This is a genomic window from Mycobacteroides sp. LB1 (assembly GCF_013449725.1).
GTDB lineage: Bacteria > Actinomycetota > Actinomycetes > Mycobacteriales > Mycobacteriaceae > Mycobacterium.
The window spans coordinates 1-230,686 of record NZ_JACCFF010000005.1 but is presented as its reverse complement, the minus strand read 5'-3'; the positions used below and the strand labels follow the sequence as shown (position 1 = coordinate 230,686).

Annotated in this window: 215 protein-coding genes, 1 tRNA gene and 2 pseudogenes (1 of these 218 cut by a window edge); 138 read left to right on the top strand and 80 right to left on the bottom strand. The window is 64.9% G+C overall.

What is annotated here, in order from left to right; genetic code table 11:
- On the top strand, window positions 1–291 hold the final stretch of the coding sequence (locus tag MLB1_RS19350; protein ID WP_180751603.1) for a lysine N(6)-hydroxylase/L-ornithine N(5)-oxygenase family protein. Its footprint begins 972 nt before the window's first position; 291 of the gene's 1,263 nt are visible here — the last part of the coding sequence; the start codon falls outside the window, past its left edge; its stop codon occupies window positions 289–291.
- On the opposite strand, the gene MLB1_RS19345 is transcribed toward MLB1_RS19350, so the two are convergent.
- On the bottom strand, window positions 174–773 hold the full coding sequence (locus tag MLB1_RS19345) for a TetR family transcriptional regulator (RefSeq protein ID WP_255486024.1): 600 nt from the start codon (window positions 771–773) through the stop codon (window positions 174–176). The genes MLB1_RS19350 and MLB1_RS19345 overlap by 118 nt on opposite strands.
- A gap of 212 nt (window positions 774–985) precedes the next feature.
- Between MLB1_RS19345 and MLB1_RS19340 the strand changes: the two genes are divergently transcribed.
- Window positions 986–2,212 (top strand): cytochrome P450, encoded by a 1,227-nt coding sequence (locus MLB1_RS19340; protein WP_180751465.1) that lies wholly within the window; start codon window positions 986–988, stop codon window positions 2,210–2,212.
- Here the strand turns inward: MLB1_RS19340 and MLB1_RS19335 are convergent.
- From MLB1_RS19335 to sucB, 5 genes are read right to left on the bottom strand one after another with little or no spacing between them, the layout of a single operon-like run.
- Entirely contained in the window at window positions 2,209–2,958 is a 750-nt protein-coding gene (locus MLB1_RS19335) for a DUF4191 domain-containing protein (RefSeq protein WP_180751464.1), read from the bottom strand. The two genes, MLB1_RS19340 and MLB1_RS19335, sit on opposite strands and share 4 nt — an antisense overlap.
- Before the next feature lie 16 nt (window positions 2,959–2,974).
- Complete coding sequence (gene lipA, locus MLB1_RS19330; RefSeq protein ID WP_180751463.1) at window positions 2,975–3,967, bottom strand: lipoyl synthase; 993 nt, start codon at window positions 3,965–3,967, stop codon at window positions 2,975–2,977.
- Window positions 3,964–4,659: a lipoyl(octanoyl) transferase LipB gene (gene lipB / locus MLB1_RS19325; RefSeq protein ID WP_180751462.1), complete on the bottom strand. Its 696-nt coding sequence runs from the start codon at window positions 4,657–4,659 to the stop codon at window positions 3,964–3,966. The genes lipA and lipB overlap by 4 nt, the downstream gene beginning before the upstream one ends.
- Window positions 4,660–4,663: 4 nt before the next feature.
- Complete coding sequence (locus MLB1_RS19320; RefSeq protein ID WP_180751461.1) at window positions 4,664–5,575, bottom strand: TIGR01777 family oxidoreductase; 912 nt, start codon at window positions 5,573–5,575, stop codon at window positions 4,664–4,666.
- Between the two features lie 4 nt (window positions 5,576–5,579).
- On the bottom strand, window positions 5,580–7,343 hold the full coding sequence (sucB, locus tag MLB1_RS19315; protein WP_180751460.1) for a 2-oxoglutarate dehydrogenase, E2 component, dihydrolipoamide succinyltransferase: 1,764 nt from the start codon (window positions 7,341–7,343) through the stop codon (window positions 5,580–5,582).
- Window positions 7,344–7,479: 136 nt separating this feature from the next.
- On the opposite strand from sucB, the gene MLB1_RS24155 reads away from it, so the two are divergent.
- On the top strand, window positions 7,480–7,719 hold the full coding sequence (locus MLB1_RS24155) for a DUF167 family protein (RefSeq protein ID WP_358147687.1): 240 nt from the start codon (window positions 7,480–7,482) through the stop codon (window positions 7,717–7,719).
- Here the strand turns inward: MLB1_RS24155 and MLB1_RS19305 are convergent.
- Both MLB1_RS19305 and MLB1_RS19300 read right to left on the bottom strand, forming a co-directional pair.
- On the bottom strand, window positions 7,707–8,327 hold the full coding sequence (locus tag MLB1_RS19305) for a TetR/AcrR family transcriptional regulator (RefSeq protein ID WP_180751458.1): 621 nt from the start codon (window positions 8,325–8,327) through the stop codon (window positions 7,707–7,709). The two genes, MLB1_RS24155 and MLB1_RS19305, sit on opposite strands and share 13 nt — an antisense overlap.
- Window positions 8,327–9,346: an NAD-dependent epimerase/dehydratase family protein gene (locus MLB1_RS19300; protein WP_180751457.1), complete on the bottom strand. Its 1,020-nt coding sequence runs from the start codon at window positions 9,344–9,346 to the stop codon at window positions 8,327–8,329. Before MLB1_RS19300 ends, MLB1_RS19305 begins: the two co-directional genes overlap by 1 nt.
- 116 nt (window positions 9,347–9,462) lie before the next feature.
- Between MLB1_RS19300 and MLB1_RS19295 the strand changes: the two genes are divergently transcribed.
- Window positions 9,463–9,804, top strand: a complete 342-nt coding sequence (locus MLB1_RS19295; RefSeq protein ID WP_180751456.1) for an oxidoreductase — start codon at window positions 9,463–9,465, stop codon at window positions 9,802–9,804.
- A gap of 20 nt (window positions 9,805–9,824) precedes the next feature.
- Here MLB1_RS19295 and MLB1_RS19290 read toward each other — a convergent pair whose 3' ends face one another.
- A complete protein-coding gene (locus MLB1_RS19290; protein WP_180751455.1) occupies window positions 9,825–11,336 on the bottom strand; it encodes a leucyl aminopeptidase in 1,512 nt (503 codons plus the stop codon).
- A 51-nt stretch (window positions 11,337–11,387) separates the two neighbouring features.
- Here MLB1_RS19290 and gcvT point away from each other — a divergent pair, with 51 nt between their 5' ends.
- Window positions 11,388–12,482 carry a glycine cleavage system aminomethyltransferase GcvT gene (gcvT, locus tag MLB1_RS19285; protein ID WP_180751454.1) on the top strand — a complete coding sequence of 365 codons (1,095 nt, stop codon included), beginning with the start codon at window positions 11,388–11,390 and terminating at the stop codon, window positions 12,480–12,482.
- Window positions 12,483–12,524: 42 nt separating this feature from the next.
- Window positions 12,525–13,628 (top strand): branched-chain amino acid aminotransferase, encoded by a 1,104-nt coding sequence (locus tag MLB1_RS19280; protein ID WP_180751453.1) that lies wholly within the window; start codon window positions 12,525–12,527, stop codon window positions 13,626–13,628.
- Here MLB1_RS19280 and MLB1_RS19275 read toward each other — a convergent pair.
- The 5 genes from MLB1_RS19275 to MLB1_RS19255 form a co-directional block, all read right to left on the bottom strand.
- Window positions 13,625–15,352 (bottom strand): metallophosphoesterase, encoded by a 1,728-nt coding sequence (locus tag MLB1_RS19275; RefSeq protein WP_180751452.1) that lies wholly within the window; start codon window positions 15,350–15,352, stop codon window positions 13,625–13,627. The genes MLB1_RS19280 and MLB1_RS19275 overlap by 4 nt on opposite strands.
- A gap of 88 nt (window positions 15,353–15,440) precedes the next feature.
- Window positions 15,441–16,199 carry an adenosylcobinamide-GDP ribazoletransferase gene (locus MLB1_RS19270; protein WP_180751451.1) on the bottom strand — a complete coding sequence of 253 codons (759 nt, stop codon included), beginning with the start codon at window positions 16,197–16,199 and terminating at the stop codon, window positions 15,441–15,443.
- Entirely contained in the window at window positions 16,196–17,215 is a 1,020-nt protein-coding gene (gene cobT / locus MLB1_RS19265) for a nicotinate-nucleotide--dimethylbenzimidazole phosphoribosyltransferase (protein WP_180751602.1), read from the bottom strand. The genes MLB1_RS19270 and cobT overlap by 4 nt, the downstream gene beginning before the upstream one ends.
- A 62-nt stretch (window positions 17,216–17,277) precedes the next feature.
- Window positions 17,278–17,811, bottom strand: coding sequence for a bifunctional adenosylcobinamide kinase/adenosylcobinamide-phosphate guanylyltransferase (locus MLB1_RS19260; RefSeq protein ID WP_180751450.1), 534 nt, complete (start codon window positions 17,809–17,811; stop codon window positions 17,278–17,280).
- 7 nt (window positions 17,812–17,818) lie between these two features.
- Window positions 17,819–18,484, bottom strand: coding sequence for a DUF3043 domain-containing protein (locus MLB1_RS19255; protein WP_180751449.1), 666 nt, complete (start codon window positions 18,482–18,484; stop codon window positions 17,819–17,821).
- A 22-nt stretch (window positions 18,485–18,506) separates the two neighbouring features.
- On the opposite strand from MLB1_RS19255, the gene MLB1_RS19250 reads away from it, so the two are divergent.
- Both MLB1_RS19250 and MLB1_RS19245 read left to right on the top strand, forming a co-directional pair.
- A complete protein-coding gene (locus MLB1_RS19250; protein ID WP_180751448.1) occupies window positions 18,507–19,568 on the top strand; it encodes a glycerate kinase in 1,062 nt (353 codons plus the stop codon).
- A 103-nt stretch (window positions 19,569–19,671) separates the two neighbouring features.
- Window positions 19,672–20,040 carry an iron-sulfur cluster assembly accessory protein gene (locus MLB1_RS19245; protein ID WP_180751447.1) on the top strand — a complete coding sequence of 123 codons (369 nt, stop codon included), beginning with the start codon at window positions 19,672–19,674 and terminating at the stop codon, window positions 20,038–20,040.
- Here MLB1_RS19245 and MLB1_RS19240 read toward each other — a convergent pair whose 3' ends face one another.
- A complete protein-coding gene (locus tag MLB1_RS19240) occupies window positions 20,041–20,583 on the bottom strand; it encodes a hypothetical protein (protein ID WP_180751446.1) in 543 nt (180 codons plus the stop codon).
- A 142-nt stretch (window positions 20,584–20,725) separates the two neighbouring features.
- Between MLB1_RS19240 and MLB1_RS19235 the strand changes: the two genes are divergently transcribed.
- Window positions 20,726–21,697, top strand: coding sequence for a carbohydrate kinase family protein (locus MLB1_RS19235; protein WP_180751445.1), 972 nt, complete (start codon window positions 20,726–20,728; stop codon window positions 21,695–21,697).
- A gap of 10 nt (window positions 21,698–21,707) precedes the next feature.
- Here MLB1_RS19235 and asnB read toward each other — a convergent pair whose 3' ends face one another.
- A complete protein-coding gene (asnB, locus tag MLB1_RS19230; protein ID WP_180751444.1) occupies window positions 21,708–23,636 on the bottom strand; it encodes an asparagine synthase (glutamine-hydrolyzing) in 1,929 nt (642 codons plus the stop codon).
- 169 nt (window positions 23,637–23,805) lie between these two features.
- Between asnB and MLB1_RS19225 the strand changes: the two genes are divergently transcribed.
- The 4 genes from MLB1_RS19225 to MLB1_RS19210 all read left to right on the top strand — a co-directional run bounded on the left by MLB1_RS19225 (window position 23,806) and on the right by MLB1_RS19210 (window position 27,119).
- Window positions 23,806–24,855, top strand: a complete 1,050-nt coding sequence (locus MLB1_RS19225) for a cytochrome c oxidase subunit II (protein WP_180751443.1) — start codon at window positions 23,806–23,808, stop codon at window positions 24,853–24,855.
- A 14-nt stretch (window positions 24,856–24,869) separates the two neighbouring features.
- Window positions 24,870–25,289 (top strand): cytochrome c oxidase subunit 4, encoded by a 420-nt coding sequence (locus MLB1_RS19220; RefSeq protein ID WP_180751442.1) that lies wholly within the window; start codon window positions 24,870–24,872, stop codon window positions 25,287–25,289.
- 250 nt (window positions 25,290–25,539) lie between these two features.
- Window positions 25,540–26,400: a hypothetical protein gene (locus tag MLB1_RS19215; RefSeq protein ID WP_180751441.1), complete on the top strand. Its 861-nt coding sequence runs from the start codon at window positions 25,540–25,542 to the stop codon at window positions 26,398–26,400.
- A complete protein-coding gene (locus MLB1_RS19210) occupies window positions 26,400–27,119 on the top strand; it encodes a DUF2561 family protein (protein WP_180751440.1) in 720 nt (239 codons plus the stop codon). Before MLB1_RS19215 ends, MLB1_RS19210 begins: the two co-directional genes overlap by 1 nt.
- A gap of 9 nt (window positions 27,120–27,128) precedes the next feature.
- Here the strand turns inward: MLB1_RS19210 and MLB1_RS19205 are convergent, their stop codons facing one another.
- The 5 genes from MLB1_RS19205 to MLB1_RS19185 all read right to left on the bottom strand — a co-directional run bounded on the left by MLB1_RS19205 (window position 27,129) and on the right by MLB1_RS19185 (window position 31,959).
- Window positions 27,129–27,569 carry a PPOX class F420-dependent oxidoreductase gene (locus tag MLB1_RS19205; RefSeq protein ID WP_180751439.1) on the bottom strand — a complete coding sequence of 147 codons (441 nt, stop codon included), beginning with the start codon at window positions 27,567–27,569 and terminating at the stop codon, window positions 27,129–27,131.
- A gap of 94 nt (window positions 27,570–27,663) precedes the next feature.
- Window positions 27,664–29,316, bottom strand: coding sequence for a cytochrome bc complex cytochrome b subunit (locus tag MLB1_RS19200; protein WP_180751438.1), 1,653 nt, complete (start codon window positions 29,314–29,316; stop codon window positions 27,664–27,666).
- Window positions 29,313–30,500, bottom strand: a complete 1,188-nt coding sequence (locus MLB1_RS19195; RefSeq protein WP_371750655.1) for a ubiquinol-cytochrome c reductase iron-sulfur subunit — start codon at window positions 30,498–30,500, stop codon at window positions 29,313–29,315. The genes MLB1_RS19200 and MLB1_RS19195 overlap by 4 nt, the downstream gene beginning before the upstream one ends.
- Window positions 30,479–31,342 (bottom strand): cytochrome c, encoded by an 864-nt coding sequence (locus MLB1_RS19190; RefSeq protein WP_219603316.1) that lies wholly within the window; start codon window positions 31,340–31,342, stop codon window positions 30,479–30,481. Before MLB1_RS19190 ends, MLB1_RS19195 begins: the two co-directional genes overlap by 22 nt.
- On the bottom strand, window positions 31,339–31,959 hold the full coding sequence (locus MLB1_RS19185) for a heme-copper oxidase subunit III (RefSeq protein ID WP_180751436.1): 621 nt from the start codon (window positions 31,957–31,959) through the stop codon (window positions 31,339–31,341). The genes MLB1_RS19190 and MLB1_RS19185 overlap by 4 nt, the downstream gene beginning before the upstream one ends.
- A gap of 189 nt (window positions 31,960–32,148) precedes the next feature.
- Here MLB1_RS19185 and trpD point away from each other — a divergent pair, with 189 nt between their 5' ends.
- On the top strand, window positions 32,149–33,237 hold the full coding sequence (trpD, locus tag MLB1_RS19180; protein ID WP_180751435.1) for an anthranilate phosphoribosyltransferase: 1,089 nt from the start codon (window positions 32,149–32,151) through the stop codon (window positions 33,235–33,237).
- On the opposite strand, the gene MLB1_RS19175 is transcribed toward trpD, so the two are convergent.
- On the bottom strand, window positions 33,194–34,999 hold the full coding sequence (locus MLB1_RS19175; protein WP_180751434.1) for a DEDD exonuclease domain-containing protein: 1,806 nt from the start codon (window positions 34,997–34,999) through the stop codon (window positions 33,194–33,196). The genes trpD and MLB1_RS19175 overlap by 44 nt on opposite strands.
- 36 nt (window positions 35,000–35,035) lie before the next feature.
- Complete coding sequence (locus tag MLB1_RS19170; protein WP_180751433.1) at window positions 35,036–35,788, bottom strand: class I SAM-dependent methyltransferase; 753 nt, start codon at window positions 35,786–35,788, stop codon at window positions 35,036–35,038.
- A 111-nt stretch (window positions 35,789–35,899) separates the two neighbouring features.
- Between MLB1_RS19170 and MLB1_RS19165 the strand changes: the two genes are divergently transcribed.
- The 4 genes from MLB1_RS19165 (at window position 35,900) to MLB1_RS19150 (ending at window position 39,845) form a co-directional block, all read left to right on the top strand.
- Entirely contained in the window at window positions 35,900–36,121 is a 222-nt protein-coding gene (locus MLB1_RS19165; protein ID WP_180751432.1) for a hypothetical protein, read from the top strand.
- 248 nt (window positions 36,122–36,369) lie between these two features.
- A complete protein-coding gene (ripC, locus tag MLB1_RS19160) occupies window positions 36,370–37,440 on the top strand; it encodes a peptidoglycan hydrolase RipC (protein WP_180751600.1) in 1,071 nt (356 codons plus the stop codon).
- A 65-nt stretch (window positions 37,441–37,505) separates the two neighbouring features.
- Window positions 37,506–38,669: a hypothetical protein gene (locus MLB1_RS19155; protein WP_180751599.1), complete on the top strand. Its 1,164-nt coding sequence runs from the start codon at window positions 37,506–37,508 to the stop codon at window positions 38,667–38,669.
- Between the two features lie 18 nt (window positions 38,670–38,687).
- Window positions 38,688–39,845: a glycosyltransferase family 4 protein gene (locus MLB1_RS19150; protein ID WP_180751431.1), complete on the top strand. Its 1,158-nt coding sequence runs from the start codon at window positions 38,688–38,690 to the stop codon at window positions 39,843–39,845.
- 49 nt (window positions 39,846–39,894) lie between these two features.
- Here the strand turns inward: MLB1_RS19150 and MLB1_RS19145 are convergent, their stop codons facing one another.
- The gene (locus tag MLB1_RS19145; RefSeq protein ID WP_180751430.1) at window positions 39,895–41,709 is read right to left on the bottom strand and encodes a long-chain fatty acid--CoA ligase; all 1,815 of its coding nucleotides are present in this window, start codon (window positions 41,707–41,709) and stop codon (window positions 39,895–39,897) included.
- A gap of 130 nt (window positions 41,710–41,839) precedes the next feature.
- Here MLB1_RS19145 and MLB1_RS19140 point away from each other — a divergent pair, with 130 nt between their 5' ends.
- On the top strand, window positions 41,840–42,235 hold the full coding sequence (locus MLB1_RS19140; RefSeq protein WP_180751429.1) for a polyketide cyclase / dehydrase and lipid transport: 396 nt from the start codon (window positions 41,840–41,842) through the stop codon (window positions 42,233–42,235).
- Here MLB1_RS19140 and MLB1_RS19135 read toward each other — a convergent pair.
- Window positions 42,226–42,663, bottom strand: coding sequence for a nitroreductase family deazaflavin-dependent oxidoreductase (locus tag MLB1_RS19135; RefSeq protein ID WP_180751428.1), 438 nt, complete (start codon window positions 42,661–42,663; stop codon window positions 42,226–42,228). The genes MLB1_RS19140 and MLB1_RS19135 overlap by 10 nt on opposite strands.
- 82 nt (window positions 42,664–42,745) lie before the next feature.
- Between MLB1_RS19135 and MLB1_RS19130 the strand changes: the two genes are divergently transcribed.
- From MLB1_RS19130 to MLB1_RS19120, 3 genes are read left to right on the top strand one after another with little or no spacing between them, the layout of a single operon-like run.
- Window positions 42,746–43,186, top strand: a complete 441-nt coding sequence (locus MLB1_RS19130) for an SRPBCC family protein (RefSeq protein WP_180751427.1) — start codon at window positions 42,746–42,748, stop codon at window positions 43,184–43,186.
- 19 nt (window positions 43,187–43,205) lie between these two features.
- Window positions 43,206–44,477: an ArsA family ATPase gene (locus MLB1_RS19125; protein ID WP_180751426.1), complete on the top strand. Its 1,272-nt coding sequence runs from the start codon at window positions 43,206–43,208 to the stop codon at window positions 44,475–44,477.
- Entirely contained in the window at window positions 44,474–44,857 is a 384-nt protein-coding gene (locus MLB1_RS19120; RefSeq protein WP_180751425.1) for a hypothetical protein, read from the top strand. The genes MLB1_RS19125 and MLB1_RS19120 overlap by 4 nt, the downstream gene beginning before the upstream one ends.
- Here MLB1_RS19120 and MLB1_RS19115 read toward each other — a convergent pair whose 3' ends face one another.
- Window positions 44,858–45,643 (bottom strand): phytanoyl-CoA dioxygenase family protein, encoded by a 786-nt coding sequence (locus MLB1_RS19115; protein WP_180751424.1) that lies wholly within the window; start codon window positions 45,641–45,643, stop codon window positions 44,858–44,860.
- Window positions 45,644–45,755: 112 nt separating this feature from the next.
- On the opposite strand from MLB1_RS19115, the gene MLB1_RS19110 reads away from it, so the two are divergent.
- The 4 genes from MLB1_RS19110 to MLB1_RS19095 all read left to right on the top strand — a co-directional run bounded on the left by MLB1_RS19110 (window position 45,756) and on the right by MLB1_RS19095 (window position 49,864).
- Window positions 45,756–46,487 carry a lysophospholipid acyltransferase family protein gene (locus MLB1_RS19110; RefSeq protein WP_180751598.1) on the top strand — a complete coding sequence of 244 codons (732 nt, stop codon included), beginning with the start codon at window positions 45,756–45,758 and terminating at the stop codon, window positions 46,485–46,487.
- Between the two features lie 124 nt (window positions 46,488–46,611).
- Window positions 46,612–47,910, top strand: a complete 1,299-nt coding sequence (locus tag MLB1_RS19105; RefSeq protein ID WP_180751423.1) for a glycosyltransferase 87 family protein — start codon at window positions 46,612–46,614, stop codon at window positions 47,908–47,910.
- Window positions 47,911–47,919: 9 nt separating this feature from the next.
- Window positions 47,920–48,420: a polyadenylate-specific 3'-exoribonuclease AS gene (locus MLB1_RS19100; protein ID WP_180751422.1), complete on the top strand. Its 501-nt coding sequence runs from the start codon at window positions 47,920–47,922 to the stop codon at window positions 48,418–48,420.
- 55 nt (window positions 48,421–48,475) lie between these two features.
- Window positions 48,476–49,864 carry a class II 3-deoxy-7-phosphoheptulonate synthase gene (locus MLB1_RS19095; RefSeq protein ID WP_180751421.1) on the top strand — a complete coding sequence of 463 codons (1,389 nt, stop codon included), beginning with the start codon at window positions 48,476–48,478 and terminating at the stop codon, window positions 49,862–49,864.
- Between the two features lie 78 nt (window positions 49,865–49,942).
- Here MLB1_RS19095 and MLB1_RS19090 read toward each other — a convergent pair whose 3' ends face one another.
- Both MLB1_RS19090 and MLB1_RS19085 read right to left on the bottom strand, forming a co-directional pair.
- Window positions 49,943–51,283, bottom strand: a complete 1,341-nt coding sequence (locus MLB1_RS19090; protein WP_358147977.1) for a protein kinase — start codon at window positions 51,281–51,283, stop codon at window positions 49,943–49,945.
- Between the two features lie 9 nt (window positions 51,284–51,292).
- Window positions 51,293–51,730, bottom strand: a complete 438-nt coding sequence (locus tag MLB1_RS19085) for an SRPBCC domain-containing protein (RefSeq protein ID WP_180751420.1) — start codon at window positions 51,728–51,730, stop codon at window positions 51,293–51,295.
- A gap of 117 nt (window positions 51,731–51,847) precedes the next feature.
- Between MLB1_RS19085 and MLB1_RS19080 the strand changes: the two genes are divergently transcribed.
- Window positions 51,848–52,252 (top strand): helix-turn-helix domain-containing protein, encoded by a 405-nt coding sequence (locus tag MLB1_RS19080; RefSeq protein ID WP_180751419.1) that lies wholly within the window; start codon window positions 51,848–51,850, stop codon window positions 52,250–52,252.
- On the opposite strand, the gene MLB1_RS19075 is transcribed toward MLB1_RS19080, so the two are convergent.
- Window positions 52,249–53,898 (bottom strand): alpha-(1->6)-mannopyranosyltransferase A, encoded by a 1,650-nt coding sequence (locus MLB1_RS19075; RefSeq protein WP_180751418.1) that lies wholly within the window; start codon window positions 53,896–53,898, stop codon window positions 52,249–52,251. The two genes, MLB1_RS19080 and MLB1_RS19075, sit on opposite strands and share 4 nt — an antisense overlap.
- On the bottom strand, window positions 53,843–54,886 hold the full coding sequence (locus tag MLB1_RS19070) for a polyprenyl synthetase family protein (protein ID WP_180751417.1): 1,044 nt from the start codon (window positions 54,884–54,886) through the stop codon (window positions 53,843–53,845). The genes MLB1_RS19075 and MLB1_RS19070 overlap by 56 nt, the downstream gene beginning before the upstream one ends.
- Window positions 54,887–55,024: 138 nt before the next feature.
- Here MLB1_RS19070 and metF point away from each other — a divergent pair, with 138 nt between their 5' ends.
- A complete protein-coding gene (metF, locus tag MLB1_RS19065; protein WP_180751416.1) occupies window positions 55,025–56,005 on the top strand; it encodes a methylenetetrahydrofolate reductase [NAD(P)H] in 981 nt (326 codons plus the stop codon).
- On the opposite strand, the gene MLB1_RS19060 is transcribed toward metF, so the two are convergent.
- Window positions 55,980–56,642, bottom strand: a complete 663-nt coding sequence (locus MLB1_RS19060) for a DUF3153 domain-containing protein (RefSeq protein WP_180751415.1) — start codon at window positions 56,640–56,642, stop codon at window positions 55,980–55,982. The genes metF and MLB1_RS19060 overlap by 26 nt on opposite strands.
- 47 nt (window positions 56,643–56,689) lie before the next feature.
- On the bottom strand, window positions 56,690–57,352 hold the full coding sequence (locus MLB1_RS19055) for a GNAT family N-acetyltransferase (protein ID WP_180751414.1): 663 nt from the start codon (window positions 57,350–57,352) through the stop codon (window positions 56,690–56,692).
- A 302-nt stretch (window positions 57,353–57,654) separates the two neighbouring features.
- On the opposite strand from MLB1_RS19055, the gene MLB1_RS19050 reads away from it, so the two are divergent.
- The 17 genes from MLB1_RS19050 to MLB1_RS18970 all read left to right on the top strand — a co-directional run bounded on the left by MLB1_RS19050 (window position 57,655) and on the right by MLB1_RS18970 (window position 77,370).
- On the top strand, window positions 57,655–58,062 hold the full coding sequence (locus MLB1_RS19050; protein ID WP_180751413.1) for a DUF3040 domain-containing protein: 408 nt from the start codon (window positions 57,655–57,657) through the stop codon (window positions 58,060–58,062).
- 349 nt (window positions 58,063–58,411) lie between these two features.
- On the top strand, window positions 58,412–58,843 hold the full coding sequence (gene mraZ, locus MLB1_RS19045) for a division/cell wall cluster transcriptional repressor MraZ (RefSeq protein ID WP_180751412.1): 432 nt from the start codon (window positions 58,412–58,414) through the stop codon (window positions 58,841–58,843).
- Between the two features lie 232 nt (window positions 58,844–59,075).
- Complete coding sequence (gene rsmH / locus MLB1_RS19040; RefSeq protein ID WP_371750667.1) at window positions 59,076–60,032, top strand: 16S rRNA (cytosine(1402)-N(4))-methyltransferase RsmH; 957 nt, start codon at window positions 59,076–59,078, stop codon at window positions 60,030–60,032.
- Window positions 60,029–61,003: a hypothetical protein gene (locus tag MLB1_RS19035; RefSeq protein ID WP_180751410.1), complete on the top strand. Its 975-nt coding sequence runs from the start codon at window positions 60,029–60,031 to the stop codon at window positions 61,001–61,003. Before rsmH ends, MLB1_RS19035 begins: the two co-directional genes overlap by 4 nt.
- Complete coding sequence (locus MLB1_RS19030; protein WP_180751409.1) at window positions 61,000–62,928, top strand: penicillin-binding protein 2; 1,929 nt, start codon at window positions 61,000–61,002, stop codon at window positions 62,926–62,928. The genes MLB1_RS19035 and MLB1_RS19030 overlap by 4 nt, the downstream gene beginning before the upstream one ends.
- A gap of 99 nt (window positions 62,929–63,027) precedes the next feature.
- Complete coding sequence (locus MLB1_RS19025) at window positions 63,028–64,584, top strand: UDP-N-acetylmuramoyl-L-alanyl-D-glutamate--2,6-diaminopimelate ligase (protein ID WP_180751408.1); 1,557 nt, start codon at window positions 63,028–63,030, stop codon at window positions 64,582–64,584.
- Window positions 64,577–66,091, top strand: coding sequence for a UDP-N-acetylmuramoyl-tripeptide--D-alanyl-D-alanine ligase (gene murF / locus MLB1_RS19020; RefSeq protein ID WP_180751407.1), 1,515 nt, complete (start codon window positions 64,577–64,579; stop codon window positions 66,089–66,091). The genes MLB1_RS19025 and murF overlap by 8 nt, the downstream gene beginning before the upstream one ends.
- On the top strand, window positions 66,088–67,167 hold the full coding sequence (gene mraY / locus MLB1_RS19015; protein ID WP_180751406.1) for a phospho-N-acetylmuramoyl-pentapeptide-transferase: 1,080 nt from the start codon (window positions 66,088–66,090) through the stop codon (window positions 67,165–67,167). Before murF ends, mraY begins: the two co-directional genes overlap by 4 nt.
- A gap of 6 nt (window positions 67,168–67,173) precedes the next feature.
- On the top strand, window positions 67,174–68,622 hold the full coding sequence (murD, locus tag MLB1_RS19010) for a UDP-N-acetylmuramoyl-L-alanine--D-glutamate ligase (protein WP_180751405.1): 1,449 nt from the start codon (window positions 67,174–67,176) through the stop codon (window positions 68,620–68,622).
- A gap of 12 nt (window positions 68,623–68,634) precedes the next feature.
- Window positions 68,635–70,182: a putative lipid II flippase FtsW gene (gene ftsW / locus MLB1_RS19005; RefSeq protein ID WP_180751404.1), complete on the top strand. Its 1,548-nt coding sequence runs from the start codon at window positions 68,635–68,637 to the stop codon at window positions 70,180–70,182.
- Window positions 70,183–70,215: 33 nt separating this feature from the next.
- Window positions 70,216–71,388 (top strand): undecaprenyldiphospho-muramoylpentapeptide beta-N-acetylglucosaminyltransferase, encoded by a 1,173-nt coding sequence (murG, locus tag MLB1_RS19000; RefSeq protein ID WP_180751403.1) that lies wholly within the window; start codon window positions 70,216–70,218, stop codon window positions 71,386–71,388.
- A complete protein-coding gene (gene murC, locus MLB1_RS18995) occupies window positions 71,385–72,857 on the top strand; it encodes a UDP-N-acetylmuramate--L-alanine ligase (RefSeq protein WP_180751402.1) in 1,473 nt (490 codons plus the stop codon). The genes murG and murC overlap by 4 nt, the downstream gene beginning before the upstream one ends.
- Window positions 72,854–73,798: an FtsQ-type POTRA domain-containing protein gene (locus tag MLB1_RS18990; RefSeq protein ID WP_180751401.1), complete on the top strand. Its 945-nt coding sequence runs from the start codon at window positions 72,854–72,856 to the stop codon at window positions 73,796–73,798. Before murC ends, MLB1_RS18990 begins: the two co-directional genes overlap by 4 nt.
- 264 nt (window positions 73,799–74,062) lie before the next feature.
- Window positions 74,063–75,217, top strand: a complete 1,155-nt coding sequence (gene ftsZ / locus MLB1_RS18985) for a cell division protein FtsZ (RefSeq protein ID WP_180751400.1) — start codon at window positions 74,063–74,065, stop codon at window positions 75,215–75,217.
- Window positions 75,218–75,237: 20 nt separating this feature from the next.
- On the top strand, window positions 75,238–75,948 hold the full coding sequence (gene pgeF / locus MLB1_RS18980) for a peptidoglycan editing factor PgeF (protein ID WP_180751399.1): 711 nt from the start codon (window positions 75,238–75,240) through the stop codon (window positions 75,946–75,948).
- Window positions 75,945–76,655 carry a YggS family pyridoxal phosphate-dependent enzyme gene (locus tag MLB1_RS18975; RefSeq protein WP_180751398.1) on the top strand — a complete coding sequence of 237 codons (711 nt, stop codon included), beginning with the start codon at window positions 75,945–75,947 and terminating at the stop codon, window positions 76,653–76,655. The genes pgeF and MLB1_RS18975 overlap by 4 nt, the downstream gene beginning before the upstream one ends.
- Before the next feature lie 88 nt (window positions 76,656–76,743).
- Window positions 76,744–77,370 carry a cell division protein SepF gene (locus MLB1_RS18970; RefSeq protein WP_180751397.1) on the top strand — a complete coding sequence of 209 codons (627 nt, stop codon included), beginning with the start codon at window positions 76,744–76,746 and terminating at the stop codon, window positions 77,368–77,370.
- A gap of 72 nt (window positions 77,371–77,442) precedes the next feature.
- On the opposite strand, the gene MLB1_RS18965 is transcribed toward MLB1_RS18970, so the two are convergent.
- The 3 genes from MLB1_RS18965 to MLB1_RS18955 are packed head-to-tail and all read right to left on the bottom strand — an operon-like array spanning window position 77,443 to window position 79,076.
- Window positions 77,443–78,201: a DUF899 domain-containing protein gene (locus MLB1_RS18965; RefSeq protein WP_180751396.1), complete on the bottom strand. Its 759-nt coding sequence runs from the start codon at window positions 78,199–78,201 to the stop codon at window positions 77,443–77,445.
- Between the two features lie 3 nt (window positions 78,202–78,204).
- Window positions 78,205–78,615: a metalloregulator ArsR/SmtB family transcription factor gene (locus MLB1_RS18960; protein ID WP_180751395.1), complete on the bottom strand. Its 411-nt coding sequence runs from the start codon at window positions 78,613–78,615 to the stop codon at window positions 78,205–78,207.
- The gene (locus MLB1_RS18955) at window positions 78,612–79,076 is read right to left on the bottom strand and encodes an SRPBCC family protein (RefSeq protein WP_180751394.1); all 465 of its coding nucleotides are present in this window, start codon (window positions 79,074–79,076) and stop codon (window positions 78,612–78,614) included. Before MLB1_RS18955 ends, MLB1_RS18960 begins: the two co-directional genes overlap by 4 nt.
- A gap of 210 nt (window positions 79,077–79,286) precedes the next feature.
- Between MLB1_RS18955 and MLB1_RS18950 the strand changes: the two genes are divergently transcribed.
- From MLB1_RS18950 to MLB1_RS18935, 4 genes are all read left to right on the top strand, one after another.
- The gene (locus MLB1_RS18950; protein ID WP_180751596.1) at window positions 79,287–79,580 is read left to right on the top strand and encodes a YggT family protein; all 294 of its coding nucleotides are present in this window, start codon (window positions 79,287–79,289) and stop codon (window positions 79,578–79,580) included.
- A gap of 229 nt (window positions 79,581–79,809) precedes the next feature.
- Window positions 79,810–80,637: a DivIVA domain-containing protein gene (locus MLB1_RS18945; RefSeq protein WP_180751393.1), complete on the top strand. Its 828-nt coding sequence runs from the start codon at window positions 79,810–79,812 to the stop codon at window positions 80,635–80,637.
- A gap of 45 nt (window positions 80,638–80,682) precedes the next feature.
- Window positions 80,683–81,159, top strand: a complete 477-nt coding sequence (locus MLB1_RS18940) for a hypothetical protein (RefSeq protein WP_180751392.1) — start codon at window positions 80,683–80,685, stop codon at window positions 81,157–81,159.
- A gap of 15 nt (window positions 81,160–81,174) precedes the next feature.
- Complete coding sequence (locus MLB1_RS18935; protein WP_180751391.1) at window positions 81,175–81,777, top strand: M15 family metallopeptidase; 603 nt, start codon at window positions 81,175–81,177, stop codon at window positions 81,775–81,777.
- Window positions 81,778–81,943: 166 nt separating this feature from the next.
- Here the strand turns inward: MLB1_RS18935 and MLB1_RS18930 are convergent.
- A tRNA-Leu gene (locus tag MLB1_RS18930) sits at window positions 81,944–82,029 on the bottom strand.
- 133 nt (window positions 82,030–82,162) lie between these two features.
- Between MLB1_RS18930 and MLB1_RS18925 the strand changes: the two genes are divergently transcribed.
- A complete protein-coding gene (locus MLB1_RS18925; RefSeq protein WP_180751390.1) occupies window positions 82,163–83,518 on the top strand; it encodes a M20/M25/M40 family metallo-hydrolase in 1,356 nt (451 codons plus the stop codon).
- A gap of 33 nt (window positions 83,519–83,551) precedes the next feature.
- A complete protein-coding gene (locus tag MLB1_RS18920) occupies window positions 83,552–84,073 on the top strand; it encodes a YbhB/YbcL family Raf kinase inhibitor-like protein (protein WP_180751389.1) in 522 nt (173 codons plus the stop codon).
- Between the two features lie 73 nt (window positions 84,074–84,146).
- Here MLB1_RS18920 and MLB1_RS18915 read toward each other — a convergent pair whose 3' ends face one another.
- From MLB1_RS18915 to MLB1_RS18905, 3 genes are read right to left on the bottom strand one after another with little or no spacing between them, the layout of a single operon-like run.
- Entirely contained in the window at window positions 84,147–85,208 is a 1,062-nt protein-coding gene (locus MLB1_RS18915) for a quinone-dependent dihydroorotate dehydrogenase (protein ID WP_180751388.1), read from the bottom strand.
- Entirely contained in the window at window positions 85,208–85,468 is a 261-nt protein-coding gene (locus MLB1_RS18910) for a DUF5703 family protein (RefSeq protein WP_180751387.1), read from the bottom strand. The genes MLB1_RS18915 and MLB1_RS18910 overlap by 1 nt, the downstream gene beginning before the upstream one ends.
- A complete protein-coding gene (locus MLB1_RS18905) occupies window positions 85,465–86,523 on the bottom strand; it encodes a hypothetical protein (protein WP_180751386.1) in 1,059 nt (352 codons plus the stop codon). The genes MLB1_RS18910 and MLB1_RS18905 overlap by 4 nt, the downstream gene beginning before the upstream one ends.
- An 89-nt stretch (window positions 86,524–86,612) precedes the next feature.
- Between MLB1_RS18905 and MLB1_RS18900 the strand changes: the two genes are divergently transcribed.
- The 7 genes from MLB1_RS18900 to MLB1_RS18870 all read left to right on the top strand — a co-directional run bounded on the left by MLB1_RS18900 (window position 86,613) and on the right by MLB1_RS18870 (window position 91,263).
- Window positions 86,613–86,927, top strand: coding sequence for a hypothetical protein (locus MLB1_RS18900; RefSeq protein WP_180751385.1), 315 nt, complete (start codon window positions 86,613–86,615; stop codon window positions 86,925–86,927).
- A 56-nt stretch (window positions 86,928–86,983) separates the two neighbouring features.
- Window positions 86,984–87,814, top strand: a complete 831-nt coding sequence (locus MLB1_RS18895; protein WP_180751595.1) for an undecaprenyl-diphosphate phosphatase — start codon at window positions 86,984–86,986, stop codon at window positions 87,812–87,814.
- Window positions 87,811–88,503: a histidine phosphatase family protein gene (locus MLB1_RS18890; protein WP_180751384.1), complete on the top strand. Its 693-nt coding sequence runs from the start codon at window positions 87,811–87,813 to the stop codon at window positions 88,501–88,503. The genes MLB1_RS18895 and MLB1_RS18890 overlap by 4 nt, the downstream gene beginning before the upstream one ends.
- A gap of 21 nt (window positions 88,504–88,524) precedes the next feature.
- Window positions 88,525–89,112, top strand: a complete 588-nt coding sequence (locus tag MLB1_RS18885) for a DUF3090 domain-containing protein (RefSeq protein WP_180751383.1) — start codon at window positions 88,525–88,527, stop codon at window positions 89,110–89,112.
- Window positions 89,096–89,887 (top strand): SCO1664 family protein, encoded by a 792-nt coding sequence (locus tag MLB1_RS18880; RefSeq protein WP_180751382.1) that lies wholly within the window; start codon window positions 89,096–89,098, stop codon window positions 89,885–89,887. The genes MLB1_RS18885 and MLB1_RS18880 overlap by 17 nt, the downstream gene beginning before the upstream one ends.
- A gap of 70 nt (window positions 89,888–89,957) precedes the next feature.
- Window positions 89,958–90,836, top strand: a complete 879-nt coding sequence (locus MLB1_RS18875) for a hypothetical protein (protein WP_180751381.1) — start codon at window positions 89,958–89,960, stop codon at window positions 90,834–90,836.
- Window positions 90,837–90,930: 94 nt separating this feature from the next.
- Entirely contained in the window at window positions 90,931–91,263 is a 333-nt protein-coding gene (locus MLB1_RS18870; RefSeq protein ID WP_180751380.1) for a DUF732 domain-containing protein, read from the top strand.
- Between the two features lie 3 nt (window positions 91,264–91,266).
- On the opposite strand, the gene MLB1_RS18865 is transcribed toward MLB1_RS18870, so the two are convergent.
- On the bottom strand, window positions 91,267–92,112 hold the full coding sequence (locus MLB1_RS18865; protein ID WP_180751379.1) for an LLM class flavin-dependent oxidoreductase: 846 nt from the start codon (window positions 92,110–92,112) through the stop codon (window positions 91,267–91,269).
- A 55-nt stretch (window positions 92,113–92,167) separates the two neighbouring features.
- On the opposite strand from MLB1_RS18865, the gene MLB1_RS18860 reads away from it, so the two are divergent.
- Complete coding sequence (locus MLB1_RS18860; protein WP_180751378.1) at window positions 92,168–92,932, top strand: 3'(2'),5'-bisphosphate nucleotidase CysQ; 765 nt, start codon at window positions 92,168–92,170, stop codon at window positions 92,930–92,932.
- Here MLB1_RS18860 and MLB1_RS18855 read toward each other — a convergent pair.
- Together MLB1_RS18855 and MLB1_RS18850 are read right to left on the bottom strand one after the other, a co-directional pair.
- On the bottom strand, window positions 92,929–93,327 hold the full coding sequence (locus tag MLB1_RS18855) for a DUF2834 domain-containing protein (protein WP_180751377.1): 399 nt from the start codon (window positions 93,325–93,327) through the stop codon (window positions 92,929–92,931). The genes MLB1_RS18860 and MLB1_RS18855 overlap by 4 nt on opposite strands.
- 4 nt (window positions 93,328–93,331) lie before the next feature.
- Entirely contained in the window at window positions 93,332–95,050 is a 1,719-nt protein-coding gene (locus MLB1_RS18850) for an NAD(P)/FAD-dependent oxidoreductase (RefSeq protein WP_180751376.1), read from the bottom strand.
- Window positions 95,051–95,270: 220 nt separating this feature from the next.
- Between MLB1_RS18850 and mshC the strand changes: the two genes are divergently transcribed.
- The 3 genes from mshC (at window position 95,271) to MLB1_RS18835 (ending at window position 97,836) form a co-directional block, all read left to right on the top strand.
- Entirely contained in the window at window positions 95,271–96,509 is a 1,239-nt protein-coding gene (gene mshC / locus MLB1_RS18845) for a cysteine--1-D-myo-inosityl 2-amino-2-deoxy-alpha-D-glucopyranoside ligase (protein WP_180751375.1), read from the top strand.
- A 9-nt stretch (window positions 96,510–96,518) separates the two neighbouring features.
- Window positions 96,519–97,388 carry an SDR family oxidoreductase gene (locus tag MLB1_RS18840; RefSeq protein WP_180751374.1) on the top strand — a complete coding sequence of 290 codons (870 nt, stop codon included), beginning with the start codon at window positions 96,519–96,521 and terminating at the stop codon, window positions 97,386–97,388.
- Between the two features lie 85 nt (window positions 97,389–97,473).
- Window positions 97,474–97,836 (top strand): hypothetical protein, encoded by a 363-nt coding sequence (locus MLB1_RS18835; protein ID WP_371750666.1) that lies wholly within the window; start codon window positions 97,474–97,476, stop codon window positions 97,834–97,836.
- A 44-nt stretch (window positions 97,837–97,880) separates the two neighbouring features.
- On the opposite strand, the gene MLB1_RS18830 is transcribed toward MLB1_RS18835, so the two are convergent.
- A complete protein-coding gene (locus MLB1_RS18830; protein WP_371750654.1) occupies window positions 97,881–98,060 on the bottom strand; it encodes a DUF1942 domain-containing protein in 180 nt (59 codons plus the stop codon).
- A gap of 214 nt (window positions 98,061–98,274) precedes the next feature.
- Between MLB1_RS18830 and MLB1_RS18825 the strand changes: the two genes are divergently transcribed.
- The gene (locus MLB1_RS18825) at window positions 98,275–100,215 is read left to right on the top strand and encodes a copper-translocating P-type ATPase (RefSeq protein ID WP_219603351.1); all 1,941 of its coding nucleotides are present in this window, start codon (window positions 98,275–98,277) and stop codon (window positions 100,213–100,215) included.
- Between the two features lie 3 nt (window positions 100,216–100,218).
- Here the strand turns inward: MLB1_RS18825 and MLB1_RS18820 are convergent, their stop codons facing one another.
- Genes MLB1_RS18820 through MLB1_RS18800 form a run of 5 tightly spaced genes read right to left on the bottom strand, consistent with a single transcriptional unit; the run spans window position 100,219 to window position 106,464 of the window.
- Window positions 100,219–100,776, bottom strand: a complete 558-nt coding sequence (locus tag MLB1_RS18820; RefSeq protein WP_180751372.1) for an RES family NAD+ phosphorylase — start codon at window positions 100,774–100,776, stop codon at window positions 100,219–100,221.
- A complete protein-coding gene (locus tag MLB1_RS18815) occupies window positions 100,777–101,256 on the bottom strand; it encodes an MbcA/ParS/Xre antitoxin family protein (protein WP_180751371.1) in 480 nt (159 codons plus the stop codon).
- Window positions 101,257–101,292: 36 nt separating this feature from the next.
- Window positions 101,293–104,385, bottom strand: a complete 3,093-nt coding sequence (gene nbtC, locus MLB1_RS18810; RefSeq protein ID WP_180751370.1) for a nocobactin polyketide synthase NbtC — start codon at window positions 104,383–104,385, stop codon at window positions 101,293–101,295.
- Window positions 104,378–105,703: a polyketide synthase gene (locus MLB1_RS18805; protein ID WP_180751369.1), complete on the bottom strand. Its 1,326-nt coding sequence runs from the start codon at window positions 105,701–105,703 to the stop codon at window positions 104,378–104,380. The genes nbtC and MLB1_RS18805 overlap by 8 nt, the downstream gene beginning before the upstream one ends.
- A complete protein-coding gene (locus MLB1_RS18800) occupies window positions 105,700–106,464 on the bottom strand; it encodes an alpha/beta fold hydrolase (protein ID WP_180751368.1) in 765 nt (254 codons plus the stop codon). Before MLB1_RS18800 ends, MLB1_RS18805 begins: the two co-directional genes overlap by 4 nt.
- Before the next feature lie 228 nt (window positions 106,465–106,692).
- Here MLB1_RS18800 and MLB1_RS18795 point away from each other — a divergent pair, with 228 nt between their 5' ends.
- From MLB1_RS18795 to MLB1_RS18785, 3 genes are read left to right on the top strand one after another with little or no spacing between them, the layout of a single operon-like run.
- A complete protein-coding gene (locus MLB1_RS18795; RefSeq protein WP_180751367.1) occupies window positions 106,693–111,732 on the top strand; it encodes a non-ribosomal peptide synthetase in 5,040 nt (1,679 codons plus the stop codon).
- Window positions 111,729–116,297: a non-ribosomal peptide synthetase gene (locus tag MLB1_RS18790; protein WP_180751366.1), complete on the top strand. Its 4,569-nt coding sequence runs from the start codon at window positions 111,729–111,731 to the stop codon at window positions 116,295–116,297. The genes MLB1_RS18795 and MLB1_RS18790 overlap by 4 nt, the downstream gene beginning before the upstream one ends.
- A gap of 19 nt (window positions 116,298–116,316) precedes the next feature.
- Window positions 116,317–119,793, top strand: a complete 3,477-nt coding sequence (locus MLB1_RS18785; protein WP_180751365.1) for a non-ribosomal peptide synthetase — start codon at window positions 116,317–116,319, stop codon at window positions 119,791–119,793.
- Between the two features lie 4 nt (window positions 119,794–119,797).
- On the opposite strand, the gene MLB1_RS18780 is transcribed toward MLB1_RS18785, so the two are convergent.
- Window positions 119,798–121,237 carry a SagB family peptide dehydrogenase gene (locus MLB1_RS18780; RefSeq protein WP_180751364.1) on the bottom strand — a complete coding sequence of 480 codons (1,440 nt, stop codon included), beginning with the start codon at window positions 121,235–121,237 and terminating at the stop codon, window positions 119,798–119,800.
- A 214-nt stretch (window positions 121,238–121,451) separates the two neighbouring features.
- On the opposite strand from MLB1_RS18780, the gene MLB1_RS18775 reads away from it, so the two are divergent.
- The 3 genes from MLB1_RS18775 to MLB1_RS18765 all read left to right on the top strand — a co-directional run bounded on the left by MLB1_RS18775 (window position 121,452) and on the right by MLB1_RS18765 (window position 123,887).
- Complete coding sequence (locus MLB1_RS18775; RefSeq protein ID WP_180751363.1) at window positions 121,452–122,606, top strand: alpha-hydroxy-acid oxidizing protein; 1,155 nt, start codon at window positions 121,452–121,454, stop codon at window positions 122,604–122,606.
- Between the two features lie 94 nt (window positions 122,607–122,700).
- Window positions 122,701–123,318 carry a DUF3329 domain-containing protein gene (locus MLB1_RS18770; protein WP_180751362.1) on the top strand — a complete coding sequence of 206 codons (618 nt, stop codon included), beginning with the start codon at window positions 122,701–122,703 and terminating at the stop codon, window positions 123,316–123,318.
- The gene (locus MLB1_RS18765; protein ID WP_180751361.1) at window positions 123,315–123,887 is read left to right on the top strand and encodes an Mce protein; all 573 of its coding nucleotides are present in this window, start codon (window positions 123,315–123,317) and stop codon (window positions 123,885–123,887) included. Before MLB1_RS18770 ends, MLB1_RS18765 begins: the two co-directional genes overlap by 4 nt.
- A gap of 4 nt (window positions 123,888–123,891) precedes the next feature.
- On the opposite strand, the gene MLB1_RS18760 is transcribed toward MLB1_RS18765, so the two are convergent.
- Entirely contained in the window at window positions 123,892–124,773 is an 882-nt protein-coding gene (locus MLB1_RS18760) for a PAC2 family protein (protein ID WP_180751360.1), read from the bottom strand.
- A 251-nt stretch (window positions 124,774–125,024) separates the two neighbouring features.
- Between MLB1_RS18760 and metH the strand changes: the two genes are divergently transcribed.
- The 21 genes from metH (at window position 125,025) to MLB1_RS18655 (ending at window position 149,087) form a co-directional block, all read left to right on the top strand.
- Complete coding sequence (gene metH / locus MLB1_RS18755; protein WP_180751359.1) at window positions 125,025–128,789, top strand: methionine synthase; 3,765 nt, start codon at window positions 125,025–125,027, stop codon at window positions 128,787–128,789.
- A gap of 46 nt (window positions 128,790–128,835) precedes the next feature.
- Window positions 128,836–129,519: an HAD family phosphatase gene (locus tag MLB1_RS18750; protein WP_180751358.1), complete on the top strand. Its 684-nt coding sequence runs from the start codon at window positions 128,836–128,838 to the stop codon at window positions 129,517–129,519.
- A gap of 16 nt (window positions 129,520–129,535) precedes the next feature.
- Window positions 129,536–129,817: a phosphoribosyl-ATP diphosphatase gene (locus tag MLB1_RS18745; protein ID WP_005061184.1), complete on the top strand. Its 282-nt coding sequence runs from the start codon at window positions 129,536–129,538 to the stop codon at window positions 129,815–129,817.
- 1 nt (window position 129,818) lies between these two features.
- Window positions 129,819–130,688, top strand: coding sequence for an ATP phosphoribosyltransferase (gene hisG, locus MLB1_RS18740; RefSeq protein WP_180751357.1), 870 nt, complete (start codon window positions 129,819–129,821; stop codon window positions 130,686–130,688).
- A 117-nt stretch (window positions 130,689–130,805) separates the two neighbouring features.
- Window positions 130,806–131,201, top strand: coding sequence for a response regulator transcription factor (locus MLB1_RS18735; RefSeq protein WP_180751356.1), 396 nt, complete (start codon window positions 130,806–130,808; stop codon window positions 131,199–131,201).
- Window positions 131,202–131,407: 206 nt separating this feature from the next.
- The gene (locus MLB1_RS18730; protein ID WP_180751355.1) at window positions 131,408–131,794 is read left to right on the top strand and encodes an NADH-quinone oxidoreductase subunit A; all 387 of its coding nucleotides are present in this window, start codon (window positions 131,408–131,410) and stop codon (window positions 131,792–131,794) included.
- Window positions 131,795–131,864: 70 nt separating this feature from the next.
- Complete coding sequence (locus MLB1_RS18725; protein ID WP_180751354.1) at window positions 131,865–132,419, top strand: NADH-quinone oxidoreductase subunit B family protein; 555 nt, start codon at window positions 131,865–131,867, stop codon at window positions 132,417–132,419.
- Window positions 132,416–133,102, top strand: coding sequence for an NADH-quinone oxidoreductase subunit C (locus MLB1_RS18720; protein ID WP_180751353.1), 687 nt, complete (start codon window positions 132,416–132,418; stop codon window positions 133,100–133,102). Before MLB1_RS18725 ends, MLB1_RS18720 begins: the two co-directional genes overlap by 4 nt.
- Window positions 133,102–134,400 (top strand): NADH dehydrogenase (quinone) subunit D, encoded by a 1,299-nt coding sequence (gene nuoD / locus MLB1_RS18715; protein WP_255486021.1) that lies wholly within the window; start codon window positions 133,102–133,104, stop codon window positions 134,398–134,400. Before MLB1_RS18720 ends, nuoD begins: the two co-directional genes overlap by 1 nt.
- Complete coding sequence (nuoE, locus tag MLB1_RS18710; RefSeq protein ID WP_180751352.1) at window positions 134,397–135,116, top strand: NADH-quinone oxidoreductase subunit NuoE; 720 nt, start codon at window positions 134,397–134,399, stop codon at window positions 135,114–135,116. Before nuoD ends, nuoE begins: the two co-directional genes overlap by 4 nt.
- A complete protein-coding gene (nuoF, locus tag MLB1_RS18705; protein WP_180751351.1) occupies window positions 135,113–136,417 on the top strand; it encodes an NADH-quinone oxidoreductase subunit NuoF in 1,305 nt (434 codons plus the stop codon). Before nuoE ends, nuoF begins: the two co-directional genes overlap by 4 nt.
- On the top strand, window positions 136,414–138,831 hold the full coding sequence (locus MLB1_RS18700; protein ID WP_180751350.1) for an NADH-quinone oxidoreductase subunit G: 2,418 nt from the start codon (window positions 136,414–136,416) through the stop codon (window positions 138,829–138,831). The genes nuoF and MLB1_RS18700 overlap by 4 nt, the downstream gene beginning before the upstream one ends.
- The gene (gene nuoH, locus MLB1_RS18695; protein WP_180751349.1) at window positions 138,828–140,105 is read left to right on the top strand and encodes an NADH-quinone oxidoreductase subunit NuoH; all 1,278 of its coding nucleotides are present in this window, start codon (window positions 138,828–138,830) and stop codon (window positions 140,103–140,105) included. Before MLB1_RS18700 ends, nuoH begins: the two co-directional genes overlap by 4 nt.
- Window positions 140,098–140,634: an NADH-quinone oxidoreductase subunit NuoI gene (gene nuoI, locus MLB1_RS18690; protein ID WP_180751348.1), complete on the top strand. Its 537-nt coding sequence runs from the start codon at window positions 140,098–140,100 to the stop codon at window positions 140,632–140,634. Before nuoH ends, nuoI begins: the two co-directional genes overlap by 8 nt.
- A 14-nt stretch (window positions 140,635–140,648) precedes the next feature.
- A complete protein-coding gene (locus MLB1_RS18685) occupies window positions 140,649–141,377 on the top strand; it encodes an NADH-quinone oxidoreductase subunit J (RefSeq protein WP_180751591.1) in 729 nt (242 codons plus the stop codon).
- Window positions 141,374–141,673 carry an NADH-quinone oxidoreductase subunit NuoK gene (gene nuoK / locus MLB1_RS18680; RefSeq protein WP_043077524.1) on the top strand — a complete coding sequence of 100 codons (300 nt, stop codon included), beginning with the start codon at window positions 141,374–141,376 and terminating at the stop codon, window positions 141,671–141,673. The genes MLB1_RS18685 and nuoK overlap by 4 nt, the downstream gene beginning before the upstream one ends.
- Window positions 141,674–141,686: 13 nt before the next feature.
- Window positions 141,687–143,552, top strand: coding sequence for an NADH-quinone oxidoreductase subunit L (gene nuoL, locus MLB1_RS18675; RefSeq protein WP_180751347.1), 1,866 nt, complete (start codon window positions 141,687–141,689; stop codon window positions 143,550–143,552).
- Entirely contained in the window at window positions 143,546–145,144 is a 1,599-nt protein-coding gene (locus tag MLB1_RS18670; protein WP_180751346.1) for an NADH-quinone oxidoreductase subunit M, read from the top strand. The genes nuoL and MLB1_RS18670 overlap by 7 nt, the downstream gene beginning before the upstream one ends.
- On the top strand, window positions 145,141–146,745 hold the full coding sequence (nuoN, locus tag MLB1_RS18665; protein ID WP_180751345.1) for an NADH-quinone oxidoreductase subunit NuoN: 1,605 nt from the start codon (window positions 145,141–145,143) through the stop codon (window positions 146,743–146,745). Before MLB1_RS18670 ends, nuoN begins: the two co-directional genes overlap by 4 nt.
- 174 nt (window positions 146,746–146,919) lie before the next feature.
- On the top strand, window positions 146,920–148,173 hold the full coding sequence (locus MLB1_RS18660) for a fatty acid desaturase (RefSeq protein ID WP_180751344.1): 1,254 nt from the start codon (window positions 146,920–146,922) through the stop codon (window positions 148,171–148,173).
- 209 nt (window positions 148,174–148,382) lie between these two features.
- The gene (locus tag MLB1_RS18655; RefSeq protein ID WP_371750653.1) at window positions 148,383–149,087 is read left to right on the top strand and encodes an MlaE family ABC transporter permease; all 705 of its coding nucleotides are present in this window, start codon (window positions 148,383–148,385) and stop codon (window positions 149,085–149,087) included.
- 1 nt (window position 149,088) lies between these two features.
- Here the strand turns inward: MLB1_RS18655 and MLB1_RS18650 are convergent, their stop codons facing one another.
- Window positions 149,089–149,766, bottom strand: coding sequence for a nuclear transport factor 2 family protein (locus MLB1_RS18650; protein WP_371750652.1), 678 nt, complete (start codon window positions 149,764–149,766; stop codon window positions 149,089–149,091).
- Window positions 149,767–149,816: 50 nt separating this feature from the next.
- Window positions 149,817–151,217, bottom strand: coding sequence for a cytochrome P450 (locus MLB1_RS18645; RefSeq protein ID WP_180751341.1), 1,401 nt, complete (start codon window positions 151,215–151,217; stop codon window positions 149,817–149,819).
- Between the two features lie 163 nt (window positions 151,218–151,380).
- Between MLB1_RS18645 and MLB1_RS18640 the strand changes: the two genes are divergently transcribed.
- Window positions 151,381–152,076 carry a TetR/AcrR family transcriptional regulator gene (locus MLB1_RS18640; RefSeq protein ID WP_180751590.1) on the top strand — a complete coding sequence of 232 codons (696 nt, stop codon included), beginning with the start codon at window positions 151,381–151,383 and terminating at the stop codon, window positions 152,074–152,076.
- A gap of 25 nt (window positions 152,077–152,101) precedes the next feature.
- Window positions 152,102–152,212: pseudogene (locus MLB1_RS24150) on the top strand (MOSC domain-containing protein); the annotation flags it as partial.
- Between the two features lie 29 nt (window positions 152,213–152,241).
- On the opposite strand, the gene MLB1_RS18630 reads toward MLB1_RS24150, so the two are convergent.
- Both MLB1_RS18630 and MLB1_RS18625 read right to left on the bottom strand, forming a co-directional pair.
- Window positions 152,242–153,036, bottom strand: a complete 795-nt coding sequence (locus tag MLB1_RS18630; RefSeq protein WP_180751340.1) for a thioesterase family protein — start codon at window positions 153,034–153,036, stop codon at window positions 152,242–152,244.
- A complete protein-coding gene (locus MLB1_RS18625; RefSeq protein WP_255486020.1) occupies window positions 153,033–153,956 on the bottom strand; it encodes a RecB family exonuclease in 924 nt (307 codons plus the stop codon). The genes MLB1_RS18630 and MLB1_RS18625 overlap by 4 nt, the downstream gene beginning before the upstream one ends.
- Before the next feature lie 170 nt (window positions 153,957–154,126).
- On the opposite strand from MLB1_RS18625, the gene MLB1_RS18620 reads away from it, so the two are divergent.
- Both MLB1_RS18620 and MLB1_RS18615 read left to right on the top strand, forming a co-directional pair.
- Window positions 154,127–156,094 carry a CocE/NonD family hydrolase gene (locus tag MLB1_RS18620; protein WP_180751339.1) on the top strand — a complete coding sequence of 656 codons (1,968 nt, stop codon included), beginning with the start codon at window positions 154,127–154,129 and terminating at the stop codon, window positions 156,092–156,094.
- 95 nt (window positions 156,095–156,189) lie between these two features.
- Entirely contained in the window at window positions 156,190–157,110 is a 921-nt protein-coding gene (locus tag MLB1_RS18615) for an acyl-ACP desaturase (protein WP_180751338.1), read from the top strand.
- A gap of 73 nt (window positions 157,111–157,183) precedes the next feature.
- Here MLB1_RS18615 and MLB1_RS18610 read toward each other — a convergent pair whose 3' ends face one another.
- The gene (locus MLB1_RS18610) at window positions 157,184–158,500 is read right to left on the bottom strand and encodes a DEAD/DEAH box helicase (RefSeq protein ID WP_180751588.1); all 1,317 of its coding nucleotides are present in this window, start codon (window positions 158,498–158,500) and stop codon (window positions 157,184–157,186) included.
- 311 nt (window positions 158,501–158,811) lie between these two features.
- On the opposite strand from MLB1_RS18610, the gene MLB1_RS18605 reads away from it, so the two are divergent.
- On the top strand, window positions 158,812–159,648 hold the full coding sequence (locus tag MLB1_RS18605) for a tRNA (adenine-N1)-methyltransferase (protein ID WP_180751337.1): 837 nt from the start codon (window positions 158,812–158,814) through the stop codon (window positions 159,646–159,648).
- An 8-nt stretch (window positions 159,649–159,656) separates the two neighbouring features.
- Here MLB1_RS18605 and MLB1_RS18600 read toward each other — a convergent pair whose 3' ends face one another.
- Both MLB1_RS18600 and MLB1_RS18595 read right to left on the bottom strand, forming a co-directional pair.
- Window positions 159,657–160,265 carry a hypothetical protein gene (locus MLB1_RS18600; RefSeq protein WP_180751336.1) on the bottom strand — a complete coding sequence of 203 codons (609 nt, stop codon included), beginning with the start codon at window positions 160,263–160,265 and terminating at the stop codon, window positions 159,657–159,659.
- A 66-nt stretch (window positions 160,266–160,331) separates the two neighbouring features.
- Window positions 160,332–160,847, bottom strand: coding sequence for a hypothetical protein (locus MLB1_RS18595; RefSeq protein WP_180751587.1), 516 nt, complete (start codon window positions 160,845–160,847; stop codon window positions 160,332–160,334).
- Between the two features lie 163 nt (window positions 160,848–161,010).
- Here MLB1_RS18595 and arc point away from each other — a divergent pair, with 163 nt between their 5' ends.
- Window positions 161,011–162,828: a proteasome ATPase gene (gene arc / locus MLB1_RS18590; RefSeq protein ID WP_180751335.1), complete on the top strand. Its 1,818-nt coding sequence runs from the start codon at window positions 161,011–161,013 to the stop codon at window positions 162,826–162,828.
- Between the two features lie 8 nt (window positions 162,829–162,836).
- Here arc and MLB1_RS18585 read toward each other — a convergent pair whose 3' ends face one another.
- Window positions 162,837–163,703 (bottom strand): SAM-dependent methyltransferase, encoded by an 867-nt coding sequence (locus tag MLB1_RS18585; protein ID WP_180751334.1) that lies wholly within the window; start codon window positions 163,701–163,703, stop codon window positions 162,837–162,839.
- 139 nt (window positions 163,704–163,842) lie between these two features.
- Here MLB1_RS18585 and MLB1_RS18580 point away from each other — a divergent pair, with 139 nt between their 5' ends.
- The gene (locus MLB1_RS18580) at window positions 163,843–164,448 is read left to right on the top strand and encodes a maleylpyruvate isomerase family mycothiol-dependent enzyme (RefSeq protein ID WP_255486037.1); all 606 of its coding nucleotides are present in this window, start codon (window positions 163,843–163,845) and stop codon (window positions 164,446–164,448) included.
- Window positions 164,449–164,450: 2 nt separating this feature from the next.
- Here MLB1_RS18580 and MLB1_RS18575 read toward each other — a convergent pair whose 3' ends face one another.
- Window positions 164,451–165,602, bottom strand: a complete 1,152-nt coding sequence (locus MLB1_RS18575) for a hypothetical protein (protein ID WP_358147878.1) — start codon at window positions 165,600–165,602, stop codon at window positions 164,451–164,453.
- Between the two features lie 211 nt (window positions 165,603–165,813).
- Here MLB1_RS18575 and MLB1_RS18570 point away from each other — a divergent pair, with 211 nt between their 5' ends.
- The 6 genes from MLB1_RS18570 to MLB1_RS18545 all read left to right on the top strand — a co-directional run bounded on the left by MLB1_RS18570 (window position 165,814) and on the right by MLB1_RS18545 (window position 171,597).
- Window positions 165,814–166,296 carry a sigma-70 family RNA polymerase sigma factor gene (locus tag MLB1_RS18570; protein ID WP_180751585.1) on the top strand — a complete coding sequence of 161 codons (483 nt, stop codon included), beginning with the start codon at window positions 165,814–165,816 and terminating at the stop codon, window positions 166,294–166,296.
- Complete coding sequence (locus MLB1_RS18565; protein ID WP_180751332.1) at window positions 166,293–167,039, top strand: zf-HC2 domain-containing protein; 747 nt, start codon at window positions 166,293–166,295, stop codon at window positions 167,037–167,039. The genes MLB1_RS18570 and MLB1_RS18565 overlap by 4 nt, the downstream gene beginning before the upstream one ends.
- Before the next feature lie 188 nt (window positions 167,040–167,227).
- The gene (locus MLB1_RS18560; protein WP_180751583.1) at window positions 167,228–168,916 is read left to right on the top strand and encodes a thiamine pyrophosphate-binding protein; all 1,689 of its coding nucleotides are present in this window, start codon (window positions 167,228–167,230) and stop codon (window positions 168,914–168,916) included.
- A complete protein-coding gene (locus MLB1_RS18555) occupies window positions 168,903–169,562 on the top strand; it encodes an SRPBCC family protein (protein ID WP_180751584.1) in 660 nt (219 codons plus the stop codon). The genes MLB1_RS18560 and MLB1_RS18555 overlap by 14 nt, the downstream gene beginning before the upstream one ends.
- Window positions 169,559–170,572, top strand: a complete 1,014-nt coding sequence (locus MLB1_RS18550; RefSeq protein ID WP_180751331.1) for a 3-oxoacyl-[acyl-carrier-protein] synthase III C-terminal domain-containing protein — start codon at window positions 169,559–169,561, stop codon at window positions 170,570–170,572. Before MLB1_RS18555 ends, MLB1_RS18550 begins: the two co-directional genes overlap by 4 nt.
- Window positions 170,551–171,597, top strand: a complete 1,047-nt coding sequence (locus MLB1_RS18545; RefSeq protein ID WP_180751330.1) for an aminotransferase class I/II-fold pyridoxal phosphate-dependent enzyme — start codon at window positions 170,551–170,553, stop codon at window positions 171,595–171,597. The genes MLB1_RS18550 and MLB1_RS18545 overlap by 22 nt, the downstream gene beginning before the upstream one ends.
- Window positions 171,598–171,675: 78 nt before the next feature.
- Here MLB1_RS18545 and MLB1_RS18540 read toward each other — a convergent pair whose 3' ends face one another.
- Window positions 171,676–172,500, bottom strand: coding sequence for a class I SAM-dependent methyltransferase (locus MLB1_RS18540; RefSeq protein WP_180751329.1), 825 nt, complete (start codon window positions 172,498–172,500; stop codon window positions 171,676–171,678).
- Window positions 172,501–172,592: 92 nt separating this feature from the next.
- Between MLB1_RS18540 and dop the strand changes: the two genes are divergently transcribed.
- The 7 genes from dop to MLB1_RS18505 all read left to right on the top strand — a co-directional run bounded on the left by dop (window position 172,593) and on the right by MLB1_RS18505 (window position 178,381).
- Window positions 172,593–174,089, top strand: a complete 1,497-nt coding sequence (dop, locus tag MLB1_RS18535; RefSeq protein WP_180751328.1) for a depupylase/deamidase Dop — start codon at window positions 172,593–172,595, stop codon at window positions 174,087–174,089.
- 113 nt (window positions 174,090–174,202) lie between these two features.
- A complete protein-coding gene (locus tag MLB1_RS18530) occupies window positions 174,203–174,397 on the top strand; it encodes a ubiquitin-like protein Pup (protein ID WP_030095612.1) in 195 nt (64 codons plus the stop codon).
- A complete protein-coding gene (gene prcB / locus MLB1_RS18525; RefSeq protein ID WP_180751327.1) occupies window positions 174,394–175,278 on the top strand; it encodes a proteasome subunit beta in 885 nt (294 codons plus the stop codon). The genes MLB1_RS18530 and prcB overlap by 4 nt, the downstream gene beginning before the upstream one ends.
- A complete protein-coding gene (prcA, locus tag MLB1_RS18520; RefSeq protein ID WP_180751326.1) occupies window positions 175,275–176,087 on the top strand; it encodes a proteasome subunit alpha in 813 nt (270 codons plus the stop codon). The genes prcB and prcA overlap by 4 nt, the downstream gene beginning before the upstream one ends.
- A gap of 5 nt (window positions 176,088–176,092) precedes the next feature.
- On the top strand, window positions 176,093–176,728 hold the full coding sequence (locus tag MLB1_RS18515) for a phosphatase PAP2 family protein (protein ID WP_180751325.1): 636 nt from the start codon (window positions 176,093–176,095) through the stop codon (window positions 176,726–176,728).
- Between the two features lie 74 nt (window positions 176,729–176,802).
- Window positions 176,803–177,174, top strand: coding sequence for a hypothetical protein (locus tag MLB1_RS18510; RefSeq protein WP_180751324.1), 372 nt, complete (start codon window positions 176,803–176,805; stop codon window positions 177,172–177,174).
- Between the two features lies 1 nt (window position 177,175).
- Window positions 177,176–178,381, top strand: coding sequence for a hypothetical protein (locus MLB1_RS18505; RefSeq protein ID WP_180751323.1), 1,206 nt, complete (start codon window positions 177,176–177,178; stop codon window positions 178,379–178,381).
- 46 nt (window positions 178,382–178,427) lie between these two features.
- On the opposite strand, the gene MLB1_RS18500 is transcribed toward MLB1_RS18505, so the two are convergent.
- Window positions 178,428–180,539 (bottom strand): DEAD/DEAH box helicase, encoded by a 2,112-nt coding sequence (locus MLB1_RS18500; RefSeq protein WP_180751322.1) that lies wholly within the window; start codon window positions 180,537–180,539, stop codon window positions 178,428–178,430.
- Between the two features lie 392 nt (window positions 180,540–180,931).
- Window positions 180,932–181,135 carry a cold-shock protein gene (locus MLB1_RS18495; RefSeq protein WP_180751321.1) on the bottom strand — a complete coding sequence of 68 codons (204 nt, stop codon included), beginning with the start codon at window positions 181,133–181,135 and terminating at the stop codon, window positions 180,932–180,934.
- A 305-nt stretch (window positions 181,136–181,440) separates the two neighbouring features.
- Between MLB1_RS18495 and MLB1_RS18490 the strand changes: the two genes are divergently transcribed.
- From MLB1_RS18490 to MLB1_RS18480, 3 genes are read left to right on the top strand one after another with little or no spacing between them, the layout of a single operon-like run.
- Window positions 181,441–182,304 carry an ABC transporter permease gene (locus MLB1_RS18490; protein WP_180751320.1) on the top strand — a complete coding sequence of 288 codons (864 nt, stop codon included), beginning with the start codon at window positions 181,441–181,443 and terminating at the stop codon, window positions 182,302–182,304.
- On the top strand, window positions 182,301–183,329 hold the full coding sequence (locus tag MLB1_RS18485) for an ABC transporter substrate-binding protein (RefSeq protein ID WP_180751319.1): 1,029 nt from the start codon (window positions 182,301–182,303) through the stop codon (window positions 183,327–183,329). Before MLB1_RS18490 ends, MLB1_RS18485 begins: the two co-directional genes overlap by 4 nt.
- On the top strand, window positions 183,313–184,122 hold the full coding sequence (locus tag MLB1_RS18480) for an ABC transporter ATP-binding protein (RefSeq protein WP_180751318.1): 810 nt from the start codon (window positions 183,313–183,315) through the stop codon (window positions 184,120–184,122). Before MLB1_RS18485 ends, MLB1_RS18480 begins: the two co-directional genes overlap by 17 nt.
- Here the strand turns inward: MLB1_RS18480 and MLB1_RS18475 are convergent.
- The 3 genes from MLB1_RS18475 to MLB1_RS18465 all read right to left on the bottom strand — a co-directional run bounded on the left by MLB1_RS18475 (window position 184,119) and on the right by MLB1_RS18465 (window position 188,283).
- On the bottom strand, window positions 184,119–185,345 hold the full coding sequence (locus MLB1_RS18475; RefSeq protein ID WP_180751317.1) for an ankyrin repeat domain-containing protein: 1,227 nt from the start codon (window positions 185,343–185,345) through the stop codon (window positions 184,119–184,121). The two genes, MLB1_RS18480 and MLB1_RS18475, sit on opposite strands and share 4 nt — an antisense overlap.
- Window positions 185,346–185,488: 143 nt before the next feature.
- On the bottom strand, window positions 185,489–186,964 hold the full coding sequence (locus MLB1_RS18470; RefSeq protein ID WP_180751316.1) for an amidase: 1,476 nt from the start codon (window positions 186,962–186,964) through the stop codon (window positions 185,489–185,491).
- A 74-nt stretch (window positions 186,965–187,038) separates the two neighbouring features.
- A complete protein-coding gene (locus MLB1_RS18465) occupies window positions 187,039–188,283 on the bottom strand; it encodes a glycosyltransferase (protein ID WP_180751315.1) in 1,245 nt (414 codons plus the stop codon).
- A 164-nt stretch (window positions 188,284–188,447) separates the two neighbouring features.
- Here MLB1_RS18465 and pafA point away from each other — a divergent pair, with 164 nt between their 5' ends.
- The 7 genes from pafA (at window position 188,448) to MLB1_RS18430 (ending at window position 196,834) form a co-directional block, all read left to right on the top strand.
- Window positions 188,448–189,806 carry a Pup--protein ligase gene (gene pafA / locus MLB1_RS18460; protein WP_180751314.1) on the top strand — a complete coding sequence of 453 codons (1,359 nt, stop codon included), beginning with the start codon at window positions 188,448–188,450 and terminating at the stop codon, window positions 189,804–189,806.
- A 162-nt stretch (window positions 189,807–189,968) separates the two neighbouring features.
- A complete protein-coding gene (locus MLB1_RS18455) occupies window positions 189,969–190,994 on the top strand; it encodes a YafY family protein (RefSeq protein WP_180751313.1) in 1,026 nt (341 codons plus the stop codon).
- Entirely contained in the window at window positions 190,991–191,971 is a 981-nt protein-coding gene (locus tag MLB1_RS18450; RefSeq protein ID WP_180751312.1) for a YafY family protein, read from the top strand. Before MLB1_RS18455 ends, MLB1_RS18450 begins: the two co-directional genes overlap by 4 nt.
- Window positions 191,972–192,028: 57 nt before the next feature.
- Window positions 192,029–192,289, top strand: coding sequence for a Sec-independent protein translocase subunit TatA (tatA, locus tag MLB1_RS18445; protein ID WP_180751582.1), 261 nt, complete (start codon window positions 192,029–192,031; stop codon window positions 192,287–192,289).
- Window positions 192,290–192,334: 45 nt separating this feature from the next.
- Complete coding sequence (tatC, locus tag MLB1_RS18440; protein WP_180751311.1) at window positions 192,335–193,267, top strand: twin-arginine translocase subunit TatC; 933 nt, start codon at window positions 192,335–192,337, stop codon at window positions 193,265–193,267.
- Complete coding sequence (locus MLB1_RS18435) at window positions 193,264–196,032, top strand: RNA helicase (RefSeq protein WP_180751310.1); 2,769 nt, start codon at window positions 193,264–193,266, stop codon at window positions 196,030–196,032. Before tatC ends, MLB1_RS18435 begins: the two co-directional genes overlap by 4 nt.
- Window positions 196,033–196,111: 79 nt before the next feature.
- Entirely contained in the window at window positions 196,112–196,834 is a 723-nt protein-coding gene (locus MLB1_RS18430; RefSeq protein WP_180751309.1) for a DUF4333 domain-containing protein, read from the top strand.
- 59 nt (window positions 196,835–196,893) lie between these two features.
- On the opposite strand, the gene MLB1_RS18425 is transcribed toward MLB1_RS18430, so the two are convergent.
- On the bottom strand, window positions 196,894–197,829 hold the full coding sequence (locus MLB1_RS18425) for a 5'-3' exonuclease (protein ID WP_180751581.1): 936 nt from the start codon (window positions 197,827–197,829) through the stop codon (window positions 196,894–196,896).
- Between the two features lie 50 nt (window positions 197,830–197,879).
- On the opposite strand from MLB1_RS18425, the gene MLB1_RS18420 reads away from it, so the two are divergent.
- Window positions 197,880–199,019, top strand: a complete 1,140-nt coding sequence (locus MLB1_RS18420; RefSeq protein WP_180751308.1) for a Xaa-Pro peptidase family protein — start codon at window positions 197,880–197,882, stop codon at window positions 199,017–199,019.
- On the opposite strand, the gene MLB1_RS18415 is transcribed toward MLB1_RS18420, so the two are convergent.
- Window positions 199,016–199,441: a F420-dependent biliverdin reductase gene (locus tag MLB1_RS18415; protein WP_180751307.1), complete on the bottom strand. Its 426-nt coding sequence runs from the start codon at window positions 199,439–199,441 to the stop codon at window positions 199,016–199,018. The two genes, MLB1_RS18420 and MLB1_RS18415, sit on opposite strands and share 4 nt — an antisense overlap.
- 35 nt (window positions 199,442–199,476) lie before the next feature.
- On the opposite strand from MLB1_RS18415, the gene MLB1_RS18410 reads away from it, so the two are divergent.
- From MLB1_RS18410 to MLB1_RS18395, 4 genes are read left to right on the top strand one after another with little or no spacing between them, the layout of a single operon-like run.
- On the top strand, window positions 199,477–200,235 hold the full coding sequence (locus MLB1_RS18410) for an SDR family NAD(P)-dependent oxidoreductase (RefSeq protein ID WP_371750651.1): 759 nt from the start codon (window positions 199,477–199,479) through the stop codon (window positions 200,233–200,235).
- The gene (gene cbiE, locus MLB1_RS18405; RefSeq protein WP_180751580.1) at window positions 200,232–201,524 is read left to right on the top strand and encodes a precorrin-6y C5,15-methyltransferase (decarboxylating) subunit CbiE; all 1,293 of its coding nucleotides are present in this window, start codon (window positions 200,232–200,234) and stop codon (window positions 201,522–201,524) included. Before MLB1_RS18410 ends, cbiE begins: the two co-directional genes overlap by 4 nt.
- Window positions 201,521–202,276, top strand: a complete 756-nt coding sequence (gene cobM, locus MLB1_RS18400; RefSeq protein WP_180751306.1) for a precorrin-4 C(11)-methyltransferase — start codon at window positions 201,521–201,523, stop codon at window positions 202,274–202,276. Before cbiE ends, cobM begins: the two co-directional genes overlap by 4 nt.
- 9 nt (window positions 202,277–202,285) lie before the next feature.
- Entirely contained in the window at window positions 202,286–203,014 is a 729-nt protein-coding gene (locus MLB1_RS18395) for a cobalt-precorrin-6A reductase (RefSeq protein WP_180751578.1), read from the top strand.
- On the opposite strand, the gene MLB1_RS18390 is transcribed toward MLB1_RS18395, so the two are convergent.
- From MLB1_RS18390 to cobG, 3 genes are read right to left on the bottom strand one after another with little or no spacing between them, the layout of a single operon-like run.
- A complete protein-coding gene (locus tag MLB1_RS18390; RefSeq protein WP_180751305.1) occupies window positions 202,986–204,479 on the bottom strand; it encodes a precorrin-2 C(20)-methyltransferase in 1,494 nt (497 codons plus the stop codon). The genes MLB1_RS18395 and MLB1_RS18390 overlap by 29 nt on opposite strands.
- 8 nt (window positions 204,480–204,487) lie before the next feature.
- Window positions 204,488–205,114: a precorrin-8X methylmutase gene (locus tag MLB1_RS18385; protein ID WP_180751304.1), complete on the bottom strand. Its 627-nt coding sequence runs from the start codon at window positions 205,112–205,114 to the stop codon at window positions 204,488–204,490.
- Between the two features lie 9 nt (window positions 205,115–205,123).
- Window positions 205,124–206,290, bottom strand: coding sequence for a precorrin-3B synthase (gene cobG, locus MLB1_RS18380; RefSeq protein ID WP_180751303.1), 1,167 nt, complete (start codon window positions 206,288–206,290; stop codon window positions 205,124–205,126).
- A gap of 33 nt (window positions 206,291–206,323) precedes the next feature.
- Here cobG and cobN point away from each other — a divergent pair, with 33 nt between their 5' ends.
- From cobN to MLB1_RS18345, 7 genes are all read left to right on the top strand, one after another.
- On the top strand, window positions 206,324–209,962 hold the full coding sequence (gene cobN, locus MLB1_RS18375) for a cobaltochelatase subunit CobN (RefSeq protein WP_180751302.1): 3,639 nt from the start codon (window positions 206,324–206,326) through the stop codon (window positions 209,960–209,962).
- A 9-nt stretch (window positions 209,963–209,971) separates the two neighbouring features.
- Window positions 209,972–210,376 carry a PPOX class F420-dependent oxidoreductase gene (locus MLB1_RS18370; RefSeq protein WP_180751301.1) on the top strand — a complete coding sequence of 135 codons (405 nt, stop codon included), beginning with the start codon at window positions 209,972–209,974 and terminating at the stop codon, window positions 210,374–210,376.
- 10 nt (window positions 210,377–210,386) lie between these two features.
- Complete coding sequence (locus MLB1_RS18365; protein WP_180751577.1) at window positions 210,387–210,788, top strand: PPOX class F420-dependent oxidoreductase; 402 nt, start codon at window positions 210,387–210,389, stop codon at window positions 210,786–210,788.
- Window positions 210,789–210,858: 70 nt separating this feature from the next.
- Window positions 210,859–211,380, top strand: a complete 522-nt coding sequence (locus MLB1_RS18360) for an FxsA family protein (RefSeq protein WP_180751300.1) — start codon at window positions 210,859–210,861, stop codon at window positions 211,378–211,380.
- 125 nt (window positions 211,381–211,505) lie between these two features.
- On the top strand, window positions 211,506–213,041 hold the full coding sequence (locus tag MLB1_RS18355) for an amidohydrolase (protein ID WP_219603331.1): 1,536 nt from the start codon (window positions 211,506–211,508) through the stop codon (window positions 213,039–213,041).
- A complete protein-coding gene (gene lnt, locus MLB1_RS18350) occupies window positions 213,034–214,827 on the top strand; it encodes an apolipoprotein N-acyltransferase (protein ID WP_180751298.1) in 1,794 nt (597 codons plus the stop codon). The genes MLB1_RS18355 and lnt overlap by 8 nt, the downstream gene beginning before the upstream one ends.
- A 5-nt stretch (window positions 214,828–214,832) precedes the next feature.
- Window positions 214,833–215,594 (top strand): polyprenol monophosphomannose synthase, encoded by a 762-nt coding sequence (locus MLB1_RS18345; RefSeq protein WP_180751297.1) that lies wholly within the window; start codon window positions 214,833–214,835, stop codon window positions 215,592–215,594.
- A gap of 12 nt (window positions 215,595–215,606) precedes the next feature.
- Here MLB1_RS18345 and MLB1_RS18340 read toward each other — a convergent pair whose 3' ends face one another.
- From MLB1_RS18340 to MLB1_RS18330, 3 genes are all read right to left on the bottom strand, one after another.
- Window positions 215,607–216,305 carry an SDR family NAD(P)-dependent oxidoreductase gene (locus MLB1_RS18340; RefSeq protein WP_371750650.1) on the bottom strand — a complete coding sequence of 233 codons (699 nt, stop codon included), beginning with the start codon at window positions 216,303–216,305 and terminating at the stop codon, window positions 215,607–215,609.
- A gap of 87 nt (window positions 216,306–216,392) precedes the next feature.
- Window positions 216,393–216,728, bottom strand: coding sequence for an RNA polymerase-binding protein RbpA (locus tag MLB1_RS18335; RefSeq protein WP_180751295.1), 336 nt, complete (start codon window positions 216,726–216,728; stop codon window positions 216,393–216,395).
- A gap of 329 nt (window positions 216,729–217,057) precedes the next feature.
- Window positions 217,058–217,954, bottom strand: a complete 897-nt coding sequence (locus tag MLB1_RS18330) for a metal-dependent hydrolase (protein ID WP_180751294.1) — start codon at window positions 217,952–217,954, stop codon at window positions 217,058–217,060.
- A gap of 198 nt (window positions 217,955–218,152) precedes the next feature.
- Between MLB1_RS18330 and MLB1_RS18325 the strand changes: the two genes are divergently transcribed.
- From MLB1_RS18325 to MLB1_RS18305, 5 genes are all read left to right on the top strand, one after another.
- Window positions 218,153–218,482, top strand: a complete 330-nt coding sequence (locus tag MLB1_RS18325) for a hypothetical protein (protein WP_180751293.1) — start codon at window positions 218,153–218,155, stop codon at window positions 218,480–218,482.
- Between the two features lie 146 nt (window positions 218,483–218,628).
- Entirely contained in the window at window positions 218,629–219,462 is an 834-nt protein-coding gene (locus MLB1_RS18320) for an ABC transporter permease (protein WP_180751292.1), read from the top strand.
- A gap of 10 nt (window positions 219,463–219,472) precedes the next feature.
- Window positions 219,473–220,222, top strand: a complete 750-nt coding sequence (locus MLB1_RS18315; RefSeq protein WP_180751291.1) for an ABC transporter ATP-binding protein — start codon at window positions 219,473–219,475, stop codon at window positions 220,220–220,222.
- Between the two features lie 45 nt (window positions 220,223–220,267).
- The gene (locus MLB1_RS18310; RefSeq protein ID WP_180751576.1) at window positions 220,268–221,254 is read left to right on the top strand and encodes an ABC transporter substrate-binding protein; all 987 of its coding nucleotides are present in this window, start codon (window positions 220,268–220,270) and stop codon (window positions 221,252–221,254) included.
- Between the two features lie 39 nt (window positions 221,255–221,293).
- Window positions 221,294–222,391 (top strand): LLM class flavin-dependent oxidoreductase, encoded by a 1,098-nt coding sequence (locus MLB1_RS18305; RefSeq protein ID WP_180751290.1) that lies wholly within the window; start codon window positions 221,294–221,296, stop codon window positions 222,389–222,391.
- Here MLB1_RS18305 and MLB1_RS18300 read toward each other — a convergent pair.
- Window positions 222,388–223,275 (bottom strand): hypothetical protein, encoded by an 888-nt coding sequence (locus MLB1_RS18300; protein WP_180751289.1) that lies wholly within the window; start codon window positions 223,273–223,275, stop codon window positions 222,388–222,390. The genes MLB1_RS18305 and MLB1_RS18300 overlap by 4 nt on opposite strands.
- Window positions 223,276–223,342: 67 nt before the next feature.
- Between MLB1_RS18300 and MLB1_RS18295 the strand changes: the two genes are divergently transcribed.
- Complete coding sequence (locus MLB1_RS18295) at window positions 223,343–223,777, top strand: pyridoxamine 5'-phosphate oxidase family protein (RefSeq protein WP_180751288.1); 435 nt, start codon at window positions 223,343–223,345, stop codon at window positions 223,775–223,777.
- Window positions 223,778–223,796: 19 nt separating this feature from the next.
- Here the strand turns inward: MLB1_RS18295 and MLB1_RS18290 are convergent, their stop codons facing one another.
- The 6 genes and pseudogenes from MLB1_RS18290 to MLB1_RS18265 form a co-directional block, all read right to left on the bottom strand.
- Entirely contained in the window at window positions 223,797–225,659 is a 1,863-nt protein-coding gene (locus MLB1_RS18290) for a CocE/NonD family hydrolase (protein WP_180751575.1), read from the bottom strand.
- Between the two features lie 123 nt (window positions 225,660–225,782).
- Window positions 225,783–226,781 (bottom strand): type VII secretion protein EccE, encoded by a 999-nt coding sequence (eccE, locus tag MLB1_RS18285; RefSeq protein ID WP_180751287.1) that lies wholly within the window; start codon window positions 226,779–226,781, stop codon window positions 225,783–225,785.
- Entirely contained in the window at window positions 226,778–228,124 is a 1,347-nt protein-coding gene (mycP, locus tag MLB1_RS18280) for a type VII secretion-associated serine protease mycosin (protein WP_180751286.1), read from the bottom strand. The genes eccE and mycP overlap by 4 nt, the downstream gene beginning before the upstream one ends.
- A complete protein-coding gene (eccD, locus tag MLB1_RS18275) occupies window positions 228,121–229,518 on the bottom strand; it encodes a type VII secretion integral membrane protein EccD (RefSeq protein WP_180751285.1) in 1,398 nt (465 codons plus the stop codon). Before eccD ends, mycP begins: the two co-directional genes overlap by 4 nt.
- Before the next feature lie 108 nt (window positions 229,519–229,626).
- Window positions 229,627–230,490, bottom strand: coding sequence for an ESX secretion-associated protein EspG (locus tag MLB1_RS18270; protein WP_180751574.1), 864 nt, complete (start codon window positions 230,488–230,490; stop codon window positions 229,627–229,629).
- Between the two features lie 32 nt (window positions 230,491–230,522).
- A pseudogene (locus tag MLB1_RS18265) lies at window positions 230,523–230,686 on the bottom strand (WXG100 family type VII secretion target); the annotation flags it as partial.

Below are 230,686 nucleotides of genomic sequence, written 5' to 3'. Positions count from 1 at the left end.
GTGGTGTACGCCACGGGATATCGGCCGTTGGACGTGCGGGCGTTCCTGGGCGCACTGGCATCGCACTATGAGTTCGACGAGAACGGGTTGCCGGTCGTGGAACGCGATTACCGGCTACGACCGCAGGCGGACGCCCCGGGTGACATCTACCTCAACGGGTCGGTTGAACACAGTCACGGACTGTCGTCGTCGCTGCTGTCCAACGTCGCCGTGCGCTCAGGTGAGATCGTGGATTCGCTCGTCGCCGAGACGGAGACGCGCGCTGCGGTGGCGTCCTTCAGGACCGGATAGACAAAGCGCTCGATCATCTCCGCTTCCACGGCTGGGTCCGTCGCGGGCCAGAACAAGAACGCCATCACAACGCGTGAAATCCATTGTCCGGCGATCTCGTCAAGCAGACCGGTGAACGCTGAGGCCGAACGCGGGATCTGCGAGGACGGTGTGAGGTAGGACCCGAGAGAAGCCGGGGACATCGTCGCCACCATCGCATTGACGACCGGATCGTTGCGGATGGCGGCCAGCGAAGCAGTGATAGCGGTGACCGCACGCCGCCGTGCATCCGCCGACTCGACTGCGCGCTGGATGTCGGCGGTGACACTCGCGATGTTCCGCGCCAGCACGGCGTCGACAATCGCCCCCTTGCCCCCGACATGCCGATAGACCGTCGCGCGGGAGCATCCCACCTCGCGGGCCACCGAATCGAGGTCCAGCCGGTCCAACCCGTGACGCGCAATCTGCTTGGCCGCCACCGACACGATGCGATTGGCGGCCATGGTGTGACGGTCGCCCCGGTGCAACCAATCTGAGTAGGGTGACATCAGATCCTAAATTTATCGCAACTTGAGACAAATTTCCAAGAATTCTCAAGATTTGCGCAGGTGGAGCAGGTGTATTGAGACGCCGTAGATCATGGCCCTGAACAGGTGTTTCTCACTTTGGCGAATGCCTTGACGTGCGGTTTTCCGGTCTGTCAGCCTCATGGGTGATGAGTACCGTAGAGCTCTTTGATCCGCAGGTCCTCGAAGACCCGTATCCGTTCTATCGGCGGCTGCGCGAGACCGCGCCGGTGTGGCCGGTGGGGGATTCCGGCTTCTACTTCGTCTCACGCTGGGACCTGGTGGTGGAGGCCACCGAGCGCATCGAGGACTTCTCCTCCAACCTCACCGCCGTGCTTACGAAGTCCGATGGCTCAGCTGGCCCCCATGATGCGGTGACGGTCGCGGAGATGGGTCCGGTCGCCGATCCGACGCATGTGCTGGCCACCGGCGACGATCCGGTTCATCACGCGCACCGCAAGCTGGTGCTGCCGACGCTGGTCGCCAGGCGAATCACGGCCCTGGAATCCGTCATGGCCGAGACCGGCGCACGGCTGTGGGAGCGCGGCGTGGACGGTGACGGCATCGACTGGATGACCGCGATGGGCGATGCGCTGCCGATGACGATGGTGGCCCGGCTGATCGGGCTACCCGATGAGGACGTGCCGCAGCTTGTGCAGTGGGGTTACTCCAGCACGGAGATGCTGGGTGGGCTCAACACCCCGGAGCGGCAGGCTGAGGTGGTCACCGACACCATGTATCTCCTTCTGTACTTGCGTGAACACCTGGAGAAGGAACTGTCCGCACCGGGCGAGGACCTTCTCGGATATCTGGCGCAGGCGTGTAATCGGGGAGATATCTCCCTGGACATCGGGGTGATGATCCTGGTGCAGCTGGTCGGCGCGGGCGGCGAGTCGACGGCCGGACTGATGGGCAATGCCGTGCGCATCCTCGGCGAGAATCCCGAGCTGCAACGCCGTATCCGTGAGGACCGTGCGCTCCTGCCGACTTTCCTGGAAGAGGCGCTCCGACTGGAGTCGCCGTTCCGGGGACATCATCGACATGTGCTGGCAGATACCTCGCTCGGTGGGGTCGAGCTGCCCGCGGGCAGCCACCTCACGCTGATGTGGGGTGCCGCCAACCGCGATCCGGCTGTCTTCGAGGATCCCGACACCCTGCGCCTCGACCGGCCCAGCCCTCGCAGCCACATCACCTTCGGCAAGGGGCTGCATTTCTGTGTCGGCGCGGCGCTGGCGCGTCTCGAGGCGCGTACCGCCATCAACCTACTGCTGGACCGAACGCGCGAATTCGCGGTCAAACCAGGTGGTGCTCAGTGGGTTCCGAGCATCATGGTGCGTCGGCATCAGAAGCTGGAGCTGCAGCTCAGCCCGGTCTAACGCCGCCTGATGGTGCGCTGCATCCCGCCGCGCGACTTCGCCTGGCCCGGCGTCGGGCCCTTCGGCATGGCCGCAGCGCGCGAACCCAGGGCCGACAGCCGCGACTCGATGGAGTCCATCTGCTTGGCGGTGATATTGGCCGGGAGCTTGTTCAGGTGCCGTTCCAGCTTCGACAACGGCACCTGACCGTCCTCGTTACCGACGATGACGTCGTAGATGGGGGTATCACCGACCACCCGTGCGGTGCGCTTCTTCTCCTGGGCCAGCAGCGGCCCCAGCCGGCCGGGAGCCCCCTCGGCGACGAAGATGATGCCGGGACGGCCAATGACCCGATGGACAACATCGAGCTGGGTGGTTCCGGCGACAGCGGTGGTGACTCGCCACTTCCCGCGCATGTTGTCCAGCGCCCAACCCGCGGCACCCTTCTGGCCCTCGGCCTTGGTGAACACCGACTTCTGCACACGACGGCCGAAGATGATGAACGCCACCAGCACGCCGAGTACCACGCCCAGGATCGGGAACATGAACACGCTGATCCCGCCCGAGAAGTACCCGGCCACCGCGAACACCGCGACGATCAGCACAAACGCGCCGATCATGTATGGCAGCAGCCGCTTGTCTTCCTTGCGCTGAATCTGGAAGGCCTGCCACATCTGGGCGCGGCGCGCCTTCGATTCGGCCTTGCGGCGCGCCTTTGTCTCGGCCTTGGCGACCTTGGCCTCGGCGGGACTCAGTGATTTAGGCATATGCCGAGTCTAAGTCTCAGCGTGCGATGAGATTGACCGCCTCCTGGGCGGCCGAACCGGCGGACGCCAGGTGCTCCAGCTCGGCGGGCAGCAGCCGCCCGTGATGTGCCATGGCCTGCGTGTACAAACGCCCGGCCCGATACGAGGAACGCACCAGCGGCCCGGCCATCACACCCGCGAAGCCCAGACCCTCCGCGAAATCCGAAAGCTCCACGAATTCTTGCGGTTTCACCCAGCGGTCAACAGGATGATGCCGAGGGGAAGGCCGCAGATACTGGGTGATGGTGATGATGTCGCAGCCCGCCTCGTGCAGCGCGACAAGCGCTTCGCGGATCTCGTCGTTGGTCTCGCCCATGCCGAGGATCAGGTTGCTCTTGGTCACCAGATGCGCCTCGCGGGCCTTGGTGATCACCGACAGGCTTCGCTCATAGCTGAACGCGGGGCGGATGCGGCGGAACACCCGCGGCACCGTCTCCAGGTTGTGCGCCAGTACCTCGGGGCGGGATGCGAACACCTCGTCGAGCTGCTCGGGGACGGCATTGAAGTCCGGGATGAGCAGCTCCACGCCGGTGGCCGGGTTGAGCTCCTTGATGTACCGCACGGTTTCGGCGTACAGCCAGGAGCCGCCGTCCGGCAGGTCGTCACGGGCCACCCCGGTGACCGTCGAATACCGCAAGCCCATTTGGAGGACGCTTTCGGCTACGCGCCGTGGTTCGTCGCGGTCCAGGTCGGCGGGCTTACCGGTGTCGATCTGGCAGAAATCGCAGCGTCGCGTGCATTGCTCGCCGCCGATGAGGAAGGTGGCCTCGCGATCCTCCCAGCATTCGAAGATGTTGGGGCATCCGGCCGCCTCGCACACGGTGTGTAGCCCGCCTGCGCGCACCAGCGACTTGAGTTCCTTGTATTCGGGGCCCATCTTGGCGCGGGTACGGATCCAGTCCGGCTTGCGTTCGATGGGGGTTTGGGCGTTGCGCACCTCGAGTCGCAGCAGCTTGCGCGGTTCCGTCATGCTCCCACCGCCCCGACGGCTAGTCGTCCTTCGAGCGCATCGAGCACCGAGGAAACCACCTGTTCACGCACTTCGTCCACGGTGACGTCGCGGCCCAGTTCGGCGGACAGGGTCGTCACTCCGGCGTCGCTGATGCCACACGCCACGATCGGCAGGTATGCGTCCAGGCTGTTATCGCAGTTGAGGGAAAACCCGTGCATGGTGACGCCGCGCTGCACGCGAACCCCGATCGCCGCGATCTTGCGTTCCGGTTTGCCGCCGCCCGCGGCCAGCCACACGCCGGAGCGGCCATCGACACGCTTGGTCTGCACGCCCAGCTGCGCGCATACCGCGATAATCGATTCCTCAAGGCGCCGAACGTAGTTCACGACGTCAATGGGCTCGGCCAATTGCACGAGCGGGTAGCCGACCAACTGACCGGGCCCGTGCCAGGTGATCTTGCCGCCGCGATCGGTGTCGATGACGGGTGCGCCGTTGATCGGCCGCTCCTGCGGTTCGGTGCGCCGCCCCGCCGTGTACACCGCCGGATGCTGCAAGGTCAGCAGGGTGTCCGGTCCACCGGCGACGCGGGCCTCGACGATATCCCGCTGCAGGTCCCAGGCCGTCTCGTAGCCGACGGTGCCCAGATCCCGCACGACGACGGGATCTGCGCTGGATCGGATAGATCCATGGGTGCGGTGCACGGGTTCCATTATCTCACTTCATCGGTCGACTGTTGTTGGCGTAGGCCAGCGCCTCGCCGATGGTGTGATGCTCGAACTCGAATCCGTGCTGTTCGAGGACAGCGGGGATAACGCGCATGCTGCGGGTCAGCTCGGCATCGGCGAACTCTCCGAAGATGGCACGCAGCGCGAACTGGGGCGCCACCAGCAGGGTCGGTCGCTGCAGCATCCTACCGAGGGCGGCGGTGAACTCGGCGTTCGTCACCGGCGCCGGCCCGGTCAGGTTGACCGCACCGGACAGGGTCTGTTCGGTCAACGCGAATTCGAGTGCGCGGATCTCGTCCTCAAGGCTTATCCATGGCATGTACCAGCGTCCATCGCCCAGCCGGGCACCCAAACCCAGTGAGAACAGCGGGCGCGATCGGCCGAAGAGCCCGCCGGCGGGGGACAGCACCAGGCCGGTACGGACGATCACCACCCTCGTGCCGGCGCGCACGGCCTCCTCGGTCGCCGCCTCCCAATCGATACAGACGCGCGCAAGGAAACCCGTACCGCTGGTGGCGGTCTCGTCGATGACGCGGTCCCCGCTGTCGCCGTAGTAGCCCACTGCCGAAGCGTTGATCAACACCGGCACACCGGCATCGACGACGGCGCCGGCGAGCACCTCCGTGGGGGTGATACGGCTGTCGTAAATCTCCTGTTTGTACGCGCCCGACCACCGTTTGTCGCCGACGCCGACACCGCACAGGTTGACGACGGCGTCGGCACCCTCAAGGGCGCCGGGATCGATCTGCCCGCTCGCCGGATCCCAGCGCTGTTCGTCGGGACCCATCGGGTCGCGGCGAACCAGTCGGACCACGGTGTGGTCGGCAGCACGCAACGATGCAACAAGCGCCGATCCGATCGTCCCCGACGATCCGGCGATGACGATCCGCCTGGAACCCATAGGCCTACAGCCCCAGGTCTGCCTCGAAAGCGCCTTCTTCCAGCCGATGCTTGATGGTGGTGAGGAATCGACCGGCGTCGGCACCGTCGATCAGGCGGTGGTCGTACGTCAGAGGTAGGTAGCAGATCGACCGGATGCCGATCGACTCGTTACCGGCATTGTCACGGATAACCCTGGGGCGCTTCACGATTGCGCCGGTGCCGAGCATGGCGGCCTGCGGCGGAACCAGGATCGGGGTGTCGAACAGGGCGCCCTGGCTGCCGATGTTGGTGATGGTGAAGGTGCCACCGGCGAGCTCGTCGGGCTTGAGATTCCCGGAGCGGGCGCGTCCGGCGATATCGGCGATGGCACGGGCGAGCCCGGCCAGCGACAGATCACCCGCGTTGTGGATCACCGGGGACAGCAGACCCTGATCGGTGTCGACGGCGATGCCCAAGTGCTCGGCGTCGAAGTAGGTGATTTCCTTGGTGTCTTCGTTGTAGCTCGCGTTGACGTTCGGGTGCGCCTTGAGTGCCTCGACCGCGGCCTTGGCGAAGAAGGGCAGGAACGTCAGGTTGACACCCTCGCGTTCGGCGAAGGTGACCTTGGCCTTGGCTCGCAGTGCCGAGATCTTGGTGACGTCGACCTCGTGCGTCTGCGTCAGCTGTGCGGTCTGCTGCAGCGACTCGCGGGTCTTCTTGGCGGTGATCTGACGAATCCGGTTGGCCTTCTGGGTGGTTCCGCGCAGGTGCGCCAGTGCGGCGGCTTTCGCCGGAGCAGAAGCGGCGGGAGCTGCCGGTGTGGCAGCTGTGGGGGCCGACGTCGCGGGGGCCTTCGCGGCCTCAGCGGCAGCCAGCACATCCTGCTTACGGATGCGTCCACCCACACCGCTGCCGGTCAACGCGGACAGATCCACGTTGTTCTCGGATGCGAGCTTGCGCACCAGCGGGGTGACGTAGGGGTTGTCGCTGCCGCCGTCGGCGGCGACAGGCGCAGCAGCCGCGGCAGGTGCCGGGAGAGTGACAGGCGCCGGTGTCGGAGGTGCGGGCGGTGCCGGGGCGGCGGGTGTCGGTGCCGGTGGCGCGGGCGGTGCCGGTGGCGCAGCGGCGGGAGCCGGGGCAGGCGCGGGTGCGGGTGCGGGGGCCGCAGCAGGAGCGGCACCAGCAGCCCCGACCACGGCGAGCTCGCCGCCGACGGCCACGGTGTCGTCCTCGTTGGCCGTGATGCTCAACAGCACACCGGCCACCGGTGACGGGATCTCGGTGTCGACCTTGTCGGTGGACACCTCGACGAGCGGCTCGTCTACGCCGACCTCGTCGCCGATCTTCTTGAGCCAGCGGGTGACGGTGCCCTCGGTGACGGACTCGCCGAGCTCGGGCATCGTGATCGAGGTGCCAGGGCCTGCCGGAGCCGCAGCAGCTGCGGGGGCGGCCGCGGCGGGCGCGGCTTCAGGAGTGGGCGCCGGTGCGGGTTCCGGGGCGGGAGCGGGTGCCGGCTCTGCGGCCGGTGCAGCTGCGGCAGGTGCCGGTGCTGCGGGCTCTGCGGCTTCACCTGCTTCGCTGATCACCCCGAGCTCGGCGCCGATCTCGACGGTGTCATCCTCACGGGCGACGATCTTGGTCAGCACACCCGCAGTGGGAGCGGGGATCTCGGTGTCCACCTTGTCGGTGGAAACCTCCAGCAGTGGCTCGTCGACTTCGACCGTGTCGCCCTCTTGTTTGAGCCACCGTGTCACCGTCCCCTCGGTCACGCTCTCACCGAGGGCGGGCATCTGGACGGAGAAGGCCATGGTTTCCACTCCTGAAAAGGTTCCGATAGCGGCTTGCGTAACGTGCGACATATCTGGCTTACCACAGCGACGTGGCCAGCGGGTCAATCCTGTCACTGAGTGGAACGACGCGCCTGCCCGGGTCCAAGATCGTCGGGTGAGCGAGCGCACCGTCGTCTGCACCATCAAGCCCGGCAGCCGCAAGGGGCCCGCGGTCGAGGTTGCCGACGACGGTGCGTTGACGCTGTTCGTGCGGGAGCCCGCGATCGACGGCAAGGCCAACAAGGCGGCGGTTGCCCTGCTTGCCGAGCACCTCGGGGTGCCCAAGTCGGAGGTGCGGCTCGTTGCCGGTCAGACCAGCAGGCTCAAGCGATTCAATATCGGTCAGCGCCGCTGACCGCGTTTGGCGTCGATCAGATCGTCGAGTGAAGAGAACTCCGGGGCGGGTGCGGGCAGCGGTTTGGCGTTCACCGCCTGTAACCCGTCGAAGATGAGCGCCAGGTAACGGCGCCAGGCCGGATCGCCCATCGCGTACGCAGGCCCCATCATCGTCAAGATTGCGCCGATATCCTCCGGCTGAGCATCGGCACGGATGACACCTGCCGCCCGCGCGCGCTCGACGAGCCGGGTCACGGTCTCCATGATGAGCGGCCAGAACCGCTCCTTGTCCGCAGCGCGCCCGCGCCCCGCGAGCGCGTCATAGAGTCCGCGGTCGGTGGCATGGCGAGTCGCGACGCTCTCGCAGAACTGCCAGAGGGCCTCCCGCGGATCCGAGATAGCCAATGCCGCACGCGCATCCGCCACTATGTGCTCGGTTGCCTCCCCGAGAACCTCGGAGGCCAGCTCGTACTTGTCGCGGAAGTGTCGGTATGCGGTACCTGTCCCGAGGCCCGCGTGGGCGGCGATGTCATCGAGTGTCGCGTCGAGACCTCGCGCGGAGAACACCGCGTGTGCTGCCGCGACCAACCGTGCGCGGTTCTGCTGCGCATCCTTGCGCGGCGCCATCAGGCCAGGCCTTGCGCTAGCAGGTCACGGGCGCAGTCGACGACGGTCTCGGCCCCGGGCCGAGGCGACCAGCCGAGCACTCGTTGTGCCTTCGCGGTGGAGTGCCGATTACGTCGCCCTAGTCCGGGGACGATGGCGCGCAGGTCTGGGCTCAGCAGAGCCAGTGCCCGCACCGCGATATCCGGTAGTTGTCGTGTCGGTACCTTGGCCGCGTCGGGCCCCAGTTGGTCCTGGAGCGTTTTGGCGATATCGCTCATCCACATGAATTCTCCGGTGCCCAAGAATCTTTCACCTGCCGCGTGCGGTGATGTCATCGCCCTCAGGTGGAGGTCCACGAGATCCCGTACATCGACCACTTCGAGCCCGATTCGTGGCGTGCCGGGTATCGCGCCCGTCAGTAGCCGCGAGATAACTTGTACGGAGCCACTGTTATCCGCTCCCAGTACCGGCCCGAAAACGGCACCCGGTAGGACCGTGGTCAATTCGGTTGGGCTCCCTTGTTTTTCGATAAAGTCCCATGCCGCCCGTTCCGCGATGGTCTTGGATTGCCGGTACGCGGGGATCCCGGGTTGGTCGGGATCGGTCCACAGCGTCTCGTCGGTGACGCCCTCGAGGCCATATGACGAGGGACTGGCGGCGTTGGCGGCAGATGTGACGACCACGCGCTTGACACCCGCTGCGGCGGCTGCGCGCATCACGTGGAGGGTGCCCTCGCGCGCCGGGGTGATCAACGTCTCGGCATCGCGCGACCGATCGGCGCCGAGGGGGGAGGCGATATGCAGCACGTAGTCGCAGCCGGAGACGGCCGCCGCCCACCCCTCGGGCCGCACCAGGTCGGCGTGCGCGAACTCCAATTCCCCGGCGCGGTCGGTCGCGCGGGCGACGGCGGACCGCACCAACTCTTCCTTGGCGGGACTGCGCAGTGTTGTCCGCACCTCGTAGCCACGTTGGAGCAGCTCGGCAATCGCCCACCGCGCGATGAAGCCGCCGCCTCCTGTTACCAGCACTTTTTCACTCATGACTCTCCCAAATTTAAACGGAGACTCAACCTCCGCTTGGATGGACGATAGCATAAACGGAGACTCGATCTCCGTTTATTTATCGCGTTCTCAGAATTAGCTGGCACCATGTGTGAATGGCATGGATCGACGCCTTCCGCGGCAAGCGTGAGGGGCAAACGAAACGCGGTACCGATAACGATCTGCGCTACCTCGCCACCTGGACCGCGGCGCGCACCGGTGTCGAGGCCTACGTCGAGCCGCAGACCAACTTCTCCGACGTCACCGTGATTCTCATTGCCGGTGACGGCGAATGGACCCGACGACGCGTCGGAGGGATAGCGGGGGCGCGGCGAATCTCCGAGAAGCTCAAGATCCCGGTGTACGACGTGCATCGCACGGGATACCCGCAACGCAAGCGTGATTACGACGCCCGGCAGAAGATCCTCAAGCGTCGGGCCACCGAGGAGCAGGCGTAAAGGGGGAGATCAGCCGTGGCTCACCCGTTAGCCGAGATGTCCTCCAGCACGCTGAAGATGGTTCGCACCGGCACACCGGTACCGCCCTTCGATATGTAACCCCACGGCCCGCCGGTGTTGTACGCCGGACCCGCGACATCGATATGAGCCCACTGCACGCCGTCGGCCACGAATTCGCGCAGGTACAGACCGGCCGCCAACATGCCACCGTTGCGGTGGTTGGTGACGTTCGCCAGGTCGGCCACCTTGGACTTGAGATCGTCGCGCAGCTCCTCGGGTAGCGGCATGGCCCAGCCGTTTTCGCCCACCGACTGAGAGATCGTCGCCACGCGGTCCCGGAACTCGTCGGTGCCCATCACACCGGGGGTTCGGGTACCCAGCGCCACTACCTGCGCGCCGGTCAGGGTCGCGGTGTCGATCAGATAGTCGGGCTCGTCCTGGCAGGCCCGGACAATCGCGTCCGCCAGGATCAAGCGCCCCTCGGCATCGGTGTTGATCACCTCGACGGTGGTGCCGTCCAGCTGGGTCAACACGTCACCGGGACGCTGCGCCGTCGACGACGGCATGTTCTCGGCCATCGGGACCGTCGCGATCACGTCGATCGGCAGCTGCCGCCGGGCCGCCAGCAGTGTCACCGCGATAACCGCTGCGGCCCCGCCCATATCGGAGGTCATATTCTCCATACCGCCCGCGGGCTTGATCGAGATGCCGCCGGTATCGAAGGTGATGCCCTTGCCCACGAGCGCGACCTTCTTGGCCTTCTTTCCCTTTGCGCCCCGGTAGGTCAACCGCACCAGACGCGGGGGGCGCGAGGAGCCCTTCCCGACTCCGACGACGCCGCCGTAGCCGGCCTTGGCCAGCTCCTTCTCGTCGAGCACCTCCACCTCGATGCCCTCCGTCGTCGCCAACGCCTTTGCCTGCTTGGCGAATTCGGCGGGGAACAGGTGACTGGGCGGGGTGTTCACAAAATCACGCGCAGTGGTCACCGCGGTCGCGACGGCCGCGCCGCGCTCCATGGCCTCCTTCTGGGCACGACCCTTGTCGCCGACGAGCAACGTAACCTTCTGCAGCCCAGCGTCCTTCGGCGCGGTCTTGGTGCGGAACGCCGCAAAGCGGTAACCGCCCAGCACCAGGCCCTGCACGGTGGCGTCGACGTCCCGCTCCGCCAGCGTGGTCACCACGGTTTCCACGTTGTCGAGGGTTCGGGCGGCCACGCCCGCGGCACGACGGATCGCCTCGGGGCCGGCATTCTCCGCGTTACCCAGCCCGACGGCCAGCACACTGGCCACCGGCAACCCGTCGACCGCCACCCGGGTGAGCTGCTCGGCCGAGCCGGTCGCTCCCACGGCCTTGAGTGCGGCCTCGATGGACTTGACGGCCTTGGTGTCCAGCAGCTGCGCATCGACCACTTTGGGGCCCTTGTCGGATTCTTTCTCGCTGGGACGGACACCCACCAGCAGCACCGCGGCGGAGACTCCGCGCTGCGGAATGGAGGTGGCCAGGGCGAACGAGGGTGCCGTATATGCGCTCATAGGCACTCAGCCTAGTGAAAGCGAGTGATGCGCCAATTAGGGTGAACTCCCATGACGGATCTTTTGCTCGGACCACTGCACGACAGGCACACCGCACAGGGCGCCACCTTCGCCGAATTCGGCGGCTGGAGCATGCCGGTGTCCTACGCCGGAACGGTCGGGGAGCACACGGCCACACGCGAAGCCGTCGGCCTGTTCGATGTCAGTCACCTCGGCAAGGCGCTGGTGCGTGGTCCCGGTGCCGCGGCGTTTGTGAATGCCTGTTTCACCAACGATCTCAACAAGGTTGGGCCGGGCAAGGCGCAATACACGCTGTGCTGCACCGAAAACGGCGGTGTCGTCGACGACCTCATCGCCTACTACGTCTCCGATGACGAAATTTTCCTGGTCCCCAACGCCGCGAACACCTCAGCCGTCGTCGCGGCCCTGCAGGCTCAGGCCCCGGAGGGCATCGCCATCACCAATCAGCACCGCGACTACGCGGTGCTGGCCGTGCAAGGTCCCAAATCGGCGGAGGTGCTGCAACGACTCGGGCTGCCAACGGATATGGAGTACATGGCCTACGCCGACGCCACGCTCGACGGTGTGCCGGTGCGGGTGTGCCGTACCGGCTATACGGGGGAGCACGGCTATGAGCTACTCCCATCATGGGATTCAGCAGGTGCGGTATTCGATGCGCTGCTGCCGGCGATCACCGAGGCCGGTGGACAGCTCGCGGGTCTTGGTGCACGCGACACCCTGCGCACCGAGATGGGCTATCCGCTGCATGGGCACGAGCTCTCCGCCGATATCAGCCCGGTGCAGGCGCGGGCCGGATGGGCCGTCGGCTGGAAGAAGGACGCGTTCTGGGGCCGTGACGCCCTCACTCAGGAGAAAGCGGAGGGTCCGCGTCGCACCCTGCGGGGCCTGCGCGCCACCGGCCGAGGAGTGCTGCGCCCCGATTTCACGGTGCTGTCCGGTGGCCTGCCGGTGGGTGTGACCACGTCGGGAACCTTCTCGCCGACCCTCAAGGCCGGAATCGCCCTGGCATTGCTGGACACCTCCGCGCAGATCGCGGATGGTGCGAGCGTTGTCGTCGACGTGCGCGGCCGGGAGATCGAATGCGAGGTCGTCAAGCCGCCATTCGTGGACGTCAACGTCGGATAATCGGTTCGGGTTTGGCCACGTCGGACAGCTAGACTGCCGAGCATGAATCCGCTTCCCGAGTTCACCCGGCAACTCAACCCGTCACCGGCCAGCCCGGCCCGGCGGGCTGAGGTACTGGCCGCGCCGGGATTCGGGAAGTACTTCACCGACCACATGGTTTCCATCGAATGGAATACCGAAAGCGGTTGGCATAACGCGCAAGTGGTTCCATATGGCCCCATTACTCTCGACCCGTCGGCCATCGTTCTGCACTATGCGCAAGAGGTGTTCGAGGGGCTCAAGGTCTATCGGCAACCCAACGGATCTCTCGCCGCGTTCCGGCCCGAAGCTAACGCCGAACGGTTGATTCAGTCCTGCCGCCGCATCGCCATTCCCGAGCTGCCACAGGAGCTGTTCATCGAATCGCTGCGCCAGCTCATCGCGGTCGACGCCGATTGGGTGCCGCCGGGCGGCGGGGAGGAATCGCTCTACCTGCGGCCGTTCATCATCGCCACCGAGGCGGGCCTCGGGGTGCGGCCGGCCGCCGAATACCGGTACCTGCTCATCGCCTCACCCGCCGGTGCGTACTTCTCTCAGGGCATCAAGCCGGTCAGCGTGTGGCTCTCTCATGAGTACGTGCGCGCCGCACCGGGCGGGATCGGTGCCGCGAAGACCGGTGGCAACTATGCCGCCTCGCTGGTCGCCCAGGCGCAGGCAGCCGACGAGGGCTGCGATCAGGTGGTGTGGCTCGACGCCATCGAGCGCCGGTACATCGAAGAAATGGGTGGGATGAACCTGTTCTTCGTGTTCGGTCGTGATGGTGAGGCCCGCTTGGTGACCCCCGAGCTGTCCGGTTCACTGCTGCCCGGCGTGACGCGAAAGTCCCTATTGCAGTTGGCCTCCGACGCCGGTTTCGCCATCGAGGAACGCAAGATCGATGTCGACGAGCTGGAGAAGAAGGTGGCCTCCGGAGAGATCACCGAGGTGTTCGCCTGTGGGACCGCCGCGGTGATCACGCCGGTCGGCCGCGTCAAGTACTCGGGCGGTGAATACACCATCGGCGATGGGGAACCCGGCGAGGTGACCATGGCTCTGCGCGACACGTTGACCGGAATCCAGCGTGGCACCTTCGCCGATACACACGGCTGGATCACCAAGCTCGGCTAGGGCCCATCTAGCGAGGCCTCAGCGCCCCGCACCCGTCGGCGGTACGTCACCTTGTCGAACTCACGGCCGTATTCGTCGACGGCGGTGACGTCCATCTCGCTGGCCAGCGTCCCCGGGCGCACGTCGACGCGGATGAACGCGTAGTTGCGATAACGGACACGGGACCACGTGACCGCCTCAATGTGCTTGGTGCCCTCGGGCGTCCAGACGTAGCTATTGGGTACCAAGGTGTCACCGATTTCGCGGCCCCGGTAGCCCTCCGGCTCGCCCGGCTGAAAGTCGTATCGGGGCCGGCCCGCGGAGCCCACCGTGTAGTACACGGTGCCATCGGATTCTGGGTCGACGGTCGAATTGTCCCCGGCTTCCCGGGTCGGCCGCCCGCCGCGGATGGGATCGGTGCGCTCGAAGACGTGGTTGTGCCCCTGCAGCACCAGATCCACCCGATAGCGATCGAACAGCGCGCACCAGGCGTCGCGCACTCCGCCGTCGCTCGCATGTGACTGCGTTGTCGAGTACGCGCAATGATGGAAGAAACACACGATGAAGTCGATATTCGGGTTCGCCCGGTACGCCGCCAGAGTTCTGCCCACCCAGCCGGTTTGGGCCCCAGCGGAATAACCGGTGTTGGCCCGGATCTCATAGGACACGTCGTTGGCGTCCAGGGAGAGCACGGCGACATTGCCATAGGTGAACGAGTACGCCGACGGGCATCCTGTGGGGCCGCCGCCGGGGAAACCGAGACGGGCCAGGTGGCCGCCGTAGCCGTGAGTCCCGTACGCGGCCTCCATATCGTGGTTACCGGTCGCGAACATCCACGGTGTGATTGAGGCACTGGGTTCGATGGATGCCAGGTATACATCCCAGACGAAGGGGTTGTACTTGTCGAACCCGGTTGCGGCCTTGCCACTTGATGGCACGAACTGGGGCTTTTTCCCCATCCCGGACGGGTCGGCGTACGCGATATCCCCGGCCAGGATGTGGAAATCGGGTCGGCACGCCACGATCTGATTCAAGACGTTCTGCGTATGCGACGCGGCGGGGTCGTTGTCCGCGCTGTAGTAACTGTCGTCGTACTCACCGGCCACGAGGTTTGGTGGGAGTGACGGAGTTTCGTCGGTGCCCTGATCGCCCATCATGGTGAAACGGAACGGGGCGAGTGCATTTCGTGCCGACGGGATGGCCGTCGCGGCCGAACGGACATCGCTCAGGAACCCGTCGGTGGTCCGCCAGCGGTAAAAATGCTCGCTGCCCCCACCGAGCCCATGGACGGGCGCGTGGGCGTAGAACTGTTCGGCCGCCAGCACCCCATGGTCGCTGGACGGGATCTGTGTCACGAGATTACGGACCTCGGCCTCAAGAGAGGCACCTAGTTCGGGCGTTGGGCCGTGGTCGAGAAAGATCCTGGTGCCGTGCGGATTCCTGGACAGCTGTGCGGAGAAGCTGAGCTGGCTGGAGGAGTCGGCGCCGAACCCGACGCGCCTGCCTGCGACACCCAGGGGGGCGTCGTCCGCATATGCCCGCCGGCCGAACGGCGAAAGGCCCAGCGCGGCTACTGCGGTGGCTGCCGCCGACCCCCGCAGGAAGTTCCGGCGTGACACCGCGTGGCGGAACAGGTACCCGCGATGCCACTCGTACTGCTCGGCCATCGTCATCGCCCCGGCAAGTGATTGGGGAATCCCCGTGTCCGGTATCTCACCGGGAGGATTCAACGGATTGCGCGGCATAGCTTCGAATAGTGGCGTACTGCACGGGGTGACGCGACCGCACAGGCCGAGCCCGCTCGCGAACTCTTGATGAATCCTGGTGGCGGCGCTATGCGGCGGCCAACCCCAGGGCGGCGAGCGTCGTGGTGAGCTCAATGCTCGCGCCCAGCACATCGCCGGTGATCCCACCAAACCTGCGGACGCAGTGCTGCACCAGCAGTGCCCCGACGACCAGCGCCACCAACACCGCCATCGGCCCCTGCCACGGCCGCCAGGGTTGGGCGAGAACCCCCACCGCCATCGCCGCCAGCATCCATATCGCCACCACCCACAGCGGCTGAGAACCGGCAACCCGCGCGCCGAAACCGCTGTGGGCGGCACCCGGCACCCCGCGTCGGCAGGCCACTACCGCGCTCACCCGGCCGACGGCGACGGCCAGCACGATCGCCAGCCACTCCTGCCTGGATGTGAGCACACCGAATGACAACGCCTGTGTCAACAGGGTGATGACCACCGCCGCCACTCCGAACGGCCCTGCCGACCCGTCACGCATCACGGTCAACGCGCGCTCCGGCGGCCCGTAGCAGCCCAGCCCGTCGGCGGTATCGGACAGCCCGTCGATATGCAGGCCGCGGGTCGCCAGTACCACCACGGTCACCGCGGCCAGCCCGGCCAGTGGTGCCATGTACTCGAAGTGCATAACCCAGGCGACGAAGGCGGCCAGCGCGCCCAACGCGGCGCCCACCACTGGCAGCGCGCCCAGCGCTGGGCCCGACAGCGTGCCCGCGAGCCGCGCGGGAACGGGTGTCACGGTGGCGAATTCGAAGGCTCCGCCGATGGGCCGCAGGATCCGCAGCAGCCGGTTCATGTATCCGGACCCTGTGGGCCGTCGATCTGGGCCTCATCGAATGTCGCCATCTGGGCCAGTGTGGCCGCGGCGGCCTGCAGCACTGGCAGTGCGACAAGGGCGCCAGAGCCCTCGCCCAGTCGCATCTCCAGATCCAACACGGGGTCCAGCCGGAGGCGTTGCAGGGCAAGCGAATGCGCGGGTTCGGTGGAGCGGTGTCCGGCCAGCCACCACTGCCGGGCCCCCGGGGCCAGCTGCTCGGCCACCAGTGCTGCGGCGGTCACCACCAGTCCGTCGAGTAACACCGGGGTGCGCCGCACCGCCGCCTGTGCCACGAATCCGGTCATCGCCGCCAGATCGGCGCCGCCGGCACGGATGAGCAGCGCGATGGGATCGGTGCGCACATCCTTGGTGCGGCGCAACGCATCGCGGACGGCGGCGATCTTGCGTGTCCATCCGGCATCGTCGATCCCCGTGCCGCGACCTACTACGGCCACCGGTTCGCTCGCGGTGAGCGCCGCCACCAACACCGTCGCCGGTGTGGTGTTCCCGATGCCCATATCACCTGCGATCAGCAGATCGGCTCCGCTGTCGATCTCGGCATCGGCCAGGGCGATCCCGGCGGCCAGCGCGGCGTGACCTTGTTCCGTGGTGAGGGCGTCCTCTACCGCGATATTGCCGCTGGAACGACGAATCTTATGGGCGGCAAGGGGTTCGGTCAGCGATACGTCGCTGTCCACCGCAATGTCGACCACTCGCACGCCCACCCCGGCCAGCGCGGCAAGCACGTTCACGGCGGCACCCCCCGCGTCGATGTTTCGCACCATCTGGGCGGTCACCGATGAGGGATAGGCGGACACACCGCTGGCGGCTACTCCGTGATCACCGGCGAAGACCACTACCCGCGGGCGTTGGAATGTCGTCGGAGGGCACTGATTTTGGCAGGCCGACACCCACGCCGAGAGCTCCTCTAGTCGCCCTAGCGCACCGGCCGGCTTGGTGAGCCGCCGTTGTCGGTCGCGGGCGGCGGCAGCCATATCGGGGTTGGGCGCCGAAATCGGGCCGAATCGCGGAGCCTCGGCCGGCTCGGCGTGCGAGGTCACGCGGAGGCTCCCTTGATCGCCAGCGGCTGACCGGCAACCACCAGGAGAACCCGCTCGCTGTGTTGCGCCACGGCCTGATTCAGTGCGCCGAGTTCATCGGCGAAGAGCCGCCCGGAAGCGGTGGCGGGCACGATGGTCAACCCGACCTCGGGGCTCACAATCACGAGATCGGCGGAGTAGGCGTCGATGGCATCCACCAAATCGCAGATATCGGCGGCGACGGATTCGCCGCCGCCATCCCATGCGCCGCGCGCGTCCATGATCGAGGTCAGCCAACCCCCGAGATCGTCGATGAGCGTCGGTATCGCGTCACCCGTGCGCAGCTCGTCCGCGATATCCGTGGTCTCGGCGGTCACCCAGTGATCGGGGCGTCGGGACCGATGTGCCGCAACCCTTTCCGCCCATGCCGCATCCTCGCTGAGTGATGAGCCGGTTGCCAGGTATCGCACGGGTCCCTCGGCGGGCAGCAGGGACTCGGCGACGCGCGACTTTCCCGAACGAATTCCGCCAAGAACCAGCGTGGTGGGCACAGTGCGGTTAGACCGGCTCGCCGCGGTTCACCCGGGGGCGCGGTGCGCGCATCTTGCGCAGCTGAGATGCACGGCTCGCGGCATACCAGCCGAGTTTGAAGCCACCCTCTTCGCTGGTCGGGAAGCGTTCGCCCACACGTTTGTTCACAAGCCTGCCGACGAAGATTCCGTCGACGATCATGACGAGCATCAGCACCAGCATCGCCGGGGTCATCCACAACTGCACCTGGACGGACGGCACCGCGAACATGGTGAAGATCAAGAAGAGCGCCAAGGGCATGAACAGCCCCAGGACGTTGCGCCGTGAATCGACGATATCGCGGGCGAATGCGCGCACCGGCCCCTTGTCGCGGGGCAGCAGGTACGCATCGTCTCCGGCCATCATTTTCTCGCGATTGTCGGCGATACGAGCGCGTCGGTCGACGTTCTCCGCCTTGCGTTCCGCGCGTGACAGCTTCGGTCCGCGCAAGCTCTTACGGCGCTGGCGGGCCTCGGCGCTGGTCAAAGGCGCCGGGGCGACGGGCCCGCGGCGCTTGCCGGTATCCCGTTTGGGGGTGGGGCGACCCTTTCCGGCCTGCGCCGACGATGTGACATCCGTCTCATCCGCAGGAGACGAAGAGGAGTCTGCAGGTTCCCCGTCGGGGGAGGATTTCTTTCGGCCGAGCAGTTTCACTAGCCCAGATTATCCTGCGCGAATGAGTCAGATTCTGGTGGCGCCCGACAGCTTCGGTGACACGCTCACCGCCACGGAGGCGGCGACCGCCATCGCGGACGGCTGGGCGAGGACTTCCCCCGGCGACATTCTCGTCCTCAGTCCCCAGTCCGACGGGGGACCGGGATTCGTCGAGGTGCTGGCCGCGCAGCTGTCCGCAGCGCACCGTCACAAGGTGCGTGTGCGCGGACCCCTAGATGACGAGGTGGATGCCGGTTGGTTGTCTGACGGCACCACCGCCTACATCGAATGCGCCCAGGCCTGCGGGCTGCCGCTGCTTGGACGTACGCCGTCCGTCGATACCGCGTGGCGGGCCCGCAGCACCGGAGTCGGCCAGCTGATCGCTGCTGCTCTCGACGGCGGAGCCACTCGGATCGTGGTCGGTCTCGGCGGCAGCAGTTGCACCGATGGCGGTGCCGGGCTTATCGAGGGTCTCGGCGGGGTCGACGAGGCGCTACGTCGGCTGGCCACAACGGAATTGGTGGTCGCCAGCGATGTTGAGCATCCGCTGCTCGGCCCGTGTGGTGCGGCCGCGGTGTTCGGTCCGCAGAAGGGAGCCGACCCGGACACCGTGAAACGGCTGGACGCGCGGCTCACCGATTGGGCGGGTGAGTTGGAGCTCGGAACCGGCCGATCCGTCCGAGATCTTGCCGGTGCCGGGGCCGCGGGCGGGATCGGAGCGGCACTGCTCGCGCTGGGCGGCCGTCGTGCATCGGGTGCCCGCATCGTCGCCGAGCACACCGGCCTCGACGGCGCGATCGCGGCGGCGGACCTGGTGATCACCGGTGAGGGCAAGTTCGATGATCAAACCCTGCACGGCAAGGTCGCCGGGGCAGTGGCGGGCCGCGCCGCGACATCGGGCACCCCGGTGCTGGTATTGGCCGGTCAGGTGGCACTGACCGTCGATGAGTATCGGCAGGCCGGGATCACCCGCGCCGAATCGATCGCCCAGTTCGCCGGGTCGGTACAGCGGGCCATGGATGACGCGGCCGGCCAACTGACCGGGCTGGCGGCATATGTCGCCGGTGACTGGTCGCGCGGCTAGGTCATAGATGTAGGAATAGCCGCAGACGAGGTACCGTTGACATCACAAGACGTTCTCTACCCGGACGTCCGCCCGAGAGCTTCGACGCAGGGGAGATCCCACGATGACTGTCCAAGACGAATCAACCGCCACCGCCACCGAGGAAACCCACGGTGCCGTCTTGACCGATGCCGCCGCAATCAAGGCCAAGGCGCTGCTGGATCAGGAAGGCCGTGACGACCTGTCGCTGCGGATCGCCGTGCAGCCGGGTGGGTGTGCGGGCCTGCGGTACCAGCTGTTCTTCGATGACCGCACGCTTGACGGCGACCTCGTCAGCGAGTTCGACGGTGTGAAGCTCACCGTCGACCGGATGAGTGCCCCGTACATCCAGGGCGCCTCGATCGACTTCGTCGACACCATCGAGAAGCAGGGCTTCACGATCGACAACCCGAACGCCACCGGCTCCTGCGCCTGCGGCGACTCCTTCAACTGATCAGAACGCGTTCGCGCCGCGCATGTACGCGGAGCAGACGTAGATCTTGCCGTCGTTGATCAGCAACTCGGCCTGTCCCTGCGGGGCGTCCTTCCGCTTCTGACTCGTTGCGGTGAACAAGACCTTGAGTTGGTATTCGGAGAAGTACACGATCTTGTCGATCGACTTGACCGCGGCCTTGCCAAAAGTCGCAACAAACTGTTGGGCGTTGGCGCGCACAATCGTGTCGTCGATGTCCTTGTCGCGTACCGCGTCATACAGTCCGCAGCCGGCATTGCGTGCCAGCGTCACGGTGTCGAGATTGGCCATCGCATCCAGATAGCCCTGGATTGTCTCCTGGACCTTCACCTCACTGGGGCGGCGGGACACGCCGGAATTCTTGGCCAGTAGCCCCAGAAGTAGCGCCAGCACCAGCAACGCCACCACCACGGCGGCGGGCGCGAGCCACCCAGGGACCTTGCGTGGGCGCTCGGGGTAGTCGACCGGCGGAGGCATAGGCGGTAAACCAGGGTAGGGCACCGTCGAATAACCTGGTTCTGCCATTGTTTCTCCTGAAATTTCGTTCCCCGACCGACAATCCAGGCTAGCAATCGGCCACAACTCCAGAACAATTACGTTGGGTAAGCTTCGGGGGTTGTCTCGTTCCAACCTGAATTCCCGCCGAACCGCACGAAGGGCCTCACGCGTGTCCATCATCGTCACCGGATCCATCGCCACCGACCACCTCATGAACTTTCCCGGCAAGTTCTCCGAACAGCTGTTGGTCGAGCACCTGCAGAAGGTGTCCCTCAGCTTCCTGGTGGACGATCTGGAGATCCGCCGTGGTGGAGTGGCCGGGAACATCGCCTTCGCCATCGGCGTGCTCGGCGGCAAGCCGGCGCTGGTGGGTGCGGTGGGTGCGGACTTCGCCGAGTACCGGTCGTGGCTCGAGGGTCACGGCGTCAACTGCGACGCCGTGAAGATCTCCGAGACCGCCCACACCGCGCGTTTCGTGTGCACAACCGACCAGGACATGGCGCAGATCGCGTCCTTCTACCCGGGTGCCATGTCCGAAGCTCGCGACATCTCCCTGGCCGATGTGGTATCGCGTACCGGGACAACGGAATTGGTGATCATCGGGGCCAACGACCCCGATGCGATGTTCCGGCACACCGAGGAATGCCGCAGCTTGGGGCTGCCCTTCGCGGCCGATCCGTCGCAGCAGTTGGCCCGGCTCTCCGGTGAGCAGGCACGCGAACTCGTCGGTGGCGCCAGGTACCTGTTCACCAACGACTACGAGTGGGATCTGCTGCTGTCCAAGACGGGGTGGACCGAGGCCGATGTGCGCGAGCGTGTCGAGCTGCGGATCACCACCTTGGGACCCAACGGCGTCGAGATCGTGGAGAAGGATGGCACATCCCTCAAAGTGGGTGTGGTGCCGGAGAAGGAGCAGGTCGACCCGACCGGTGTCGGCGACGCATGGCGCGCCGGATTCCTCACCGGCCGCAGTGCCGGTCTGAACCTGGAGCGTTCGGCCCAGTTGGGATCGCTTGTGGCCGTGCTGGTTCTGGAGACCGTCGGCACCCAGGAATGGGTGTGGGATCGTGAAAGTGCGCTCGGTCGACTGGCTGATGCGTACGGCCAGGAAGCCGCTGACGAGATCGGTGCCGCGCTCTAGCGCGGTACCGCTAGAGCTGCACCGGGTAGTGCGGCTCCTGGATGACGGGCCGTACCGACTGTTCGACGAAGATCGCGTGCCACAGCATGAAGATCAACACCGTCCATAACCTGCGGCTGTGATCGGCGACCCCAGCGGCGTGCTCGGTGAGCATCCGGCTCACCGCGTCCACGTCGATCAGGTGGCCGGTTTGCGTGGTGGCGAGCATCTCGCGGGCCCAGTCGTGCAGCAGTCCATCGACGAACCAGTGCCGGATGGGCACCGGGAAACCGAGCTTGGTCCGGTGCAGAACATGCGCCGGCACAATGGGTTCCAGTGCCTTGCGAAGCGCGTACTTGGTGGTTTCCCGGGTGATCTTCTCCCGGTAGGGCAGCGTGGACGCCACCCTGAACACCTCGGGGTCCAGGAACGGCACCCGCAGCTCCAGTGAGTTCGCCATCGTCATCTTGTCGGCCTTGACCAGGATGTCGCCGCGCAACCAGGTGAACAGATCCACATATTGCATGCGTGCCACCGGATCCCACCCCGCACAGCGCTCGTAGAGCGCTGCGGTGACGTCTTGGTGGCCCCATTCCGGGCGGTAGTGGGGGAGCACCGCGCGCAGCTGTTCGTCGTCGAAGCTGCGGGCGTTTCCGTAGTAGCGCTGCTCCAGTGTCATCGACCCGCGGTGCAGCAGGCTCTTACCGCGCACCCCGTCCGGGATTGCCGCGGACAGTCGCGCCGCGCTACGGCGCAGAGCGCCGGGGAGGTACTCGAAAGGCTTGAGTGACAGCGGTTCCCGGTAAATCGTATATCCGCCGAACAGCTCGTCGGCGCCCTCGCCGGAGAGCACCACCTTGACGTGCTTACGCGCCTCCCGGGCGACGAAAAACAGCGGCACCAGTGACGGGTCCGCCACCGGATCGTCCAGGTACCAGACGATCTCGGGTAGCGCGGAGACGAACTCCTCCTGGCTGACCACCTTGACGATATGGCGTGCGCCGATCGCCTGCGCCGACTCGACTGCCACGTCGACCTCGGAATAGCCTTGCCGCTCAAAGCCGGTCGTGAAGGTGATGAGCTTCGGGTTGTGCCGGATTGCCAGCGCGGCGATGGCCGTCGAGTCGATACCGCCCGACAGGAACGATCCCACCGTGACATCGGCCCGCATGTGCTTGGCCACCGAATCGGAGAGCACCTCGGTGATCTCGTCGTACCGGGACTGGCGGGTCGCGCGGGTGAACGGCAACACGGAGAACCGGGCCGGGAAGTAGCGGGTGACGCGTGGCTCCTGGCCGGGGGCGATGCGGGCATACGAACCGGATTCGAGGCGACGGATCTCGGAGTGCAGGGTCTCGGGCTCCGGAACGTACTGCAGCGCCGTGTAATGCTGCACCGCCCGCAGGTCCAATTCGGTGCCGATGCCCAACTGATCCACCAGGTCCAGCAGGCATTTCTTCTCGCTGCCCAGGGCGGTACCGCCCGGACCGGTCGCCATGAACAGTGGCTTGATACCGAACGGGTCGCGAGCACAGAACAACTCGCGCTGGGCGGTATCCCAGATGGCGAAGGCGAACATGCCGCGCAACCGGTGTAGCGCGTCGACACCCCAGAAGTGGTAGGCCGCGAGAATCGCCTCGCCGTCGCCTTCGGTGGCGAACACGGCGCCGTGCTGCTGCGTGAGCTCCTCACGGAGCTCTAGGTAGTTGTAGATCTCGCCGTTGAAGACCAGCACGTACCGGTCCGGGTCATCCGCGGGACCCCAGCGCAGCGGCTGATGCGAATGCGCGATATCGATGATCGAGAGCCGGTTGAAGCCGAAGAGCACGTTCTCCTCGTGCCAGATTCCGGGCTCATCGGGGCCGCGGTGGCGCATATGCACCATCGCCGCATCCACCGCGGGGCTATGAGATTCGAGCGAAGAACCGGGCGGACCCAGCCACGCCACCAGTCCACACACGCGGCCAAGTATGCAACATCACCGGACCTATCACGGGACCATGGTCCCCACACCGGCCCCGTCACGCCCTGGGTGGGACGGCGTGGTCTACGCTGCGTAGTATTCGATTGCTGCCACTGGTCAGCGATGGAATTTGTTCGCAGCAGACCGAGCTTTGGAGGCTACAAACGTGACGTCACGGTCCGGCTCACGGCCGTCCCTGCTGGCCACTGCGGTGCTGTTGGGTGCGGCGAGCTTCCTGCTCAGCGGTTGTAGCGTCCAAGAAGTACTGCGCTTCGGCTGGCCCGAGGGCATCACCCCCGAGGCCCACGACTACATGGCACCCCTGTGGACCTGGGCAGTCGTCGCCTCGCTGGTTGTCGGCGTCATCGTGTGGGGCCTGACCTTCTGGACCATCGCTTTCCACCGGCACAAGCCGGGCGATACCGAGTTCCCGCGCCAGTTCGGATACAACCTGCCGCTGGAGCTGATCCTCACGGTGGTGCCGTTCCTGATCATCGCGGTGCTCTTCTACTTCACCGTCGTGGTGCAGAACCGGGTCATGCACAAGGACCCGAACCCCGAGGTCGTCGTCGACGTCACAGCCTTCCAGTGGAACTGGAAGTTCGGCTACCAGAAGGTGGCGTTCAAGGACGGAAGCCTCAGCTACGACGGCGCCGATCCCGAGCGCAAGAAGGCCATGAGCTCCAAGCCCGAGGGCAAGAATGAGCACGGCAAGGAGATCGTCGGTGCGGTGCGCGGCCTCAATCGCGAGGACCGCACCTACTTGAACTTCGACAAGGTCGAAACCGTCGGTACCTCGTCCGAGATCCCGGTGCTGGTGCTGCCCAGCGGTAAGAGCGTCGAGTTCCAGCTGGCCTCGGCCGATGTCATCCACTCGTTCCGGGTGGTGCCGTTCCTGTTCACCCGCGACGTGATGCCCGAGCCCAAGGCCAACAACTCCGACAACGTCTTCCAGGTCAGCAAGATCCTGAAGGAAGGTGCGTTCGTCGGACGTTGCGTCGAGATGTGCGGTACCTACCACTCGATGATGGCCTTCGAGCTGCGCGTGGTCAGCCCTAACGACTTCAAGTTCTACTTGGATGCTCGTAAGAACGGTAAGACCAACGCCGAGGCGCTGGCGTCGATCGGGCAGTCGCCGGTCTCCACTACCACCAGACCGTTCGACGGCCGTCGCGGGGAGCTTGCCCCGACGGACAACAACGCAGCCAAGAACTAGGCGAGGAGAGCAGCATGCATATCGAAGCCCGACTCTTCGAGATCCTCACTGGATTCTTCGCCCTCGCCACTGTGATCTACGCGGTGCTCACCGCCCTGTACGCCAACGGTGGTGTGGAGTGGGCGGGAACAACCGCCATGGTGATGACGACGGGTCTGTCGCTGATCATCTCGACGTTCTTCCGCTTCGTGGCCCGGCGTCTGGACACCCGGCCCGAGGACTACGAGGATGCCGAGATCGCCGACGGAGCTGGCGAGCTGGGCTTCTACAGCCCGCATAGCTGGTGGCCCATCATGATCGCGCTGGCCGCAGCCACCACCGCCGTGGGTGTGGCGCTGTGGCTACCGTGGTTGATCGCCGCCGGTGGCGTGTTCGTGCTCAGCGCGGTTGCCGGTCTGGTCTTCGAATATCACGTGGGCCCGGAGAAGCACTAGCCTTCATCTCGGCTTTGCGCCCCTTTCCAGCTCGTTGGGCTGGTTGCACTCCCGCTTTGCGGCGGGACTCCCGTGGCAGGTGTGACGGGACCGTGTCGGCCATCACCTTTTCGATAACAATCCGGTGGTCAGTTTGGTTTTTCCGGCCGTCAGGTTTCGTCGCTCCCGATCGCGTTGGCTATCGTTGCCATGGCCTCTCCAGGAGGTGGCCCGGTGGGGTGTGGGAAGTGACGAAAAGGAACTTGTGTAGATGAGTGGGACGGACAACCCAGGGTCGGGGACTCCCGGGGAAGTTCCGGATCTCGACGGCCCGAATGCGGACGCCGCGGCTCCAGGGGCAGACTCTGCCGAGCTTCCCTCGCAGGCTTACTCGGCGCCCGAGTCCGAGCAGTTCACCAGTCCGTATGTGCCGTACGACGAATACGACACCCAGCTGGTCGGTGACGATGAGCCGCCTCCGCCGCGATGGCCGTGGGTTGTCGGGGTGGCCGCGATCATTGCCGCCATCACATTGGTCGCCTCCGTTGCACTGCTGGTAGCCGGGCGCTCGGACGAGACAACCGGTGCCGCCAAGAGCACCACCGTGACACCGACCCCGAGTACCACACCGTGGAACGAGATCATCACCACCACGGAGCCGCCTCCGCCGCCACCACCCCCGCCGCCGAGCAGCGAGCCTCCGCCGCCGCCGCCGCCGCCTCCGGTGGTGACCGAGACGGTGACGGTGGAGCCTCCACCGCCGCCCCCGCCGCCGGCGACGACGCATGAGCAGCCGCCGCCGGTGACGACCACGACGACACCGCCGCCTCCGCCGCCAACAACCACCACGACACCCGCCGGGCCGCGTCAGATCACCTACTCCGTGACGGGTTCCAAGGCTCCGCTTGATCGCATCTCAATCACCTGGACCGACGGCTCCGGGCGTACACGGGTGAACCCGAATGTGTACATCCCGTGGTCGATCACCGTCACCCCGATCTCGAACTCGGAGATCGGGTCGGTATCGGCGAGCAGCTTCCTGCGACTGAGCCAGCTCAATTGCACGATCACCACCAGCGATGGACAGGTGCTGTCCGCTAACAACAACAATTCGGCGCAGGCAACCTGCTGATGCCAGCCGCTCGATGGGCCAAGCCGCTCGAGGCGATAGCCGGGCCGGTACGACGGTCCTCTCCGCAAGCCGTCGACCGCATGCTGCTGGGGTTGTGTGCGGTCATCTGGCTGGCGTTCGTCGGAATGCTGGTCGGCGCCATCGTCGTGCTGGCCGGTGCGGGGGAGGGCTCCGCGTCCGCTGGCCCTTCTCTGGGCATCTACATCGTCATCGGGGTGTCGCTGGCCGTCATCCTCGGCGCCGTGCCGCTGCTGCTGCGCGCACGCAAGACGGCCGCCCAGCGCACTGCGCGCGGCGCATCAAAACCTAAGGGCATTAATGCCACCCGTGCAGAGAAGGCGTCATCGGGCCCGCCTCCTACGGAGGCCGCGACCGAGAAGCTCAAGGCATTCGGCGGTCTTTCTGATCCGGTGAGTCAGATGTCGCAGGACTACACCGGTCCCGGATCGCCGGCATACCGGGCGGCCGCCGAGGAGGCCGCGAAATCAGCGGTAGCCGACCGGCTGTGGCTGCGGGCCACCGTGGGGATCGCCGGTGCGATCGGTCTGGCGCTGCTGGCGGTGGTCACGGGCACCTACCTGCTGGCCGTGGACAGCGACACCGCCGCCATTGTCGCGTTCGCGTTCGCCGGGTTGATCACCTGCGCGATGGGAGCAATTCCGTGGCTGACACTTAAGAAGCTGCGTGAGCTTGGCGCATCGGGATCGTCTGACAAGTAGCTCGGTGCGTTAGACGTCGGCGATTCCGGCACGGGCAATGACTTTCGTGATGGTGGCTCGCACGAGTGATTCTTCGGGGACCGCATTGCGGCGGCCATACTGCTCGGCCAGCTCGGCTCCCATGTAGCGCGCGCCGATCGTGGTGGCCCACCTGAGCATCTCGTCGAGATCGTTGGTCAGTCGCGCTTCCGCTGTGAACTGGACGTAGGAGTACGGCGGCCGCTGATCGTCGACCGCCAGCGAGATGCGTGGGTCTCGCCGAATTGCCTTGCCCTTCAGGGTGTCTGTACCGGTCGTGAAGATCAGTTCGTCACCGTCCGGGCCTTCGTGCAACAGGAACCAGACCGGCGTCACGATGGGTGCACCGTCGGCGCGCACCAGGCCGAGCATTCCGGTTCGTGTGCCCTTGGTGGCGAAGGTCCACCATTCCTCGCGGTTCATCTCGCGCATGCCCGCAACGCTAGCCGGTGATGCGGGGCGGTGCACGGAAAAGAGTTGGGCCCCGCACACTTTCGTATGCGGGGCCCAACTGTCGAGCTGACTTCTAGTGGCCGTGACCGTTCGTTGAACCGTTGGTTCCCGGTTCGCCGTCCTGGTACTCCTTCAGGGCAAGCAGCGACTGGTGGTGAGCGGCGTGCTCGGCATCCACCAGCGCCTGCTGCTCGTCGGCGGGGTCGGCGAACAGGAACGAGCCGATGCCGGGTGCGCCGGCCGATCCGAGCTTGTTCATACGCTGAGGCACCGCCGCGCCCTGATATTCCAGCGGAATCGCGTGACCGTGCTCGTCGACACCGGCCAGCGGCTGGTGTAGCTCGATGTACTCGCCGTGCGGCAGTCGCTTGAGGATGCCGGTCTCGATGCCATGCTCAAGCACCGCGCGGTCGCTGCGCTGCAGGCCGATGGCCCACCGGTAGGCGATGTAGTAGACGACGATCGGCAGGATCACCATGCCGATACGGCCGATCCACGTCGTCGCGTTCAGCGAGATGTGGAACTTGAACGCAATGATGTCGTTCATCGCGGCCAGTGTGGTGATCATGTAGAACGAGATCGCCGCCGCGCCAACAGCGGTGCGGACCGGAGCGTCACGCGGACGTTGCAGCAGGTTGTGATGTGCGTTGTCGCCGATGAGCTTCTTTTCGATGAACGGGTACATGGTCAGCAGCCCGAACACCAGACCCATCATCACGGCGACACCGAACACCGCGGGCACGGTGTGCCCGAAGATGTACAGCTCCCAGGCCGGCCATAGCCGGGCGATGCCTTCTGTCCACATCATGTAGAAGTCGGGCTGGCTACCCGCGGAGATCTGAGATGGCCGGTAGGGGCCCAGTAGCCAGATCGGGTTGATCTGCAGCAGGCCGCTCATCAGCGCCAAGATGGCGGTGGTGAAGGCGAAGAACGCACCGCCCTTGAGCGCGAACACCGGAAGGATGCGCACGCCGACGACGTTCTTCTCGGTGGCGCCGGGGCCGGGGAACTGGGTGTGCTTCTGGTACCACACCAGTGCCAGGTGAACGGCGATGAGCGCCAGGATGATTCCCGGAATCAGCAGGATATGCAGCGCGTACATGCGCGGAATGAAGATGTTTCCGGGGAAATCGCCACCGAACAGCGCCCAGTGCATCCAGGTGCCGATGAGCGGGATGCCCAGCGTGATGGATGAGAACGCGGCACGCAGCCCGATACCGGAGAGCAGGTCGTCGGGCAGGGAGTAGCCGAAGTAACCCTCGAACATCGACAGGATCAGCAGCAGTGAGCCGATCACCCAGTTGGCCTCGCGGGGGCGACGGAATGCGCCGGTAAAGAAGATGCGTGCCAGGTGCACCATGATCGAGGCCGAGAACATCAGGGCGGCCCAGTGATGGATCTGACGGACGAACAGTCCTCCGCGAACCTCGAAACTGATATTCAAGGCGGTTTCGTAGGCCTTGGACATCTGCACACCGCGCAGCGGCTGGTAGACGCCGTTGTAGGTGACCTCGGCCATCGACGGGTCGAAGAACAGGGTCAGGTAGACGCCCGAGAGCAGCAGGATGACGAAGCTGTACAGCGCAATTTCACCGAGCATGAACGACCAGTGCGTCGGGAAGACCTTGTTGATCTGCCGCTTCATCCCGGCCGCGAGGTGATACCGGGAGTCCATCGCCTCAGCTTGTTTGGCTGCGCGTGACGGCTTTTGGGCTGTGTCGCTCATGATTTGCGCTCCCAGAATGCGGGTCCGACGGGTTCGACATAGTCGCCTGCGGCGACGAGATATCCGTCCTTGTCGACGGTGATCGGCAGCTGCGCCAGCGCACGAGCGGCAGGCCCGAAGATGGGCTTGGCGAAATGCAGCGCATCGAACTGCGACTGGTGGCAGGGGCACAGGATGCGATAGGTCTGCTGCTCGAACAGCGATGTGGGACAACCCAGATGCGAGCAGATCTTGGTGAACGCGAACAGGTCGCCGTAGTTGAAGCTCTCCTGCCCCCTGCGCTTCACCACCTTGGATATATCGGATGGCCGCACCCGGATGATCATGACGGGGTTACGCACCCCCATCTGAATCTGTGACAGCTTCTCGTGTGACTCGACGGTGGTGCCGTCGCCGTCCGACTCACGCCATGGGAACACGGTCTCCATGCCACCGGCGTCGATATCCTCCGGGCGCACCTTCAGCAGCACATTGGCGCTGCTGCCGACCGCGCGACCCAGGTAGATGGTCTCGCCGTGGTAGCGGGGGGTCCAACCACTGGTGAGCAGCACGGGCTGCTTGCCGTTGGCGGTGGGGACCACACGGGCCCAGGGGTTCTTGATCATGCCGCCGATGAATGCGACGGCGGTACCGGCGCCCATGGCGCCGACGCCGAACCCGAGGGCCCGGACGATCATCTTGCGACGGGGCAGCGTCGAGGTATCCAGGGTGTCCTGCAGCTGCGCGACGATGGTCTTGCGATCCACCTCGGACGATCCGGGGCCGTCATGCCGGTCCTGGATCGAGATCTCCTGCGGGATGAACTTCTTGGTGTAGAGCACCGCGCCGATACCCAACGACAGCACGGACAGGCCCAGGGTCAGGCCGTACAGCGGGGTCGCCAGGTTGTAGGCCGCATTACCCGGATCGCCGAACGGCTTGTACTCCCATGGCCAGAACAGGAACACCCCGAGCAGGGCCAAGCCGAACACGCCACCGAGGGCGAACCACAGCGCGATGAGTCGCTCGGCGCGCTTCTCGGCCTTGGTGCCCGCGACCGGCCACCGCGGTTCGCGGTAGACGATCTCGACACCGTCGAGGTTGGTGCCGAGTTTGACCAGCTCGTCACGGCTCATGGTCGCGAGCTGCTCGTCGGTGGGAATTTCTACGTTGGGATCGCCACTCACGCGCGCGCTCCAATCCACAGTGCCGCGACGATGGCCGCGACGATGCCGATGATCCACATGGCCATGCCCTCGGAAGTGGGGCCGAGGCCGCCGAGCCCGTAACCGCCGGGATCGGGTGTCTCCGCTGATGCGCGGACGTAGGCGATGATGTCCTTCTTCTCGTCAGGGGTGAGCTGGCGGTCGGAGAACTTGGGCATGTTCTGCGGGCCGGTCAGCATTGCGGTGTAGATCTGCTGCTCACTGGCCGGGTCGAGTTCGGGGGCGAACTTGCCCGACGAGAGCGCACCACCGCGGCCGGTGAAGTTGTGGCAGGACGCACAGTTGAGCCGGAACAGGTCGCCACCGCGCGCGATGTTGGTGCCGCGCAACGACTCCTGAGCTATCGCGCCGTCGCCGTCGCGGATCACCTGGGGGCCGCCGCCGTTGGCCTGGATGTAGGCGCCGAGGGCGTCGGTCTGCTCCTCGTCGAAGATCGGGTCCTTGCGCTGCGCCTGGGCTTCGTTGCGCATGGCCGGCATGCGGCCGGTGGACACCTGGAAGTAGACGGCGGCGTCGCCGACACCGATGAGGCTGGGTCCGCGGTCCGGCACACCCTGCAGGTTGGCGCCGTGGCATGTGATGCACGAGGTCTCGTACAGCTGCTTGCCGGTGCGTAGGAGCGCCGACTTGTCCTCGTCGGCCACCGCGACCTGCGGGGTGGGCGTGAAGGTAGAGGCCAGGCCGCCGGCAACCACCAGCGCAATCAGCAGTAGCAAACCTGCTGAGATGCGACGGCGGAATTTGCGGCGTGCGCGATTCTTGGCGGGTGTGGTCTCCACGCTCACCTGTTGTGCTCCCTTCACCGGGTCGGGCTGGATCAACGGACGAAGTAGATGGTGGCGAACAATGCGATCCACACGATGTCGACGAAGTGCCAGTAGTACGACACCACGATCGCGGAGGTCGCTTGGGCCGGAGTGAACTTACTCATCCGGGTGCGAACCAGCAGGTAGACGAAGGCGACGAGACCGCCGATAACGTGCAGACCGTGAAAACCGGTGGCCAGGTAGAACGTTGAGCCGTAGGCGCTGCCGGCGATGGTGGTGCCCTCACGGACCAGGTTCATGTACTCGTAGCCCTGGCCGAGGACGAAGAAGGTGCCCATAATCAGGGTGATGATGTACCAGCGGCGCAGCCCGAACACATCGCCCTTTTCCGCGGCGAACACACCCATCTGACAGGTGAAGGACGAGGCGACGAGGACGGCGGTGACCGGGATGGCCAGCCCCATGTTCAGCTCGGTGGGCTCCGGTGGCCACTGTCCGCCGGACTGGGCCCGGGCGGTGAAGTAGAACGCGAAGAGCCCAGCAAAGAACATCAACTCACTGGAAAGCCAGACGATGGTGCCAACACTCACCATGTTGGGGCGGTTCAGCGAATGAACCCGCTGGGTAATGGCGGTTCCCGCCGGCGATCCTGGGGCTGCTGCGGTCGTCACGCCGTAAGTATGACGCTTTGTAGTTGTCGAGAGCCACCCGGGTCCGACATTGATTTGTGACCGACGCTCGACAATGCGTGTGGCCTCCGGCGGGAGGGATTCCGGTGCCGTCGGCCCGGCGTGTCGCGGCAGGCCCCGGGCGATTTACTTCTTTGTGGTCGCCGTTGTCTCCATGGGAGCATTTGCGGCGTGCTGGAACATTCCTGGCCCCAGGTACTGGGGGAGCTGACGGCCCGTCGCGACCTGAAGGCGGGACAGGCGGCCTGGGCCATGGATCAGATCATGACGGGTACGGCCACTCCGGCTCAGATCGCGGCCTTCGGGGTGTCGATGCGGATGAAGCGCCCGACCTCGGAAGAAGTTGGAGAGCTCGCCGACACCATGCTGTCCCACGCGATCCGTTTCCCCTCGGATGAGCAGGGCGACCGGATCTCCACGGACGCCGTGGACATTGTCGGCACCGGCGGCGATGGCGCGAACACGGTGAACCTTTCCACCATGGCCTCCATCGTGGTGGCGGCGTGCGGCGTACGGGTGGTCAAGCACGGCAATCGGGCGGCGTCGTCGTTGGCCGGCGGCGCGGACACGCTGGAGGCGTTGGGGGTACGCATCGACCTGGGCGCCGATCAGGTGATGCGCAGTGTCGCCGAGGTGGGAATCGGGTTCTGCTTCGCGCCGCATTTCCACCCGTCGTATCGGTACGCCTCGGTGGTACGTCGCGAGATCGGAGTGCCCACCGTATTCAATTTGCTTGGGCCGCTGACGAATCCGGCCCGCCCGCGAGCCGGATTGATCGGCTGTGCCTTCGCCGATCTCGCCGAGGTGACGGCGGGGGTCTTCGCCGGGCGCGGGTCCAGTGTGCTGGTGGTGCACGGTGACGACGGGCTCGACGAGCTGACCACCACCACGACCAGCACCATCTGGCGGGTGCAGGCGGGCACGGTGGACAAGCTGCGGTTCGATCCCGCGGCATTTGGTTTCGCGCGTGCCAGGCTGGAGGAACTGGTCGGCGGTGATCCCGATTTCAATGCCGCCGAGGTCCGGGCGGTGCTGGCCGGTGACAAGGGCGCGGTTCGTGACGCGGTGCTACTCAATGCCGCCGGCGCCATGGTCGCCCATGCAGGCCTGGCCAGCGATGCTCAATGGGTGCCCGCCTGGGAAAATGCGCTCGCGCGGGTGGCCACGGCCATCGATTCGGGAGCGGCAGCGGCGCTGCTGGACAGCTGGATCGCCGTCAGCCGGCGGCTCGGGGCGCAGCAGGATGCGGGCCAGGCGTAGCGACCCTGACGAGTTCAGCCATTCCCCAGTCGTTCTGGTGGGCACTGTTCGCCATCCGTGCGCTGCGTGCAGTCGCCGCCCACTCGCGTAGCGGTCCGGAACATCCCGTCGCCTCGGCGTAGCCATCGGTCGAGGACACGATGCGTACGCCGGGCTCGGCGAGCCAGCGGGTGATCAGCCCGATCTCCTCGGGTGCGGCCCCGCCGAACGGTTCGGGTGTCGGCAACACCACCTGAGCCGACACGGAGGCGGCCGCCACCACCGGCATCGGGGGGACGCTGCGGCGGGCGACCGCCGCCCCGGCCAGCTGCCCGTAGCGGACCACGGCGATCTGCCAGCCGCCTTCGCCGTCGGGGCGCGCAGCGATCAGCTCCTCGATGCGTGAGAGGGCATACAGGCGGTGCTGGCGGGCCAGTGCCTCGACGATTGCGGCCGTCGCATCCCGTTGTCGCGCGGCGGTCTCGTAGCGCCGCAGGCCTGCCAGCTCTGCCACCCGCTCACACATGGCGTGTAGCGGCTGGCCGTGGGTGCCGGCGAGGACTGCATATGCCTGGTCGAGGGCGTCCCGGTACCCCACCGCATCCACCCCCGCAGGTGCGGGACATGGGGAGGCGGTGTCATGGGGGTAGGACTGGCCGTCGCAGGCCGGGCCATGCCTCCCAGCGGCTCCGATACGCCTCGTGCAGGTGCGCACGCCGGTGAACCGGGCGAGTACCAGGGCGGCGGCCACCGCGTCGCCACGTGCGCGAAATGGGCCGAGCATGGGCCGAGCGTTTGTGGTGCGGACGACCGCGAAACGGGGGAAGGGCTCCTCGGTGAGCACCACCCACCACCAGCGATGCGGGAATCGAGATTTTCTGTTGTACGGCGGTGCGTGCGCACCCAGCAGCCGCAGTTCGCGAACCGCGGCCTCCAGGGGATGTGCACAGGTCACGTGGTCCACCGCGGTCGCGATGGTGACCATCTCGCGCATCCGGCCACGCGGATCCGCGCCGGTGAAGTACTGCTGCACCCGTCTGTGCAGGTTGACTGCGGTGCCCACGTACAGCGCTTCGCCTGCAGGCCCGCGGAACAGATAAACGCCTGGGGCGTAAGGCATTCCATCGGCCAGGGAGCGCTTGTCGCGCAAAGCGTTGGGCACCTGGGTGCGGTACCGTCGCAGCTCGCCCATGGTGTCGACGCCCTGGTTGCCCACCCGGCCGATCAGCGCGTGCAGCACGTCGACGGTGGCCCGGGCATCGTCGAGCGCCCGGTGGTTGGGGGTGGTTGACGCGCCGAGTAGCTGCGCCAGAGCACCCAGGCTGACTCGCGGGGCCTCGTCGCGGGACAGCACTCGGCGGGCCAGCCGGACCGTGCACAGCACGGTTGGTTGGGGCCAGTCGATCCCGCACTGCCGTGCGGCCGCCTTGAGGAACCCGATATCGAAGCCGGCGTTATGGGCCACCAGGACTGTGCCGCGGGCGAATTCGAGAAAGCTGGGGAGCACCTGTTCGATTGGCGGAGCGTCCACCAGCATCGCCGAGGTGATGCCGGTGAGGCGGACGATCTGCGGTGGTAGTGCTCGTTTCGGATCGACCAGTGTGGCCAGCTCCCCGAGCACCTCACCGCCGCGCACCTTGACCGCGCCGATCTCGGTGATCGCGTCATTCTCGGCGCTGCCGCCGGTGGTCTCCAGGTCCACCACCACAAAGGTGGTGTCGCGCAGTGCTTGTGCCGACGACCCCGACGAGGAGTGCACCTCGTCGAAGGTCATTTGCGTCATGACGTGACCGTAAGTCCTGGGACCGACATATCGGGCTCACGCCACGGGGGTACAGATCAGCGCGAGCGCATCGTTCGTCGTATCGACGCCGTCGGCGCCGATCTTCTGCTCGAGCCGGGCCCGCAGCTCGCTGCGCGTGGGTGCATCGAGGGTGAGGTGGTTGGAGTAGGTGAAGACCATGTCGAGGTATGCGCGTGTGGAGAAATGTGGCCGCTCCAGAAAATGCAGGTGCTGCACGTGATATCCGGATTTCTCGATGATCGGGGAGACGGTGTCCTCCGTGTTCGCGGAGGGGCGCCTCGTGGTGTCCATGAAATCGGCATAGACGGTGTCCAGGTCGTCCCGAGTCGGGGCGGTGGGCTCAATGCGGTTCCAGATGAGGGCGAGTCGGCCACCGGGGCGAAGTGCCGTCCCCACCTTTTGTAGCGCTGCAATCGGCTGTACCCAGTGAAAGGACTGGGCGAACAGCACCAGGTCGAAGGTCCTACCCGCTGGCTGCCAGTCCTCGAACGTCGCCACGTCGACGTCGATGCCCTTCCCAGCCGCCACCCGCGCCATCCGGGCATCAGGCTCGATGGCGAGCACCTGCGCACCGGCCGAGATCAACTGCGCCGCGGCGATCCCGGTGCCTGCTCCGACGTCGAGGGCGCGCGTCTGCCCGCGAGAAACGAGCTCATCGATCAGCGGCTGGGGATAGCGGGGGCGGTGGCGGTCGTAGGCGTCGGCGGATTCTCCAAACGACTCGGCCCGGCGGCGGTCGGTATGTGCCGGTCGTGTCTGTTCGGTCATACCGCCAGCGTGCCAGGGAACGACTACCTGTCGGTGGTCGCGGTTACCGTCCGGTCAAACCAGAAGAACCCCGAAGAACCCCGAAGAACGATGTATGCGAAAGGAGGAGCCATGCTCATCGATTGTGACGATTGCGCGATGCGCGGCCCGGGATGCGATGACTGCGTGGTCAGTGTGCTGCTGGGTGTCCCGCAGACGCTCGGTGACGACGAGCGCGCCGCGCTGGAGGTGTTGGCCGAGGTGGGGCTTGCGCCACGGCTGCGGCTCGTGCCGATTCACCGTGATCGCGACACGCCTGTCACCCCGCTGACACGCGATGCCGGAGTCGCATAGGGCACACTCGGAAGAGGTACGTGATGGCCCGCCCCGGAGACGGGGAGGCGAACCGGCGCTTACGTGATATTGACGTCATTCCACACTGCGGTGGACAACGCCGATGCCATTTCGTAACCTATCTGAGACCTATCAGCGCCGGAGTTCGCGGCGATCCATTTGCAGTAAAGGGATGTAGTCAGTTGAGTGTCGGGCGTCTTCTTCGAGATCACACGGATCGATCGACGCCCTCACCACTCCGTCGGATGATGCTCGCGGCAACTGCTGCGGTACTGGTCGGAGGGGTATTTGCGGGTGGTCAGATCGCCACCGCGGACCCCAATGGCGACGCCGTCAAGAAGCTCAACGAGCTGTCCCGCCAGGCCGAGGCAACCTCCGAGGCGGCTAACTCCGCGAAGGTCGATCTCGACGCCAAGCTGGCCGCTCAGCGCGACGCGGAGAAGTCTGTCCTCGCCGACGAAGCCGTCGCGACGGCCGCACGCACGGCGGTGTCCAGCTACCAGGTCGATATCAACAAGGCGGCAGTGGCTGCCTACATGGGCGGTAACACGAGCGGCTACAGCGCCGTGTTGACGTCCAACTCGCCGCAGAACCTCATCGACCAGTTGTCGGTGCAGCGCACGGTGGGAACCGAGATGCGTGGCCGGATGGACAGTTACCGTGCGGCGCTCGCCTCAGCAGATGCGGCCGAGCAGCGGTCACGTGATGCCGCCGAGAATGCCCGGGTGGCCGCCGAGCAGGCCAAGAACGTACGCGCTTCGTTGCAGGCCAAACAGAGCCAGCTGCAGCTGCAGGTCGCGGTCGTCAAATCGCAGTACAACACCCTGAGCCCGGGCCAGCGTGCGCAGCTGGCAGCACCGGCGCCCGTGCCTCCGCCCGCTGAATCGGGTCAGGAGGCCGATGCACCGGAGCCGCTGATGCAGGCCGCGGCGGCCGCACCCGCACCGGAGGCCGCCATTGGCGGCGGTTCCGCGGCCGGTTCGAACGCCGTCGCGGCGGCACTGACCCGTATCGGCGCGCCCTACTCGTGGGGCGGTTCGGGCCCCAACGCCTTTGACTGCTCGGGCCTCGTCATGTGGGCTTGGGGTCAGCAAGGCGTGTCGCTGCCGCACTCCAGCCAGGCGCTGGCGCGTGGTGGGACACCCGTCGGGCTGAACGAACTGCAGCCGGGCGATGTCATCAACTTCTATGGAGACGCCTCGCATACCGGCCTATACGTCGGGAACGGCATGATGGTGCACGCCTCCACGTACGGCGTTCCGGTCGCGGTCGTGCCGATCACCTCATCCGGCCCGATCTACAACGCGCGCCGCTACTAAGCCGCGGCTATCGTTCTCGTGTGCCCGGGGTAGCACGCCGGATATCGCTCTTCATGGCGGTCCTGGTGATTCTGTGCGGGGGTTGTGGAGCACAGCCTGCCGCACCGATGAATGACGCGCGCACCTCGATTCGAGCACTGTTGACGCATTACTCGGAAGCGCTGCGCAGCGGTGATGCCACGGCGTTGCGTGCCCTGCTCGCCCCCGACAGGCCCAAGTTCATCGAGGCTCAGTTGCGGTTGCAGGAGAATCTCTCAGGGCTGAAGACAGATACGTTCGAATTCCGACTGGCAGCCGAAGTTCCCGCTGATCCCGTTGTCCAGCACCAACAATGGCGACTGGACGCGACGCTGGTCTATGCGGTCAGCGGGGTGGACAAGGTTGCCGTCCAACGCCCCACCACCGTCGGTGTGTCGCGCGATAAGGACGACTGGCGGTTGTTCGACGCCGGCGCGGCCGCCGTGCCCTGGCAGTTCGCTCCGGTGGTGGAGGCGCGTAAGAAGGTGGGGGACCGGGACGTGGTGGTGCTCGGGCATCCCGGCTCGGCGGTCATGCCACGACTGACCGACGAGGTAGACGGTGCATTGAGGTCGCTGTCGGAGTTCTGGGGGGCGGGCTGGCATTCGGGGGTGCTACTGGTTGCGGCCGGATCCGATGCGGAGTTCGCCGCTGTAGTCGGCGGGGAGCGCACCGACGGAATAGCCGCCGCGGCCGTCGCCGACCGTGTTGATAGTGGAGTTGCCGTGGGACAGCGCGTGATTTTCGCAGCCGGCTCGGCAGCGCTCCCGCCCGATCAGTTCCGCGTGGTGCTGCGTCATGAGCTCTTCCATGCGGCGGCGCGCACGCTCACCGGCGACCATGCTCCTCTCTGGCTGGTGGAGGGCGTGGCCGACTACAACGGGCGGCGGGGTAGCGGTACTCCCTTCCGGAATGCGGCGCCCATGTTGACGAGTGCCCTTGCCGCGGGGCGGATTCCGGATCATCTGCCCACCGATGCGGAGCTCGACACTCCTGACACGCATCGCACGCAGGCCTATGAGGAAGCCTGGTCGGTGGCGCAATACGTCGCCGAAACCTTCGGTGAGCCCCAGCTGGTGAAGCTGTATCGATATGGCGCCGCGTTTGTGCCGGACCCGCAGGGCGCCGCGATTCAGCGTGCATTGGGCGTTGACGAGGCGACGCTGGTGCGGCAGTGGCGGGGCTGGCTCGGCTCGCGTCCACTGCGCTAGGCCCAGTACGGTTGGACTGTGACCTCTCACATTGGCGGCCAGCGGCAACGGATTCTGTTGGTCACCAACGATTTTCCACCCAGGCCCGGTGGCATTCAGTCCTACCTGCAGGAGCTGGTGACCCGCCTGGCCGGATCGCACGAGGTCACCGTGTACGCGCCGCGGTGGAAGGGGTGTCAGCGATACGATGCCGCCGCCGATTACGACGTGGTGCGGCACCCGACCTCGTTGATGCTTCCGGGGCCCGGTGTCCGCCAGCGCATGGTGGACCTCATCAGGTCGCAGCGGTCTGATGTGGTGTGGTTCGGGGCGGCGGCTCCGCTTGCACTGTTGTCTTCGGCGGCGAAGGCAGCCGGCGCTGCTGTGACGGCCGCCAGTACACATGGGCACGAGGTGGGCTGGTCGATGCTCCCGGTGGCGCGGTCCGCTCTCCGGCAGATCGGGGAGAGCACCGATGTGATCACTTACGTCAGCCGCTACACCCGCGGACGTTTCGCCTCGGCCTTCGGTCCGCGCGCCGCGCTGGAACATCTGCCTGCCGGTGTCGACACCCGTAGGTTCCGCCCCGACCCGGCGGCGCGCGAGGAGCTGCGACGCCGTTATGGGCTCAGCGACCGGCCGACCATTGTGTGCGTCTCCCGGCTCGTTCCGCGCAAGGGCCAAGACATGCTCATCGAGGCGCTACCGGCGATCCGGGAACGCGTGGACGGTGCGGCGCTGGTGATCGTGGGCGGCGGTCCGTATGCGGAACCGTTGCGCGCGTTGGCTAATCGGTTCGGCGTTGATGAGCATGTGGTGTTTACCGGCGGCGTGCCGTGGGAGGAACTACCCGCCCATCACGCGATGGGCGATGTTTTCGCGATGCCCTGCCGCACCCGCGGCGCGGGGCTCGATGTCGAGGGCTTGGGAATCGTATTCCTGGAGGCGTCGGCCTGCGGTGTTCCGGTGGTCGCCGGAAACTCAGGGGGCGCACCGGAAACCGTGTGTGATGGCGAGACGGGACTTGTCGTCGACGGCAGGTCGGTCCCCGCGATCACCGACGCGATTGTCCAGATCCTGTCCGACCCGGCGCGCGCCGCCATGATGGGGGCGGCGGGGCGCACCTGGGTGACCGATCACTGGCGATGGGATCACCACGCCGCGCGATTCGCCGAGCTGGTGAGCGCCTCCGTCTGACCCCGTCGAGCAGTATCGACTTGGCTTGCCGCCCTTCGGCTGATGCTGACTATCCGGCGGGTGCCCCCGCGTAGATGGCGTCGATATCGGCCGCGAACTTCTCGGCCACCACCTTGCGTTTCACCTTGAGCGTCGGTGTCATCTCGCCGGTGGCTTCCGTGAAGTCGACCGGCAGGATCCGGAACTTCTTGATCGCTTCGGCATGGGAGACAACCTGATTGGCGGCCTTTACCGCGGTTTCGACCTCCGCGATCAGATCCGGGTCTTCGGTGAGATCGGCGACGGTGGCTTCTCGTGGCTTGCCGTTCCGGGACTTCCAACCGTCGAAGGCGTCCGGATCGATCGTGATCAGTGCACCGATAAACGGCTGCTTGTCGCCGACGGCCATCGCCTGGCTGATCAACGGGTGGGCGCGCAGATGGTCCTCAAGCCCCGCGGGCGCGACGTTCTTGCCACCGGCGGTGACGATGATTTCCTTCTTCCGGCCCGTGATCGTGACGAAGCCGTCCTCGTCGATCGCGCCCAGGTCGCCGGTGTGGAACCACCCGTCCACGATCGAGTCGTTCGTGGCGGTGTCGTTCTTCCAGTACCCGCTGAACACCACGCCACCAGACACGAGCAGCTCGCCGTCCGCGGCGATCTTGACTGCGTTACCGGGTAACGGCCTTCCGACACTGCCGATCTTGAGGCCGCCGATAACGTTCACCGCGCACGCCGCCGTCGTCTCGGTGAGGCCATAGCCTTCGTAGATGGTCAGGCCAACGCCGCGGTAGAAGTGACCCAGCCGGGCGCCCAGCGGGGCGCCACCGGAGATCGATGCCACGCATTCACCGCCGAGTGCCGCGCGCAGCTTCCCGTAGACCAGCTTGTCGAAGGCGGCACGCTTGGCGCGCAACACGATGCCCGGGCCTCCGTTGTCCAGTGCCTGGCTGTACTCGACGGCGGTGTCGGCGGCGGCGTCGAAAATCTTTCCCTTGCCGTCGTTCTGGGCATTCTGACTGGCGGTGTTGTACACCTTCTCGAAGATGCGGGGAACCGAGACGATGAAGGTCGGCTTGAAGACCCCGAACGTCGGCACCAGGGTCTTGATATCGCTGGTGAACCCAACGGTGACCTTGGACTGCAAGCAGGCCATCGCGATACCGCGCGCCAGCACGTGAGCCAGCGGCAGGAAGATCAGCGTCCGGCTGCCCTTCTGCAAATAGTCGGGGAAAACGGAACGCGCGCCGCGGGTTTCGTACACCAGATTGGAGTGGGTGAGCTGGCAGCCCTTGGGGCGTCCAGTGGTACCCGAGGTGTAGATGAGTGTCGCGGGATCGGTGGCCTTGATGGCGTCGAGCCGGCCGGTGAGCTCGGCGGGGTCCACCCCGGCGCCCGCCTCGGCGAGCTCGTCGAGGGCCGCGGGCGCACCCGAGGTGTCGATGTGAAACACGGTGCGCAGGTCGGGCAGCTCGGGTGCGAGTTGTTCGGCGATCTTGGCGTGGGCATCGGTTTCCACGAATAGTGCCACTGCGGCGGAATCCTGCAATACCCACCGGACCTGATCGGCCGAGGAGGTCTCATAGATAGGCACGGTGATCGCGCCGATCGACAGGATCGCGTAGTCGATGATCGTCCACTCGAAACGTGTCGCCGAGATCAGTGCCACTCGGTCGCCGGGCGCCACACCCTTGGCGATCAGACCGTTGGCCACCGCACGGATCTGCGCGGCGGCCTCTGCGTAGGTGACGGGTGTCCAGGCGCCGTCGATGAGACGGGAGAACACCGCTTGGTTGGGATCTTCACGCTCGTAGTCGTAGACGGCGCGGACAACCGAGGCGTTGTCTTCGACGGTGAACGGGGCAGGGACGCTGAACTCTCGCACCTGCTCAGACTAGTCGCGGCCTACAGATCGTCGGAGCCGTTGCCTCATTTTTCGCCGCGGATGCGCCCGAGAATGCGTCTGTGCAGGCACATCACGGTCTCAGAGGGGGCCAGGCTTAAGCTTGTCCGCGATGAACAGCATTCAGGTCGCAGACCAGACCTTTATCGCGGCAGATCCCGTGGACATCGGCCGCGCCGTCTCCAACTCCGCGGACTGGCGCCGTTGGTGGCCAGACCTGCAGCTCAATGCCGTGGAGGAGCGTGGCGAGAAGGGTATCCGCTGGACGGTGGCAGGACCACTGACCGGGACCATGGAGGTGTGGCTTGAGCCCGTGCTGGATGGTGCGATCCTGCACTACTTCCTGCATGCCGAGCCCTCGGGTGCCAGTGCCGCGCACGTGGCCAAGTTGAATCTGGCCAAGCTCAATCATGCCCGCCGCATCGCCGGGAAGCGGTTTGCGTTCGGGATTAAGCAGCAGCTCGAGGCCGGGCGGCCCATCGGCGAAGCGCGCGTGCGTCAGGCCTGATCAGCCAGAGCCAGCACGACCACCGGGATGGGCCGGGAGGTCGCGCGCCGGTAGGCGCTGTAGTGGCCAGAGTTGTTGGTATCGGCTAACTTCCACAGGCGCTCGTAATCCGTGTCGCCGGGCAGCAGAGCCTTCGCACGGGCACGGCGTTTGTCCCTGCCCAGCTGCACCTGCACATCGGGGTGCGCCTTGAGATTGTGGTACCAGGCGGGATTGCGGCGGGCGCCGCCGTTCGAGGCGACGATGACGAGATTGTCGCCGTCTTTGGCATAGGTCAGCGAGTTGATCCGCTGTGCCCCGGTCTTGGCGCCGGTTGAGGTCAACAACAGGCTAGGCGCCATTCCCGGAACATGATGACCCAGATAGCCTTTCGACGCGATGTAGATGCTCTGGTGCACGCCGAGCACCTTCGCCACTAGACGGCTCATGGGCGTCTCTCCTTCGCGAGGCTGCAGTGAAATGCCAGGATGGGAGTATCCGACTGCCAGTGAGAAGGGTAGCGTCTGTCAGGTGGCTGAGAAGACTACCCAGACGATTGCCATCGATGCCGAACCCGGCAAGGTGATGGCGGTGATCGCCGATATCGGCGCCTACCCGGAATGGGTGTCGGAGTACAAGGAAACCGAGGTGCTCGACACCGACTCCGAGGGCAGGGTCAAGCGCGCACGTCTGGTGCTGGACGCCGGTGTCCTCAAAGACACCCAGGTCCTTGAGTATGTATGGTCCGCGGATGGCCGCAAGGTCACCTGGACCCTGGCGGAAAGTTCCCTGTTGCGTTCGCTGGAAGGGACATACCTTTTGGCGGCCAAGGGGTCTGGCACCGAGGTGACCTATGAGCTCGCGGTCGACCTTCAAATTCCGATGATCGGAATGCTGAAGCGCAAGGCCGAACGCAAGATCACCGATTCCGCGCTCAAGGATCTGAAGAAGCGAGTCGAATCTGACCGCTAGCGACGTCGGGGAGAAGCTCGTGTCCCGCCCCGCAGACGTCGCCCCCGAAGTCCAGGCGCCGTTGACAGCCACCATCGGCCTTTTCGTCGGCAAGGGGGGCGTGGGTAAATCGACGCTGGCCGGTGCCACCGCCGTGCGTTATGCGCGCGCCGGGCAGCGGGTGCTTGCGGTATCCACCGACCAGGCTCATTCCCTTGGTGATGTCTTCGGTGTCCGGGTCGATCCCTCTCCGGGCGCTGACTTTGTGCGGGTGTTCGAGGACCCGTACGGGGGTCAACTCGACGTGATGGCCCTGGACACCCTGGGCCTGCTGGAGCGTCGCTGGGGCGACATCGCCGAGACGATCGCCGCGCAGTACCCCGAATCGGATATCGGATCGCTTGCCCCCGAAGAGCTTTCCGCGTTGCCGGGAGTTCAGGAGATGCTCGGCCTGCACGAGGTCCAACAGCTCGCCGAGACGGGCGAATGGGATGTCGTCGTTGTCGACTGTGCCTCAACGGCCGATGCGTTGCGCATGCTGACCCTGCCGGGAACCTTCTCGATGTATCTGGAACGGGCTTGGCCGCGGCATCGTCGGCTCGGTGGTATCGGCACCCCTCGTGCCCTGATTCTCGCCGAACTACTGGAACGTGTTGCGGCGTCGGCAGATCGGCTCGCAGGCCTGCTCGCGGACCCTGATCGGGTAGGGGCGCACTTGGTGCTGACTCCCGAACGGGTGGTGGTGGCCGAGGCGATCCGCACCGTGGGGGCGTTGGCGCTGATGGGTGTGCGCATCGATCAGGTGATCGTCAATCAGGTTCTCATTCAAGATGATTCGTACGAGTATCACAACCTGCCGGCCCATCCGGCCTTCGACTGGTACATGCAGCGCATCGCCGATCAATCCGCCGTCCTCGACGAGCTGGGGCAGATGATCGGCGATGTGGAGATGCTGCTGGTGCCGCACCTGTCGCGCGAGCCCATCGGGTCGGAGGCCCTCAGCGAACTCGCCGACGCGGTGCGGCGCCGCGATGGCGCCAAGCCCCCGGCGCCGTTGGCGACCGTCGTTGAGCACGAATCCGGATCCGGGGCCGACACCCACTATCGGTTACGGCTAGAGTTGCCGCAGATCGACCCGGCCACGCTGAGCCTTGGCCGGGTGGGAGATGACCTGGTCATCGGCGCAAACGGGATGCGTCGGCGGGTCCGGCTGGCCTCCGTGCTGCGGCGCTGTGTGGTTGTCGATGCCCGGCTTGTCGGTGGCGAGCTGACCATACGGTTTAGAGCGGATCCGGAGGTGTGGCCTACGTGACGGGTACCCATCCGGAACTCGGCCCCGAACTGCGGGCGTTGGCCGCCTCAATCCTCGACAAGCTCGACCCGGCGCTGCGACTGGCCGCGCGTGCCCCGGCCGACGGCGGCATTCCCGGAAATTGCAACCAGTTGTTCTGCCCGGTCTGTGCGCTGGCAGCCCTTGTCGAGGGTGAGCACCATCCGCTGCTGGCGACCATCGCCGAACACAGCCTCGCCCTGGTGATGGTGGTGCGGGCGATGATCGAGTCGGCGGATGGATCGGGCGACCCTGAGGACCCCGACGGCCCGGAGGGTGGCTACCAGAGTCCCTTCCCGCCACCGCCGCCAAGCTCGCAATCGACTGGCTACCAACCGATTCCAGTCGATATCGACGAGTAGTCAGCGCCCGAGACCGAGGCGGACTGCCTGTTCAACGGGGGAGTAGTCGCCATCCGCGTCTCCGTCGCGATCCAGCACCAGCGGTTCGCGTAGAGGTAGGGCAGGCTGTGACAGGAACCGCGCCTCATGGCCGCGGTGCTTCTGCGCGGCATGGATCAGGAACGGATGGCATACGAACACATCTCCGGCAGATCCGGTCGCGAGCACCTCAGAACGTTTCTGGGACACCGCGTCCCATTGCTCTCCGATACTGAAGACATCGGTGCCCTGGGCGCCGAATGACTCCAGCAGCATCGGAACGTCCCTATGCGAGCCGGACCGGATTCGCGTGGGCGCGTCCTCCTCGCCCACATCGGAGAAGAGGAACAGCATGAGCAGTGCGCGCTCCCGCGACCACAGGTTGACGTGGTACCGCCCGTCTGGCCCGGCGAAGCTGGCGTCGATATGCCAGCCATCGTCGGGAGGGCTGTCGGCATCTTCGTCGCCCTCGGGAAACCTGATCGGAAACATCCCGACCTCGCGCCTCGGTGCCCATCGTCCGAGCCCCACCAACGCGTCATAGGTCTCGACGAGGCGCGGAGCGTTCACGATCTTGTCGAACACCGGGGCGCCGGTGGTGTCGTATGCCCAGCAGACACGCTCGGTCCACGTCGATCTGTCGTGTGGATCGGGTCCGATCTGCGACCACATGATGTCGCGTGCTTCGCGCGCCCAGTCCCTGGGAAAGGCGCCGCGTACCGCAACGAATCCCTCGTCGACGAAGGTTTCGATCTCGCGGGTATCCATGCCCGGCACGGTAGTGCTCGGGACCTTAGACAGTCCACGGAGTTTCGCCGTCGCCGAGGGTAAGCTCGGCGCCAGCCCCATGCTGCTCATGGGGATCGGGAGAGGATGCGCGATGTTCTATTGGCTGCTGAAGTTCGTCTTCATGGGGCCGATCCTGCAGCTGATGGGCCGGCCGAAAGTCGAAGGTCTGGAGAACATCCCGTCATCCGGGCCGGTAATCCTGGCAGGCAACCACCTCGCTGTGGTGGACAGCTTCTATTTGTGCCTGGTGTTGCGCCGCCGGGTGACCTTCCTGGCCAAGAGCGAGTACTTCACCGAGCCGGGGTTCAAGGGCTGGCTCAAGAAGGTGTTCTTCAGCGGGGCCGGGCAGGTGCCGATCGACCGGACCAGCGCCGACGCTGCCGAGAATGCGCTGAGCACCGCCAAGCGGCTGCTCGGTGAGGGCAAGCTGCTGGGGATCTATCCAGAGGGCACCCGTTCCCCGGACGGGCGGCTCTACAAGGGCAAGACGGGCCTGGCGCGCATGGCCCTGGCGACCCGTGCGCCGGTCATCCCTGTCGCCATGGTCGGCACTACCGCGATGAACCCGCCGGGAACGGCCCGCTGGCACTTCGCCAAGGTGACCGTGAAATTCGGCAAGCCGCTGGACTTCGCGCGCTTCGACGGGATGGGCGGTAACCGCTTCATCGAACGCGCGGTCATCGACGAGGTGATGTACGAGCTGATGCAGCTTTCCGGTCAGGAGTACGTCGACATCTACGCTGCCTCGCTCAAGGACAAGCCCAAGGAAAACGGCGAGGTCGCCCAGCAGCCCGACCGCATCCCGGAGAGCGCCGCCGGTTAATCCGATTCCCCTGCATCTTTGCTGCATCTTTGGTAGCACCTCGCCGTGGGGCGTGGGTCAGCCATGCGTGCCGGTACCGCTAGTCTTGAGCCCACCGGCGGGATAACTGAGAGATGCGAGGGCCGTGCCGAATTCAATAACCGAAACCACCGACGCGGACGGCGACTCCACTCGTCGAGTCGCGGGATGGATCACCTGGGGTGGGCCGCTTGTCCTCGCGGTTGCGCTGTTGCTGCACGCGTTCGTGTTCATTCACTGGCCCACGTATGCGCTGCAAATCGACGTCTTGGTCTATCGATTCGGTGGCACGCGCGTGCTGGACGGTCTGGATCTGTATTCGATCGGGCGCAATGGTGAGATCGACGATTTGCTGTTCACCTACACACCGTTCGCCGCACTGGTGTTCACCCCCTTGGCTTTCATCACCGACTTCACCGCACAGGTCCTGTCGCTCATAGTGTTCCCGGCGCTGCTGGTCTACTCGGTGTGGCGCATGTTGACCTGGCTGTCGGTGTCCGTCAAGGCCGGACTATGGGGGTTGTTGGCTCTGCTGGTCGGGCTGGTTTCGTGGCTGGAGCCGGTGCGGCTCTCCATTCAGCTGGGTCAGATCAATCTGCTCATCCTGGCCGTGGTGGTGACGGACATCCTCGCTTCCAAGCGGTGGAAACTGGCCGGGATCGGCATCGGCATCGTTGCCGGTATCAAGCTGACCCCGATGATCTTCATCGTCTTTCTGTTCGTCGTGGGACGGATTCGCGCGGCCATCGTCGCCACCGTCACACTGATCGCCACGATCGGCCTGGGATTCATATTCTTGCCCTCGGCGTCGCACTACTACTGGGTGCAACGCGCCTTCGAGAAGATCAGCCGCATCACCCGCGACCCCACCGCGAGCACCAGCGTCAGCGGACTGTTCCTCAGATTGGATCTGTCGGCCGGGCTGGCCACTGCGCTGTCGGCACTGGTGATGGTGGCGAGCCTGGTGGTCGCGGTCATGGCGTACCGGCGCGGCCAGCTATTGCTGGCGATCTCCATCGTGGGTATGGCATCGGCGGCGGCCTCGCCGTTCAGCTGGAGTCATCACTGGGTGTGGTTCGTGCCGTTGGTCGTCCACCTGGGTTACCGGGGCTACGTACTGGGTAAACGGGCATCCGCGATCACTATGTGGGCGTTCTGTGTGGTGTTCGCGGCCTGGTTCACGAGTTTGAGCGGAAAGACACCGGACTCCGGGGCACTGACGTTGCGGCCCGGGGGCATCCTGAACGATCTGATCCCGAGCCTCTACGTGTTCGTTCACCTCGCGGTACTCGTTGCCAGCTGGGTTTGGTTGCGGCGAGGCTCGGTGGAAGCGAATAACGTTGTGCATGAAGATGATTCGTTACAGGCAGACGAGCTGGCGCCGGCTTCTCCGGCGCATAACTAGGCGGCGTACGTGCGCTATTTCTACGATACCGAGTTCATCGACGACGGCCGCACCATCGACCTGATCTCCATCGGCATGGTCTGCGAGGACGGGCGTGAGTACTACGCGGTGTCCACCGCCTTCGATCCGCAGCGGGCAGGCCCATGGGTAAGACAGCACGTGCTGCCCAAACTTCCGCCGCTATCTTCGCCGCTATGGCGCTCCCGGGGGCAGATCCGCGATGAGCTCGCCGATTTTTTGGGGCTGGGCCGCAACGCCTCAGACCTACAGCGCGACCCGGTCGAGCTGTGGGCCTGGGTCGGCGCCTATGACCATGTGGCGCTGTGCCAGCTGTGGGGAGCCATGACAGACCTGCCGCAGCCGGTACCGCGCGTCACCCTGGAGCTCAAACAGCTGTGGCAGGACCGGGGGCGCCCCGATATGCCGAAACGGCCCGCCGATTCCCATGATGCGCTGGTCGATGCCCGGTACAACCTGGTTCGCTACCGGGCAATGACCCCCGAAGCCTGATCGGTACACAATTCGGGCGAGAAAATCCGCTATAAGGCACGGTTAAGATGGTTTCGTGAACTGGACAGTCGACGTCCCCATCGACCAATTGCCGGAGCTCCCGCCGCTCCCGGCCGAGATGCGTGCGCGCCTCGATGCCGCGCTTGCCAAACCTGCTGCTCAGCAGCCGAGCTGGCCAGCGGATCAGGCTGCGGCGATGCGGACCGTGCTGGAGAGCGTGCCCCCGATTACCGTCCCCGCCGAGATCCAGCGCTTGCAGCGCCAGCTCGCCCAGGTGGCGCGCGGTGAGGCATTCCTGCTGCAGGGCGGCGACTGCGCCGAGACCTTCGTCGATAACACCGAGCCGCATATCCGGGCCAATATCAGGGCGCTGCTGCAGATGGCAGTGGTGCTGACGTACGGGGCCAGCATGCCGGTGGTGAAACTGGCCCGTATCGCCGGCCAGTACGCCAAGCCGCGCAGCTCTGACACCGACGCGCTCGGATTGAGGTCCTACCGCGGCGACATGGTGAACGGTTTTGCCCCCGATGCCGCGCTGCGCGAGCACGACGCGTCGCGCCTGGTGCGCGCCTACGCCAATGCCAGCGCCGCCATGAACCTGATGCGTGCGGTGACGGGCTCAGGGATGGCCTCGCTGGCCCTGGTGCACGACTGGAACCGCGAATTCGTCCGCACCTCGCCTGCGGGTGCCCGGTACGAGGCGCTGGCCTCCGAGATCGACCGCGGACTGAAGTTCATGAGCGCCTGCGGTGTGGCGGATTCGAACCTGGATACCGCCGAGATCTACGCCAGCCACGAGGCCCTGGTGCTCGACTATGAGCGTGCCATGCTGCGTCTGGGTGAAGACGAGAACGGCGAGAGTGCGCTGTATGACCTGTCGGCCCACTACCTGTGGATCGGCGACCGCACCCGGCAGCTCGATCATGCGCATGTGGCGTTCGCCGAGATCATCGCCAACCCGATCGGGATGAAAATCGGCCCGTCTACCACGCCTGATCAGGCCGTTGAATACGTGGAACGTCTTGACCCGCACAACAAGCCGGGTCGCTTGACGTTCGTTTCCCGGATGGGGAACTCGAAGGTGCGGGATCTGCTGCCGCCGATTATCGAGAAGGTGCAGGCGACCGGCCATCAGGTGGTGTGGCAGTGCGATCCGATGCACGGCAACACGCACGAGTCGCCCAGTGGTTACAAGACACGGCATTTCGACCGGATTGTCGACGAGGTGCAGGGCTACTTCGAGGTACACAACGCGCTCGGTACCCATCCCGGTGGTATCCACGTCGAGATCACCGGTGAGAACGTCACCGAATGTCTCGGTGGGGCACAGGATATTTCGGATGACGACCTGGCTGGTCGCTACGAGACGGCATGCGATCCGCGGCTGAACACCCAGCAGTCGTTGGAGTTGGCGTTCCTCGTCGCGGAGATGCTCAGGGACTAGTCACTTCCTGCTCGAGCGCGCAACTATGCACGCATTGCGCAAGAAACTGGGTGCATAACTGCGCGCTCGGAGGGAAATCTAGAGCAGGTTGGTGATGTTGGCGCCCAGCGACCAGCATCCAGCCGCCACCGAGCCGGTGATGATGAGGACGATCACCAGCCACATGAAGATCGCACGGCGGCTCTGCTGACGTTCGTACCGGTAATCCGAGTCGTCGATATCGGAGAAGAACGCCGAATCGTCGGATTCGCCATCGAATTCCCGACCGTATTCGGGACTGTAGGCGGAGACGGGGTCCATCATCCGAGTCGGGTTGGGCACTCGGGGCTGCGAGTACCTCCCGCTTGCGGGGGACTGGGGGCGTGGAGAGACACCCAAGGCGGCCGCGGCCGAGGCGGTATCGGCGGCATCGAGGTCGCGGGCCGGGGCGGCGTCGGTGCCGCCCAAATCGATGAGATGACTGCGGTACAGCTGTTCGGCGACATGCTGTTTGGAGTCCTTGGGGGCGGGCACCCGGAAGGGCGGCAACTGCAATTCGGCACCGATGGCCTCCAGCTCGGCGCCCATCTGTGCGGCATCCGCGTAGCGGGCATCAGGGTCCCGGGAGGTGGCACGCAGCACCAGCTCGTCGAATTCCTCTGGGACGCCGTCGATCGCCTCGCTGGGTGCCGGCACATCGCGATCGATGCGCTGATACGCCAGTGCCAGTGGCGTATCGGCAGTGAATGGCGTTGAACCGGTGAGCAATTCGTACATCAGAATGCCCGCCGAGTAGACATCGCTTCGTGGGCCGGCCGACCCGGTGCGTACCTGCTCGGGGGACAGATACGCCGCGGTGCCCAAGATCACGCTGGTGGAGGTTATGCCGGCTTCGGCGATGGCGCGGACAAGCCCGAAATCGGCGATTTTGACCTCGCCGTCATCGGAGATCAAGACGTTCTCCGGTTTGACATCGCGGTGCACCAGCCCGGCCCGGTGCGCGACCGCCAAACCACCCAGCAGCGGTTGGAAAACCGCGGCCACTGCATGCGGGGGCATGGGGCCGCGTTCGCGTAGCAGCTCCCGCAGGGTGCCCCCGACGATCAGCTCCATCACCAGGAACGGGTGCTTACCGTCTAAGCCCTGATCGAAGACGGCAACCAGCCCGGGGTGACGCAGCCGTGCCACGGCACGGGCTTCGAGCCGGAAACGTGCGAGAAACCCGGTGTCGGAGGCGTAGCGGCTGTCCATCACCTTCACGGCGACCGGGCGGTCCAGCCGGGTGTCCAGCCCGCGATACACGGTCGACATGCCGCCCGTCGCGATCGGAGCCTCGATGCGGTAGCGACTATCGAGCACCGCACCGATCATGGGATCGACGCGGCCGGTCGGGGACTTGGGCGATGTCATCGCATCGATGGTATCGAGTGATGCGGGTATGCCCCTTCGTCAATGTCGCTTGTCGAGCATTTCGCGAAGGGAGGTGAGGATGGGCCCTGCCCCCGAAAACAGCATGGTTCGCCATTGACGGTGCAAGGGAATGGTGGGGTCGAACCGGCTATAGGTGACTCGGAGCCGTGTGCCGCCGGGCTCCGGGAGCAGATTCCAGCGGGACGTCACTTCGATTCCGGGGGCGGTCACCACTTGTTCGATGTGCTCGTTAGGTACCACGCTGGTGTAGGTGGTGCGAACCACGCCATCGAATCCGACCGTGGGTTGCGGATGGGTGACGATGACGCGTGTCTGTCCGACCTCAACCGGGGTATCGCTGACTTCGTTCACCTGTGAGGCCGTCAGTTCGAGCGAGACGAGGACATCCCAGACCGTCTCGATCGGGTACGGGTAGAACTCGCTGAACGTGATCGATGTCGGGTCGCCTGAACTCAAGTCTCGCCTCTCGCCGTGTGGATATAGCGATAATCAAGTGCGAGGTTACGCGCGTCACCACACGCGGAGGCCACTTTTGACCGATGGTGGGGTGCGGGACGACTAGCGTCTTTCGTTATGAGCGCAATTCCCTTCGTTGCCGACACGCTGGACGCCGATGAGCCGATGTTCACCCTCAAACAGGCGGCGGCGCGCCTGCGGGTCCCGGTCAACAAGATTCAGCAGTCCTTACGCGATGGCGAGCTGATCGCGGTCAAACGCGATCGCGAAATCATGGTTCCCGTCATCTTTTTCAGCTCCGACGGTCCCGTGGTCAAACACCTGTCCGGGTTGCTCTCGGTGCTGCGAGACGGCGGCTTCCGCGAGCCCGAGATCCTGCAGTGGTTGTTCACCGGCGACGAGTCGCTCACGGTGACCCGGGACGGCACTACCGAACGAATCGAAGCGGCCCGCCCGGTCGATGCCCTGCACGGCCATCAGGCCCGGGAAGTGCTGCGCCGGGCGCAAGCAATGGGGTACTAGCCGGCCGCTGCCTGGGTGCCGGCCTCGGCCGGCTCGGGGTCTCGCGGTTCAGGTGCGGAATTGATCATCCGCCACGCGATGGCGGCGCAGGTGGCCGCGATCAGCACATGGATCCACACGTACATGCCGTGGGAGCCATCGGGTTTGAAGATCACCATGATCCAGGTCGAGAACCCGGCGATGGCGGCGATGGCAGTCCGCGATTGGGTCAGCGGTGCCGCGATGGCCAATGGCCATGTGTAGTACCAGGGGAGCGCCGCCGGTGCCATGAGCACCACGATCACCATCGCCCACAGGATCCCGAACATCGCATCGCGGTCGTTATGCCGGTGCCGCCACCACACCACCGGCAGGCTGAGCGCGAGAACCATGACGCCGATGATGCGGGTGATCTCCAGGACGGCGTCGAAGTTGACGGTGACGAAAAGACCGGCGAAGACGTTGATGATGTTGGCGACGGCAGTCGGCACGGTCAGCCAATTGATGATCTTCACCGAACCGGCCAGTGCGGTCAGCCATCCCAGGCCCACTCCGGCGATCCAGGACAACACTGCGAAGACCGCGACGACGATTGTGACCGAGGCTGCCGACGCCATGGCAAATGCGACCAGCGGGCTCCGTTGTCGCTGCGGTCCCTGCTGCGGAGAACCCCGGTGCGGTGCGGAGGCATTCTCAACGAGTCGACGCATCCAGATCCACACCAGGAATGGCAGTGCCAGCCCGGCTGTGGCCTTGACCGCAACTGCTAGGGCCACTACCGAGATGCCCCAAACATGGTGCCGCTCAAGGGCGAGGGCGATGCCCGCCATCATGAGACCGACCATCAGCATCTCGTTGTGCACGCCGCCCATGAGGTGGATGATCACCAGCGGGTTGAGGACGCAGATCCACAACGCCTTGCTGGCATTGGTGGAAAGGCATTGGGCGACTCGGGGGGTGGCCCACACCAGTAGTGCCAGCCCGGGCAGCATGCACAGGCGCAGCAGCATGGTTCCCGCCACCACGTCGTCACCGACGATCTGGGTGACGAACCGTGCGATGAGGATGAACAACGGTCCGTAGGGCGCCGTGGTGGTGGACCAGATGGGACTGACGTTCTCCAACAAGGCGTTCGGGTTCTCCACCGGGCCAACCAGATACGGGTCGAATCCGTCGCGTAGCAGTGCGCCCTGTGCGAGATAGGAGTAGGCATCCCGGCTGAACACCGGAACCGAGGCGAGCAGTGGCAACAGCCAGCACGGAATGACAACCAGGATGGACTCTTTGGTCACCTTGCCCGCGATGACGTGTCGGCCGAGTCCGAGCCATGCCAGCAGCATGAGTGCGACCCCGAGCCACATGCTGATCGAGGACACCACCAACCCGTGGCCGAAACGCAGCCAGGACAGTCCGACGGATTCCAGTAGCGGGTCGTGCTGCCTGGTGCTACCCGCGCCCAATCCGCCGATGGCAATGAGGATGGCGCCGCCGAATCCGGTGATAGCGGCGCGGCCGGCGGGTGTCCGTAGGAAGGCGGCCGCTCGTCCGGTCCGCGGTGCGGGTGTCGGAGGCCGGGGGGCCTGTTGGGCCCCTGAAGATGTACTCACGTGATCATGCGCTCCGGTTGGACACCAATCGGACAAGCTCCGACAGCGCGGTGCGCGCATCGTCGGCGATCTCGGCGCTTGCCAATTGATCCAATGCACGGTTGGTGTGCTCTTCGATACGGGATTCCACCGCCGCGAGAGCGCCCAAATCGACTATGAGTGAACACATTTCGGCGACCTGCTGATCGGTGAGCGGTGTACCGATCCAGGAGTGCAACATATCCTCGGCGGCACTGTCGCTGATGCGCGCGAGCCGTAGAGCCTCGGCCAACAGCACGGTGCGTTTCCCGGAACGCAGGTCGTCCCCGGCGGGTTTCCCGGTGACCTTCGGGTCACCGAAAACCCCGAGCACGTCGTCGCGAAGCTGGAAGGCGACGCCGATATCAAGCCCGACATCGCCGAGAAGCTGTGAGATCTCCGGGTTCTCGGCCGCCATCGCGACACCCAGCTGCAGCGGTCGCTGCACCGTGTAGCCGGCGGTCTTGAATCGGATCACCCGCAAGGCGGTTTCGACGGACTCGTCGCCGGAGGATTCAGACAGGATGTCCAGATACTGACCGCCGAGCACCTCGCTGCGCAGGATCGACCACACACCCCGCGCCCGGGTATGTGTCTCCGGAGAGAGCCGCGCCCCGACCACCATGTCGTCGGCCCAGGTGAGTGCCAGGTCGCCGAGGAGGATCGCGGCAGATATCCCGAACTGTTCGGGGGAGCCGGACCAGCCGTTCTGGCGGTGCAGGGCCGCGAACTCGACGTGGATGGTCGGTTCGCCGCGCCGGGTGGCCGAGCTGTCGATGACGTCATCGTGGATGAGTGCGCAGGTGTGCAGCAATTCGAGCGCGGCGCACACGCGCAGCACCTCGGGGTTCCACGGGTCAGGGTCTTTGGTGACCGCCCGCCAGCCCCAATAGGCGAATGCGGGGCGCAGCCTCTTGCCGCCCCGCAGCACAAACCGGTCGAGGGCGGTGATCGCATGCTCATAGTTCTGGCCGATATGCGCGGTGTGCTCGCGGCATTCGGCCAGGAACTGGCTCAGTTGGTCGCTCACCGCATCGGTCAGGTGCCGGGCATTGGCAGCGGCTACGTTGACACTCAGCGGGGCGTCCTTTCACGGTGCGGCAATTGTCCCGGAGGCTCCCCGGATGGCCGGGAGTGAACCTAGACTAATCCCACCTATCCTTAACAGGTGACAACTAACCCGCTCGACCGTGATGGACGGGTCGCCGAGCTGCAGGATCCGGGGTCGATCGTCGATCGCCTGGCCGCGGTTCAACCCGGCGAAGTCGCGTTCTCGGTCGAGTTCATGCCGCCCCGCGATGAGGCGGCAGAGGCCCGGTTGTGGCGGGCAGCAAGAGTTTTCGAGCGGTATCAGCCGGTGTTCGTCTCGGTCACCTACGGTGCGGGCGGTTCCACCCGTGACCGCACGGTACGGGTGACCGGAGAACTAGCCGAAAACACGACGCTGTTGCCTGTCGCACACCTGACCGCCGTCGGGCACACCGTTGGTGAGCTGCGGGCCATGGTGGGGGCGTATGTGGACCGTGGCATCACCAATATCCTTGCCCTGCGCGGCGATCCGGTAGGGGATGTGAATGCGGAATGGATTCCGCATCCGGGAGGGCTGACGTACGCCGAAGAGCTGGTGCGCCTGGTCCGCGACCTCGGTGATTTCCACGTCGGGGTGGCGTCCTTCCCCGAGGCGCACCCCCAGGCGATCGATCTGGAACACGACACGGTCCATCTAGTGAACAAGCTCCGTGCCGGGGCCGAGTACTCGATCACCCAGATGTTTTTCGACGTCGACGACTATCTTCGGTTACGCGATCGGGTGGTGGCCGCCGATCCGGAGCAGGGTGCAAAGCCCATCGTTCCGGGTCTGATGCCCATTACGTCGCTGCGGTCGTTGCGCCGGCAGGTCGAGCTTTCCTCGTCCACACTGCCCCTCGCGCTGGAGGAGCGGCTCCTCCGTGCCGCCGGTGACGGTCCGGACGAGAATCGTGACGAGGTCCGCAAGGTCGGCGTCGAGGTCACCACTGCCATGGCGTCCCGGCTACTCGCCGAGGGCGTTCCGTGCTTGCACTTCATGACCCTGAACTTTGCGCGGGCCACCTCCGAGGTGTTGGAGAACCTCGGGGTGCGGATCACTCCGGGATCTGGTCGGGCGTAAACCGCGGGGACTGGTCGCGGGCCAGCCAGGCCATGGATGCGACAAGGGCGCCGACCAGCAGTGCGGCCACCGTCACAAAGATCGCGGCACCGTTGAACGAGCGGGTGCTGGGGTCGGTGTAGCGGGCAGTCGCGGTGAAGTTGCTGACTACGCCAGGAGTGAGTTTCCACTGCACGGAATCTGAGCCGAGCGTCTCCCCGTTGGTGGATTCGATATCGCCGGGAAAGGAAACGGCCAGCGACACATCGGCATTCGAGGTGTCTTCCAGCGCGGTGAGATCGGCGCGCCCTTCCAGGACCACCACATCGCCGTTACGCCGCAGCGTTAGGTCGAAACCGGCGGCGTTCTTGTTCATCCCGGCGAGCTGCGGGACCTCCGCGAAGGTCAGATCGTTGAAGATGGCTCGCGACCCCACCATGCCGTTCTCCTCGTAATCGCTCACCTGGACCTTCTGGGCGAAGGACAGATTGCGGTCGAGCTGGGGTCCCTTGTCGTTCTTGCCCTGTGGCTTGGCGACGGCGATCAGCTGCCCGGAGACGTGATCGTCGGTGGTGACGGTCATCGAGGCCTTGACGCGTACGCATCCTGATAGTAGCGGCAGCGCTGTCAACAACAGCACGGCAGTGATACGTGCCACGCGCCCTGGCCTGCGATGAGCGGCTCGCGTGAAAAGCGTTGGGCTATTCATCGCGGCTCATCGTGCCAGACGGCGGCGACGTCCGGCTGCTGATATCCGGGCTCCAGCGGCAACGCCCGGCCAAGCACGGCGAATCGCCTGGGATCGCCGGCGAACTGGTGTTGCCGGATGACATCGGTAAATCCGAGTCGACGGTACAGCCGCCAGGCCCGGTTGGACTCGCCGCTGATCTCGGGGGTGGACAGCAGGACATGCGATTCGGTGCGGCCCGCGAGCAGCCGCCGAGCCAGCGCCTCGCCGAAACCGTGCCCCTGCAGGCCAGGGTCGACATGCAGTTCGGTCAGCTCGAAGTACTGGTCGAGGAGGGCGCTGATGTGGTCACGCGGCACCCCTGACTTCCGTAAGCCCTGGCTGACCTGCTGGTGCCACCACTGGTCGGCGGCCCCGCGGTAGCCGTATGCAATCCCCACGATGCGTGCCTGGTCCATTAGGTCCTGGTCAGGACCGGTATCGGTATCGGGCGGTGCTGCCGTGCTGTCGAAGATGGCGGCCGCCTGCCAACCCCGTCTGCGGCTGTGTTCCAGCCACATCGGCGCACGCTGATCCTCGGTGCCGTGGGGGTAGCCCATGGCGACGACGTAGATACGAAGCGCTTCGCTGAGCCGGCGCTGCATATCGCGTTGCGACAGGTCGGCCAGGAATGTCGTCAACGTGCGTCCTTTGATCTCTCGGTGTACTGCCCGGGTTTATCACGATCGGCCGATTCTTGGGTGCTGACGCGAGTTTCGCCGGGTCCGTCGGCGCGCCGCGGTGTGGGGTGTTGCCGGGCAGGAACGGCCGGGAGATTGATAGGTGAACCGGGTGGTATGACGGGTATTCACCTCGTATTATGAACGTGAGGGTGTTGTAACCGCGGCACCCTTGATAGAAGACATTGGTGTCAATACTGGTATCCAGTACTGACAAGGCACGACACAGTCAACCGGTCGCGATGCGCCAGAGGGAGGGACCGATGCCACTCTCCGAGCACGAGCAGCGCATGCTCGACCAGATCGAGAGCGCGCTGTACGCGGAGGATCCCAAGTTTGCGTCGAGTGTGCGCGGAGGCCGCCTGGGTGCGACCTCCGGCCGTCGGCGCTTGCAGGGGGCGGCGCTGTTCTGCATCGGGCTGGCCATGCTGGTGATCGGTGTTGCAGTGCCTGCCACCCAGATCGGGAACTTCCCGGTCCTGAGCGTGATCGGATTCGTCGTCATGTTCGGGGCGGCGGTCTTCGCGATCATCGGCAGCCGACGCTCCGATGCGAACGCTGTCGGCCAAGGGGGATCGGGTGGGGCCATCGGCCGGACCCGTCGGCCCCGTGCGGCCGGCTCGTTCGCGCAGCGCATGGAAGAGCGCTTCCGCCGCCGTTTCGACAACTGACGTTACCCAGATAGCAACAGGCCCGCGCCGAGTGCGCGGGCCTGTTGCTATCTGGGTTGCTGTCTGAGCCGCCCGTACCGCCGCCGCTCGGCGTGGGGTGATCTCTCGCAAGCCCGGTGGCCCCGGCAGGCCAAATCGTTATCAACTCGTCTAGAGATCGGCGCCCCACTCGTCCCCACTGGGTTGACCTGGGATAACGGTGTACTAACGGCGTCCCAATCCTCGAAGGTGGGCGCGTGGTGGGGAGACACGCGGCAAATCAGAATCAAAGTGGGGGGTTGTGGGGTAAAGTGGCGGACATCGGAGGGAAGAGTAGCTCCGACGAGCAATTGGGCAGGGAGGTAACGGGATGTTTCTCGGTACCTACACGCCCAAGCTGGACGACAAGGGGCGGCTCACATTGCCCGCCAAGTTTCGGGACGCACTAGCGGGAGGGTTGATGGTCACCAAGAGCCAGGACCACAGCCTCGCCGTGTATCCGCGGGTCGAGTTCGAGGAGCTGGCGCGCAAGGCCGCCTCGGCTTCCCGGAGCAACCCGGAGGCCCGCGCCTTTCTGCGTAACTTGGCGGCGGCAACCGACGAACAGCACCCGGACGCGCAGGGCCGCATCACCCTGTCCGCCGACCACCGGCGGTATGCGGATCTCTCCAAGGACTGCGTCGTCATCGGATCTGTTGACTACCTAGAGATTTGGGATGCCACCAAGTGGCAGCAGTACCTGGAGGAACACGAAGAGAACTTCTCGACGGCCAGCGATGAATCCCTCAATGGCATCTTCTGAGCGAGCCCGCGCAGCGCGGCCTCTGTCCGATACGGCCCTGGCGTACTTCCCCGACGCCAGGTTCGCACCATCGGGCAGGGACCGGACTTCGTGGGCTCCTTGCACCTACCAGCGCTCCCACAGGGGCATTTCCCGCCCCCACAGGGGCGTTTCCCGCTCCCGGAGGGGTGTCGCCGTGTCTGACAATGATTTTCCGGCTGATTCGAGGGCCCGATTCGGCCATGTGCCGGTCATGCTCGACCGCTGCTATGAGCTGCTCGCTCCCGCCTTGACCAGGCGGGCCGCCAACGGAGAGGGTGCCGTTCTTGTCGACGCCACCCTGGGCGCAGGTGGGCACACCGAACACTTCCTCTCCGTACTGCCGGGCTTGACCGTTATCGGTCTCGATCGCGACACCAACGCCCTGGATATCGCGCGGGCGAGGCTTGCGCCCTTCGGGGCTCGATTCACCGGGGTGCATACCCGGTACGACGGCATGGCCCATGCGCTTGACGGGTTGGGTTACCGTGCAACATCTTCGGTCGATGGAGTGCTCTTCGATCTAGGCGTTTCCTCCATGCAGCTCGATCAGGCCGAGCGTGGATTCGCCTATTCGGTCGACGCGCCACTCGATATGCGGATGAATGCAGAGGACGAACTGACCGCGGCCGACATCCTGAACACCTATTCGGCCGCCGAGCTGTCCAGGGTGCTCAGCAGATTCGGTGAGGAGCGATTCGCACGCCGAATCGCCGACGAGATCGTTCGGCGTCGCGCCGCCGAACCCTTCACGCGCAGTGGACAGCTGGTCGAGCTGCTGTACGCGGCCATCCCGGCGGCCACCCGCCGCACCGGCGGCCACCCGGCGAAACGCACCTTCCAGGCTCTCCGGATCGCGGTCAACTCCGAGCTGGAATCCCTTGCGGCCGCAATACCTACCGCCATGGCCGCGCTGCGCCCGGGTGGCCGGCTCGCCGTCATGGCCTACCAGTCGCTTGAGGACAAGATCGTCAAGGCCGAGTTCACCGCCGCTACGGCATCCCGGTCGCCGATCGACCTGCCGGTCGAGCTTCCCGATGACGCACCGGATTTCACCTCGATCACTCGCGGGGCGGAGCAGGCCAATGAAACGGAAATAGAAGCCAATCCACGCAGTGCACCGGTGCGGTTACGGGCTGTCGAGCGAGCTGCGCATGGGAGGAACGCATGATCGGGGTGCGTAAGAAGGCGGCGGAGGCGCCCGAGAAGGCCAAGCCCACCAAGCGTCGCAGCGCCACGCCCAGGGCCACCGCGGCAGGCCCGTCACCGCGGCCACGCCGTTCCTCACCGCAGACCATGCCGATTCCGGTGCAGCGTAAGGGGCCCGAAAAGATCCGTCCGGCCACCAGTACCGGGCAGGCGAAGGCCCGCGCGAAGGCTCGCAAGGCCAAGGCGCCCAAAGTCATCCGGATACCGCTGCGCGAGCGAATCCTTACCCGCCTGTCCGAGGTGGACCTGAGGCCACATGTGTGGGTCGCCAAGGTCCCGTTCGTGGTGCTGGTCATCGGCGCGCTTGGCGTCGGCCTGGCGATCACGCTGTGGTTGTCGACCGATGCCGCGGAGCGCTCGTATCAGCTGGGTAGCCAGCGTCGCTCCAACGAGCAGCTGCTCCAGCGCAAAGAGGCCCTCGAACGTGATGTCTTACGCGCGGAATCTGCGCCTGTGCTGGCAGATTCGGCGCGCGATCTCGGCATGATCCCGTCTCGCGATATTGCGCACCTGGTGCGCGACGAGCGGGGCAACTGGCTGTTAGTGGGTGCTCCGAAGCCGGCTGAAGGTGTCGCGCCGCCGTCGCTGAACACGACTATCCCCGATGATGCCGATGCCGTTCCGAAGCCCGGCAATTCGGTCGAGATGCCGGTCCAGCTACCGCCCGTGCCGCCTCCGGTGGCGGTGGTGCCGCATATGGCCCCACCGGCGGTCGTGCCCGCACCCGTCGCGGAAGCACCTGCCGCACAGGAACCCGTCCTCGCGCCGCCCGCGGCTCAGGCGCCCGTGCCGGTTGTGGCCGTGCCGGATCTCGCGGCAGCGATACCGCCCCCCGTGGCCGACGCGCCGCAAGCATCAAATATCACGAATTCTCCAGTGAGCGGGGAACAATTCAATCCCGTGGCAACAACGAATCCCCACCCGACGGCGTGAACCGGCAGGATCGATCGCGGCCAGTCGGCGCCCGCCGCACCCGGCGGCCCGTCGCTGCCGTATCGCGGACAGCCGGATTCGCCTTCCGGCACCGTACGGGCAACATCATCATCTTCCTGACGCTGGCCATCGCCGCCATCCAGCTGTTCACCCTGCAGGGGCCCCGTGCCGCCGGTCTACGCGCCGAAGCCTCGGGCCAGCTGAAGGTCACCGAGACCGAGAAGGCGTTGCGCGGCACCATTGTCGACCGCGCGGGCAACAAACTGGCCTTCACCATCGAGGCGCGTGCCCTCACCTTCCAGCCGAAGAAGATTCGCGAACAGCTCGCCAAGGCCTGGGAAAAAAGCCAAATGACCCTCAAGGACCCTGGGAAGAGCGACGCCGATAAGGCCGCGGCGGCGAAAATAAGGGCCGTTGAGCCGGAACGGCGGCTGCAGGACATCGCGGCCGGGGTGTCGGCCAAGCTCGGCAACAAACCCGATGCGAAGAGCCTTCTGAAGAAGCTCCGTAGTGACGACAACTTCGTGTACCTGGCGCGCTCGGTCGATCCGGCGATCGCCGCCGAGATCATCAAGGAATTCCCCGAGGTCGGCGCGGAGCGGCAGGACATCCGTCAGTATCCCGGTGGCTCGCTGGCCGCCAACATCGTGGGCAGCATCGACTGGGAGGGTTACGGTCTTCTCGGCCTTGAGGATTCCCTGGACAGTGCGCTGGCGGGTAAGGACGGAGCACTGACCTATGACCGTGGTTCCGACGGCGCGGTGATCCCCGGCAGCTATCGGGATCGCCACGACGCCGTCAACGGGTCCACCGTCGAACTCACGCTCGACAACGACATCCAGTACTACGTGCAGCAGCAGGTCCAACAGGCCAAGGACCTCTCCGGCGCGCGGAACGTATCCGCGGTCGTGCTCGATACCAAGACCGGTGAGGTCCTGGCGATGGCCAATGACAACACCTTTGACCCGTCACAGAACCTTGGCAAGCAGGGCGACCGTGAGATGGGCAATCTCTCGGTCTCCTCGCCATTCGAGCCGGGATCTGTCAACAAGATCATCACCGCCTCGGCGGTCATCGAGAATGATTTATCCAATCCCGATGAGGTGCTACAGGTTCCGGGCTCTATCAACATGGGTGGGGTCACCGTCCGCGATGCCTGGGTGCACGGAACCATGCAGTACACCACCACCGGAGTATTCGGAAAGTCTTCCAACGTGGGCACGCTTATGCTGGCCCAGCGGGTAGGGCCGGAGCGCTTCATGGATCTGGTGGACAAGTTCGGTCTGGGTCAGCGCACCGGCGTCGGTCTGCCCGGCGAGAGCGAGGGCCTGGTGCCGCCGATCGAGCAGTGGTCGGGTAGTACTTTCTCGAATCTGCCTATCGGCCAAGGCTTGTCAATGACGCTGTTGCAGATGGCGGGCATGTACCAGACGATCGCCAACGACGGCGTGCGGATACCGCCACGCATCGTCAAAAGCGTCACCGCGCCCGATGGCACGCGTAAGGAAGAACCGCGCCCCCAGCCGGTACAGGTGGTCAACGCGGGTACTGCGCGCACCGTCCGGAACATGCTGCGCGCGGTACTGCAACCGGATCCGCGCGGCATCCAGAACGGAACCGGGGCACCCGGGGCGGTCGAGGGCTACCAGCTGAGCGGCAAAACCGGCACCGCCCAGCAGATCAACCCGGCCTGCGCGTGCTACTTCGACGACGTGTACTGGATCACCTTCGCGGGCATCGCGACCACGGATGATCCCCGTTATGTCGTCGGCATCATGATGAACGCGCCGCACCGAGCCGCAGATGGTCGCCCGGGTAACACCGCCGCGCCGTTGTTCCACAACATCACGTCCTGGTTGATGCGGCGCCAAAACGTGCCACTGTCACCCGATCCCGGACCACCACTCGTTCTCCAGGCCGTCTGAGCGCGTCCTTATCCGGTCGGGGACGGCCGTACACGCCCGGTAGTGTCGTTTGACGCCCGAGGGACACGGGGCGGCACAATACGCAGGAGGTGATCGCAGGTGGTGGCATCCGGAACCCACCGGTTCCTCCCGCTGACGCGCCCGCACCCGGTCACCGACCTCGCCTCCTTGGTATCGGCCGAACTGCGAGGAGGGGGCGCCGCCACGACCGTCTCCGGCGTCACGCTCAGGGCACAGGACGCTCGCCCGGGTGATCTCTTCGCGGCGTTGCCCGGCAGCAGTGCGCATGGCGCGCAGTTCGCGTCCGAGGCAGTCGCTGCGGGTGCGACGGCCGTGCTCACGGACGAGGCCGGAGCCCGGCTGCTGGGGGAACAGGGCTCGGATATCGCGGTGTTGGTCCACCCGATCCCGCGTGCGGTTCTCGGCACGCTCGCAGCCACTGTCTACGGGGACCCGTCTCGGCACCTGCGGGTGGTAGGTGTCACCGGAACCTCTGGCAAGACCACCACCACCTATCTGGTGGAGGCCGGTCTGCGGGCAGCCGGGAAACGGGTGGGTCTGATCGGTACGGTCGGGGTGCGGATCGACGGCGAGGATGTCCCCAGCGCGCTGACCACCCCCGAGGCTCCGGCGTTGCAGGAACTGCTGGCGGAAATGGTGCAGCGCGGCGTGGACACCGTGGTCATGGAGGTGTCCAGCCATGCGCTGGCGCTCAACCGTGTTGACGGCACCCACTTCACGGTGGGGGCGTTCACCAATCTTTCGCGAGATCACCTCGACTTTCATCCCAATATGGAGGATTACTTCGCCACCAAGGCCCGCCTGTTCCAGCGTGAGTCGCCGTTGCGGGCGCAGCGTTCCGTTATCTGTGTCGACGACGACGCCGGTCGCGCTATGGCCGATGTGGCGCGGTCGGGTGGCACCCAGGTGCTCACGGTGAGCTCGCAGGCCGGCGCCGTCGCAGACTGGATATGTTCGGGAGTGGCGGTGGGCTACGACGGCGGTCAGCGGTTCGTTGCGAATGGTCCGGAATGCAGCGCAGAACTCGATATCGCGCTACCGGGTCACTACAATATCGCCAATTGTCTTGTTGCCGTTGCTATCTTGGATCTGCTCGGGGTTTCGGCCGCGACCGCGGCGCCGGGCATCGCCACCGCCGGGGTGCCGGGCCGCATGGAGTCGGTGGTCGCCGGCCAGCCTTTCCTGGCCGTCGTTGACTACGCCCACAAGCCCGGCGCACTGCGCGCCGTCCTGGAGAGCCTGCGCACGCACCGCGAGGGCCGGCTTGCCGTGGTCTTCGGTGCGGGTGGCAACCGCGACCGCGGTAAGCGTGCCGATATGGGGCAGGTCGCTGCGGAGCTCGCCGATCTCGTGGTGGTTACCGACGATAATCCGCGGGATGAGGAACCGGCCGCGATACGCGCCGAGATTCTTTCCTGTGCAACGGAATCGGCCGGAACTACGCAGATCGTCGAGATCGGGGATCGGCGCGCGGCCATCGACTACGCGACCCGCTGGGCACAACCGGGGGACACCGTGTTGGTTGCCGGGAAGGGGCATGAGAGTGGGCAGCGCGTGGGCACGGTCACCGTCCCGTTCGACGACCGGGTGGAGCTGCGCGCGGCGCTGGAAGGGCTTGGGAACATAGATGATTGAGTTGAGCATCGCCGAGATCGCCGAGATCGTCGGTGGGCGTCTCGACGGGATCGGCCTCGAGGAGGCTCGGAACACGCGCGTCACCGGCACCGTCGAATTCGACTCTCGCGAGATCGGTCCGGGCGGGTTGTTCCTGGCACTGCCGGGAGCCCGCGTCGACGGGCACGACCATGCCGAGGGTGCCATCGCCTCCGGGGCAGTCGCCGTGCTGGCCGCCAGGCCAGTGGGGGTGCCCGCCATTGTGGTGTCGCCGACCGGCGTCGCGCGCACCGAAGTGTCGGCACTGGAACATGATTCGGATGGTTCGGGTGCTGCGGTGCTCGCCGCGACGGCCGCGTTGGCGGCTCAGGTGGCCCGTCGGCTCACGGCGCAGGGACTGCGCATCGTCGGAGTCACCGGGTCGTCGGGAAAGACGTCGACAAAGGATCTCATTGCCGCGGTACTCAGCCCGCTCGGCGAGGTGGTGGCTCCTCCCGGATCCTTCAATAACGAGCTCGGCCATCCCTGGACGGTTCTGCGCGCGACGGAATCGACCAAATTCCTGGTGCTGGAGCTTTCGGCCCGGCGTCCCGGAAACATTGCGGACCTGGCCGCCATCGCACCGCCGTCGATCGGGGTTGTGCTCAATGTCGGCACGGCTCATCTGGGCGAGTTCGGATCCCGCCAGGCCATTGCCGATACGAAGGGTGAACTACCGCAATCGCTTTCGGGTGACGGTGTGGCGGTGCTGAATGCCGACGACTCCGCGGTGGCTGCGATGGCTCACAAGACATCGGCTCGGGTGGTGCGCACCAGCGTGAACAACCCTGCCGATATCTGGGCGGCCGAGGTGAGCGTCGACGACCTGGCCCGGGCTCGATTCACCCTGCACTACGGAACAAGCTCGGTGCCGGTCGAGTTGGCGGTGCATGGCGAGCATCAGGTGAGCAATGCGCTGGCGGCCGCCGCGGTCGCGTTGGAATGCGGCGCCACGCTCGCGCAGGTCGCCGCCGCGCTCGCGGACGCCGGTCCGGTGTCGCGGCGGCGCATGGAGGTGAGCACCCGCGCGGACGGCGTGACCGTGATCAACGACGCCTATAACGCCAACCCGGATTCGATGATGGCAGGGCTGAAGGCCCTGGTCTCCATGGCCCGCCACGGCCAACAGGCGCGTCGCAGCTGGGCGGTGCTGGGTGAGATGGGCGAGCTGGGTCCGGACGCCATATCTGAGCACGATCGCATCGGACGGGCCGCTGTGCGATTAGATGTCAGTCGGTTAGTTGTCGTCGGAGCCGGGAGGTCACAGCGGGCAATGCATGCGGGTGCAGTGATGGAGGGGTCATGGGGGTCCGAGGCGGTGCTGGTGGACGATCCTGCGGCAGCCGCCATACTGCTGGCCGATGAACTCGCCGCGGGCGATGTGGTGCTGGTCAAGGCATCGCGGTCCGCGGGTCTCTGGGTAGTCGCCGATGAACTGCTTGCGCGAAGAGGAAGCGGTCCCGACGCCATCTTGGAGGACAGCCAATGAGGCAGATCATCATCGCCGCCGGGATCGCGATCCTGGTCTCCATCATGCTTACCCCGGTGCTCATCCGGGTGTTCTCGCGGCAGGGCTTCGGCCAGGAGATCCGTGACGACGGTCCACAGCATCACCAGAAGAAGCGCGGCACCCCGTCCATGGGCGGTGTCGCAATTCTGGCCGGGATGTGGGCGGGGTACTTCGGATCGCACCTGGTCGGTATCGCCTTCGGCGCCGAAGGGCCGTCGGCCTCGGGACTGCTGGTGCTGCTGCTGGCATCCATGCTCGGAGGCGTCGGTTTCATCGACGACTTCATCAAGATCCGCAAGGCGCGCAACCTCGGGCTGAACAAGACCTCCAAGACCGTCGGCCAAATACTGTCGGCGCTCGTCTTCGGCATTTTGGTGCTGCAGTTCCGTAACACCGACGGGCTCACCCCGGGTAGTCCGCAGCTGTCCTATGTACGCGAGATCGCCACCGTCGCGATGCCCGCAGTGGTTTTCGTGTTGTTCTGTGTACTGCTGGTGATGTCCTGGTCCAATGCTGTCAATTTCACCGACGGCCTCGACGGCCTGGCCGGTGGATGTATGGCGATGGTGACGGGCGCCTATGTGATCGTCACCTTCTGGCAGTACCGCAACGCGTGCTCCACCCATCCTGGTGTGGCCTGCTACAACGTGCGTGACCCGCTCGATCTGGCCGTGATCGCCGCGGCGACCGCGGGCGCGTGCATCGGCTTCCTGTGGTGGAACGCCGCGCCCGCCAAGATCTTCATGGGGGACACCGGCTCGCTGGCTCTGGGCGGCATCATCGCCGGCCTCTCGGTGACCACCCGTACCGAGCTACTCGCCGTGGTGCTGGGCGCGCTGTTCGTCGCCGAGATCGTTTCGGTGGTTCTGCAGATCGCGGCATTCCGAACCACCGGCCGCCGGGTGTTCCGAATGGCACCGTTCCATCATCATTTCGAGCTGATGGGGTGGGCGGAAACCACGGTCATCATCCGGTTCTGGTTGTTGACGGCGATCGCCTGCGGGTTGGGTCTGGCGCTGTTCTATGGCGAGTGGCTGGCGACGATCGGTGATTAGCCGGTCATGATTCCCCCGGAACTGGCTAGCGGCACAAAGGTTCTGGTCTGTGGTGCGCGTGTCACCGGCGACGCGGTTGTCGCGGCGCTGGCCGATTACGCGTTGCGCATCACCGTCTGCGATGACAATGAGGAAGCCCTGCGGCGCCACCGTGACGCCGGGCGGGTGGCGCTCACCACCGCCGAGGCGCAACAATCCATGGCTGACCAGGACTTGGTGATCGTGAGCCCCGGATTCGGTCCGTCCGCGCCCATCGTGCTGGCTGCCCAGCAGGCCGGATTGCCCATCTGGGGTGATGTCGAATTAGCTTGGCGCCTGGACGCTTCCGGCCGATACGGCACGCCCAAACGGTGGCTGGTGGTGACCGGAACCAACGGAAAGACCACCACCACGGCGATGGTCCACGACATGCTGACAGCAGCGGGCCGCACCAGTGCGTTGTGCGGGAACATCGGCGACCCGGTGGTTACCGTGCTGGCGCTGCCCGTTGAATACCTCGCCGTCGAGTTGTCGAGCTTCCAGCTGCATTGGGCCCCCTCGGTGCGACCGGCCGCTGGCGCGGTGCTCAACGTGGCCGAGGATCACCTCGACTGGCACGGCGGCATGGCGGCCTACACGCGGGACAAGGCGAGGGCGCTCGATGGCGAGGTCGCGATCGTCGGTCTCGATGACGCGGTGGCCGCGGACCTCCTTTCTGGCGCCGCCGCACCGGTCAAGGCGGGGTTCCGCGTCGGTGAGCCCGCGCCCGGTGAGCTCGGGGTGCGCGGTGGCCGGCTGGTGGACCGGGCGTTCGGGGACGACATACCGCTGGCGGAGGTGGCGAATTTGCCAGTCGGCGGTCCCATCGGAGTGCGTAACGCGTTGGCGGCCGCCGCGTTGGCCCGCGCGGTGGGCACACCTGCGGAGGCCATTGCCCGGGCGCTGGGGGCCTTCCAGGTGGGCCGGCATCGGGCCGAGCTGGTGGCCTGCGTCGGAGAGGTGGCCTACGTCGATGATTCGAAGGCCACCAATCCGCATGCGGCTGCGGCGTCCATCGCGGCCTATCCGCGGGTCATCTGGATCGCCGGGGGGTTGCTCAAGGGAGCAGCGGTGGATGACCTGGTGCGCGATTGTGCCGACCGGCTCGGTGCGGTTGTGCTGATCGGCCGGGATCGAGGCTTGATTGCTGATGCTTTGGCGCGACACGCGCCGGATGTACCCGTAGTTGCCGTTGTTACGCGCGAGGATGCTGAGGTGCAAGAGGCAAATGTGGTTCATGTGACTGATGAGGCGGATGGGGGTGGCGCTGATTTGGGTACTCGAGTCATGGCCGCGGCTGTCCGGCACGCCAGCACATTGGCCCAGCCTGGCGACACCGTGCTGCTGGCTCCGGCCGGCGCGTCCTTCGACCAATTCAGCGGGTACTCCGAGCGTGGCGACCGTTTCGCCGCGGCGGTGCACGCACTTACCGGTTAGGTGACCAGAGCTGTGTCGACCCTGACCGCCCCCTTCACCAAAATTTTCCGTTCTGCGAACCGCACCGCCTCGAAGACCACAAGCACGCCGGCCAAGAAGTCCGCCGCCGCCAAGACCGACGGGCTGGTGGCGCGCACTCGTCTGGGTGCCTGGCTGAACCGGCCGATGACGTCGTTTCATCTAATTGTCGCGACGGCTGCACTGTTGACCACTCTCGGCCTCATCATGGTGCTGTCCGCATCCGGCGTCGAGTCCTACGACCTGGACGGATCGGCGTGGGCTGTCTTCGGTAAGCAGGTGCTCTGGGTCTGCGTGGGCCTGGTCGGTTTCTACATCGCGCTACGCACTCCGATACGGGTGATGCGCAAGTACTCATTCCCGGCCTTCGTCTTTACCATCGTCTTGATCACCTTGGTGCTGGTACCCGGAATCGGCACGTACTCCAACGGTTCTCGCGGTTGGTTCGTCTATGGCGGCATGTCGATGCAGCCCTCGGAGCTCACCAAGATCGCCTTCGCGATCTGGGGTGCGCACCTGCTGGCCACGCGCCGCATGGAGAAGGCATCGATGCGCGAGATGCTCGTTCCGCTGGTGCCCGCTGCGCTGATCGCGCTCGTGCTCATCGTCATCCAGCCCGACCTGGGGCAGACGGTCTCCATGAGCATCATTTTGTTGGCGCTGCTCTGGTACGCCGGGCTGCCGCTGAAGGTGTTCCTCAGTTCGGTGGTCGCCGCCGTGCTGGCGGCGGCCATCCTCGCTGTTTCGGCCGGATATCGCTCCGATCGGGTCAAGGCCTGGTTGGATCCGTCGGCAGACCCGCAGGCGACCGGGTATCAGTCCCGGCAGGCCCGCTTCGCACTGGCCCAGGGCGGTTTTTTCGGCCAGGGCCTGGGCCAGGGCTCGGCCAAATGGCATTACCTGCCCAACGCCCACAACGACTTCATCTTCGCGATCATCGGCGAGGAGCTCGGTTTCGTCGGCTGCCTCGGAGTGCTCGCACTGTTCGGTGTGTTCGCCTACACCGCCATGCGCATCGCCAGGCGCAGTGCCGACCCCTTCCTGCGGATGCTCACCGCCACTGCCGGCATGTGGGTCATCGGCCAGTCCTTCATCAATATCGGATACGTCATCGGGCTGCTTCCCGTTACCGGTATCCAGCTGCCGCTCATCTCCTCGGGTGGAACAGCCACGGCGACGGCGCTTTTCATGATCGGACTGATCGCCAACGCGGCGCGCCACGAGCCCGAGGCGGTTGCTGCTCTGCGTGCGGGATCCGGTGATCGAATGAACAGGCTGCTACGGCTTCCGTCGCCGGAACCGTACGTGCCGCCGCGGATCGATAGCGCACGCGATCGGCTCCGCGCCAAATCAACCGGGCAGAGCACCGGGACGGCTCAACGGCAGCCCGAGGCCAAGCGCAAGCCACGTGCACGCGCCGACAGCGACGCAGGGCATCATAGGCAGGTACAGCAGGTGCGCCAGGCCTCGAGCACGCGGGCGAGCGGTCGTTCCCGTGAACAATCCCGGGCCGGGGGCTCACAAGCCCGAAGCCATCGATAGCCACTGACCATGTGACCGCGGCCGACCGAAAGGATGCTCTCTCCGGTGAGTGATGATTTTCGGCCGCTCTCGGTGGTGCTGGCCGGTGGCGGTACCGCTGGTCACGTTGAGCCGGCCATGGCCGTCGCCGATGCGTTGCGCGAGCTCGATCCGTCGGTGCGGATCACCGCGCTGGGTACCGAGCGCGGTCTGGAGACGCGGCTGGTGCCCGACCGTGGCTACGACCTGGAACTGATCGTCCCGGTGCCGCTGCCGCGGCGCCTCACGGGTGATCTGATTCGGCTTCCGGTACGGGTGCGCCGGGCGGTTCGGCAGACGCGGGCGGTGTTCGACAATGTCGAGGCCGATGTGGTGATCGGATTCGGCGGCTACGTGGCGCTCCCGGCATACCTGGCCGCCCGACGTGGACCGCTGCGCCGCAGGCGCATTCCGGTGGTCATTCATGAGGCGAACGCACGTGCCGGCCTTGCTAATCGAGTCGGGGCGCGCGGAGCGCAGCGCGTGTTGTCCGCGGTTTCGGATTCGGGACTGCGGCGTGCGGAGGTGGTCGGTGTCCCGGTTCGTGGGTCGATCACCTCGCTGGACCGCACCGCGTTGCGTCACGAGGCACGCGCCCACTACGGGTTTGACGACGACGCGCTGGTGCTGCTGGTATTCGGCGGTTCCCAGGGGGCGGTGTCGTTGAACAATGCTGTCTCGGCTGCGGCCAACGACCTTGCCGCCGCAGGGGTTTCGGTGCTGCATGCGCACGGGCCGAAGAACTCCGTCGAACTTCCGGGCCGAACGCCGGGGGCAGAGCCCGATGCACCCCGCTATGTCGCATTGCCGTACCTGGACCGCATGGATCTGGCGTATGCGGCGGCAGATATCGCGGTATGCCGATCGGGCGCGATGACCGTCGCCGAGGTCTCGGCCGTCGGGCTGCCCGCCATCTACGTGCCGCTGCCCATCGGCAACGGTGAACAGCGGCTCAATGCGCTACCGGTGGTCGACGCCGGGGGCGGTGTTATCGTCGCGGACCGCGACCTCACTGGAGAGACATTGGCGCGCATGGTGATCGAGATCATGGCTGATTCCGACAGGCTCGCCGCGATGACCTCGGCTGCCGCGTTGTCCGGGCACCCGGACGCCGCGCGGCAGGTGGCTCAGGTGGCGCTCGACGTGGCTCGCGAGCAGCGATCTCAGAAACGGAGCACCCCGCGATGAGCGTCAGTCCACTTCCCGAGCACCTGCGTCGCGTGCACATGGTCGGTATCGGTGGCGCCGGAATGTCGGGTATCGCCAGGATTCTGTTGGACAGGGGAGCGCAGGTATCCGGCTCGGATGCCAAGGAGTCGCGCGGAGTGCTCGCGCTGCGCGCTCGCGGTGCCCTCGTCAACATCGGCCACGACGGTGCGGCACTGGATCTGCTGCCGGGTGGTCCCACCGTGGTCGTCACTACTCATGCCGCCATTCCGAAGACGAATCCCGAACTGGTGGAAGCAAATCGGCGGGGGATACCGGTACTGCTACGTCCGGTGGTATTGGCGGACCTGATGACCGGGTACCGAACTCTCATGGTGACCGGAACGCATGGCAAGACCAGCACCACATCCATGCTCATTGTGGCGCTGCAGCATTGCGAATACGACCCGTCCTTCGCGGTCGGAGGTGAGCTCAACGAAGCCGGTACCAACGCCCACCACGGCAGCGGGCAGGTTTTCGTCGCCGAGGCCGATGAAAGCGACGGCTCCCTGCTGCAGTACCGGCCCGATCTGATCGTGGTCACCAATATCGAAGCCGATCACCTCGATCATTTCGGCAGTGTCGAGGCCTACATCGCGGTGTTTGACAAGTTCACCGAAACTCTTGGGCCCGAGGGTGTCCTGGTGGTGTGCCTGGATGATCCGGGTGCCGCCGCGTTGGCCCGCCGGGCCCATGAGCGTGGTGTGCGGGTGCTTGGTTACGGCAGCAGCGAGCAGGCTGACGTCGCGGATGTCCCGGTCGCCGGTCGCCTCCGCGATTGGCAGTTCCAGGACACCGGGGCCATCGCTCAGATCCAGTTGGCGGGCGAGAGCACCCCGCGCACCATGCGGTTGTCGGTCCCGGGCCGGCATATGGCGCTCAACGCGCTGGCCGCGGTGGTGGCGGCGGCCGAGATCGGCGCCGTCGTCGACGATGTGCTGGACGGGCTGGCCGGATTCGAGGGTGTGCGTCGCCGATTCGAATTGGTGGGATCGGTGGAATCGGTACGGGTGTTCGACGACTACGCGCACCATCCCACCGAGGTGCGCACGGTGTTGCAGGCGGTTTCCGGGATCGTCGCGCAGCAGGGGCATGGCCGCTCCGTTGTCGTCTTCCAGCCGCACTTATACTCGCGCACAGCTGCTTTCGCGACGGAGTTCGCCGACGCGCTGAGCATCGCGGACGTGGTGTTTGTGCTTGATGTGTACGGGGCGCGGGAACAGCCGCTGCCGGGTGTCAGCGGCGCGCTGATCGCCGAGCGGATCTCCGGAGTTCCGGTGCATTACCTGCCCGACTTGTCGGCGGTGGCCGAACAGGTCGCCTCGGCCGCCGCGCCGGGCGATCTGGTGGTCACCATGGGTGCGGGCGATGTCACGCTGCAGGGCAAGGAGATCGTCCGTGCATTGCGCGCGCGTGCCGCTGACTGGCCGCCGCCGAGGAATGGTCAATGAGCGAGCCGGACAAGACTTCCGAGGGTTCTGCCGAGGACACAGTGGAGTCGAACCCGGTACCGGCCGAGGCGGTGGAGACCGGTACCGAGTCGGGCGACGAGGACACGGCTGCCGCGGATGACTCCGACGAAGGACCGCGAATGCGGGCCAGGAGGGAGCGCGCGGAACGCCGGGATGCGCAGCGGCGTGCGATCGCCCTGGAGCAGGGGCGACGGGAGGCGAAGGCTGCGGCCAAGGGCAAGTACGTCGACCAGGGCAAAGGCTCGGGCCGAGGGAAGGTGCAGGGTCTGCAGACCGTGCTGCTCGCGGTGCTTCTTGCGCTGATTGCGGTGGGTCTCGGAGCGATTCTGTATTTCACGCCGCTGATGTCGGTGCGTCAGACCGTGGTGACCGGTACCGGTGTCGTCACCCAACAGGATGTCCTTGGTGCACTGAATATTTCACAGGGCACCCGGCTGCTGCAGATTGACACTGCCGCGGCCGCTGATCGGGTGGCGAGTATCCGCCGGGTGGCCAGCGCCCGAGTGCAATGCGAGTATCCGTCCACGCTGCGCGTCACGATCGTCGAGCGGGTTCCGGTCGCGGCATGGGGGGGCGGAGACGGTACGCACCTCATCGACCGCGATGGTGTGGACTTCGCCAACGAACCGCCGCCGCCCGGAATCCCAGCGCTGGATGTGGTGGCCCCGGGTCCGCAGGATCCGACGACCAAGGCGGCCCTGCAGGTGCTCACCTCACTGGCGCCTGATCTGGCACGGCAGGTCGCAAAGGTGGCGGCGCCGTCCGTGTCGTCGATCACGCTGACCCTCGATGATGGGCGCACCATCGTGTGGGGGACCACCGATCGCACCGCGGAGAAGGCGGAGAAGCTCGGGGCGCTGCTGACGCAACCCGGTCGCACCTACGACGTGTCCAGCCCCGACCTGCCCACGGTCAAGTAGGGCACCCGTTTCTCTCGCGAGCAGACATGTAGTGCACGCGGATCGCAGGTCGCTTGTGCACTAAGCGTCTGCTCGCGACGTCTGGAAATAGCCACGGGAAATTCTCGGCATCCTTCGGCGCGCCTCCCGGGTGCGGTATCCCGCCCCCCCTACCGTTCTGTTTCAGCGGGACAACCTGACATAACTCTAAGCCTGAGGTAGAGGTTGAGAGTTTGCGAGGCCCCACTTGGCAGACCACAGCAGCAACCAGGGAGGAAGGCGACCATGACGCCTCCACACAACTACCTCGCGGTGATCAAGGTCGTCGGCATCGGTGGCGGCGGCGTCAACGCCGTCAACCGGATGATCGAACACGGCCTCAAGGGGGTCGAGTTCATCGCGATCAACACCGACGCGCAAGCGCTGTTGATGAGCGACGCCGACGTCAAGCTCGACGTCGGCCGCGACTCGACCCGCGGCCTGGGCGCAGGTGCGGACCCCGATGTGGGGCGCAAGGCCGCCGAGGACGCCAAGGACGAGATCGAGGAGCTCCTCAAGGGCGCCGACATGGTCTTCGTCACCGCCGGTGAGGGTGGTGGCACCGGTACCGGTGGCGCACCCGTGGTGGCCAGCATCGCGCGCAAGCTCGGTGCGCTGACCATTGGCGTGGTCACCCGGCCCTTCTCCTTCGAGGGGAAACGCCGCAGTGGTCAGGCCGAGAACGGAATTGGCTCGCTGCGCGAGAGCTGCGACACCCTGATCGTCATCCCCAACGATCGGCTGCTGCAGATGGGCGATGCCGCGGTATCGCTCATGGACGCGTTCCGTAGCGCCGACGAGGTACTGCTCAACGGTGTCCAGGGCATCACCGATCTCATCACCACTCCGGGTCTGATCAACGTCGACTTCGCCGACGTCAAGAGTGTTATGCAGGGCGCCGGTAGCGCGTTGATGGGTATCGGCTCGGCGCGCGGTGACGGCAGGGCGCTCAAAGCTGCTGAGACCGCGATCAATTCGCCGCTGCTAGAGGCATCCATGGAGGGTGCCCAGGGTGTGTTGATGTCCATCGCCGGCGGCAGCGACCTGGGCCTGTTCGAAATCAACGAGGCCGCGACACTGGTGCAGGAATCCGCGCACCCCGAAGCCAACATCATCTTCGGTACCGTCATCGACGACTCGCTCGGCGACGAGGTGCGGGTCACCGTCATCGCCGCCGGGTTCGATGCCGGTGGGCCCAGCCGCACTCCGATCAGCGGAACGGCGGCCCCGGGTGCGGTGGCCCCCGGTAAGGCCGGTGCGGTCAACGGGTCTCGCTCGAACGCCAACAGCATCTTCGACACCATCGACGCCCAGAGTCTGCCCAGAGACACCAACGGTGCCACGGTGACGCTCGGCGGCGAAGAGGACGATGTCGACGTGCCACCGTTCATGCGGCGATGAACCGAACTACCCTCTGAGGTATGGGTTTTCGAGTTCGGCGCGTCACCACTACCCGCAAGGGCGGGGTCTCGCGTGCACCGTTTGACAGTTTCAATCTCGGCGATCACGTCGGCGATACGCCGGATGCCGTGGCGGCCAACCGATCGCGGCTGGCGGGCGCGCTTGGCCTGCCCGACGATCACCTGATCTGGATGCAGCAGGTCCACGGCAGCCACGTGCACCGGGTCGAAGGCCCTGGAGGAACGGTTATCCCGGAGACCGACGCATTGCTGACTACCGAACCCGGTATCGCACTGGCGGTTCTGACCGCAGACTGTGTCCCGGTGCTGTTCGCCGACGCGGCCGCGGGTGTGATCGCGGGGGCACACGCCGGGCGGGTGGGGGCGAAGCTCGGCATAGTCTCCAAAACGATCGAGGCCATGGTGGCGGCCGGCGCCGAGGTGGGGCGCATTTCGGCCTTTCTCGGACCGGCGGTGAGCGGTCGTCACTACGAGGTGCCCGCCGATATGGCAGCCGATGTGGAGGAGGACCTGCCGGGCAGCCGCACTACGACCTCCACCGGCACCCCTGGCCTGGATCTGCGCGCCGGCATCGCCCGGCAACTTTCCGGATTGGGTGTGACAGCCATCGATATCGACCCGCGGTGCACTGTCGAGGACCCCGATCTGTTCAGTTATCGCCGGGAGCCACGAACCGGTCGGCTGGCCTCGGTGATCTGGCTCAGCCGATGACCCGTTCCCAGGAATTGAGTACCGCCCTGGCGGCGGTAAAGGAACGGGTTCACGTCGCCGCTGACGCCGCCGGTCGCGACCCGGATGAGATCGAACTGCTGCCCGTCACCAAGTTTTTCCCGGCCACCGATGTCGAAGAGCTGTACCGATTGGGCTGTCGCGCGTTCGGGGAATCAAGGGACCAGGAGGCGGCCGACAAGGTATTAGAGGTCGGCCACGCGGACATCCAGTGGCACATGGTGGGCAACCTGCAACGCAACAAGGCGAAATCGGTTGCTCACTGGGCATATTCGGTGCACTCGGTCGATAGCCCGCGGCTGGCAGCCGCGTTGGACACGGCCCGTGGGGCAGGGGAGCGACGAGAGCCGCTGCACGTGTATCTACAGATCAGTCTCGACGGCGACACGGCTCGAGGTGGGTTGGATATCGCCGACCTTGCCGGGGTGGACGAGTTGTGCGCCCAGGTGGCCGCCAGCGAGCATCTGGAGCTGGCCGGGCTGATGGCTTTGCCGCCCCGCGAGGCCGATCCCGACCAGGCGTTTCGTGGGCTCCAGCAAGAACACGAACGCGTCCAACAGTCCTATCCGCAGGCGAATCGCTTGTCGGCGGGAATGTCCAACGACCTGGAGACCGCCATTAAATATGGGTCCACTTGTGTGCGTGTCGGTACGGCGTTGATGGGGCCACGACCGCTAACGTCACGGTAGATCGTCACTCCAGTCACATTTGCAACACAGCTGTAGAGACCGAGCGAACAACTGAACTCCATTTAGCCCAGTCACGGAAGGTCACGCGATGAGCACGCTGCACAAGGTCAAGGCCTACTTCGGCATGGCTCCGATGGACGACTACGACGACGAGTACTACGACGACGCCGACGCTCCCGCGCCCCGCCGCACGGCCGTCGAGGATCGCCGGTACCCGCGTCGTGGCGAGCGGTTCGCCGACGATGCCGAGTACGGCTACGACGAGCCCGGCTACCGTCCGGCTGGTTATGCCGACGAAGAGCGCTTTGCATCTCGTCATCCGGCGTCACGCGAATTCGACCGTTCGGCACCGCGTTTGGGCTCGCTGCGAGGTAGTGCCCCCACGCGTGGCGCACTAGCGATGGATCCGCGTCGTGCTGCGATCTTCGAAGAGGGCAGCCCGTTGTCGAAGATCACCACGCTGCGTCCCAAGGACTACAGCGAGGCCCGCACCATCGGAGAGCGTTTCCGCGACGGCACCCCGGTCATCATGGACCTGGTGTCCATGGACACCGCCGATGCGAAGCGGGTTGTGGACTTCGCGGCCGGGCTCGCGTTCGCGCTGCGCGGTTCGTTCGACAAGGTAGCCACGAAGGTCTTCCTGCTGTCACCGGCCGATATCGACGTCAGCGCCGAGGAGCGCCGCCGGATCGCCGAGAGCGGGTTCTACCAGTAAACAGCTTGGCCGAGTGGGAATTTGGCGCGGATCTCGATCACCGCGCCAAATTCCCATTCGTCGTTTGTGGGGCTAGCCGCTGCAACACCCCTCGGCCTTGGCGGGCCTCGGATCGTGCGGATCGTCCGGGTCCGGGTCGCCGAACCACCGCGAGGGCTTATGTGAGCCGTATTGGTCGTGCCAGTCCCACCATTCATATGCGGGGGACTGCGGATAGCCCTTCGGCGAGTCCTCCCAGGTCTCCTGGCGCCCCAGCGCCGTCATATCGAGGAAGGTCCAGGTGTTGTTGAACACCTCGTCCCCTCGGTTGTTGATGAAGTAGGTGCGGAATACGCGGTCGCCGTCTCGGATGAACGCGTTGTGGCCGTGCCAGTCGTGGACGCCGAAGTCACGGTCGAAGGTGCTCTCGGAAACCATGGTGTACCAAGGGATCTGCCATCCCATGCGGGCCTTGATACCCTCCAGGTCGGCCTGGGACCCACGGGAGGCATAGACGAGGGTGGTGTCGCGGGCATTCAGGTGGGCCAGGTTGCCGATGTGGTCGGCCATCAGTGAGCAGCCGATGCACCCGTGTTCGGGCCAGTCGCCGGTGCCGGGGTCGATGAACGCGCGGTACACGATGAGCTGGCGGCGCCCCTGAAACAGATCGAGCAGGCTCACCGGGCCCTCGGGTCCTTCGAACCGGTACGAGGTGTCCACCGCGGTCCAGGGCATGCGCCGGCGCTTGGCGGCCAGCGCGTCGCGGGCCCGGGTGAAAGCCTTCTCCTCGACGAGCAGCTGCTGGTGCGCGGATTCCCATTCCTGTATCGACACGATCGGGGGTGTCCTCATGTCTTATCCCTGGTTCTTCTCGGTGCTTGCGGCGTTTTCGAGGCTCTCGGCGATCCGTTTGATCCGCGTCAGCCGTCGATCCCAGGCGGCCCCCACAGCGGTGAGCTGTTCGGCGATGCGGGCCACCTGCTCGGCATTGGCGCGATATCGCTTCTCCCGCCCGTTGGGGGTGGAGTGGACCAGGCCGGCCTTGTCGAGGACCGCGAGATGTTTTGTCACAGCCTGACGGGTGACCGGGAGCCGATCGCTCAATGTGGTGGCGGTCGCGATTCCGTCGGCGAGGATGAGGTCGAAGACCCGCCGCCGGGTCGGGTCGCCGACGGCCGCCCATAGCTCGTCGTCGATGACGGCGCTGGATCCTCTGTGCGCAAGCTGGGGGTACCGCCCACTTGTGGGGGACTCATCGGCCGTCATGGACGGCTCGCAAGCTCGCCCACGCACGGCGCGATACGGGGCAGGTGCCGCGCCCAGCCCTCCACGTGCGACTCGTACTGTTCGGCGACCTCAGCCTCGGTTCGACCCTGGTCCCGGAAGCCGATCTCGGTCATCCGCAGCAGGGTGCCCGAGCCGGACGGCGTGAGATCAAATGTCACCAGTAGCGAATTTTCAGGATTCGCCACATGTGCCTCCGGATAACACCAACGGAATGAGAACCGTCGCGGCGGGTCCACGTCGACGAGCGTGAGCCCGAAGACGTGAACCTCACCGGGTTCGTCGCCGATGAAGGAGATCTCGCCCCGCTCCCCGGGGGCCGGAGCGAACTCGGCCTCATCCGGCCACCACTGCTTCATATGTTCCGGGTGGCTGATGACGGCGAAGACGACCTCTGGTGAGGCCTCGATGTGGAGCTGCCGCTCGATTCGTTCGTATGACATGTCTCTCCCCATTCGCAATAATCGGTTGCGTATGAGGCTAGCGCGCATCCGGACGATATGCAACCACTAGTTGCGGATGGCAGCGTCGCGCGGCGCGGTCCAGGGGATTCTCTGCGGGACAGTCGGTCCGGTGAGGGTCGCCGGTAGACTGAGGCTGCTGTTGTCAGTAGCCCGTGCGTGAGAGTTCACGCCTAGCCGGTGAGGGATCCGTTGGCACTCTTCTTTGAGATCATTGGCTATGCGCTTTTGTTCTTCTGTTTGCTGCTGTTTGCGCGCGTAGTGATCGAGACCATTCAGTCCATTAGCCGTGATTGGCATCCGCGAGGCGCCACGGTGGTGATTTTGGAGCTCATCTTCACCATCACGGACCCGCCCGTGCGGTTATTGCGCCGCCTCATTCCACCGCTCTCGCTTGGTGCGGTGCGATTCGACTTGTCCATTACTTTGCTGCTTTTGGTCGGATTTTTTGGCATGCGGGTGGCGTTCCTGATGGCGGCTGGCTAAGCCCGGAGCATCCCCGAATTTCGGTATTCAACTCACATCGATCTGGATACGAAAGCGCGTCATAACCAAAGCCTCAGAGTATTTTTATGCACGTCAGAGGGATACTTAACAAGCTCTGCTGCGACCGGCGGGTCGGATGTGACAGGATGGACGCCAGTTACAGTGGGACGGCATGTTCGTTTTACACTGCAATACGATTCCAGACGTCGAGACTTGATAGGGGCAGGCAATGCCGCTTACACCAGCTGATGTACATAACGTCGCGTTCAGTAAGCCACCCATCGGTAAGCGCGGATACAACGAGGACGAGGTTGACGCGTTCCTCGACCTGGTGGAGAACGAGCTGGCCCGCCTGATCGAGGAGAACTCGGATCTGAGCCAGCGGGTTCAGGAACTGGACCAGGAGCTGGCCGAGGCCCGCAAGGGTGGCGGCGCCGCCCCTGTCTACGAGGCCCCCAAGCCCGAGAAGAAGCCCGAGCCCGCTAAGCCCGAGCCCGTACCGGCACCTGTGGTGGCAGCGGCTCCCGTCGCGCCGTCCACCGAGGAACATCATGTGCGCGCGGCCAAGATTCTGGGTCTGGCACAGGACACCGCGGACCGTCTGACGGGGAATGCCAAGTCCGAGTCGGAAAAGCTGCTCTCCGATGCTCGCGCAAATGCGGACCAGATTGTCAGCCAGGCTCGGGCCTCCGCCGACAAGACGGTCACCGAGGCACGGTCCAAGGCCGAGGCGCTACTCTCGGATGCCCAGACCCGTTCCGAGACCCAGCTGCGCCAGGCGCAGGAGAAGGCCGATGCCCTGCAATCCGATGCCGAGCGCAAGCACTCGGAGATCATGGGCACCATCAACCAGCAGCGCACGGTGCTGGAGGGGCGTCTGGAGCAGTTGCGTACATTCGAGCGCGAGTACCGCACCCGGCTCAAGACCTACCTGGAGTCGCAGCTCGAGGAGCTCGGCCAGCGGGGTTCGGCAGCTCCCGTCGATGCGGGTGCTTCGAACGAAAACGCGTCAAAGGAAGCCGGATTCGGCCAGTTCAACCGTGGGAACAACTACTGATTTAGATCGGTCTGTGCTCGCGACACGTATGAGGAGTGATTCGCGATGCTGATCGTCGCATTGGTGTTGGCCGCTGTCGGTTTGGCGGCCCTGGTGACAGCCGTGGTCACCAGTAACGAGGTACTGGCCTTCGTGTGTATCGCCGCGGCCGCCGTTGGCGTAGTGCTCATGATCATCGACGCCATCCGAGATCGGCATGCCGGCGCTCTGGAGGCCGATGAGGAGTCCGAAGAAGGCTCCGTAGACTCCGAGGGTCATGACGACGAGACCGAGGCGCAGGGTCCCGACGAGCTCGCCGCCGCTTCAGCCGATCATGCCGATGCTGATTCGGAAACCATTGTGGCAGAATCAGATTCGACCAAGACATCGGTAATTCCGGCGGTAAGCGAGAACGCGGGCCCGGCCGCCGCAGTCAGCCTCAAGGAGGCCGCCACCGCGGCCCATATCCATCCGTCTGCCGAAGAGACCTACGAGCAGTTCGATGTCGACGACGAGGACGAGGACGAGCCGCACCGGTCGTAACGGGTCCCTTGCCAGATGTCGCGTAGCGCAGTCGTGAGCGTGGCCGTCGCTGCGACACTTACCCTGTCGGGATGTCACGCCACGGACCCGGCCGTGAGCAGCCACCCGGCCGCGGTGGCCACCATTGTCCTGGTGACGGCCCAGACGACAGTCCCGCCACCCCCTCCTTCCACCACGCTCGGCGAGGAGCCGGACGGAGGCGCGTTATCCGCTCCGGTCAGCCCGTTCGACACTTCCTCCTTAGCGGTCATCAGGCTGGACCCGCCGCTACTGCGTGCGGTCCAGGACGCTGCGACCAGCGCCTCGGCCGACGAAGTGCCACTTGTGATCACGTCGGGCTGGAGGTCGAGGGCTTTCCAGCAGCAGTTACTCGACGATGCGGTACAGACTTATGGGAGCCTGGCGGCGGCCCGGCAGTGGGTAGCCACTCCTGATGAATCGCATCATGTGCAGGGTAAAGCCGTCGATATAGGCCCCGCGTCCGCCTACGGCTGGATGCAAGCGCACAGTACACAATTCGGCCTGTGTCAGGTCTTCGCCAATGAGAAGTGGCATTACGAGCTGACCGCAGATGCCGAGGGAAGATGCCCGCCGCTGCGCACCAACGCTGCTGGTTGACCGGGACAGCCTCATCCTGACGCAAACATGCCAGGAACCGGGCAAGTCTATTCACTGGCTGGACAGTGTTTCTCAAGCTTTACAAGCGAATCAGCAGCCATCGCCCGTGGATAGTATCGGCGCATGAGGCCAGGCGATAGGCGACTGATACGTCTCGCCGATTGTGTGTCCGAGGGGGGACTTGAACCCCCACGCCCGTTAATAGGGCACTAGCACCTCAAGCTAGCGCGTCTGCCATTCCGCCACTCGGACAATCGTGCTGCGATCGGACCACCAGGCCCGTTGGCTGCCGTCATAGGCTAGCGGAAACACTGGACCGAGCCCAAACCGGTTCCCGGCGCGTTGGCGCACCAGGAACCCGGCGGACAGTACGCAGTGTCCGACGATGGTAGGAAAGGTAGTTGTGACTTCTGATAACCCGGTGCCCGAGGATGAGGTAGTCGATCTGGTCAGCACGCTGATCCGCTTCGATACCTCTAACACCGGAGAGCTGGAAACCACCAAGGGCGAGGCCGAATGTGCCCGGTGGATCCAGCAGCAGCTGGAAGAGGTCGGATACACCTGTGAGTACGTTGAGGCGGGCGCTCCGGGGCGCGGAAATCTGTTCGCACGGCTGCCGGGGGCGAGTCCGGATCGGGGCGCCCTGCTTATCCACGGCCATCTGGATGTGGTTCCGGCCGAGGCCGGCGACTGGAGCGTGCACCCCTTCTCAGGGGCGGTAACCGACGGTTACGTGTGGGGACGCGGCGCTGTCGACATGAAGGACATGGTCGGCATGATGGTCGCCATCGCCCGGTACCTCAAACGATCAGGGACGGTCCCGCCACGCGATCTCGTCTGGGCGTTCGTCTCGGATGAGGAGAACGGCGGCAAGTGGGGCTCGCAATGGCTCGTTGACAACCGTCCCGACCTGTTCGAGGGTGTCACCGAGGCCATTGGCGAGGTGGGCGGTTTCTCGCTCACCGTGCCCCGCAAGGAGGGCGGAGAACGGCGCCTGTATCTGCTGGAGACGGCGGAGAAGGGCATCGCCTGGATGAAGCTGACCGCCAAGGCGCGGGCCGGTCACGGCTCGATGGTGCACGAGGACAATGCGGTCACGGCCGTCGCCGAAGCTGTCGCCAAACTCGGCCGACATCGGTTCCCCATAGTGCTTACCGAAGCGGTCACTCAATTCCTCGCCGCGGTGGCCGAGGAGACGGGCTATGACTTCGACGCGGACTCACCGGATTTGGAGGGTACGGTCGCCAAGCTGGGGTCGATCGGCAAGATCGTCGGCGCCACCCTGCGCGATACCGCCAATCCCACCATGCTCAAGGCCGGATACAAGGCCAACGTGATCCCGGCGACCGCCGAGGCCGTGATTGACTGCCGGGTACTGCCCGGCCGCTTGGAGGCATTCGAGCGGGAGGTCGACGAGATCATCGGCCCCGATGTCGAGCGCGAATGGGTGCAGCTGCTTCCCGCTTACGAGACCACCTTCGACGGGGACCTGGTCGACGCGATGAACTCCGCGGTGCTCGAATTCGATCCCGAGGCCCGCACGGTGCCATACATGCTGTCGGGCGGTACGGATGCAAAGGCTTTCGCCCGGTTGGGTATTCGCTGCTTCGGTTTCGCGCCCCTGAAGCTGCCTCCGGAGCTCGATTTCGCTTCGCTGTTCCACGGCGTCGACGAGCGAGTGCCCGTGGACGCGTTGACATTCGGTACCAAGGTTCTTCAGCACTTCCTGCTCAACCACTGATACTCAAACACTGAAACGATCGAAAGGACGCTCATGACTTCCCCGTACGACGCCCTGCCGCAGCTGCCGACCTTCACCCTGACATCCACCAGCGTCACCGATGGTCAGCCGCTCGGCCTCGACCAGGTGAGCGGGATCATGGGCGCTGGGGGACAGGACGTCTCACCCGAGCTCAGCTGGTCCGGATTCCCGGAGGAAACCCAGAGCTTTGCCGTCACGGTTTACGACCCGGACGCTCCGACCGCGTCGGGTTTCTGGCACTGGGCGGTGGCGAATCTGCCCGCGACGACGACGCAGCTGCCCGCCGGTGTGGGCGATGGAAGCGGATTGCCCGGTGACACAATCACCTTGGCAAATGACGCGAGTCTCAAGCGGTACATCGGGGCGGCCCCGCCTGCCGGGCACGGTGCGCACCGGTATTACATCGCCGTGCACGCGGTCAGCGTGCCGAAGCTGGAGTTGCCGGAGAACGCGACCCCGGCCTACTTGGGCTTCAACCTGTTCGGATACGCGATCGCCCGTGCCGTCATCCACGCCACCTACGAACAGAAGTAGCAGTCTTTCCAGCGAGCAGACGCTTAGTGCACGGCTGACCCGCGATTCGTGTGCACTAAGCGTCTGCTCGCGCTTAGGAACTGGATCCGACGGCTTCCTCCAGGCTGCTGAATCCGCCCTCGCGGAGACGTTGGGCGATACCGTCGTGAATCCGCTTGGCGTAGAACCCGCCCCGGTAGATGAAACCGGTGTAACCCTGTAGCAGTGAGGCTCCGGCGGTAATCCGCGCCCAGGCTTCGTCGGCATCCTCGATACCACCGACACTGACGAGCACCAGACGGTCTCCTACCCTGCGGTGCAGCCTGCGTAATACCTCCAGTGATCGCGCGGCCACGGGTGGCCCGGAGATACCTCCGGGGCCAAGGCTTTCCACATCCGGCGTCTTCAATCCGGCACGGCTGATGGTGGTGTTGGTGGCGACGATTCCGGCGAGGCCCAGTTCTGCTGCCAAATCGGCGATCTCGTCGATATCGCCATCGGAGAGGTCCGGTGCGATCTTCACCAGCACCGGCGTGGTGGTCTCCTCGAGTACCGCGGAGAGGATCTTGCGTAGTTCGCCGATGGCTTGAAGATCGCGTAGCCCAGGAGTGTTGGGGGAGCTCACGTTGACCACAAGGAAGTCGGCGGCGGGCCCGACCAGCCTCGCGCTCACGCGGTAGTCCGAGGCCGCGAATGCGGCCTCCACGATCTTCGACTTCCCGATATTGGCTCCGATCGGCACGGTAGCGTTTCGGGTTGCCAGCCGGGGTGCCAGCGCTGCCGCGCCGTGGTTGTTGAAGCCCATTCGGTTGAGCAGCCCCCGGTCGGCCTTGAGTCGGAACAGCCGTGGTTTTGGGTTGCCGGGCTGCGCGATGGCGGTTACCGTGCCCACCTCGGCATAACCGAACCCCAACGGGCCCCACAGCTTGAGGCCCTCGCCGTTTTTATCGAATCCGGCGGCCAACCCCAATGGTGCCGGGAAGCGCCGCCCGAACACTTCGGTGGCCAGGATGGGATCGGTAGGGGTAAGTAGACGGTTCATCAGCCACCGGGTCGGCGCGAAAGCGGCCGCGGCACGCAGGGTTCCGAACACCAGGGTGTGCACACGTTCGGCTGGCACCAGGAAAAGCAGCCGCAGCAGGATCGTATGCAGCATCACATCACCGGGACCGACATTGGTCCGCCCGTTAGGCTGCCACGTGATTTCTTGCGGCGCAATAGAACTCGTCGACTCCCGTCGGTGTAGAGCCGCACGCGGGTCAATTCCCATCCGCCGAACTCGGCCTGAATCGAGAGCCGGAGCGAGGCGGTGATCCTGGTGATTTCCGGCGGCAATCGCAGCGGGTAGTAGTCGTACTCGTCATCGGAATCAGTTTCCCAACCCGGAGGAAAGCCACTGCGTGCGGCCCGCCTCATCCGGCGCTCCTGATGTCGATCGCCTGTACTCCGTCACCTGCAGCAGATGCCACAAACAACGTGGATCCGTCGCTGACCAGTGAATTAGGTTGCCGCACAGTCGAGAATCGCGCCCTTTCCTCGGGGATGCCGGTGGAAAGATCGTAGCCAATAACTGTGTTCGTCGCCGTCTGTGACACCCAGGTGAGCTTGGTCGAATACGCCAGTCCGTATGGGGAGCCGGGCACGGGGTAGCGCTGCCGCAGGATGAGCGAGTCGGTCACCCCGAACACAAGCAGGGCGCCGCCGCGTGTGTCGGCGACCAGGAGGCGGCCCTTGTCGTCGGCGAGCATCGTCGTGGCGCCGTCGCCTGCTCGAAGTGCATGAACGGTGCGATCGCCCGAATCGGACAGTGTGGTCACCGAGCTCTGTGCGCGATCCAGAACGGCGATCGTGTTGCCTTGATAAGCAAGGGAATCGATGCGTGCGAAACCCTTGGCGTCTGCCGTGACGGCATTCTCGGCATCCAGGGTGAAAACCGTGCCGTCGGTGTTTCCCAACACGATTCGACCGTCCGGGCGACGAGTCACCGCCGAAAACTCGATGTGCTCGTGGCCTTGGATGTTGACCTTGTCCGCGCGCCCCGAGGCGATATCGAGTCGGAAATAGCCCCCCTTGGTGGACAGGTACAGCGTGCCGTTGCCGTCACCGACCGCCGCGGTGGCCGGCGACGCGAGCCGGATGATGTGACGTGGCACGTCGAGATTCTGCGGCGTGAACAACGTCACTGTCCGACCGTTATCGGACAGAATCGACACTGCATTGGCCGACTTGTCCCACAGCACACCGTCGGCAGCGCCCGCAAATCGGTGCACCGTTCCGGCAGGGGCGGTGGTCAATGGAGGTGCCTGCGCCGCGGAGGCCGGGGTAATAACGGGCGGATCAGCGGGATTGTCCTCGGACGTGCAGCCCGAAATGGCACCCGAGGCCACCGCGATGACGGCTGCTAGCGCGGCGACAGAGCCCCTCATACCGCGCACGCCGCGGCCCGGAAGACGATTCATCCCATCCATCATCGCAATTGACCTGGGGTTGCCGCGCAGCACATGACTTTCTCGGCGCGTTTGGTGCTAGCAGTCGGTAGCTGGGGGCTATCGTGGGGAACATGACGCTTGCCGACAATGCTGTCTTCACCGTCGAGGTTCTTGTGACGGGCGTGCACGCGAATGGATTTGGTGAGGTGGGCGATGGTCGTAGCTTCGCTTTCCGCATCGAGGATTCGTTGCTGCGGGTCGAGATCTATCGAGCCTTCCGAACCGAAGTGGTACCCGACGAGAGCGATGTCGTGGCCGTGGGAACCCGGCCGATCATCGATATCGACGTTACCGATGAGCGCAGCATCATCGCCGCGGTGCGTGATCTGGTCGCCGATGCGCAACCTGTGACGACTGGACGCTTCGCCCGGCTGCTGGCCGGCTAGGGCGATCCGCCGCCGCGTCCAGTACGGTCGCTGTCGTGGATACGGCGGTAGCGGCAATGTCCTGGTTGCAAGTGATCGTGCTGGCGGTGGTCCAGGGGCTCACCGAATTCCTGCCGATTTCGTCGTCAGGGCATCTGGCCATCGTGTCGCGGGTGTTCTTCAACGAAGATGCCGGCGCGTCATTCACCGCGGTCACCCAGTTGGGCACCGAGGCGGCGGTGTTGCTCTATTTCGCCAAGGACATCTGGCGCATTCTCCGCGCGTGGTTTGATGGCTTGTTCGTCAAGGCGCACAGGAACTTTGACTACTGGATGGGCTGGTACGTCATTGTCGGCACCATGCCCATCGGATTTCTGGGGCTTGCCTTTAAGGACGAAATCCGTTCCGGTGCAAGGAATTTATGGATCATATCGGCCTCGCTTATCGCCTTCGCAGTGGTCATCGCCGCCGCCGAGTACTACGGGCGTCAGGTGCGTCACACCGAACAGCTCACCATGAAAGACGCCGTGATCGTCGGCAGCGCACAGGCTTTGGCTCTCATCCCGGGAGTCTCCCGGTCGGGCGCCACCATCAGCGCCGGGCTGTTCCTCGGACTCGACCGGCCCGCCTCAGCCAGGTTCGGATTTCTGCTGGCGATACCCGCGGTGCTGGCCTCCGGCCTGTTCTCGTTGCCCGACGCCTTCCATCCGGTGACCGAGGGCATGAGCGCGACGGGCCCACAGCTGCTGGTGGCGACCCTGATCGCATTCGTCATCGGCTACGCCGCCGTTGCCTGGCTGTTGCGCTTTATCAGTAACCACAGCATGTACTGGTTCGTCGGATATCGGGTGGTCCTGGGCCTGACACTGATGGGCTTGCTCGCAGCCGGGGTGGTGAGTGCGTCGTGACGGTCATCCTGCTGCGTCATGGCCGCTCCACCTCAAATGTCGCGCATACTCTCGCCGGCCGCAGCCCGGGTGTTGAGCTCGACGAGAAGGGGCGAGTCCAGGCCCGCGGTGTGGTCGACCGTCTCGGCGCGGTGACGGTCCAAGCAATAGTCAGCTCTCCGCTGCTGCGATGCGAGCAGACCGTGGCGCCGTTGGCGACGGAGCTGAACCTGATGCCGGTCGTCGAGGATCGGCTCGCCGAGGTGGACTACGGGGAGTGGACCGGCCGCGGTATCGCCGAGTTGCTCGCCGAACCCCTGTGGAAAGTTGTCCAGCAACAGCCCAGCGCCGCACGGTTCCCGGGTGGCGAGGGGCTCGCGGAAGTGCAGGCGCGCGCGGTGGCGGCGGTACGCGAGCACGATCGGCGGCTGTCCGAGGAGCATGGCGGCGACTGCATCTGGGTGGCCTGCACTCACGGTGATGTCATCAAGTCGGTGCTCGCCGATGCACTCGGCACGCACCTGGATGCATTCCAGCGCATCGTGGCCGACCCTGCATCGATGAGCGTGGTGCGCTATACCGAGCTGCGGCCCTTCGTTCTGCACATGAACCACACGGGCCCAGACCTGTCGAGCGCACTGAGTGTCCGACCGCCGGAGAAGTCCGCCGGGGATACCTCTGACGCTCCTGTGGGCGGTACGACCGACTAGACCGGTACTTTTGGAGACATCATGCCGCGATCGATTCACGTATTCCGCAGCCCGGACCGGTTCGTTGCCGGAACAGTGGGGGAGCCGGGGAACCGTACGTTCTACCTGCAGGCCGTCCACGAGAGCCGCATCGTCAGCGTGTCGTTGGAGAAGCAACAGGTGTCGGTGCTGGCCGAGCGCATCGGAACCCTGCTGACGGAGGTCCGTCGCCGGTTCGGAACGGAGATCCCGCCCGAACCCGATGTGGTCGAAGATCTCAGCCCGCTGGTGATGCCCGTCGACGCGGAGTTCCGGGTCGGCACCATGGGGCTGGGCTGGGATGCCGAGGCGAACTCGGTAGTGGTCGAGCTGCTGGCGGTGAGTGAGAACGAGTTCGATGCCTCGGTGGTGCTCGACGATTCCGAGGACGGTCCGGACGCCGTGCGGGTGTTCCTATCCCTGGAGGCTGCGCGACAGTTCGCGACACGCTCCACCAGGGTGGTTTCCGCAGGCCGGCCCCCATGCCCGCTGTGCGAAGAGCCGCTCGACCCGGCTGGACATGTGTGCGTACGCACCAACGGCTACCGCCGGGGAACGGTACCCGGGGCTGTAGATGACGCCGAGTCCTGACGATCACGCCGCGGTCCGTGACGGCGAGCTCACCGTCATCGGCCGCATCCGGTCGGCGAGTAACGCCACGTTTCTCTGCGAGGTCGAGGGCGGCGTGCACTGTGTCTACAAACCGGTGCGGGGAGAGCGGCCGCTCTGGGATTTCCCGGACGGCACATTGGCCGGTCGTGAGGTGGCGGCGTACCTGATCTCGGCCGAGTTGGGCTGGAATGTGGTGCCGTACACGGTATTTCGCGACGGTCCCGCGGGTGTTGGCATGGTTCAGCGGTGGATCCACGAACCGGAGCTCGCCGAGGGCGCCCTCGATCTGGTCGATATCTGCCTGCCCGGCGCGGTGCCGGCGGATTACCTGCCGATCCTGCATGCATTGGACGCCGACGGTGCCGAGATCGTGCTGGTCCACGCCGATGACACCTTGCTGCGCCGCATGGCGGTTTTCGACACCTTGGTGAACAACGCAGACCGCAAGGGCGGTCATATCCTGCGGGGTGCCGATGGCGGTGTCTACGGGGTCGATCACGGCATCTCCCTGCACGCCGAGGACAAGCTGCGGACCGTTCTGTGGGGGTGGGCGGGCAAGCCCGTCGAGCCCGAGTTGCTTGCCGACGTGGTCCGTCTTGAGGAGGCGCTGCGGGGGGATTTGGGCGCCACCCTGGCGGCCCATGTCACTACGGATGAAGTGACGGCTTTACGTCAACGTGCTGCGATCACGCTGGATGAACCGGTGATGCCGATGCCGGATCGGAACAGGCCCATACCGTGGCCCGCGTTTTGATTGCCGATCGTCTAGCCTGGTCGGCAACGCGAGACGTTTCGGGAAGGAACGGGGCAGAGGGGGTGCTGATATGACAGGACCGTACGACCCGTACCAGCAGGGCGGAGCGGGGCAGTGGGGTGCACCCGAGGGTCAATGGCAGGGCGGGCCGCCGCCGGCTCCGTATGGGTATGCGCCGTCCGACTACCCGGACGATTCGATCGGCCGCCTGTACGACGGAGTCCCGCAGGACTATGCCGTGCCCCCCATGTATCCGGGCCTGCCGGGACAGGACCCCAATGCGCCACAGAAACAGTCCAAACCGTGGATCCTGATCGCCTCGATAGCGGGGGCTGTGGTCGTCGTGCTCGTGGTGGTACTGGTGTTGATCCTCAACAGGGACAGCGATCCGCGGCAGTCGTCGGCCTCGCCGAGCGCCACGGTGTCGTACGCGCCCCCTGAGTTGCCGACCGGTGCACCGACCTACCTGACGCCGACTGCGGAGCCGCCTCGTACACCGATGGCGCCGCCCCAGGCACCGGTACCACCCCCGACGGGTCTGCCAAAGGCTCCGGGGCAGATCGCGGCGGTCGGCGACTGCATCGCGCTAGCAGCTCCCTCGGACTACAAGGCGTTGGCGTGTACGGACCCCAAGGCCGCATGGCGCGTGTTCGAGGTGGTTCCCGGCGGCAAGTGCAAGCAGACCTATACGGGATTTACGGCCGGTGATTTTTCGTATTGCATTACCCCGCAACTGCGCATTGGCTCCTGCTATCAAACGGCTGTGGTGATGGGAAGCACCGTCTTCGTCGCCGCAGATTCTTGCCAGTCCCCGAAGGCGTTCGCGGTGTTGTTCGTGATTCCGGGGACGAAGGAAGCGGCGCAATGTAAGGGCAGGCCGGGCGTGGTCCATTCTTTCGCGTTTCCCGACCCGCCGATGGCGATCTGCACCGGGGAGTTCGCTCCGTGATCTTGAAATCTGGGATTGGTCGATAATTCGGAAAACGTCTCCCGCCAGCGGGTATCGCGCCATACGATGAGCTCCTCAATCACGAGGGGGCATCATGATCACAAATTTCCGCCGGTATTCGACTGCCGGTTTACTCGCTGCTTCGGTCGCTGTGGGGATCGGCCTTGCCGCACCGGCGCATGCTGATGGCGAGGCCGAGTTCCTGCAGCTCATCAACGACAACATCCCTGGGGCGAACCCCTATAACGCGGGCAGCGCCGCGATGTACGTGCACGCCGGGAACATGGCCTGCGGGGTGCTGCGTAACGGCGGGACGAAGGACGAGGCGATTGCGGCCGCCACCTTGCTCCCGTGGTCGCCAAAGTGGGCGTCGAAGGCAGTGGTCGAGTACGCCCCCCAAACCATGTGTCCCGACGTCAAGCACTGACCTTCAGCGGGGCGGCCCATTCTCGATGCGGGCGCGCAGCGCAGTCAGCTGATCGTCGTGCTCGGTGTGCCAGTCCGAGTCCAGATACCAGGTGTAGCCGCCGTCGTGCAGCGTGGCGATCTTCTCGCGGGTGGCATCCAGATCGTTCCAGTCGGTGGTCGCCTCATGCACCACGTCGTAGGTGCCGGTGTGGCCTAAATCGCTTCGTACGGTGCGTATTTCGCGTGCGGCATCGAGCCAGAGTTGCAACGGCGGATTCATGTCGAACTGTCCGTCGGCGGTGGTGATATTCGGCAGCAGCCCATCGCAGCGGGCCGCGCGTGACATGGACATGCGCGAGCCGAGTAACCCCACACACCAGGTGGTGATGCGCGGCTCCTGCACCGGCGGATCGGGCGCCATATGCGTCGTCGGCGTCACCTGGTAGTGCTTGCCCTGGTAGCCGAAGGGCTGGCCTCCCCATAACCCGAACATGACGTCGAGACCCTCGTCGAGCAGTTCGGCCCGGGTCTTCTTGCCTTGGTCGCGTTCGAATGCCAGCCAATTGTCATGCAGCGCACCCATTCCCACCGAAAGGATGACACGGCCCCCGGACAACCGGTCCAGCGTCGCGGTGGTGGACGCCAGATCCCACGGCTTGCGGCGTGGGAGCGGAGTGAGCATCGTCCCGAGCTTTACCCGGGTGGTGCGCATCGCTGCCGCCGTAAGCGCCACCCACGCGTCGACACCCCAGACCGGCTCCCATCCGAAAACCGCGTCCCAACCCGCTTCCTCGGCGAGCGCGGCCAGCTCGGCGACATCGGCCGCGTCTCCGGTCGTCAGGACAATTCCGTACTGCATGCCGGTCATGCGCGTGAGTATGCCGACGGGGTATGACAAATCCGGGTCGGGTAATACTGAGTCGGTGACTACCACCGATGCCGCGCTCGCCGCCGAACTCGCCCACGATGCCGGACAACTGTTGTTGCAGGTGCGAGCTGAGCTCGGGTTCGACGATCCCAAGGGGCTCGGCGCGGCCGGTGACAAGCGCGCCAACACGCTGCTGCTGGACAGGCTCGCCGCGGAACGCCCCGCGGATGCTGTGCTGTCCGAAGAGGCGGTAGACGACAAGGTCCGGCTCGCCGCCGAGCGGGTGTGGATCATCGACCCGCTCGACGGCACCCGGGAGTTCGGGATACAGGGCCGCGACGACTGGGCGGTGCATGTCGCGCTGTGGCAGGCGGACGGTAACGGCGGCTCCATCACCGATGCGGCCGTCGCGCTGCCCGCCTTGGGCACCGTGTTTCGCACCGACGAGACGCGGGTGACCCCGGCGCCGCGCGGGGATTCGGACCCGATTCGGGTTGTGGTCAGCGCCAGCCGGGCACCCAAACTGCTCACCGAGATGGCCGAGCGGATGAACATGGAACTGATCCCCATGGGTTCGGCCGGCGCCAAGGCCATGGCCGTCGTCCGCGGTGAGGCCGACGCCTATCTGCACGGCGGCGGCCAGTGGGAGTGGGACTCTGCGGCTCCTGCCGGGGTGGTGCTGGCGGCGGGGCTTCATGCCTCGCGGCTCGACGGCTCCCCGCTGAAGTACAACGAGCCGCACCCGTACCTGCCAGACTTGCTCATGTGCCGGCAGGACCTGGCACCGCTGCTGCTCGATGCGGTGGCCGGGCGCCTCTAACTGCTCTGTGCCGCGCCTTCGTCGAGGCGGAGCCGGCGCTCGCGTAGCCATAGGTAGAGGGGGATCCCGCAGCCGATTCCCACGAGAAGCGAAACCGGGAACAAGAGCCACCAATAAGGGGTCCGGGTGCGCCGATGGTCGGCAATCGCCCAGATCCAGAACGCCACCAGCACCAAGCCGATATCGCCGAATAGGTGCGAGGCGGGCCAATTGGCGAACCATGATGTGAGGAAGAGCTTCAGGTCGACGCCATGCGCTATGCAGAATCCGATGGCAGAGCCGTTGAGCGCCAGGAAGCTGATAACGGTCAGCGCGAGCATCACCCGCTCGAGTGTGCGAGTGCGTTTGCGCTGAGGGGTTTTGGGCCCGTTGGTGTGGGCTATCGAGTGGGTCATCGATTCACTCCGCTGCGCCGACGCCCAGTGGGCGATTTCGCACCGCGATTTCCTTACTGAACTCCAGTGCATCCCAACCGGTTTCGACCGGTGTCAGGTCCGTGGGGCTCACGAATTGCGCTCCGCCGCTCACTTCGCGCTGCAGGTCTCGCCCAGTGATCGCACTGGCCGCCCAGCGTCCGCTGAGTAGCGCTGCCTCGGTACCGGGACCCCACGAGGTGCTCGAGCCCACGAGGAACAATCCTCTAATCTCGGTGCGAACACCCGGTCGTAGCGGGCCGAATTGCCTTGTGTTGAACTCGATTCCGTAGGCAGAGCCCTCCGAGGACCGGGTATAGCGTTCCTGGGTCAGCGGCGTGCTGGCCTCGCGGTAGACGATCGAGTCCTCGAAACCGGGGAACACCGTGGCAGCGCGTTCGATGAGGATGTCGGTGAGGTCTTCCTTCATCTGCTGGTATTCGGGCACACGCCGATATGAGGACTCCGATCCGGGCTCGATATGCCACAGCCGCGGGTTGTAGGGCAGGGGCAGCATGATCTCCACCGACGAGTGTCCGGATGGCGCATAGCGGGTCCCGTTGGGATCCTTCAAGTTCGAGCAGTGGATGTACACCGGGGCGAAATCGCGGATCAGGTTCAGCCATTCCTGCGGTGTCAGCCCGGGGGCGCTGATTCGCCGCTCCAGTTCATCGAAATCGACAAGTGTCGGGAAAACGAACGCGTCGCGTGGCGGGGTTGTCTCGGCGAGATTGAGGCTAGAGCCGATGTACACGTTGAAGAACGGCAGGGCCATCCGGTACTTCTCGACGCGCCGCAGGGTGCGCCGGTTCAGGTGCTCGTGCCCGACAAGATCGCGGTACGTCTTCTTGATGTCGGCGTTGGAGACCACAACGGCTGCGGAGAATTGCTGACCGTCGTCGAGAGTTACGCCGGTGACCGCGCCCGACTCGATGGTGATCCGGGAGACCGACGCGCTCGTGAGCACCATGCCGCCCGATGAACGGACGACATCGGCGAGGTGCGCGGAAAGTACCTGGCCACCACCGTTCGGGTACCAGGTGCCGCCCTCAATGAACATGCACTGGAACACCGCGTAGATGGCGAAGGGGAGTCGGCTGGGTGGCGCGTCGACGCTGCCAAACGGCGGGGACAGGACGATCTGCAGGGCTGGGGAAAATCCGAAGAGCCGGAAGACTCTCGACATGGGCAGGCCCAGCAGCGGGGCGGCGATACCCGAGCGCAAAACTCCCGCAGCGGTACGGCTAAGGCTGGACAGACCCCGGTCCCGGTCCAGCCCGCGGCCGGCGCGGCGAACAAGCTTGACGAACCGCCGGATCTTTCTCTCCTCGTCGGGAAACGTATCGATCAGCCGGGCGAGGTAGTTGTCCCATCCGCGCGGAGTCGTGAATGTGTGCCCAGGCAGCGTGTACGTCTCGACACCCTTGCGGTCTAGTTCGGCAAATTCCACGCGCCCTTCGCCGCCCAAGCTCTTGAACAAGGCGGGCAGGATGCCGCCCGGGCCGCAGTCGCCCATGTGATGCACCCCGACATCCCATTCCCAATCACGTTTGCGCCGGAACACGTGAGACGAGCCGCCGATGACGTCGTACTGCTCCAGGACCAGCACCTTTTGGCCAACAGCGGCGAGGTGGGCGGCCGCGGAGATGCCGCCGAGGCCAGATCCGATGACGATCGCGTCCCACTTTTCTGCTGCCCTCTGCATTGAGGTTCCTCCGGTGCTCGTGATGATGTGGCGCTCATGGCGACCGGCGACTAGGAATACCGATCGGTATACCGGAAGTAGACCAGTCGATATACTTGCGGTCAAGCGCTGGACGCACGCGGGAAGCGGTGGAGCGCCGACACCGGCCGGTTTTCCCGCGGTCTCGCCGGTACCGGACCTCATGCATCACCGTCCCCGGGCGGCCCAATACAGTGGTGGCATGCAGTCCTGGGCGTCGGCGCCGGTTCCTGAACTCGACGGGCGTGGGCCGGAGCTGAGGCTCTACGACACGGCCGACCGTCAGGTGCGGCCTGTAGCCACCGGGCCCACCGCCACCATGTACGTGTGTGGCATCACTCCGTATGACGCGACCCACCTCGGCCATGCCGCAACGTATCTCACCTTCGACCTGATCTATCGGCAGTGGCTGGATGCGGGTCTGGACGTGCATTACGTGCAGAATGTCACCGATATCGACGACCCGCTCTTCGAGCGTGCCGATCGTGACGGCCTTGATTGGCGTGAGCTCGGGGATCGTGAGACCGAGCTGTTCCGGGGCGATATGACGGCCTTGCGCGTGTTGGCGCCGCGTGAGTATGTGCGGGCCACCGAGTCGATCGCCTGCATCATCGAGTTGGTCGAGAAGATGCTGGCTTCGGGTGCCGCGTACGTGGTGGATGACCCGGAGTATCCGGACGTGTACTTCCGGGTCGACGCCACCGAACAGTTCGGCTACGAGTCGGGATACGACATCGAGACAATGTCGCGGCTCTTCGCCGAACGTGGTGGCGATCCTGATCGGCCCGGTAAGGCCAACGAGCTCGATGCACTGCTGTGGCGTGCGGCCCGGACGGGAGAGCCGAGCTGGGACGCCTCATTTGGTGCCGGACGCCCCGGATGGCATGTGGAATGTTCGGCGATTGTGCTCCGGGAGCTGGGTGCGGGCATCGACATCCAAGGCGGCGGCAGCGACCTGATCTTCCCGCACCACGAATACAGTGCCGCGCACGCGGAGGCTGTGACCTCGCAACGCCGTTTCGCTCGGCACTATGTGCATGCCGGAATGATCGGGTGGGACGGGCACAAGATGTCCAAGAGCCGGGGGAACCTGGTGAAGGTGTCCGGATTGACCGCTGACGGTGTGGATCCGGCGGCGATCAGGCTCGGGCTGCTGACCGGCCATTACCGCGCGGATCGGTCCTGGAGCGATGCGGTGCTCTCCGATGCGCAGGGCCGCTTGGCCCGCTGGCGGCATGCGGCGGAGCTGCCCACCGCGCCGAGCGCGCGTGATGTGGTGTCACGGGTGCGGCGCTATCTCGCCGACGATCTTGATACGCCGAAAGCGCTTGCCGCCCTGGATAACTGGGTAACCGATGCGCTGGCCTACGGCGGTCATGACGTCGAGGCGGGCGCCCAGGTGCGCAACGCGGTGGACGCCCTGCTGGGAGTGCGGCTGTAGCGTCGGGCCATGGGAACGATGGCAGGTAAGACCGTCCTGATCACCGGTGGTGCCGGTGGAATCGGTGTGGAACTCGCGCACAGGCTGCGCGCCAAGGGCGCCAATCTCGTGCTCACCGACCTGGACGAGGTCAAACTCACCGCGATCGCCGACGAGCTGGGCCCTGATCACGTGCTGGTGGCGGTTGCCGATGTCTGCGATCTGGCGGCCATGGAGAATGCCGTCGCACAAGCAGTGGAGCGGTTTGGCGGGATCGACGTGGTGCTCGCGAATGCCGGCCTGCTGGCGTTCGGCTCGGTGCTGCAGATCGACCCGGCCGCCTTCAAGAAGCTGATCGATGTCAACGTGCTCGGGGTATTTCACACGGTGCGCGCGGCCCTGCCCTCGGTGATCGAACGGCAGGGGTACGTGCTCATCGTGTCCTCCCTTGCCGCGTACGCCGCGGCTCCCGGTGTCACGGCCTACAACGCTTCCAAGGCGGCCGTCGAACATTTCGCGAACGCCCTGCGTCTGGAGGTGGCGCACCGCGGCGTCGATGTCGGTTCGGCGCATATGTCGTGGATCGATACCTCGATGGTGAACGACCAGAAGGCCAACCTGTCGGCGTTCTCGGAGATGTTGACCCGGCTGCCACCGCCACTGGGCACCGTGACCTCGGTCGAAGCGTGCGGCAAGGCGTTCGTCAAGGGCATCGAGCGCCGCCGTCGACGCATCAACTGTCCCGGCTGGGTAGGGGTCACCCACTGGATCAAGCCGGTGCTGTCGACACCGCTCGGCGAGCTCCCCGTGCGGGGCATGATCCCCGAGATCCTGCCGCGTATCGACGCCGAGGTGGCGGCGCTGCAGCGCGCCACGCGCGGCGAGGTGGCTGGCGGCTAGCTACCTTCTTTGAGGGCCACCATTCTATACCCGTTACGGGTATGGGGTGTCGGCGTAGGGTGGTGTCATGGTGCGCATCATCGCCTTGGCCACATCATCGTTGACAGTGCCTCGCGCCGCGTTCAGTCGTCGCGTCGGCGGCCTCGCGACGGCGGCGGGGCTGGCCCTCGCATTGGCCGCCCCCGCCTCCGCATCTGTCCCCGCCTCCGTCGACCCGGCGCGACCAGGACCGCAGGTACCCGATAACGCCCAGGCCGTGATCACTGCGCTGAAGCGCCGCGGGGATCAGGTCATCATCAACCGCAACGGCCCCACCAAACCGCTGTCGCAGTGCATCGCCACCTCGGTACGCGTTGGTCGGCACATCTACAACCAGGTACCGCAGCGCAAAGGACCGCCCACTCGCTCGCTGGCTTCACACGTCATGTACGTCACGGTCCAGTGCTAGATAGTCCTTGTACGCGACAACTGTTTTCCATGCTGCGCAGTTGGTCAGCCGTGGCCGTCGTCTGACGTGGGTGCGGGCATGTCCTGGCAGCATGGGCAGTCCTTCATCATCGCCGGGGCGGATCCGGCCGCGGCGTAAACCGCTGCCATCGGGTCGGGGCCGGGCACATCTAAGTAGACGGTGCCCGCCGATCTTTGGCCCTCGGTACTGGGGACGGTAGTCACAGGCCTGCCGGCATACACGGTTGACCTATACCCCCTGGGGGTATAATTTGGCGGTATGAGTTTGCATCCGGATCACGCTGAGCACGTTGGCGCACATGAGCATCACGGCCATCAGCACGACGAACACTCAGGACATGCGGACCATTCGGGCGATGGCGACCACCACGGTGGCCATGGCGATCACGTGGGGCAGTTTCGCAGGCTGTTCTGGATCATGCTGGCGCTCTCGGTACCGGTTGTCGCGTTCAACGACATGTTCGCGATGGTCATCGGCTATGAGCTGCCCACCACCGGATGGATCCCGTGGGTATCGCCGGTGCTCGGCACCGTCATGTACTTCTGGGGTGGCAAGCCATTCCTGACCGGCGCGGTCAGCGAGGTCCGCGGTCGTAAGCCGGGAATGATGCTCCTAATCGCGCTCGCGATCACGGTGGCCTTCGTCGCGTCGTGGGGCGCCAGCCTCGGCCTGATCGATCACCAGCTCAATTTCTGGTGGGAGCTGGCGCTTCTCGTGGTGATCATGCTGCTCGGTCACTGGATCGAGATGCGATCTTTGGCACAGACCACGTCGGCGCTCGATTCGTTGGCGGCACTGCTGCCCGACACCGCGGAGCGCGTCGAGGGCGATGTGGTGGTGCCCGTGGCACCGGCCGATCTTCGGGTGGGCGACATCGTCGTCGTTCGGCCGGGTGGGTCGGTGCCCGCGGACGGTCGGATCACCGAGGGCAGCGCCCATCTGGACGAATCGATGGTGACGGGGGAGTCTCGCGCGGTACGCCGTCACAGTGGCGATCATGTGGTTGCGGGCACCGTGGCCACGGACTCTGGTCTGCGGGTAGAAGTCACTGCGGTCGGGGACGACACGACACTTGCCGGGATTCGGCGTCTGGTCGCCGACGCTCAGGCGTCCAGCTCGCGCGCACAGCGGATCGCCGATACCGCTGCAGGCTGGCTGTTCTGGTTCGCGCTCGGTGCGGCGGCGTTGACCGCTGTGGCGTGGACCGTGCTGGGAGAGCCGGATACCGCGGTGGTCCGCGTCATCACGGTGCTGGTGATCGCCTGCCCGCATGCATTGGGTCTTGCCATTCCGTTGGTGGTTTCCATTGCCACCGAACGGGCGGCCCGGGGCGGGGTCCTGGTGAAGGACCGGCTGGCCCTGGAGCAGATGCGCACCGTGGACGTCGTGCTGTTCGACAAGACGGGAACTTTGACCAAGGGTGCCCCGACCGTGACGGGTGTGGAACCCGTCAACGGGCGCGATGCCGACGCCGTGCTGGCACTTGCGGCCGCGGCGGAAACCGACAGCGAGCATCCGCTGGCGCGTGCCATCGTGGAAGCCGCTCGCGGTCGCGGATTGAAGATCGCCGCAGCCGGCGGCTTTGCCTCCGAGCCTGCCCTGGGTGTGACCGCGGATGTCGGAGGTGTGCAGGTCGCCGTTGGTGGGCCTGCCTTACTGAAAAGTCATGGTGCACAAGAACTGTCGATCGCCGAAAAGTGGCGGACCGAAGGCGCGATCATCCTGCATGTCCTTACCGACGGGCAGGTCGCGGGAGCGCTCCGGTTGGCCGACGATATCCGGCCGGAGTCCCGGGACACCGTCGACGCACTGCATAGGCTGGGCGTCTCGGTCGTCATGATCACCGGCGATGCGCATGCGGTGGCCAACACCGTCGCGGCCAAACTTGGCGTGGATCGGGTGTTCGCCGAGGTGCGGCCCGAGGCTAAGGCATCGGCGGTGGTGCAGCTCCAAGCCGAAGGGCGCGTCGTGGCGATGGTCGGTGACGGTGTCAACGACGCACCCGCGCTGGCACAAGCCGATGTGGGCATTGCTATCGGTGCAGGAACCGATGTCGCGATCGCCTCCGCCGGTGTCATCTTGGGGAGTTCCGATCCACGTTCGGTGCTCTCCGTCATCGAGTTGTCGCGGGCCAGCTACCGAAAAATGAAGCAAAACCTCTGGTGGGCAGCCGGATACAACTTGATCTCGGTTCCCTTGGCGGCCGGGGTGCTGGCCCCGATCGGATTCGTGCTGCCGATGAGCATCGGAGCCATCCTGATGTCGGCGTCCACCGTGGTGGTCGCGCTCAATGCACAATTGCTGCGCCGCTTGGATCTTCGACCAGAAGAAAGCGTGCGGCGAATCCTCGGTAGGTGAGCGTCAGCGGCTTATCGGACGGTTCAGTGCTGCCGCCGCATCGATGATGGCCGGGTGGTCGAGGTCGAGGAGTTCGACTCGCTCCAGTTTCGGGCGGTGCCAACTTGCCAGCACCGGCCACGACGGGCGGTGATATGACCACCATCTGACGGCCTGCCACCGCTGGTCCCCGCCGTCAGCCATGGTCTCCGACCAGATCTGATGTCCCCACGCCTGGGTGATGGCGAGGTTCCGCGCTACCACCTGCGTAGGGCGAAGTCCAAGCCTGACAAGTTGTTTCGCATCATCGAGATCACATATCCGTAGGTTGTCAGGAAGGCTGAACACTCCGAGCGCCCTGCGGGTACCCAGCAAGGGGAACTCCAGTATCGAGTCGTCCCAGATCTGTAGATCGCCGAACACCTCTCCGCATGCCACCTCGGGTCGCGTTCCCAAGTACCAGACGTAGTAGTCGGGATGGTCGATTCGACCACTGCGTTGCGGTCGGTGCTGGTACAGCGGATGTCCAGGTTGTCCCGTCTTCGCGTCCGCGAGGTACGGGAAGATCCGGTAGGCCAGCATCTACGAAAAGGACCCCGCGGTAACCGCATCCAGCGCATCGAGGACCCGGCCCGGCCCCTCGCTCAGCAGCACATCCAGCGGGCGGGCGCCCCCGAGGTAGCTGTTCGCACTTTCCAGCCACGTGGTCGCGGCGGGGTCACCCCACACCAGACGCGCCCGGGACACAACATGCTCCAAGTCGATGATGAGGGGGGCGGTACGGCCGCCGGGGCGTTCCTCGCCGGAGATCCACCGTGACGGTTGCGACCGATTCACCCCGATAATCCGGGCCAACTGCGCGGCCCCGCCAACGGCGTCCACCAGGTAGGACACCCGCAGCGGAGCAAGCGGATCATCGGCCGGCTGTGTGGCGACCGCCAGGCTGCCGACCACCACACGTTGGGGCGTGCTCACCGCGCGAATCGCCGTCGACCCGCGTTTTTTCGCAGGCCCGGAAGCCACTACCGCCTTGCCGGTGGTGTTACGCCGTGTCGCTGCCATGCCATAAGTGTACCCAACAAGTTTGTTGGGCATAGGTCAGCGTGTCTGGGCCGACAGCACCTCGATGACGTGATCTACGGAGGCGCCGCCGAGTAGATCCTGTACCGGCAGCTCAAAGTCGAGTTCAGCCTGCACACGCCGTCGAAACTCCAGTGCCTGCAATGAATCCAGGCCCATCGCCACCATGGGCATGGCAGTGTCGATGGAGTCGGCGTGGTCGGCACCGATGACCTCGGCGAGCAACTGCACCAGATGTCCGGAGCGGTTCTCGGGCGCCACCGCTGCGGGCCGAATGATCTCGGTGTGCGCTACCGGCCTGCTGTTGTCCACAAGCTCGGAGAGCAATGGTCCGTACCCGAACACACCCAGCACTTCGCGTGCCTGCGTGAGGTCGAACGCTCCGACCAGGGTGTTGCCGGTGTGTCGTCTCATCCCGACGGCAAGGGCATCGGCGGGCCGCATCGGATGGACCCCCGCGGCGGCCAGTTTCGCGATACCCGTGTCATCGAGATCGAGGTGCACGGTCCATTGGCCCCACTGCACGGATACGCAATCCAGCCCGGCGGAACGTTGACGGGCCGCGATCACGTCCAGCATCCGGTTGCCCGCCGCATACATCAGCTGGCCCTTGCCGCCGATCGTCGCTGCCAGCGATGAGCACAACATGACGCGGCAGGAATCGGTACGGGGCAGGGTGTCGAGAACATTCGTGATGCCCCCGACCTTGGCGCGTAACGCCTGTTGGAACTTCTCGGTGGTGACCTCGGTGAGCGGAACATCCGAATAGTCCACTGCGGCATGGATGATCAGGTCCGTGGGTGATTCGCGCAGCTCATCGGCGAGCTCGGCGACGGCGGACGCATTGGTTACATCGCAGGAGAGCACACGGACCACGGCACCGGTGCCGCGCCGGATGGCGTCGAGCCGTCCGGCCACCGCGGTTGTCTCGCCGGAACGGCTAATCAGGGTGATATCCCGGGTACCCAGGCGGGCATAGTGCTCGCAGAATTCCTGACCGAGTTTTCCGGTGCCCCCGGTGATCACGACGTGATCGGGTACCGCAGTGGCAGTTTCGCTGTCATCGTCCAGGCCGGCGTCCAGGATGCGCTTGGCGTACATGCCGTCTGCCCGGAGCGCCAACTCCGATTCTCCGGCCGATTGCAGGGCGGCCAAGACGACGCTGGCACTGTCCGGGTGCGCGATATCGGGCATGAGGTCCAGATGCCGGAAGGCAACCCCTGGATGCTCGGCACCCATGCAGCGGAATCCGGCGGCGACCGCGGCATGCACCTGATGCGACGACGTGTCTGCGCTAGCGACCTCTTCGCCGCCGACCGTGACAATCCAGCATCCGGTCACGGAGCTCGATAACTCTGGCCACCATGTGCGATCGCCGAAGAACTGTGCCACCGCGTCGGCAGCACCGGGATCATCCAGTTGTCCCGCAGCGGGTAGCACGATCACCACCGTGTCGGCGTCGCCGGTACCGGATACCGCTGCGTTGCCGATGATGTGGGCCGTTGAACCGAAATCCGATGCACCCTCGCGGAGTGCCTCGGTGAGCGCCCCGGCCTCGCCGGTGGCGTCGATGAATCCGTAGGACCTTGGCGGCATCATCGAACGCCGGGTCACCTTGGTCCAGGCCTCGCGCAGTAGCCGAGGATGTGCCGGAGGGTCGACATGGTCTGCCGGGCGATCGGCTTCCAGCGTGACGGGGGGCTGCTTGATAACGGAAACCCCGCTGTTCGCCCAGCGGTACGACAGCCAGAGCGGAACGTCGTTGTTCTGAACATTCGGGAACTCGCGCAGCGGCAGCGATACGGGTTCGGATGTCTCGGTGCGCAGTGCGTCCCAGTTGTAGTTGAGATCGTGGACGGCGAGGTTCGCGAGATTGGCGGTGAACTCGGCAAGATCCGTTGCGGTCCGGGTGGATGTGCCCACCACGCACGCGGTGCGTTCGGAGTCCAGAGCCGCGAGGTTCTCGCGGATCGCCAGCTGCAAGGTGGGGTGTTCGGCCAACTCCACGAAGGTGTCGACCTGCGCCGTCACCGCGGTCGCGATGGCACGATCGAAGCGGACGATATTGCGCAGGTTCCAGAACCAATACTGATCCACGGGCACCTCAGAGGTAATCGGTGCGCCGAGTGTTGATCCGATGCAATCGATTTCAGAGGCGGCGAACTCGCTGACGCCGAGACTTTCGACAAGTGCCTTGCGAATCTTGGCACCGATAGAGGCGATCATGCTGGTGTGCGCCGGGTATCGCACCGGGATGATCCGCGCGAAGACCCCGTCTTCGGTGAGGCGCTCGACAATCTGCTGGACCGTCTCGCGTTGGCCCGAGATTCCCACCATCGAGGGGGAGTTGATCACCGAGAGTTCGGCCCAACCCGATTGCCGGGCAAGGAGTTCCTCGCAGGCGTCGCGATCGGCAGCGATCACCGCCATGACGTAATCGTCTGCCGGGAATTCATCCGCGATCCGGGCCCGTGTGCCCACCACAGTCACCGCGTCGGCAAGGGACATGGCACCGGAGACATACGCCGCGGCTATTTCACCCTGACTGTGTCCGATCGCGACATCCGGGGTGACACCCACCGAACGCCACAGTGCGGCCAGGCCTGCCATCTGAGTGAACAGCGCGGGCTGGACGACACGTGCACTGTCATCGGCGGGAAGGTGCTCATCGAGAAGATAATTCAGCGGTGAACGGCCGAACTGCGTGCCGAACAGTTCCGAGCAGCGGTCAACCTCGTCGCGAAAATCGGGGAACCGATCGTAGAAGAGTCTTCCCATTCCCGGACGTTGTCCGCCCTGCCCGGGGAACACGAATCCGCGCCGGCGAGAGGTCGCGGGCTCGGCATTGCGGACCACGTGGGGGTGGTTCGCGCCAGTAACCACGGCCCGCAGGGCGGCTACCAGTTGATCGTGGTCTTCGACGGTGATCAGCGCACGATACCGGCGCGCGGCCCGGGTTCGAAAGATCATGCCCGCAATGCGATTCGGGGCGATTCGCGGGTGGTCAAGCACGTACGCGAGGAGCGCCGAGGCTTCCCGGCGCAATACCTCTGGGGTGTCCGCGGAGAGCAGGACGGGGGTGGTGCCGTCGGGTAAGCGGTGGCTAGACATCGTCGCCGTCCTCTCCCACTGCATCGCTGGCGGGCATCGCGATGATGGCGTGCGCGTTGGCGCCCCCGGCCCCGAAGGAGGAGACAGCGCCGTACCGGATGCCGTTCTTCGGCTCCCAGCGGTGCAGCTTCGTGGCCAGGCGGATCCCGGTCATCGACCAGTCGACCTTGGTGGTGGGGTTATCCGCGAACAGGGTCGGTGGGACGTGCCCGTGCTGACCGGCCAACAGCAGTTTGATCAGACCCACCATGCCCGCCGCCGATTGTGCATGTCCGGCATTGGATTTCGCAGATCCCAGCAGTGCGTTGGAGCCTCCGGCTCCGTATGTGCTCTGCAGCGCCATGATCTCCAGCGGATCGCCGGCGCGAGTGCCGGTGCCGTGTCCTTCGAGCATCCCGATATCGGCGGGATCGACGCCGGAGGCGGCGATGGTCGCTGCGACCAGTTTTGCCTGGGCGCGCCCGCGTGGCACCAGGATGGGTTTACCCCCGCCGTTGTGATTGGTGCGGATGGCCATGATGCGCCCGTACACCCGGTGCCCCAGGGCGCGTGCGCGTGATTCACGTTCCAGCACAACAATTCCCACGCCTTCGCCCCAGAGGGTGCCGTTGGCCTCATCGGAGTACGAGCGGCAGTGCCCATCGGGGTCGAGTGCGTGGAGCCGGGAGAATTCGTAGAACGCGCCGGGGGAACCCATGACACAGACGCCGCCTGCCAGAGCCCAATCGCATTCGTCAGCACGTACCGCGGATGCGGCGACGTGCACTGCCGCCAAGGATGATGCGCATGCCGAGTCGACACACATCGACGGCCCGACGAGGCCCAGGCCATGCGAAATTCTGCCCGCGACGCCGAGCTGTCCGGTGCCCACCGCGCGGTGACCGGTATAGGGGGTCATTTCACCCACGCGTGGGCCGTACTCGTTGGGTGAGGCACCGATGAAACATCCAGCCTCGGCGCCGTTTAGATCGCCCGGGTTGATACCGGCGTTCTCCAGCGCCCGCCAGGCGACCCGCATTCCGGCACGCTGCTGCGGGTCTACGGTGAGGGCCTCGCGTTGCGTAAATCCATAGAAGGCAGGATCGAAAACAGTTGCGTCGGTGAGGAACCCGCCTGCATCGGAGACATGCCCCCAACCCTCGAGATTGGAGAGTGATAGTAGCTCATCGATAGGCCACTCGCGATCGCGCGGAAAGGGGCCGATGAGCTCACGGCCGTCGGCAAGGGCATTCCAAAATGCCGTGGGGGTGTTGATTCCGCCGGGTACTTCGATCGCCATCCCGGAGATGACAACGGGATCGGCGTCGGTGACGCTCATCGTTGCAGCGAGTTCGGGCGGGCTGCGTTCGCGGCCAGCAGCTCAGCCAGAGCCTCGGTCTGGGAGTTCAGGAAGAAATGTCCGCCATCGAACAACGTCACTTCGAGTTCGTTGGTGTGCTTGCCCCAGCAGTAAAGGTCGCGCATGGTGATCATGAGGTCTTGATCCCCACCGATCGAATGAATACGTGCCGCAACCTTGACTTCCTCGGTGCATTCGTACGCGTTGAAGGCCCGGTAGTCACCCTTCATGACCGGTAGTGCCATCCGCATGACGTCGAGATTGCCCATGATCGCGGAATTCGTACCGTCGAGGGCGCCCATATGCGCCAGTACCGCGTCATCGTCGGTCGGCAGGGCGGGCTTGTCAGCGATATTGGCCGGCGCCACCGCCGAGGAGACGGTCAGTTGACGCACGTCCAGTCCGGCGGCCTCTGCCAGTCGGACGAACTCGAAGGAGACCACCGCGCCCATGCTGTGGCCGAACGTATGGATCGGAAGGCCGCGATTGTATTCCGATGACTCGAACTCGGCGAATGCTCCCGACGCAATATCAGGGAGGGTCGGCAGGGCCGGCTCACCCGCGCGATCTTGGCGCCCGGGGTACTGAAATATCACCACATTAAAATTTGCTGAAGCAGCTTTCGAGAGTGTGCGATATGCCGAAGCGCCAGCACCTGCATGAGGAAAGAACAGTAGTAATGGCGCATCGGGTGACTCCGGCTTATGGAACTGCCTGATCCATCCGAGTTTGCGATCCACGTCGAGATTCCTTCCAACTTGCAGATAGTTAGATTAGCCTAACGTAACTTGCTGCGGGTATGTGGCCCGCGTCCGGGGCGTGGTGATTGACGGCATCGATGGGGCGTCACCCGCTGCTGCCGACAGACATTAAGGTAAGGCTAGGCATAGTTCCTAGATTGAGGTGGTTCATTTCATGCGCGCGGAGTCGTTCGGATTCCAGGCTTTCGTCCTGAGTGGTGGTGCTCGGTGAGTGGAGATCAGTTGTCCGCACTGGACCGCCGGCGGGAGCTGCTGCGCAAACGGCTTGCCGAAAGCGGCGTCGAGGCACAGGCCGCCACCGATGCGGCCCCGCGAGTCCAAGCGGGCGATCGACGCGAACTCGGACCAGGTCAGCGGCGTATGTGGTTTCTGCAGACCAAGGATGAGGCAGATACCACGCTGAACGTCGGTGTCGCGCACCGGATGCGAGGTTCTCTCGACGAGATTCGGCTGCGGGATGCCTTCGCGGCGATTATCCGGCGGCACGATATCCTGCGCACCACCTATGGTGTCGACGCCGCCGGAGAGCCATATCAGGTCTTCGCCGAGGATGTCGAACTTCCTTGGACCACTATAGATTTAGGGAATCTTGAGGAGGGTGCGCGCGAGCGTGAGATCCAAGCTCTGGCAGGCCGTGAGCTCGGCCGTCCGTTCGACCTGACTGTCGACCTGCCGCTACGGGTCACGTTGCTCCGTATGGGTGAGCAGGACTTCGTTCTGCTGTTGGTGGTGCATCACATCAGCTTCGATGACAACTCTTGGGAGGTGTTCTTCGCCGAGCTGAGCGAGTATTACAACGCCCGCCCGATTGAGGGTGACGCCCCTCAGTTCATGGTCGTGGGGGCGGCCGCCGCTCGGTCATCGGACGTCGGCATCGACTACTGGCGTCAATCCCTGACGCCGCTTCCGGAGCACCTGGACCTCCCAGGCTCGTCGTCGTCAAACCTGACCTCGCGAACTGCGCGGCGACGAGCGATTCCGCTGTCCGCCGAGACTGCGACGCGGATGGAGGAGTTTGCCCGAGCGCACTCGGCGACGCCGTTCATGGTGCTGCTGGCGGCCTTCGGAACGCTTGTTCATCGATACACAGCGGCAACCGATTTCCTGATCGCTATCCCAGTAGTGGAGCGCAAGGCCAACGCGGAAAAGGCAATTGGCTATTTCGGTAACACGGTGCTGGTGCGAGCTGGGGTGGATCCGAGGGCGGGTTTTGCCGCATACGTGGCCGCTGTGCGCGAGGCGTGCCTGGGAGCCTTTGGGCACCAGGACATCGGAATCGACGAGGTGGTGCGCGAGGTCAATCCGAGCCGCGGCGCCGGCCGCGATGGACTGGATGAGCTGGTGCGACTCGGCTTCAGTATGCGCAAGGACCCCAACGGATATCGACTGGCGGGCGTGGATACCACCCGACTCGACCTCGATGCGGGTGCCGCGCAAGTGCCACTGGCTCTGGCGATTGCGACGGACTCGACTGGCACTGTGGTTGAGATCGAATACCAGACCGATGCGTTACCACAGTGGCTGGCAGATCAGCTCCTCGCACACTATGGGCGGCTGCTTGAGGATGGCCTGACTCGCCCGGAGGAACCACTCTCACTGTTGGACCCCTTTGGTGCCGAGGAGCGTTCGGCCGTGCTGGCACAGTCGCACGGAGTGCTGTCCGATGTTCCGCGCGCGACGCTCGTAGATGTTCTTCAGGTGGCCGCTCGGGAGAGACCGGATGCATTGGCGGTGGTATCCGATGAGGTGGAACTCACGTACGACGCGCTGCACCGTCGCGCGAACCGTTGTGCACGGTGGCTCAATGCGCAAGGGGTTGGCACCGAGGATGTGATCGCCCTCCAGATGTCGACATCGGTCGAGTTCATCGTTGCGATGTTCGCGGTCCTCAAATCTGGCGCCGCGTACATGCCCATTGACCCTGCGCTTCCCGAGGAGCGCATCGAGTATCTGACCACCGATGCGAGGCCCCGGATGGTGTTGGGCGCCCGGGAGTTCCAGGCAGCCGAGGAGAAGGCCGCCGACCTTCCCGATTCCGCGGTTGTTGACACCGATCGGTTGCGCCCGCTGCTACCCGAGAACGTGGCGTACGTGATTTACACCTCGGGGTCCACTGGACGACCCAAGGGCGTTGCCGTTGCGCATGCGGCGATCGCCGAGCACGTGGTGTCCTTCACGGCTGACTGGAGCATGACCGCTGAGGATCGGATGCTGCAGTCGACCTCGGTGAGCTTTGATGCCTCGCTGGCCGACATTCTGTGCCCTTTGTCCTTGGGGGCGCAGGTCGTTGTTCCGAAGCCAAATCCGTTCTCCGATATCGGCTATGTGATCGATCTGGTTCGGCGTCGGGGCGTGACGGTGCTGCACATGGTGCCATCCCTGCTCAATTCGGTGATGTTGATGCCCGAGGCCCGTGAGCTGCGCGGGCTGCGGCACATCCCCGTCGGTGGTGAAGCGCTTCCCGGCGAGGTAGCGGACAAGTTCGCCCTCATGTTCGACGTGGAGCTGAGGAATCACTACGGGCCCACCGAGGCCGTGGTGTGTTCGACGTACATGCCTGTTGAAGGCCCCCAGGGTAATTCGGTCGTGCCGATAGGCCTTCCGAATCGAAACGTCTACGCCTACGTGTTGGACGAGACGCTCGAGCTGGTGCCTGCCGGCGTCGTCGGCGAGTTGTATCTCGGCGGCGCGCAGCTGGCCCGCGGTTATCGCGGCCGGCCCGTGCTCACGGCGGAGAGGTTCGTAGCCGACCCGTTCAGTCCCGGAGGTCGGCTGTACCGCACCGGTGATCTGGTGCGCCGCAATGTCTCCAGCCAACTCGAGTTTGTCGGCCGCGCCGATGAGCAGGTTAAGGTCCGCGGATTCCGCATTGAGCTGGGTGAGGTAGAAGGGGTTATCGGCGCCGATCCGCGAGTCGGTCGCTGTGTGGTCACCGTCGTGGAGGATGCGCAGGTGGGTCCCATGTTGGCCGCCTATGTCGTGCCCGCTGCCGACGGGCCCACCGCAGAGATCGACTTGGACGAATTGCGCGCTCGCGCTCAGGAAATGCTGCCGGCGTACATGGTGCCCAGCGCATTCACGGTCATTCCCGAGATTCCGCTGACCACCAGCGGCAAGCTGGATAAGCGAGCGCTACCCGCCCCAGACGCAATGGCGGAGAGGGTATTTCTAGCCCCGACTACGCCCACCGAACGCCGAATGTGTTCGATCTTCTCCAACTTGTTCGGGCGTGACGCGGTCAGTGTCGATGATTCGTTCTTCGAGCTGGGTGGCCATTCGCTACTGGCCGCGCGCCTCGTCGCACAGATCCGCGCTCAGTTCGGCATCGACCTCACGGTGCGCACGGTTTTCGACAGTCCCACTCCGGCAGGACTCGCCGAGCACCTCGTGACGTACTTCCGCGAGGAGTTCGAGATCGAGCTCGACGAGTTGGACCTCGATGACTCCGACGATATGGAGGTCGCCCCCCAAGACGGTCGTCCGGATCTCGTCGAAACCGTGCGTCCGGAGCGTCTCCCACTGTCCTCGTCCCAGCTGTCTATGTGGTTCGAGTGCCAGATGGAGGGTGTAACCGATATCGGCAACATGTGGCTGGCGTTGCGCTTGGACGGTCCCTTGCAGACACCCGCGTTGATCGCGGCCCTCAACGACCTGGTCGCCCGTCACGAGACGTTGCGCACCAACTTTGCGATTCATGAGGGCGGGCCGTACCAGATCGTGCATCCGTCGCGAGAGCTGTCGGTCCCGATCCTCCGGACCGATCCGGAGAACCTCGCGGACACCCTGGCGGAGCTGCGACACCATATTTTCGGGCTGGAGTCGGAGTCGCTGTTCCGTCCCTCCATTGTCGAATTGAGTGCCGAGGAGCACGTGCTGGCCCTGGCCGTGCACCACCTGGTGGTGGACCACGTCTCGTTCACCGTGATCGTCGATGATCTGGTGGCCGCGTACCGCGCCCGCATCGCGGGACAGACACCACAGTGGGATCCGCAACCGGTGCAATACGCGGACTATGTTTTGTGGCAGCGTGCTGCATTCGGCGCCGGTAGCGAGTTCGGGCAGGCGGAGGTCGCGTGCTGGCGTGAGCTGCTGGCCGGCGTGCCGATCGAGATTGCGGTGGCACACGATCGCGCTCGGCCGCAGATCCTCGGAAAGCGCGGTGAGGTAGAGAGATTCACCGTGCCGCCCGAGCGCAGGCAGACACTGACTCGGATGGCCGAGCAGCATGGTGTCACCGAATTCATGGTCTACCAGGCGGCACTGGCCGCCGTTCTGCATCGCCTCGGCGGCGGCACGGACATCGTGATCGGTAGCCCGGTTGCCGCCCGAGTACACCCGAATGTCGCGAATCTTGTTGGGCTATTTGCCAACATGGTGGCGTTACGGAACGATTTGTCTGAGGATCCGACACTGCGCGAGGTGTTGAAGCGGAGCCGTGATGCCACGCTCAACGCGCATGCACACCAGGAACTGCCGATCGAGAAACTGGTGGAGGCCATCAATCCGCCGCGTTCGCTTTCCTGGAATCCCTTGTTCCAGACCATGGTCAATTTCCGTGGCGCGGATTGGGGAACGGAAGCGCGAGATCTGACCGGGTCCGGCGAGATCTCATTGGTACCGCTGCCCATGGAGGTGGACGTCTCCTATCTGGATCTGAACTTCGCGCTGAACGTCACCCCGTCGGGCGGGCTCGACGTGTCGGTGGTTGCCAACGCCGATCTGTACGACCCCGAGACCACCCGCCTGATCGCACGTGCACTGGATGCGGCGTTCGATGCGTTCGCGATCGATCAGGACCTACGGGTTTCCGAGATCGCGCTGCTACCGGCGGATGCCATGGAACGGCTGTTGGCTCCGCCGGCCGCCGCGCACGAACGTATCGCGGCGCCGGTAAATGAGGGGTCCGAGGAGACCAAACTCGCTCTCATCGCCATCCTGGAGGAACTGCTGGAGATCAGCGATATCGACCCTGAGGACAACTTCTTTGCTCTTGGCGGCGACAGCGTCATCTCCATCCAATGGTCGACCCGCGCCGCCGAACGAGGGCTGGCGATGACCCCGCAGATGGTGTTCGAATGTGCGACGATCGCTCAGCTGGCGGGCGCCGTCGATTCCGCTGACCAGGTTGCGACAGAAGAGAATTCGGGTATCGAAAGTTCAGCAGAGTCCAGTGCTCCGATGAGTGCTTCGGGTTTGAGTGCCGAGGCGCTCGCTGAGCTCACCGCGTCGTGGCAGGCGCAGCCATGACGGGAACCGAACAGCAGCCCCAGATCGAGGATGTACTGGCGCTGAGTCCCTTGCAGGAGGGCTTCTTTGCGCTGTCCCAGCTCGCCGACGAGAGCGTCGATCTGTACAGCATGCAGTTCGTCGCCGATATCGACGGTGGTCTCAATGTCGATCTGCTACACCGCAGCGCTCAGGCACTCCTGACGCGGCATCCCAATCTGCGTGCCGCCTTCTGGGACCGCGGGCTGCCCAAACCTGTGCAGATCGTGCCTGCTCACGCGGACATTCCGTGGGAGGAACATGAGGCACAGCCAAAGGAATTCGACGATATCGCGCTGAGCGAGCGGCGCCGCCCGTTCGACCTGGGCAAGGGGCCGGCGATCCGTATCGTTTTGCTCAACGTCCCGGGCGAATCACGGCACCGAATGATCGTCACCACCCACCACATCCTCATGGACGGCTGGGCGATCGCCATCTTCTTCAGTGAGCTCCTCGCGGCCTATCAGGCAGACGGGTCTGTCGACGGCTTGCCGGCGGTGCGGCCCTACCGCGATTACATCGCATGGCTCAACGCGCAGGACACTGCCGCGGCGACCGCGCGATGGACGCGCTACCTGAGCACCGTGTCCGGGCCGCTCATGCTTGCCGACGGTGTCGTCGCCGCGCACGACAGCGTGCCCCAGAAGTCGCAATTCCTTTTGACCCCAGAGGAAACCGTGCGGCTTCGCCAGTGGACGGCCGTGAATGGGCTCACCCTCAACACCGTAACGGCGTTCGCGTGGGCGCTTGTGCTCGGCAGGCTGACCGACCGCACGGATGTGGTGTTCGGCACCATCGTGTCCGGACGGCCCAAGGAACTACCCGATGTGGAACGGATGGTCGGGCTCTTCATCAATTCGGTGCCGATGGTGCATCACATCGACTACTCGACTTCGGTGATCGAGCAGTGCGCACAGTTGCAGCGCGAAGCGGCGGCGATGCGCGATATCGGGTATCTGAGCCTGTCTGCGCTGCAACGGGGCGAGGGCAGCGCCGCGTTGTTCGACACCCTGTTTGTCTTCGAGAACGCCCCGATTGGCGATGCGGCCCAGGCTGTCGAGATGGCCGACGGCGCTCGCTTCCGTCCAGTTGAGATGGAAAGCCTGGCTCACTATCCGTTGACCGTGGTCTCGCACATGCACGGAGACTCGCTGCTGGTGCTCATCGAGGCAATTCCCGAGGCGATACCGCATGTTTCGGGTGCCAGCATCGGCGAACGCGTGATCTCGGTGCTACGTCAGCTGCCGGAGATCGGTGACCGGACACCGGATGCGCTCGACGTGTTGACTGCGCGTGAGTGCGCCGAGATCGTCGTCACGCCCTCGGCGGCCGACCCGTCGGCCGCTTCGGTGTGGGAGCTGTTCGCGGCGCAGGCGGCCGAGAATCCCGATGGTCTTGCGCTCACGGTGCAGTCGACGGAGGCCGACAAGCGTTACACCTACGCGCAGTTGCATGCCGATGCGAGTCGGTTGGCGGCCGAACTGGGCGCCCACGATATCGGCCCAGAAAGTACTGTGGCCCTGGTACTTCCACGCTCCGCCGATGCAGTCGTCGCTATTCTTGCGGTCCTGGCCGCGGGTGCCGCGTATGTTCCCGTGGACATCGGACTACCGGCGGCACGCATCGAATCGATTCTGCGTCAGTCTGATCCGAAACTCATCATCACGGTCGGCGAGCATCGCGACATCGCCGGCGGGGGATATCCCGTTCTGGTGCTCGATGAGCCGGTGAGTATCGAGCGTATTTCCGGGCGCCCCGCCACGGTTCCTACCGCCGGCGGACACCGTGAGCAGAGCGCATATCTCATCTTTACTTCCGGCTCGACCGGTGAGCCCAAGGGTGTCATCGGCACGCACGGTGCGCTGATGAGTTACTTTGCCGACCATCGTGATCGGGTGTATCGACCGGCCACCGCGCGGCTCGGGCGCAAGCTTCGGATCGCCCATGCCTGGTCGTTGAGCTTCGACGCCTCATGGCAGCCGATGATCGGTCTGCTGGACGGGCACACTGTACATCTGTTCGACGCCGAGTCCATGCGGGATGCGCACCGACTGGTGCACGGCATGGCCGAGCACGGTATCGACATGATCGACACCACGCCGTCGATGCTGGCTCAGTTGTCCGCCGCGGGGCTGCTCGATCGGGAGCTTCCCGTGTTGGCGCTGGGCGGCGAGGCTATCGAGACAGCGTTGTGGAACCGGCTGCGTTCGTTGAGCGGTACTGCCGTCTACAACTGCTACGGCCCCACCGAGACGACGGTAGAAGCCGTTGTCGCACCGGTGAAGGACTATTCGGAGCCCACCATCGGAACGCCCAATCAGGGGATGGCCGGGTACGTCCTGGATTCGCGGCTGCGGCCGGTACCGGACGGTGCCGTGGGTGAGCTCTATCTCGCCGGTGCCCAACTGGCCCGCGGATATGCGGGTAAGCCCGCGGTGACGGCGGGCGCCTTTGTCGCCGATCCGCAGCGGCCGGGTCAGCGCATGTACCGGACGGGCGACTTGGTGCGCCGCCTGCCGCACGGAGGTTTCGCGTATCTAGGCCGGGCCGACTCTCAGGTGAAGATCCGCGGCTACCGGGTCGAGGTCGGCGAAATCGAATCTGCGTTGCGTCTACAACCGGGCGTACAGACCGCCGCGGTGACCGTGGTGCGCCGCGCGGGCGGCGCGACTCTCGTGGGTTTTGTTGTTTCCCAACAGGAAATGGCCGAATTCAACTCCTCCCGGACCCTGATGAGCCTTGCCGATCGGTTGCCGTCTTACATGATGCCGTCGCGGCTGGTCGTGCTTGAGCGGCTGCCCGTCACGGTGAATGGCAAGCTGGACGGCGATGTGCTGGAGCGGCTCGCGCTGGACGCCCTGTCCGGCGGTGCCGCTGAGGGTGCGGCGGCGCAGCCAGGCAGCACTACCGAATGCGCTCTGTGCGAGTGCTGTGCCGAACTGTTCGACGGAACCGCTCCAGGTATCGACGAAGACTTCTTTTCCCTTGGGGTGGACAGCATTGTCGCGATTTCGCTGGTGAACAAGGCGCGTAAACGCGACCTGATGATTACCCCGCGCATGGTGTTGGCCGCGCCCACCATCCGGCAGCTCGCGGCCCTCATAGACGAGCGAGCCGATCGGGTCAACCGATCCGAAATCGTTGATTCCCTAGCCGGAGAAGCGGACTACGGCGAGGTCCCGCCACTGCCGGTGGTGTCGTGGATGTACGAAAGCGAAACTTACCGTCGGCTCTCGTTGTCGGTGCTTGTCCGGCTGCCCGAGGGTATTGATAGCCCACGGATCGAGCAAATGCTCCAGCTGCTTCTCGATGGATACGCCATGTTGCGGTCGACGCTGGTGGATACCCCCGACGGGCCTCGGGTGGTCACCCGCGAACCTGGGGTAGTGCGCGCCGAAAGTGTGCTCAGCCGAGTGGAACTGCCCGCGAGAGAAGCCACTCACGCCGCGATCACCACTGCGGCACGGGACGCCTTTGACGCCCTGAACCCGTGGTCGGGTGCCATGATGCGGGCAACCTGGCTCGCGGACGCCGAGGCGGGCGACGCCCTGCTGCTGACCGTCCACCACCTGGCGATGGACGTGGTGTCCTGGCACATTGTGCTGGGCTACCTCGCAGATGCGTGGCACACGGTGGAATCCGGCGGAGTGCCCAAGACACCCATGGAGTTCACCTCGTATCGGCAGTGGAGCCAGCTGATGCAGCAGCGCGCCTCGAGCGCGGACGTGTCACGTCAGCGGGACTACTGGCGCGCACAGGTCTCGGGCGCCGATCCAGAGCTGGGGTCGCGGCACGCCGACCCGGTCCGCGACACCTGGGGGACCTTGCAGACCACCGCGATACCGACACCGGTCGATATCACCGCGCGCCTGCTGGCCTCGCTGAACAAGCCCGAAGGTGTCTACGGGTTCCTGCTGGCGGCGCTGGCGGTCACGGTGGCCAGCTGGCGTGCGCAGCGCGGACAGGACCCGGCCGCGGGCACCCTGGTCTCGCTGGAGGGCCATGGCAGGGCCGATGCGGAGCTCGACACCGACACCAGCGGCACCGTCGGCTGGTTCACCACCGTCTATCCGGTGCGCGTGGGCGGCGGTGAGGTGGCCATAGACGTCGATCAGGCAGAGAACGACAGCGCTGCGGCCGGGCGGCTCTTAGGTGCGGTTGCCGCGCATATCAGCGAGATTCCGCATCAGGGACTGGATTACGGTTTGCTTCGCTATGCGGAGCGCAGCGTGGAGCTGGCTTCGGCGCGGGACCCGCAGATCCAGTTCAATTACGTGGGCCGGATGGACATCAGCGGTATCGACGATCGGCCGTGGTCGCTCATCACGGGTTCGCGAAGTCTCGCCGTGCCTCCGGATTCCGAACCGGATCTACCGCTGCGATTCGCCATCAACATCGGTTCGGCGGTGATGACAACCGCCGAGGGACCGCAGTTGGTCACCAACTTGCAGTGGAGCTCAAACCTTTTCACCTCGGCGGATGCCGACCAGCTGGCGCGGCTGTGGCAACGGAGCGTTGCCGCGCTGGCTCGGGCACTCGACGTATAGCGACAGGAAGACAGCACGGATGGAATCAATCAGCAGGGACGAGATCAAGGCGACCGTCGCCGACCTCATTGGGCTCACCCCCCAGGAGATCTCGGACGTGGACGACCTCATCACGCTCGGGCTGGACTCGATCCGCATGATGACGCTGGCCGGTGGATGGCGCAAGCGGGGGAGCCGAATCACCTTCGCGCAGCTTGCGGCCGAGCCGTCGGTCGAGTCCTGGCATGCGCTGTTGGGGGACGGCGCGGAACCGGTCTCGGACGTCCGTGACGATATCGCAGCAGCCGCCGGTACCACGGAAAACACGGCGGAGGATGCGCCCTTCCCGCTGGCCACCATGCAGCACGCCTATTGGATCGGTCGTTCGGAGGATCAGGAGCTCGGTGGCGTCGCCGCGCACCTGTACGTCGAGTTCGACGGTGGAGCAATTGATCCCGAGCGGCTGCGGCTGGCGGTCGACCTGCTCGTGGCGGCACATCCGATGCTGCGCACCAGGTTTCTGCCCGACGGCACCCAGCAGACCTTGTCAGCCCCGGAGCGCGATGTGTTCAGCGTGATGGATCTGCGTGGACGTGCGGACGAGGAGATCGAGGCGGCACTGACCGAGCTCCGTGAGCGCAAGACGCATCAGCGCCTGGCGATCGAGGACGGCCAGGTGCTCGATGTCACCCTGACCCTGCGCGACGAGACGAGTAGCCGGCTGCATCTGGACGTGGACATGCTGGCCGGTGACGCGATGAGCTACCGGGTGCTGGTGTCCGATCTGGCGGCGCTGTACCACGGTGCCGCACAACCGGAGTTGGGATACACCTACCGGCGTTATCGTACCGAGCAGCGCGGTGATGAGTCGGCGCGCGAGCGTGATCGTCAATGGTGGAGCGAGCGGCTGGATGACCTGCCGGGTGCGCCGGAGCTGCCCACCGTGCCGGTGAGTGAACGTACCGAACCGCACCGCACCGTCCGGTACGACTACTGGCTTGAACCGCAGGCCAAGCAGCAGCTGCTGGCTGCCGCACACCAGCGCGGCATCACCCCCGCGATGGCGATGGCCGCGGTCTTCGCCGAGACGATCGGAGGGTGGTCCGCGCAAAGCCGCTTCCTGCTGAATGTCCCGCTATTCCATCGTGAATCGGTGCACCCCGATATCGACCGGGTTATCGGTGATTTCACCTCCTCGATCATGCTGGACGTCGATCTCACCGACCAGATGTCGGTGACCGACCGGGCTCGCGCCTTGCAACGCAGCATGTATGAGAGCGGAGCGCATTCGGCGTACCCGGGGCTCAATGTGCTCCGTGATCTCGGCAGGCACCGTGGTGAGCCGGTGCTGGCGCCGGTTGTGTACACCAGCGCGCTGAATCTGGGGGAGCTGTTCGCCACGTCGGTCATGGACACCTTTGGCGAACCGGTCTGGATCATTTCCCAAGGGCCGCAGGTGCTGCTGGATGCGCAGGTCACTGAGGTACGCGGCGGCCTGCTGCTCAACTGGGATGTGCGTGAATCAGCTTTCCCGGAGGGCATGGTCGACACCATGTTCGCGCGCTACACCGATGCGGTGGCCGCGCTGTGCACCGGAGACGACGGCTGGAATGCCGATGCGGCCGTGCGGCTTCCGGCCTCGCAGGCCGAGATCAGACGAACCGTCAATGCGACCGACGGCCCGGTGAGCGGCCGATGCCTGCATGAAGGCTTCTTCGATTTCGCGAAGACGTACCCCGGCGCATCCGCGGTGGTGTGGGGCTTCGGTGACGAGGACGGGGCATGGACGTATGGCGACCTGGCCGCGCAGGCCTTGGCTGTGGCCGGTGCGCTTCGGGCCCGGGGCGTTCAGCCCGGTGATGCGGTGGCGGTGCAGCTGCCCAAGGGGCGCGATCAGATACTTGCCGTGCTCGGCGTGCTTGCCGCTGGGGCGACGTACATCCCTATCGGATTTGACCAGCCCGCCCGTCGCCGGGCCAGCATCCTCGAAACCGGTGGTGTTGCGGTGGCGATAACCGCCTCGGGCGCTGATATTCCGGTGCCGTCGGTGTCCATCGATACCGCCCGGCACCACAGTGAGCCGTTGGCTGCGCCGGTCATTCCACCGACCGATGCGATCGCGTATGTCATCTTCACGTCTGGCTCGACCGGCACGCCCAAGGGTGTGGACGTGCTGCACCGTGGGGCGATGAACACCATCGATGCCGTCAATGAATGGTTCGATGTCGGGTCGACCGACAGGGTCCTGGCGCTTTCGGCGCTGGAGTTCGACGCATCCGTGTATGACATCTTCGGAATGTTCTCGGTCGGCGGATCGCTGGTGGCGGTCGATGTCGCACAGCGTGCCGAGGCCACCACGTGGGTGGATCTGCTACGGCGCCACAAGGTTTCGATCCTCAACTGTGTGCCGAGCATGCTGGACATGATCCTGGAGATCGGCGGCAACGGCCTGGGCGACTCGCTGCGGGCGGTCACCCTGGGCGGTGACTGGGTGGGCGCTGACCTGGCGACCCGCCTCGCCGCGCAGGTCCCGGGTTGCAGGTTCTCCGGTTTGGGCGGAGCCACCGAGACATCCATTCACAACACCATTTGTGAGGTGGTGGGAGATCCGCCCGCGCACTGGGCGACAGTGCCTTTCGGTGTGCCGCTGCGCAACGTCCGATGCCGGGTGGTGTCACCCGCGGGTCGCGACTGCCCGGACTGGGTGCCCGGTGAGTTCTGGGTGGGCGGCGCCAATGTTGCAGCCGGATACCGCAACGACCCCGAACGCACCGCCGAACGATTCGTCGAGTACGACGGACTGCGCTGGTATCGGACGGGAGACATGGCCAGGTACTGGCCGGACGGAACCATCGAATTCCTGGGCCGCGCGGACCATCAGGTGCAGATCCGCGGTTATCGCGTGGAGCTGGGCGAGGTGGAAAGCGCGCTGCGGATGGTGCCCGGCATACGCCATGCCGTCGCCGGCATCGTCGGCGGTGATGCGCCGATTCTCGTTGCCGCGGTGTCGGGTACCCCGGATCAGTCGGCAGATTATGCCGCGTTGCTCGGCGATGTGGTGCCCGGTTACATGATCCCGGCCCGCGTCGAGGTCCTCGATCAGATGCCGTTGACCCCGAACGGGAAGATCGATCGGGGAGCGGTGACCGCGCTGCTCGAAGAGGTGGCCACCGCCGGCACCGACTCGGCTCCCCGGGATGATCTCGACACAGCCCTCGCGGATCTGATGGCAGGTGTGCTGGGCGTGGAATCCATTGGGGTGTACGACGACTTCTTCGCCCAGGGCGGTGACTCGGTGCTCGCCACGACGGTAATCGCGCGCGTGCGCGACTGGCTGTCAATCGAACACGCACTGGTCGGCGACCTCTTTGCCACCCGTACCGTCGCCGGGCTTGCCGACCGACTCAAGCAGCGCGAGATCGAACTCGGCACGCCGGACCGCCTGGCCGTGGTCGCGGGGCACTACCTGGAGATCGCGGCGATGACCGATGAGGAAATCCTGGCGGGCACCTCCTGACCGGTCAGGAGGTCGCGGGCGTACCCAGCACCATGCTGCCTACGCTGCACTCCTGCAGCTCCGGAACGGCTGCGGCGGCGGTGAATGCCGCTGTATCCCCGAATCCCTGGGCGCATGCGCCCAGACCCATGGCGGTGGCGGCCAGGTAGATGGTCTGCATGAGAACACCGACATGCTTGAGGATGGCCGAGTAGGCGACCTGCTCGTAGGTCCACATCACCCGCCCGGTGCGCGCGGCCATCACCAGCAGCACTTGTGGTTCGGCGCCCCCCTCGAGCGTCGCGGAGGTCGATTTCAGTAGCTGCTTCACCGCGGTGGAGTCGGCATCGGCCACGGGCCTCAGAACGTGCTCGAAGGAGTCGTAGTGGTACATGCCCGGTGCGAGTCCTGCGACGTTGCGCACCACCGGATACAGCTCCAGCTCGTACACGCTGCCACCCGAGGGATACGGACGGGACAGGAGTTCTTCGCCTTCGCTTTCCGAGCGGACGCCACGGGTACGAGCCGTGCGATACAGGAGCTCGGAAAGCTGTTCGATGGTAATGGGGTTGGCGTCATCGAAGGCGCGCACCGAGATCCGGTCCTCGATCACCGTGGTGAGAGTCGGATCCCCGGCGCGCAGAGCCGCCAGGTCTGGGGCGGGTAACGCGACCGGGCTTCCCGGATAGTCGGGTTTGCGCGCTGCCGGCTGCGGGAACTTGCCCTTCGCCCATTTCGTGGGACCGAAGTGGTCCCAGGTGATGGTGCGTTCCCCCAGGGTGCTGCGTCGGTGGAACCACAGGTCCGATGCGTTCCAGCTGACGGAGGTGAACTGGTGGTTTTCCTCAGCGCTGTGGGAGACGACGAATCCGCCCCAGCGCAGATCGGCCTGGAACCGCGCGATGAGATCCTCGCTCAGGTCGGCGATAGCGTGTCCGGGGCCGTCGAGCAGGGCGAGCAGGCGCAGATCCTGGATGCGGATATCGCACCAGCTCAGCGGATTTTCCAGCACGTATCCGCGTGAATCGCGATGCAGTACTGAGAATTTCGACAGATGGACGCCCGACGGTGCGGCATCTTTGGGTTGGGGGCCGGGGACGCCGAAGCACTCGACGGCATAGAGGTCGTGTCTGTCGTCTCGGACCGCCAGCGACAGCCATCCACCTTCGAGTAGCCGCGTGACGAGTGCCTCGATGGCGTCGCTATCGGCATCGGTTATCAGTTCCGCTAGCGTCGCGGGGCCGCTGTTGAGAGTTTTCAGCACGCGCCGCTGCTGTTGCGAGAGCCCGGTGAGTTTCTCGTTGCGCGGTGGGTTCAGAAGTATCGCGCCCGCGGCTGTGACGAGGCACGTTGCGCCGTCACGTAGGGCGAACCGGGTCCCGGCAGGATAGGTGAGAGCGGACAACGGAGGCCTTCCGGACGGTATGCCGACGCCGAATGCGTATGCGTTTTCACCGACGATCATAAGGAACCCCGGTAAGGTACCCCTAACTTGGGTCCTATTTGCTGGACGGGTGGATTGCTGCCAGCCGTTTGGATGCATGAGCTACCTGCTCTGCGGATTCTGTGCGACCTGACGGATGAGCATGCGCGGCCACCCGGCCGATGGTGCTGGATGAGGCCGAAAGTGCCCAGTACGCTGAGCATCCAGCGAATGCCCGAACAATGAGGAGTGCTCGATGAACTTCGGCGATTTCCAGCTCCAGTTCTATGCGGCGGGTGCGCTCGGCAAGGTGTCGACTCTTCCGTTCAACTTTGCCGAGTTGGAGAGCCGTGCGGAGCAGACGCTGGGCGAGGGAATCTTCGGCTACGTGCGCGGTGGCGCAGGCGATGAACACACTCAGGACGCGAATGCCACCGCACTCCGTCGCTACGGGCTGGTGCCACGGATGTTGCGAGACCGCACAACTCGGGACATGTCGACATCGTTTCTGGGGCGGCAGCTCACCAGCCCGGCGTTCATCTGCCCGGTCGGCGTGCTGGGTGCGGTCCGTGACCGCGGCGATCTGTTGACCGCGGCCGCTGCCCGGGAGCTCGATGTGCCCGCGATGTATTCGACGCTCTCCTCGGCCACGCTTGAGGAGGTCGCCGCCGAGCGCGGTGATTCGTACGGAATCTTCCAGCTGTACCCGTCATCGGATTCTGAGCTGACCGACAGCTTCATTCGACGTGCCGAGGCGGCGGGGTACGACGCGCTGGCGGTGACTCTCGACACCGGCACGCTGGGGTGGCGTCCCCGGGATCTGAAACATGGGTACCTGCCGATGCTGCACGGACACTGCCTGGCGAACTACACTTCCGATCCCCGCTTCCTGGAAATCGCGGGAGTACGCTCCGCCGGGGAATTGATGCCGATGCATGCGGGTCTGGTGTGGGCGTCGCTGTTCAGCCATCCCGGGCTGACATGGGCGGATATCGACCATTACCGGGAGCTGACCGATCTACCGATCATCCTGAAGGGCATCTGTGATGCCGACGATGTCCGGCAGGCCGTCGACCGCGGTATCGATGCCGTCGCCTACTCCAATCACGGTGGGCGGCAAGCGAACGGGGGAATACCGGCCATCGATGGCCTCGCGGCGGCCGTCGAGGCCGCCGGCTCGGTTCCGGTGACGTTCGACTCCGGGATCCGCGATGGCGTCGACATCTTGCGGGCCGTCGCTCTCGGCGCCAGCCTGGTGGGGATCGCCCGACCGTACGTCTATGGGCTGGCGCTGGACGGAACCAATGGTGTCAAACACGTCATCCAGTCGCTACTGGCGGAGGCCGACCTGACCATGGCGGTCAACTGTTACCTGTCGCTCGACGAGCTGTCCGTGCAGCGGGTGGTGTGATCGCCAGGATTCGCTGACTCCCCATCATCATTCTTGTGAATTCCGAGTTTGCTGTAGATTGCGTTAAACATATTGTGGACAGGCGGGGGTGTTTGTGAATCAGCAATGGGTGGCGGAGCCGATGCCGTACCCGAACGACGCGCACTCTGCGCCCTCGTCGAGCCGCTGGGCCACCGTGACGATCATCGTCGCAGGTGTGATTGCCGTGGTGGCGCTGGTTGTGTGTGGGTATCTCGGGTGGAAGGTGGTCGGCGATCAGCGGGCGATCTCGGCTGGACGAGAGGCGCGGTCCGCCGCGTCGACCCAATACGCCGAATTCCTGCGTAATGGGGAGGCGCACACGGCAGGCGCGGAAGCACAGAAGGCGGCCATTGAATTTGCCGGGTTGCTGATCAACGTGGACTACAAGGACCCTGATCGGAACACCTCCAAGGTACTCGCGAATTCGACCGGTGAATTCAAAGCGAAGTACAGCAGCAGCAGCGCCCAGTTGCGGCAGGTTCTTGTTGAGAACCGGGCCGTGGCGACCGGCATCGTGGTCGACTCGGCGATTCAGTCCGAAACCGCCAACAAGGTCACGTTGCTGCTTTTCGTCGACCAATCGGTCACGAACACCGCCGTTCCGGACGCGCGTATGGACCGGAGCCGTCCGACCGTCACCATGGAGAAGGCCGATGGTCGTTGGCTCACGAGCAATTTCGAGCTGCTGTGACGCCGTCATCGCGCAACCAGATACGAATCGTTGCGGCCAGTCTCTTGGTCGGCGCCGCCGTTGTCGCGTCGTGTGCGTGCGGAGCCTTGGGCTGGAAGCTTTCTCGCGACGGCCGGACATTGAGCACCGAACGCCAGGCCACTGCGCAGGAGCGCGCCGAGTTCGAGCGCGACCGCCAGATCCGCCAGACGCGCGAGGACGGCCGCCGCGCAGCCGAGTCGTTAGTCGTGGTGCTTACCTCGATCGACCCGTACAACATCGACGCGAACTTCGCCGAGGTTCTTGAACAATCCACCGGAGAACTGAAGGACGAATTCGCTAAGGCCAGTGTGCGACTGCGCCAACTACTCGTTGACAACCATGCCATCGCGAGCGGCAGGGTCGTCGCCTCGGCAGTGCAGTCCGATACTGCGGACATGCCCGACAAGAAGGTTGTGGTCCTGCTCGCGGTGGATCAGACCATCACAAACAACCAACGCCCGGACCCACGTGTCGACAAGAGCCGGATGAAGGTCACCATGGAGCTCGTCGACGGACGCTGGCTGGGCGGCAAGCTCGAGTACGTCTAGCGGGTCAGCCCCCGAATCGGGGTCCGCGCCGTCGGAGATACCGCTCGAACTCGGCGGCCAGGGCGTCCCCGTCGATCTTGCTGAGAATCTCGGTCGTATCCACCTCGGCGTCGCCGCGTTCTTCGAGCGACTGCACGTACTCGGCGATTTCCTCGTCGTCCGTGGTCATCTCGGTGACCGCCTGCTCCCACTCCTCGGCCTGCTCGGGCAGATCTCCGAGCGGTACCTCCACATCGAGCACGTCCTCGACGCGCTGAAGCAGCGCGACCGTCGCCTTCGGATTGGGTGGTTGCGATACGTAGTGCGGGACCGCGGCCCAGAACGCGACAGCCGGTATCCCGGCGTTCACACAGGCGTCCTGGAAGACCCCGGCGATACCGGTGGGGCCTTCGTATCGTGTCTCCTCCAGGCCGAAAAACTTGGCTGCGTCGGGGGAGTAGGCGGTCCCGCTCACGGGCACCGGCCGCGTATGCGGAGTATCGGCCAGCAGCGCACCCAGGATCACCACCGTCGATACGTTGAGGCGGTCCGCGATGGCCAGCAAGCGGTTGCAGAAGGTGCGCCAGCGCATATTCGGCTCGACGCCGTGCATCAGAACCACATCGCGCTGTGAGCCGGGGGGTGAGCAGTAGGAGATGTGCATGCCGGGCCACTCGAGCTCACGGGTGACGCCCTCGACCAGCCGCACGATGGGACGATTGACCTGGTAGTCGTAGTAGTCCTCATCGTCGATGGTCATCAACGGAGTGGCCTGCCAGGTGGTGTCCAGGTGCTCCAGCGCGGCGCTGGCCGCATCGCCGGCGTCATTCCACCCCTCAAACGCGGCAACCACCACCGGGTCGCGCAGCACGGGCAGGCCGTTCTGGGCGGTATCCGACAGGGTCACGGTGCCAGCGTAAGCCCTGCGTGACGGGGACGAGCCGCGGCGGGCGGAGAATGGATTGGATAGCCGGATCACATTGTTGATATGACCGCCCCTCATAGAAAGCCGCACGACACATTGGGCGTTGGCACGACTGTTGCGTGACGACGTAGACTCCATCTGGTCGAGAGGCGTTGCAACGGTTCCGGATCACAGCCCGTGACCGCCACGCTCGGCAGAGTTAAGGACGCCTTCCGCTACGGAAGGAGTGCCCTGTGAACGCCGCGAAGTCGGACCTCTCTGCGCCGGACAGCTTTGTGTCGAACGTCCGCCCCGACTGCACCGATGAACTGACCGCAGCGCTGCGCCGGCGGATCATGGTTATCGACGGCGCGATGGGCACCGCGATCCAGCGCGACCGCCCGGACGAAGAGGGTTACCGCGGTGAGCGGTTCATGGAATGGCCGACCGCGCTGCAGGGCAACAACGACCTGCTCAACCTGACGCAGCCGCACATCATCGAGGGAATCCACCGCGAGTACCTGGAGGCGGGCGCCGACATCCTTGAGACGAACACGTTCAACGCGAACGCGGTCTCGCTCTCGGACTACGACATGGCCGACCTCAGCTACGAGCTGAACTACGCCGGAGCTGCCCTGGCGCGCGCTGCCTGCGATGAGTTCAGGACCCCGGACAAGCCCCGATACGTCGCCGGAGCCCTCGGACCGACGACGCGGACCGCGTCGATCTCGCCGGACGTCAACGACCCCGGCGCCCGCAACGTCTCCTACGACCAGCTTGTCGCCGCCTACCTCGAAGCCCTCAACGGACTTGTCGACGGTGGCTCCGACCTGATCATCATCGAGACGATCTTCGATTCGCTGAACGCCAAGGCGGCGGTGTTCGCCGTCGAGACGCTGTTCGAGGAACGCGAACGTCGCTGGCCGGTGATCATCTCGGGCACCATCACCGATGCCTCCGGCCGGACGCTGTCCGGTCAGGTCACCGAGGCGTTCTGGAACGCGATCAGGCATGCGAAGCCGATCGCGGTCGGCCTCAACTGCGCGCTGGGTGCGCCGGAGATGAGGCCCTATATCGCCGAGGTGGCGCGCATCGCGGACACCTTCGTGTCCTGCTACCCGAACGCCGGCCTGCCCAACGCCTTCGGCGAGTACGACGAGTCTCCGGAGGCCCAGGCCGGCTACATCGCCGAATTCGCCGAGGCCGGACTGGTCAACTTGGTCGGTGGCTGCTGCGGCACGGCGCCGCCGCACATCGCCGAGATCGCCAAGGTCGTCGAGGGTAAAGCGCCGCGCGAGCTGCCGGAGATCGAGTTGGCCACCCGGCTCTCGGGCCTGGAACCGCTCAACATCACTGACGACTCGCTGTTCGTGAACATCGGTGAGCGCACCAACATCACCGGCTCCGCCCGGTTCCGCAACCTGATCAAGGCCGAGGACTACGACACCGCGCTGTCGGTCGCGCTGCAGCAGGTCGAGGTCGGTGCGCAGGTCATCGACATCAACATGGACGAAGGCATGATCGACGGCGTCGCCGCGATGGACCGGTTCACCAAGCTGATCGCTGCCGAGCCGGATATCAGCCGCGTCCCGGTGATGATCGACTCCTCGAAATGGGAGGTCATCGAGGCCGGCCTGAAGAACGTGCAGGGCAAGCCGATCGTCAACTCGATCTCCATGAAGGAGGGCGAGGAGAAGTTCATCCGCGAGGCACGGCTGTGCCGCAAGTACGGTGCCGCCGTCGTCGTGATGGCCTTCGACGAGCAGGGGCAGGCCGATAACCTGGAGCGCCGCAAGGAGATCTGCGGGCGCGCCTACCGGATCCTGACCGAAGAGGTCGGATTCCCAGCCGAGGACATCATCTTCGACCCGAACTGCTTTGCGCTGGCGACCGGTATCGAGGAGCACGCGACGTACGGGATCGACTTCATCGAGGCCTGCGCCTGGATCAAGGAGAACCTGCCCGGGGTGCACATCTCCGGCGGTATCTCGAACGTGTCGTTCTCGTTCCGGGGCAACAACCCCGTCCGCGAGGCGATCCACGCGGTGTTCCTGTTCCACGCCATCAAGGCCGGTTTGGACATGGGCATCGTCAACGCGGGTGCGCTGGTGCCCTACGACTCGATCGACCCCGAGCTGCGGGACCGGATCGAGGACGTCGTCCTGAACCGTCGCGAGGACGCGGCCGAGCGGCTCCTGGAGATCGCTGAACGGTTCAACAGCTCAGAGAAGGCCGAGGACCCGGTGGCCGCCGAGTGGCGCAGCCTCCCGGTCCGCGAGCGCATCACACACGCCCTGGTCAAGGGCATCGACGCCGACGTCGAGTCCGACACAGAGGAATTGCGGGCCGAGATCGCCGGCGCAGGCGGTCGCCCGATCGAGGTGATCGAGGGCCCGCTGATGGACGGTATGAACGTCGTCGGTGACCTTTTCGGCGCAGGCAAGATGTTCCTGCCCCAGGTCGTGAAGTCCGCCCGGGTGATGAAGAAGGCTGTTGCCTACCTGCTGCCGTTCATCGAGGAGGAGAAGGAACGCTCCGGCGACACTTCAACCGAGGACACCAACGGCACGATCATCATGGCGACCGTCAAGGGCGACGTCCACGACATCGGCAAGAACATCGTCGGGGTCGTCCTGCAGTGCAACAACTACAAGGTGATCGACCTCGGTGTGATGGTGCCTGCCCAGAAGATCCTGGACGCGGCGTTGGAGCACAAGGCCGACATCATCGGGCTGTCCGGCCTGATCACCCCGTCCCTTGACGAGATGGTCAACTTCGCCGTCGAGATGGAGCGTCAGGATCTGCAGATCCCGCTGCTGATCGGTGGCGCGACCACCTCGCGCGCTCACACGGCGGTGAAGGTGTCACCGCGTCGTAGCGGTCCGGTGGTCTGGGTCAAGGACGCCTCCCGCTCGGTGCCGGTCGCCGCCGCGCTGCTCGACGACAAGCAGCGTCCGGCCCTGCTGGAGGCCACCGAGACCGACTACGCAGCCCTGCGCGAACGGCACGCCCAGAAGAGCGAGCGGCCGATGCTGACGCTGGAGAAGGCCCGCGCGAATCGGACGCCGATCGAGTGGGACGGCTACACGCCGCCGGTGCCCGCGCAAGGTACGGGAGTACGAGAATTTCTTGACTACGACATCGCCGAGCTGCGCGAGTACATCGACTGGCAGCCGTTCTTCAACGCCTGGGAGATGAAGGGCAGGTTCCCCGACATCCTCAACAACCCGGTGTCGGGCGAGACTGCCCGCAAGCTGTACGACGATGCCCAGGAGATGCTCGACACCCTGATCAAGGAGAAGTGGCTGACGGCCAACGGGGTGATCGGTTTCTTCCCGGCGAACGCGGTCGGCGACGATATCGAGGTCTACACCGATGAGACCCGGACCGAGGTGAGGACGAAGCTGTTCAACCTGCGCCAGCAGGGCGAGCATCGGGACGGTATCCCGAACCGGTCACTGGGCGACTTCATCGCGCCCAAGAACACCGGCCTGGCCGATCATGTCGGCGCCTTCGCCGTCACCACCGGGCTCGGCAGCGGTGACAAGATCACCGAGTTCAAGGCGGACCACGACGACTACAACGCGATCCTGCTGGAATCGCTCGCCGACCGGCTGGCAGAGGCGTTCGCCGAGCGGATGCACCAGCGAGTCCGCAAGGAGTTCTGGGGATTCCAGCCCGAAGAGCAACTGGACAACGAGGCGCTCATCGGTGAGAAGTACGTGGGAATCCGCCCTGCTCCCGGCTACCCGGCCTGCCCTGAGCACACCGAGAAGGCAACGCTCTGGGAGTTGATGGACGTCAAGGAGCGGGCCGGTATCGAGCTGACCGAGTCGATGGCGATGTGGCCCGGTGCCGCCGTCAGCGGCTGGTACTTCTCGCACCCGCAGTCGCAGTACTTCGTGGTCGGCCGGGTGGCCCAAGACCAGGTCGCCGACTACGCGAAGCGCAAGGGCTGGACCCTGAAGGAAGCCGAGCGCTGGCTCGGCCCCAATCTCGGCTACAACCCGGAGGACTGAGCACCAGCGTCATAGGCAGCAGGCGACCTCTGACAGAATTGGTCGCATGCGTGCGGTGCTGTGGGACATGGACGGCACGCTCATCGACTCGGAGAAGCTCTGGGATATCTCGATGGCCGAAACGTGCCGCAGGCTTGGCGGCGAGATGACCCCCGAGCTGCGCACCGCGCTACTCGGGGGATCAGCCGAGGCCACTATGCAGATGATGTTCGCAGCGTTCGGGCTGGAGCCTGACCCCGAGCTGATGGCCCGTGAGAACGACTGGCTGCATGAGTACACCGCCGAGCTATTCGAAACCGGGCTCACCTGGTGTGACGGTGCCCAGGAGATGCTGACGGCTCTCGCCGCCGAGCAGGTGCCCATGGCCCTGGTGACCAACACCATCCGGTCACTTACCAACCATGCGCTGAAGACCATTGGCACACAGTGGTTTTCTGGAACCGTATGCGGTGACGAGGTGGCGCGCACCAAACCGGCCCCGGACCCGTACTTGCGGGCAGCAGCCCTGCTGGGCGTAGACCCGGCCGACTGCCTGGCCGTCGAGGACTCGGTGACCGGTGCCGCGGCCGCTGAGGCCGCGGGCTGCGCGGTGCTGGTGGTGCCGAACCATGTACAGGTGCCCGGCACCGATCGACGCAGGCTTGTCACCACGTTGTCGGGGCTGTCTCCGGACGACTTGCGACTTGCGCACGCCGACGTGCTGACGGCGACTACCTGCAAACCCATATGACTCGCCAGGCCGGCTCGTGACAGAATCGCCACCCGTGAAGACCTTCGACGAGCTGTTCGCCGAGCTCAGTGACCGCGCCAAAACCCGGCCCGAGGGGAGTGGGACCGTCGCCGCCCTCGACGCGGGGGTGCACACCCTGGGCAAGAAGCTGCTCGAAGAGGCCGGCGAGGTGTGGCTGGCCGCCGAGCACGAGAGCGATGAGTCGCTCGCCGAGGAGGTCAGCCAGCTGCTCTATTGGGCGCAGGTTCTTCTGATTGCCCGCGGTCTCACTCTCGACGACGTCTACCGGAAGCTCTGACATGACGAGTTCAAATGGAGCGCTGCGCGTCGCGGTCCCCAACAAGGGGGCGCTCAGCGAGGCTGCATCCGAGATTCTGTCCGAGGCCGGATACCGGCGGCGTGGGGACGCGAAGGACCTGACTGTGCTCGACCCCGGGAACGATGTCGAGTTCTTCTTCTTGAGGCCCAAGGACATCGCGATCTATGTCGGTTCGGGCGAGCTGGATCTTGGTATCACCGGCCGCGACCTGATGATGGACTCCGATGCACCGGTGGCCGAACGACTCGCGCTGGGATTCGGTGGATCGACGTTCCGCTACGCCGCGCCCGCCGGGCGAGACTGGACGATTTACGACATCGCGGGGAAGCGAATCGCCACTGCCTACCCCAACTTGGTCCGAAAGGATCTGGACACCAAGGGAATCGAGGCCGATGTCATTCGGCTGGACGGTGCTGTCGAGATATCCATTCAGCTTGGCGTGGCCGATGTGATCGCCGATATCGTCGGCACCGGCCGCACCCTGCGCCAGCACGGACTGGTGGCCTTCGGTGAGTCGCTGTGCGATTCGGAGGCCGTGCTGATCGAGCGGGAGAACGCCGACCCGGCAACGGAAACGGCTCGCGCACAGCTGACGGCGCGTATCCAGGGTGTGGTGTTCGGCCAGCTGTATTTGATGCTCGACTATGACTGCCCGCGTGCGGTTCTGGACGAGGCACTCAAGGTGACGCCCGGCCTGGAATCTCCGACGCTGGCCCCGCTGGCCGATGAGAAGTGGGTGGCGGTGCGTGCCCTGGCCCCGCGCAAGGGTGTCAACACCACCATGGATGCGCTGGCCGCGATCGGCGCGAAGGCCATCCTGGCCTCCGAAGTCAGGTTCTTCCGGGCCTAACCCATCCTGCGAACAGTCCCCCGCAAACGGGAGGTGCCCCCAGCTTAGTGCGCATGTATCTCGACATTTCTGTGCACTTTGCGTCTGCTCGCCGGGGGAACGGCCTAGCATGGCCGTATGGCGCTGCACGTCCTCGTCTATAGCGATGACATCACGGTCCGGCGCAAGGTAATTGAAGGAATTGGCACACGACCGGATTCCGCACTGCCGCCGCTGGAGTTTGTCGAGGTGGCCACCGGGCCCATGGTCATCGAACGCCTCGCCGCGGGCGGTATCGACCTCGCGATCCTCGACGGTGAAGCGACGCCGTTCGGCGGGATGGGCGTGGCCAAGCAGGTCAAGGACGAGGTCGATGCGCCGCCGCCGATCATTGTGCTGACGGGGCGTCCAGAGGACCGCTGGCTGGCGAACTGGTCACGTGCCGAGGCTGTTGTACCGAGGCCTATCGACCCGATGCGGTTGACCGCGACGGTAATCGAGCTGCTCGGTTCGACGGCCGCCACGCACTGCTGACTTCATTCGTCCAAGGCCCGCCGGCACCGATACTTAATTACGCAAAACACTGTCAAACGGTGGCACGGATCACGCGCCAACCGATAGTGTGTTTGTTAGGTCACATCTGTACTGGTCGGCAGCCCTCGACCACACACGGAATGACACGGCAATGTTGCCGATCCAGCACAGGGACCCGATGGATCTATTCGGGAGGCTGGTCTGCCATGGATGCGTATGTACCGATTCTGGTACTCGGCGCCATTGCGATGGCCTTTGCCGTTTTCTCCATTGGGATTTCGTCATTCGTGGGTCCGCGCCGCTACAACCGCGCCAAGCTCGAGGCGTACGAGTGCGGTATCGAGCCCACCCAGCATTCGATGGGCCGTGATCATCACGGTGCCGCCGTGGGCGGACACCGGGTGCCCGTGAAGTACTACCTCACCGCGATGTTGTTCATCATCTTCGATATCGAGATCGTCTTCTTGTATCCGTGGGCCGTTCATTTCGAGGCCCTCGGAGTGTTCGGACTGCTCGCAATGGCCCTGTTCATCGTCAACGTGTCGGTGGCATACGCGTATGAATGGAGGCGCGGTGGCCTGAGCTGGGATTAGCTCCGCTCGATTGCCGGAACAGCTGGAAGTCCTTGCAACATCACGAATAAGCACACCTGTTGGGAGAACCATGGGTCTTGAGGAAAAACTGCCTAGCGGATTTCTGCTGAGCACTGTCGAGACACTGGCTGGGTATGTGCGAAAAGGTTCGTTGTGGCCTGCCACCTTTGGACTGGCCTGCTGTGCCATCGAGATGATGTCGACGGCGGGCCCGCGATTCGATATTGCCCGCTTCGGCATGGAGCGGTTCTCGGCGACACCGCGGCAGGCCGACCTCATGATCGTGGCGGGCCGGGTCAGTCAGAAGATGGCGCCGGTGCTACGGCAGATCTATGACCAGATGGCCGAACCGAAGTGGGTGCTCGCCATGGGGGTCTGTGCGTCCTCGGGTGGCATGTTCAACAACTACGCCATCGTGCAGGGTGTCGATCATGTTGTCCCCGTGGATATCTATCTTCCTGGCTGCCCGCCCCGCCCGGAGATGCTGCTGCACGCGATCTTGAAGCTGCACGAGAAGATCGGCCAGATGCCGCTTGGGGTCCACCGTGAGGAAGTCATCCGCGAGACCGAAGCGGCAGCACTCGCCGCTACACCGACCATCGAGATGAAGGGTCTGCTGCGGTGACGGGTAACGAGCAGAACCCAGGGGAGGTCATCGGGGTTCGGCACGGCCTTTTCGGGGTCAGCGGTAGCGGCGACACCTCGGGATATGGCGGGCTGGTTCAGCCAATCTCCTTGCCGGTGAGCTCGAACCGTCCATACGGCGGGTACTTCGACGAGGTTGTCGACCGGCTCGAATCTGTTCTCGCGGCGCAGGAGCACGTCACCTTCGAAGACGCCGTAGAAGGTGTGGTCGTCTTCCATGATCAGCTCACGATCCATGTGCGCGCCGAACACCTGGTGCAGGTCGCGCAGTCACTGCGCGACGACCCGCAGCTGCGTTTCGAACTCAGCCTCGGTGTCAGTGGTGTGCATTATCCCGATGACACCGTGCGTGAACTGCACGCCGTCTACCCGCTCATGTCGATTACCTGGAACCGCCGGATAATGCTTGAAGTGGCTGTGCCGGATGATGATCCGCATATTCCTTCGCTGAATGCCGTGTACCCGACCACGGACTGGCACGAGCGGGAGACCTACGACTTCTTTGGCATCGTCTTCGACGATCACCCGTCGCTGACGCGGATAGCGATGCCCGATGACTGGGAGGGGCATCCACAGCGCAAGGACTATCCGCTCGGTGGCGTTCCGGTCGAGTACCACGGTGCGACCATCGCTCCACCCGATCAGCGGAGGTCCTACAACTAATGACAGCACAGCCCGAGATCCATCTCATGGCCGGTGGGCAGGACTGGGACGAGATCGTCACCGCCGCAGCCCAAGCCACTGACGAGCGGATCGTCGTCAACATGGGTCCTCAGCATCCGTCGACACACGGTGTGCTGCGTCTGATCCTGGAGATCGAGGGGGAGACGGTCACCGACGTACGCTGCGGAATCGGCTACCTGCATACCGGTATCGAAAAGAACCTGGAGTATCGCAACTGGACCCAGGGCGTCACCTTCGTGACTCGGATGGACTACCTGTCACCATTCTTCAACGAGACCGCCTACTGCCTGGGAGTCGAGAAACTGCTCGACATCACCGAAGAAATCCCCGAGCGTGCCAACGTGATTCGGGTGATGCTGATGGAACTCAACCGCATCTCCTCGCATCTGGTCGCGCTTGCCACCGGTGGCATGGAGCTCGGCGCGATGACTGCGATGTTCCTTGGTTTCCGCGAACGCGAAATGATCCTGAAGGTCTTCGAAGCGATCACCGGTCTGCGCATGAACCACGCCTATGTCAGGCCCGGTGGCCTCGCGCAGGATCTGCCCGACGGTGCGGAACAGGAGATACGGGATCTGCTCAAGATCCTGCCCGTCAGGTTGCGCGATATGGAAAATCTGTTGAACGAGAACTACATCTGGAAGGCGCGCACCCAGGGCGTCGGCTATCTGGATCTCACGGGGTGCATGGCACTGGGTATCACCGGCCCGGTGCTGCGCGCAACCGGGCTGGCGCACGATCTACGGCGCGCACAACCGTATTGCGGGTACGAGTCGTACGACTTCGATGTCGTGACCCACGAGGACTGCGACTCGTACGGCCGCTATCTGATTCGGGTCAAGGAGATGCACGAGTCCATCAAGATCGCGCAGCAGTGCTTGGATCGGTTGCGGCCCGGACCGGTAGTGGTGGACGACAAGAAGATTGCCTGGCCCGCCGACCTCTCCTCGGGCCCGGATGGGTTGGGCAACTCACCCAAGCACATCGCCAAGATCATGGGCACCTCGATGGAGGGGTTGATCCACCACTTCAAACTGGTGACGGAGGGGATCCGGGTGCCTGCGGGGCAGGTGTACATCGCCGTCGAATCGCCGCGTGGCGAGCTCGGTGTGCACATGGTCAGTGACGGTGGAACCCGGCCCTACCGTGTGCATTTCCGCGATCCTTCATTTACGAATCTGCAGTCCGTCTCGGCGATGTGCGAGGGCGGGATGGTGGCGGATCTGATCGCCGCGGTGGCGAGCATCGATCCGGTGATGGGTGGGGTGGACCGGTGAGCGACGTCTTTCTCGAGCTTGGCAGCCGTCCACCCGAGGACGGGGGAAGATTTGCGGGGCGTAAGAGCTATCCGCCGGAGGTGGTTTCGCGGCTTGCCATCGACGCCAAGGAGATCCTGGATCGGTATCCGAGCCGCAGATCGGCGTTACTCCCGCTGCTGCATCTCGCGCAGTCCGAGGACGGCTACGTGACCAAGGCGGGTATCGAATTCTGCGCCGGGCAAGTGGGTTTGACATTCGCAGAGGTGACTGCGGTGGCGAGCTTCTACTCGATGTACCGGCGCGAACCGACCGGTGATTACCTCGTCGGGGTGTGCACCAACACGCTGTGCGCGGTGCTGGGTGGCGACGTGATCTTGGCCCGGTTGGTCGATGAGCTCGGCGTGCAGCCCGGCGGCACCACCGAGGACGGCAAGGTCACGCTCGAACACGTCGAGTGTAATGCCGCCTGCGACTACGCCCCAGTCTTGATGGTCAACTGGGAGTTCTTCGATAACCAAACCCCGGATGGGGCAGCCGATCTCGTGGAAGGCCTACGGGGCGGCCGTATCCCCGAGCCCCGCAGAGGCGCGCCGCCGTGCACCTTCAAGGAGACGGGCCGGATTCTGGCCGGGTTCGCCGATGAGCGGCCCGACGCGGTGGCTGCAGCGCAGGCGGGTGGACCGACGCTGGCCGGACTCCGACTGGCCAAGGACGTGCGGGAGGAGGTGCGGTGAGTTCTTCGATCCTTGCCCCGGTCCTATCCGAGCACTGGGACGAAGCCGACTCGTGGACGCTCGACGGATACGTACGCCATGACGGATATCAGGGTCTGCGAACCGCATTGGGGATGGCGCCGGATGCGGTCATTGCCCTGGTCAAGGATGCGGGCCTACGCGGACGTGGTGGCGCCGGATTCCCGACGGGCACCAAGTGGTCCTTCATCCCGCAAGGGGATGGCAAGCCGCACTACCTGGTGGTGAACGCCGACGAGTCTGAACCCGGTACCTGCAAAGACATTCCGCTGATGCTGGCGACACCGCACACCCTGATCGAGGGAATCGTCATCGCCGCCTATGCGATCCGTGCCGCACACGCCTTCATCTACGTTCGTGGCGAGGTCATCTCGGTGATCAGGCGGTTGCAGACCGCGGTGGCGCAGGCGTACGAGGCCGGATACCTCGGCCGCAACATTCTTGACAGCGGCTTCGATCTGGAACTCGTGGTGCACGCGGGCGCCGGCGCCTATATCTGCGGTGAAGAGACCGCACTGTTGGACTCACTTGAGGGACGACGCGGACAGCCTCGGCTGCGTCCCCCGTTCCCGGCCGTCGCCGGTCTGTACGCCAGCCCGACCGTCGTCAACAATGTCGAGTCCATCGCCAGTGTCCCGGTCATCTTGCGGCGCGGGGTCGAATGGTTCCGGACGATGGGATCGGAGAAGTCGCCGGGATTCACGCTGTACTCGTTGTCCGGGCATGTGCGCACTCCCGGTCAGTACGAGGCTCCGTTGGGGGTGACGCTGCGCCAGCTCCTGGAGTTGGCCGGGGGAGTGCGGGACGGGCATGGGCTCAAGTTCTGGACTCCCGGAGGTTCGTCGACTCCGTTGTTCACCGCCGAGCATCTGGATGTCCCGCTCGACTACGAGGGGGTGAGTGCCGCCGGATCGATGCTGGGCACCAAGGCATTACAGATATTCGATGACACCACATGCGTTGTGCGTGCGGTACTGCGCTGGACCGAGTTCTACGCACACGAGTCCTGTGGCAAGTGCACACCGTGTCGTGAGGGCACCTATTGGTTGGTGCGCATCCTGGAGCGGCTCGAGTCAGGCGAGGGCATCCCCGAAGACCTGGACAAACTGCTCGATATCTCGGACATCGTGTTGGGTAAGTCCTTCTGCGCTCTCGGTGACGGCGCCGCGAGCCCGATCATGTCCTCTCTCAAGTATTTTCGCGGCGAATATGAGGCGCACCTGGAGAACGGGTGCCCCTTTGATCCGGCCGCTTGCACCGTCTTCGGGGAGGCAGAACAGTGACCGTAATAGAACCGGCCGTCACCGCCGATTTGGTCACCGTCGATATCGACGGCACCAGCATCTCGGTGCCCAAGGGCACGTTGGTGATTCGCGCCGCCGAGCTCATCGGCGTGCAGATTCCCAGGTTCTGCGATCACCCATTGCTCGAGCCGGTGGGTGCATGTCGCCAGTGCCTGGTCGAGGTGGAGGGCCAGCGTAAGCCGCTGGCCGCGTGTACCACCACCGTCACCGATCAGATGGTGATCCATACCCAGGTCACCTCCGAGTCGGCACAGAAGGCGCAGAGCGGTGTGATGGAACTGCTGCTGATCAATCATCCGCTCGACTGTCCCGTCTGCGACAAGGGCGGAGAATGTCCGTTGCAGAACCAAGCCATGTCAACCGGCCGCACCGAGAGCCGTTTCACCGAGGCCAAACGCACTTTCCCCAAGCCGATTCCGCTGTCCACCGAGGTACTGCTCGACAGGGAACGCTGTGTGCTGTGCGCCCGCTGCACCCGGTTCTCGCAGCAGGTGGCCGGTGACCCGTTCATCGAGCTGCTGGAACGCGGTGCGCTACAACAGGTGGGAATCGCGGATGACGAGCCCTTCGAGTCCTACTTTTCCGGCAACACGGTGCAGATCTGTCCGGTAGGTGCTCTCACCGGAGCCGCATACCGATTCCGCGCGCGCCCATTTGATCTGGTGTCTACCCCCAGTGTGTGCGAGCACTGCGCCAGCGGGTGCGCGCAGCGCACCGACCATCGGCGTGGAAAGGTTCTGCGGCGCCTGGCCGGTGACGATCCCGAGGTCAACGAGGAGTGGAACTGCGATAAGGGACGTTGGGCGTTTACCTACGCCACGGCGGGGGACCGCGTCACCAGCCCGATGATCCGCGACGAGTCCGGGAATCTGGTGGCGGTGTCGTGGCCGCAGGCATTGGAAACCGCCGCAAAGGGTTTGGCGGATGCCGGGGCCAATTCGGGAGTACTCACCGGTGGTCGGATCACCGTCGAGGATTCCTACGCCTACGTCAAGTTCGCCCGGACGGTGTTGGGCACCAACAACATAGACTTCCGGGCCCGCACGCACAGTGCCGAGGAGGCGGCGTTCCTCGGTTCCGCGGTCGCCGGACGCGGTATGAGGCAGACGTACGCGGCGTTGGAGTGTGCGCCGGTGGTGCTGTTGGCGGGATTCGAACCAGAGGAAGAATCTCCCATCGTCTTCCTGCGGCTGCGTAAGGGGGTGCGTAAACGAGGACTGAAAGTGCTTACCATCGCACCGTTCGCCAGCCGCGGCTCCATCAAACTCTCGGCGGATGTGATCGCCACCGTCCCCGGCGGTGAGCCGGAAACCCTGGCGGGCCTGGCTGATTCGGATCTGTTGGGTCAACCCGGGGCTGTGATCATGGTAGGGGAACGACTGGCGTCGGTACCGGGGGGCTTGTCGGCGGCGGCTCAGCTGGTCGAGAAGACAGGTGCGACGCTGGTATGGGTCCCACGGAGGGCCGGGGAGCGCGGAGCGCTGGAAACCGGAGCGCTACCGCGGCTGCTGCCGGGCGGGCACCCGGTATCCGATAGTGCGGCGCGGCGAAATATCGCCGAACACTGGAATGTCATCGCGTTGCCCGATATGCCGGGGCTGGACACCGCAGGCATGCTCAGTCCTGGAAGCCGTCTTTGCGCATTCGTGGTTGGCGGCGTCGAGCTTGCCGACCTTCCGGATCCGCTTGCGGCCACGGCTGCGCTCAAGGCGGCCTTTGTGGTGAGTCTCGAGATGCGGCACGGCGCCGTGACCGAGCTTGCCGATGTGGTGCTTCCGGTCGCGGCGGTGGCGGAGAAAGCCGGCAGTTTCGTGAACTGGGAGGGCAGGCTGAGGTCCTTCGAGACCGCGCTGGACGCCAGCGACACGTTGGATGATCTGAGGGTGCTGGCCGCGCTAGCCAAGCGGATGGATCGCCCGATAGGCCTGGCGCGTGGAGATGACGCGCTCGCCGAGCTCGCCGACATCGGTCCGTGGGAGGGGGCCCGGGAGACACTGATGAGCCACTTGGGCGAAGCGCATCAGACGGCGGGTGCGGTGCATGCGACCGGCAGACCGCGGGCCGAGGCAGGGGAGGCGGTGCTGGCGTCTTGGCGGCAGCTGCTGGATTCCGGTCGGTTGCAGGACGGTGAGCAGTATCTCGCCGGTACCGCACATCCTGCCGAGGTGCGGCTGTCGGAGACGACCGCCAACGAAATCGGGGCCGTCGATGGCGATTCGGTGACCGTGGGCAGCACATCGGAGCCGACCCGGGGCTCTATCACCCTGCCGTTACGCATAACGGAAATGCCCGACAGAGTGGTGTGGGTGCCCATGCGTTCGGCGGGTTCGGAGGTGCATCAGCAGCTGGGTCCTGTGCTCGGGCATGTGGTGCGAATCGAGGTGGCACCGTGACGGGCAAAACGGACCTATCGCAGTTCGGGATCGATCCGTTGTGGCTGGTGTTCGTGAAATGCGTTGCGGTGTTCGCATTCCTGCTTCTCACTGTGCTTGTTGCCATCCTCGTCGAGCGCAAGGTACTGGCCTGGATGCAGCGCCGCATCGGCCCCAACCGGGTGGGTCCGTTCGGGCTGTTGCAGAGCCTGGCGGACGGCGTGAAACTTGCTCTCAAGGAGGGTCTTACCCCGGCCGGGGTCGACAAGCCGATTTATCTTCTCGCGCCGGTCATCTCGGTGGTTCCGGCGATCGTCGCGTACGCGGTGATCCCCTTCGGGCCGGTCGTATCGGTCTTCGGACACCGCACGCCCCTGCAGCTCACCGACCTGCCCGTGGCAATTCTGTTCGTGTTGGCGGTCACCTCCATAGGCGTCTACGGGATTGTGCTGGGAGGTTGGGCATCAGGCTCCACCTACCCGCTGCTGGGTGGATTGAGATCCTCCGCGCAGGTGATCTCCTACGAGATCGCGATGGGCCTCACATTCGCGGCGGTGTTCCTCTTGGCGGGGACCATGTCGACGTCGGGAATCGTCGCGGCACAAGCGGGACGTTGGTACGTCTTCCTGCTGCTGCCTTCTTTCCTGGTGTACGTCACCGCGATGGTGGGTGAGACCAACAGGGCGCCGTTCGACCTACCTGAGGCCGAGGGTGAGCTGGTCGGCGGCTTCCACACCGAGTATTCCTCGCTGCGCTTCGCCATGTTCATGCTCGCCGAATACATCAACATGGCAACGGTTTCCGGGCTGGCGGCCACCATGTTCCTCGGCGGCTGGCACGCACCCTGGCCGCTGAGCCTGATCGACGGGGCGAACACCGCCTGGTGGCCCGCGCTGTGGTTCGTGGCCAAGGTCTGGGGCTTCATGTTCCTGTTCATGTGGCTGCGCGCCACGTTGCCACGGCTGCGCTACGACCAGTTCATGCGGTTGGGCTGGGAGGTCCTGATCCCGGTGGCGCTGATATGGATCGTCATCGTCGGTGTGGTGCAGGCGCTGGCGCTCTACGGATACGGAAATCCGTCGATCATCCTCGGGATCACCGGGATCGTCGTCTCGGTCGGCAGCATCGCGTTGATAGGGGTGTTTTCCCGACGCACCGAACCGCCAAAACCCGTGTTGTCGAAAAGGTTCGACCCCATGGCAGGCGGATTCCCGGTGCCGCCGCTGCCCGGGCAGCAGAGCTTGGATACCACTGAAAACACCGCTAAGGACGCCAAGGAGGACGCACATGCCTGATCTGCTGCGACATTCGGTCGACGGCCTCGCGGGGTTCTGGGTGACCTTCTCGTCGATGTTCAAGAAGCGGCTCACCGAGCAGTACCCGGAGAAGAAAGAGCCGACCGCCCCCCGCTACCACGGTCGACACCAACTCAACCGGTACTCCGATGGGCTGGAGAAGTGCATCGGTTGCGAGCTGTGTGCCTGGGCGTGCCCCGCCGACGCGATATTCGTTGAGGGCGAGGACAATTCCGAGGAGGAACGCTTCTCACCCGGCGAGCGCTACGGCCGGGTGTACCAGATCAACTATCTGCGGTGCATCGGTTGCGGCCTGTGCATCGAGGCGTGCCCAACCCGTGCGCTCACGATGACCAACGACTACGAGATGGCCGACGACAACCGCGCCGATCTCATCTACGGCAAGGACAAACTGCTGGCGCCCCTGCAGCAGGGGATGACACCGCCGCCGCACGCGATGTACCCGGGCACCACCGACACCGACTATTACCTGGGCAACCTGCCGAAGACCGATGGGGACACCAGGTGAGCGCGCAGCTGACAGTGCTTGCGGTCGAGGGGCTGTCCCGCACGCCGACCTGGGAGGGGTGGACGTTCTGGGTGCTTGGCACCATCGCCGTGCTCGGCGCACTCGGTGTGATCGCCGCGCCCAAGGCGGTGTATTCAGCGATCTTCCTGGCCATGACGATGGTCATCCTTGCGGTGTTCTTCGTGGCTCAAGGGGCCCTGTTTCTCGGCGTGGCCCAGGTGGTGGTGTACACCGGCGCGGTCATGATGTTGTTTCTGTTCGTGCTCATGTTCGTCGGCGTGGATTCCTCGGACTCTCTGGTGGAGACCCTGCCGGGGCAGCGGGTGGGTGCCATCATGGCCGGACTGGGATTCGGGATACTTGCGATCGCGGGCATCGGAAGCGCATCCACCACAGCGTTCGTCGGGCTCGACCAAGCCAACAGTCGCGGAAACGTGGAGGGCCTGGCCGAGCGCATCTTCATCGATTACCTGTGGGCATTCGAACTCACCGGCGCGCTCCTGATCACCGCGACGATTGGGGCGATGGTCTTGGCGCATCGGGAGAAGTTGGGGCAGACCGGCGGCCAGCGCGAGATGGTCATTCGACGTTTCCAGCAGGGTGAGCGGGCCACACCGTTACCGAATCCTGGCGTGTACGCGCGGCATAACGCGGTCGATGTCCCCGCTCTGCTTCCCGACGGATCATTCTCAGAGTTGTCGGTCAGTGGCGTGCTCACACCGCGGGATATGGAGGCGCGGTGAACCCCGACAACTACCTCTATCTCGCCGCACTCATCTTCACAATCGGTGCCGCCGGCGTGATGTTGCGCCGTAACGCGATCGTGGTCTTCATGAGTGTCGAACTCATGCTCAATGCGGCCAACCTGGCATTCGTCACCTTCGCCCGCATGCACGGAAACCTGGACGGCCAAGTCATCGCATTCTTCACCATGGTGGTCGCGGCCACGGAAGTGGTTGTGGGGCTGGGGATCATCATGACCATCTTCCGCACCCGTAGGTCGGCTTCGGTCGACGACGCCGACCTGTTGAAGTTCTAGGAGGGGAGTTTCCGTGACATGGCTCATGCCGGCGCTGCCCCTGGCGGGCGCGGCCGTACTCCTGCTCGTCGGCCGCCGGGGGGACGCCTGGGGGCATCTGCTGGGCTGCGCGACGGCGCTCGCGTCCTTCCTCGTTGCCGTCGCCTCGTTTGTCGGCATGCTCGGCCGGGCGGGATCTGGGCGCGCAGTGCACGAGAACCTCTTCACCTGGGTTCCGGTCGGTACGCTGCACGTCGATTTCGGGCTGGCGCTGGATCAGCTATCTGTGTGCTTCGCGCTGCTGATCACCGGGGTGGGTTCGCTGATCCATATCTATTCGATCGGCTATATGGAGCACGATCCCGACAGGCGAAGGTTTTTCGGCTACCTGAACCTGTTCTTGGCCGCCATGCTGCTGTTGGTGCTCGCCGACAACTTCCTAGGGCTGTACGTGGGTTGGGAGGGTGTCGGTCTGGCGTCGTATCTGCTGATCGGATTCTGGTATCAGAAGCCGTCGGCGGCTGCCGCGGCCAAGAAGGCCTTCATCGTCAACAGGGTCGGTGACATGGGGCTGGCCCTGGCCATGATGCTGATGTTCGCGACCTTCGGCTCGGTCGGCTTCGCTCAGGTGCTCGGATCCGCGGGCGCGGCCGGTGAGAACCGAAACACCGCAATCGGATTGGCTCTGCTGCTGGCGGCCTGCGGAAAGTCGGCCCAGGTGCCGCTGCAGTCCTGGCTAGGGGACGCCATGGAAGGCCCTACCCCGGTGTCGGCGCTCATCCACGCCGCCACCATGGTCACCGCGGGGGTCTACCTCATCACCCGGTCCGGACCGATCTTCGAACACGCTCCGTACGCACAGCTGGCGGTGGTCATCGTCGGCGCCGTCACCTTACTCTTCGGTGCGATCATCGGCTGCGCCAAGGACGACATCAAGAAAGCCCTTGCCGCGAGCACGATGTCGCAGATCGGCTACATGGTGCTGGCTGCCGGGCTTGGACCCGCCGGGTATGCGGTGGCGGTCATGCATCTGCTTACGCACGGGTTCTTCAAGGCCGGACTGTTCCTCGGCGCTGGTTCGGTCATGCACGGTATGAACGAAGAGACCGATATGCGTCGCTACGGCGGGCTGCGCATCGTCATGCCCATTACCTTCGTCACCTTCGGGCTCGGTTACCTTGCCATCATCGGCGTTCCACCGTTCGCGGGGTTCTATTCGAAGGACAAGATCATCGAGGTCGCCTTCGGGCACGGTGGTGTCGGGGGATTCCTGCTGGGCTCGGCGGCACTGCTGGGCGCGGGGATCACCGCGTTTTACATGACTCGGGTCATGCTCCTGACGTTCTTCGGCGAGCGGCGCTGGCGCGAACACGCGCATCCACACGAGTCACCGTCGGTGATGACCTGGCCGATGATGGTGCTCGCGGTTGGGTCGGTGGGGGCGGGGTTCCTGCTGAGCTTCGGTGGAGCCCTGCAGAATTGGCTGGAGCCCGTGGTCGGTGCGCACCACGGCGAGCTGCCGGTCCCGGCGTGGGTGATCAGCGCGGCGACCGTCACCGTGGTGCTCTGCGGTGTGGCCGTGGCCTACCGCATGTACCGCCGCACGGTTCCGGAAACTGCACCCCAAGGTTCGGCGCTCACCGTCGCTGCGCGTCGGGACCTTTATGGCGATGCCGTCAATGAGGCGGTGTTCATGCGTCCCGGACAGCGGCTTACCCGCGCTCTGGTGCTTGCCGACGACAGGGGCGTCGACGGCCTGGTGAACGGCGTCGCCGCGACACTGGGCGCCGTTTCCGGCTGGGTACGACGTATGCAGACCGGCCACGTCCGCTCGTATGCGTTATCCATGTGTGCCGGCGCGGCTCTGGTGGTTGCGCTGTTGATGGCAGTGAGGTGGTGAGTGCCGTGGGTACCGTGACAGCGCTATGGCTCATTCCCTTGGCGGGCGCCGCTGCCGTGCTGGTGATGCCGACCCAGCAGCGGGCATTGGCCAAGTATGTGGCGCTGGGCGCTTCGTTGCTGGTTCTTATCCTCGCGATTGGGCTGGCCATCGCGTTCGATCCCGGAGGACCTCAATACCAGTTTGTCGAATCACATTCCTGGATACCGGCATTCGGGATGAAATACGTGGTGGGCCTCGACGGAATCGGGCTCGCATTGGTACTGCTGACGGCGGGGCTTCTTCCCGTTCTGCTGCTGGCCGGATGGAACGACGGAGCCGAGGCGCCCGGATATACCAATCGGCCGGTGGCGCAACGCTATGTCGCGCTGATCCTGATCGTGGAAGCCATGGTGCTGTTGTCCTTCTCCGCGCTGGACGTACTGCTGTTCTATATATTCTTCGAGGCCATGCTCATCCCGATGTATTTCCTCATCGGAGGGTTCGGGAGTGCGCACTCCGACGTCAAGCAGCGGTCCCGTGCGGCGGTGAAGTTCTTGATGTACAACCTGTTCGGCGGTCTGATCATGCTGGCGGCGGTCATCGGCTTGTACGTGGTCACGGCACGCGGGCAGACCGGCACCTTCGATCTTCGGGATCTCACCGAGATGGTTGCCACCGGAGCACTCGGGATCGATCCGGGTGTCGCCAAGGCACTGTTCTTGGGATTCATGTTCGCGTTCGCGGTGAAGGCCCCGCTCTGGCCGTTCCACACCTGGCTGCCCGATGCCGCGGTGCACGCCACTCCCGCTAGCGCGGTCCTCATGATGGCGATCGTCGACAAGGTGGGTACTTTCGCGATGCTGCGGTACTGCATCCAGCTGTTCCCGGACGCCAGCAGGTATTTCACGCCGGTGATCATCACGCTGGCGGTTATCGGCATTGTCTATGGGGCCATCTTGGCGATCGGTCAGACCGATGTGATGCGTCTGATCGCCTACACCTCGATATCGCACTTCGGGTTCATCATCCTGGGCATATTCGCGATGACAAGCCAGGGTCAATCGGGAGCGACGCTGTACATGGTCAATCATGGCATCTCCACTGCCGCCCTGATGTTGGTGGCAGGTTTCTTAGTGTCCCGCAAGGGGACTCGTCTCATCGCGGCATACGGCGGGGTGCAGAAGGTGGCGCCGGTGCTTGCCGGATCCTTCTTGGTGGCCGGTCTAGCCACGCTCTCGCTACCTGGGTTGGCGCCGTTCATCAGCGAATTCCTGGTGCTGGTGGGAACATTCACGCGGTATCCGGTGGCTGCGGCGTGCGCCGTCATAGCCTTGGTATTGGCGGCCGTCTACGTCTTGTGGATGTATCAGCGGATGATGACCGGGCCGCTGGCCCCTGGTAACGAAAGCATCGGTGATCTCAAGCGCCGTGAGCTCGCCGTGGTGGCGCCGTTGGTCGCACTGCTTCTGGTGCTGGGGATCTACCCCAAGCCACTGTTGGACATGGTGAATCCCGCTGTCGAGCAGACGTTACGCACCGTCAACGAGAAGGATCCGCCACCTGCCGTCGCGGATATCGCACTCCGGCACGGCGAAGGTGAGCGACAATGACCGATATCGGGATCCTGCCCGCCCCGTCGATCGCCTATGGCGCGCTGTCTCCGATGCTGATCATGTTCGCGGTGGCGGTGGTGTCGGTGCTCGTGGAGGCATTCGTTCCACGGCGGTACCGGCTCACCACTCAACTGATACTGGCCATAGGAGGAATCCTAGGTGCCTTTACCGCCGTTGTGGCGCTGGGTGGTTCACGCCAGGTCGTGATGAACGGTGCCGTGGCGGTAGACGGACCCACGCTGTATCTGCAGGGGCTCATCCTGGTGGCGTCGGCGCTGGCACTGGCGGTCATGGCGCAGCGCAGGACTACCGCGGTCGTTCCTAGTGCGATCGGTGCCAGCGCCGGTCACGGGCTCGATGCCTTCGCCGCGCAGGCATCCACCGTTCCCGGCGGTGAGCCGGAACGCATCCTGAATCGGACCGGTATCACGCAAACGGAGATCTTCCCGCTGACGTTGTTCGCCATCGCGGGCATGATGCTGTTCCCTGCATGTAACGACCTGCTGACGATGTTCGTTGCGTTGGAGGTGTTTTCGCTTCCGCTGTACGTGATGTGCGCGCTGGCGCGGCGTCGGCGCCTGCTGTCACAGGAGTCGGCGCTCAAGTACTTCCTGCTCGGCGCCTTCTCTTCCGCGTTTTTCCTGTTCGGTTCGGCGTTCGTGTACGGGTATGCCGGAACCGTCGAACTCGACGCCGTCGCGCGGGCCGTCAACGCCGATGCGGGGGAGCGGTCCTTCCTGTTGCTGGGCGTTGCGATGCTGTCCGTGGGTCTGCTGTTCAAGGTAGGGGCGGTGCCCTTTCACTTCTGGGTTCCCGATGTGTACCAAGGGGCACCGACCCCGGTCACGGCGTTCATGGCGGCCACCACGAAGATCGCCGCCTTCGGCGCGCTGCTGCGGGTTCTCTACGTCGCGCTGCCGGGGATCACCGCCGACTGGCGGCCGGTGCTGTGGGCGGTGGCGATCGCCACCATGCTGATCGGATCGATCGGTGCGGTGACACAGACCGATGTCAAGCGAATGCTGGCCTATTCGGCGGTGGCGCACACGGGATTTCTCTTGACCGGTGTCGCTGCCGCCAATGAGCATGGCGTTTCGTCGACGCTGTTTTATTTGGCCGCATACGGTTTCAGCACCGTCGGTGCGTTCGCAATCGCCGGGCTGGTGCGTTCCGGGAATGAAGAAGACGGGCTGGACGAGGATGAAGAGGTCACCGATCTGAGTCGGTGGGCCGGGATCGGGCGCCGGGCGCCGTTGCTTGGCATCGTCTTCGCACTGTTCCTGCTGGCATTCGCGGGTATCCCGTTGACGAGTGGATTTGTGAGCAAGTTCGCGGTGTTCGAGGCCGCCGCATCCGGTGGTGCTGTTCCCCTGGTGGTGGTGGGTGTGGTGTGCAGCGCCATCGCGGCGTACTTCTACGTGCGCGTCATCGTGCTGATGTTCTTCGCCGACCCGGCGGAGGACTCCGGGGTGCTTCGGGTCCCCGGTCCGGCGGTGGCGATATCGATCGGGGTCAGCGCGGTGGTGACGGTGCTGCTCGGCGTGGTGCCCCAGCCGCTGCTCGACCTCGTCGGGAATCTCGCAGGCTTCGTAAAGTGAGTCGCATTACCCCTTGACCGCCCGTTCTGCGCCGACAAGGCGCCTGCCCACGCAGAACGCGGTGTGTCGGCATGCCGATAGTTTCTGCTGTACACCGCCTGTGGCGTGTCCATTTACCAGCGAGTAACCTACGGTACCGTAGGGTGGCAGTACCGTAGGCGTGGAAGGAGACCAATGGCGATCACGGACATCTCGGCATTCGCGCATCTCACCAGCGAGGACGTCGAGAACCTGGCCGCTGAGCTCGATGGGCTCCGGCGTGAGATAGAGACGTCGCGTGGTACTCGCGACGCCCGGTATATCCGTCGCACGATCGGTGCACAACGAGCGCTGGAGCTGACCGGTCGCCTGGTGTTGGCGGCAAGTAAGAAACGCTCCGCGTGGTGGGCCGGCACCTTGACTCTTGCCGTCGCCAAGATCATCGAGAACATGGAAATCGGTCATAACGTCATGCACGGCCAGTGGGACTGGATGAACGATCCCGAAATTCACTCCTCGACGTGGGAGTGGGATATGGCTGGTGCCTCCAAGCACTGGCGGTTCACGCATAACGTCGAGCACCACAAGTACACCAACATCCTGGACATGGACGACGACGTTGGCTACGGAATTCTGCGGGTCACGCGCGACGAGCCGTGGAAGGTGCGCAACCTGTTGAACATGCCGCTGAATTTCATTCTCGCGGCGGGCTTCGAGTGGGGGATCGCACTGCAGCACCTGGAGTTCCGGAAGATCTACGACAAAGAGACCAGGGCTGCCACCAAGTTGCGGGTGCGTGAGCTTGTCACCTCGGCGGGCTCGCAGGTGTTGAAGGACTATGCGGCGTTCCCCGCGATCACCGCACTCTCGCCGGGGGCGAGCTACCGGTCGACGCTGACCGCCAATGCAACGGCCAACCTGATCCGCAACTTCTGGTCAAACGCCGTCATTTTCTGCGGGCATTTCCCGGACGGCGCCGAGAAGTTCACGGTGACGGACATGGAAGACGAGACGCGGGGCGAGTGGTATCTGCGCCAGCTGCTGGGCAGTGCGAACTTCAATGCCGGGCCCACGATGCGGCTGATGAGCGGCAACCTGTGCCATCAGATCGAACACCACATCTACCCGGATCTGCCGAGTAATCGGCTGCACGAGATCTCGATACGGGTGCGCGATATCTGCGACCGTTACGACCTGCCGTACACCACCGGGTCGATGCTGTTCCAATATGCCAAGACCTGGCGCACCATCGCGAAACTGTCTCTGCCGGATCGGTTCCTGCATGCCACCGCGGATAACGCACCGGAAACCCGCAGCGAGCGGATGTTCTCGGTGCTGGAGAAGCCGCTGGAAGCTCCCGTGGTCGAGCCGCATTCGGTTCCACGGCGTGGACTCAAGACTGCGATCGCCATGGTGAGGGAACGGCGCCGCAACAAGGTCGCCGCCTAGTTTCCGTAGTAGCCCAGGTGCGCCTCAGCGCATTCGGCGATATCGACCTAGGCGAGGTCACAGTCAGTCGTGAGGGTGGGGCGCAAATCCTCGACCGCGGACAGAGCGGTTACTGGGCCACAATCTTCGCCCCCTGCTAAACCTTTTGGCCTCGGAAGATCTCGCCGATATTGCTCCGGGGATGGACGGAACCAGGTATCTAAGAATGTGTGACCACGTACTTAGACGCGCCTGTAGTGACCGAAAAGGACCGAACTGACGGCCCGGTCTCGACGTTTACAGAAAAGCCCGCTCGCACTCTTGGCGGCTTCCTGGCTATGACGCTGGATACGTTCGTGGCGATGTTGCGCCGTCCGCCTGCCGTACGCGAGTTCTTCCGGCAGGCGCTGTCGATAGCCAGAGCAGCACTCCTGCCCATGTGCATGGTGGCGATACCACTGGCAATCCTGCTGGTCTTCATCCTCGAGGCCCTCGTGTTCGGCCCGGCGGGATTCCCGACGCACACGGTCTTGGTGGCAGCAGCCACGGGCGCAACGGTGGTGTGCGCCGAGGGGGATTCAGCCCGAATACGAAGAGAAATCGACGCAATGCGGTTCAGGGGCATGGATATCACGCACAGGTTCGTTGTGCCACGGGTTCTCGCTACTGCGGTTGCGGCAGTGCCGTTGGCATTCGTAGCGGCCGGGGTAACGGGTGTCTTCTTTTTCTCGGTGTTCGCCCCGCACAACCCATTCAGTCAATTCGTCGGCAACGTGACGCGGTTGATGAGCCCCTCCAATATCATCGTGCTGGTCGTTGAAGCGGCAGTCCTTGGGCTGATCGGGGGGCTAATCGCTTGCTACAAGGGTATTTCCGCGGCCGATCGACCGGCCGCGGTGGGCAGTGCGATCGGCGAAATCGGTCGGTCCGCCTAGATCACCTTGTGGTCAGTGCGGTTACCAGGCGAAACGCAGGCACGACCAGACCGGCGGCGCGTAGTCCGAATTTCTGCAGACTGCGGTTCCGCATCAGGGATGCGAATCCACCCAATTGTGCGACACCGTAGAGCATGTCCCAGTCGGTGTCGATGTGCGTGATCTTGAAATCCTCGGTCAACGTATAGCGGTCAATGCCAATGAAGTTCAGGCAGCGCCCGGTTCCCTTCAGCTTGGCTCCGGTGTTGGGCTCGACGGTCTCGCCGATCATCCGGCCGATACCTCGCCAGGGAATGGTCACCCGCCACTCGCCGTTGAAGTAATCCCAGTACGGCAGTGAGCGGTTGGTTCCGTCCTGAGGGTAGAACGCGAAGTCGGGGAAGACATCGAAGGCGGCTTGGCAGTTGTCGATCGTGAACTGACGCCCGAGCCTGTTCTCCTGGAACGTGGTGCTGTCGATATAGCTGCAGTCCTCGGCGATGCAATAGTCGATCTTCTTGATGTCCTGCTCGGCCCAAGCCTCGAACCATGTGGCGGCGAATTCGGTTCGGCCCTGGGCAGGAAGCCCGCGCTCGATATCGTTTGTCTCTTGCTGTTGCACCTTCTTCCAGAACTCCGGCATGAGCCCTTGGTACTTAGCGTGTTCGGGGGACGGACCCAACTTTTCTAGCCTGTTCACTGCATTCCTTTCGTCGTGGGTACATGTGGTGGTGCTGGGCTTGTAGATGCTCAGCGGGCGAATATCCGTGCTGGCAGGCCGCCCGCCAGACCGGTGGAGACCCGCGCTCGATGCCGGGGTGTCCAGCCGTCGCGGATCTGGAATGCGTAGCGCTGCAAGATGGTTCCCAGAACCAGGGTTCCTTCGATGTAGGCCATCCGGGTTCCCATGCATTTGCGTGGTCCGATGCTGAACGGCAGGAAGGCATTCCGATTTATCTTGTCGGTGAGGAACCGGTCGGGGTTGAACTTCTCCGGTTCCTTCCAGAACCGTGGGTCACGCTGCAGCGCATATTGGGTGATGATCACCTGTGAGCCCTTCGGGATGAAGTAGCCGCCGATCTCGTCGTCCTCGATAGCCGTTCGAATGTTGGCGGGAGCGGCCTGAAAGCGCTGTGCCTCGTCGAAACATGCCTTCAGGTACTTCAGGTTCTCGAGATCCTCGTACTCCAGCGGCTTCCCGCCGAGGGCGTCCACCTCTGCATATGCCTTGCCGAGAGCGCCGGGGTTGCGGCACAACAGCGCGATGGTCCAGGCCAGCGCTGCCGCCGTTGTTTCGAAGCCCGCGAATACCAGGCCCGCGGCCTCCGAGCGCCGTCGTCGGTGCTGCGCGTCCGGACAGCCGTCGAATTCCAGCGCTGTGAGGGTGTCCACCAGATCCGGCGTCGCGGACACCGGGCAGCCCCTCCGCTCGTCGATGAAGCGGTCGAGGACACCAAAGAGTTCCTCCTTTGACGCTTCGCCAGTGCGGTGCAAGGGGTTTGGTATCCAGCTCGGCAGGAAGTGCATGGCCACCCGGCTGATGACGTAGACGCCATACCGACGTGCACCCTCGACCGCATCGTCGATCTCGGCGGGGCTCAGCTGAACCTTGAACATCGAGCGCATCAGCCCGTCCATTACGACGGAGCCGAGTTCGTGTTCGAGGTCCACGGATTTTCCACTGTCCAGATGTCGTGACCACGCGTCGACCCGCTCGGTGATCCCTTCCATCATCAGCGGGGTCGCGGCCGCCAAGGCGCGCTCACCGAAGTACGGATTGAAGGCGGTTCGGACTCGTTTCCACTCCTGTCCTTCGAGTAGGGGGAGGGCCACGGGTTCGCCGGAGACCAACTCGATAGTGGCCTCGTGTTTGACGTAGCGATCGTGATGCCGGGTGAAGACGTGGTCGACGTAGTCGGGATGGTTGATCAACGTGAGTGTCAGTGCCGGTCGCCGCGCGGTGAATATCCGGACGATATCGCCATAGCGGTGCGCAATCTTCGGTAACAGCAGGTACGGCAGGCGAGACGGGTCGCCCAGACAACTCAGTCCGAGTGCGGCGGCGCGATGGATCGGGAGCTTCGGCGGCAGCCTGTGTTCGCGATGTGTCGGTAGCGCCGGCTCGCGGGAGCTCACGTCGGTGGCGTGCATGCCTGCCTCTTCTCTCAATCGATTCTGGGGGCGAAGTCTATGGCGGATCCAACCCGGGTGCAATACTGAATCAAAAATAGTTCTATGATTCAATACGCAGGTAGATGAGGTAATGGGAGGCATCGTGGATCGGGAATGTGCGAATTTCGCCGACCAGGCACCCATGGGTGCTGGTTCCCGTCAGGCGCCTGGGCGGGGCGGCAACCCGGTGCTGCAGGCGCACGCCACTACTATCGGCTCCGTGGTAGAGCTCGACTCGTTGCTGCGACAGCTGGCCACCGGCGCCCTGTCTGACACAAACGTGGCGACCTCGCGATTGTTGGACGTGGCACGCGAAGAGTTCATCGCCCACGGCATCGCCCGCACCGCGGTGGGTGATATCGCGCGGCGGGCCGGGGTGTCTCGGCCGACGTTGTACCGGAAGTGCGGAGACAAGGAAGACATTGTCGCGGCCGTATTGGTCCGTGAGACAACGGAATTCTTCGTCCGGGCACAGTCGGCGCTGGCACTGTTGTCGAACGCAGAGGACAGGATGGTCGAAGCTTTCGTGATGGGTATGCGCGAGGCGAGCAATCATCCCCTGGTGACGGCATTGAAAGAATTCGATGCAGAAGCTTTCTCCCGCAATGTGTTTGACACGAGCGCTGACGGATACCAGGGCCTGCTCGCCGTGACGGCGGAATTGCTGGCCGATGATGCATACCCTGTTCCCGCGGTGATGCGGGCACTCGATCTTGCGCTGCGACTGACCTCGACTTTTCTGGTGAATCCCTCGGCGCTACTGCCCACCGATACCGACGAGACCACCCGCGAATTCGCGCAACGGTACTTGCTGCCCCTCATGCGTGCTGCCCGGTAGCACGTTCGCTCCGTATTCTGGGACGGTGGCGACAGTTTTGACGGTGAATGTGGGTCCGCTGCGATCGAATCCTGGCGGCGGACCTGTGCTCACCGGGATCGACAAGCGTCCAACCGATACGGCGGTCGCGTTCCGCCGCAGCCGCCGATAGTTCGGTAACGGCACCTATCGCCTTTGTACAAGCACCGTCTGTGCGCTGGACCCGATATAGCCTTGGCGATCAAAGATTTCCGCGGTGGTCACACCGACACCGTCGGGGCCGACAGACATCCGTGCGCGCACGCCGAACTCATCGCCGTGGGGTATCCGGTGTACATGCATCACGGTGTCGGTGTTCATGTAGACGAATCGCAGCGGATTGAGAGTCGCGCCGATTCCGTTGGCGGAGTCGATCACCGAGGCCAGCCGCTGCCACGGTGTGGTCGGTTCGGCGTCCACGATATGCGCGTGCGGGCGCATCCAGGCGACTTGTGCTTCACCCGATGGCACCGAGAACCATTGGAAATCAACGGATTTCGCGTATCCGGACCCTTCGAACCCCGGCGGTTTTGGCGCAGGCGGATACTCCGGCAGTGAGGGAAAGCGGTCAATGGCCTTGTCCGCCGTCACCGATGTGGCCAGCAGCCAGGCGCTGGCCCGCGCGACCGCGCGGTATCCGCCGTTTGCGTGGGCCTCCATCTCCGCGACGGCGAGCGCGATCCGGCGGCCCGGCCGCTCGATCCAGGCGCGTACCCGCACCGGCTCAAGCGGTACCGGGCCAAGGATGTCGAGTGCCACCCGGCCGATCCGCAGACTTTCGCGCGGTTCGGGGAGCTCTTCGATGGCTTTGAGTAGCAAGGCCATTGGGGGCGAGCCATGCTGCAGATTGGGGCCCCACCCGCTGGCGGTCAACTCGGTAGATTCGAAGACCTGGTAGTCGCCAGATGGTTCCAACCTTTGGTAATAACAACCGGTCGTCATGCGGCATCTCCCGGAATCACGGTCGCGGAGGCTTCGGCATCTTCGATATCCGCGTCGGACACACCGTAGTCGGCGGGCCAGCCCGGGTAGGGCGGCGGCGTACCGCCGAACGCGGGACACAGTGACTGGTGGGCGCACCAATCGCATAGCCGGGAGGGGTTTGGTCGGAAGTCGCCGGTGGTGCCGAGGTTTTGAATTGTTCGCCAGATCGCCATCAGCGTCTTCTCGAACTTGAGCAGCTCGGACTCATCCGGCGTGTAGTCGAGGACCTCGCCGTCGGACAGATACAGCAGTCGCAGCCGTTGAGGCACCACTCCGCGGATGCGATAGAGCGCCACCGCGTAGAACTTCATCTGGAACAACGCCTTGGCTTCGAACAAGGCGCGGGGTGAGCGTCCCGTCTTGTAGTCCACGAGACGCATCGCACCCCCGGGCGCGATATCGATTCGGTCGATGAAGCCGCGCAGCATGGTGCCGTCGGCCAGCTCGACCTCCACGCGTTCCTCGCAACTGTCGGGATCGAACCGGGTCGGATCTTCGAGCCGGTAATAGCCGGACAACAGGTCCCGCGCTTCGTCCAGGAATCCTGGAAGGCGCTCGGCCTCGACCACCTCGGCCAGCTCCGGCTTGGCTTCCACGAGGCGTTCCCAGGCGGGCTCCACCAATCCGGCGGCGGTGGCGTACTCGCGTTCGACCGCGGGCCGGGCGTAGAGATCCTCCAGGGCGGCGTGTACGAGGCTTCCGCGCACCTGCGCGGTCGAGGCGGGCTCGGGGAGTCGGTCGATCGCACGGAACCTGTACAAAAGTGGGCACTGTTTGAAGTCGCTGGCACGGGAAGGAGACAGCGCGGGCCGCCGCGTCGGCCGGTCCTGCGTGGTGGCCTTCGCGGATGAGTCGCTTGCGCGAAGACCATCCTTCATGATTGGCAGCCTAAGCACGGAGTCCGACAGCTGTGGATGCCACGCCGCGCACAATGCCGGATGGCCCAATTCAACACATGTCACAAGTAGCCCCCAAAGTATCCGTACTGCAAGTAACGTGCACCTCCAAGTGATCACGGGCAGCGACGCCCTGTCCGGGAGGAACCGCAGTGACGACGGCAAAGCATCGAAGCGCCCGCACCATTTCGCGGCCGAGGGACACGTCGCTCGCCGGGGCGGGTTTGGCCGCGCAATGGACCGCGGTGGCGGACGGACCGAGTCGATACCCGGGCGTGTCGTTTACTCCCAATGTGTCGATACCGCTGGCCGACGGCACCGTGCTCAAGGCCCAGGTATTTCGTCCGGCCAACGCCGACGGCACGCCGGTGGGTGACCCGGTGCCGGTGCTCTTCAACCTGACCCCCTACAACAAGTCAGTCACCCACCTGGCGGCCTGGCTGCTGCGAGGACTGCAACGGTTCGGTATCACCGCGCCCGCCACGCCGCCAAAGAATCCGCGCTGGTTTGAGCTCGCCGAACTCGCGAGGGCCATTCCGGGTGGCGGTCTGACGACATTCGGGGTGAACGATCCGCTGATCCGCAGCGGCTACGCACAGGTGGTCGTCGATGTGCGCGGTACAGGTGCGTCCACCGGCGACTGGGGGATGTTCGACGACATCGAACAGCGCGACACCGCCGAGGTGGTGGCCTGGGCGCAAGCGCAACCATGGTGCGACGGCTCGGTGGGAATGTATGGCATCTCGTACTGCTCGATAAATTCCCTGCAGGCGGCCGGTAATCGAGTGCCCGGGCTCGGCGCGGTGTTTGCGGTCGAGCCTGTCAGCGACATATCCCGTGATCTCATGAAAACCGGTGGGGCGCAGACGCTCTTCCTGCCGGTGTGGATGCTTGCGGTGGCACTGGCCAAATGGCTGCCGTCACCATCGGATGTGATCCGCGGCGGGGTGGACCTGCGCTGGCTCGGCGGGCGATTGCGGCGGCCGCTGAACCGTTTGGTGAGGTACATCTTTGAGGGCTTGCGCGGTCACGGATCGCTCATCGACGACGACGCCTACTTCCAGCGGATCAGTCCACGGTTCGAGGACATCGAGATCCCGACATTCGTCTATGGGGCCTGGGATGACATCTTTGGTCCGTCCGCGCTACGTATCCACCGGCGCACCCATGTGCCGGACGGCAAGTTTCAGGTCGTCATCAATGAGGGGTACCACGGCTCCCCGGGTTCGCAGCTCGGCAGACAGGACGCACCGCCGCGTCTCGATGTCTTGCAGCGCGCGTGGTTTGACAAGTGGCTCAAGGGAATTGACAACGGCATCGAAAGCTATGGTCCGGTCACGTTGCAGCAGCAGAATGGCGGCTGGCACACCTTGGAGGCCTTTCCTCGATCCGAAGCGACGCCGCGGCGGTTCTACCTGGATGCCGAACCTTCGGGATTTGGGGCGCATTCGGCGTTTGACGGATCGCTCGGCGGCGCCGCACCGCTCAACCGAACCGAGCATTCCCTGCACCGTCGACTCGGCCTGCTGAAGTCGCCCACGACATCGCGGCTGGTAGCGGGCGGCACGGCGGTGTTGGGGACCTCGGGCCTCAAGGACTCGCGTCACTTCGAACGTGGTGCACTGACATTCACCAGCGTTCCCGCCCAGGAGCCATGGGTTATCTCCGGATCCCTCAACCTTCATCTGCGCACCAAGTCTCTAGGTACAGAGGCATTCTGGGTTGTATCGGTGACGGACGTGGGGCCGGACGGGTTCTCCCGAATGCTTGCCGAGGGCGCATTGCTGGCATCGCGTCGTGGCGTGGACGAGGACAAGAGTCTGCGGACCGTCGACGGTGACTACCTGTCGCCCTGGCATCACACCGGCCTGGGGCACAAGCTTCCGGTGAAACCCGGTGTGCCAACGACTCTCGACATCGACCTGACCGAGGTTGACGCTGTGATCGCGGCTGGCCATCGACTGCGGGTCGTTATCTCGGCAGCCAGCCTGCCTCGGTACATTCCGTCTGTTCCCGAGCTGTGGGCCAGCAGGCACGGACAGTCGGTGCTGCTGGATCCAGACGCGCCGAGCTACTTGGTGGCCCCGGTGGTCGACGGCTCCGCTGTCGGGGCTGCGTAGTCCTCATTAGTTCATCTATCCCTAATCTATTTTTCTGTAACTTACGGTACCGTAGGTTAGGGATCGCGGGACAGCCGTGCAGAGAGGTGGACGAGATGGTGACTGGATTGCAAACACGATTGCTCACCGAGTTGGAGCCCGTCGTCGAGGAGAATCTCGAACGGCACCTTGGTGTCGCACGACCATGGGCCCCACATGATTACGTGCCCTGGAGTCGGGGCCGGGACTTCGCATTCCTCGGCGGCGAGGACTGGAAACCTGAGGACAGCCCGCTCGATCCGGTCGCTCAGGCGGCGTTGGTCGTCAATCTGCTGACCGAGGACAACCTGCCGTCCTATCACCGCGAGATCGCCACGAGATTCGGACGCGACGGCGCGTGGGGGACGTGGGTGGGCCAGTGGACGGCCGAGGAGGGGCGTCACAGCATCGCGCTTCGCGACTACCTGGTGGTCACCCGCGGTGTCGACCCGAGCAACCTCGAAGCAATGCGTATGGCGCACACCGTGGCCGGTTACGACTCGGGTGACAAGACACCCCTGGAGGCGCTGGCCTACGTGTCGTTCCAAGAGCTGGCCACCCGGATATCCCATCGCAATACCGGAAGGGCCTCAGGCTGCCCGATCGCCGACCAGCTGCTGGCACGGGTTGCGTTGGACGAGAACCTGCACATGATCTTCTACCGCAATCTGATGTCGGCAGCATTCGATATCGAGCCCGATGCCGCGATGCAGGCGATCTGCAAGGAGATCGTCGGCTTCGTGATGCCCGGTATGGGGATGGAAGGCTTCGCAGAGAAGGCGATAGCCATCGCCAAGGCTGGTATCTACGACCTGCGTATCCACCACGACGACGTCCTGCAGCCCATCCTGCGTTTCTGGCGTGTGTTCGAACGTTCCGATATCGGGCCCGAAGGTGAGCAGGCTCGCGAGACCCTGGCGAAATTCCTTGCCGCTGTGGATGACCGCGCGAAGTTCTACGAGGAGAAGGCGGCAGCGCGCGCGGCTAGAGGTGCCTGAACGCGATTACCGGAGGTCACCCGCGGTTGGCGGATGGCCTCCGGTAATCAGCTAGTGACTCCTGGATTCAGACCTACCTCGACGTGCTGCTGCCCGCTCGCTGTGCGGATCGCTGCCCGCCGCCACCACCACTGCGCCGCGGTGCTCGTGCCGGCCGTCCCTCGGCGCCGCCGCGGGGCCGGTGTGAACGCTGGCCACGCGGGCTGTTCGCGGCGGGGGAGCCGTTAACTTTCTGGGCGGGAGCAGGTTTCACATACGGTCCCACCTCACCCACCAAAGTCTTGACCTCATCGGAGTGAGCCGTCACCTGCAGCGGAGTGGCCGTGATGGCGGCCTTGCGCAGCAGCTGCGTGACATCGCGGCGCTGCTCGGGCAGCACCACGGTCACCACATCGCCGGTGCCACCGGCGCGGGCAGTCCGGCCCGACCGGTGCAGGTATGCCTTGTGCTCGGCAGGCGGGTCAACGTGTACGACCAACGTCACGTCATCGACGTGAACGCCCCGCGCCGCCACGTCCGTGGCAACCAACACCCGTGCCTGGCCACTGGAGAAGGCGGCGAGGTTACGGTCGCGCGCACCCTGAGAAAGGTTGCCGTGCAAGTCGACCGACGGGATGCCTGACTGGTTGAGCTGATGCGCGAGCCGCTTCGCCTGATGCTTCGTGCGCATGAACAGGATGCGCCGCCCGGCCCCGGAGGCCAGCGTGTTGACGAGATCGCGCTTGGCATCGGGGCCGCTGACGGTGAACACATGATGCGTCATCGCGGCCACGGGGGAGTCGACGGAGTCGACGGAGTGCTCGGCGGGATTGTGCAGGAACCGCTTGACGAGTTTGTCGACGTCGTTATCCAAGGTGGCCGAGAACAGCAGGCGCTGGCCGGAACTCGGTGTCGCGGCAAGCAGCCGGGTCACCGCGGGCAGGAAGCCGAGGTCGGCCATGTGGTCGGCCTCGTCCAGCACGCAGATCTCCACGGCGTCCAGGGACAGTTGGCGTTGCTTCAGAAGATCTTCCAGGCGTCCCGGGCAGGCGACCACGATGTCGACACCTGCCGAGAGGGCCTGCACCTGCCGGTGCTGGGAGACTCCACCGAAGATGGTGGTGACCTTGAGGCGGCAGGCCGCCGCCAAAGGTTCAATGACTGCGCTGATTTGGGTCGCGAGCTCCCGGGTGGGTGCCAGCACGAGTGCACGTGGCTTACGCGGTACCCGGTTGCCGCTGGCAATACGGGCGACGAGGGGAATCGAGAATGCGAGAGTCTTTCCGCTGCCGGTCTTTCCGCGGGCGAGTACGTCACGGCCGCCGAGAGTGTCGGGCAGCGTCGCGGCCTGGATGGGGAACGGCGCGTTGATTCCGCCGGCCCGCAAGACGTCGATAAATGGTGCGGGCACACCGAGGGAAGTAAATGTGGGTTCAGACATGGGTGATTAAACGCCTTTCGAGGCATTGTGGTGGCGAGATTGCCAATGGGCAATATCGATCGCCGAGAGAAGAGCCTGAAAGTCTGCCTAAATTCACACCGGCTGACGAAAGAAACGTTCTTCGACGCGAGCGCAAATTCAGCGCTCAGTGACACACACTACTGCCTGTTGGCATCTATAGCTAAACCTGTGCGACGAAACACACTGGTGACGGCTACTCCGGCCTGTCCTGATATCTGCCCGATTCGGAGTCGGCAACGGATACCTGGCAAGGTAAGCGGATGACTCGGACCGGACCTTTCGTCGTCGGTGATCGTGTACAGCTGACCGATCCCAAGGGCCGGCACTACACGATGGTGCTCGAGCCCGGCAAGGAGTTCCACACCCATCGCGGCGCCATTGTGCATGACGGCGTGATCGGTATCGCCGAGGGCAGCGTCGTGAAATCAACCAACGGTGATTCGTTCCTGGTGCTGCGCCCACTGCTTATTGACTATGTGCTGTCGATGCCGCGCGGCGCGCAGGTGATCTATCCGAAGGACGCCGCGCAGATCGTGCACGACGGCGATATCTTCCCCGGCGCGCGGGTGCTGGAGGCCGGTGCGGGATCGGGTGCACTCACCTGTTCGCTGGTGCGGGCGGTGGGACCCGAGGGAACGGTGATCTCCTACGAGGTTCGTGAGGATCACGCGGAACACGCTGTGCGTAACGTCACAACGTTCTTCGGTGAGCGACCTGATAACTGGGAGCTAGTACTCGGGGACCTGGCCGAGCGGCCCGCGGATGCCGGTGCGGTCGATCGCGTGGTGCTGGACATGCTGGCCCCCTGGGAGACTTTGCCTGCGGTCGCCGGATCCCTGGTGCCCGGCGGCGTGCTCATCATCTACGTCGCCACCGTCACCCAGTTGTCGCGAGTGGTCGAGGCGCTTCGCGAGCAGCAATGCTGGACCGAGCCGAGATCGTGGGAAACGATGCAGCGCGGCTGGAATGTCGTGGGGCTGGCGGTGCGTCCCGAACACAACATGCGGGGTCACACCGCGTTCTTGGTGAGTGCTCGCCGTCTGGCGCCGGACACGATCACCCCGCCGCCGCTGCGGCGTAAGCGCTTACCGACCTAGGGCGCCAACTACCGGGGCGGCACAGGAGCCGGCGCCTCGGTAGCAGGCGCACCCGGTGCAGCCGTCTCGTGGGGTACTCCGGTCCCTGCGAGGCTGGTTCCGGTCTTGAGTAACAGCTCGGAGGTCCGCTTCGACAGCTTCCAGCCGTCATTCTCAGACGAGAACGACATCGGGATGGCGAATCCGCCCATCTTGGGGCTCGGGCTGTTGATGGTGACGACGGCTTCGACATCGCCCGATGTCTCCGTCGACCACTTGGGGTCCTTCACGGTGAACGACAGCGGCGAGAACCCGGCGTCGCTGATCGCCTTGGTGAACTTGTCCAGCTGCTCAGGGGTCGCGCCCTGCACGGAGCTGACTTTCTCGGCGCCTGGCAGATTTGGGTCGGCGAGACGATTGAGGACATCGGTCAGCACCGCCGGATCCGGCAGCGGATGACCCGGTACCGCCGCCGCGGTGGCAGATGACGCAGGCTGAGTCGCCGACGTGCTGGTGGGGCTGGCTTTATCTCCCGAGCTACAGGCGGAGAGGGCGAGGACCGCCCCGATGAGAACAGCCGGGCCTGCGGCGACGACGGCGAGGCGAAGGTGACGGGCCATGATGCAGGTGACTCCCATTCGGCGTTTCAGCTAAGTACGGTGACGATATCGGTGGGTGAGTTCATGTTGTCACCCACCACCGTTCTACCGTCCAGACTTACCGGATGCCGCCTGGATCAGTGAAATCGCCGATGCCTTGCTGATCTTCCAGCCGTCCTGGTTCACGAAGTTGATCTTCGTGGTGTACGCCTGGGTCTTGGGGCCGGTGATGGTGACCGCGGCCGCGGCGAGGCCTGGACCGGTGGACTTGATGTCAGACACCGTGAAGGCGAGTGGCAGGTAACCGTCACGGTTGGCGTTCTTGAAGGCGCGGTCGGCGTAGATCGACTCCCCGGCGCCGATGCCGCCCTCAACGAGACCGCCCTTGGCGAGGGCCGACACGCCCGGATCTGCGAGCGAGTACAGCAAACCGCCCAGCTCGTCGGAAGTAGGTGTCGCCTCGGCCGGCTCGGAAGGCACGTCCATCGGGATATCCCATGAGGCGGGGACGATGCCTGCGGGCATCGCCGTCGTTGCTGTCGGACTAGGAGAGCTGGCTGTCGGCATGGCCACACCAACCACTGCCGCCGCGAGTAAACCCAGCATGGCGGCTCCCGACACACTGGTTCGTGAGCTCACGGTTGTCCTTTCGATCGAGCTGAATGTGACGAACGCTAACAGCGTAGACATCTTAGGCAACGGGTAGACCCCGCATTACCGGCCGATCGCCGGTAGCGTTGAAGTATCCACCGCACCAATTCTCGGTGTGGGAAAGGAGGACATCATGAGTGAGTCGGAGCGTTCAGAGGCGTTCGGCACACCGGATGCCGCCGAACTGGAGCGGCTACGTCGAGAGATTGCCGCCCTTCGTCAAGAACTGGAAGGCAGTGCCTCTCAGCGGGGACCGAGCGCGGGCGATACCGGTCGTATTCGCGATCTGAACCAGCTTGAGGCTCGGGTTGACTCGTTGAACGCGCGGAACGCGAAGCTGATGGACACCCTCAAGGAGGCCCGTCAGCAGCTCCTGGCACTGCGCGAGGAGGTTGACCGGCTGGGGCAGCCACCGAGCGGTTACGGCGTGCTGTTGGCCGTGCAGAGCGACGATACGGTGGACGTGTTCACCTCGGGCCGCAAAATGCGGGTGACCTGCTCTCCCAACATCGAGACCAGTGAACTGCGCCGAGGACAGACTGTGCGCCTCAACGAGGCGCTCACCGTGGTCGAGGCCGGCAACTTCGAATCGGTCGGTGAGATCAGCACCCTGCGGGAGTTGCTCGACGACGGTCACCGTGCCCTGGTAATCGGGCATGCCGATGAGGAGCGCATCGTCTGGCTGGCCGATCCGTTGATCGCGCCCGACCTCTCCGAGGTGTCCGAGGACGCCGACGGTGCGGATCTGAAGCCCCGGAAACTGCGACCGGGTGACTCGTTGCTGGTTGATACCAAGGCCGGGTATGCCTTCGAGCGGATCCCGAAGGCCGAGGTCGAGGACCTGGTACTGGAAGAGGTTCCCGATGTCAGCTACAGCGACATCGGTGGTCTGACCCGCCAGATCGAGCAGATCCGCGATGCGGTGGAGCTGCCCTTCCTGCACAAGGACCTCTACCGGGAGTACTCACTGCGCCCGCCTAAGGGTGTGCTGCTCTACGGGCCGCCGGGATGCGGAAAGACGCTGATCGCCAAGGCAGTTGCCAACTCGCTGGCCAAGAAGATGGCCGAGATCCGTGGTGACGATTCGCGTGAGGCGAAGTCGTACTTCCTGAACATCAAGGGTCCGGAGCTGCTCAACAAGTTCGTCGGTGAGACCGAGCGGCATATCCGCTTGATCTTCCAGCGCGCCCGCGAAAAGGCCTCCGAAGGTACGCCGGTCATCGTTTTCTTCGACGAGATGGACTCGATCTTCCGCACCCGTGGTACCGGTGTCAGCTCCGATGTGGAGACGACTGTGGTGCCGCAGTTGCTCAGTGAGATCGACGGTGTCGAGGGCCTGGAGAACGTCATCGTCATCGGTGCCTCCAACCGTGAGGACATGATCGACCCCGCGATCCTGCGGCCCGGCCGTTTGGACGTCAAGATCAAGATCGAGCGGCCGGATGCCGAGTCGGCACAGGACATCTTCTCGAAGTACCTCACCGAGAAGCTGCCGGTTAACGAAGACGATCTCGCCGAGTTCGGTGGCGATCGCGGGTTGACCATCAAGGCGATGATCGAGAAGGTCGTCGACCGGATGTACGCCGAGATCGACGACAACCGGTTCCTGGAGGTCACCTATGCCAATGGTGACAAGGAAGTCATGTACTTCAAGGACTTCAACTCCGGTGCCATGATCCAGAACGTCGTGGACCGCGCGAAGAAGAACGCCATCAAGGCGGTGCTGGAGACCGGTCAGAAGGGTCTGCGGATTCAGCATCTGCTGGACTCGATCGTTGACGAGTTCGCCGAGAACGAGGATCTGCCCAACACCACCAATCCGGATGACTGGGCCCGGATCTCAGGCAAGAAGGGCGAGCGGATCGTCTACATCCGCACCCTGGTCACCGGCAAGAGCTCGAGCGCGTCGCGGGCCATCGACACCGAGTCGAGCCTGGGCCAGTACCTCTAGAACCTGCTTCACGCTCGACGCGCGGTCGCCACGGCCTGCCAGTCGCCGCGGGCGAGCCGGCGCCCGTCAGAGCGGTCGTAGCGGTCTAATAGGTCGGGAACCCGCAGGTGGTCGACGGTTCGAAAGCCGTGGTGCGCAAGCAGTTCGTCGGCTTGCGCGGCGGTCATCCCGGTGCGATAGGGCTCGCCCCGTCGGGTGACGGACTTGGATACCCGACGCACCTCGGGGCGTGGGCTGTCGTGGCCGACGATATCGGGATCTCCGTAGTCCATGACGAGCCGGCTTTCCGGCGCGCACAGCTTGGCCAACTGCGCGAGTGTCGATTCGAGGGCGGCGCCCGTCAGGTAATAGGTCACCCCGAGCCACACGACGAGTGCCGGTGCGGTCGTATCGAATCCAGCGTCGAGCAGCTGGATCGTCAGGTCATCATGCTCGAAATCGCAGGGCACCCATCGTGGATGAACTCCATGGGATTCCAGAAGACGTCGTTTCTCTCGCTGGGTCGATGGTGCGTCAACCTCGAACACCGTGACGGGTAGCGACCCGAGGTGCTGGCTGGTTGTGTCGAATCCAGCGCCAAGAATCACGACCTGGGTGATACCGGCGTCTGCGGCCGACCGTAGCTCGGCATCGGACACGCGCCGCCGCAACACGATATGGGCGTGCAGACCTCTGCACCATCGATCGAGCAGGCGTAGACCCCAGTTGGCCGCAGTGGGGGAGAGCATCGCGACACGCAGCAGAGGGTTGGTGACGAACCATCCGGACTGCGGGTCGTTCAGGAGGCCGTCGCCCTGAAGCGACTCGGCAGCCCGCTGCCACGCGTTGAACTGTGCGGTCAGACTTGCGCTTTGGTCGAGTCGTCGTTGGGGCATACCGCGAGGATAGAAAGTCGGGCGGGCCGAAACTGATGCGCTGGCAGTACGTGGCAGTGCCTGGCAGGTGCCGGCGGTGCTGGTCAGGACGATTTACCTAGCATGGCGAGTACAGCCCGAGGAGGTATCCGTGAAATCCATGAAACCCCGAGAAATGCTTTCCGCTGAACGTGCCAGCTTGGCTGAGTTCCTACACACACTGTCCGAGGATGACTGGCTGACTCCGTCCCTTTGTGCGGGCTGGCGGGTACGCGATGTCGTGGCACACGCTTCGGTCGACGCGATATCGCTGGGTGCGTATCTGGGAACCGCGCTGCGGAACCCGTCGATCAACAGGCTCAACGACGCCCTCCTCGAACGCACCGGCCATCTGTCGAATCAGGATCTGCTCCGCCATTTCGAGTCGGCGGTGCAACCCGGTGCCTTCGGCAAGATGGCGCCCGCGGCGCTTCATACCGACGCCATGGTGCACCACCAGGACATCAGGCGACCATTGGGGCAGCCGCGGACCATTCCCGTGGACCGGCTGGTTTTCGCGTTGGACCATCCGGACTTCGGCGCTCACCCGAAGCGATACACCAAGGGTCTGCGGTTCGTAGCCGACGATGTGGATTGGGGCAAGGGCGACGGGCCCGAAGTCCACGGCACCGGGGAAGCGCTGGTGTTGGCGATGGCGGGCCGTCCGGTAGTGCTCAGTGAACTCGAAGGCGATGGCGTGCCGATCCTGGCCGGGCGAATGGCTTGACGTCACGCCCGGCTTGAGGCGGCCAGGTAGACATCGCGTCCCGCTAGGCTCACCGCGACATCGGCAATCAGCGGCTCGAAGAACCGACTGCGGTACTGCGGGTCGATGCTGCTGTTGACGGTGAAGTACAGACCGGACAGCACCGAGACCAATAGCGACATGTGGATCAGCGTCTGCGGCACACCGATCCGAATACCGAACCATGTCCCCGAGCATGGCGGGGCGGCCCCGGACGGGCATGCGGATTCGCCGGCCCAGAGCGCCATCACATCATGTGGCACCGCCACGATGCCGAGCAACATAAAGAAGGCGAACACCCCGGAAGTGAAGAAGACCACCTGAATGGCCTGCGAAACCACCATCACCAGCAGCACATTCAACTTTTCGGGCCACCGTAGTGCGGGTCGGGGTACTTCGGCATCGGTGAGGTCCGCCAGCGGCGTCCCGGTGAGCAATGCCGCGGTGTTGGGGCCCTCCGAGCGATTCTCTCGCAGGCCGGCCAGCTCGTCGCGCACGGTGGCGAACATGAAAACTGTCGCCGTCAGTGCCAGGAATCCAATTGTCTGCCAGAGTCTTTCACGAGTGGTCCGGGCCGATAACTGCCACAATTCGCCGGTGAAGAAGACCACAACCGTCAGCATGAGCAGCGGCAAGGCGCGGGACATGAGTGTGCCCAGCGCGCCGAATTGCGTTGAGGCATAACGCAAAGCCCATAGCCCGATTGATCCGGCGCCCAGGTAGGTCAGCCAGATGAGCGCCAACGCGGCCGCGAGATATGCTGGCATCCGCGTGGCGGCCGCTGCCCACGTGCCGGTATCGACCGCAGGCAAGCCGATCACGAAGATCGCTATGACAAGCCAGGACAGGGCGCGGCGCGCAGTATCGGCGCGGAGCGTACCGATGCGCTGTAGCGCCGTGAGTATCAGCGGCTGTGCGGCCATTAGTAGCGCCACCACCGCGAGCAGGATCATCAGCATGATCGAGCGCGTGTCGTTGTCGGTGGAGATGAGCTCGTAGAGCGCCGCACCTGCACCCGCCACCCCGATCATGGGTGCGGCGCGATCGATCAGTTCACGCGAGCGCACTCGACGGTCTAGGACGACGGGCAGTCCTCGTGCCAGGAACCACTCATGGACGTCCTCAAGGTTGCGCACCACGTCATGATCGCCCGAGCAGTGGCGATAATCGCCGACGCGATACGGCGTGTTTCGAGGGGAATCGGTGCACGAAGGCCCTGGTCGATTGGGGAAAACGCGCGTACGTTGAACCTATCGGGCGGCCGGATCGTGTAACGGTCGGAGGTGTTTCATGGCGGATGGGCAGGCGAGCCCTGATGGTGTTCGCGCAATCGGCTCATCAGGGCTGATGCGGGCCTTTTACGACGAGTACGCGGGTCCGCTGCATCGCTATGTCATGTATCTGACCCACGACTCGGCGCTGTCGGAAGACATCGTGCAGGAAGTGTTGTTGCGCGCCTGGCGGCATCCGACGCTCGTCAACCAGACCGAGGGCTCGGCGCGTGCCTGGCTGTTCACGGTCGCCCACAATCTGGTGCGCGATAACGCACGGAGCTCGCGTTTCCGCAGCGAGATAGCCACCGCCGAGACACCCGAGTTCGCGTCCCCGGATCAGGTGGATGCGACGTTGGACGCATGGCTCGTCGCCGAGGCGCTGCGTTCACTGTCCACCGACCACCGAGCAGTCATTCTGCGTGCGTATTACCGCGGCAGCTCGGTCGTCGATATTGCCGCTGAACTGGGTGTGCCCGAGGGCACCGTCAAATCACGCCTTCACTATGGTGTACGCGCACTGCGGTTGTCGCTGCAGGAAATGGGGGTCACGCGATGACTATCGAACACGTCTACGCCGACTGGGATGCCGCCTATGTGATGGGTGCGTTGTCGTCGACCGAACGCCGTGAGTATGAACAGCACCTGGTTGACTGCGCCAGCTGCCAACGCGCCCTCTCCGAGGTGACCGCCATGCCCGGCCTGTTGTCGATGGTTGATCGCGACTACGCCGAGAAGATGGAACTCGAAGACCCGCCGGCGCTGGCCAAGCCGGCCACCAGCTGCCCGGTATCGGCACTATGGCCCAAGCTGCAGGCTCGGTGGCGCCGGCAGAGCGCCGTGCGTCGGCTCGGCTATGTTGGCGCGGTCGGGGTAGCGGCAGCCATCGCGCTGACGGTTTCTCTGGTGCCGCCGCCCTGGTATCACCGGCCCGCGCCGATGAATGTCGCAGCGGGCTCGTTGCCGTCGGGCGAGCACTGGCAGCCGATGCGCCAGGTGACACCCTCGCCGTTGAGCGCTCAGGTGGCGCTCGTCCGTGACAGCGTCGGCACTCGCATCGAAATGTGGTGCAGCTACCCCGTGTACGGAGACGATCCCGATGACGCCACGGCGCCGTATGCGCTGCGGATCGGTACCCGCGACGGCGGGAGCATCATCGCCAGCACGTGGACGGCCAAGCCGGGCTCGACGATGATGACATCGACAACTGTCCCGATGTCGCCGGATCAGATCGAGAGTGTCCAGGTGATCGACCATCACGGCGACGCCTCACCACTGGTGTTCCTCGAACTGCGCCGCTGAAGTTCCTCACCCGCGAGGCTCCTGGCGCTTTGACGTGCCCATATTCAGACTACCTGAAACTCGATTCATATTGTGCCATCACATGATTGAGATGACTCGATCACTTTTTCTTGTCGATTGTTGAACCCGTCACGTGTGACAGTCGTGTACTAGTCATGACCCCGCCGATATGCGCCCGAAACGGGAACATGCGAGTGGTTGATTGGCTCGCCTCGGAGCTGCATCGCCACGATATCGACTTCATCTTCGGGGTCGACGGCGCGAATATCGAGGATCTCTACGATGCGGTGTACTACACACCCGGGCTCGAGGCGATTGTCGCCAAGCATGAGTTTTCGGCGGGCACGATGGCCGACGGCTATGCGCGTGCCACCTCGAGGATGAGTGTGGTGGCCGCGACATCGGGTGGTGGCGCCGTTAATCTTGTTCCCGCGCTTGCAGAGTCATACGCCAGTGGGGTGCCGGTCCTAGCGATCGTGGGCCAGCCGCCTCGACCTTTGGAGGGCAATGGCGCGTTTCAGGACGGGAGTGGCCGCGCGGGAAGCATGGATTTGCAGGCCGTTTTCCGCCCGATCTCCGGATTCTGCGCGCGGGTGGCCCGGCCCGAAGATATTGCGGATGCGCTCACCCATGCCTTCGGAGCGATTCGCGACGGTCTACCTGCGGTTCTCCTGATACCCAAGGATGTTCAGCAGGCTCCCATGCCCGCCACGTCGCCGATGCGGGAGCCGCAGGTTCGCACCGGGGCGGTACCGGCCCAGCTGGCCGATTTCGCCGAGCATTTGGCGGACATGCCCGGCGGGATCCTGGTGGTGGCAGGGCCGGAGGTCGCACGTCATGATGCTCGCGAGGAACTGGCGGAGCTCGTAGACCGGCTCGACGCGTTTGTCGCGGTCTCTCCCGATGCCAAAGACGCTGTGGACAGCGATGATCCACGGCTATTGGGCGTCATCGGTGTGATGGGGCACCCCGCCGTCGAGAGGGTGTTGCACCACGGCGTCACGTGCGTGTGCATCGGGACGACGATGCCCGTGATGACGCGAGGGGGCCTCGACTTCTCTGCAACCCCCGTGCTGTCCATCGGTTCGACGACACCGCATATCGCGTCCCGGCATCTGCAGACCGAGGATTTGGCATCGACGTTGTCCGGGCTTGCCGCCGCCTTACCGTCACGTGTTGATACCTCGTACAATGAAACCCTCTACGCACCAGCTCATCTCGAACCGCCAGCGCATGACGGCGACGGCGTGAGGTACCACGATGTCATGCACGTACTCGACCGGGCGATTCCTCCCGGGGCGGATATCTTCGTCGACGCGGGCAACACCGGAGCCTCCGCGGTGCACTACCTGGGAGCTCGGCACCGCGGGCGCTATGTCGTCGCCCTCGGGATGGGCGGCATGGGTTATGCCTTCGGGGCCGGTATCGGTTGTGCGTTCGCTCGCTCCGGCCGCACTGTGGTGGTCGCGGGCGATGGCGCATTCTTCATGCACGGCATGGAGATCCACACGGCGATCGAACATCGACTGCCGGTGACATTCGTCATCGTCAACAACAACGCACATGCCATGTGTGTCACTCGCGAACAGTTGTACTACGGCGGGCAGTACAGCTTCAACCGGTTCGCGCCCTCGAATATCGGGGCCGGGCTGGCCGCGATGTTCCCCGGCCTGGTGTGCCGTTCGGCCGAAACGGTGGCCGATTTCGAGGCTGCCATGTGTGCGGCGATGGCTCACAACGGCCCTTCCGTGGTCGAGGTCGTCTGCTCGACCGACGAAATACCCCCGTTCGCGCCCTTCTTGTCATCCGCAATCGCTAAGGAGAAAACGCATGACCGAAACGATTACCGAAGCCACGAAAGCCTTGCCCGCGCTTAGCGATATCGTCGCCGATGCCGGCACCGAGGACGCCCTGCCCGGAGTGCACCGGATCGAGACCTCGCCACGTGCGAAGGCGACACCGATCATCATGGACATGATGCGGTCGGTGTATCCGCACGACCAGGTGTTCGGCCCGTTCTGCACCGTGCAGGAGTATGTGGACTGTCCACCCGACGAATTGCACCGCTACCTCTCCGACACCCGTTCCTTGGAGGAGTGGACCTACAGCCTGCGCGGCTTCGAGCAGACCGATGAACCCGGGCTGTGGGTTGCACACGACCGATTGGGTTCGGACACACTCATCTACACCCGCACCGAATCGAACGCCGAATCGGGAACCGTCGATTATCACTGCGCTTGGGATCAGGGCGATCATCTGTGGATGGTCTACCTCATGCGGGTGGTCGACGCACAGGTCGTACTCAACAAGCCGGGTTCCGTCGTGTTGTGGACCAACTGCCACCACCCGTTCTACGACGAGAATCCCTATCCGGAAACTGCGCCGCCGGAACGTAAGCCGTGGGTGGGGGACTTCTGGGACATGTTCGGTGCCGGTCATCTGCTGGAGCTGTTGAACCTCAAGGCCATCGCCGAATACCGCCACAGCCATGGGCTTCCGATCGTTCCGGAGTGGATGAAATGACCGTCAGTATTTTTGATATCGCCAGTTACCTACCTGAGAACCGGGTCAGCGCAGACTATTTCGCGCAGTATGCCAAGGACGATGACCTGGCCGAGAACGTCATGTTCCGCAGCCCGGCCTACCGACACCACGTGGCCGCCGACGAGACGGCAGTCGATATGGCCGAGCGTGCGGTCGCCGGACTCAAGGACCGGCACGGCGACGGTGTGCTGGACGAAGTAGACATTCTCCTGACCCACACCCAGTTGCCCGATCTGCCGTTCGTGGGCTGCGGTGGGGAGGTGGCGAACCGGCTACAGATCCGCCCGGAGTGGATTCTGGACGTGCACAACGGCGGTTGCGTGTCGTTCGTCCTGATGCTCAAGCTTGCGCAACAGCTCATGGCGACATCCGGCGCTCGGTCGGCCCTCCTGGTCAACATGCAGAATGCGGCGGGTCAGATCTTCGTGCAAGACCAGGTGCGATCCACCGCGCAGGCCTCGATACCGGGCGACGGCGCCACCGCAGCCCTCATCACCCGCGAGGGGGATTCCCCGGTGTTGGGCATCGAAACCCGGAATTTCGGCGAGTACGCCGGAGACATGACCTACGCGGTGACACCCCATCGCAAGTACTGGGAGGCCGGAGCGGGACAAGGGCGGGTGGCATTCACCGAGCACAAGATCAGCAAGGTGTTGGCGCGCGGTAACCGGATGGTGCCCGAGGTTGCGCTGGCCGTTTGTGACCGAATCGGCATTCCGTCAACGGATCTGGATGCTCTGGTCACCAATCAGCCGAACCGGATCTTCCTGCGGAATTGGCGCGATGCCCTGCAACTGCCTCAGGAGAAGCACCCCGACACCTTTGACGAGTGCGGCAACCTCTTCGGGGCGGGTATTCCGCACACGTTCGATCAGGCGATCACCGATGGGCAGATCAAGGCCGGGGACACCGTGATGCTGGCAGGTTTCGCGCATGCCGGCGATTACGCGGCCGCCGCGGCCATTCGATGGGGCGGGAGGGGCCTGTGACGGTGAGTCCGCTCCGGTTGGCGCTGAACGAAAACCCATATCGTCCACTGCCATCGGTGCGTGATGCGCTCAGGCATGACATCGCCGAGGTGAACCGGTATCCCGAGTTTCTGCCCGTCGTGCTCCCGAATCTGATCGCAGAGCGCGTGGGTATGACACCTGAGGAAGTGGTGGTCGGTGTCGGCGCCACCGGCGTCGCACTGCAGGTGCTGCAGGCGTTGTGCCAGCCCGGCGATTCGCTGGTGTTCGCGCACCCGACATTCGATGGCTATCCGATACTGGCCGATATCGCCGGGCTCATCCAGGTGCCGATTCCGCTGGCGGACAACGGCATGACCGATCTCGACGAGCTGCTGGGGGCGGCATATGACGCCGATGCCGCCGCCGTTGTGCTCTGCCGACCGCACAATCCGACCGGAACGCTGATACCCGCGGATCAGGTCTACGAATTCGTGCACAAGGCGCCTCGGACCGCCGTCGTCATCGTCGATGAGGCATACATCGAGTTCGTGGACCAAGAGGCTCACCTCGATATCCGGCGCCTTATCTCCATGCATCCGAATCTGGTTGTGTTGCGGACATTCTCGAAGGCCTACGGGCTGGCGGGCCTGCGGATCGGCTATGGGCTGGCCGCGCCCGCGGTGTGCGGGGTTATCCGGCGCTACCAGTTGCCGTTCGGGATGAACCGGGCGGCGGCGGTGGCGGTGGCAGCCTCGTACGCGGCCGAGGATGAGCTGAATATCCGCGTGGATTCCATTGTCCGCGAACGTGATTTGCTCCGTAAACGCCTCGCTGAGGTGGGGGCGCAGACCCCGGAGAGCTACGCCAACTTCGTCTATCTGCCGGCCCGTGACGACGGCGAGCATTGGATGTCGATTTTGGGGACCAGCGATGTCGTCGCGAAGGTCTATCCCGATGGGGGTGTACGGCTCACCATCGGCGATCCGCGCGAGATGGCGATTGTCGCCCGGCGTCTGCGCGAAGGAGGACCAGCACCGGCCGAGGTGCGCAGACCGGCGTCATAGACCGGTTGGCCGCGGCGATCCGTCCCCCCGATTGCCGGCCCCGAAACGGCAAGGACCGCCGCGGCTAACCCCAACTTCTCAGAACGAGTAGCGGTGGTACTGGGCCATATAGCGCAGCTTGTTCGACAGCGACATCACCTTGGCGAGAAGGCGATACGCCTTCGGAACGCGTTGAAAGCTGAACGAGTCGAAGGGCGACTCCCATTCCAGTAGCCGCAGCTGCGGTACGGCCTGGATGATGTCGTCGGGTCCGTTGATGCCCCAGTGCAGCGTGGCGCCCGAGCGGCGTACCACCGCGTTGGACCATTGCGTCTTGATACCGAGGGAGTTGAACGCGTCGAATTGCAGTTCCCCGAAGGGAAAACGATCGACGATCCGGCGGAACAGGGCCACGCCGTCCTCCTCTTTGAGATACATCGTGAGTCCCTCGCCGATTGTCAGCACCGGGCGGTCACCCGGAATGTCGTTGAGCCACTCCGGGTCGGTAACCGATGCCGAAACCACGTGGTAGTGCTCATGGGTGGGGTAAAGCTGGTTGCGCAGTGCCGCCACGTCCGGGTAATCGACGTCGTACCACTCGACCCCCGGGCCGGGCTGCAGCCGGAAGAATCGGCTATCGAGGCCGCAGCCCAGATGTAGCACAACGGCTTCGGGGTGCGCAGAGAGGAACGCGCGTGCCCAGGTGTCGAAATGCGCAGACCTGGTCGTGACGGCTGGGGACCGCGCGGCGGTGATCGTGGTCCTAGACCAGTCGTAGTCGATTCGGTCCACGATGTCGCGCGCGTACACGTCGTTGAGGATCGGTTGGTGCAGGTCTGCGTCGAGCGCCTTGGCGTAGAACGTCGCCAGCATCGTCTGGGGCGCTCCGCTGAGGTCGACGTGAATCTTCTCGGGATGGCTCATGAGCCCGACGCTAATGCGGGTGAGATGCGCAAACGGGAAGCCTGAACAGTCCCCGGCGTGGTGTTCAGCCTCGCCTCTCTAGGCTGAACGTCATGCAACGGATCATCGGTACCGAGGTTGAGTACGGCATTTCGTCGCCCACGGACCCCGCCGCCAACCCGATCCTCACCTCCACGCAGGCGGTGCTGGCGTACGCCGCGGCCTCCGGGATCCAGCGGGCCAAGCGCACCCGGTGGGACTACGAGGTGGAGTCGCCGCTGCGCGATGCCCGCGGTTTCGACCTGGGCCGGGTGAGCGGACCGGCCCCGATCGTGGACGCCGATGAGGTTGGCGCGGCCAACATGATCCTCACCAACGGCGCCCGCCTGTATGTCGATCACGCCCATCCCGAGTATTCGGCGCCGGAGTGCACCAACCCGCTGGACGCCGTCATCTGGGATAAGGCCGGTGAACGCGTCATGGAGGCCGCCGCCCGCCACGTCGCCAGCGTGCCCGGTGCCGCCCGGCTGCAGCTGTACAAGAACAACATCGACGGCAAGGGTGCCTCCTACGGCACGCACGAGAACTACCTGATGAGTCGGCAGACGCCGTTCTCCTCGATCATCACCGGCCTCACCCCGTTCTTCGTATCGCGCCAGGTCATCACCGGTTCGGGTCGCGTGGGCATCGGGCCCTCGGGTGACGATGCGGGCTTCCAGCTGTCGCAGCGCGCCGACTATATCGAGGTCGAGGTCGGCCTGGAAACCACCCTCAAGCGGGGCATCATCAACACCCGCGACGAGCCGCATGCCGACGCCGACAAGTACCGCCGCCTGCACGTGATCATCGGGGACGCCAACCTGGCCGAAACCTCGACATTTCTGAAGGTCGGCACCACCTCGCTGGTGCTCGACCTCATCGAGTCCGGCGCGGACCTCTCCGATCTCACGCTGGCGCGTCCAGTGCACGCGGTGCATGTGATCAGTCGCGATCCGTCGCTGCGCGCCACCGTGGCACTCGCGGATGGCCGCGAGCTGACAGGGCTTGCGCTACAACGCATTTACCTGGAGCGCGTCGCCGAGCTCGTCGCCTCGCGTGACCCGGATCCGCAGGCGACCCACGTGCTGGAGGTGTGGGCCAAGGTCCTCGACCTGCTGGAGCGCGACCCGATGGAATGCGCCGATCTGCTGGACTGGCCGGCCAAGCTGCGGCTGTTCGAGGGCTTCCGGCAGCGCGAGAACCTGAGCTGGTCCGCGCCGCGCCTGCATCTGGTGGACCTGCAGTACTCCGATGTGCGCCTCGACAAGGGGCTCTACAACCGGCTGGTTGCCCGCGGGTCCATGCAGCGGATGGTCACCGAACAGCAGGTCTTGGATGCGGTGACCCGGCCCCCGGTGGACACCCGGGCCTACTTCAGGGGCGAGTGCCTGCGCCGATTCGGTGCCGATATCGCTGCCGCGAGCTGGGACTCGGTGATCTTCGACCTGGGCGGGGATTCGCTTGTCAGGATTCCAACCTTGGAGCCGCTGCGCGGCAGCAAGAGCCATGTGGGCGCGCTGCTGGACTCGGTGGATTCCGCGGCTGAACTGGTCGACCAGCTCACCACCTAGCAGGTTCTGGAGAACGCCGAGTCTTGGCCAGTCTCGGCAGGGTGCGTTGCCGCCGCTGTGACGGAGCTGCCCGGTAGGCTAAATAGAACCGACGTGAGAGTCAGGAGGCAGCGATGGCGCAGGAGCAGACCAAGCGCGGTGGTGGCGGTGACGAGGACGATGTCACCGACCTAGGGGGACCGGCCGGGCAGGAGCGCCGCGAAAAGCTGGCGGAGGACACCGACGATCTGCTCGACGAGATCGATGACGTGCTGGAAGAGAACGCCGAGGACTTCGTGCGGGCATATGTCCAAAAGGGTGGCCAGTGATCTGGCGCGATGACTCGATCGCCAGCCAATCTGCCGGGCAGCATTTCCGTAACTCGAACCTTTCCTCGTTTTCCGAGTACCTGAGGGTCCAGGCCCCGGAGCTACTTCCGGTGCTCGGGAAGGCACACGGAGCGATCGAACACAGGGACGTGATCTCGAGCCTGCCGCACGGCACCACCATCGTGGCGCTGACGTATAGCGGTGGGGTGCTGATCGCGGGTGACCGACGCGCGACCCAGGGCAATTACATCGCGAACCGCGATATCGACAAGGTGCAGATCACCGACAACCATTCGGCGACCGGTATCGCGGGAACCGCCGCCATTGCCGTCGAGTTCGCGCGGCTGTACGCCGTCGAGCTGGAGCACTACGAGAAGCTCGAAGGTGTGCAGCTGTCCTTCAACGGTAAGGCCAACCGACTGTCGGCCCTGGTGCGTGGCAATCTCGCCGCGGCCATGCAGGGTCTGGTGGCGGTGCCCCTGTTGGTGGGTTACGACATCGACGACTCGAACAGTGAAACCGCCGGGCGCATCGTGTCTTTCGACGTCGCGGGTGGCTGGCACGTGGAGAGCGACGGCTACCAGGCCGTGGGCTCGGGCTCGATGTTCGCCAAGTCATCTATTAAGAAGCTGTACAAGCCTGGCGGCGACGCGTGGGGCGCGCTAGCGGTGGCCGTGGAGGCGCTGTACGACGCCGCCGAGGACGACTCGGCAACGGGCGGTCCGGATCTGGTACGCCGGGTGTTTCCGACGGCCGTTCGGATCGATTCCGGGGGAGCGGTCCGAGTCCCCGAGGCCGATATCGAACGCATCGCGCGCGAGGTCATCGAGAAGCGGACCGAAGCGGCACGTGGTGAATCAGGCTCGGGAGCTGACGCATGACCTTTCCGTATTACGCATCGGTCGAGCAGCTCATGCGCGACCGTTCGGAGCTCGCACGCAAGGGAATCGGCCGTGGCCGTTCGGTAGTGGCGCTCACGTACGCCGACGGAGTGTTGTTTGTCGCCGAGAACCCGTCGAACTCGCTGCAGAAGGTCAGTGAGGTCTACGACCGGGTGGGTTTCGCGGCCGTCGGAAAGTTCAACGAGTTCGACCGGCTGCGCCGTGGAGGCATTCAGTGGGCCGATATGCGTGGCTACGCCTACGACCGTCGCGATGTGAGCGGACGACAGCTGGCCAACATCTATGCGGAGGCGCTCGGCACCATCTTCAACGAGCAGGCCAAACCGTACGAGGTGGAGCTGTGTGTGGGCGAGGTCGCTCACCAGAACCAGGACACTGCGCCGGTGCTGTACCGGATCACCTACGACGGGTCGATTGCCGATGAGCCGCATTGGGTGGTCATGGGCGGTATCACCGAACCGGTGATCAATTCGCTCAAGGAAAGCTACGCCGAGGGCGCCGCTCTCAAGGATGCGGTGGGTTTCGCGGTGAAGGCACTGCAGGCCGGGGCAAGTTCGGCCAATGGCTCCGCCGAGGGCCGGGTATTGGGCGGACTCGAGGTGGCGGTTCTCGAACAGAGCCGTCCCCGCCGGGCGTTCCGGCGGATCAAGGGTGTCGCGCTGGAAGCACTTCTGCCCGAAGATTTCTCGCCGGGGCAGCCAGAGGGCGGCGGCGATCCCGCACCGGAGTCAGGTGATTCCAAGGACACCAAGGACACCAAGGATTCCAAGGACACGAAGGACAGCTAGCTCCAGTGCTTTCGGAGCGACAACGGCCGGCAATCGCCGGTGCGGTTCTTGCTGCGCTCTTCGTGGTGCTGGGCTTCGTCGCTCACGCCGGTACTGTCGTCGACCATTCGGTGCTGGAGTTCATGCTGGGCCGGCGCCGAGACTGGCTGACTCCCATCGCGGTGTTCATCACCGATGTGGTGGGCCCCAACGGCATGTGGCCGCTCGGGATCAGCATCGGCGCGGTGCTTTGGTGGCGCTGGCGTAAACCGTTGCCCGCTTTGGTGATCTTCGGGACCTTGATCGCTACCAGGATCGCGATCCCGCTGACCAAACACCTCGTGGGCACCGAACGTCCACCACACGCCGTACGGCTCGTGGTGGAGGAATCCCCGTCATATCCGTCGGGACATTCGTTGACGACGCTTTCGGTGTTGGGGGTGCTCGCGGTAATCCATGGGTACGGGCGCGGCCGCACCACGCGAATCTGGCTGTGGGTGGCGGCGGTCGTCGGCACGGGAGCCGTCGCCCTGACGCGGCTGTATCTGGGCGTGCACTGGCTGACCGATGTCACCGGGGGTGTGCTGCTGGGCGGTGTGATCGTGATCGTGGCGGGATGGGTGTACGGGCGATACGCGGCCCCATACTTATCCACAGCCTGAAATTGATGGAACCGCGCACCTGTATCGGCGGTCCTACCTGATATCGAACCCGCTTCCGCCAGGTAGGAGCTGCCATGTCCGTCAACGACCGGGAAACCTTGTCGTCCGCATCCATCGACGTCGCGACGCTGCGGCTTGCAGATGGCGCCTGTGAGGAGCTCGCCACTCGCTGCGAGCTCCTACGGTGCACATTTGCGGGCGCCATCGCGCGACTGGACGCATTCGTGCCCGTGAACCACGCCATCTTCGGCGATTGCGAGGAGGGCCGGGGGTGGGGCCGGGTGGTGCGTGACACCGTCTCGGCGCCGACGGGATCGCTGGCCGCCACACTCGAACAACATCGGTCCTTGCTTACCGAGTTCGCCGAGACGTTCCGGCGCATCGAAGACGCCTACCTGGATATCGACAGAACCTCCGCCGACCGCTCCCGGAAAGCGGGGCGATGAAATGGCAGGCACCGTACGGCCCGATGAATGGCTCGGCGACAAGTGGAGCCATGAGGCCATCATGGACATGCAGGCACGGATGGCGCCGGAGGACATCACGCGCATCGCCGGTGAGTGGAAAGACATTCTGGGCGAGATCGATTCGCTGTTCTCGAGCTTTCTGGACGATGTGACCGCCACCATCGGCGAGGGGTGGAGCGGCCCGGGTGCACAGGCAGCGCTGAGCACCATGCGTTCCTATGTGGGAAATTCGCGTGTCGCGCTCAGGCGGGCATACACCTTGTCGGCAGGCCTGGACGTGCTGGCAATGGCGACGCGCGAATTGCAGCAGAAGATCGCGTCCCCGTCCGCCCGCACGCCGGTGGGCAAGCTTGGGGAGGTGTATAGGTCGGGAAGTTCATTCGCGCAAGAATTCGGCCTGTGGGAAGAGGCATTGAATCATGTGCGCACCATGTACAGCGGCCCGGCGGTGCAGGCCGGTAACGCGGTCGCCAAGCTGACCGGCCCACGGGAACGACTGCTGTTCGATTCCGGTGCGGATGCGGAGCGGTCGACCGTTGTCGACCGGCCCGAGAACGAGCACGGCGAGCAGGCCGGCCGGGCCGAGGATTTCCTGTCGCGGTGGGGGCTGGGTCAGCCGGAGCCGAATTCGCAGCAGCCGGCGCCCCAAGGCAATATCGGCATACCTCTGCCGACACCGCTCACGATGGCGGGTCTACCGGGTAGTCCATTCCGGCAGAAGGGTTTTGAATCAGGATCGGGGGTCGACGAGCTCGGCGAAGACGACGTTTACGCGGGCCAAAACTGGATGCGTGATCCGCTCTGGCACGAGAACCCAACCCGCAGTGCCGGGTTCGAATCCGAGACACCCACCAGTCGACAGCCGCTTTCTGCTGACCGGATGCCCTCAGTCGGTGCGGGACCCACGGTGGCGACTGCGGGCGGGGTCGGAGCGGGAGCTACCACGCGGTCGCCGGGCGCAATGATGCCGATGATGGGTATGTATCCGCCACCCGCGGGACAGCGGCGCGGCGACGAAAACGAGCATTACAGCCCGCCATACCTGGTCAATCGCGATAACACCCGCGAGCTGCTCGGGGAGCTGCCCAAGGGGTCGGCTCCGGTCATCGGGCTGTGGCAGGGCAGCTCAGATGGCGCCGACGACGATATCGAACCACCTCCACCACGTGGGTTTCGTTCGCACTGAGCCTGACCCTTGAGGGCGTGGTTATTTGCGATTCCAGCGGTTTCAGTCAGGCTGGGTGATGAATGAGCAGTGGCAGCACCGCTTGCGCTCCGGCCTGCCGCAGGTGAGCGGCGGCCACGGTGACGGGCCACCGGGTAGACGTCGAGTCTGCGACGAGCAGCACACATCGGCCCCTGATCGCGTCCCGCAGTGAGTCGTCCACGCCGATCGCATCACGCCAGTAGGCGGCCTCCTCCCCGCCTGATGAATCTCGGTTAGGAGCCTTGCCCGCAGCCACTGGCATCACCGCTTGTCGCAGACGACCGACCGTGGCAATTCGGTCGGTCACCGGCTGCACCGGATTAGACGCCCCGGTCAGCTGCAGCGACACCGCGATCTCGGGGCGCGCGACCCATTCGTCGCGCCATCGAGCGAGAGTGGAGACCGCGGCCTGGGCCAGAGCCTCGATCGCCTCTGGCTCGTCTGCAACTGCAGCGGTGATCACCCCGCTCCATTCCGCAGCGTCGGCATGGACCAGCACGCGGCCAGGCTCGGCGAGCAGGTCCACTGGAATCTTGCCGCGGGTACCGAACTCTCCGCCAGGCCACATCTTTCGGGGTTCAAGCACTGTGGAGTTGGTGCGCAGGGTGGCGGCGACACTCTGCATCAGCTCAGCGGGCACCGGCAGTCCAAGCCCATCGGGTGTCCGCCCGAGGCACACCGAGCAGCGTCCACAAGATGCGGCCTGCGGATCGTCGAGTGATTCTGTGAGTAGCTGCATGAGGCAGCGTTCGCCTCGCGTGTAGGCCTTCATGATGTCAGCCTCGCGGCGGCGAGTGGCGATGATGCCGTCATAGTGCTCGGCGTCGAAACGCCACGGGCTACCGGTGGATCGCCAACCACCGTCGACCCGTTCCACTGCGCCGTCGACGGCGAGCTGTTTGACCATGAGCTCGATTCGTGTGCGCCGAATACCGGTCTTGGCCTCGAGTGCGTTTACCGATACCGATTCCGCACCGTCGCGCGTCTCAGCGGCGAGAGCAGTGAGAACTGTGCCCATCTGTTGGGGATCTGGAATCGAGGCGGTGGTGAAGTAGTCCCATATACCGGCATCGGATTCCGATGGGAGCAGTACGACCGCCGCGTGGTCGATGGCACGGCCGGCGCGCCCCACCTGCTGGTAGTAGCCGACTGGTGACGGCGGCGAGCCGATGTGGACTACGAACCCGAGGTCGGGCTTGTCGAAGCCCATCCCCAGGGCAGAAGTGGCGATCAGCGCCTTGATCCGGTTGTCACGTAACGCGTCCTCTAGCCGAGCTCGAGTGTCCGCATCGAGCTGACCGGTGTACGCAGCGACTTTCGCCTGTGGGTGTACTGCGTGGATGCCGTCCACTAGACGTTGCGCATCGGCCACAGTGAGTACGTAGACGATGCCCGACCCTGGTAACTCATCCAGGTGCTGAGCGACCCAGGCATAGCGTGCCAGCGGTGACATCGGTGGCAAAACGTTGAGCTGCAATGACCGGCGGGCTAGCGGTCCGCGGAGGACAAGGGTGGCGTCTCCAAGCTGGGTGGCCACGTCATCGGTGACCCGCGCGTTCGCGGTGGCAGTGGTGGCGAGTACCGGCGTCTGCGGGTTCATCCGGGTGAGCACGTCGGACACCCGGCGGTAGTCGGGACGAAAATCGTGTCCCCAGTCCGACACCGCATGCGCCTCGTCGATGACGAGCAGTCCCATGGAGCCTTCGAGTGCCGAAAGCACCCTCCGGCCAAACGACGGGTTAGCCAGCCGTTCCGGTGACACCAGCAGCACGTCGATGTCGCCAGCCACGATCTGCGCTTCGATCGCACTCCAGTCGTCGAAATTGGACGAGTTGAGAGTTGCGGCTCGCAGCCCTGCCCGAGCGGCGGCGGCGACCTGATCGCGCATCAGAGACAACAGCGGCGAGACGATCAGTGCCGGTCCGGAGCCCTCGGCGCGTCGGATCGCTGTCGCGACCCAATACACCGCGGATTTGCCCCATCCTGTGGCTTGGACCACCAGCACCCGAGCTGCGGGCTCCAGTAGCGCTGCCACCGCGGTTTCTTGATCTTCTCGCAGCATCGCACCGGGACCGGCCAGCGCCGCTATCACCTCGCGAGCCTGATCCGCCCTGGCCCCGCTGAGTCGTTGGCTCATGATCCAGATCCCCCTCGTGTTCGGTTACCGGTTGGTCGCAACCTATAAGGGATGGCCGACGGGCGGCAGTACGGCAAAACCGGTCCAGGCGCACCAGGGAACTAACGTCGACGAAGAAGGTGTTGTGCGTGACGGGACAATCGCGCAGAAACCGCGAAAACGATTGATATATGGCGTGATAACTGCTTGCGGTGCATGCAGGTGATCGATTCGCCAACAGCAGCAGGCAACGCACCGCATCGAGGGCGGGGGCCTTAAAGCGCTCCGACGACGAGCTCGTCGGCATGGTTGTTGGGTGTCGGCCAGGTGGCCTTTCGGCTTGACTTGCCGACCCTAACGATCCATGGGCCGGCAAAAGATAGTCTCTTGCCGACCCATGGATCGCGTAAAGATCAGACCGCGGTCACTCCGGTGGCCTGGGGGCCCTTGGCGCCCTGTCCTACCTCGAACTGAACCCGCTGGTTCTCCTCTAGCGAGCGAAAACCACCGCCCTGGATCTCGGAGTAGTGGACGAAGACGTCCGCACTGCCGTCATCGGGAGAGATGAAGCCGAAGCCCTTTTCCCCGTTGAACCATTTCACGGTTCCTTGAGTCATATTTCTTGTACTTCTTTCGTTTACTTTCGCGAATGCAGAACACATTCGCCGTGCAGTGTACCCGGTTTATCCGGCCGGTAATGCTAATTGGAGGTAGACCGGTCAGCAGTGTTCGTAGATGCCGGGCAGACGCGCCTTGATGAGGGGCCACCTCCGCGACATGGGTTTCGTTCGCGCTGAGCCGGACCCTTGAGGGCTTGGGTTTGCGCCGGTACCAATATCGGGTGCCTTCGACACTGTCCGCTGATTGCTGCTGTCGCCTGACGCCGTCCCGTCGCGCCTAGCCACAGAAAGCCGTTTGCATAGTGTCTGTTTTCGTCGACGTCGTTCCCGATGAGTCTTCCGCTGAAACGGCGGAAGATGTTGCGCGCCCATCACAATGGCGCCGCCGGTTAACCAATGCCGCCCTGCCGCTGCTGTCGGTGATCGTCTTCTTCGGCCTTTGGCAGCTGGCGGCGGTAAGCGGCATCTGGAATCAGACCTTTGTGCCGTATCCGAGCAGCATCTGGAACGCGTTCATCGAGGTGTCCACCACCCACGACAACGTGCGCGGCTACGGCGGCTACCTGTTGTGGGAGCACCTGTATATGACGCTGCGCCGCTTGCTTTTCGGCGTTGTCATCGGTGTCACCGGTGGTGTACTGCTGGGTCTGGTCATGGGGTCGATCGGCTGGGTGCGCAGTGTGCTCGAACCCTGGCTGACCTTCCTGCGCACATTGCCGCCGCTGGCGTACTTCTTCCTGTTGGTCATCTGGCTCGGTATCGACGAGGCCCCCAAGATCACCCTGCTGGCACTGGCAGCACTGCCGCCCGCTGCCGTCGCCACCACGGCCGCCGTGGTCGCCGCCCCGGTGGGCCTGGTGGAGGCCGCCCGCGCACTGGGCGCCACCCGCTGGCAGGTGGTCCGTGACGTCGTCGTCCCCTCGGCGCTGCCCGAAACCTTCACCGGCGTGCGCCTCGCGGTCGGTATGGCGTACTCGTCGGTGGTGGCCGCTGAGCTCTTCAACGGCATACCCGGTATCGGCGGCCTCGTGAAGGACGCCAGTAACTACAACAACACCCCGGTGGTGCTTGTCGGAATCTTCTCGATCGGGATCTCGGGCTTGGTCATCGACGCGATCCTGCGCGCGGCGGAGCACCGCGCGGTGCCGTGGAGAGGCAAGATATGAGACTGGGCCGAATCGCGGCGGCGCTGATGGTCACGATCGGGGCCCTATCGGGGTGCGCCATCGACCACTCGGGTCTGCAGGACGGCAAGCCGACGATCCGGATCGGTTACCAGAACTTCCCCAGCGGTGACCTTGTGGTCAAGCAAAACCGTTGGCTGGAAACGGCATTGCCTGAATACAACATCAAGTGGACACGTTTCGACTCCGGCGCCGATATCAACACGGCATTCATCGCCCGAGAACTGGACTTCGGAGCGTTGGGTTCGAGTCCCTTCGCGCGGGGGTTGTCGGCCCCGTTGAACATCCCCTACCGGGTGGCCTTCATCCTCGATGTGGCCGGAGACAACGAGGCGCTGGTGGCGAGTAATCGCAGCGGTGTCACGACGTTCGCCGGCCTCAAGGGCAAGCGCATCGGTACCCCGTTCGCCTCGACCGCGCATTACAGTCTGCTGGCCGCGTTGGTACAGAACGGATTGTCGGCGAAGGATGTTCAGCTGGTGGACCTGCAGCCGCAGGCCGCGCTGGCCGCCTTCGACCGTGGTGACGTCGACGCCGTCTACACCTGGCTGCCCACGGTTGACCAGGTGCGCAAAAACGGCAGAGATCTGATCACCAGCCGACAACTGGTCGTGGGAGGTAGGCCCACCCTCGACCTCGCCGCGGTATCCAACGCCTTCGCCGACGCACATCCCGAGGTTGTCGACGTGTGGCGCCAGCAGCAGGCGCGGGCACTGAGACTCATCCGCGACGATCCCAGTACGGCAGCCAAGGCGATCGCAGCCGGGAACGGGCTCACCTCACAGGAGGTGGCCGGACAGCTCAAGCAGGGGATCTACCTCACTCCGGAAGAGATCGCCTCACCGAAATGGATTGGTGGGGAAGGGAAGCCGGGACACATCGCCGTAGACTTAGAGAGCGCCTCGCGGTTCCTGGCCGACCAGAAACAGATCCCCGCGGCAGCGCCGCTGACGACGTTCGAGAACGCCATCTACACGAAGGGCCTACCCGGTGTCATTAGTCGATGATGTGGAAACCGCTGTCGAGGAACGGAACACCGGATCGATACGGATCAGCGGCGTTACTCACCGCTACGGCAGCGGCGCAGCCAGGACGACGGCGCTGGGCCCGGTCGACCTGACCGTCGATCCGGGGACATTCCTGGTGTTGGTGGGGGCGTCGGGCTGCGGCAAGAGCACCCTGCTGCGGCTGCTTGCCGGATTCGAGTCGCCGAGTGAAGGCGCCGTGCAGGTGGCCGGTGGCGCGCCCACACCGGGCATCACCTCGGGAGTGGTGTTCCAGCAGCCACGCCTGTTTCCCTGGCGCACCGTCGGAGGAAACATCGAGCTCGCCCTGAAGTACGCGAAGGTGCCCCGCGAGCGGTGGGCGCAACGCCGTGACCAGCTGCTGACCCGAGTCGGGCTGGAAGGCACTGCGGGCCGACGCATTTGGGAGATCAGTGGCGGCCAGCAGCAACGAGTGGCCATTGCCCGCGCCCTCGCGGCGGAGACCCCGCTGTTTCTGCTCGACGAGCCATTCGCGGCGCTCGACGCACTCACCCGGGAACGCCTCCAAGAGGACGTCCGCCAGGTGAGTGCCGAGTCGGGCCGTACCACGGTATTCGTCACGCACAGCGCCGACGAGGCCGCCTTCCTCGGATCGCGCATCGTGGTGCTGACCCGCCGTCCCGGCCAAGTGGCACTGGATATTCCGGTGGAGCTGCCCCGAACCGGTATCGACCCCGACGACCTGCGCCGCTCGCCCGAGTACGCGGAACTGCGCACCGAGGTGGGCAAGGCTGTGAAGTCCGCAGCGGCTTAGGTTGTTTCCCGATACTCCCGCAAGAGCTCCGCAGCCTCGTTCTGGTAGGCGTGCTCGGCCCATTCCCGTGGTGTCGACCCGAATCGGGTATCGATGATTGAGCGGTCGGCCCCCACTTCCAGGAGCCTGCGAATCAGCGCGAGATCACCGGCCCAGGCCGCCTGATGCAGCGGTGTCGCACCCTCTTCGTCGCGGGCATTGACATCGGTGGGGAAGGAGGACACCACGAGAGTGGCTCCCGTGGTGTCAATTCCGTGCCGAGCAAGCAACTCCAGCCGGTCTGCGAACCCGTGCTCGGCCGCCCAGTCGACCTGCCGTCGCCACATCTGGTCGCGGGTCTCCATGGCCTCGCCTAGACGGCGCTCCCACGGGCTCGCGTCGGTATCGGCCAACCCGTGGGCGAACAACAGCTCCAGATGCGCGTCGTCGGGACGGAACATCCTGTTGTAGAGGGTCTGCTGATCCACTGGATGCGCACCCCGCTCCAGCAGCAGGGTGGCCAGCTGATCGGCGAAGGGGTGGCGGGGCTGGCGCCCCGGGCCCTGCTCTCCCTCACCGAACACTCCGGTCAACGCGGTGAATGGGGTGGACAATCCGCGCCACAGGTATCCCGAGTTCGGGTCGGCGCCGGCATCGAGAAGAAGGCGCGCAGCAGACAGCACCTCCTGCGCGGTGCGCCGCAGGGGTGCACGGCCATAGCACAGGTACATCAGCGGAAGCCATTGGTACGGACCACCGCTGGTTGTCGCCAACGTCGGTCTCGCAGCCAGATGTCGGGTGAGCGCGGCCGGATCGGCGGCAGCCGCGGCGGCCCACACATGCCGGTTCACCAGAGCAGGATCTGCGGCGAGAAGATCTGCTGCCGCCTGCCAGCGCGGCGGCGCATCGTTCTCGTCATACCGCAGTGAGGTGAGGGCACAGAACCGGTCGGCGGAATCGAGAGCGGCTTCGTTCACCGCGCTCGGATCGGTGCTGAGTGCGGCCGCGAGCTCCAGATAGTGCACGAGCGTGGCCCAGCCGGTGAACCCGTATCGGCGCGCGACCGTCAACTGGGCATCATGTAACGCGAATTGCTTACCTGCCAATGCGATATCGGGGCGTGGATGGTACTGACGCACCGTGCCGATCGCCTCGGGGTCCGCGGCTCGGACCGCGCGCTGAAGTCTGCGCGCGTCATCGCGAAGCCGATCGAGTGACGGATTGGTGGGAAGGGTGCTGGCCATGACGGCCTCCTCTCGTAAGCCCGATGTCCGCGAGACCAGGCTGAGAAGAGGTCGATGAACCTTCCAGTGGCATAGACAGGGAGGCTGAGCCTCTTCGGGCGGACACCGGGCGTTCCTGCACGCCCGGTGTCCACATTACCGCCCTACAGCGCGGGGCGCCGGTTCACCCACGGTTCGGTGGCTTCGAGCTGAGCGGCCAACCGAATGAGCTGTGATTCGCCACCGAGGGGTGCGACGAACTGCACGCCGAGCGGCAGCCCCTGCGGAGTCTGATAGAGCGGTAACGAGATTGCCGGGCGCCCAGTCAGATTCGCCAACTGGGTGTACGGAACCCACCCGAGGTTGTCGTTGATCATGCTGTCGACGATGTTGGCGTACTTGAGCAAGCGAGCGGTCTTGGTGCGTAGCAGCACATCGGAAACCGCCGCGAGCGGTGCCGGGAGATCGAATTCGCCGATCTTTGGTGGGATCTTGGCCAGCGTCGGCGTCAGCAGCAGGTCATAGTCACCGAAGAATGTCGCCAGCTCTCGCACATAGTTGTGCCGGCGCTCCACGGCCGCAACGTAATCGGGTCCGCTGGTGGTGCGGCCGAGCGCCGCGATGAGCAGGGTGTCACGTTCGAATCCCTCGTCACCGGCACCGGTCATTTGCTTAGTGAGGTCCACCTCGTACGCGGCATGCACGAACCAGGTCAGCAGGAAATCGCGTGCGAGCTGTCCGTCGTCATAGGGAGCGCTGACCTCTTCTACCTCGTGACCCAGGTGAGTCAGGATGCGGACGGCGTTCTCGACAGCGGCCACCGCGGCCGGATCGGGGTTTGGGGTGATGACAGTAGGGACCCGCACGCCGATCCGCAGCTTGCCGGGGTCCCGGCCGACCTGTGATGCGTACGAATCCTCTGGTACCGCAGGCAGATACGGCGAGGTGGGCTCTGGGCCCGCAATGACGTCGAGCATTGCGGCGGTGTCGCGAACTGTGCGCGACACCGTCCCCGCGGTGGCCGCACCGTGCATCGGCTCGCCGGCCATCGGACCCATCGGCACCAGACCGCGGCCGGGCTTGAGGCCCACCAGCCCACAGCATCCCGCCGGGATGCGGATCGACCCACCGCCGTCGCTGGCGCCCGCCACCGGCACGATTCCCGCTGCCACCGCAGCGGCGGAACCGCCCGAGGAGCCACCCGGGGTGCGGTTGAGATCCCACGGATTACGGCTCGCCCCAAACAGATCCGGCTCGGTGATGCCCTTCGAGCCGAATTCGGGGGTGTTGGTCTTGCCGAAGATGACGAGGCCGGCATCGAGCCAGCGCTGCACGACGGTGGAGTTCTCCGCGACGGGGATCGTGGACAACGCCCGGCAGCCTCCCGCCGTCGGGTGCCCCTTGTAGTCCTGGCCGAGATCCTTGATGAGGAAGGGCACCCCCGCGAACGGTCCGCTCAGGTCACCGGCGACCTGTTGGTCTGCCTCCGGGATATCGCGCACGATGGCGTTGATCTTGCCGTTGACGGCTTCGGCACGGGCGCGGGCGGCAGTAAGCAGCTCGGCGGGTGTGACCTGCTTGGTGGCAACCAGCTCCGCTAGGCCGGTGGCGTCGTATTGGGAGTATTCGGTGAAGTCCACGAGACCAGATTATGCGCTCGGGGACCACATTCCAGTGGCTACGCTCGTATCCACACTGCGGTCGCCTCAACTGATCAGGCGCGTGCCTTCGACAGCACATCGTTATAGATCGCGACGATCTTCTCGGTCTGCAACGACTGCCGCGGCTCGTCCTGGTGCGCGGCGACAACCTCGGTCATCTGGCGCAGCTTGGCGCGGTCATCGGCCAGCGACCGGATGGCCGCTGCGATCGCCTCGACGGACTCGTTCTCCGTCACCAAGCCGCCGCCTTCCGGGACCGATTCGCCCAGGACCCCGTCGCAGAAAATGACCGGAGTGGACATCGAAATCGCCTCCAGCAGAACCAGGCCCTGGGTATCGAAACCGTAGGAGGTGAACAACAGGGCGCTGCTGGCCCCCATCGCCGCCAGGCAGCTGTCCTGGCTGACCCGGCCACGCAACCGGATCCGGTTGGAGGCTCCATGCGAATCGACATACTTCTTAATGGCGTGTTCCAGGTGACCGTCACCGTAGATGTCCATGATGCAGTTCTTGACCTGAGTTGCCGCCTTCACCGCTTCGAGCGCCCGCTTCTCCGGGGACAGGCGACCGCACCAGATCAGCCGCAGCGGCTCATCATCGGTCGGCTTGTCATCCGCCGCTTCGCGCGCGATATCCACGAGCTCGTCGTCGACGCCGTTCGATACGACCGAAATCGGTCGACGCAGGCCCCGGTCGGTGAGGGCCTGAGCGAAATGTGTGGTCGGGGTGATCTCGTGGTCCACCGCCTGCGCCTGAGCCATCATCAGCTGCCACGCCCGCCGCGATGCCGCGGACTCCTGAACTGTCGTCAGGTGGAAGTCCTTGGGTAGGTGGCGTTCCTGCATCTGGCTGAAGATCCACGCCAATAGCAGCGGGTTGGGGCTGGCCTTCTCGAAGTACACGTCGTACCGGGTGTGCTTGGTCTGCACGACGGGGATGCCGTGGCGGTGGGCCGCCTCCACACCCGCGATGCAGACACCCAAATCGCCCTGGCTATGGATGATGTCGATGGGCTGGCGGGCCCGAATCTCCCGATCGATGAGTTCGGCGTTCGCCGCACCCGGCCAGACGAAGGTGAAGTCGTCATGCTTGCCCAACTTGCGCATCGCCTCGGCGACAAACGGCACAGGCTTGACCTCGACGACGTTCGGATCAGGGTCGGCGGTGTGGGCCAAGGGGGCGGTGAACACAGTGACCTTGTGGCCGAGTCGTTCCAGGCCGTGACGCTGCCGCGCCACCGAGATCTGTGCCCCGCCCAGGCTCTCGGGGTGAAGATCGGTGAACAGCGCTACATGCATCGTCGAAACCTGTCGTTGTGTGCCAATACGGCGTGCGGAAACCGGGCCCAACCCGCCCCGAACCGTATCGGATCGCCGGTCATGCTGCTGAGATACCCAGACAGAAGCCCGTGAGAAAGGCCAGCCTCCCTGCCGTGGCCGAGGTCACCCAGTAGGCTCGATATGTGCAACGTCGGATCATGGGTATCGAAACGGAGTTTGGCGTCACCTGCACGTTTCACGGTCATCGCCGCCTAAGCCCGGATGAGGTCGCCCGCTATCTATTCCGCCGCGTGGTGTCCTGGGGCCGCAGTTCCAACGTCTTCCTGCGCAACGGCGCCCGGCTCTACCTCGACGTGGGCAGCCATCCTGAGTACGCCACCGCCGAATGCGACAGCCTGGTGCAGCTGGTCACCCATGACCGCGCCGGAGAACGTGTCCTGGAAGACTTGCTCATCGACGCCGAACAGCGCTTGACCGACGAGGGCATCGGCGGCGATATCTATCTGTTCAAGAACAACACCGACTCGGCAGGCAACTCGTACGGCTGCCACGAGAACTACCTCATTGTGCGTGCAGGGGAGTTCTCCCGAATCTCCGATGTGTTGCTGCCGTTCCTGGTCACTCGCCAGCTGATCTGCGGCGCGGGCAAAGTGCTGCAAACCCCGAAGGCGGCGACGTTCTGCTTATCGCAACGCGCCGAACATATTTGGGAAGGCGTGTCCTCGGCCACCACCCGCAGCCGCCCCATCATCAATACCCGCGATGAGCCGCATGCCGATGCCGAGAAGTACCGGCGCCTGCACGTCATCGTCGGCGACTCGAATATGTCCGAGACCACCACCATGCTCAAGGTGGGCACCGCGGCACTGGTGCTGGAGATGATCGAGTCGGGAGTGGCCTTCCGCGACTTCTCGCTGGACAACCCGATCCGGGCGATCCGTGAGGTCAGCCATGACCTCACCGGACGCCGCCCCGTCCGGCTTGCCGGGGGACGCCAGGCCAGCGCGCTGGACATCCAACGCGAGTACTACGCCCGCGCCGTCGAGCACCTCAACACCCGCGAACCCAATGCGCAGATCGAGCAGGTTGTCGAGTTGTGGGGCCGCACGTTGGATGCCGTTGAGGGTCAAGACTTTTCGAAGATCGATACCGAGATCGACTGGGTGATCAAACGCAAGCTGTTCCAGCGCTACGAAGACCGCTACAACATGGAGCTGTCCGACCCGAAGATCGCCCAGCTGGATCTGGCCTATCACGACATCAAACGCGGTCGTGGCGTCTTCGACCTGCTGCAGCGCAAGGGTTTGGCCGCCCGCGTCACCACCGACGAGGAGATCAAGGCCGCGGTCGACCAGCCGCCGCAGACCACCCGGGCGAAGTTGCGCGGCGATTTCATCACCGCGGCCCAGGAGGCCGGACGCGATTTCACGGTCGATTGGGTGCACCTCAAGCTCAACGATCAGGCTCAGCGCACCGTGTTGTGCAAGGACCCGTTCCGGTCCGTCGACGAGCGGGTGGAACGCCTCATCGCCAGCATGTGAGCTGTTGGTTCCGGCTCCCGCGCCGAGATGACATTGTGGCTGGGGAATTCGTCGATATCGGCCTCATGGATGTCATCTCGGCAGAAACGGCTCGAACAAACTTTCGCAACACCCCCTAAAGTGCTGGCAGGAAACACGCCATAGTCCTCTAAGCTTTCCGCCGTGGCGATCTCCAAAGTCGAGCGGTTGATGAACCTGGTGATCTGCCTGCTGTCTACACGCACCTATGTCACCGCCGAACGAATCCGTGCGTCCGTGGCGGGTTACTCGGACTCGCCGAGTGATGAAGCCTTCAGCCGGATGTTCGAGCGGGATAAGAACGAACTGCGCGACCTGGGTATCCCGCTGGAGACGGGGAAGGTGTCGTCCTTCGATGCCACCGAGGGCTACCGGATCCGTCGCGATGCCTACGAGCTGCCTGATATCACCCTCACCGCCGACGAATCCGCGGCTGTCGCGGTCGCCACTCAGCTGTGGCAATCGCCCGAGCTGGTCACCGCCGCGCAGGGCGCGCTGATGAAGCTGCGCGCGGCGGGGGTGGACGTCGACCCTGCCGCCGAGAACGTGTCAGTGGCCGCACCCGCCGCCATGCCCGGCGGCCGCGGATCGGAATCGGTACTGCGAATCCTATTGTCCGCCATCGACTCCGGTCAGGCCGTGCAATTCGGGCATCGTCCCTCGCGTGCGGAGCCGTATGTCTTACGCACCGTCGAGCCGTGGGGTGTGATCACCGACCGCGGTCGGTGGTACCTCGTCGGACACGATCGGGACCGGAACGCCACCCGCACGTTCCGACTCTCCCGGATCGGGGAGGACGTCACGATGCTGGACAAACCCGGGACGGTACGGCGTCCGGAGGGTGTGGATCTACGTGCGATCGTCGCCAACGCTGTCGGTGACGGGCCGGTGCGGATCACCGCGCGGGTGTGGATCGCCGAGGGGCGCGCCCAGGAGCTACGCCGGATGGGTGTCGTCGTGGAACCGCACCGGCTAGGGGAGCGCGACGGGGATGTGGTCGAGATCGAGGTTGCCTCGCCCGACCGGCTGGTCCGGTCGATTGCCTCCCATGGGGCCGACGCGGTGGCGCTGGAGCCGGGGCCGGTGCGCGACGAAGTTGTGGCCCGTCTCCGCGAGCATGCGGCCGATGAGCCGCTTGCGCGAAGAGGATCGAACGGGGTTTCGGCATGACCGAGCTGTCCAACCGTTTGACGCGATTACTGAATATGGTCCCGTACTTCCAGGCCAATCCGGGTATCAGCGCCGCCGACGCCGCCGTCGACCTGGGCGTCACCACCAAACAGCTGATGGCGGATCTGAATCAGTTGTGGATGTGTGGTCTGCCCGGTTACGGGCCCGGTGACCTGATTGACCTGTCCTTCTCGGAGGAGAGCATCGAGGTCACCTTCTCGGCAGGTATCGACCGCCCGCTGCGTCTCACCTCGCCCGAGGCGACGGCGCTGCTCGTCGCGCTGCGCGCGCTGATCGATATGCCGGGCACTGTCGATCCGGAGGCCGCACGCAGTGCGATCGCCAAGATCGAGGACGCCGCCGGCGCCGGCGATGAGCCGCTCGCGCGCGGAGGTTTAGACACCGATGAGACCGCGCAGACACCCGCCCCCACCGAGTCCGCAGCGGTATCCGCGGTGCGCTCGGCGGTACGCAATCGTAAGGCGCTGCGCATCGAGTACTACTCGGCATCGCGAGATGCGTTGTCGGAGAGGATTGTCGACCCCATCCGCATCGCCGTCGTGGGGGACCATAGTTACCTGGAGGCGTGGTGCAGGGCCTCCGAGGGTGTGCGGTTATTCCGGTTCGACAGGATCGAACAGGCCGAGGTGCTCGACCAGCGAGCCGCGCCCCCCGCACCGGCGGTCCAGACGGCTACCGACACCGGACTCTTCGAGGCCGATCCTTCGCTTCCTGCGGCGACGGTGCTCGTCGCCCCGAGCGCATCCTGGGTCTTCGACTACTTCCCGATGCGTCCCACCGGTGCCCAGCACGCCGACGGATCGGTGGAGGCCGCCATGACCTATGCCTCCGAGGATTGGATGGCCCGGCTGATCCTCGGATTCGGTTCGGCGATCCAGGTGCTGGCGCCGGAATCGTTGGCGCGGCGGGTACGAGGGGATGCTGTGGTGGCGCTGGCGGCGTATCGGGCCAGCTGACCGCGGCGAGCCCTGGGGTAGCATTCAGGGCATACACGACGTCTGGAGGTGACCACATTGGGCGGTCTACAACCCATGCACTGGGTAATCGTTATCGTCGTATTCGCGCTGCTCTTCGGAGCCAAGAAGCTTCCCGACCTCGCGCGTTCGCTGGGTAAGTCGCTGCGGATCTTCAAGTCGGAAGTCAAGGAACTACAGAACGATGGGAAGGGCGCCGAGAGTGCTCCACAAGCCGTGGAGCAGCAGCAAGTGCCTCCCGCTACATCGGTGGAAGCACCGCCCATCGAAACGACGCCCGGTCACAAGCCCACTGCCTAGCCGCGTTTCGCCGCGGGTTAGGTCGGCCGGATAAGTCATGGGTTCATGAACAAGGTCCTGGGCGCTCTCCGGCTGAGCCGACAACCGAAGAATCCCGACGGCACCATGTCGCTCGTCGAGCATCTGCATGAGCTGCGCACACGTCTGCTGATCTCGGTGGCGGCGGTTTTGCTGACCACCATCATCGGATTCGTCTGGTACGAGCACACGATGTTCGGTCTGGAGAGCCTCGGCGAATGGCTGCGTGAACCGTACTGCTCGCTGCCTGCGAGCGCGCGGGCCAATCTCAGCGTCGACGGCGCCTGCCGCCTCTTGGCCACCGCCCCCTTCGAGCAGTTCATGCTGCGTCTCAAGGTGGGGCTGACGGCCGGTGTGGTGCTGGCCTGCCCGGTGTGGTTGTACCAAATCTGGCGTTTCATCACTCCGGGCCTGTACCGCAACGAGCGCAAGTTCGGCGTCATCTTCGTGACCGCCGCCGCAGTGCTGTTCGTCACCGGCGCGTTCTTGGCCTACCTGGTGCTGGCCAAGGCCCTGCACTTCCTCTTGACCGTCGGTAGCGACGTTCAGGTCACCGGCCTCAAGGGTGACGAGTACTTCAGCTTCCTGATCAACCTGCTGTTGGTCTTCGGTGTCAGCTTCGAATTCCCGCTGCTGCTCATCATGCTGAATTTCGTGGGGATGTTGTCGTACGACAAGCTCAAGAATTGGCGCCGCGGCATCATCTTCGGCCTCTTCGTGTTCGCGGCCTTCGCGACGCCGGGAGCCGATCCGTTCTCGATGACGGCTCTGGGCCTCGCGCTGACACTGCTGCTGGAGTTCTCCATCCAGATCGCCCGCGTGCACGACAAGCGCAAGGCCAAGCGTGAGGCGGCGCAGGCGCTGCGCGACGACGAAGCGTCCGCTCTGGAGGCTCCAGAGGCCATTGCCACACCCGAACCGATCGGACGTCCCGAGCGGTTTGACAACATGGGCAAGTGACCGGCATCGGAACTGACGCGCTCGCGGAGTTTTCCCAACGGCTGAGCTTTGCCCTCGATCCCTTCCAGGTGCGCGCGTGCACCGCGTTGGAAAGCGGGCACGGTGTGCTGGTGTGCGCGCCTACCGGTGCGGGTAAGACCATCGTCGGAGAATTCGCGGTGCACCTGGCGCTGGCGGCCGGGCGCAAATGTTTCTACACAACCCCCATCAAGGCGCTGAGCAACCAGAAGTACAACGACCTGGTGTCGGTGTACGGGCCAGAGAAGGTCGGTCTACTTACCGGCGACTCGTCGATCAACTCCGATGCTCCGGTGGTGGTGATGACCACCGAGGTACTCCGGAACATGTTGTATTCGGATTCGCCGGCGCTGCATGGTCTTTCGTACGTCGTGATGGATGAGGTGCACTTCCTGGCGGACCGGTTCCGCGGTGCGGTGTGGGAAGAGGTGATTCTGCACCTGCCCGAGGACGTCGCGCTGGCCAGCTTGTCGGCCACGGTGAGTAATGCCGAGGAGTTCGGCGGCTGGATCAAAACCGTCCGCGGCGATACCACGGTCGTCGTCGACGAAACCAGGCCGGTCCCCTTATGGCAGCACGTCATTGTGGGACGGCGTCTCTTCGACCTCTTCGATTATGGCAATGAGCCCCTTGGGCGAAGAGCATCAGGTTCTGATGTCGACCCCGAGCTCACCCGGTACATCACTCAGCGCCGCCAGGCCGATCGCTTCGCCGACTTTGACCGCCCACGCCGTCACGGCCCGCAGCACCGTTCATCTGGATCTCAGCCCACCCTTTACCGTCCGCCATCGCGCCCCGAGGTAATCGCCCGGCTCGACGAAGACGGCCTGCTTCCGGCGATCACGTTCATCTTCTCGCGTGCCGGATGCGATGGTGCTGTTGCGCAATGCCTTCGGTCCCGGCTACGGCTCACCACGGAGGAAGAACGGCGGGAGATCGTCGCCGTCATCGACCGCCGCACCGAAGGACTGCCCGAGGGCGACCTGGATGTGCTCGGGTACTGGCAGTGGCGTGACGGGCTGCTGCGCGGTATCGCCGCCCACCACGCGGGCATGCTGCCGGTGTTCCGGCAGACCGTCGAGGAGCTGTTCACCAAGGGGCTGGTGAGGGCGGTATTCGCTACCGAGACACTGGCATTGGGGATCAACATGCCGGCGCGCACGGTGGTGCTGGAGCGGTTGGTGAAGTTCAACGGAGAGCAGCATGCCCCGTTGACCCCGGGGGAGTACACCCAGTTGACGGGACGAGCGGGGCGGCGCGGAATCGACGTCGAGGGACATGCCGTCGTGTTGTGGACACCCGATGTGGAGCCCAGCGAGATCGCAGGCCTGGCGTCCACGCGCACCTTCCCGCTGCGTAGTTCCTTTGCTCCGTCGTACAACATGACGATCAATCTGGTGCACCGCATGGGCCCGGAGCCGGCACGTGAACTGCTGGAGAGATCCTTCGCTCAGTACCAGGCCGACCGTTCCGTGGTGGGATTGGTGCGCGGAATCGAACGCGGTCAGAAAATGCTCGACGAGATCGCCAATGAGCTTGGCGGGCAAGACAGTTCTGTACTGCAGTACGTTCGGTTGCGCGCCAGCCTCACCGAACACGAGCGAGCCGCCGCACGCGCTTCGCGGCTCGAACGCCGTGGTGCCGCCAACGATGCCTTGGCCGCGCTCAAACGGGGTGATGTCATCGCGATCCCGCACGGTCGGCGCAACGGTGTGGCGGTGGTGCTGGAGCCCGCCGCTGACGGCGATGACCCTCGTCCGCTGGTCTTGACCGAAAATCGTTGGGCCGGAAGGATTTCATCGGCAGATTACTCGGGAGGTGCCGAACCGCTCGGATCTATCGTGCTACCCAAGCGCGTCGAGCATCGTCAGCCCCGGGTGCGACGTGACGTGGCGTCGGCGTTGCGCTCGGCCATCGACGAGGGCCGGGTCCGCAGACCGCAACCCGGCGCGCGGCGCAAGGACGATGCAGACGCCGACGGCTCGGATCTGGGAGCCGAAGTCGAGCGGTTACGCCGCGAAATCCGGGAAAATCCGGTGCATCGCGCCCCCAAACGCGAGGAGTTGGCGCGCACGGGGGAGCGCTATCTGCGCATCGAACGCGATAACGCACAACTGCAGAAGAAGGTTTCGGCGGCGACCAATTCACTCGCGCGCACCTTCGATCGGATTCTGGCGCTGCTCACCGAACGCGGATACATCGAGAGCAGTCCCGAGCTCGACATGAAAGTCACCAAGGACGGCATGCTGCTGGCTCGCATCTACAGCGAGACCGACCTGCTGGTAGCCGAATGCCTGCGACGTGGGCTGTGGGCGGGGCTGAAACCCGCCGAGCTGGCCGCGGTGGCATCGGCGGTGTTGTTCGAATCGCGTGGTGACGCGGTGTCGGTGACGGGAGATGCGCCGACGGCCGCGCTGCGCGCGGCACTTGCCGAGACCCACCGGGCCCTGGCACGGCTGCGACGTGACGAACAACAGCACCAGCTCTCCCCGACTCGCGAGATCGATGAGGGCTTCGTCGCGGCGGTATACAGATGGGCTACCACTGGCGACCTGGCGGCGTCCTTGGACGCAGTCGGCGACACGGGCACCCCGCTTCCCGCCGGTGATTTCGTGCGGTGGTGCCGGCAGGTGGTGGATCTGCTCGACCAGATCCATAAGGCGGCCCCGGATGCCGATGTTCGCTCGGCGGCGAGGGCTGCGGTTACCGACGTGCGGCGTGGCGTCGTCGCCGTTGATGGCACATAAGGTCGAGCAAACGCTAAGGTGGAGCGTCAGCACGCTCGTACACACCGGTAAGAAACAATGTCGCGACACGGGAGGAACGATGAGCGGTCCACAGGGAACGGAACCTGGCGGACAGTGGGCGCCGCAGCCTGGGCAAGGCCAAGAGCCGTGGCAGACACCGCAATCCTCAGATCCCGCGCAGCAGGGTGAGCAGGGCTGGCCACAGCAGCCGGCCTACGGTCAGGGACAGCAGTATCCGCAGTACCAGCAGCCGGGTTTCCCGGCTGGTGGCTTTGGGGATCCGAGCCAGTTCGGCCAGCAGCAGCCAGCCCAGCAGGGATTCGGCGATCCGAGCCAGTTCGGGCAGCCCGGTGCTTACGGCCAGCAGGGACAGTACGGCCAGCAGCCCGGATACCCAGCCCAGTATGGACAGCAGCCGCAGCAAGGCCAGCCGTTCCCGCAGTTCGGTGCCGGTAAGCCACAGCGTTCCACCAAGACCATTGCGATCATCGGCGGCATCGTCGCCGCCGCCGTGATCCTGATCGTGGTGCTGATCACCGCTTTCCTGGCCCCCGGATGGGCCATGACCACCACCCTGGACGTCAACAAAGCCCAGGAAGGTGTGACCAAGGTTCTCACCGACGAGACCAACGGGTACGGCGCCAAGAACGTCAAGGACGTCAAGTGCAACGACGGGAACAACCCCGAGGTGAAGAAGGGCGCCACCTTCAGCTGCGATGTCAGCATCGACGGCACCAAGCGCCAGGTCACCGTGACGTTCCAGAACGACAAGGGCACCTACGAGGTAGGCCGACCCAAGTAACCGGCTTTCTCTGAAACGCCGAGTGCACACCGGGAAGGTATGCACTCGGCGTTTTTCTTTTAGGGGAGTCCGTCCAGCGCTTTCTGCAGGCGTTTGATCGCCGACCCGATGCCCAATTCGGCGCCTAGCTCAGCGACTCGTTGCGGATCGCGCGCCGTCAGCGGTAACGCGTCGCTGTCCCGGTCGATCGTCACCGGCGCATCCACCGCCACGCGCACCACCGGTTCGGCGGCCGCGATGTAGTCGGTCGCCGCCAGCAGCTTGGCGCGGACCGCCTTGGGCAACCCCGTTTTTGGATCGTCGGCCGCGGCGCGGATGTCGGCCAGCGATCCGTACTCGGCAAGCAGCTTGGTGGCGGTTTTCTCGCCGACGCCGGCCACACCGGGTAGCCCGTCGGATGGGTCGCCGCGCAATAGGGCCAGCTCCGCGTATGCCGCGCCCGCTCGGTCGGCGGGCACTCCGTACTGTTCGGACACCTCGGTTGGGCCGAACAACGTGGCCTTGGCGAATCCACGTCCCATGTAGAAGACGCGGATGGGCACCGGGGTGTCGGTGACCACCTGGAGCAGGTCGCGATCACCGCTGACCACAATCACGGGATCCCGACGTTCGGTCGCCGCGAGGGTGCCCAGCACGTCGTCGGCCTCAAATCCGGGTGCGCCGGCCGAAGCGATACCGAATGCATCCAGCATCGCGGCAATCATGTCGACCTGGGGTGTCAGCTCGTCGGGTACCTCTTCGACATCGACGGCGGCGGAGTTTTGCTCAACCACGCGGTGCGCCTTGTACGAGGGAATCGCGGCTACCCGCCAGGCCGGACGCCAGTCCAGGTCCAGGCACACCACCAGCCGATGCGGGTGATGCAGGGTGATGAGCTGCGACACCGTGTCGAGGAACCCGCGCACGGCGTTAACAGGTCTGCCGTCGGGGGACTTGATCGAATCCGGAACCCCGAAATACGAGCGGAACCAGAGGGAGGCGCCATCGAGGAGCAGGACGGGCCGTGTGAGATCTTCAGACACGGCCCCAAGATAACCTGGACCGCATGGCAGTCCAGCGTTTCGAATCCGATGTGTACGCCAACCGCCTGCAGCGTGCCGCCCAGGAGGCCGCGACCGCCGGAGTGACGGGGTTGGTTATCACGCCTGGATACGACCTGAGGTACCTCACCGGGTCGCGCGCGCAGACATTCGAGCGGCTCACCGCATTGGTGGTGCCGGCATCGGGTACGCCCACCGTGGTCGCCCCCCGGATGGAGCTTGCGGCGCTGAAGGATTCGGCGATCGGCGACCTCGACATCCCGATCAGCGACTGGGTTGACGGCGATAACCCCTACGAGCTGGTTTGCGCGGCGCTGGGGGCTTCGGACAGGGAGTCGAGCAGAGTCGCGGTCACCGAGTCGATGTCCGCGCTTCATCTGCTCCCATTGACCGACCTGATCGGGACTGTGCCGGTACTGGCCACCGGGGTGTTGCGTCGATTGCGGATGGTCAAGGACGCCTCCGAGATCGATGCGCTCCGTAAGGCCGGTGCCGCCATCGATCGGGTGCACGCGCTGGTGCCCGAGCTTCTGGTGCCGGGACGCACGGAGGCGGAGGTGGCCGCAGATATCGCTGAAGCGATTGTGGCCGAGGGGCATTCGGAGGTCGCCTTCATCATCGTCGGTTCCGGTCCGCACGGTGCCGATCCGCACCACGAGTGCTCCGACCGTGAGTTACAGCTCGGGGACATTGTGGTGGTGGACATCGGCGGAAGCTACGAGCCGGGCTACAATTCCGACTGCACTCGTACGTACAGCATCGGTGATCCCGACCCCGATGTGGCTCAGCGGATTTCGATTCTTGAGCATGCACAGCAGGCGGCCGTCCAGGCTGCTCGCCCCGGGGTGACCGCCCAGTCCGTCGATGCCGCCGCGCGCCGGATCCTCACCGAGGCGGGGATGGGGGAGGCGTTCGTGCATCGCACCGGACACGGAATCGGTTTGTCGGTGCACGAAGAGCCCTACATCGTGGAGGGCAATGACGTGATCCTGGAGCCGGGTATGGCGTTCAGCATCGAGCCGGGCGTCTACTTCCCGGGGCAGTGGGGCGCGCGGATCGAAGACATCGTCGTCATCACCGAAAACGGTTGTGAGTCCGTGAATTCACGGCCGCACGGCCTGACGGTGGTACCGTTCGGCCGCTAATCGGCCGCGGCGTCTCCTCGGTTCAACAGATCCGAGGAGCCCAACACCCGCTCGATCTTCACCTCGATGACCACACGCTGCGGGTTGACGCGCGGGGTGCGGTAGCGCTGCGCGTAACGCAGCTCAGCATCACGTACGGCGTCCTTCTCGGTGACAACGGTGGCCGCGCCCTCCAGGGAGAGCCAGCGGGCACCGTCGACCTGGCTCAGCACCGCGACGGCACCGCGTTCGGCGTTGACGGCCTTCTGCGAGCCGCCGGTGGTGATGACCCGCGCGATATGGGTTGCGGGGTCAAAGGTGAAACCGACGGCCACCACATGCGGGCTGTTGTCCTGCCGCAGGGTGGTCAGCATGGCCAGATGGCGCTCGGAGAGAAACGCCAGCGCATCATCGGTAAGTCGGGTCGTAGGGGTGTTCGACATCAACTCTTACGCTAGCGCAGGACATAATCGCTGACGTGACCGACACGGTGCGACACCCCGGCCAGCTTGTAGTGATTTTCGGCGGCCGCAGCGAAATCGGCGTTGAGGTGGCGACTCGCCTCGCGCCGGGGAACACCGTGGTCCTGGCGGCGCGGCGAGCAGATGACCTGCGCGACGAGGAACTACGCGTTCGCGAGGCCGGGGCCGTCGCGGTGGACTGCATCGAGTTTGACGCCGACCGGGTCGACACCCATGAATCGGTGCTGGCCTCGATCATCGAGCGACACGGAACCATCGATGTGGCGGTGCTCGCGTTCGGACTGCTGGGCGATCAGTCCCGGGCGGAGACCGATGCCGGGTACGCGGCGGCGATCGTGCATACCGACTACGTGGCGCAGGTCGCGTTGCTGACCGATCTGGCCGTCCGGATGCGCGGCGCCGGTCGAGGCGCTGTGGTGGTGTTCTCGTCGATCGCCGGGTGGCGGGTGCGGCGCGCCAACTATGTGTACGGGTCGGCCAAGGCCGGGCTGGACGGTTTCGCAAGCGGGCTCGCCGACGCACTGGATGGTTCCGGTGTGCACCTGTTGATTGCTCGCCCTGGCTTCGTGATCGGCCGGATGACAGAGGGGATGTCGCCGGCCCCGTTGTCGAGCACGCCAGCCCAGGTGGCGGAGGCGACCGTGCGGGCGCTGCACAACGGGAAGCGCACTGTCTGGATTCCGCGGGCGCTGGGGTCGTTCGCATTCGTCATGCGGTGGGTACCGTCGTTGGTATGGCGCAGGATGCCGCGATGAGCCGCTTGGGCGAAGAGCATCAAGCGCCGATGAACCTCTCGGGTGAAGAGCATCAAGCACCGGTGGGTGAGCGGATCACGGTGGTCGGAATCGGTGCCGACGGGGTGGACGGGCTGTCATTGCGCTCCCGCCGTGAATTGCAGCGTGCATCAGTTATTTTCGGTTCATTGCGGCAGTTGGAACTGCTCGCGGAAGAATCCCTGACGGCCGAGTGTCGCGGGTGGCCATCACCGCTGCTGCCCGCCCTGCCCACCATGTTCGACGGTCTCGGTGACGTCCACGTCCTCGCGAGCGGCGATCCCATGTTGCACGGCGTTGGCACCACGTTGACCCGCCTGTTCGGTGCGAGGCGGGTTCACGTGCTGCCCCACGTATCGAGTGTGTCGCTGGCCTGCGCTCGAATGGGTTGGGCAGTCAACGATGTCGAAGTCGTCAGCCTGGTCAACGCGCCGGCCGTCACGGCGCTACGGCACGGCGGGCGGGCGGTGGTGCTCAGCCGCAACGCCGATACCCCGGCGGAACTGGCGCGGATCTTGACCGACGCCGAACTGGGGGCTTCGCGGTTGACGGTGTGGGAGCAACTGGGCGGTGCGGCCGAGAATCATGTGGAGGGGATTGCCCGCGACTGGCACGCCGCACCGGGTGATGCGTTGAACATCATTGCCGTCGAATACGTTCCGGCAGGGGATGGCACCGTCCTACCGTTGGTCGCCGGGCTGCCCGATGACGTCTTCGATCACGACGGGCAGATCACCAAACGCGAAATCCGGGCGGTCACGTTGGCGTCGCTGGCACCGCGGCCGGGTCAGCGGCTCTGGGATGTGGGTGCCGGATCCGGCACCATCGCGGTCGAATGGGCGCGCAGCGGTGCCGGCTGCAGCGCCTCGACCTTCGAGGTCAAACCCTCCCGACGGGCGGCCATCGCAGCCAACGCGAGGAAATTCGGTGTCGATATCGAGGCTTTCGCCTCGGCGCCAGAGGACTTCGAGAGGGCCACCGCTCCGGACGTGATATTCGTCGGCGGCGGCGTGACAAGGCCCGGACTGCTCGAGGCGTGCTGGGAGTGGCTACCGGGCGGGGGGCGGATCGTCGTCAACGCGGTGACCGCAGAATCCGAAGCGCTTTTGTTGCAATGGTATTCCCGCCATGGCGGAGAGCTGCGCAGGTATCGCGTCGAGGAGGCCGCCCCGCTCGGGGCCTTCACCAGCTGGAGATCCCGGCTGCCCGTCACCCAGTGGAGCGCGGAAAAGCCGACAATCGATGGCATCCCGCACGCGGGTCATCCATGACCGTTTACTTCATCGGCGCCGGACCGGGTGCCGCCGATCTCATCACGGTACGCGGGCAACGCATCCTCGAACGATGCCCGGTATGCCTCTACGCGGGGTCGATCATGCCGCGGGACGTGCTCGCGGGATGCCCGCCGGGCGCCCGGATCATCGACACCGGGCCACTGACCTTAGACGCCATCATCGAGGAGTTATCCGCTGCCGACGCACAGGGATTGGATGTCGCCCGGCTGCACTCAGGCGATCCCTCGCTGTATAGCGCCGTCGCCGAGCAGCGTCGTCGACTCGATGCCCTGGGCATCGGCTATGAGATCGTGCCGGGCGTCCCCGCCTTCGCCGCCGCGGCTGCGGCCTTGGGTGCGGAGCTCACCGTTCCCGGCGTCGCACAGACCGTGACGATTACCCGGGTGTCGACTCTGTCCACGTCGATGCCCGCGGGCGAGGATCTGCGAGCCCTGTCCGCGCCGGGGGCGACGCTGGCCTTGCATCTGGCTGCGGCTCAGATCGATTCAGTCGTGGCCGATCTCGTCGCGGGGGGATACCCGTCGGATACGCCGGCCGCGGTGGTCGCCTATGCCAGTTGGCCATCCGAAATCATCCTGCGGGGCACCCTCGCCGATATCGCGGATCAGATGAAGGAGTCGGGCGTCACCAAGACGGCGGTGATCTTTGTCGGGAAGGCGCTTGCGGCAGAGGGGTTTTCCGATAGTTACCTGTATTCGGCCGGACGCCGGAGAGGGGCGACGCATTAGATGAAAATCTTGATCCTCGGAGGTTCGGCCGAGGCCCGTGAGCTGGCCGAGCGACTGGTGCCCCGGTTCGATGTCACCACCTCACTGGCGGGCCGGGTACGCAATCCGGCGGTACCGGCGGGCGCGCTGCGTATCGGAGGTTTCGGTGGCGAGGCCGGGCTACGGGAGTGGTTGCTGGACAACGCTATTGATGCGGTAGTCGATGCGACTCACCCGTTCGCCGCGACCATCACCGAGAATGCGGCTGCGGCATGCGGCCGATTGGGCATTCCGCACGTGATCCTGCGTCGTCCGCCCTGGCCGGCAGGGGATGCCACCATCGTGTCCTCGGCGGTGGAGGCCAAGGATGTGGTGGCGGCGCAGGGCTTTTCGCGAGTCTTCGTGACCTCCGGGCGGTCCAGTATCGGGGCATTCTTGTTCTCCGATGCCTGGTTTCTGATCAGGGTGGTGGAGGCAGTGCCCGCCGATGAGCTACCTGAGCGGCACCATCTGCTCTTATCGCGCGGGCCCTACACGCTTGCCGAGGAGACGGAGCTCATGCGCCAGTACGCGGTCGAGGTGCTGGTCACCAAGAACAGCGGGGGAACGATGACCTCGGCCAAGCTGGAAGCCGCTGCGGCGCTGAACATTCCAGTCGTGATGATCGACAGGCCGCCCCTGCCGGAGAACGTTAGCGCAGTGTCCACCGTGGGCGAGGCGCAGCGGTGGGTTATTGAGCGGGATACCGACGCGGTGTGAACACCAGCGGCCCGGAATCGGTTTCTTGCCACTGGGTTTGCGACGAACCGACGATCAGCAGGGTGCGCATGTCCACCACCGACGGGTCGAGCTCACCGAGCGTGGTCACTCGCACGGATTCTCCTGCGCCACCGACATCACGTCCCAGTACCACCGGGGTCGCCGGGTCGCGGTGTTCGAGCAGCACATCACGCATGGATGCAACCTGCCACGTCCGTGACTTTGAGGCCGGGTTGTACACGGCCAGCACGAGATCGGCTGCGGCCGCGGCACGCAACCGGGACTCGATGATCTCCCACGGCTTGAGACGATCGGACAGTGAGATCACGGCATAGTCATGTCCGAGGGGTGCCCCGACTCGGCTGGCCACCGCCTGTGCCGCTGTCATCGCCGGAAGTACCCGCACCCTGACATCCGGCCACGCCCGGGCCTCTTCCAACACCGCCGCAGCCATCGCGAACACGCCGGGGTCTCCGGAGGACACGACTGCCACCCGTCGGCCGCCCGCCGCGAGTGTGAACGCCAATTCGGCCCGCGCCGGTTCGTCGCGGTTGTCGCTGGCGTGACGAATTTGGCCGTCGCGGGCCGGGATCCGATCTAGGTACGGGCCATAGCCGATGAGATCGGTGGCACGCGCCAGTTCCCGGCGCACCTCGGTGGTGGTCCAATCATGATGGCCCGGTCCCAGGCCGACCACCGTCACCATCCCGTCGAGCTCGGTGTCGGTGGTGGTTTGCGCTCCAGGAACCAGGACCAGCGAGAAGTACGGCACCGAGGACGGGTCGACCTCGGCCGCCGGTAGTACCCGCTGTCGTGCGGTGCTGGCCCGCTCCACGTAATACGCGCGGTCCAGCACGCCTGCCGTATCCAACGCCTGCTGCACGGCGCCGTAGGAGCGCCCCAGCTTCATGATCACCGCAGCTTCGGAATCGCGTAGCCTGCGGACGATTTCGTCGGCAGGCAGCGTGCCGGGGATGACGGTGAGAATCTCGTCGCCCTCGACGAGCGGTGTCCCCGTCGCTGCCGATGCGGCGCTCACCGACGTCACCCCGGGAATAATCACCGCATGGAACCTGTCGGTCAGGCGCCGGTGCATGTGCATGTACGAGCTGTAGAACAGCGGGTCGCCCTCGGCGAGCAACGCCACGTTCCGGCCGGAATCCAAATGGGCGGCAATCCGATTCGCGGACTCTTCGTAGAAATCGTCTATCGCACCGCGGTATCCGCCCGGGTGGTCGGTGGTCTCGGTGGTGACCGGATAGACGAGGTGTTCCTCGATCTGTCCAGGCCGCAGATACGGTTCGGCGATCGAACGGGCGATGCTGCGGCCGTGTCGCGCGCTGTGGAACGCCACCACGTCGGCCTCGCCGATGATTCGGGCGGCCTTCACGGTCACCAGCTCGGGATCGCCGGGGCCCAGGCCGACACCCCAGAGGGTGCCGCGGGGGTCGTCGGGATCGGTCATGTCATGAGTCATTCCTGGTCGCTCGCAATCGCATTCACCGCGGCGGCGGCCATCGCGCTGCCGCCCCGGCGACCCCGCACCAACAGGTAGTCCACGCCGCGCGGCCGGTCGATCAGCTCTTGTTTGGACTGCGCCGAGCCGACGAAACCGACTGGCCCGCCGAGGATGGCCACCGGGGGAGCCAGCCCTTCGTCGAGGAGTTCGAGGATTCGGAACAGGGCGGTGGGGGCATTGCCGATCGCGGCGATCGAACCGGGCAGTCGATCAGCCCAAAGGTCCACGGCAGCAGAAGATCTAGTGGTGCCGGTGCGCTGAGCCAGGTCTGCGGCACGGGGGTCGGCGACCAACGACACCACCTCATTGGCGGCGGGAAGGCGCGAGCGAGTGATACCGGCCGCGACCATCGATGAATCGCACAGGATGGGGGCACCGGCATCCAGGGCTGCCCGGGTGCGCGTCACGACGTCGGGGGTGAAGGCGATCTCGCTCGGCAGATCCACCTGCCCGCAGGTGTGGATGAGACGGACCACCACGCGCGCGACATCATCCGGGAACGCCGACAGGTCGGCCTCGGCCCTGATGGTCGCGAACGACAGCCGATAGATCTCGGCTCCGTCCCGCACGTAGTCCAGCACGCGCTAACCCTACGGGTGCCGCTCCAGTGGTCGATAACCCAGTTCCGTCGCCACCAGCACCTGCCCAGTACTAGGGCTACCGCAGGCTCGCGGGCAGCCGACCCAATGCCGGTGCACCGGTGAATGGATACCGCTGGCCAGCTCCTCGGTCACTTCGAGACGCACATCGGCGTGCACGTCGGTTCGTGAGCGACCGCACCCCGGCGATCCTGTGCACGAACTGATATTCAGCCAGGGAGACCGTTCGTCGAACACCAGGCCCATGGGTGCCAGCACCCGCAGTACCGCATCGGCGTCTTCGTGGGGCAGATCGCAGAGCAGCACAGATCGCCACGGGGTAATGACGACGGGTTTCTCGGCCGCGGCCAGTAGCGCCGCCACGCTCGCCGTCAGCTGACCCAGCGGAACCGCGGCACCAAGCGTCACCAAGCCGTCGTCGCCAACGCCGCCATTTTCGGGATGCTGTTCGATCCATCCCACGGGTGCGTGCGGTGCGGATGCCGTATCGGGTGGGCCTTCCAACAGAGATACGCCGATCGCATCGGCGAGTGTTTCCGCACCGTTCGGTAGTTCCGTGACACGCCATGCGTTTCCCCGAATTCGTACGAAGGTCTCGGCGATCGCGAGCATGTGTTCGACGGCGGCTTCGGGGGCGTCGCGGCATTCGGAGGCGGGGCGCCCGGCGAGGAACAGCCGCCACCCTCCGGGCTCATGCCGCAATCCGATATCGGCACCCATGGCCGCCAGGTCGCCGCGACCGTCGTCGAGGCTGAACAGGAACCGGCCCGGCAGCTCGGTGAGGATGGGGGATGCGATGAGCCCGCAGTCGAGCGCTGGAACCAGGGGCCGAATGTCGGGGAAGTCGCCGACGCGGCCCGACAGCGGTGAGGCCACGATGTTGCGTGCCCGTTCGTGGCTCGGAGACGGCAGCAGCCCAGCCGCTGCCAGCAGGCCGGTCACGGCCTCGGCATCGCGAATCGCCCGAATCTGGAGATTGCCGCGCGAGGTCAGCTCCAAGACCGGCGCACCGAAGTCCCCGGCGGCCTCGGCCAACGCTCCCAGCTGCCCCGATGTCAGCATTCCCCCGGGCAGCCGTATCCGTGCCAACGGCCCATCAGCCGCCTCATGCAGACGCAGCGCACCGGGGCACGCGTCATCCGGGCTGGAGTGGGTCACCTACTTACCGTAGGACTACGGTACGAATGGGGTGTGAAAGACGCCCCGCCTCCCGCCATTCTGGTGTTGTCGACATCCGACACCGACCTGCTGACCGCGCGCGGCAGTGGTGCGAACTACCGATGGGCCAACCCTTCTCGCATCCACCTCGACGACCTGCCCGGCCTTCTCAACGAGGCGGGAGTGGTGGTCATTCGACTTCTCGGTGGCCGCCGCGGTTGGGAAGAGGGCATCGACGCCGTCATCGCCTCCGGCGTGCCGACCGTCGTGGTCTCGGGTGAACAGGCCCCCGATGCCGAGCTCATGGAATGCTCCACCGTCCCGGGCGGGGTCGCACTTCAGGTGCACCGATACCTGGCCGAGGGCGGGACGGCGAATCTACAGCAATTGCACGCCTTCCTATCCGACACCGTCTTGATGACGGGATTCGGTTTCGAGCCACCGGCCGCGAACCCGGCCTGGGGAGTGTTGGAAAGGCAGAGCAAGGCCGCCGATTCTTCTTCTCACGGACCCACCGTCGCGGTGCTCTACTACCGGGCGCAGCAGCTCGCCGGCAACACCGGATACGTCGAGGCGTTGTGTGCCGCGATCGAGAACGGTGGGGGACGGGCACTTCCGGTGTACTGCGCGTCGCTGCGCACCGCGCCTCGCGAGCTCTTGGAAGCGTTGGCGGCCGCCGACGCCATGGTGGTCACCGTGCTCGCCGCCGGTGGGGCCACCCCGGCGTCCGTGGGTGCTGGAGGAGCCGATAACGAATGGAACGTCGCCCACCTTGCGGCCCTTGATATCCCGATTCTGCAGGGGCTATGCCTGACCAGCCCCCGCGAGGATTGGGATGCCAACGATGACGGCATGAGTCCGTTGGATGTCGCCACCCAGATTGCCGTCCCCGAGTTCGACGGCCGCATCATCACCGTGCCCTTCTCGTTCAAGGAGATCGACGGCGACGGGCTCATCACCTACGTTCCCGACGCCGAGCGCTGCGCACGGGTGGCAGGTATCGCCTTGCGGCATGCGAAACTTCGATCGATACCCGCCGATGAACGCCGGATTGCGTTGGTGTTCTCCGCGTACCCCACCAAGCACGCCAGGATCGGCAACGCGGTGGGCCTGGATACCCCGGCGAGCGCGGTGGCGCTACTGACCGCGATGCGTGAGGCGGGCTACGACGTGGGCGCCGACGGTGACATTCCCGGACTACCCGCAACCGGCCGACCCGCCGGCGAGGGCGACGGTGACACGCTGGTTCACGCCCTGATCGAGCGGGGTGGCCAAGATCCGGCGTGGCTCACCGCGGAACAGTTGGCGGGCAACCCGATTCGCGTACCGGCACGGCAGTACCGGGAGTGGTTCTCCCGGTTGTCGCCCGGGCTCGCCGAGCAGGTTGTCGAGCACTGGGGCCCGCCGCCGGGGGAGCTGTTCGTCGACACCAGCGTCAACCCGGATGGCGATATTGTGATTGCTGCGCTACAGGCAGGCAACACCTTGTTGCTCGTACAGCCGCCCCGTGGATTCGGGGAAAACCCGGTAGCCATCTACCACGATCCTGACTTGCCGCCCAGCCACCACTACCTCGCCGCGTATCGCTGGTTGTCGGCCCCGCGTGAGGAGGGTGGGTTCGGTGCCGACGCCTTGGTGCACCTTGGCAAGCATGGCAATCTTGAGTGGTTGCCCGGGAAAACCGTTGGGCTGTCGGCAGATTGCGCTACCGATGCCGCCCTCGGCGACCTACCGTTGATCTACCCGTTCCTGGTCAACGATCCGGGCGAGGGTACCCAGGCCAAACGGCGCGCACATGCGACCCTTGTCGACCATCTCATCCCGCCCATGGCCCGAGCCGAAACCTATGGCGATATCGCGCGTTTGGAGCAGTTGCTCGATGAGCATGCGAACATCTCGGCGCTGGACCCGGCGAAGCTACCGGCCATCCGCCAACAGATCTGGACGCTGATGCGTGCGGCGAAGATGGACCACGATCTGGGACTGGAGGAGCGCCCCGACGAGGACGTCTTCGACGACATGTTGCTGCATGTGGACGGATGGCTCTGCGAGATCAAGGATGTGCAGATCCGCGACGGTCTGCACATCCTGGGCAGTGCGCCCGAAGGTGCGGCCCAGGTTGATCTGGTGCTGTCAATCCTGCGCGCCCGGCAGATGTGGGCCGGCGAGCAATCGGTACCTGGATTGCGTCAGGCGCTCGGCCTGGCCGAGGACGGCACCGACGACCGCACGCGGGTGGACGAGGTTGAACAGCAAGCACATTCGCTGCTGGTCGCGCTGCAGGCGGCGGACTGGAATCCGGATGCGGTCAGCGGTCTCACCGATGACCCGCAGGTCGCGCAGATCCTGCGGTTCGCGGCCACCGAAGTGGTACCCAGGCTCAACGGGACCAACGGTGAGATCGATGCGGTCTTGCGGGCCTTGGACGGCCGATTCATCGAGGCCGGGCCTTCCGGCTCGCCGCTGCGTGGGCTGGTCAACGTGTTGCCGACCGGGCGCAACTTCTACTCGGTAGACCCCAAGGCGGTTCCGTCGAAGCTGGCCTGGGAGACCGGGCGGGCGATGGCCGATTCGCTGTTGGAGCGGTACCACGCCGACTACGGAAATTGGCCGCGGTCCGTGGGGCTTTCGATCTGGGGAACCTCGGCAATGCGGACCTCGGGCGACGATATCGCCGAAGTTCTTGCGCTCCTGGGTGTTCGGCCGGTCTGGGACGATGCGTCTCGGCGTGTGGTGAGCTTGGAGATCATTTCATTGGCAGAACTTGGGCGCCCGCGAATCGATGTCACGGTGCGTATCTCCGGATTTTTCCGCGATGCCTTCCCGCACGTGGTGACGATGCTCGATGATGCCGTCGCGCTGGTGGCGGGGCTCGAGGAACCTGCCGAGCAGAACTACTTGCGAGCACACGCGCAGGCCGATCGCGCCGAACATGGGGATTGGCGACGCGCCACCATGCGCATCTTCGGCTCCAAGCCCGGAACCTATGGGGCGGGGCTGCTGCAGCTGATCGACAGTCAAAACTGGCGCAACGACTCCGATTTGGAGCAGGTCTACACCGCGTGGGGCGGATTCGCCTATGGTCGTGGGCTCGACGGTGCCGCCGCGAGCGAGGATATGCGCCACCAGTATCGCCGGATCGCGGTGGCGGCCAAGAACACCGACACCCGCGAGCACGATATTGCCGACTCCGACGACTACTTCCAGTACCACGGCGGTATGGTCGCCGCGGTGCGGGCGCTCACCGGCAAGGCGCCGGTGGCGTACATTGGCGATAACACCCGACCGGACGCGGTGCGTACCCGCACGCTATCTGAAGAAACCACAAGGGTTTTCCGTGCACGTGTGGTCAATCCGCGATGGTTGGAGGCAATGCGCCGTCATGGCTATAAGGGCGCCTTTGAGATGGCCGCGACCGTCGACTACCTGTTCGGATATGACGCCACCGCGAACGTGATGGCGGACTGGATGTACGAGCAGCTCACCAACAGCTATGTGCTCGACGAACAGAACCGCAAGTTCATGCAACAGTCCAATCCCTGGGCGTTGCACGGCATTGCGGAGAGGTTGCTGGAGGCCGCCAGCCGGGGCCTGTGGGAGAAGCCCGATCAGCAAGTTCTGGATGATTTGCGAAGAGTGTTCCTCGAGACCGAGGGCGAGCTGGAGTCGTAGCATCGGGAGATGGCCCGGGACAAAGGATTGGACATTGGCGCAGTAGCGGCGGGCCGCTACATCTTGTTGACCACCTTCACGAAAGACGGTGTGCCCAAGCCGACTCCGATGGGTTTTGTCGCCGAGGGCGACGAGCTCCTGCTCACCACGAGTGCGAACACCTGGAAGGTCACGCAGATTCGGCAAAACCCGAGGGTGACGGTGGCCGTCTGTACTCAACGTGGTCGGGTGATCAGCCCGATATCCGATGCCACCGCTGAGATCGTTGAGGATCCGGCCTCTGTCGCGCGCATCCGGGCAGCGGTGGTCAAACGGTATGGACTGCCCAGCCGCATCGCGACGGCGTGGTTGGACCGGCGCAATGGCGCCAGAGTGGGGATTTCGGTAACGCTTGGCGCGCCGGAAACGCTTTGACGTCCCTAGACTGGGCGCCATGGGTGCAAACCTCCCGACGCCGACCTTCGACGAAGTCTGTGCGGCCAAATACGTCCTACTGACCACCTACACGAAGGACGGCCGGGCCAAACCCGCCGCGGTCTGGGCGGCGCCCCAGGACGGTGAGCTCCTGGTCTGGACCGAGACGAATGCGTGGAAGGTGCGGCGTATCCGCAACACACCGCGTGTGACGCTCGCCGTCTGCGATGTGCGCGGCAAGGTCCGCAGCGGTGAGATCGAGGGAACCGCGCGAGTCCTGGATACCGAGGGCACCGAGCGGGCGCGCGCGGCCATCACGCGGAAGTATGGCGTGGTGGGGTGGGTGCTGGTCAGGGCGAGTGTCTTGCGTCGGGGTACGAGCGGCACCACCGGACTGGCCATCACCGCCTGAATTCTCTTCGCGCCAGCGGCTCATCGGCGTAATCCGGGAACCCGGCATGGGGTCGGCTCGTTGACTCGATATGTGGCCAGGCCTGTTTCTGCTCTACGTCATCCTCGAGGTGTCCGCCCTGGTGGCGTTGACCTCCGCGGTAGGCATCGGTTGGACCATCATCGCCGTCGCGGCGGCCTTCGTTGTCGGCCTGATCCTTGCCGGTTCACAGGGGCGTCGTGCCATTGACCAGCTGCGACGCGGAGTTCGGTCACCCGGTGGAGCCATCGCGGATGGCGCCCTGATCGCGCTCGGAACCGTTGCGGTGGTGATCCCCGGATTGGTGTCTTCTGCGATCGGGCTGCTGCTACTCCTGCCGCCGACCCGTGCCGTGCTGCGGCCGGTGCTGACCGTTGTCGCAGCGCGCCAGCTGAGCCGGCGCGCGCCCCTGATCACCGTCGTCCCCGCCGGATACGGCGCGTTTCAGGCCGCTCGGACCCGTCCAAGCACCGTCGATTACATCGACGGCGAGGTCATCGATGTCGATGAAGGTCAGGCGGGGCCGAGTAGTCCGTCTCAGCAGTACCGACCCGGCCGCGACCTGCCTGCGTAGACGTCGCCCGAACCCGGCAGACTTACCGAGTGCAGACTCAGCTCGACGCTCTTCGCGCAAGCGGCTCATCGCAACTGCTCGTCAACGGGCGCGTGCATAGCCCATCGCATCCTGCGGCGACCGCCATGGCCGTGACCGGTGACGTCGTCAGCTGGATCGGCGAGGACGATCTCGGTCGCGCAGAATTCCCGGCCGCCGAGATCATCGACCTGGAGGGCGCCTTCGTGGCACCCGCGTTCGTCGACGCCCACGTCCACGTCACTGCGCTCGGGTTGTCCATCATCGGACTCGACCTGTCGGATGTGAACTCCCGGGAACAGTGCCTGGATCGGCTGATCGCCTACGCCGAAGAACATCCCGACGACGTGATCTGGGGGCATGGCTGGGACGAGTCCCGATGGCCGGATCGGCAGCCCTTGACCACCGCCGATCTCGATACGGCGGCGCCCGGGAAGGCTGTCTATCTCAGCCGGATCGACGTGCATTCGGCCGCGGCGTCGAGCGCGCTCCGGAGGCAGGTGCCGGGACTGGCCGAGGCCTCTGGGTTCCACCCCGAACGCCCGCTGAGGGCGGAGGCCCATCATCTGCTGCGGGGCCGTGCGCGCGCCGCCCTATCTCTGGAGGGCCGCGCCACCGCACGGCGTGCGGCCCTCGACCGCGCCGCATCGCTGGGCCTGGTATCGGTGCACGAATGCGGTGGGCCCGAGATCGGCGGGCTTGAGGATTTCCGCGAGCTGCTGACCACGGAACACGGAGTGCAGGTCACCGGATACTGGGGCGAGGCCGCGAGCGATCCGGATCACGCGCGTGAGCTCATTGCCTCGACGGGGGCCGCCGGGTTGGCCGGTGACCTCTTCGTCGACGGAGCACTGGGATCACATACCGCCTGGCTGCATGAGCCGTACCACGATGCACCGCACACTTGCGGCGTGAGGCACCTGGACGCTGAAACGGTTGAAGCTCATCTGGACTCGTGCACACAGGCCGGTATCACGGCGGGATTCCACGTGATCGGTGATGCCGCCGTCACTCAGGTGATCGACGCGCTCGAGCGGGTCGCGCACCGTCATGGTGTGGCAGCCGTCGCCCGGTGCGGCCATCGCCTTGAGCACCTCGAAATGGTCACCGCGGCGCAGGCGGAGCTGCTCGGTCGGCTGGGGATCATCGCCAGCATGCAACCGGCCTTTGACGCCCTATGGGGTGGCGCCGACGGCATGTACGCGGACCGACTCGGCCCTGATCGAGGTACTCAGCTAAACCAACTGGCGCTGTTAGCATCCCAAGGCGTGCCCCTAGCGTTCGGTTCCGACGCCCCCGTCGCACCCATCAATCCGTGGGTGACGGTGCGGGCGGCGGCTCATCACCGCACTGCGAGCAGTTCTGTATCGATGCGCGCTGCTTTCAGTGCCGCGACACGTGGCGGCTGGCGTGCACAGGGCATTCACGACGGCGTGACCGGCGCCCTGACCCCGGGAGCGCCGGCCAGCTACGCGATATGGAAGACAGGGGACTTGACCATCAACACCAGCCAGCCGGGAGTGCAGCGGTGGTCCACCGACCCGCGTTCGCGGGTCCCGGCCCTGCCGGATCTCGCGGATGCCGCTGCTGTGCTCCCTAAATGTCTGCGAACTGTGCACCGCGGCACGGTGATCTATGGCTGACGAAGCTGTCGAAGAGGACCTGATGGACCTCCAGGAGCCGGTCGATGCTCCGGTAGACGAGGAGCAGGAGGCCGCCGGTCCGTCACGCGGCGCGGCATTTACCGAGGCTCTGCGCGTGCGCGCCGCCGCGGCGGGCCAAGCATGGCTGCGTGCGGCACCCCGCCAGGTCGGGGCCATTATCGGAGGTCTTCTCCTGTGCGCGAGTTTCCCTCCGTGGGGTTTCTGGTGGGCAGCGTTCCCCGCACTGTCGATCTTTGGACTGGTGCTGTGGTCGCCGAGGACCGCACTGCGCGGTGGGCTTGGGTATGGGCTGCTCTTCGGCCTCGCGTTCTATATCCCGCTGTTGCCCTGGACGGGCGAGTTGGTCGGTACGGTCCCGTGGCTGGCGTTGTCCTTGCTCTGCGCGATCTCGGTCGCTCTCTTCGGTGTGATGGCAGTGGTCGTGCGGAACCTGCCGGGCTGGCCACTGTGGTTCGCCGCCGCATGGTCCGCCGCGGAATGGGGCAAGGCGAGCGTTCCGTTCGGCGGATTCCCCTGGGGTCGTATAGCTTTCGGACAAGGCGACGGACCCATGCTGAGCCTGGCGCGATACGGGGGAGCGCCGCTGGTGTCCTTCGCGGTGGCCCTGGCCGCATTCGCGGTCACCGCGCTCGGCATCGAGATGATTCGCTGGTGGCGCAGCCCGGCCGTGAGTCCGTCCGGTGCTCGTCCGGTGCCCTCGGTGCTGCTGCCCGGTGCCTGTGTGTGTCTTGTCCTATTCGCCATGGCGGTGAGCTGGCAGCAGGTTCGGCACGCGAGCCACGGAGCCACCGATGGGCGGACCGTCACCGTCGCGGCGGTGCAGGGGAATGTTCCCCGCCTGGGGCTGGATTTCAACGCGCAACGGCGTGCTGTGCTGGATTACCACGTCAAGGAAACGATCCTGCTTGCCCAGGACGTCAAGGCAGGGAAGGCCCCGGCGCCGCAGTTCGTGGTGTGGCCGGAGAACTCCTCGGATATCGATCCAATCCGCAATGCGGACGCGGCCGAGGCCATCACGGAGGCGGCGCAGGCGATCGGTGTGCCCATCCTGGTCGGTGGAGTGCTGCGTCACCCTGATTCCACCCCCGGAGAGCCCAAGTCGATCAATTCGATCATCGTCTGGGATCCGGACACCGGCCCGGGTGAGCGTCACGACAAACAGATCGTGCAACCGTTCGGTGAGTACCTGCCGTGGCGGAGCTTCTTTGCGCACTTCTCCGAGTACGCGGACCGCGCGGGGTATTTCGTCCCCGGAGAAGGCAACGGTGTCGTCACTGCCGGGGGTGTGAAGATCGGCGTGACCACATGCTGGGAGGTCCTGTTCGACAGGGCGTCGCGGCTGTCCACGCTCAACGGCGCCGAGATTCTCACGGTGCCGAGCAACAACGCCCTGTTCGGCACTGCGATGAGTGAACAACAGCTGGCCATCTCCAAGGTTCGGGCCGTCGAGCACGACCGGGAGGTCATCGTCGTCGGCACCACCGGGATCAGCGCCTTTATCTCTCCCGACGGAGTCGACGCGGGCCGTACCAAGTTCTTCCAACCGGCCTATATCGATATGCAGGTGCGGCTGCACAACGACCTGACACCCGCCACCCAATGGGGTCCATGGGTCGAATGGGCTCTCGCGCTGATCGCCGGACTTGCCGTCCTGGCCTCGGCTGGCCTGGCGGTACTGCACAATGGAGGGCTGAAGCGGCGCAAGGATGTGCCGGATGGTTCAGAACTGAACACAGCAGAACAGCCCCCTACTAAGGAGACTTGAGCGGAGTGGATCCCACGACCGAACGTCCGAGCGCCCGGACCCTGGTGATCATTCCGACCTATAACGAGCGGGAGAACCTCCCACTGATCCTTGGTCGGCTGAACAAGGCGCAGCCCGAATTGCATGTGCTGATCGTCGACGACGGCAGCCCGGACGGTACCGGCGAACTGGCCGACGAGTTCGCGCTCGCCGATCCCGACCGCGTGCATGTCATGCACCGCAAGGAGAAGGGTGGCCTGGGAGCCGCCTACATCGCCGGCTTCGGTTGGGGTCTGGCACGTCAGTACTCGGTGCTGGTGGAGATGGACGCCGACGGCAGCCACGCTCCCGAACAGCTGTCCCGGCTGCTGGGCGCCGTGGACGCCGGAGCCGACCTGGCGATCGGCTCGCGCTACGTGCCGGGCGGCACGGTCGTGAACTGGCCGTGGCGGCGCCTGGTGCTCTCCCGCAGCGCGAATGTCTACGCCCGGCTGGTGTTGGGCGTCAAGCCTCACGACATCACCGCCGGATACCGCGCGTACCGGCGTGAGGTGCTCGAAAAGCTGGATTTGGCGGCTGTCGAATCCCACGGCTACTGCTTCCAGATCGATCTCACCCTGCGCACCATTGCGTACGGTTTCGAGGTTGTCGAGGTGCCGATCACTTTCACCGAACGCGCGATCGGCGAATCCAAGATGAGCGGGTCGATCATCAACGAAGCCCTGCTCAAGGTGACCAAATGGGGTGTGAGAAGCAGGCTGGACCGGGCCCGCGGCGTTAACCGCTGAGGTATTCAGACCTCAAGCATTGCGGGCCATCAGGCCACCATCGACGGGGATCACCGTGCCGGTGAGGTACGACGCGGCCGGTAGGCACACGCTCAACGTCATATGCGCGACTTCCTCGGCGCGACCGTAGCGGCGCAGCGCGGTGCGTCGGCGGGCATAGGTGTCCTTGTCCTGAGCGGAGATCGCCGCTGTCATCGCGGTATCGATGGGCCCCGGGCAGATGCAGTTCACCGTGATGCCGTCGCGCCCCAAGTCGACCGCCAAACTCCTGGTCAGACCGGCCAGGCCGGACTTGGCTGCAACGTATGGGCCGTCATACGGAGTGGCGCCGAGAGCCTCTGTGGAGGCGATGTTCACCACACGCGGGTACGGAGCTTCACGCAGGAACGGGAGTGCTGCGCGGACAATCTGTTGGGGTGCGGTCAGATGGACGGCAAGCGACCGATCCCAGGTGTCGTCATAGTCGGGGTCATCGAGTGACCTGAATGCCGCGAAACCGGCGTTGTTCACCACGATGTCCAGACGGCCGAACCGTTCGGCCACAGCCGCGACGACCTCGGCGATCTGTGTGTTGTCGGTGACATCCAGCGCCCAGGCCGCTGCAGAATCGCCGATCTCGTTGGCGACTGCTTGCGCATCTTCCAGATGCAGATCGGTGACCGCAACGAATGCGCCATCCTCGGCGAAAACCCGAGCAGTGGCCTGCCCCATGCCGCTTGCGGCGCCGGTGATTAGAACGGCTGAACCTGCTACGGATCTACCGGATCCACTCATAAGAGCGGGTTACGCTGCCGCGCCTTAGCCTCTGCGCCGGCCCTTGATCAGTTCCAAACGCTCCTTGAGCAGCTCGTCGAGCTCCTCGACGCTGCGGCGCTCCAGGAGCATGTCCCAGTGCGTACGCGCGGGCTTGACCTTCTTGGGCTCGGGCACGTCGCCGTCGAGGAGGGTGCCTTCCAGGCCGTTACGGCAAGCCCAGTTCGCCGGGATTTCGGCATCGTGAGCGAAGGGAACCTCGAACTCTTCACCGTTGTCTGTGCGGTAGCGGGCCATACGGCGGGGCGCGAGGTCGTGGTCACGATCGGTTTCATAGCTGACGGCGCCGAGCCGGCTGCCCCGTAGAACACGATCTGCCATGTGTACTTCTCCTCTTTACTGCGGGCCGGGATGATCAGGCTCCCGCGCTCGAATTGCTGGTGACTGCTTACCTCAACGCCGTCCCGGCGGCATTAGTTCCCTGTTCATGCAGGTTGTAGGCCTCATTATAGTTCGTCATCGACCGCTGGGCCGCGCGCCACGAGGCCACCCGGGTGACAGCCTTTCGCCCCGTGATCCTGGCCGAGGTACTCGGGTGCCTGGTTCTGGTCACCGGCTCCGAGATTTCTGCGTATTTCCAGTCCACCGCAGGTAATCACGATGGTCGGAAAGAGTGCCCTATTTCGCTGGCAAGTTGGTTTGTCGTGCCTCTATTTGAGGTGGTCCACCAACTGGCCCTGGTCGCCGAATAGTTCGTCGCGCCAATGGTCCAGTACCGCGCTGGTGTCGATATCGTCGGGATGGAAGCCGCGCTTCAGGTACGGCTTCCTCTCGGTGTACAGGCCCTTCAGAAACGGGCCACGCAATAATCGCACCGTCTCGCCGAGTAATCGCAGCGGTTGCTTGCGTCCTTCGGGATCGTTGGCGGCAACAGAGATCCAGACGCCGACGGTGAAGAGGGGGATCGCGATCGCGGCCATTGCTCGCATAGTCGAGATGCGCAGCCATTCGGGCCCGCCAACGGCCCGATAGACGTCGAACGCGACTGATTTATGTTCCAGCTCCTCGAAGGCATGCCAGTTCAGTAAGTTCCGTACCTCGGGATCGGTCATCAGCTCCCGGATCTCCGGTCGGGTAAGCAGGCGTTCGGCGAGAACCGCCGTGAAATGCTCAGCTGCGGCGGTCACTGATAGTGCGCTGAGCCGGGACAGGCGCAGCAGTCGCGCATCTGGGTATGCCGTATCGAGGTACTCCTCGGTCTCGTCTGCCAGGTTGCCGAGCAGCTCGATGAATTGGAAGCTGTATCCCACGGAGGCCAGTTTCCGGTTGAGTTCGCTGTGTTGCATGCCATGGGTCATCTCTTGTCCGATGAATCCCGCCACCCGCTTCTTGAGGTGCGGATCGGTCATTTGTGCCCCGTAACGACGCACAGCTCGAACGAAGAATTCCTCGCCCGGGGGGAAGGCGGCTGACAGGATCCCTACCAGGTGACTGAAGGCAATGTCGTCGTTGATGTAATACCGCTGCATGGGTTCGGGTTCGCCGAACCGGAACCGGATTCTCCTGGTCTTCGGATAGACAACTTGGGGTGCGACTTCGGCGGCCATAATTCCCCTTAACATCGGCGGTGATGCCCGGACCGTTCGATTACTAGTACCAAATATATCAGGTACTTGATGTTCTATCAAGCCACTTTTAGTGCCTGTGAACTGGCATTTTCTAATTTCCAGTGGCGCTAACCCCCGGCGAGCCCTGGAGCTCTCGTCGTATCGGCCAACCCGCCGTCACCGCTACAGTTCTGAGGCGTGGCACGTCGCAAACATGCTCAGCCCTGCAAGTGGTGCGGACGTGAAGTCGCTGACGCCGAGCTCGGTCGCCGGCGCCAGTATTGTCGCCAATCCTGCCGTCAACGTGCCTATGAACAGCGCGCGGCGGTTAAGGGCACGGCGGTGCCTGCCGATGCCGTGGTGCTCACCGCGGATGAAGCGGCCGACCTCGCCGATCGGGTGTTTCAGGCGCGATGTGCCGCCGAGGACGTCGCGACCGCGGTCGATGAGGGCGCGACCCAGGACGAGCTGCGCCAGTTGTGCGAGGAGTTGCTGCGCGCCGCCAAGGCCGCCGACGGCTGGCGCTGATTTCTCGCGCGAGCCTCTACTCGCGCGAGAAAGGAACTCATTGCGAGATTAAACCTTCACGGAATCCGAACGCGCCCATAGTTTGTCAACATCGATCGATACCTTGTCGATGCCAGCCGCCGACCGTGAGGATTCCCGAGCTTTTCATGACCACCCGTAATGCGTTGGTGGCCGCCGCGGCAACTGACACCGATGCGCCCGCGCCCACCCCGTCCTGGCGAGAGTGGATACTCAACCGCCGCTGGGAGATCATTCGATTCCTCTCGCCGTTCACGGTGCTTCTGATTTGGCAGGCGGCTAGCGCCTGGGGTCTGATCGACGCGGATATCCTGCCGGCGCCGTCGACGATCGCACGCGCCGGAATCGAATTGATCGGCAACGGCCAACTCGCCGAGGCGCTGCGCGTCTCCGGAATCCGTGCCGCCGAGGGTCTACTGCTGGGCGGCACCCTGGGGGTTGTTCTGGGCACCGTGGTGGGGTTGTCACGGCTGGTCGACGCGGTGGTGGACCCGACCATGCAGATGGTCCGGGCGCTGCCGCATCTCGGGCTCATCCCACTGTTCATCCTGTGGTTCGGTATCGGGGAGCTGCCCAAGGTGCTGATGGTGGCGCTCGGAGCGGCGTTCCCGCTATACCTCAACACCACCTCTGCGATCCGGCAGGTAGACCCCAAACTCTTCGAAACCGCTCAGGTGCTCGGGTTTTCGTTCTGGCAGCGTTTGCGTGTCATTGTCGTCCCGGGCGCGACACCGCAGGTGCTTGTCGGATTGCGTCAGTCACTGGCGCTGTCCTGGCTCACGCTCATCGTCGCCGAGCAGATCAACGCCGATGCTGGGGTGGGGTTCCTCATCAACAACGCACGCGACTTCCTGCGTATCGACGTCATCATCTTCGGCCTGGTGGTCTACGCGTTGTTGGGCATTGTGACCGACGCCATCGTGCGCGTGCTGGAACGGCGTGCACTGCGATATCGATCATGAAAGGCGCACCATGACAGCAGTTTTCGAGGTTTCCGAACTGTCGCGGCAATCCGCCACACCGGCCGCCGAACTGACATCGGTGACCAAGTGGTACGGACGTAACCGGGTGCTCGACGATGTCTCGTTACGGGTCGGCCGCGGTGAGATCGTCGCGCTGGTGGGCCGCAGCGGCTCGGGTAAGTCGACGGTGCTGAGGGTGCTGTCCGGGCTGGCCGGCGAATACGGCGGTGAACGGCAGGTGCTCGGGGCCCCGGCCGTAGCCTTCCAGGAGCCACGGTTGTTCCCGTGGCGCTCGGTCCGCGACAACGTTTCGTACGGGCTCACCCGCACCAAACTGTCGAAGGCGGAAGCACTTTCCCGGGTCGATCGAGCGCTCGACGAGGTGGGGCTTGCGGATAAGGCGCAGGCCTGGCCGCTGACCCTCTCGGGTGGCCAGGCGCAGCGGGTGTCTCTGGCCCGTGCGCTTGTCGCGGAGCCTCAGCTGCTGCTGCTCGATGAACCCTTCGGTGCACTCGACGCACTGACCCGGCTGTCGATGCACCGCCTGCTCTTGAACCTATGGCGGGAACACGAGTTCGGCGTGCTGCTGGTCACCCACGATGTAGACGAGGCGATATCGCTGGCCGACACCATTCTGGTGCTGGACGAGGGTCGGCTGGCGCACACATTGCATATTCACAACCCGCGGAAACCGCAGGGGAAACATGACGGCGAGACGGAGAAGTACCGAGGTGAACTCCTTGCGCAGCTTGGTGTTTGACGAAAGGGGAGGGCAGTGAAGCGCTGGATCGCTGCGACCGCGGCCATGAGTGTATTGGTGCTGTCGGCGTGCACCTCCGGTCGCGAAGACAAGGGCGATTCCGCTGTGCCGCAGCTCGTCCCGCTCTCGGAGCTGACGGGGCTTACTCTCCAGGTGGGTGATCAGAAGGGGGGCACCGAGGCGCTGCTGCGCGCAGCGGGTGAGCTCGACAACGTGCCGTACAAGATCGACTTCTCCACCTTCACCTCCGGACCGCCACAGATCGAGGCGGCGACCGCGGGCAAGATCGACTTCGCCGTCACCGGTAACACGCCGCCGATCTTCGGGGCGGCCTCGAACGCGAAAATCAAAGTGGTATCCGGGTATTCCAATGATGCCTCGGGCGACCAGATCCTGGTCCCTGCCGATTCCACGGTCCAGTCGGTGGCGGACCTGCGGGGTAAAAAGGTGGTGGTCGGCAAGGGCAGCTCGGCACACGGTCACCTCTTGTTGCAGCTGCAGAAGGCCAATCTCACCGTGAAGGACATCCAGCTGGTGTTCTTGCAGCCCGCCGACGCGTTCACGGCGTTGAGCCAGGGGCAGGCCGATGCCTGGGCGATCTGGGACCCGTACACCGCCCTCGCCGAAAAGCAGCTGAAGGTCCGCACGCTTGCCACCGCGAGCGACGTCTCGAACGGGTATGGATTCGGTGTCGCCTCGCAGGCGGCGCTGCGCGATGCCAAACGCAACACCGCGCTTTCGGACCTGGTGCAGCGCATCGCTCGGGCGAGCAACTGGGCCCAGGCCCATCAGCAGGAGTGGTACGGAAAGTATGCCGCGGCAATCGGAATCGACCCCGCCGCCGCGGCCCTCGCGCAGTCGCGCAGCTTGCGGCCACCGATACCGCTGACCGATCAGGTGAGTGCCTCGGAGCAGAAGCTGGCCGATCTCTTCGCGCAATCCGGTCAGATCCAGGGCAAGCCCAAATTCGCCGATTTCGTCGACAGCCGATACGACAGCGTGCTGGCGCAGTTCTTCACCAAGACGCAGTAGAAGCTCCCGGTTTTTCAGCTCATAAGGAGGGCAATTCCCGTGGCCGCCAAGTTTTTCTGGTTTCTCCCCACCAACGGCGACAGTCGTTCCATCGTGGGCGCCTCACATGCGTCATCGCATCACACCATTCCGGCGGGGTATCGGGAGCCGAGCCTGCGATATCTCGGCGAAATCGCCCGTGCGGCCGACCGGCTGGGCTTTGAGGGCGTGCTGACCCCGACGGGCACCTGGTGCGAGGATGCGTGGCTGACCGCGTCGGCACTACTGGAGCAGACCGAGCGCCTGAAATTCTTGGTGGCGTTCCGGCCCGGGCTCGTCCCACCGACGCTTGCCGCGCAGCAGGCGGCCACATTCCAGCGATTCTCGGGTGGGCGTCTGCTGCTGAACGTCGTCAGCGGAGGCGACGATGCCGAGCAACGTCGCTTCGGCGACTGGCTCACTCACGATGAGCGCTATGAGCGCACCGGTGAATTCCTGCAGATCGTCCGGGATATCTGGAAGGGCGAACCCGTCGACTACTCGGGTAAGCACTACACCGTGACCGATGCGCGGGTGTCGGAGCCGCCGACGCCGTTGCCGCAGTTGTATTTCGGCGGGTCCTCCCCGGCGGCACTGCCGATCGCGGCTGATCATGTCGATGTCTACCTGACCTGGGGTGAGCCGCCCGCCGCGGCCGCCGCCAAGATCCAGGCGGTGCGGGCACTGGCGAAGGAGCGTGGCCGCACCCTGCGATTCGGCATCCGGCTGCACACCATCACCCGGGACACCTCCGAGGCGGCATGGGCCGTCGCCGATTCACTGGTCGCCGAGCTGACCCCAGACCAGGTCGCCGCGGCCACCGCGCTGCATGCGAAGTCGGAGTCCGAAGGGCAGCGGCGCATGACGGCGTTGCACGGTGGGCGGCTCGACAAGCTCGAGATCTATCCGAACCTGTGGGCGGGAGTCGGATTGGTGCGCGGCGGTGCGGGCACGGCGTTGGTCGGCAGCCACGAAGAGGTCGCCAATCTGATCTCCGAGTATCACGCGCTTGGGTTCGACGAGTTCATCCTGTCCGGGTACCCGCACTTGGAAGAGGCGTACTGGTTTGCCGAGGGTGTGCTTCCGCTGCTCAAGAAGCGGGGAGCGCTGGCGGCTTAGCTCAAATGGGCGCTCTCATCGTCAAGATCGTTGCGCTGCAATCCCATTGGTGTTGACATCGGTATGTCGCCACCCGCGATGACCTGACGGGTAATGGGGGTGAGGGTGCGAAAGAGCGTCTCCACCTCGGCGTTCGTGAGCGCATCGAGCGTCGGTAGTGCGGCCCGGTCGGTACGGTCCTCGATATCGGTCTTCAGGGCGTGGCCCTCGGCGGTCAATAGGCCGGCGCCGTCGAGTAGACCGCGTTGAGAAAGGGCCTGCTCGATATCGGCCCACTCGGCGTCGTCATAGTCCCGAGTGCGCATGATGTGGTCCTTGGCCGCCCTGCCTGCCGCGACCTGCAACACATTCGACTCGCGACCATTGATGCCGGCGGCGACCAGGACAGCGATGTGGGCGTCACCACGCTGCTCGCGTAGCAGGGTGGCGGCATGCCACAGTGCCGCCACGGGTTGGTCCGGCCACGGGACGGTGGACAGTGCGGCATACAGCGGGCGACCTGCCAACGAGGCATTGCGGGCTGCCTTCCCGAGTAAATCGGCAGCGGTGCATAGATTTTCGTCATCCGCGAGGCCAAAGCGTCGTAGCGCTGCGACGGCACCGGCTTGCCGCGCGGCCAGAGCCTGTTCGGGACTCGCGGTATCCCATGCGCCGTCGAGGGACTTGGCTACCCGGAATGATGCGAAGTTGTAGAAGACGGCCTCGACGAGGCGCGGCACCACTGCACCCAGCGGAGCCGATCGGGTGGCGAAGTACCCTCGCCAGAATCCGCGGTAGCCAAGCTCATCGACCGCGGCACGGGCTTCCGCTGTGAAGTAGGTGATTCCGTGTACCGGCTCAAACCGTTCGTAGAGGCGACGGGCGAGGGCAGGGGGACGTGCCATGAGCCCAGTGAACCACGGGAATCTTTAGACCGGTGCGGCTGTCGGTCGGTGATCGTAGGGTGGGGACATGGGATTGAGTTTGGAAGAACGACAGGCATTTCTGGCCGAGCCCCATGTGGCTGCCATCTCGGTGAGCGCCGGGTCGGACCGTGCTCCGCTAACCGTGCCGATCTGGTACTACTACACCTCTGGCGGCGATCTGTGGATTCCGACGGGCAAGGGTTCGCGTAAGCATCAGCTGATCGAGGCGGCAGGTCGGTTGACGCTCATGGTCGATCGGGAACAACCGACGGTGCGCTACGTGAGCGTGGAGGGGCCGGTGACCAAGATCGAGCCGCTCGGCCACGACCAGCATCGGCAGGTGGCCGCGCGATACATACCGGAGGAGCTGCTCGACGGGTACCTCAAGTACTCGGAGGGGTACGGGGAGCAGATCGCGGTCTATGTCTCGCCGGAGCATTGGCTTTCGGCGGACCTCGGCGGCCCCGAGAACTGGGGCTAGCGCCCGGTTGGCTACGGATTTAGTTTTGGGCTGGCATCGGGAAGTTCTCGGTGCCCGGATCACCGGCCGGTATGACGGGCAGTGTGAGCGTGGATGGATGCGCCGCATCATGCAGGATCGTCTGCGTCGCGGTGCGTAGCTCGGCGTTCTGTCCGAACGGTGCTCCCGTATTTGGGTTGGGTGCGTACTGGGGGAAGTCGCTGCTGGAAATCTCCAGCCGGATGCGCTCGCCGGTGCGGAACTGGTAGCTCACCGGCCATACATCGATGCGGTACTTACTCGGCTGGCCCGCCGGGACGAGGTGCCGCTCGGACAGCGATTGCGCCGTTGAGGTGCGGACGATGCCGTTGTTGAGGTTGATGGCAGCGCCATCGGCCCGAACGACAACGAGTTTCGCGGTGAAATCGGTATCCGGTGCTGAGGATGCCGCCCACAGATCGACACTGATCGGACCGGTGACCTCGGTGTCGGCGGTGAGTGGCTCGCTGGTGTACGTCAGCACATCAGGACGCTGCTCGACGACGTTCTGGCCATAGCGACCTTCTGGTGCCGAATCGGCGGCGCAACAAGAGTGCCCACCGGCGCTCGGTACCGGATTCGCGGGGTCGTAGATGTAGGTATCGGGCGGGTCGTGAGGCGAAACCGAGTTACCAAGTGTGCCAGCATGTTTTGCTCCGGAGCCGCCGAGCTGATACACCGTCCAATCCGTTTGTGGCAGTGGCCAGGTCGGGGCGGTCTTCCAACGGTTGGCGCCCATCAGGTAGTAGTCGACGCGGGGTGTTCCGGAAGTGACGCCATTGTCGGCGCCCTTGAGGAAGTGGTCGAACCATGCCAGCTGTAGTTCATTGACGGGGCTGTTGGCACCGGCCCCCAACTCCTTCAACAGTGTTGATGGACTTGATGATTCGCGGCCCCAGGCGAGGTGGTCCCACGGACCGATGACGATGCGCTGATCGCGGCGCGCCTCGGGTGACCCGCCGCGGGCGGACATACCTGTGAAGTTCTCCAGGCCGCCACGTAGGAACGAGTCGTACCAGCCCTCGAAGTGCAGCACCGGAACCTTCACCTTCTCGTACCGGTCTCTGATGCTCCACTGCTTCCAGTAGTCATCGCGGGTCGAATGCCGGATCCAGTCGAAATACCACGGTGCGACCTGAGGATTGTCCGGCTGCATGGGTGGAAGATCTTTGTAGGGAAGGAAACTGAGCCAGCGACTCCGCTCTGTGGCTGCAGTCTTGAGTTGTTGGACTGCAGCGTCATCGCCACGGTTCTGCGCCGCGGAGGTGGCGATGGTTTCTATAGCCCACGGCAGCGCAAAGCCCAGCCGGAACGCGCCGCCCTCGTACGTCCAGCCGTCGTAGTAGTCGGAGGCGGTATTGGAGGGGACGATGGTTGTCAGGTGCGGGGGAGTTGTGGTGGCGGCGAGCCACTGTGTCGCACCGACATACGAGGAGCCGTACATTCCGACCTTGCCGCTGGAACCGGGTAGTCCGGCCGCCCACTCCACGGTGTCGTAACCGTCGTCGCCGTCATTGCCGAACTCGGTGAACACCCCGTCGGAAGCACCCTGGCCGCGAATGTCTTGCACCACTACGAGATAGCAGTGCGAGGCGAACCAGTCGGGGGTGCGGAACCGTGACGGTTTGACCTGTGCGCTGTCTTTGCCGTACTGAGTGCGCATCAGGATGACCGGCACGGGGTCCTTGAGCTTGGGGCGATAGACGTCGGCGCGCAAGATCGTGCCATCGCGCATGGCCGCCGGCACATCGGACTTCTTGGCGACAGCGCATGGGCCGCGGCCCCCCGACGGGGGCCAGGAGTTCTGAGGCGAGCCGGTAGGGCTGCATGCGCTGAGGACGAGGCCGACGGCGACTACGAGCATTCCGAGACGACTGGCCGAACCTGCGATCACCCCGCCAGGGTATAGCGACCTTCGTACTGTTCTTGCGCCGGAGCTGGACCGCCGCATACCTCAACACCGCTGCGGCGGCCTAGCGGACTGCTCTCAGACCAGTGCCGGCGCCTCGTCCTGCTGCGTGAGATCGTCGAGGAACTCGGCGGTGACGGAGCTGGCTGCTCCGCCGAAGGTGGCGGACGACAGCGGGTCCAAGATCTGCAGGATGCGCAGGTGCTCCCCCCAGCACGGCATCAAACCGGCCAACGGAGCGTGGGCGGCCGGCTTCTCCTCCGTGCGCAGTGCGCAGACCACGGTCAGCTGTGGAGCATCGACGGTCCCGGTCAGCTCAAGAGCTGTCCAGCGCTCAGAGAGCGGGGCACTCCAGACGCTCGCGAGGGTCTGAGTCAGGTCGCCATTCACCGTGGCACGGTAGGCGGCCAGGTATCCGTGGTCGTCGGTGACGGCGCGCGACCCTTCCTTTACCTGTGCGGGCAGCGGTGCGTTCGGATTCTCCGCGGCGCTGACCTGCCACCCCAGTTCACGCAGGTGATCGGACAGTCGGCGTCCCACCGTATCGGCGGTCTCGCGCAAGGGGACTCGTGAAGAACGCGCCTGTAGGGCGGCGAGGTTTTCGGCGGCGCTCAGGGTCAGGCTCACCCAGATCTTGCCCTCGACGCCATCGATATCGGCGGTGGTGACCCGGATCGACGAGCATCGCACGCCATAGCGATCCAGATACCCGGCGAGGAGTCCGACCGGCACATCCTCACCGGACGCGGGCGCCTTGAGCTCAAGGGCCACGGTGGTACGCGCGTCAACGCCGGAAGGGACGATCTGCGCGATACCCGAGGGGGTTCGGCGAGAGAGCCTGCCGGTCAGCATCTTCGTCCACCGTCCGAGCATCTCGGTAAGGAAGGTGCCACGCCACCACACCAGCAGAACCAGCGCGAGCACCCCGGCGGTAATGGCGATCCAGCGGTCGGCCGGGTCCCGGCGGTAGAGCGCGAACGCACCCGCCGCGACCAGCGTCGCCACCAGGGTCAGCCGCAGCGTGCACGGCACCGGTGGTCGATACAGCTTCAGTTTCCTACTCGTATTCGTGCTCACTCAGTGCTCTCCTGTCTGCGACGCGCACTCAGCGCGGCGACGACGATTACCGCGATCAGGCATGTACCGGCGCCCAAGAAAGCGAGTCGCCGGGGAAGGGGATTTTCGGGGATGGGTGCGGGCGGAGGGACGACCGCGCGAGCGCTGGGGCCGGTGGGTCCGCCCTCCTCTGGGGGAACCTCCCAGGTGAGCGCGGCTACCGGGTCGATCGTTCCGGCCCCCACGAGATTGGAGGGAGACCGACCCGCGTCACGAGCGGTTCTTTTCAGACGCGAAATCACCTGGCTTGCCGTCAGTTCGGGGAACCTGCTGCGAACCAGCGCCGCGACACCCGAAACGTATGCCGCCGAATAGCTCGTTCCGTAGAGGGGGACCGGCTTACCGTCCTGGCCGATCATTCCGTTGGCCAACCCGCCCTCGGCGTCGTTAGACAGCGATGTCACGTTCTCGCCGGATGCCGCAATACCCACCCATGGGCCGGCCATCGTGAACTTCGAGGGACTGCCGTCGATTGCGACAGAGCCCACCGACAACACATAGGGCTGCCACCACGAGGGCACCGAAACAGACTCCACCCCAGACCAATTCCTGGGGTCCGCACCGGCGCCGGTGAGGGGATTCTGCTGGCAGTTGGCGCCGCCGCCACTGGTGTTACCGGCCGCGGCGACTACGACCGCGTCCTTCTCACTGACGGCGTACCGCAGCGCCGCACCTAGTGCGGCTTGGTCGATGGGCTTGGCCGCCGGAACGCAGACACGCGACGAAATGTTGATCACGCGTGCCCCGAGGTTCGCGGCGTGCACGATTGCCCGGGCCAAGGTGTTGACGAAGTTGTTGGCTTCGCTGGTGGTTGGATCACCCCCGGTGACGCGCGGGGAGAACTTGGCGGACGACTGGCGGATCGAGATCAGCTTGGCCGCCGGTGCGACACCGGAGAATCCGTCTGGGCCGGGTTGGGCACCGATGATGCCGGCGACCATAGTCCCGTGGCCGTCACAGTCGGTCAGGCCGTTGGTCGACTGCACGTAGTCACCGCCCGGCTCAACATGCAGCCGCGGGCTCGGCTGTACGCCGGTGTCGATGACGACGATGCTCTGACCCTCACCGTGGGAGAAGCGCCAAGCCTCCTGGAGCTCCTGTGAAGGCTTTCCAGCCGTACCTGTGCCCGGGAGCAGCACGGTGGTACTGCACGCGGCGGACTGCATGCCGGCGCTGGCGCTGGGGGCCGAGTCTCGGGGCAGCGCAGCGGGATCCGCCTCGGGAGGCGCAACCGCGTACACCGGGGGAATCGTCGTCGCCATCAGGGTGGCGGCGACGGCGCCCACGCACAAAAACCGCATCATCGGTTGAGAATCCAGGCGAACAGCCCGGTGAGGTACGCGATGACCGGCAACAACGAGGCGTCGATTCCGGAGGCGAAAAATCCGAGGACCCGTCGACTGGGCAGCGAGTAGCTTTCCGCCTCACCGATCTTCGGGTTGAACACCACGACCGTCAGCGCGGCAACCAGCACGGCCAGCACGCCGAGCGCAACCAGTGCGCCGGTGTAACGACCGGCGATGGCGAAGATCACCAGCAGTGCGGTCGTCACCAGGAACGGAACTGCCAGCAGCCAGGCCTTGCAGACCGCTGAATCCCACACCCGCGCCCGCAGTGCCGCTCCGGCGCTCACCGCGAACACCAGGTACCAGGCCCACGGGCTGGCCAGAGTCGAACCGCCCACCAGTGCCAGCGATCCCAGGATTGCCAGAAGTGAAGCACCCGCGATAAATCCACTCTGATGCGAATCGCTCAGCTGTACGCGTCGCGGCAGGTCCTTGAGTACCGACATCGCCGGGGCGGAAGGAGTCGCGTCACCCGGTGCCGGAATGGTCGGCAGCGGGAATCGGGCGGCGAACGCCGACAGCTGTGCGGCACGCACGGTGACCAGCAGCGCCACGATGATCAGGCCGGAGCCCAGGGCGAGCAAGGAAGAATGCCACAGGATCTGGGCGCCCGCAGCGCCTGCGATACCGATGGACAGCACCGTCGTTGCGGTGAAAAAGGCGATCAGCTGACGGGCCACGATCAGGTAGATCAGCGACCACGCCGCCACTCCGGCCGCTCCGAGGAGCACACGCGGCGCCAGTCCATCCCCGGGCACGGCCAGCGCAAGTGCGGCGGCAATGGGTGCCAGGGCGGTGATCGCCAATTCCGCACCCAGACGCGGTGAGCGCACGTGTGCCACCAATGCCCCGATCGCGGCGGCAACCGCGACCACTGCCAGCCCGGCAAGGCTCAAAACCGATCCGGTGCGCACGTTGTGCACGATGGCCAGAACCGTTGCCGCCACGATCAATCCGAGGGCGCCGAAACGGGTGGTGCGGGCGATGTGCTCGGCGCCCCAGGGGCGCTTACGCGATTCGGAGAAAATAACGGCGGCGTCGGCGATGTCCTCGACGATGCCGGGTGCAGCAGGTCCGACGGGGGTTGGTCGCAGCGTCAACAGATCGCCGTCGAGGACGCCCACGGTGTCCAGAGTCGCGTCGGCACTGAACGGGGCGCCGTTCACCGGCGCCAGGCTCAGCCGCTGTGGGGTTGTGGCCTCGGTGGCTGTGTGGCTGTCGGGGGCCACCAAACGGTGTATCGCGGGAATGATGTCGCGCATCGGCAGCTGCGTTGGAAGCGCGATCTCGGTCAGCTTTTCTTCACCGAGCACGGCTACCCGGACGATGGGCATCACGGCGTTGTCAGACATGGTGTTTCGTTTGACTCTCTCGGTAGGGGGTTGGGCCCAAAGGGATTGGGCACATTGGGATTGGGCACAGTTGGATCGAACACAGTGGGGATCTGGAAGGGGGCAGCATCAGTGGAAGTCTCGGGTCAGGCGGGCATCCGGAAACCAGTGCCCGTCCGAGAGCGTGGCCATCAACTGGTCGACGGCCACCGCGATCGCGAACGGGGTTCCGGGTGCGAAGGTTGACAGCCAGACGCCGTCATCGGCGCGCCGCGGGCTGACGAGGATGCGTCCAGTGCTGGTGTCCACCACACTGATACCCACCTCAGAGGTCTGCTGGGTTGCGTTATCGCGTTGTCCGGCAACTACTTCTACATAGTTCCGGGCTCCGATGAACGCCGATTCCACTACCGGCTGCGCGGCGGGCGGGACACCCAGGTATCCCATGACATCGGCCAGTGAGGCGCCAGAGCGCAGCTGCTCGTCGGCCTTGGCGCCGACTTGGGTGGGCAAGGTGAACTCGGGGAACCGCGCAGGTTCGCGCCATCGCAGCCCCGCCACCACACTGGGGGCCAGCGCGGAGGAGTCGTCGGCGTCGACCACCGTGAAGGTAATCAGATGGGCGTTGCGTAGGGACACCACAGTCAGTCCGCGGCCCTGTGACTGTCTCCGCGCGATAATGCCGCGCATCACGTCCGGATTCTCCGAACCTGCCGCGACATAACGCAGTTCCAGCCAACGGTCGGGGCGGCACACGGTGCGGATCCAGCCGGCTACGGCAGGATCCACCGCCCCGTCCGCTCCAAGGACGCCGGCTCTGGTGAGTTCCTGAACGCGCTGAGCGTTGAATCCCGCGCGCTGTGCTTCATCCCGGAAGGGAACGGTGATCGCCAGCACCCAAGGAAAGGTGCCAGCGCCCAACGTGTCTGCGAGGAACCAGGCCTGGTCGACCGTCAGCTCGACGGCGTCCGGCGACCGAAGGGCCTGGTTCATCGCACGATCAGGTGCAGGAGCACCAAGGGCGTTTATGCGCCCCATTTGGCTCCTTCGGCCATGTCGCGCGCGTTCATGGACAGGGTGTTGGTTTCGTGGGTGTTGCCCATGGCGCGGTAGGCGCGGATGAGTTCTTCCATGGCGGTGTTCCATTGGGCTTGCCAGGCGGCTTGGCTCATGGAGGTGTCGCCGTGCC

Excerpts from the sequence above, each read along its gene's own strand:
- MLB1_RS18725 (WP_180751354.1), top strand. The coding sequence starts at position 131,865 with ATGGGTCTTGAGGAAAAACTGCCTAGCGGATTTCTGCTGAGCACTGTC.
- MLB1_RS19135 (WP_180751428.1), bottom strand. The coding sequence starts at position 42,663 with ATGAGCCGTCTAGTGGCGAAGGTGCTCGGCGTGCACCAGAGCATCTAC.
- MLB1_RS19280 (WP_180751453.1), top strand. The coding sequence starts at position 12,525 with ATGAATCCGCTTCCCGAGTTCACCCGGCAACTCAACCCGTCACCGGCC.
- MLB1_RS18510 (WP_180751324.1), top strand. The coding sequence starts at position 176,803 with ATGTCCGTCAACGACCGGGAAACCTTGTCGTCCGCATCCATCGACGTC.
- MLB1_RS18870 (WP_180751380.1), top strand. The coding sequence starts at position 90,931 with ATGATCACAAATTTCCGCCGGTATTCGACTGCCGGTTTACTCGCTGCT.
- MLB1_RS18500 (WP_180751322.1), bottom strand. The coding sequence starts at position 180,539 with ATGAGCCAACGACTCAGCGGGGCCAGGGCGGATCAGGCTCGCGAGGTG.
- MLB1_RS19075 (WP_180751418.1), bottom strand. The coding sequence starts at position 53,898 with ATGCGCGCACCGCGCTGTCGGAGCTTGTCCGATTGGTGTCCAACCGGA.
- MLB1_RS18940 (WP_180751392.1), top strand. The coding sequence starts at position 80,683 with ATGCTGATCGTCGCATTGGTGTTGGCCGCTGTCGGTTTGGCGGCCCTG.
- MLB1_RS18270 (WP_180751574.1), bottom strand. The coding sequence starts at position 230,490 with ATGAACCAGGCCCTTCGGTCGCCGGACGCCGTCGAGCTGACGGTCGAC.
- MLB1_RS18990 (WP_180751401.1), top strand. The coding sequence starts at position 72,854 with ATGAGCGAGCCGGACAAGACTTCCGAGGGTTCTGCCGAGGACACAGTG.
- MLB1_RS18465 (WP_180751315.1), bottom strand. The coding sequence starts at position 188,283 with ATGCATGTAGCGCTGTTCACCGATCTTCACCCCGAGAGCCTGGGCGGG.
- MLB1_RS18975 (WP_180751398.1), top strand. The coding sequence starts at position 75,945 with ATGACCCGTTCCCAGGAATTGAGTACCGCCCTGGCGGCGGTAAAGGAA.
- cobM (WP_180751306.1), top strand. The coding sequence starts at position 201,521 with ATGACCGTTTACTTCATCGGCGCCGGACCGGGTGCCGCCGATCTCATC.
- MLB1_RS19250 (WP_180751448.1), top strand. The coding sequence starts at position 18,507 with ATGAGTCAGATTCTGGTGGCGCCCGACAGCTTCGGTGACACGCTCACC.
- MLB1_RS18905 (WP_180751386.1), bottom strand. The coding sequence starts at position 86,523 with ATGATGGATGGGATGAATCGTCTTCCGGGCCGCGGCGTGCGCGGTATG.
- murG (WP_180751403.1), top strand. The coding sequence starts at position 70,216 with ATGCTCTCTCCGGTGAGTGATGATTTTCGGCCGCTCTCGGTGGTGCTG.
- MLB1_RS18540 (WP_180751329.1), bottom strand. The coding sequence starts at position 172,500 with ATGAGCCATCCCGAGAAGATTCACGTCGACCTCAGCGGAGCGCCCCAG.
- pgeF (WP_180751399.1), top strand. The coding sequence starts at position 75,238 with ATGGGTTTTCGAGTTCGGCGCGTCACCACTACCCGCAAGGGCGGGGTC.
- MLB1_RS19035 (WP_180751410.1), top strand. The coding sequence starts at position 60,029 with ATGATCGGGGTGCGTAAGAAGGCGGCGGAGGCGCCCGAGAAGGCCAAG.
- MLB1_RS18965 (WP_180751396.1), bottom strand. The coding sequence starts at position 78,201 with ATGAGGACACCCCCGATCGTGTCGATACAGGAATGGGAATCCGCGCAC.
- cobT (WP_180751602.1), bottom strand. The coding sequence starts at position 17,215 with ATGGCTGCCGCCGCCCGCGACCGACAACGGCGGCTCACCAAGCCGGCC.
- MLB1_RS18875 (WP_180751381.1), top strand. The coding sequence starts at position 89,958 with ATGACAGGACCGTACGACCCGTACCAGCAGGGCGGAGCGGGGCAGTGG.
- MLB1_RS19340 (WP_180751465.1), top strand. The coding sequence starts at position 986 with ATGAGTACCGTAGAGCTCTTTGATCCGCAGGTCCTCGAAGACCCGTAT.
- MLB1_RS18915 (WP_180751388.1), bottom strand. The coding sequence starts at position 85,208 with ATGCTGCATACGATCCTGCTGCGGCTGCTTTTCCTGGTGCCAGCCGAA.
- MLB1_RS18585 (WP_180751334.1), bottom strand. The coding sequence starts at position 163,703 with ATGCCCCAACGACGACTCGACCAAAGCGCAAGTCTGACCGCACAGTTC.
- murF (WP_180751407.1), top strand. The coding sequence starts at position 64,577 with ATGATTGAGTTGAGCATCGCCGAGATCGCCGAGATCGTCGGTGGGCGT.
- MLB1_RS18360 (WP_180751300.1), top strand. The coding sequence starts at position 210,859 with ATGTGGCCAGGCCTGTTTCTGCTCTACGTCATCCTCGAGGTGTCCGCC.
- nbtC (WP_180751370.1), bottom strand. The coding sequence starts at position 104,385 with ATGTCTAGCCACCGCTTACCCGACGGCACCACCCCCGTCCTGCTCTCC.
- lipA (WP_180751463.1), bottom strand. The coding sequence starts at position 3,967 with ATGACGGAACCGCGCAAGCTGCTGCGACTCGAGGTGCGCAACGCCCAA.
- MLB1_RS19295 (WP_180751456.1), top strand. The coding sequence starts at position 9,463 with ATGGCATGGATCGACGCCTTCCGCGGCAAGCGTGAGGGGCAAACGAAA.
- MLB1_RS18370 (WP_180751301.1), top strand. The coding sequence starts at position 209,972 with ATGGCCCGGGACAAAGGATTGGACATTGGCGCAGTAGCGGCGGGCCGC.
- MLB1_RS18850 (WP_180751376.1), bottom strand. The coding sequence starts at position 95,050 with ATGCAGAGGGCAGCAGAAAAGTGGGACGCGATCGTCATCGGATCTGGC.
- MLB1_RS18495 (WP_180751321.1), bottom strand. The coding sequence starts at position 181,135 with ATGACTCAAGGAACCGTGAAATGGTTCAACGGGGAAAAGGGCTTCGGC.
- nuoN (WP_180751345.1), top strand. The coding sequence starts at position 145,141 with ATGACCGATATCGGGATCCTGCCCGCCCCGTCGATCGCCTATGGCGCG.
- MLB1_RS18290 (WP_180751575.1), bottom strand. The coding sequence starts at position 225,659 with ATGCTCGTAGTCGCCGTCGGCCTCGTCCTCAGCGCATGCAGCCCTACC.
- MLB1_RS19200 (WP_180751438.1), bottom strand. The coding sequence starts at position 29,316 with ATGAGCGACACAGCCCAAAAGCCGTCACGCGCAGCCAAACAAGCTGAG.
- MLB1_RS18295 (WP_180751288.1), top strand. The coding sequence starts at position 223,343 with ATGGGATTGAGTTTGGAAGAACGACAGGCATTTCTGGCCGAGCCCCAT.
- MLB1_RS19320 (WP_180751461.1), bottom strand. The coding sequence starts at position 5,575 with ATGGGTTCCAGGCGGATCGTCATCGCCGGATCGTCGGGGACGATCGGA.
- MLB1_RS18505 (WP_180751323.1), top strand. The coding sequence starts at position 177,176 with ATGGCAGGCACCGTACGGCCCGATGAATGGCTCGGCGACAAGTGGAGC.
- MLB1_RS18630 (WP_180751340.1), bottom strand. The coding sequence starts at position 153,036 with ATGACGACCGGTTGTTATTACCAAAGGTTGGAACCATCTGGCGACTAC.
- MLB1_RS19335 (WP_180751464.1), bottom strand. The coding sequence starts at position 2,958 with ATGCCTAAATCACTGAGTCCCGCCGAGGCCAAGGTCGCCAAGGCCGAG.
- MLB1_RS18560 (WP_180751583.1), top strand. The coding sequence starts at position 167,228 with ATGCGAGTGGTTGATTGGCTCGCCTCGGAGCTGCATCGCCACGATATC.
- MLB1_RS18430 (WP_180751309.1), top strand. The coding sequence starts at position 196,112 with ATGAGCGGTCCACAGGGAACGGAACCTGGCGGACAGTGGGCGCCGCAG.
- MLB1_RS18855 (WP_180751377.1), bottom strand. The coding sequence starts at position 93,327 with ATGACCCACTCGATAGCCCACACCAACGGGCCCAAAACCCCTCAGCGC.
- ftsZ (WP_180751400.1), top strand. The coding sequence starts at position 74,063 with ATGACGCCTCCACACAACTACCTCGCGGTGATCAAGGTCGTCGGCATC.
- MLB1_RS18335 (WP_180751295.1), bottom strand. The coding sequence starts at position 216,728 with ATGGCAGATCGTGTTCTACGGGGCAGCCGGCTCGGCGCCGTCAGCTAT.
- MLB1_RS19270 (WP_180751451.1), bottom strand. The coding sequence starts at position 16,199 with ATGAACCGGCTGCTGCGGATCCTGCGGCCCATCGGCGGAGCCTTCGAA.
- MLB1_RS18910 (WP_180751387.1), bottom strand. The coding sequence starts at position 85,468 with ATGAGGCGGGCCGCACGCAGTGGCTTTCCTCCGGGTTGGGAAACTGAT.
- MLB1_RS18615 (WP_180751338.1), top strand. The coding sequence starts at position 156,190 with ATGGTGACTGGATTGCAAACACGATTGCTCACCGAGTTGGAGCCCGTC.
- MLB1_RS18775 (WP_180751363.1), top strand. The coding sequence starts at position 121,452 with ATGAACTTCGGCGATTTCCAGCTCCAGTTCTATGCGGCGGGTGCGCTC.
- MLB1_RS18315 (WP_180751291.1), top strand. The coding sequence starts at position 219,473 with ATGACAGCAGTTTTCGAGGTTTCCGAACTGTCGCGGCAATCCGCCACA.
- MLB1_RS19305 (WP_180751458.1), bottom strand. The coding sequence starts at position 8,327 with ATGGCGCCGCGCAAGGATGCGCAGCAGAACCGCGCACGGTTGGTCGCG.
- MLB1_RS19245 (WP_180751447.1), top strand. The coding sequence starts at position 19,672 with ATGACTGTCCAAGACGAATCAACCGCCACCGCCACCGAGGAAACCCAC.
- MLB1_RS18820 (WP_180751372.1), bottom strand. The coding sequence starts at position 100,776 with ATGCTGGCCTACCGGATCTTCCCGTACCTCGCGGACGCGAAGACGGGA.
- MLB1_RS18420 (WP_180751308.1), top strand. The coding sequence starts at position 197,880 with ATGGCAGTCCAGCGTTTCGAATCCGATGTGTACGCCAACCGCCTGCAG.
- MLB1_RS18960 (WP_180751395.1), bottom strand. The coding sequence starts at position 78,615 with ATGACGGCCGATGAGTCCCCCACAAGTGGGCGGTACCCCCAGCTTGCG.
- MLB1_RS18735 (WP_180751356.1), top strand. The coding sequence starts at position 130,806 with ATGGCGCTGCACGTCCTCGTCTATAGCGATGACATCACGGTCCGGCGC.
- MLB1_RS18825 (WP_219603351.1), top strand. The coding sequence starts at position 98,275 with ATGCTGGCGCTCTCGGTACCGGTTGTCGCGTTCAACGACATGTTCGCG.
- MLB1_RS19175 (WP_180751434.1), bottom strand. The coding sequence starts at position 34,999 with ATGACGCAAATGACCTTCGACGAGGTGCACTCCTCGTCGGGGTCGTCG.
- MLB1_RS18390 (WP_180751305.1), bottom strand. The coding sequence starts at position 204,479 with ATGACCGATCCCGACGACCCCCGCGGCACCCTCTGGGGTGTCGGCCTG.
- tatC (WP_180751311.1), top strand. The coding sequence starts at position 192,335 with ATGAACAAGGTCCTGGGCGCTCTCCGGCTGAGCCGACAACCGAAGAAT.
- MLB1_RS18840 (WP_180751374.1), top strand. The coding sequence starts at position 96,519 with ATGGGAACGATGGCAGGTAAGACCGTCCTGATCACCGGTGGTGCCGGT.
- MLB1_RS18730 (WP_180751355.1), top strand. The coding sequence starts at position 131,408 with ATGGATGCGTATGTACCGATTCTGGTACTCGGCGCCATTGCGATGGCC.
- nuoI (WP_180751348.1), top strand. The coding sequence starts at position 140,098 with ATGCCTGATCTGCTGCGACATTCGGTCGACGGCCTCGCGGGGTTCTGG.
- MLB1_RS19210 (WP_180751440.1), top strand. The coding sequence starts at position 26,400 with ATGCCAGCCGCTCGATGGGCCAAGCCGCTCGAGGCGATAGCCGGGCCG.
- MLB1_RS19140 (WP_180751429.1), top strand. The coding sequence starts at position 41,840 with ATGAACAGCATTCAGGTCGCAGACCAGACCTTTATCGCGGCAGATCCC.
- cbiE (WP_180751580.1), top strand. The coding sequence starts at position 200,232 with ATGAGCCGCTTGGGCGAAGAGCATCAAGCGCCGATGAACCTCTCGGGT.
- MLB1_RS18355 (WP_219603331.1), top strand. The coding sequence starts at position 211,506 with ATGGCCGTGACCGGTGACGTCGTCAGCTGGATCGGCGAGGACGATCTC.
- MLB1_RS18570 (WP_180751585.1), top strand. The coding sequence starts at position 165,814 with ATGCGGGCCTTTTACGACGAGTACGCGGGTCCGCTGCATCGCTATGTC.
- ripC (WP_180751600.1), top strand. The coding sequence starts at position 36,370 with ATGCTCGCGGCAACTGCTGCGGTACTGGTCGGAGGGGTATTTGCGGGT.
- MLB1_RS18885 (WP_180751383.1), top strand. The coding sequence starts at position 88,525 with ATGCCGCGATCGATTCACGTATTCCGCAGCCCGGACCGGTTCGTTGCC.
- MLB1_RS18320 (WP_180751292.1), top strand. The coding sequence starts at position 218,629 with ATGACCACCCGTAATGCGTTGGTGGCCGCCGCGGCAACTGACACCGAT.
- MLB1_RS18970 (WP_180751397.1), top strand. The coding sequence starts at position 76,744 with ATGAGCACGCTGCACAAGGTCAAGGCCTACTTCGGCATGGCTCCGATG.
- MLB1_RS18945 (WP_180751393.1), top strand. The coding sequence starts at position 79,810 with ATGCCGCTTACACCAGCTGATGTACATAACGTCGCGTTCAGTAAGCCA.
- MLB1_RS18805 (WP_180751369.1), bottom strand. The coding sequence starts at position 105,703 with ATGAGCGTCACCGACGCCGATCCCGTTGTCATCTCCGGGATGGCGATC.
- MLB1_RS18300 (WP_180751289.1), bottom strand. The coding sequence starts at position 223,275 with ATGGCACGTCCCCCTGCCCTCGCCCGTCGCCTCTACGAACGGTTTGAG.
- MLB1_RS18780 (WP_180751364.1), bottom strand. The coding sequence starts at position 121,237 with ATGATCGTCGGTGAAAACGCATACGCATTCGGCGTCGGCATACCGTCC.
- MLB1_RS18625 (WP_255486020.1), bottom strand. The coding sequence starts at position 153,956 with ATGAAGGATGGTCTTCGCGCAAGCGACTCATCCGCGAAGGCCACCACG.
- eccD (WP_180751285.1), bottom strand. The coding sequence starts at position 229,518 with ATGTCTGACAACGCCGTGATGCCCATCGTCCGGGTAGCCGTGCTCGGT.
- MLB1_RS18545 (WP_180751330.1), top strand. The coding sequence starts at position 170,551 with ATGGGGCGGGAGGGGCCTGTGACGGTGAGTCCGCTCCGGTTGGCGCTG.
- MLB1_RS19290 (WP_180751455.1), bottom strand. The coding sequence starts at position 11,336 with ATGAGCGCATATACGGCACCCTCGTTCGCCCTGGCCACCTCCATTCCG.
- MLB1_RS18935 (WP_180751391.1), top strand. The coding sequence starts at position 81,175 with ATGTCGCGTAGCGCAGTCGTGAGCGTGGCCGTCGCTGCGACACTTACC.
- gcvT (WP_180751454.1), top strand. The coding sequence starts at position 11,388 with ATGACGGATCTTTTGCTCGGACCACTGCACGACAGGCACACCGCACAG.
- dop (WP_180751328.1), top strand. The coding sequence starts at position 172,593 with ATGCAACGGATCATCGGTACCGAGGTTGAGTACGGCATTTCGTCGCCC.
- lipB (WP_180751462.1), bottom strand. The coding sequence starts at position 4,659 with ATGGAACCCGTGCACCGCACCCATGGATCTATCCGATCCAGCGCAGAT.
- MLB1_RS18815 (WP_180751371.1), bottom strand. The coding sequence starts at position 101,256 with ATGGCAGCGACACGGCGTAACACCACCGGCAAGGCGGTAGTGGCTTCC.
- MLB1_RS19345 (WP_255486024.1), bottom strand. The coding sequence starts at position 773 with ATGGCCGCCAATCGCATCGTGTCGGTGGCGGCCAAGCAGATTGCGCGT.
- murD (WP_180751405.1), top strand. The coding sequence starts at position 67,174 with ATGATTCCCCCGGAACTGGCTAGCGGCACAAAGGTTCTGGTCTGTGGT.
- MLB1_RS19165 (WP_180751432.1), top strand. The coding sequence starts at position 35,900 with ATGCTCATCGATTGTGACGATTGCGCGATGCGCGGCCCGGGATGCGAT.
- MLB1_RS18865 (WP_180751379.1), bottom strand. The coding sequence starts at position 92,112 with ATGACCGGCATGCAGTACGGAATTGTCCTGACGACCGGAGACGCGGCC.
- MLB1_RS18925 (WP_180751390.1), top strand. The coding sequence starts at position 82,163 with ATGGTAGGAAAGGTAGTTGTGACTTCTGATAACCCGGTGCCCGAGGAT.
- mraZ (WP_180751412.1), top strand. The coding sequence starts at position 58,412 with ATGTTTCTCGGTACCTACACGCCCAAGCTGGACGACAAGGGGCGGCTC.
- MLB1_RS19205 (WP_180751439.1), bottom strand. The coding sequence starts at position 27,569 with ATGCGCGAGATGAACCGCGAGGAATGGTGGACCTTCGCCACCAAGGGC.
- prcA (WP_180751326.1), top strand. The coding sequence starts at position 175,275 with ATGACCTTTCCGTATTACGCATCGGTCGAGCAGCTCATGCGCGACCGT.
- MLB1_RS18605 (WP_180751337.1), top strand. The coding sequence starts at position 158,812 with ATGACTCGGACCGGACCTTTCGTCGTCGGTGATCGTGTACAGCTGACC.
- MLB1_RS18660 (WP_180751344.1), top strand. The coding sequence starts at position 146,920 with ATGGCGATCACGGACATCTCGGCATTCGCGCATCTCACCAGCGAGGAC.
- MLB1_RS19050 (WP_180751413.1), top strand. The coding sequence starts at position 57,655 with ATGCCACTCTCCGAGCACGAGCAGCGCATGCTCGACCAGATCGAGAGC.
- hisG (WP_180751357.1), top strand. The coding sequence starts at position 129,819 with ATGACGAGTTCAAATGGAGCGCTGCGCGTCGCGGTCCCCAACAAGGGG.
- MLB1_RS18900 (WP_180751385.1), top strand. The coding sequence starts at position 86,613 with ATGACGCTTGCCGACAATGCTGTCTTCACCGTCGAGGTTCTTGTGACG.
- MLB1_RS18475 (WP_180751317.1), bottom strand. The coding sequence starts at position 185,345 with ATGGCCAGCACCCTTCCCACCAATCCGTCACTCGATCGGCTTCGCGAT.
- MLB1_RS18785 (WP_180751365.1), top strand. The coding sequence starts at position 116,317 with ATGGAATCAATCAGCAGGGACGAGATCAAGGCGACCGTCGCCGACCTC.
- murC (WP_180751402.1), top strand. The coding sequence starts at position 71,385 with ATGAGCGTCAGTCCACTTCCCGAGCACCTGCGTCGCGTGCACATGGTC.
- MLB1_RS18880 (WP_180751382.1), top strand. The coding sequence starts at position 89,096 with ATGACGCCGAGTCCTGACGATCACGCCGCGGTCCGTGACGGCGAGCTC.
- lnt (WP_180751298.1), top strand. The coding sequence starts at position 213,034 with ATGGCTGACGAAGCTGTCGAAGAGGACCTGATGGACCTCCAGGAGCCG.
- MLB1_RS19115 (WP_180751424.1), bottom strand. The coding sequence starts at position 45,643 with ATGGATACCCGCGAGATCGAAACCTTCGTCGACGAGGGATTCGTTGCG.
- MLB1_RS18600 (WP_180751336.1), bottom strand. The coding sequence starts at position 160,265 with ATGGGAGTCACCTGCATCATGGCCCGTCACCTTCGCCTCGCCGTCGTC.
- MLB1_RS18580 (WP_255486037.1), top strand. The coding sequence starts at position 163,843 with ATGAAACCCCGAGAAATGCTTTCCGCTGAACGTGCCAGCTTGGCTGAG.
- MLB1_RS19300 (WP_180751457.1), bottom strand. The coding sequence starts at position 9,346 with ATGAGTGAAAAAGTGCTGGTAACAGGAGGCGGCGGCTTCATCGCGCGG.
- arc (WP_180751335.1), top strand. The coding sequence starts at position 161,011 with ATGAGTGAGTCGGAGCGTTCAGAGGCGTTCGGCACACCGGATGCCGCC.
- MLB1_RS18955 (WP_180751394.1), bottom strand. The coding sequence starts at position 79,076 with ATGTCATACGAACGAATCGAGCGGCAGCTCCACATCGAGGCCTCACCA.
- MLB1_RS18790 (WP_180751366.1), top strand. The coding sequence starts at position 111,729 with ATGACGGGAACCGAACAGCAGCCCCAGATCGAGGATGTACTGGCGCTG.
- MLB1_RS18310 (WP_180751576.1), top strand. The coding sequence starts at position 220,268 with ATGAGTGTATTGGTGCTGTCGGCGTGCACCTCCGGTCGCGAAGACAAG.
- MLB1_RS18895 (WP_180751595.1), top strand. The coding sequence starts at position 86,984 with ATGTCCTGGTTGCAAGTGATCGTGCTGGCGGTGGTCCAGGGGCTCACC.
- sucB (WP_180751460.1), bottom strand. The coding sequence starts at position 7,343 with ATGGCCTTCTCCGTCCAGATGCCCGCCCTCGGTGAGAGCGTGACCGAG.
- MLB1_RS19110 (WP_180751598.1), top strand. The coding sequence starts at position 45,756 with ATGTTCTATTGGCTGCTGAAGTTCGTCTTCATGGGGCCGATCCTGCAG.
- MLB1_RS18565 (WP_180751332.1), top strand. The coding sequence starts at position 166,293 with ATGACTATCGAACACGTCTACGCCGACTGGGATGCCGCCTATGTGATG.
- MLB1_RS18920 (WP_180751389.1), top strand. The coding sequence starts at position 83,552 with ATGACTTCCCCGTACGACGCCCTGCCGCAGCTGCCGACCTTCACCCTG.
- MLB1_RS18530 (WP_030095612.1), top strand. The coding sequence starts at position 174,203 with ATGGCGCAGGAGCAGACCAAGCGCGGTGGTGGCGGTGACGAGGACGAT.
- rsmH (WP_371750667.1), top strand. The coding sequence starts at position 59,076 with ATGCTCGACCGCTGCTATGAGCTGCTCGCTCCCGCCTTGACCAGGCGG.
- MLB1_RS19215 (WP_180751441.1), top strand. The coding sequence starts at position 25,540 with ATGAGTGGGACGGACAACCCAGGGTCGGGGACTCCCGGGGAAGTTCCG.
- MLB1_RS18750 (WP_180751358.1), top strand. The coding sequence starts at position 128,836 with ATGCGTGCGGTGCTGTGGGACATGGACGGCACGCTCATCGACTCGGAG.
- MLB1_RS18640 (WP_180751590.1), top strand. The coding sequence starts at position 151,381 with ATGGGTGCTGGTTCCCGTCAGGCGCCTGGGCGGGGCGGCAACCCGGTG.
- MLB1_RS19275 (WP_180751452.1), bottom strand. The coding sequence starts at position 15,352 with ATGCCGCGCAATCCGTTGAATCCTCCCGGTGAGATACCGGACACGGGG.
- MLB1_RS18450 (WP_180751312.1), top strand. The coding sequence starts at position 190,991 with ATGACCGAGCTGTCCAACCGTTTGACGCGATTACTGAATATGGTCCCG.
- MLB1_RS19080 (WP_180751419.1), top strand. The coding sequence starts at position 51,848 with ATGAGCGCAATTCCCTTCGTTGCCGACACGCTGGACGCCGATGAGCCG.
- mycP (WP_180751286.1), bottom strand. The coding sequence starts at position 228,124 with ATGATGCGGTTTTTGTGCGTGGGCGCCGTCGCCGCCACCCTGATGGCG.
- mraY (WP_180751406.1), top strand. The coding sequence starts at position 66,088 with ATGAGGCAGATCATCATCGCCGCCGGGATCGCGATCCTGGTCTCCATC.
- MLB1_RS19240 (WP_180751446.1), bottom strand. The coding sequence starts at position 20,583 with ATGGCAGAACCAGGTTATTCGACGGTGCCCTACCCTGGTTTACCGCCT.
- MLB1_RS18485 (WP_180751319.1), top strand. The coding sequence starts at position 182,301 with ATGAGACTGGGCCGAATCGCGGCGGCGCTGATGGTCACGATCGGGGCC.
- MLB1_RS19170 (WP_180751433.1), bottom strand. The coding sequence starts at position 35,788 with ATGACCGAACAGACACGACCGGCACATACCGACCGCCGCCGGGCCGAG.
- nuoD (WP_255486021.1), top strand. The coding sequence starts at position 133,102 with ATGACAGCACAGCCCGAGATCCATCTCATGGCCGGTGGGCAGGACTGG.
- MLB1_RS18645 (WP_180751341.1), bottom strand. The coding sequence starts at position 151,217 with ATGCACGCCACCGACGTGAGCTCCCGCGAGCCGGCGCTACCGACACAT.
- MLB1_RS18415 (WP_180751307.1), bottom strand. The coding sequence starts at position 199,441 with ATGTCGAACACCCCTACGACCCGACTTACCGATGATGCGCTGGCGTTT.
- mshC (WP_180751375.1), top strand. The coding sequence starts at position 95,271 with ATGCAGTCCTGGGCGTCGGCGCCGGTTCCTGAACTCGACGGGCGTGGG.
- MLB1_RS19220 (WP_180751442.1), top strand. The coding sequence starts at position 24,870 with ATGCATATCGAAGCCCGACTCTTCGAGATCCTCACTGGATTCTTCGCC.
- MLB1_RS18340 (WP_371750650.1), bottom strand. The coding sequence starts at position 216,305 with ATGGGGCAGGCCACTGCTCGGGTTTTCGCCGAGGATGGCGCATTCGTT.
- MLB1_RS18330 (WP_180751294.1), bottom strand. The coding sequence starts at position 217,954 with ATGGCCGCCGAAGTCGCACCCCAAGTTGTCTATCCGAAGACCAGGAGA.
- MLB1_RS18550 (WP_180751331.1), top strand. The coding sequence starts at position 169,559 with ATGACCGTCAGTATTTTTGATATCGCCAGTTACCTACCTGAGAACCGG.